The following is a 230,686-nucleotide window of genomic DNA, read 5'->3' as shown; positions in this document are numbered from 1 at the left end:
TCGTACAGGATTGGCTGCTGGTGTTTACATCATCAACGTAACCGATGCTTGTGGAGCTACAGTAAGTGCTTCTACGACCTTGACCGAGCCTAGCTTGTTGACTGCGACAACAGTAGCTACAGATGTAGACTGCTTCGGAGCGAACAACGGAACGGTTGATGTAACCGTAACAGGTGGAACAATGCCATACACCTACAACTGGGGTGGCGGAATCACCAGCGAGGATCGCACGAACTTGGCACCTGGAACATACACCGTAATCATCACAGATGCGAACGGATGTAGCACAACTGCAAGTGCGGTTGTTAACGGACCAGCATCGCCAATCAGCGTAAGTGCTGTTGTAACCGACGTATTGTGCTTCGGTGATGCAACAGGAGCGATTGATATCACAGTAACAGGTGGTACGCCTCCATACAGCTTCATGTGGAGCAATGGAGACAACACTGAAGACTTGAGCAACATTCCAGCAGGATCGTACACCGGTACGGTAACCGATGCGGCTGGATGTACCTTCTCTGCAACGGTAACTGTAGCGGGACCTGCTTCTGCTTTGGCTGCCAGCGCAGTAGTAACAGATGTATTGTGTAACGGAGCAAGCACCGGTATGATTGACCTTACGGTTACTGGCGGTACAGCACCATACACCTACAACTGGAGCAACGGTGCAGTGACTCAAGACTTGATGAACGTACCAGCAGGTTCATACACAGGAACAGTAACGGATGCGAACGGATGTAGCATTAGCGCAACGATCGTGATCACTGAGCCAGCAACAGGAATCACAGTAAGCAACGCGGTTGTAACGAACGTAAGCTGTAACGGTGGAACAGACGGAGCGGTAGACATTACCGTGACGGGTGGAACACCTCCATACAGCTACGCTTGGAGCAACGGAGCGATCAGCCAAGACTTGAGCAACGTACCAGCGGGTATCTACTCAGGAGTGATTACTGATGCGAACGGATGTACGTTCACTGCGAGTGTGACTGTAGGCGAGCCAGCTGCTTTGGTAGCTTCGACTACGGTAACGAATGTGAACTGCTTCGGAGATGCAACTGGAACTGTTGACTTGACGGTAACTGGTGGTACTGCACCATACAGCTACGCATGGAGCAACGGAGCGAATACAGAGGATCTGTTGAACGTAGTAGCGGGTAGCTACAACGTTGTGATCACTGACGCGAATGGATGTGTGGTGAACGCAAGTGCGACCATCACTCAGAACAGCGCGATCGCTACGAGCATCGTACAGAGCAACGTGAACTGCTTCGGTGGATCAGACGGATCAGCTAGCTTGAACGTGAGCGGAGGTACACCTCCTTACACGATTGCTTGGAACACTGGTGACAACACCCAGAACATCAACAACCTATCTGCAGGAACATACTCTGTAGTGGTGACTGATGCGAACGGATGTACCGCCAACAACTCAGTAATCATCAGCGAGCCTACCGAGCTTATCGTAACCGCTGTTTATGATGCGGGTACTAGTGCCTCATCGGCAGTAGCTAATGTGAGCGGTGGAACACCACCTTACAGCTACCAGTGGAACAGTGTACCAGCACAGTTCACTCAAACAGCAGTAAGCCTACCAAACGGTACGTACTCTGTAGTGGTGACCGACGCAAACGGATGTTCGCAAGTATCAAGCGTAGTAGTAGATCAAAGCCCAATCTCAGGAGTAGGCATCGAAGAGCCAGCGTTGAGCGAGATGATCAGCTTGTATCCGAACCCAACATCAGATGTAGTGTTCGTAGGATATGAGTTCTCAAGTGAGCAAAACTTGGAGATCAATGTGGTGAACGGACTTGGACAAGTTGTCATGAGCACAACTGAAGCGAATGCCTTGACGGGTAAAGTTCGCTTGGATGTTGCTGACTTGGCCAACGGAGTATACTACGTAGTGATCAGCAACGGAACAGACTCAGACAACCGCCGCCTGGTGATCCAGAAGTAAGCGGATAAGAGCTGAAAACCTTATAAACAGAGCCCCCTCCATAGCGGAGGGGGCTTTTTTGTTTTAGACTCTTTGGAAAGGAAGTACCGTGAAGAGCCTTAAAGATTTAAATGGGTGATTTTTATGAAGAGTATAACTCGAGGTATCGGGCTGTCATATGAGACCAAGACATGGATTCTGCCTTCAATCTGGAAGCGATACCCATTTTTGCCAGAGCTTCCGGATTAGCTTGACATTGTTGAATGATTTCCTTGATGGGTTTGGACTCACCTTTAGGAATGATCCAACCATTGCTGTCAATGAGCTCAGCACTTCCGCCAACATCAGTGAGAAGTAGGGGTAGCCCTGCAGCCATAGCCTCGAGGGCAGCATTGCTCATCCCTTCGTTGTATGAGGGGAGAACGAAAAGATCGGCTGTGGTGAGTAAGGATGGAATTTGATCATGATCTACAGCTCCATGAAGGGTTAGGTCAATGCCTAGCTCCTTCGCCTGGGCCTTTAGAGTCGTTTTTTCGGGCCCATCACCTATAAGTGACACTCTGACGCCAGAAGAGTCTTTTAGGGCCTCTAAAAGCAAATTATAGCCTTTGCGAGGGATTAATCGACCCGTGCTGATGATGTGTAGATCTTTTTGTCCAGAAATGGTTGCAGTTTGTGGGAATTCGGCAAGGTCAATTCCATTGGGTATGATTCCGACCTCTTGTTTTGGAAAGGAACGGAGAGCCAATTCTTGAAGGCCTATTGAATTCGCGACCACATGTTTGGCTTTTCGCCAGATCAAACCGCTAAGACGTTTGAAGACGAGCTTGTCTTGCCAATAGAATCGTTCGTTGTAAAAAGGCACGTCACTTCCGCGAAGGGATACGATATACGGAACCCCCAATCGCAATGCGATAAAGCCGCATGGTATACCAAAGAAGGCGTGAACAACATCGAAAGGTTGCGTTTTGTGAAGGCGGCGGGCAAGGGAATAGGCTTTCCAGGAATAGGTCAGTAGGTCTTTTTGACTCTGGTAGTGGATATTCCCGTTCTTCCCGATGTCGAGAAAGTGGATGTCGATGTTTGAGGCGAATTTCTCGTGCCGATCAGAATCGACAGATGAAGTGATGAGCGTCGCGGAAACATCATCGGGCCGTAGGCCCAATTCTTTTAATAAATAATGAGTGGCATTGGCCGCGCCTCCCCCAAGAGGGGGGAATTCATAATTGAGGATGAGGACCCTCGGCTTAGTCGTTTTCGATAACTCGGGCAATGCTGTAGCTGTGGTCCTTCGTGGTCTCGAAGTAATTCTTGATAATGATGTCGGCCAGTAGGCCAGAGATAAAGAGTTGAAGCCCTCCTAGAAAGAGGAACATGGTCACCAACGGCCAGGCGCTGTCAGACATGCTTTGACCCATTAGGAATTGGTAGAAGGTCCAGGCTCCAGCGAAAAAAGATAGAATCATGGCAGAGATTCCCAAACCTCCGAGAAGGTGGAGAGGGCGCACGGAGTATTTGTTCCAGAACCAAACGGAAATCATATCGATCAGACCCTTTAACGTTCTGCGCCAGTTGTATTTCGTGACTCCTGCAGTTCGCGCGCGGTGGTTCACCACAACTTCTCCAACTTTAAATCCTTTGATTTTGAGGATGGCCGGGATGAATCGGTGCATCTCACCGTATAGGGAGATTCCTTTGAAACAGGCACGGCGATATACTTTCAAGGAGCATCCGCTGTCGTGAATGCGGTCGTTGATGAGGAGCTTACGCAACTGGTTTGCTCCGCGAGAAACGAAATGTTTGGCGAAACTGTCCTTGCGGTTTTTACGCCAACCACTGACCACGTCTAAGCCTTCCGACTCTATAAAGTTCAACATGGCCGGAATATCTGCCGGATCGTTCTGTCGATCGCCGTCCATCGTGACAACGTACTCGTACTGCGCCGCTTTAATGCCGGCGTCCATGGCGGCTGTTTGACCAAAATTCTTTCGAAATTCAATCAATTTAACCGGGGATAATCCTTTGATAATCTCAATGGTTCGGTCTGAAGACCCATCATCGACAAAGATGACCTCGTAGGTATAGTTGTTTGCGACACATGTCTCGACAATCTCACGGTGCAACTCAGCGACGTTGCCCTCTTCATTCATAACTGGAATGACCACCGAAATCTCCATGGAAAAAAGTTTGGGCAAAGGTAAAAAAACCACCCGCATGGCTCTTTTGGGACGCCCGCGAAAAAAACTATTTTCGTAGCTCACCACATTCTGCATGGCCAAGCAAAAGACTACCAAGACAAAATCATCCCGATTCTCCCGCCCTGAACTAATCCTAATGCTCCTTGCGGGCCTGTTGTACGCGAACACGCTATCGCACGATTATGCCCTAGACGACAAAATAGTCTTGTCCAACAACCAGTTTACGCAAAAGGGCATAGGCGGAATTTGGGATCATTTGACCAACGAATCGTTTGTCGGATTCTTCGGAAAGCAGAAAGAGCTGGTTGCGGGCGCCCGATACAGACCCTTAAGCCTCATTACTTTCAGCATTGAATACGCATTTTTTGGTGAGAGCCCAGGGGTAAGCCACTTCTTCAACCTTTTATTCTATGCGCTCACGGCGCTCATCCTTTATCGCTGGCTCCGAGCCTTGCTTAAACAAGAAGATGCGCTCCTAAGTGTGGCCTTTCTGGCTACGCTACTTTTTGTTGTTCACCCATTGCACACCGAAGTTGTGGCCAATATCAAAGGCCGGGATGACCTATTGGCATTTCTTCTGGCCGCGGCCGCGGGTTGGTATATGCTTCGCGATGTGCCTTCGGCACGATACTTAACTGGAGTATATTTCTTCCTAGCCTTGTTGGCTAAAGAGAGCGCCATTGCTATTGTACTTATTTATCCTCTTTCACTTTGGGTCGCTCGGGCTGATTCTCGGACATGGCAGCGAATGATTCCAATAGGGATAGCTACTGTGGCCTTTCTAGCTCTGCGCTTTTCAGTGGTGGGTTTTCCCAAATCGGACGTTGCAGATCAGCTTATGAACAACCCGTTCTTAGAGATGAACACTTCGGAAAAGTACGCCACTATTGTGTACACTCTTGGGCAATACGTTAAGCTGAGCTTTGTTCCCTATCCACTCACACATGACTATTACCCTTATCACATTGCCATTCAGCAATGGACTTCTGCGGGCACCCTCTTGTCTCTTGGAGCCATAGTTCTGGGAACCATTGGAGCAATAATAGGATTGCTGCGACGTCAGTGGTGGGGCTTTGGCATCGCCGTATTTTTCCTTGGACTAGGCCTCACTTCAAACGTGCTCTTTCCTGTTGGTGTGTTCATGAGCGAACGATTTGCCTACATCTCTACCATGGGGTGGGCTCTATCCATAGGATGGTTTATGAAGGAGTATCTTTTCAAAGATAGCCTAGATTGGTCCAAGGCGCCGTCTTTAGCCAAAGGCGTCCTTGTGAGCCTAGCGTTGGTTTTTAGCGTTCTGACAGTAGCGCGCAATAGGGATTGGAAAGATGACGCCACTTTGGTTTCTAAAGACATCAAAACGAGCGCAGAGTCGGCCAAGGTGAACTTCACGTACGGGAAAATGAAGTATTTGGATGCTATGGCCAGCGGCAACCAGCAAACCAGAAGGCAGCTCTTGCAAGAATCGAATCGGGCATTGGCCAAGTCCGAGAGAATTGACCCGACCTTGCCGGATACCTATAACCTCTTGGCTTTAACCGGATATTATTTGACAGGAAATCCGGATGTATTTGTCCAAAACTACTTGAGACTATTCGAACTGAATCGAGATGTGGACAAGAAGATCATTCTCAAGAATATTCAAGATTTGACTAAAAATGATCCCACGAGCAAGCAGATTCAGATTTATGAAGGTCTTTATCCCGTGATGTCGGGTTCTTACGACTTGAATATGATCTTAGCCACCACCTATTCTCGAGTGCTCAAGAATTTCCAAAAGTCAATTCCCTATTACCAGAAGGCACTTGAGATCAAGCCGAAAAGTGAGGATGCTTGGAAAGACTTGGCTTTAATCTACCAAGAGATCGGCGAATATGATGAGAGTTTGGCGGCTTTTAAGGAACTAGAGAAACTCCGTCCACAGGATAAAAAGGTGAAAGCGAGCATTGGCAAAATCTACAACAAGATGGGCCAAGCAGATAGCTCGGCCTACTATAAGCAATTAGCGAAATAAGCATGGCAAAGAAAGCAAAGAAGCAGGCCAGAAAGGCCAGTCTTAAGAGTTCTGGATTAAGTGCTCGGACGATGGCTCTGGTACTCTTCTTGATCAGCGCTGCGGTCTACGTCAATACCTTGGGCCACGAGTTTGCATTGGACGACTCGATTGTCATTACCGGTAATGAATACACGGTGCAGGGTTTTGCAGGAATTGACGAGCATTTGACTCGGGACAGCTTTACGGGTTTTTTTGGCAATGAGCGCGACCTGGTTGCTGGTGGGCGTTATCGTCCCATGTCTTTGATCTTCTTTAGTGTGGAATACGCACTCTTTGGCGAAAACCCAACCGTTGGACACTTCTTGAACATACTGTACTACGGTCTTTTAGTCATTCTTCTGTATTTCTGGCTCTGGAGACTTCTGCAGCATCGCGAACACAAATTTTGGTCCTTGCCCTTCATTGCGGCCCTGCTTTTTGCCGTACATCCTCTTCACACGGAAATTGTAGCGAACATCAAGGGTCGGGATGATATTTTTGCGCTGCTTGGCGCTTTAGGCGCAGCATGGTTCGCCCTTAGATACAGCGACGAGAAAAAGCCGCTGAATCTCCTTTGGTCCGGTCTTCTCTTCTTCTTTGGAATTATGTCCAAGGAGAATACCATCACATTCCTAGCGGTGATTCCACTGAGTCTCTATTATTTTCGGAAGCCGTCCGTCAAAGAATACGTCATCAGTTTGGCCCCAGCCCTCTTGGCAACGGCAGTATTTATGGCTCTTCGAATTTCCGTAGTAGGTGTTTTTGCGGGTGGTCAGGCAGACAACCTCATTAACAACCCCTTTATGGAAGCAACGATAGGGGAACGCTATGGAACCACGTTTTACACACTTTGGCGCTATTTACGCCTCCTTTTCTTACCGGTAGGACTTACTGCAGACTACTACCCGTATCACATTCCTCTATTGGATTTTTCGGATTGGCGGGTCTGGTTGGGAATTGTGTCGAATGGGGCGCTTTTAATTTGGGCGCTGATCAAGCTACCGAGTCGAAGCATCGTGAGTTTTGGAGTCTTGTACTACTTCATTACCCTAAGTATCGTATCGAACGTCTTCTTCACTATTGGAGCCTTTATGAACGAGCGCTTTGTCTTCATGTCTTCTGTGGGCTGGGCTTTGGCAGTTGCTTATGGGCTCATACATTTTGCGGGAAACAAGGAAGGAGGTAAGGCGCCCAGTGCGCTGCGCTACTCGGTCTTGGGTATTGCACTCGTTTTCGCGGTGATGAGTATTTCCAGAAATCGAGATTGGAAGAACAACGAGACCATATATGCTGCTGACGTTTTGACCAGTGTGAATTCCTGTAAAGCGAACCTGGCGTATGGCGTACAAACCGTAAAGAATGCCGTAAAACTTCCGGCCGGTCAAAAGCGAGATCAAATGCTCAATGAAGGTATTGGGCATGTGGAGCGCGCGCTGGAAATTTATCCTCAGTACATAGAGGCCCTTTCAGAAATGGGGACCATTCGCTTCAATCAAGGCCGTATAGACGAAGCAATCGATTACTATATGATGTGCATGGAAGTTCGCAACAATCAGGACAACAGGGCCATCATGCACTCGAACATTAATTTTGTCTTTGAGCGTGTCAAAGACCCTCAAGGTCATCTCGATGCCATCAATCGATTCTTGGAATACGATACAGTGAATGCTGCTCCTTTGATTACCAAGGGACGTATCCTGGAGAACGAGTTTAGCAGACATGAAAAAGCCGCACAGGCTTTTCGGGCTGCTGCGGCTCGAGAACCGGAGAACCCTGATCCTTGGTACAGCTTAGGGGTCATTGCCTACAACAATAGAAATTTGGCCTTGCTCGATGAGGCGGTTAAGGAATTATCGGCCCGTGAGGGCCAGACCCAAAGGGTTCAAACACTCCAAAAGGGACTGAATTAGATCATCATGGCGAAGAAGAGTAAGAAGGCAAAAGCACAGGTGAAGAATGGACCTTGGTGGCAACAGACGCGAACCGTATACGCGCTCATTGCGGCGGTGAGTTTGGTGCTTTATGCAAACACCTTGGGCAATGAATACGCGCTGGACGACGCCATCGCCATTACTTCCAATCAGTTTACCAAGCAGGGCTTTGCGGGCATTCCAGATCTGTTCAAGTACGACACCTTTACCGGGTTTTTCGGAACCACTAAGGAACTCGTTGCTGGAGGACGGTATCGGCCACTGTCGCTGGTTACCTTTGCCATTGAATATCAGCTCTTCGGGGAGAACCCTGGCGTGAGTCATTTTTTCAATATTCTCTTCTATGCCTTGACGGGTATTGTGATTTGGCAATTGGTCAGTCGCATGATTTCGGGCCGATTGGGATCGGGTCAAGAAGCGTCCAATAAATGGTATTTATCCCTGCCCTTGGTGGTGACTCTGCTCTTCATCGCGCATCCTCTCCATACCGAGGTGGTCGCCAACATTAAGGGGCGTGATGATATGATGGCCTTATTAGGCGCTCTATTGGCTTGGAAGTACTCCTGGGACTATCTAGATGGAAAAGGAATAAAATATGCCGTATACTCCTCTTTGGCCCTTTTCATGGGGCTTTTAAGCAAGGAGAACGCAATCACGTTCTTGGCGGTGATTCCTCTGGCGCATTATTTCTTTACCGATAAGCCTATCCCCAAAATCGCAGTAAATTTTGTTCCCTTACTCGTGGGAGCTGCGGCTTTTCTGGCCATTCGTTTTGCCATTATTGGTTTTCCTAAATCGGAGACGGTTGTGGAGCTCATGAATAACCCTTTCCTTGAAATGAATGTGGGTCAGAAATACGCGACCATCATCTACACCCTCGGGGTTTATTTGAAGCTCTTGTTTGTGCCGCACCCCTTGACCTACGATTACTATCCCTATCACATTCCGATAACAAACTTCACGGATCTCCGCTTCATTCTGAGTGCAGCAGCCTATTTGGGTATGGGAGTATTCGCATTGATTCGACTTCCAAAGCGGGATGTAATGAGTTTTTCCATCCTGTATTTCTTCGCCACCATGAGCATCGTATCGAACTTATTCTTCCCCATTGGGGCCTTTATGAACGAGCGATTCGCGTATTTCGGGTCCTTTGCCTGGACCTTGGTTATTGGCGTTCTTTTGGTGCAGCGCTTACCGCGCGCTATGGCCCAACGGGCCGATGCCATAGCTCAGTATACCTTGGCCATCCTTCTCCTGGCCTTTAGTGTTAAGACCATTACCCGAAATCCGAATTGGAAGAATGATTTCACGCTCTTTCAGCACGATGTAAAAATCTCCAAGAACAGCGCAAAGAGTAATGTTACAGCTGGTGGAAGCCTCATAGAAGCTGCTGATGTCATTCAAGAACCGCAGCGTCAAAAACAGATGTACCTGGAGGCCCAGGGATACCTTGACCGCTCTCTTGAAATACATCCAGATTACGTTGATGCGCTTCTTCTTCGTGGAAATGTGGCTTTTAAGATCGACCAGGATATGGAAGAGGCCTTGGAGTATTACTTCAAGATTCTTGAGCTAGCCCCGAATAACGTCAATGTGCCCAAGAACATCCTGATTGTGATAAATGGGCACAAAAGCGCCAAGTATCAAATAGGGGTCATTGACCGCTACTTAGCTGTAAATCCGACCCAGTATGAAATGCTTATTCGCAAAGGAGAGCTCTATGGCCGAGCATTAAAAGATATGAATGCGTCTGAGCGGGCTTTTGAGGCCGCGACCCAAGCCAATCCGAATGACGTTCGAGGCTGGAAGAACCTCGGCACGGTATACGGAATTCAAGAACGTTACCAAGAGGCCATAGAAGCCCTGCTCACGGCAGAGCGCATAGCTCCGAATGATCCAGAAGTCCTGACCAATCTTGCGATTACCTATAATAGGGTAGGTGACACGCGAAAGGCGCAAGAGTATCAGAGGAGAGTTCCTCAACAGTAAATATGAGCGTTGAATTAGGGGTGGGAAAGCCTTTTCGCCCGGTAAGGCGATATCAAAAGGCGGTGCAAATTGCCGTTCAATCAAGCAATATTCACGTAGATAACTGCTGCAACCAACAAGACGAATCCCACAATCAAGGAGATCTCAAAAGTCGTGTTCTTGCTTTTCGATTCGGTTCCCATAACTTGGTTTTAGTTTCGATATAATATAAAAAAAACAGCGACTTTGCCAAAAGCCGCTGTTCAATTAGTTGTTAACCAAGTTGTTAAGAACTGTAAGGCCTACTATTCATTGAGGATCGCAGAGGCTTCTTCAATGCTTTGATTGGTCAATTCTTTAAGGCGTTGCATTTTGTCGCGCTGCTCCTCCAAGTAGGCTTTTGCCACTTCTGCAGACTCATCTACACTGGGAGGGTCATACTGTCGCATCCAATCCAACATGCCTTGGTGAGCGCGAAGTACTCGAGCTCGTGTACTGTCCATTTCGATTTTAGCAGCACTGTCCAACGCAGCGGTTGTATCGGCCACACTTTTGGCTAGCGCCTCTTCGTATTTAGCCAGGTCGGACATCTTGGCCATGACCTCGTCATGCAGCTCTAGGACTTCCTGTTCTAGTGATTCAATTTGTGCTTTGTCATTGCCGCAGGCCGCGAATAGGAGGGCAACGAAAAGAAAGAGAGATAAGCGTCTCATAATGAAGGATAAAATTTTTTCCAAGATAAAAAGCTCCGCGAAAACAGCGCTCGTTTTTGTCAATATTAACAAAAGAGCGCCGTACGGATTGTACCTTTGCACCAAGGAAATTACCTATGAAAAGTCTTTGGATACGCGTTGGAATTGTTTTGGCTGTAGCGGTGGTCGGTATCCTCATTGCCATGCCCATACTTACCCCAGAAAAACAGCTTCCCATTTATCAACCTTCGGACATCAACCCGAAATTAGTGGATACGACCCTTCAGTCTGTTCGTGAGAATCACACCATTTCAGACTTCCGTCTAGTGAATCAATTGGGAGATCCTTACACCAAAGCAGATCTAGAGGGCCAGATCTACGTCGCGGATTTCTTTTTCACCACCTGCCCCACGATTTGCAAGCAAATGGTAAAGCACATGTATTTGGTCCAAGAAGAGTTTCTGGAAGACGAAGAAGTGCACTTGGTATCGCATTCTGTCTTCCCCGAACAGGATTCAGTTCCTGTATTGGCCGCTTACGCGGAGCAGTACGGAATTCAATCAAATCGATGGACTCTACTGACCGGAGATAAACCCACCATTTACGACCTCGCTCGAAAGTCGTACTTCGCGGTCACCACGGAAGGGAACGGGGGTAAGACTGATTTTATCCACACCGAGAATTTTGTCTTGGTGGATAAGGAATTTCGACTTCGAGGATTTTATGACGGCACGGATCAAGCGGACGTTCAACGCCTCATTCGAGACATATATATCCTCAAAAAGGAATACCAAAAGGAGTCTTGATCGCTAATTGAAGTTCAATTAGCCTACAGCTGCAAGATCAATTGCCACTCCACTAATGCCTTGTTATACTCGCTGACGAGCCAAATGTAGTCCGCGTAGTAGTCCCAACATTTCTCTTTGTCTTCAGTCGTCAGTGCACGGCTATACAGCTCCGGAGCAAAGCGCAGGTATTGGTCTTCGAACTGCTCTAGAGTCGTTTGAATTTTCATTTTCCTTTGGTCTCGCTCGAAATTGTCTTCGTCCTTAAGATCATCGGGCAATTCGTAAATCGGTTTCACTCGCCGTTCAAACCAAGATGCCCAAGGGATGTCGAGTTGAATCAAGGTGCCGTCGTACCCGAAATCCTCTTCTATAGTGAGCTGATAATAGCCCAACCAAACCGTCGGGATTTTCTGGCTGAGGGCATAACGACTTTCCCATTTATCAACTGCTGACTGAGCGGCACGCTCCGCCTCCAGCAAGCTGAAGTCTTCGGCCACTTGACCCTCTATCGAGGCGCGGAGAAAAGGACGAGGAGCATCGGTCATTTCTCTGAATTCACCAAGGTCGTTCCTCCCGGTGAGCGATGCCAGTCTATTTTCAGTATTCGCCATCCATTGGGATGTCTCTAAATGTCGCTTGTTCCAAACCCAAAGCATGTCGAAATCCATCTGCTCTTCTTGAGGCATGAGTTCCTCCAGTCTTTTGACCAAAAAAACTGCTGATTGCCAATCCAGCCAAGCTTGCTTTACGGCGACGTCTGCTCTAGTGGCTTCCAGATCTAGTTGAACTTGAAGTTGTTCCCTACGACTCTTGTTCCATTTGGAGAGGTAAATCTGATCAAACCCATTGCCCAAATTTTGCTTAATCAGACCCTGGAAGTCTCGCGGATAGGGACCGTTGAACTCACCTCGAAGGTATTCGAACTCCAATGGATCCAAGCTTCTATTTCCCTGCATTTCCTCGGCTTCCGCATTCATTTTGGCATAAATACGAAGGTGCGCAAATCCTTGTTTACGAGCGTCCTTGACGGCCTCGTCCATTGAATAGGACTGGGCCCAAGTGAAAGCGGGGAGAAAGAAAAAGGCTATAAGTAGCGCTGGGTTAAGACGTCTCATCGAGCCTTAAAAATGCACTTTTTCCTTGAGAAGTAATCAAAATTGAAGTGAGCACCGTCTCGAATGGTACCCTTCGTGACGATGCTCAAGTCAACCCAAACAATGTGATTTACCCTGGCCTTTTTGCACTCTCATAGAGCTGTCCTAGACCCCATAGTAGAAAGAATAGTGGTAAGGAGGCATGCTTCATCCAATCAGAAGCGTAGTTCCAATATGCCAGGACCAGTAGAAGGCCTCCGGCACTTATCAACCAATACGCTTTAAACCGCTTGGATTTATTCTCTAGGTATAGGGCTAATGGAGCTAAAAGAAGCGCGGTTAAAAAGGGTAAATACTTTTCCATAATTAATGCCAATCAGGTAGTTGCTCAAGGGGTTCGCAGACTTCATCATGTGTGGGGCCGTAGCAAAATTCACAATAGGCCACATAAGCGCAGGGCCAATACAGGTACGGCCCAAGTCCTGCGCAACCGGCCAGCGCTAATACGTATTGTTCGTAATCGCATCCATCCGGCGCTCGGTTGCCACGGGCCCCGAATAGAAGAGCAAAAGGGGCGGGGTCTTCCTTTAGGGCAGCGAACATATTTGGCAGGCAATCCGAGTCACAGTCCTGAGGTACGGAGCTCAACTCGATTCCACCAGACGATATTCTCGTTCTGATTTCCTCCAGAATAAGTCGATAAGCAGCCTCCTCCTCATCCGAGATTTCCAATAAGGATTGAATGGCTGATTCATCTCTTTCCTGAAAGGCTTGTTCGAGATCGTTCCAACGCTCTGGGTGTGCCAGTACACGTTGGCCAATGGCGTTGCGAACCGCAATAAGTTGACTTTGTAGAACACCCCATTCCGCTTGGGACAATTCAGTCTTTGACTCCACTTGAGGGGCGTTTGCCTCCTCCTCGTTTTCACAGGACCAGAACACCAGGCTCAAAGCCGATATTCCGATCAACAGCAGTACTTTCTTCATAATTTTTGAAGTTTAAGTGATTAGAAAAATGAACTGCAGAGTTCGTCGGGAAGCAGAGCCCTTGATTATCAATGAACTGTACCGAAAGTAGCTCAAGAATTGCGCTTGGAAATCCCGATTCTCTAGCGTTTTGGACATTCCGGAACATAAGCTCATTTCTTTGGAGATTTCTAGAAAGGTTATATCTTTGCTGTCCAATTATCGCGGGGTGGAGCAGTTGGTAGCTCGTCGGGCTCATAACCCGAAGGTCGTAGGTTCGAGTCCTGCCCCCGCTACAAGAAGATAAGAGCCTTCCGAATTTCGGAAGGCTTTTTTCGTTTCTGTGAGTTCGATTCCACGTATTTGGGGTGATTCGCGGATTGAAAATCGCATCGTGCCGTAGGCACCGAAACCTTTCTGCCCGTTTTTCTATTTTCACTACATGAAGCAATGCTTGCTCCTTTTGGTGGTGCTGATCGGACTTAGTGTTCAAGCCCAAGACCGAATCAAATACAAGGACATTGTCTGGCCCTTGGACTCTCACAACATTTTTGTTCCGGAAAAGTGGGCCGATGAACCAGCGGTCATTTTGGATCGCGTCGTTCGATATCAGCGATACGAAGCCCGAAATCAGTTTAGTGGCAAAGAGTACGAGGTCTACTACAAGATTAAGTTTCAGAACAATGAAGGGGCAGAGCAGTACCGATATTTCTTTATTCCCTACGTTCCTAATACAACCCTGGATCGCCTTGATGCCCGATTGACAAAGCCCGATGGCAGAGTAGCGGACATCGATGCGAAGTTCTTTAAGAACAAGCGGGTGATGGAAGATGTCTCGGGGTTTTCGGCGGAGCGATTTATAATTTTTGAAGTACCTACGGTAGAGTCCGGCGACCAGTTGGAGCTGTTTTGGCGCTATCAAGGCCATCCGCTTCCACAACACATGTACTTCGACGATTATTTGCCCGTGGTTCGCAGCACTTATATTCTGACGCATCCTGAGTATGACCCTTATGGATATTCGTCGTTTTTGGGAGCGCCGGATGCGGCTCAGAAGGAGGAGTTTTTCCGTCAGGAATACAAGTGGCGAATGACGGAGTTGGAAGCGCGGCGAAAAGAAGAACACTTTATTCCCGCCTTGGCCCTACCGCATATTGAGCAGGCATTTTCACCTACTTTTCAGGACGATTACGGTTGGCCTCTGGAGTGGTGGATCTTTTTGCGTCAATTGGACCGCATGCAAGAAGGGGTGAATTCGAGGTACGATAAATCCCTAGAGGCTTTTCTTCAAGATCAATGGCGTCCAATTCCGCCTTATGAAATAACGGCGCGTATCAAGGCCGTTCACGATTACTTCAACAAGCATTTGACCCTGACGAAGTACTCGCGTGGCATTAATATTGGGAATGACCTCAACTACGGTCGCATTCACCCTGATGCCCTCTACCTTTTTTATGACGATCTGTTGCGGCGTTTTGACATTCCCTACCGACTGGTGCTGGCCAAAGAGCGTTCGCGGGGTGACTTGGATTCTACGCTGATCAGCTTGGATGAAATCAGCCATGCCTTTTTTGAATTTACGGACACCACAAGTGGGCAAACGCACTTTTTGATCCCCATGCAGTGGGAAGGTAAATACGCCTTAGATGAACTGCCTGGGGATTTGTTGGGGACTGAAGCCGTCTTTGTAGGCGCTCCCGACGAACAGGTTACTGTGGAGACGTTACCCAGCTTTCCACTAGAGCGCAGCAAGGTGCATCGAAGTGCCATTGTCAACTTGAACGGTTACGAAGAAGAAGTCAGTTATCCGGTTCGGGAGCAGTGGTCAGGTGCGGCATCGGCCTATTGGTCAGAGTTGAAGTTCAAGGAGCGAAATCCGGAACGCCCGCCCTTGAAGAGGTATGTGAATTGGAAGGATAAGTGGCGGGATCTGGAAGATCGACCCGTGCTGATTGCTTTTGATGGCGATGATCCGGCATTTGCGACCGAGTGGCAGTATCGCAGAACAGGGGCGAAGGTCGATTGGCAGGGAGATACAGTGACCATCGTGCCGCAGGCACTTCTTCAAACAGAACAGGTTTATAACGGTCCTGTAAAAAGGCAGTATCCACTGTTTTTGCCTTATGCAGGAGTGGATCAAAGCGACGTCTATCTTCAGTTCGGAAGGGATATGGTGCCCCTGACTTTCCCGGGGTATAATTGGCGCCTGCCCGGACTCATGGAAGCCCGATTTTCGGTGGAACGCGTGGACAATCAGACCTATCGCCTTCATTTCATCTGCGCGTATTTGAAGGATGTTTATTCTCCTGAAGAGGCCATGCAAATGCGTAACTTGTGGCGCGAGATCGTCCGCGTATTGGATGTTCCGTTTCGAATGGCCGCACAATGAGCGAAGGAAAACACAAAGCCGGGTTTGTCAACATTATAGGAAACCCCAACGTAGGGAAATCCACCTTGATGAATGCCCTGGTGGGGGAGCGATTGTCCATCATCACGAACAAGGCGCAAACAACGCGTCATCGAATCTTGGGTATTGTCAATGACCCTGGATTTCAAATTGTGTTTAGCGATACGCCAGGAGTGATCCAACCGGCCTATAAGCTCCAGGAAAGCATGATGGATTTTGTGAAGTCTGCCTTTCAAGATGCAGATGTGCTGGTCTACATGGTGGAGCCGGGAGAAAAGCGTTTGAAAGACGAAGCGCTGTTTGAGCGTTTGAAGCGCAACGAAATTCCTTTGCTGCTGGTCATCAATAAGATCGATACCACAGAGCCGGTCAAGCTCGAGGAATATGCGAGCTACTGGAAAGAGCAGTTTCCTCGCGCTGAGGTGATTCCTATTTCGGCCTTGGAGAGCTTTGGTGTGGAGCCTTTGAAGAACCGCATTGTTGAGCTCTTGCCTGAATCCCCGCCCTTTTTCGCCAAGGATGCATTGACCGACAAATCGGAGCGTTTCTTTGTGGAAGAGGCCATTCGCAAGCAGATTCTTTTGAACTACAAAAAGGAAATTCCCTACTCGGTTGAGGTGGAAGTGGAGGAGTTCAAAGAGGAGGAGCGCATCATCCGCATTAGAGCCATCATCATGGTCGCCAGAGAGACCCAAAAGGGGATCATCATTGGCCATCAGGGCAAGATGATCAAGAAGGTGGGCACCAATGCCCGCAAAGAGCTGGAGGATTTCTTTCAAAAGAAGATCCACTTGGAACTCTACGTCAAGGTAGTGAAGGACTGGCGCGATAGCGATCGGGACCTAAAGCGCTTTGGATATAAGAGCTAGGTTGTGTGACCCTCAAGGCCAGGCATCGGCCCGCAGGGCCAAAATTATTTTTTCCGGAAATAGATCGTCAGAGGCACGCCGTTGAAATCGAAGATCTCACGGAACCGGTTTTCCAAGAACCGGCGGTAGGGATCTTTGATGTATTGCGGCAAGTTCGCGAAGAAGGCAAACTGCGGGGTATTGGTCGGCAGCTGAGTGATGTACTTGATCTTGATGTACTTCCCTTTGGTTGCTGGCGGCGGATTGTCCTTGATGATGGGCAAGAAAAGATCGTTCAATTTGCTCGTTGAAATGCGTTGCTTCCGGCGACCGTACACCTCCATGGCCGTTTCAATGGCCTTGAAAATCCGCTGCTTGGTATGGGCTGAAATAAAGACAATAGGCACGTCCACGAAGGGGGCAATGCGCTCGCGAATGGCTTCCTCGAAATGCTTAGTGGTGTGGGTATCCTTTTCGACGATGTCCCACTTGTTCACCAAGATGACAACACCTTTCTTGTTGCGTTCGGCGAGGTGGAAGATGTTGAGGTCTTGCGTTTCGAAACCCTGAGTGGCATCGATCACGAGAAGAATCACATCGCTGTGCTCGATGGCGCGAATGGCCCGCATCACCGAGTAAAACTCGAGGTCCTCATGCACCTTGCCTTTCTTGCGAATACCAGCGGTATCCACCAGCTCAAACTCCAATCCAAACTGATTGTAGTGGGTGTTCAAGCTGTCTCGAGTGGTACCGGCAATATTGGTTACGATGTTCCGCTCTTCACCCATTAGGGCATTCAAAAGCGAACTTTTTCCTACGTTAGGTCGCCCGACAATGGAAAAGCGCGGCAAGGCATCTTCTTCCTCCTCGTCTTCTTCAGGAAGCGGAATGTGTTCTACCATAGCGTCGAGCAGTTCCCCCGTTCCCGATCCGTTGATCGAGCTCAAGGTGTAGTACTCCCCAAGGCCTAAGGCGTAGAATTCGGTGGCGTCTGCCGCGTGAATGGGCGTATCCACTTTGTTGATGACCAAGAAAACGGGCTTGTCGGTGCGACGCAGAATCGCAGCCACATCTTGGTCCATATCGGTCATACCCGATTGCACGTCCACCATGAACAAGATGATATCCGCCTCATCAATGGCGATCAGAACTTGACGGCGAATCTCGTCTTCGAAGACATCGTCCGAACCCGTAATGTACCCGCCGGTATCGACCAGTGAGAACGTACGTCCATTCCAATCCGACTTCCCGTAATGACGATCGCGCGTCACCCCGGAAACCGAATCCACAATAGCCTGACGCTGCTGCGTCATTCGATTAAAAAAGGTCGATTTACCCACATTGGGGCGTCCGATGACCGCTACGAGTTTCTCTGCCATGCCGCAAAGGTAGGGTTTTGGCGCCTACGGCGCGATGCCTCATGTTCGCTGTTTCTTACAGCCCAAACGCTGCCTTGATGTCGTCGACGCGATCCAGCTTCTCCCAAGTGAAGAGTTCCACTTCGCGTTCAATGGTTTCTAGACCATTCCCACTGGGGCGAGTAAAGGTCTTGGTGACCACCTCATTGGTGCGTCCCATGTGACCGTACGCCGCACTCTCACCGTACATCGGCTGACGCAACTTCAAGTTCTTTTCGATGAATCCCGGACGGAGGTCGAAGAGCTCAGTTACTTTCGCGGCGATCTCTCCATCGCTCAAGTCGACGTTCGCCGTTCCATAGGTGTCGACAAAGACGCCCATCGGCTCAACCACTCCAATCGCGTAGCTCACCTGAACCAAGATTTGGTCTGCAACACCTGCCGCCACCAAGTTTTTGGCGATGTGGCGAGTTGCGTAAGCTGCACTGCGGTCCACCTTACTTGGATCTTTACCGCTAAAGGCTCCACCACCGTGGGCTCCTTTTCCACCGTAGGTGTCTACGATGATCTTACGGCCCGTCAATCCGGTATCTCCATGAGGTCCTCCAATCACAAACTTCCCTGTTGGGTTGATGTGGTAGATGATATCGTCGTTGAATAGAGCTTGGGTGCGCGCATCACACTTGGCAATAACGCGAGGGATCAAGATGTTGACGATGTCTTCCTTGATTTTCGCAAGCATCGCGGACTCTTCGTCAAAGTCGTCGTGCTGGGTACTGACCACAATGTCTTTGATGCGAATAGGTTGGTGGTCGTCATTGTATTCAATGGTCACCTGGGACTTGGCATCAGGACGCAAATAGGGGATTTGATCTCCTTCACGACGCAAAGCAGCGTGCTCCTCTAGGATGAGGTGGCTTAAAGCCAGTGCCAGAGGCATGTAGTTCTGAGTCTCATTCGTTGCGAAACCGAACATCATCCCCTGATCGCCTGCTCCTTGCTCTTCCAAAGAACCGCGATCAACTCCTTGGTTGATGTCCGCACTCTGCTCGTGCAGTGCGCTGAAAATACCACAGCTGTTTCCTTCGAACATATACTCGCTCTTGGTATATCCAATGCGGTTGATCACGTCGCGAGTGATGTTTTGGACATCCAAATATGTGTTGGATTTAATCTCTCCAGCCAAGACTACTTGACCAGTCGTCACTAAGGTTTCACAGGCTACTTTGCTCTGACTGTCAAAGGCCAAAAAGTGGTCGAGAATGGCATCGCTAATTTGGTCAGCGACTTTATCGGGGTGCCCTTCGGACACAGATTCTGAAGTGAAGTAATAAGACATATTCCTACTGCTCTTTTTGCGTTCATGCAGTGGCTTGGATGTCCGATAAATGCTAGGGAAAACCTGCTTTAGCATTTTTTAGCGTGGTTGCAATCAGACAAATCCTTCCACCCGTATAGTGGCGGCAAATATAAAGACTTTCATGAGAAAACCTTGACCCTTTTTATCCATTCTCGAGTGCTTCCCAATGCCATGCTCAGAGTTATTTTCAATTTTTCTTGGAAATTCAAGCTTTGGTCCCGTATTTTGTGGCTGCTTATCAAGAAAGACTGAGGGAAGGGCCCTTTGACGTCTTGGCAACCCGGAAGAGCCGGGTGCTAAATCCCACTCCGAAGAAGGAGAGAGATGAGCGAAGTCCAGCACACTTCACCCCATCCCTTACTACTTTCTCGATAAGCCTCAAATACAGAGGCATGAGTCATTTGATAGAAGATATAGCCCGTGAGCGCATCCTGGTATTGGACGGCGCCATGGGAACCATGATCCAGCGACATAAGCTGGAAGAAACAGATTACCGGGGAGCACAGTTTGCCGATTGGCCAAGCGATTTAAAAGGAAACAACGACCTACTTTCCCTTACCCAGCCCGATATTATTCGGGGTATACACGAGGAATACCTCGAAGCAGGGGCGGACTTGGTCGAAACGAACACCTTTTCGGGAACCCGAGTGGCACAAGGCGACTACGGAACTGAAGAGTACACCTACGAGATCAATCGGGCCTCTGCTGCCCTTGCGAAAGAGGCCTGTGCCAAATTCACCGATCGACCTCGATTTGTGGCCGGAGCCATGGGTCCGACCAACAAGACGCTCAGTCTTTCACCGGACGTCAATGATCCGGGGTATCGAGCGATGACCTTTGACGATTTGCGGGAACAGTATCAAGAACAGGCCAAAGGATTGCTCGATGGTGGTTCGGACATTCTTTTGGTGGAGACCATTTTTGACACGCTTAATGCCAAAGCGGCCCTGTTTGCCATTGAAGAGGAATTTGAGCGCCGAGGTAATCGAGTACCTGTTATGGTTTCGGGAACCATCACGGATGCTTCGGGCCGGACCTTGAGTGGTCAAACGCCGGAAGCTTTCTTGGTCAGCATGAGCCACATGGATTTGTTTTCAATAGGGTTCAACTGTGCCCTTGGCGCGGAACAGCTTTTCCCCTATGTGCAGACCTTAGGCCGAATCTCTCCCTTCCGTGTGAGTGTGTACCCCAATGCGGGTTTACCGAACGCCTTTGGTGATTATGATCAAAGCCCCGAAGCCATGGGGCGATTGGTGGAAGAGTACTTAAAGTTAAACTTGGTGAACGTGATTGGTGGTTGCTGTGGAACCACTCCGGATCATATTCGGGTCATTGCCGAAACTGCGGCGAAGTATAGCCCCAGAGCCCATCACCCCGAACACACTGCCGTATGAGTCAGTACCTTCAATTAAGCGGACTGGAGCCGCTCATTGTGCGGCCAGACAGCAACTTCGTCAACATCGGGGAGCGGACCAACGTGACCGGATCTCGTCGATTTTTGCGCCTGATTAAGGAGGACAAGTATGATGAAGCGCTTGAGGTGGCGCGCGACCAAGTCGAAGGTGGTGCACAGATTTTGGATGTGAACATGGACGAAGGGCTCATTGATGGAGCCGCGGCCATGACCAAATTCTTGAACCTTCTGGCTGCCGAACCGGATATTGCGCGCATACCTATCATGATCGATAGCTCCAAGTGGGATGTGATCGAAGCAGGACTTCGTTGCGTACAGGGTAAATCAGTGGTGAATTCCATTTCCCTAAAGGGTGGAGAAGAGGAGTTCATAGAACAGGCGAGAAAGATTAAACGCTACGGTGCCGCGGTTGTGGTCATGGCTTTTGACGAGCAAGGCCAGGCGGATACCTACGAGCGCAGAATCAGCATTTGTGAGCGGGCGTATCGAGTGCTGGTGGACAAGGTCAAGTTTACTCCACAAGACATCATTTTTGACCCGAACATCTTTCCGGTGGCCACGGGAATGGACGAACATCGAAAGAACGCGGTTGACTTCTTCAGAGCGGCCAAGTGGATTCGTGAGAACCTGCCGGGTGCGCAGGTTAGTGGAGGGGTGAGTAATGTGAGCTTTAGTTTCCGCGGGAACACCGCAGTCCGTGAAGCCATGCACAGTGCTTTCTTGTACCACGGCATTCAGCATGGGATGAATATGGGGATTGTGAACCCCACCATGCTGCAGGTCTATGATGAGATCGATAAGGAGCTACTGGATCATGTGGAAGATGTATTGCTCGACCGTCGGGACGATGCGACCGAACGCCTGCTCGAGCTCGCCGAGAAGTACCGAGGTACCGAGAATGCCAAGGCGGAAAAGGACCTGCGCTGGAGAGAAGGCTCCTATGCCGAGCGATTGGAGCACGCCTTAATCAAGGGAATTGTTGAATTCATCGATGAAGACGTCGAAGAGGCCCGTCAAGCATTGGACAAGCCCTTGGAAGTCATCGAGGGACCTTTGATGGCGGGGATGAATGTTGTGGGAGACTTGTTTGGCTCGGGAAAGATGTTCTTACCTCAGGTCGTGAAGAGCGCTCGGGTGATGAAGAAGGCTGTGGCTTATTTGCTGCCTTACCTAGAGGAGGAAAAAGAAACGGCCGGGCGCAAAGCAGGGAAGATTTTGTTGGCCACGGTCAAAGGGGACGTGCACGACATCGGAAAAAACATTGTCAGTGTGGTCCTGGCCTGCAACAACTATGAAGTCGTGGATTTAGGGGTTATGGTGGCCCCGGAGAAAATATTGGAAGCGGCCGTTGAGCACGAGGTGGATATTGTGGGCCTCAGTGGACTCATTACCCCGTCTTTGGACGAGATGGTTTATGTGGCCAAAGAGATGAAGCGTCAAGGCTTGAACCAACCCTTGCTCATTGGTGGAGCGACCACGAGTAGAGCGCATACAGCGGTGAAGATTGTACCGGAGCGGGAAGAGCCCGTGGTACACGTTCTGGATGCCTCAAGAGCCGTCAACGTCGCGGGAAAGCTCTTGAACAAGAACGCCAAGGACGACTACTGGGCCGACCTGACCGATGAGTACACGCGTCTAAGAGAGGGCTACTGGGAACGCAATCGCGAAAAGCGATACGCCACCTTGGAAGCTGCACGGGCCAATAGAACGGCCATCGATTGGAAGGCGGAAGACGTCTACACCCCGCGCAAAACTGGGGTGCAGGTTTTTGAGGACTATGATCTGAGGGAGATTGCTCAGTACATTGATTGGACGCCCTTCTTCCAGACCTGGGAGTTGTATGGAAAGTTCCCGGCCATTCTGGACGATGAGGTGGTTGGCGTGGAAGCCACAAAGCTCTATGAAGAAGCGCGTAACCTATTAGAGGACTTGATCGTGAACAAGCGATTGACCGCTAAGGCTGCAGTTGGTCTTTGGCCAGCGAACGCGGTGGGTGATGATATAGAGGTGTACGGTGATGCATCGCGCCGTGAGGCGCAGGAGGTGTTGCTCACCTTGCGTCAGCAAACGCAGAAGGCGAAGGGGCAACCCAACTATGCCCTCGCGGATTTTGTAGCCCCTAAGGACACCGGCTTAGAGGACTATGTCGGAGGATTTGTGGTCACGGCGGGGCATGGCATTGAACCGCTTTTGGAGGCCTACGAAGCCGATCACGACGATTACCATTCCATCATGGTCAAGGCCTTGGCGGACCGTTTGGCCGAAGCTTTTGCGGAGCTGATGCACCAGAAAGTTCGACGAGATTTCTGGGGTTATGCGAACGAGGAAACCCTCAACAACGAGGAATTGATCAAGGAGCGCTATCAGGGGATTCGTCCCGCACCCGGATATCCGGCTTGCCCCGATCACCAGGAGAAAAAAACACTTTTCCGTTTGTTGGATGCCGAGGCCAATACAGGCGTGTCGCTGACGGAAAACCTAGCTATGTACCCCGCCGCGAGTGTGAGTGGGTACTATTTTGCCCATCCGAAGGCCAAGTACTTTGGACTGGGACGTATTAAGGAAGATCAAGTGGCGGATTATGCCACACGGCGCGGGGTTTCACAAGACGAAGCCGAGCGTTATTTGAGTTCAAATTTGGGATACTGAAATGAAGATTACCGAACATATCGCCCAGAATAAGGGCACCCTTTTTTCCTTTGAAATTCTTCCTCCATTGAAGGGGGAAACCATCGATGGTATTTTCGGGGCCATAGACCCCTTGATGGAGTTTAATCCGCCCTTTATCGATGTGACCTACCACCGCGAGGAATTTGTCTTTCGCGATCGGGGGAACGGGTTGTTGGAACGCCGAGTGACCCGCAAACGTCCCGGTACAGTGGCCATTTGTGCAGCCATCCAGAACAAGTATCAGGTGGATGCCGTACCGCACCTCATTTGCGGTGGCTTCAACCAAGAGGAAACCGAAAACGCATTGATTGACTTGCACTTTTTGGGCATCGACAATGTCTTGGTTCTTCGGGGAGACCCCATCAAAACCGAAACCTATTTTAAGGCAGAACAAGACGGGCACCAGTATGCCTCTGAGCTCCTGGCTCAGGTCATGGACATGAATCAGGGCCGCTATTTGGAGGACGAATTGCGCAATGCGCAGCCGACTTCGTTTTGCGCGGGAGTGGCCGGTTACCCCGAAAAGCACTTCGAGGCCCCCAACATGAAAAACGATTTGAAGTGGTTGAAAAAGAAAGTGGAACTGGGCGCTGAATTTATCGTTACACAGATGTTCTTCGACAACCAGAAGTACTTCGACTTCGTGGACCTTTGTCGCAGCGAGGGCATTGATATTCCCATTATTCCAGGTTTAAAGCCACTGGCGACCGCCCGTCAATTGAGCCTGCTTCCCCAGCGTTTTCACATTGATATTCCCGAAGACCTCGCGGATGCGGCCCTCAAGGCCAAGAATAATGCGGAGGTTCGTCAGGTGGGGATTGAGTGGGCCGTGGAACAGTGTAAGGAATTGATTGAGCGAGGAGCTCCTGTCCTCCATTTCTACACCATGGGCAAGCCCGATAACATTGCACAAATCGCCAAGCAGGTCTTCTAAACGGACCCAACGCACGCCGAATTTGTGATTTATCGCTACAAGTCTGTTTGCGATTGATTTTTAGTTCTGATAAATTGAGTCTGGGTTAATAACTTAAAAATCAGTACTATGAACTTAGAAGCCATTATTTTTCGGGCGCTCGTGCGCATTCCCTATCCTGGATTCTTCGCGTTTGCAGCGACCTTCTCCAACAACAGAACCAAAGATCAGCGGTTAACTACCCTCTAAATCTTTTGCAGCTCAACATGGAAACCCCGAATGCTCGGGGTTTTTTTATGCGCCTATGGCGCGATGCCTGCATTTTTCCTATTTTTCGCCTACACCTATGTCTCCATGAAACGACTTCTCATATTCACTTTTTCCCTGATGGGAATCTCCGTCGCTTCTGGCCAAACGCCAGGCTACGATCAAGATACGGTCGACATTAACCAATATGTCGGCACCATCGACTCCGAAGGAAATCTCTTTTCAGAATTTCTCGGTGGAATCTCCATCATTCCGCGCGACTACGCGAGTGTTATCGATACTTCCATTTTCGCTGGGCCATCCGGTTTCAGCTCGTTTTATGGAGCTGCATTTAATTACACAGGTATTTCCCAGCAGGGTGATTCTTTGCTTTCAGCGCGCAATTACGATACAGATACAGACTTTAGTCCGGGGCCTTATACGTCTAGCGGGATTGGAAATATCTCTCTGTGGAATAAAACCTATAAAACCACTTCACAGGAGATTGACTTTCACGTCCAGAACGCGGGTAGTCCTGGATATCAGATTCCAAATAGCATCCAAGAGTGGCCAGCCCACGGTCAGCCTCAATTTGGCCAATCGTATTTAGTGGCGCCGTTTACCGATTCGAACGGAAATGGAGCATACGAGCCAAGTTTAGGAGAAGCTCCTTGTGTTGAAGGCGATATGGCTGTATTGGCCATATACAATGATGGTCTTCCATCCAGTTTCATAGGCCAAGGCCCTGGATCTGATGAGGGGGCAAAGGTGGGTTTGGAAATTCATAACCTGCTTTTCGCCTATGAGGAAGGGAGCTATGGGGGACTTATGGATTCCGTGATTTTCTTGCGCCAAACAATCCAAAACAAGCGATCAGATTCAATCCTTGACTTAAGAGCAATGCTATGGTTTCATGCAGAGTTGGGGTTTGTCAATGGAGCGGACCGATTTGAATATGATGTGCCTCGAAAACTGGCAATATTCTACGACTGTAATGGATATACAAATGGCGGTTGCTCTGACGATACGCTAGCGCTACAGGGAAGAGCGCCTCAAGTATCGGCCATTCAACTAATGGAGGGTCCTCCTGCTCCTGTAAATAATCAGGTAGATGATGATCAAGATGGGATCGTGGATGAAGTGGGTGAACGCTATGGTGTTGAATCTGTCATTCTCTACTATGGCGTAGGTGTTGGAGGGGAACCCAATACGCTTAGTCATTGGCATCATTTCTCAAAAGCACGATGGAGGGATGGTCGGCGCATGATCCATGCTGGTAATGGGATCGATGGTTCTTCTTTTGATCCAACTACGAAATATTATTTCCCGCGAGTATCACATCCTGATTTTACGGATGAATGGTCAGAGGAATCAGCCGGATTTGTACCAATTAGAAAACGTGGATTCATGAATGTTGGGCCCTTAGATCTAGCTCCGGGAGAAAAAAAGACCCTCTATTTCGCTTTTCACTTCTCTTGGCCAGAGGCAGGAGATCAGTTTACCGGTATTCCTAAACTCAAAACACGGGCAGACGCCTTGAGTCAATGGTGGGAGAACAATCACTCTACCCCCAGTTGTTACGCATCTCTTTCATTGAATTCCCAGCATAGAACATCAAGAGTTTACCCCAATCCGACCAAAGGCCGCCTAAACATAGAGCTTGATGGACCTGATGTAGCGTATAGTTGGACGATTCATGACTTCCAAGGACGTGTTTTGAGACAGGGAATCAGTGAGCATGCGAAATTCTCCTTGAATGTGGAAGATTTCTCACCTGGGCTATACGTGCTCTCTATTTACAATGAAGACTTCCAAGGGGCCCATAAGGTCCTTATCGAATGATTTCGAAGGATCTAGAAAGGTATTGGTGATCACCGTAGATGGTCATCACATATACACCTGAGGGTATATTTAGATGGAGATCCAAGGACTCCACCTCATCAAAGCGATCTTCAAGAATCACTCGTCCTTGTAGATCGTACACAACGAACTCGCATTGACGCATTGGCTCGTCGAGCTTCAGATGAACCTCACCCTGACTTGGATTTGGATACAGTTGACCCTCAGCACTTTTCCACTCGGATATGCCAATCAAATTGTTTAGATCCAGTAGCATCATATTTGTCGAAGGACTTCCACCACTAGAACCGAAAATCTCCCCGGTTAATAGGATTTTTCGCGGGCCCATAAAATGGGCTGTCTTTATTCGAAACCCAATATGTTGAGGTACCAAAAGAGTTGTAAAAGATTGGCCTCCGTCCAGGGATAAATCTAGACCATACCTTCCCGCAACAGCGAAAGTATCCACGTTCCAAACAGCCAAGTCCTCATGGAAGCTAAGATCTTCTGAGACTGATAATTCTTGAAAGGAAACACCCTGATTCGTGGATTTAAAGACTTTACTTCTATCTATCACAAAAATGACCTCATCCTGCGACTCGACAACCAAATTGTACTGCAGCAACTGACCAAAATTCGTTATCCCATCTGTATGATTATACCTGCGATTCCACGTTATTCCGGCATCTGAACTTCTGTAAATGGTCCACCCGGAATCTTCGATTAGGGCATAACCTACTTGATCGTTGACAAAGTGAACTTGGTAACTGAATCCTCCGGGTAATGAAATGGTGTCCCAAGTTCCTCCATAGTCCTCAGATCGATATAGATCATTATTCTGAAGAACAACCACAATCCCACTATCCGGTGAGGCCACATCTCGGATTCGATCAAAGTAGGCAATGGGATTCCAGGAAATGAAATTATCCGTGGACAGCAGCAACTTCCCATCCCCGTATTCTACTCCAAACCATTCGGTGCCAAAACTGTGTTCGGCGATGCCAGGATGGTTCGTGTTAGGATGAACAATAAATGATGAATAAGGATACCAAGACCTTACGGTTCCACGGATTGAAGAGATATTCCCCACTGGGTGCACATAAATGAGCTCACCTACGGGAGATTTGAACCGCGAATTAAGATCGTAATTCGAACCGGTAGAGATTGGCGTCCAGATTTGTGCAAAGGTGGTGAATGACACAATCAGGAAACAAAGGAGGCTGAGTTGTTTCATTATTTGAAATTAAGAATTCTTTTTGAAGAATTATGCGCCTACGGCGCGATGCCCTCCTTCCAACCACACCGCCCACTTTCTCGTATATCTTAGAGAACCCCTACCTTAACTCCCATGTGCCGCCTACTCCTCCTTTCGATTCTTCTACTGCCCTTCGGCTCAAATGCCCAGGTCTTTAAATCCATCGACACCAACCAAGTCTCCGTTGGCCTTGAAGCCAGTGGTATCCACTTCATGGACGGTCAATTCAACAGCTCTTATTGGATTCCCAAGGGCTCGGGAAACTCCACCATTCGCTTTGGTCAATTCTGGATTGGTGGCTGGAACGCGAACAACGACCTTCACGTCGCCGCTGAAATTAGCCCGGCAGTCACTGGCGACTTTCGCCCAGGACCGGTCAACAACGACGCCATTACCGAACCCCAATACAACCGAGTTTGGCGCGTTTCTCGAGGCGAAATTCTCAGCCACCAAGCCAACTACAACCAACCTGGCTACATAGCTCCACCAGATATTCTCGACTGGCCCGGTAACGGCGACACCCTAAAAGGCGAGGCCTGGCAACTTGCGCCTTATGATGACCTCAATGCCAATGGGGTCTACGAGCCCAATTTCGGTGAGACCCCATGCATTCGCGGCGATGAAGCCGTCTATGCCATTTATTCCGATCAGCTGGACGAAGCCGCCGGTCCGGGAATCGGAACCGATCTCATTGTGGAGTTTCACACCATGCTCTATGCCTACACAGCCGTACCCGGGCATGATTATTTGGACTCCACCATTTTCAACCATACGGTGGTTCACGCCCGAGGATTTCAGGATTTCACCGACGTCTACCTCGGCCACTACATCGACTTTGACATTGGCCAGTTCTACGATGATTACCTCGGAACCGATGTCCCTCGAGACCTCTTCTATGCCTTTAACGGCAATGGGGTAGATGCCGACTACGGCGTCGATCCTCCCGCACAAGGTGTCCACGTGCTCAATGACCCCACCGGCCAAGGCCTGCACGCCACCATGTTCTACACGGACTTGACCACGGCGACCGGACTCCCTCTTTTTGATGAGCATTATTATCAGAGCCTCACGGCTCGATGGAAGGATTCGACGCACTTGGTCTTCAACAACAACAATGGTCATGTCGGTGGCGGACCCGGACCCGACTGCAACTTCATGTATTCGGCTGGAACGGACCCGAATCATCCGACTCCCTCTTGGGAAGAATGGAGCGCCGCCCAAAATCCAGGGCAACGCCGAGCCATGGGCTCTATTGGTCCATTCGACTTAAACGCCGGTGATCGATTGGAATTTGACTACGTCTACCTCTTCGGTCGAAAGCAGTTCTTTGGCCCTGCCGGGGGTGTTCAGCGCATTCAATTTTTGTCCGATCAAGTGGACTCCTGGTGGGCGCAACAAAACTACACCTGCTCCAGTCAGACCATTGGAATCGACGATCTACAGCCCGATTATCGCGTCTTCCCGAATCCGACCTCCAATCAGGTCCACCTTCAGTTTGACCGACAAGTTCAAGGAAGATGGCAGCTCATCACCACCGATGGACGAATCCTTCAAGAGGGCCTTTTGGATGAGGTTCAGCTTCAGGTCGATCTTCAGGCCGTTTCCTCTGGGCTTTATTTCTTGCGTCTCCAAAGCGATAGTTGGAGTGCTACTGAGCGAATTATCAAACAGTAGTCTGATAATCAGAGGCTTCCAGATTTGTGATTTAATCTAAGAATTGAATTTTCACTGGCGCTAGGGTCTTTCTAATTTGAATGGAAAGATCAGTACCATGAAATTAACCTTACTCACAGGAGCGGTCATCGGACTTGCGCTCCAGGTATCCGGACAGTCGTTTCAGTCCGTGGATACCAACAGCGTCCGAATGGGAATCAACGCGGATGGCAGCCATTTTTGGAATGGAGCCTTCAGCCAACACGAGGTACCGAAAGGATCGGGCTTATCGACCCTATTTGCCGGAGAATGGTGGATTGGCGGTTTTGACCAAGGAGGTTCATTGCACTTGGCAGCGCAAACCTACCGACAAACAGGATGGGATTTTCGCCAAGGCCCGGTTAATTCTACCGGTCAGCTCGATGCTAGCTACAGCAAAGTCTGGAGGATCTCACAGCAAGATGTCTTGACACATCAGGCTCAATTTCAAGATCCGAACTACGTCATTCCTCAAGACATCCTCACCTGGCCAGGAAATGGCGATGTGAGCAATGGAGAAGCGGCCCAACTGGCTCCTTATTTTGATGTCAACGGAAACGGAATCTACGAACCACTCCAAGGCGATTTTCCCTGCATTCGCGGCGATCAAGCGGTCTATGCCATTTACAGTGACCAGAGAGAGGTTCAAATTGGAAACGGTTTGGACATGGATGTGGAAGTCCACACGATGCTCTATCAATTCGCCCCTGTACCGGGTGCGGAATTCTTAGACTCCATTGTTTTCAGTCATACCGAAGTATACTCTAGAGGAACCAATGGGTTTTCCGGCGTCTACATGGGGCATTACGTGGACTTTGATATTGGCATTTGGGACGATGATTTCTTCGCATGCGATGTTGCCCGTAATTTAGTTTACGGTCAAAATGGCGATGGAAATGATCAAGGCGGTTACGGAACCCAGCCTCCTGCTCAAGGAGTGCTGCTTTTGGGAGCTCCAGAAGCCCCATTGCAAGACGGTGTAGACAACGACCACGACGGCATCATCGACGAGCCAGGTGAGCAATTGGGTTTCTCTTCAGCCATGGCCTTTGATGGAAGTAATGGTGCTCTTGGTATTCCAAGTAGCTTATTTGAATACTACAACTGCCTCACGGCGCACTGGGCCGACGGCACGCCTTTGACCCGGAATGGGGGTAATGGCCATGCGCCTACCGGGGGTACTGGGCCCACAACGAACTTTCTTTATCCTGGAAACACAGATCCTGCTTGGCCAGGCGGAACCTGGTCCGAGTCTACGGCTGGGAATACGGCAGGTGAGCGCCGTGCCCTGATGAATATCGGTCCTATGGACCTAGACATCGGTGACCATTTCGGAATTGACTTGGCCTATGTTTTTGCTACCGACGAAGGCATCGGAACCTCTCGTCTGGTTCAGGTGGCCGATTCAGTGAGGGATTGGTTTGACGTTCAGTCCTTTTCGTGCAGCAGCACCATCGGCCTTGCTGACGAGGCGGAAGTTGAGTTTAGTCTGTTCCCGAATCCGGTGCACAATGAACTACACGTTCAGATTCAGGCTCCGGTGGAAGTGGAGTGGAAGCTCTACGACCTGAGTGGACAGCTCATCCGTGAAGGCCGATCCGATGTACCGGTCTTTACCTTGGATTTAGAAAATTTGGCTGCAGGAAGTTACCTGTTCGAGGTCAGTGGACAGGGACTCTACGCTACGAAGCCCTTGGTAAAGCAGTAAGTTCTTACTTGGTGAGTTCCTGGAACACCTGTTCCAGGGACTTGCTTTCCTGGGTGATTTCCAGAATGGTGGTGTCCTGTTCTACGGCGAACTGGAACAGGGATTTTCGGAGGTCTTGACCGCTTCCGGACTCTACCTCGAAGGTATTTTTTTTCAGTTCGCGCATGCTTTCTATACCGCTGAGGCGCTTGAGCGCCGCTGTGTCGACCTTCCCTTCAAACTCCACGCGAACGAGCTGGCGTTTGGAGGTGAGGCCGGCCAATTCTGACGTGGGCTTGTCGGCGACAATTTTACCCTTATTGATGATGATCACACGGTCGCAGATGGCCTCGACTTCCTGCATGATGTGGGTCGAGAGCATGATCGTCTTGTCTTGAGCAATTTCTTTGATGAGGTTCCGAATCTCGACGATCTGGTTGGGATCGAGTCCAGTGGTGGGCTCATCCAGAATGAGCACCTTGGGGTCGTGAATTAAAGCCTGAGCTAAGCCCACGCGTTGACGGTACCCTTTGGAGAGCGCGGAGATTTTCTTGTGCTTTTCCGGAGTGAGGCCCGTGCGTTCGATCATTTCATCGACCCGTAGGGTCTCAGCGCCCGAAATACCGGCCGCAAAAGTCAAAAACTCACGCACGTACATATCCAGGTACAAGGGGTTGTGCTCGGGCAAGTAACCGACTTGCTCGCGCACCTTTATGGACTCTGTGGCCACGTCAAAACCGTTGACCGTGACTTGCCCTCCACTTTGAGGTAGGTAGCAAGTGATGATCTTCATCATGGTAGATTTCCCGGCACCGTTGGGCCCGAGGAATCCGACAATCTCGCCGGTACCGATGGAAAAAGACACTTGGTCGAGCGCTTTTTGCTCGCCGTACACCTTGCTGACTTCTTTAACCTCAATGCTCATGGCCGTAAATATAGCTAACTTGCCGCCATGAAAGGGCGCGTGACCAAAAGTACGGGGAGTTGGTACTCGGTTGACCTCGAAGATGGGTCTTCGATCGAGGCGCGCATTAAAGGAAAATTCCGCACTCAAGGCATTAAAAGCACCAATCCGGTAGCAGTAGGTGACTGGGTCACGATCGATCGTGAGGAGGGCTTAGAAACGGGTGTGATCAGCGCCATACACGACCGGCACAATTACATCGTGCGCAAGAGTGTGAATCTGTCTAAGCGTACCCATGTTCTGGCCGCCAATATTGATCAGGCGCTTCTGGTGGTCACCTTGAATTACCCCAAAACGTATACGGCTTTTATCGACCGGTTTTTGGTGACGGCCGAGGCTTATGATATTCCGGCTGTACTGGTCTTCAATAAAATCGATCTGCTGGATGATGAAGAGGTCCAAGAGCTGGCTCATCTGATGGCCCTCTATGAGGATATTGGGTACACGGTTCTCGGGACGGTGGCCACGAAAGGTCGCGGAATCGATGAGCTAAGAACTGTTCTCGAAGGACAGGTTACCTTAGTTTCGGGGAACAGCGGAGTGGGCAAAAGCACGCTCATCAATCAGGTGGACCCGGCCCTGGATTTGAGGACGACCGAAATTTCTGGGGCCTTTGAAGTGGGGCAGCACACGACCACCTTCGCGGAGATGTTTCCTTTGGCTGGAGGTGGATACATTATTGATACGCCCGGAATCAAAGGCTTCGGCGTGGTCGATATGGATAAATACGAGATCACGGATTACTTCCCGGAGATGTTCGCCATCAAGCACGAGTGCAAGTTCAATAATTGCTTGCATATGGACGAACCCAAGTGCGCCATCAAGGACGCGGTGGAAGCCGGTGAAATTGCTTATTCCCGCTATCGAAGCTACCTTAGCTTGGTCAATGGTGACGAAGAGTCTTCTCCTTATCGGGAGGATGAATACAAGTAAATGCGCGCAATCCTTCAACGTGTTTCAAGGGCCGAAGTCCGAATCGATGATCGGGTCGATGGATCTATTGATCATGGCCTAATGATTCTACTCGGTATTGAGCAGGAAGATGGTCAAGAGGACGTGGAATGGTTGGCTCGTAAGACGAGCGAGCTGCGTATTTTTTCGGACGCCGAAGGACTGATGAATTTGAGTGTTGTAGACGTGGATGGTGCAGCCCTCGTGGTCAGTCAATTCACCCTGCACGCCAAGTATAAAAAGGGTAAGCGACCGAGTTTCATCAAAGCTGCGCGAACCGAACAGGCCATCCCGCTGTACGAAGCCTTTGTTGCGGAACTCGGGAAGTACGTTCCGGTTGAAACCGGCACCTTTGGCGCAAACATGCAAGTAGAACTGGTGAACGATGGTCCGGTAACCCTCGTTTTGGATACCAAGAACAAAGAATAATGGCAGGAATCACAGAAATTCAGGAAGAGGTAGACGCGTGGATCAAGGATCACGGAGTGCGCTACTTCAATGAGCTTACCAACATGGCCCAGTTGAGCGAAGAAGTAGGGGAAGTGGCCCGCATCATCGCCCGCCGTTATGGGGAACAAAGCGAGAAGGAAAGCGATAAATCCAAGGACTTGGGAGAGGAACTCGCCGACGTTCTTTTTGTGACTGTTTGTTTGGCCAACCAGACTGGGGTAGACCTCCAAGCGGCCTTTGATCGCCGAATGGATAAGAAGACGAAGCGCGACCACGATCGCCACCACAACAATGAGAAACTGAAATGATCAGCGAGAAAGAACGTCAGTGGATGGAGCGGTGGAGTCAGTTCCGCGCGAAGGGGCGTTGGAGAGGTATCTTCATTCAGGGCGGTACCTTCCTTTTGTTCTACATCATCTTGATGGCCGTGTTGACGCGATTCCTTTCCTTTCCAGACCCCTTCTTTGAAAACCTGGCTTCAGGAGACACCACTAAGGTGGGAATCACCATCCTGATTTACCTAGCCGCAGGTTTGTCCTACGGCATGTTCAACTGGTCCATGTCTGAACGCCGCTATAAGCGTTTGACACGCGGAGATCAGTAATCGATCGAGAAGGTTGCTCCCCCGTAAATCCAAATGCCCGGTTGTGGTACGCCCAAACGGTCTTCGTAGGTCTGATCGAGCAGATTGCTTGCGGCAACGTAGGCATTGAGTGCGCCCAGATCTGCGTTGATCCGTAGATTCAGCAGGGTCACTGGATTCTCAATTTCCGAACCGGTTAAGTCTTGCGACCAAGCGCGGTCTTGGAGGCTGGCATCCCATCGCGCCGTGAGGCGCCAAACCAGCTTGTGCTCGATGCCCAAACCGATTTTGTGACGCAGGTTATCCAGTACGTACAGAGAGTTGATGCCGTCAGCTTTGTCTCCGTCCATGAAGGTGTAGCTCAAGCGTACCTCGCGAAGGAAGGCATCCGCAGCGCCGCGCCAAAGACCTTCGATTTCGAGTCCGTAGAGGTCGATTTCCGTGAGGTTGGCCGCCACAATGCTGTCTGCGCTGTAGAAGATCCAATCGATCAGATCCGTCCCTTGGCGGTAGAAAACCACGGCCTTTAGGTCAATGGGTCGATCCTTTCCAATGCGTCCGGCCCACCCCAGTTCGTAGTTCCAAGCGTATTCCGGACGGAGGTCCGCGCTTCCTTGAGCCCCTCCTAATCGGTAGTATAGATCTGTGTAGGTGGGTGTTCGGAAGGAGCGATTGGCTCCGGTGAATAGGCGGTGCTTGTCGTTCAAGGAATAGGCAATGTCAATTCCTGGAAGGAGGTCGAAGCCAAAGTCGCTGTGCTGATTGAAAAGCGCCCCTCCAGTGATGCTCCAGTTTCCTGTCGTAATGTGGTGCTCCAGGTTGAGGCTGTAGTTTTGACGCTGGCGTCCGAGGTAGTAGAACTCGTCGCCTTCAGGGACTTCGATAGGATCGGCTAGTGAATCCCCAAGGTTGTTGGAGACGATGTTCTCCGTCCGTCCATTCAAGGCAATATTGGTCTTTTGACCGTTGCCGTAGTCATAGGTTGCGGCCCATTCGCCGCCAATCACGTCCGTTCTGTGGTAATTGTGTTTGGTGTACCAGGACGGCACGTCGATGTCTTCAAAGCTCTCACGGAAAAGCTCGAAACGGTCGAAGTGACGACGCACCATCGCGTATCCGCGCATGTTCCAATTCCCCACTTGAGTGCGGTAGCGCACGGCTCCAAAGAGGCTTTGGGTCTGTTCGAATTGGTTCGGGAAATTGACGCTGTAAAAGGTGCTGGCCCCAAAGGCTTTTCCGTTCCAACCCCCTTGAACGGCGAGCTCTCCGCTCTTGGTCGGCATCAAGAACTTGGCGCTGACCTGCTGGTTGGTGAAGTCGGTGTTGTCGGTAAAGCCATCGGACCGCGTGCCGGTGTAGCTCAAGATGAGTTGATTGTCTCCAAAGGCGACGCCTTGATCGAATCCTCCGGAAACCAAAGCGTACTGCCCTCCTGTGAAGCGCAGGTTGGTGTAATTGCCTCGCTTGCTGTTGGTGATGAGGTTCACGGCGCCCGAAAAGGCCTGAGGACCAAAGAATCGACTTCCTCCAGTCAAGATTTCCACGCGCTCCACTTGATCGAGCGGAAGTGGGAGGTTGAGGTTGTGGTGGCCGGTTTGGGGATCCATCAAGGGAATTCCGTCGATTAAGATGAGGCTTTGATCAAAAGTTCCGCCTCGGATGCCTAGGTCTGCTTGGACGTCGAAGGGGCTTCGTTGACGCACATCAATACTCCCCAAGTGCTCGAGTCCTTCGTTGAAGCTAATGGAATTACTCCGCAGTTCCTCACCACTTACACGGATGAGGTGGCGTGCGACTTCCTTTTCATCAAGGTCTATTTTGGAGGCCGTCAAGACGACTTCAGGTAAGTCGTATCGGCTGGTATCGGCTTCTTGTGCTTGGATGGCTAGGGTGGAGGCCAAAGCTAAGGAGAGGAGGGTCTTTTTCATAGCGATTTGAATCAGCGGGCAAACATAGTAAGCCTGACTAAACTGACAAAATAGAGGCAAAAAGCTTCCGCGATCAGGGATAAATCGCTAATTTTCAAGGCTATTTGAAAGTTACACAGATGAAAAAGCAACTACTCCTCTGTCTTCTGATGGTGGGCTTTTGGGCCGCCGGTCAAAGCAACGTGCGTCTTGTGATTGAGCATGAGCTCAACGGCCAGCCTTTCACTATGGGGATGGTCGGTCAAAACAACCTCGGACACTCCTTTGATGTCAACCGATTGGAGTACTACGTTTCGGGGATTCAATTGACCCATGATGGCGGTCAAGTCATCGATCTTCCCGATGCATATTTCTTGGTTCAAGGCGATCAGGTCCTGGATGAATCCTTAGGATCCTTGAACATAACCCAGATTGAGGCCATAACCTTTGCCATTGGAGTGGACACGGCCCGAAACCACTTGGATCCCAATTCCTGGCCCATGACCCATCCTTTGGCGCCGAAGAATCCTTCCATGCACTGGGGCTGGACCGCAGGATACCGCTTTTCCGTAATGGAAGGAACCTCGGGAGCAGGCTTCAATCAGTTCTACGAGTTTCATGCCTTGGGTAACAAGAACTACAATCCACAAGAGATTCAAACGGCTGGGGAGATGGACAATGGCGACATCGTGATTCGCTTGATCGCCGACTACGCGGAAGCCGTTCACAACATTCCTCTGGATCAGGGGATGATCCAACACGGTCAAGACGATGAAGCAGCCGAATTCCTCGGAAACTTTGAATTGCGCGTATTCAAGAGTTCAGACGGCAATGGGCCAACGGCCAGCGTTGCAGAACAGAACCGATTGCTTTACCAAGTGTATCCGAACCCTGCAGCCGATTATGTGGAGCTGCAATTGTCCCACAACGCCACTGTTGATGGGTACCTCTGGCGAACGATTGACGGGCGTGTGGTTGAGCGCGGAATGTACAACGGAGGAGCCATTGCTACACCTCAAGGGAGGCGGAGTATTCTACTCGAGATGTACAACGGGCAAGAATTCTATGGATCTCAACGCGTTGTGATTCAGCGATGAAGCGATCACTCTTCATTCTAGGCCTCGTTTTTACGGTCTTTGCCTGTTCCAAGGATAATGATCCTGGACAAGAGGTTCAGTTCGACGACACCCCATATGCCTTTAGTTTCGGGGATTTTCCTGCGCCGGATTTGCCGCCGGACAATCCACTGACGGTACAAGGCGTGCAGCTCGGACGAATGCTCTTTTACGAGCCCAAACTAAGCTTGGACAACTCCATGTCCTGTGCATCCTGTCACAATCAAGCCAATGGCTTTTCAGATACGAACCGGTTTTCTCTAGGAGTTCACGGACTCCCCGGCGGACGCCAAGCGATGGCCGTATTCAATATGGCTTGGAACAACAATGGGTACTTCTGGGATGGCCGAGCTCCGCTCCTGAGAAATCAAGCCTTAATGCCCATCGAAGACTCGCTTGAAATGGCGGAAACTCTGGACAACGTTGTGACAAAGTTGGCTGCGGACCGCAGATATCAGGATCAGTGGGTTCGGGCCTTTGGCGACGAACCAATTTCGGCATCGACCATCGCTCTAGCCCTCGAGCAGTTCATGTTCAGCATCGTGTCTGTAGAAAGTAAATACGATCGGTTCCTGCGCGGGGAAGTGAACTTGACCGACAGCGAAGAACGTGGAAGAGAACTCTATTTCGCTGAGTACAACCCTTTTTTCCCGGACGAATCCGGTGCGGATTGTGCCCACTGCCATTCTCCTCGAAATTTTGAAAACGACCAGTACATGAACAACGGCTTGGATGCCGAAGCAGACATCGACGACTTCGGCCTTGAGCTGGTGACCGGCCAGGTTAGTGATCGAGGGAAGATGAAGGTGACCTCCTTGCGCAATATTGAGTTGACGCCGCCTTACATGCACGACGGTCGCTTTCAGACCTTGGAAGAGGTGGTGGAGCATTACAATTCGGGCATCCAGTCTTCATCGACCTTGGACATCACCTTGGCCAATACCCAACAGACAGGTCTAATGCTCGATGCACAGGACAAGGCGGACCTGGTAGCCTTCCTGAAGACCTTTACGGACGAAGTCTTGACGACCTATGAACCGTATTCCAGCCCTTTTTAAGCTCCTCTTTGCTAGCCTAATCTGCTGTCTTGCCCTCCTGGCCTGCACATCAGAGCAGGCCGAGCCAGAGATTCTGGGATACCCCGTTCCGGCCGGTTTTCCTGACGTGCCCGAGCCCGAGGGGAATGAGTGGTCTGTGGCTCGATGGACCTTGGGCCAAAAGCTCTTTTTCGACACACGCCTTTCCAAGGACAACTCCGTGAGCTGCGCCAGCTGCCACAAGCCCGAATTGGCTTTTGCCGACAACAAATCCACAACCCCCGGGGCCTTCGGACGACCTGGAACCAAGAACGCACCCTCCCTGGCCAATGTGGCCTATCATCCCTATTTCATGCGCGAAGGCGGCGTCCCCACCCTGGAGATGCAGGTCTTGGTGCCCATTCAGGAACACAACGAGTTCGCCCACAATATTTTGGAGATCGCAGAGGCCCTACGGGCCGATGCAGAACTCGATTCCCTCAGTCATCTCGCCTACGAGCGCACCTTGGATCCCTTTGTACTCACGCGAGCCATCTCCGTATTTGAACGATCTCTGTTGAGTGGTACGAGTCGCTACGACCTCTATGAGCGGGGCGCAGAAATGGCCCTATCGGGTCAAGAGCAGTTTGGTCGCCAATTGTTTTTTAGTGAGAAGACCGGCTGTACCAGCTGTCACGGAGGCGTGTTGTTCAGCAATTTCGAAATCACCAATAACGGTCAAGACACCACCTTTGCAGACATAGGCTTAGAGCGCTTAACCAGCAATCCGGAGGATCGATACCAGTACAAGACTCCTTCACTGCGCAATGTGGCCATCACGGGACCGTACATGCACAATGGACGGATGCATTCCTTGGAGGACGTGATCGACCACTACAACGCTGGCGGGATATCGCATAAGTACGCGGATAAACGCATCGAGCCGTTAGGCTTAAACACTTCAGAAAAGGCGGCTTTGGTCGCTTTCTTGCGTTCGCTGACCGATGAGCGCTTTCTCGAATCCGATTGGCGCCCATAAAAAAAGCCCCTCCGAGTAGAAGGGGCTTTAACTATAAACAAAGGTCGTTCGATTAATCGGCTAGCACGATGACCTTATTGTTTTGCATTTCAATAACACCACCATTGACCGGCAACAACAACTCGCGATCATTCGCTGTGCTGCGCTCCAATTTTCCAGAAATGGGCTCGATGTGATCCCGAACTCCAGCCGCTTCGAGGATACGAATATCTCCCGCAGCCAAAGTGGAAATAATGGGGGCGTGGTTGTTCAAAATCTGAAAGCTACCATCCACACCAGGCAAAGTGACCATGTCAACTTCGCCGCTGTAGACTTTTTCTTCCGGTGTGATGATTTCTAATTGCATAATCGCTTTGCTTTACGCAGTTCTTAGCGTGCTTCTGCAAGCATTTTCTCTCCTGCCTCGATCGCTTCTTCGATGGTTCCTTTCAAGTTGAAGGCTGCCTCTGGATATTGGTCAACCTCACCGTCCAAGATCATGTTGAAGCCTTTGATGGTATCGTTGATGTCTACGAGTACCCCTGGGATACCGGTAAACTGCTCCGCTACGTGGAAAGGCTGAGACAAGAAACGCTGTACACGACGTGCGCGGTGTACAACCAACTTATCTTCTTCAGACAATTCGTCCATACCCAAGATGGCGATGATGTCTTGAAGCTCGTTGTAGCGCTGCAAGATCTCTTTTACGCGCTGAGCACAACGGTAGTGCTCCTCTCCAACGATCTCCTCAGAAAGGATACGAGAAGTAGAGTCCAATGGATCTACCGCTGGGTAGATACCCAAGGAAGCAATCTTACGACTCAATACCGTAGTGGCATCCAAGTGAGCAAACGTTGTTGCTGGCGCAGGATCCGTCAAGTCATCCGCAGGTACGTAAACTGCCTGTACAGATGTAATAGATCCGTTTTTGGTTGAAGTAATACGCTCTTGCATGTTACCCATCTCCGTAGCGAGAGTAGGCTGATACCCTACCGCTGATGGCATACGTCCCAAGAGTGCTGATACTTCAGAACCCGCTTGTGTAAAGCGGAAGATGTTGTCGACGAAGAACAGGATGTCGCGACCTTGTCCGTCTCCTTCGCCATCGCGGTAGTATTCCGCCAAGGTCAATCCAGAGAGGGCTACACGAGCACGTGCCCCGGGAGGCTCGTTCATCTGACCGAATACGAAGGTCGCTTTGGAATCCTTCATATCGTCTTTGCTCACTTTGGTCAAGTCCCAGCCACCTTCTTCCATGCTGTGCATGAAGTCGTCGCCGTATTTGATAATACCTGCTTCCAACATTTCGCGGAGCAAGTCATTTCCTTCACGAGTACGCTCACCTACACCGGCAAATACAGACAAACCACCGTGTCCTTTCGCGATGTTGTTGATGAGCTCCTGAATCAATACTGTTTTTCCTACACCAGCACCACCGAAAAGACCAATCTTTCCTCCTTTGGCGTACGGCTCAATAAGGTCAATAACTTTAATTCCAGTGAAGAGTACTTCCGTAGCCGTTGTCAGATCCTCGAAAAGAGGCGCTTGACGGTGGATTGGAAGACCGTTGCTGTTGTCGAGCTCTCCGTTTCCGTCGATGGCTCCACCAGTAACGTTGAATACGCGACCGCGAATTCCTTCACCGATTGGCATTTTGATCGGAGCTCCAGTGGCCACAACATCCATGTTGCGAACGAGTCCGTCAGTTGAATCCATGGCGATGGCACGAACCGTGTCTTCACCTGTGTGTTGTTGAGTCTCCAGTACGACAACTGTACCGTCGGCCTTGGTTACTTCAAGGCTATCATAGATCTTTGGAAGGTCTTGGTCTCCTCCGCTAAAACGAACGTCCACGACGGGACCGATAACCTGTGCAACTTTTCCGATGTGATTCGACATAATCGATTGATTAGTTGATAGAAAAACAAGCTGAATTTTCGGGTGCAAATGTAAGGTTTATTTTGGTTTTGAGTGGGGCTCTGAGGGTCCTTTTTTTATTTCTAATTTTGCCTGTGTAAAACAGCGTGGCCCTTGAAGATCTATTCCTCGATCGACGACTTTCCAACCTTGAAGAATGCAGTGGTCACCACCGGGACCTTTGACGGTGTTCACTTGGGCCATCGACGCATCATTCAACAGCTCAAAGACCTGGCGGAATCCATCGGCGGTGAGACCGTACTGTTGACCTTTTGGCCTCACCCTCGAATGGTCTTGTTCGACGATCAAGATCTACGGCTGATCAATACACAAAAAGAGAAGGAAGCGCTTTTGGCTGAGGCCGGAGTCGATCATCTTATTGTTCATCCCTTTACCAAGCAGTTTAGTCGCCTTACAGCGCTGGAGTACGTACGAGAGATCTTGGTCAACCGCATCGGAACCAAGAAGCTGGTCATTGGTTACGATCATCACTTTGGTCGAAATCGCGAAGGAAACTTCGACGATTTAATTGAGTATGGACGAACGTATCACTTTGACGTTGAGGAAATTCCCGCTCAGGTTCTGGATAATGTGAGTGTGAGTTCCACCAAGGTGCGCAAGGCTCTTTTAGATGGGGACGTAGCTACGGCCAATGATTACTTGGGCTCTATTTTCGAACTGAATGGGCAGGTGGTCAAAGGAGATACCCTCGGGCGCACACTCGATTTCCCTACGGCCAATATTGAAGTATCCGAAAAGTATAAATTGATTCCGGCCGATGGGGTCTATGCCGTTGAAGTTTGCGTCCAAGATATCTGGCATTTGGGAATGGCTAACATTGGCAAGCGACCGACCGTATCAGGGCAAGACCGCCAAATCGAGGCCAACCTCTTTGACTTTGACGAAGACATTTATGGAGAGCAGGTCACCATGCGCTTCCATCAGCGCCTCCGGGCGGAGCAAAAATTCGGATCTCTGGAAGAGCTCAAAGCGCAGCTTCATTTGGACCGTGAAGCGGCACTGAATATCCTGAATTCATGAGGGGGCTTGTGGTTGTTATTTTTTGTGTTGCGACCCTTGGGCTTCAGGGACAAAATTGGGTATCGGGAAAGAAGGCTGAGCGTTGGAGTGAGGTCGAGTATTTGGACCTCAGTAAAATGAAAATGGGAAAGACAGGCATCCCTGATAGCTTGTGGCAAATGACGCAATTGAAGGGCCTCAACCTGTCGCGAAATAAATTGAATGCCCTCAGCGGGCAGATTTGCAACTTAACATCGCTGGAACAACTTATTCTAAACAGAAACGATATTTACGTCTTGCCCGAGGAAATAGGATGTCTGCAAAAGCTCACCTACCTTGACCTTTGGAGCAATCACATAGACAATCTGCCCAAGTCCATGGAAACGATTCCCAACCTCAAAAAGGTGGACTTCTCAGGTATTGTCGTCTTTCCTGAGCGTCAGGATGAGCTTACCAAACGTTTTCCCAATACCGAACTCAAGTTCAACAAGAGCTGTAATTGTCACTGACTTGGTTCTTAGGTCTTAGTTTTGAGTTCTTAGTTGACTGAAATTCTTGTGAGGAAGAGGCCTCTTTTTTCAGAATTGGTAATATACCGCTCAAGGTCGAAAGCGCACAGGATTCGACTCTAGGCCCAAGATTCTAGGTCCAAGACTTTAGAATGCTGTCGGTGCTTGGTTAAAAGGCTATTTACTCCTTTAGGCATTTACTCGCGGCAAGGCCGCGAATGGGCTCTGTTTGAGCAGTGTAATACTCCACTTATACCAATTATAGTACTTCTGCCACGGATAACACTTTCGCCCTAGCGCAATAAAGTAATCGATCCCTTTTCTTCAACGGTTTTTCCGTCACTGCCTATGCCTTTGGCCACAAGGTAGTAGTTTCCTTCGGGGACAGCGCCGCCGTTCCAGCCTTCAAGTTCGTCGAATCTTCCAGAATAGCTCCAAACGAGCTTTCCCCAGCGAGAATAGACCTGCAAATCGATTTCCTCAATGTCCTTGCCGATTGGTATCCAAACATCATTTTCACCATCACCATTCGGTGTAAAAACATTCGGCAGTTCCAGTTCCAAGCACGATTCATTGAATACACTTACAGTATCCCAGGTGACGTCGAACTTAAAGTCCATTTGAGCGAGGAAGTAGGTGCTTGGCGAATCATCTACCATAATCGTTCTTTCTGTACTGATGGTGTCTCCGAAGCTGTTAACCCACCAGTACATGTATTCATCGTTTCGGTACGGAGTAGACAATTCCACGGAATCACCTTTACATACGCTTACATCTGCACCGGCATCTGCAACATACACCGGGGCATCACAGGGATACAAAGCGACGTTGTCGATGAAAAAGCCAGATTCAAAAAATGAATGATCTGTGAACACCCAATTACTTGAAAGCCACCCAATAGTTAAGTGCTTAAGCGTATCTGAAGGTGTAAAAGAACTTTTTAATCTTCTCCATTCTGTTTTGGAAAGGGTATCTAGGCTAGAGAAAGAAATTTGAGGTGTAATTCCAGGGGGAGAATACACCTCCATGGTAAACTCTTCGGCACTGAAATAACAGTCTAATCCAAAACTCCAGTCTGTGCTAGAATAGTCTGCCAAGCTAATGGAAAGGTCTATTTGATAGCACTTTCCTAGAACCAATGGCTCCTTTAAGGTTGGTTGAATGGATTCAATAAGAAAATCATGATTACTTTGACTAAACCAGTTTAGGTCAAAACCAATGAAAGCATAATTGAATCCGTATAGAGGTTGTTGAAAGCCATGCACAACGTCCGGGGGAATATAGCCAGTAATAGAACATGGGCTTATTAAATCGCTGGCTCCGTTATAGTTTCTAGTTGCTCGCTCCCACCCGTACGAGTCATAGATTCGCCCTTGACCAATTATATCCTCGCAAGGAACACTGTACTCTTCAAAAGAAGGGTTAACAATCAAGTTTTGAGCACAAATAGGTGCCGTCATTACGACGACACCTATAACGATGCTCGATATTGCTCTTTTAGCGATCACTTGATCACGATTGAATGCACCTCACTCGTGTTGTTGTATTGGAGGTTTAATTGATAAACCCCTGCGGGCATATCATTCAGGTAGAACCCGTATGCTTTTCCCGTGAATACCACGTCGTTTCTATAAACTTTTCTACCAAAAATGTCCATGATTTCTATGTTGACTTCTTGATCTTCGGCTTGGAATAAGTCTTTACTTTCAATCACGAGTCTTCCAGAAGTAGGGTTTGGGTACACGTTTACTTTCTCGAAATCGTAGTTCCGGAATCCAACAGACTTATTTTCTATATCGGAGTTTCCATCCATACCGAGCATGACCCAGGCGCTCAGTACATTGGGGCCGTATTCGGCAATTCCACCAGAATAGGCTATGGCCAATAGATCGTTGCGAACAGATGTTGGGAAGTCGATTCTCTGCGCATAGTAGTTCACGTAGGCATCCACAATTTTGGATGTTTCAGCATAGTATTTTGCAGTATCGGCAGAGAGAGCTAAGGCGCTTGAAGTTAAATTATTCCAATTTCCGTTTTGTAGGTTGTAATACATGGCGCCCATTTGCTCTTCTGGCGTGTTGCTCAGAACTAAGGGGAGACCGGATGATTCAGCCGAATCCAAGACTGTTTGGGCACTTAAAATAGCATTGTATTCTTGATCCCGCTCGGGTAAAACTACATTGGGTAAAGTCGCGCTACTTGTGCTGCTACCCGTAAGCCCACCACCTGAAAGGGTCTGCGTTCCGCCTCCACTGGAACAGGGCGATTGGGCTACAGAAACAATCTCTGTGAATATTGGTCCGCCGCTTGCAACTTGTTGATCCGGATCTAGGCCAGCTCCTCCCGTACTCCTGTAGAGAGTTGGATTTGTTGTCGCTGTTCCCGTGATGTCCGTACGAGGTGGAGCAGCCGGATTGTACCATCTGTTATCCTGCACACCACCCGAGATCAATTGATTTGAAAGGGTTGCGTTATCAAAAAACCAGCCTTCGTAATATCCATCCATGGTATTACACCAATACTGAGTTCCAGAAAGGTTGTCTCTACCCAGTATGGCTCTGCCCATTTCATCAATGGTATTTTCATAGATGTCGGCATTGGTCGTTTGTTCTACTCTGATTCCGACTAAAAATGTTGCCTCAGAGCTTGAAACGCCAAAGGTCTTTTCAACGGAGTTATTATAAACTTCCGAATACGTACACCCTAAGATCGTAATACCTTGACGAAAGACAGCGGCGAGCGATGCCGTGAAATCTACGTCGTTGTTATACACCTTTGTTTCATAATTCGACCCATTTCCAAGGACGTTGAACACTTGGATTCCGTAGCGGTACGAGCTGATCTCATTTCCGTAGATATCCACATCCAGTAATCTTGGTGTAGCATTCTGACATGAAACTGAAACGACCGATGTTCCATTAGTCCCATCAAAGTCATTGTCCCAAATATCGGCCCCATCAAAATCGCGCATCCGAATATCATATCCATTCCCAATGCCACGGGCATCGTTACACGATAGGTAGAACTCCCTGCAAAAAATGGCCACCTGACAATCGGTGAACTGTACCTTGTCAAAGGTATTGGTAACGGTACAGCTTGCTTCCTCAAAATAATCCAATGTTCCAGTGGGGCCTACGCAATAAATGGCGGCATGGTCAGGATCAGGATTGGAAAGTACGATTGTTGCATTTTGGTCAAACTCAGCGTTGAACACCTCTATTTCACTCGTATTGGCATAAATACCGTATTGAAAATCTTGAAAAGTATTGGGTTCAACACCACCAATCTTTAAATCGTTGACGTTGGCTACATCAATACATTTATATGGATAGGGCTGAGTTTGGTAAGGAATAATTAGGTTGCTTCCAGAGTGTATAAATTCGTTTCCATCTATGCCAATTAGATTCGGTGCGTACGGAAATGTTGTAGGCTGATAATCATAAACTCCGATACCAATATGGTTATCTTCGAAGCTGCTAAACCTTATCTTTAAGTAGCCATTGTTCTTTGACTGGATAGCTGTTTTTCCACCTAATATTTTACTATCGATAAAGTGGAGGGAGTCGGAAGGAGCATCGGCAATGATCCCTTCAAACATGTAGATATCACACGGTTCAACACGACTTTCCAAAATGTAAAGGGTTTTGAAATTATCAATGTTCATTTTTGCATCTGTCCCTAAGTATATGGTGCAGTTTTGGAAAGTTATCTTTTGGTCCACCTCAAAGTTGCCATTGATTCTTACTGTTCTGTTGGAGACTATTGGGTTACCGCCATTTAAACTGTTAATCAAATAGCTTGAGGTGTTGTGGCCTATTGGCACTTTTATATCAACCGACCTATCACAGCAAAGGAATATATCAAGTTCATAGGTGAGGGTAAAGGATGAAGTTCCGTCGCTTACGACTAATTCATACAGTCCGGCATCTGATAATCCAACAAGACCAAGATTAATGGATGTGCCCGTAGCTCCAGATATCAAACTCCCGTTTGGATCATACCATTGATAGGTATATCCAGTACTTGGGAGGTTGGGAAAATCAAGAATTACAGTATCTTCTTCACATACTTGAAGATACTTGCTGCAGTTGTCTAAGTTTGTAACGGATACTTGATCAATCAAGGTGTAGGCAATTGGAATCGAGCCACCTGAATTAATAACCGTATAGTTTAGATTCGCATCCAGTTCGAATACCCCTAACGTCAAGTAGTTTAGATCAGCCCCTGAGTTGTTCGTCACAATATCGGTGACTTGAGTCCAGGTTGATGGAGTTGTGCCATTATAATCCACCTCAATTGCGCCAGCAGGAATAGCCATATTCGTGGTTATGGGGTCGGCCAGCAGTATTCCATTAGACAAGACAGCCGCGAAGTGGTCAACAGTGTACTCATACGTCAAAGATGTTGTTGGCACTTGTTCTTCTCACTCAATATAATAACTGACTAATGCACTTTCACCAGGCAAAATGGGGTCCTGTAACTCGATATACGCATACTCTTGAGTGGTAAATCCTGACCCTGAGCCACAGGAAAACCCTAAAATGCCATCTGAACTAACCCCTAAACCTAAACCAGTCTGAAAGTAGTGATCCGGCGTTGATCTAAAGGCGCTATTTGCGGTCAGCCCCTTATTCCAAGGGCATGCCCGCTCAACATCGTTAGAAAATAATCCTGTAGCGTAGCCTGGTGAACCCAAATCCTCAAAATCACCATTGCATACGCGTTCACAGTTATCCGGTGGATCTATACAAGAGCAGGGCAGTACGGATGATGCGGATTGTACGAAGGTCTGACCCGTGTTGGACGTGCTAAACTTCAGGTAATAGTAGTCGTTTGTTGTGAGGCCATTGAATTCAGTATCAATAATATCATTGTGCTCGGGAAGGCTTCTTACTGACCCTTCTTGAGTAAGCGTCGAGCACGTTCCTGAATAGAGTGTTAAATCAAAGCTGGGTGTATCTTCTCCTTGGGAACCAAACCGAATTCGATGTTCGGTATCGCTCGCCTGAAACTTAAACCACACATCGGATCCAGAAAAGAAAGCTGTATCTGCATTACTACTCCCAATATCAACAGCAGTTGCACAAGTGCTTTGAGCGTAGGTGAATGGGTTAAAGAAAAGCAGCACAACGGTCAAAAGTGGAGCAAGGCTATACTGCCTATTGTAAGCCGTTACCCTCTTGGTTTCTTGGGGGGGAGTTGTTTTCATATTGGTGGGAAATAAAAAGGTGTGAGATTGAATAACGCAATCATCTGAATATACCAATTTACAAATTCAAATACATGGCATTTCAGTAATTTAACCTAAAGTTCATGTTGTAATTGGAAGCTTGGAGTGTCTTCTATGCCGTAGCCATGGTTAATTTCTGCGGCGCACAAGATTATTCGCATTCATATGTGACATTATGTTTTTACTCCGCAAAAGTCAATTCGCGCTTCGAATACCTCCTGGCCCGCAACCAAGTTTGGCAAAGTGAAACCCGGTCAGAGTCTGACCGTAATCTGTCCTAAGAAGTTAATCGTGGCCTGGGGATAATAAAAATTCTCCGTGATCATGTCGCCGACAACATAGCTATAGGTATAACCAAAAGTGCTGTATAGGGTATTGAATAGGTTGTTCACCTTTAGCTGTACATCAATACCTTCGATTCCTTTCGGTTCAAAGGTGTAACCGGCTACCAAGTCCGCCACAAAGAAGGACTCAATGATCCTGTTCTCATTGGAGGTGTTGTCCAAGAACTGTTGTCCAACGTACTTTCCTTGAAGGCGAATAAGCGCACGTTCAGCGGGACTATATTCCACGTATACAGCACCGACCGAGTTTGGGCTCAAGGCGATGTCTGTATCCTCATACTCGTTCACAATGACGTCGAACCCATTGGTGTAGTCGTAGATGGTTTCCGAGAAGTTGGCGATTTTGTTTTGAGACAGAGCCCAGTTTCCGCCCAAGGTCACTGCAGGTGTAATGGCGTAGCTGATGTTCAATTCAATTCCCGCTCGATAGCTTTCCACTACATTGGTTCGGATGTTGGAGCCCACGTCATTCAACTCCCCGGTGACGACTAGCTGATCGGTGTAATCCATGAAGTACCCGTTGGCCTCAAAGGCCAAGTTCTGCCCCTGGAATCGGTATCCTACTTCGTAGTCCATCAAGGTTTCAGCCGTGGGAACTTCTCCATCGAGTGCATCGATAAAGTCATTTCGAACAGGCTCACGACCCGCCATGGCAAAACTCGCATAAACCTGTTGGCGATTGCTCAAGAAATACGTGAATCCAAACTTTGGGTTGAAGAAGTTGAAATTGGCATCCACATCGTAATTGACCAAATCATTGTCCGTACCAGCCGTTTCATAGGAAATGCTTCGCACCTGAAGGTCTCCGTAAAAACGGAATGAACGCAAGTCGTAGGTGGCCTTCACAAAGAGATTACCGTCGGTTTTAACGGCGTCTCCTTCGTAGTAGCGGAAGTCCTTGGGAGTGTCAAAGGCGTTTTCCATCCAGATGATTTCACCGTAGTGAAGTCCTTCATATCTATTCCATCCCCCACCTACAATCACATCCAAGTCGCGACCGTTGTAATCCATGGAGAAAGTAATACCATAGAAGTCATTGTCCAACCAACGACGGCGAACAAGGTCGGTTGAAGTCAGGGTGTCCGCGCCTATGACGGGATTCTCAAGTCCGTAGTCCCCGTAGTCCTCACCCGCTCTGAACTCTTCAAAGTACCCTTCTCCGCGTGTATAATGGAGGGCAGCTTTTGCCTTGAAAGATTCGCTAACACGCCGGGTCCAGTGTAATTGATAGTGATCTTGACCGTAGTTGTCTACTTGGTCTTCGTACTCGTAGAAGTTATAGGTACGCCCGCTGTTGAATAGGTTGTATGTCTGAGCCGAATCGAGGCCGTTGTTGATGGCGTGGTTGTACATTCCTGTGGAGTCATCTTCTAAGCGGCTTTGAGGAGTACCCCACCAGCTTTGGTAAGTACGTTCGCGACCGGCAAAAGTGATGAACTTCAGCGTGGTTTTGTCGCCGTAGTATCCGGCATTGAAGTAGTAACTCCGTAGGTTGCTACTGGCCCGGTCGATGTAGCCATCCGAGGTAATGTGCGATAAGCGCCCCTCGACCATGAAACGATCACCGATGAGTCCGGTTCCGAATTCCAAATTGCGTTTGAGGGTGTTGAAGCTTCCACCGCCAATGGTGAGGTTGGCATAAGGGTCGGCGTTGAAAACGTCGGTGTTCAAGTTGACCGTGGCACCAAAAGCCGCCGCACCGTTGGTCGAGGTTCCCACCCCGCGCTGAATCTGAATACTCGAGGTGCTGGAGCTCAGGTCTGGCATGTTGACCCAAAAGACTCCTTGGGACTCTGAATCATTGATGGGGATGCCATTTACGGTGACGTTAATGCGTGTTTGGTCCGTTCCTCGGATACGCATGTTCGTGTAACCAATACCCGCACCTGCATCTGAACTCGTAACGACGCTGGCGGTCTGGTCCAATAGCATGGGTAGATCCTGGCCCAGATTGACCTCTTGGATTTCCTTTTTGGTGACGTTGGTGTAGGCGACGGGAGCATCGTCATCGGCCCGTAGGGCCTCTACGACAACTTCAGCGATTTCCTCTGTCGCGCGCTCCATGGCGACCGTTACGGACTTGGAAGGACCGTCCAAGGTGACGGAAACGAACTGGGATCGATAGCCGACATAGGTGACTTCGAAATTGGCAGCGCCCTCGGAGGCCATCTCGAGTTCGAAATATCCTTGGGCATCAGCGCTAACGCCTGGTCCCATGGAAATCCCTCCAAAGGAGACATTGGCGTAGGGTAGGCCTTCGCGGGTTTGTGCGTCGATGACGCGACCTTGAATGTTGGTGACGTCCTGAGCAGTGGCGCCAATGGCGCAAATCAGGAAGAACACAGCAGTCGAAATAAATTTCTGCATGATTAAGACTTTAATCACGAGAAAGGGGTGACTCGCTGGTGTTGTGGTTAAAATTTCCCTTGGCGGCATGACCCGCCCAGGTTCATTGGGTATGATCTCAGCCCATCGCGCCGAAGCGTAGGGCACCCCTTTTGAGACGCAGCAAAGGTAACTGAAAAATCAATCTAGAGTTCTAGAGTTGATCGATAAGATGAGTGACAGCTGCTTGAGCGGCTAAGATTCGGGCATCACCTTCCCCCGAAATGAGGGTGTAGGGAAATTGGTAAGACTCGCATTTAGCAATGTAGATATCGAGTAGTTCCTTGCGCTGGTCGGGGTGTTCGCGCAATGGATCGGGTTCCCAGGGTAGGTCGACATCACAAATGAGGTAATGGTCGTAGCGATGACCCAGCACGGTTTCATGTATTGCGGAGTCAACGCGACCATACTTGAATTCGCTCCAAACTTCTAGGACTAGCGGATCTGTGTCTGACACCAATCCCTTGGGAAAGTGTTGGAGCGTTTCGTTTTCCAAAGCCAGTTGCTCTCGGAGGATTTCGCTGAGGTCCTGCTCTTCATAGGGACGCCCTAGTTCATTTAAATACGATCGGGCAACCTCCGGGACCCAACCCAGTCCCAGCTTGTCGGCTAGGTGATGGCTTAAGTGGCTTTTTCCGGTGGATTCCGGACCCGTGACAGAGATCCGCAATGGCATTAGCGATGTTTGTTTTCAACGTTTGCCGTCTGACCGCCGAGAATGCGCAGATTAAAGGTGCAGGGTACGCTACTGAGGCTTTCCTTCATCGCTTCCGTGACAACGGACATGACGGTATCGTACGGCCCTCTTATGGTCGTTGAGGTGTCTGAAACCGAAACCTCGAGATTAGGGTGATTTTGGACCTTGTATATAAAGGTGTCAATATGAGGTGTGAAGTCGTCGGTCAGTGGGTACATACTGACGTCGATTAAGGCATCCATGCTCAGGCAAATTGATGGACCGTTTCGGCCATGGAAAGAATGAGTTCCGGATTATGCTCAAAAGCATTGCCGACTACGGCAACATCTGCACCCGCAGTCAAGGCTGCAGCCACATCTTCTTGTGTACGCATACCCCCTCCGACAATGAGCGGGATGTTCACTGCATTTTTCACACATTCGATCATGGGTTCGGGAATCGGATGTTGCGCACCAGATCCGGCATCCAAATAAATGCATTGAAGCCCTAGCATTTCACCGGCCATAGCCGTACTCATGGCAATCTCCTCTTTATCGCGTGGAATAGGGAAGGTGTTGCTCATGTAACTGGCTGTTGTGGGCTGACCACCATCGACGAGCATATAGCCCGTTGGGATTAATTCAAGTCCGCTGCGCTTCAAGGACGGGGCGGCCTCCACATGCTTCCCGATCAACAAATCGGCATTGCGTCCACTGATGAGGCTGAGTAAGAAAAGGGCGTCGGCCCGACTGCTGATTTGATTGATACTCCCGGGGAAAATGGTCAAGTGCGCTTCGCAGTTCTCACGGAGAATCTTCAACGTTTGCTCCATTTCTCCGCTGGTCATCAAACTTCCTCCCACAAAAATGTGTTCTACCGATGCACGATGCACCAGGTTGCCCAATTCAGCCAATGAACTTGGCGTGGACTTGTCTGGATCTACCAAGACCGCAAGTTGCTTGCGACCTGACGTCGAGCGCGCATTAAGATGACGTAGCACTTTGGCTTCCATGGTTGATTTCGTGGTTGAATTCAAAGATAGAATTAATGTCGGACCCGTTGCAAAGAGTCCTAAGCTTTCCGGGTTCGTTTTTTAGAAGGCTAATGAGTACCTTTGCAAAGGTTTTAAAATGAAGCACATGAGCGCAGAAACGCAAGAACAAGTGAACTATAAAGTCAAAGATATTTCCCTCGCAGATTGGGGACGTATGGAGATCGAATTGGCCGAAGCAGAAATGCCCGGTTTGATGGCGCTCCGCGAAGAATACGGTGATGAGCAACCACTCAAAGGAGCTCGAATTGCCGGTTGTTTGCACATGACGATTCAAACGGCTGTTTTAATTGAGACCCTTCAAGCTCTTGGAGCAGAAGTGACGTGGTCCAGCTGTAACATCTTCAGTACGCAAGATCAAGCTGCAGCGGCCATCGCCAAAGCTGGAATCCCTGTTTTTGCTTGGAAAGGGCAAACCGAAGAGGAATTCGACTGGTGTATTGAGCAAACCTTAACCGCATTTGAAGGAGGAAAGCCCTTGAACATGATCTTGGACGACGGTGGGGATTTGACCAACATGGTTTTGGATCGTTACCCAGAATTGGTTGAAGGGATCAATGGATTGTCAGAAGAAACTACTACGGGAGTACACCGCTTGTATGAGCGTATGGCTAAAGGAACCCTTCCTATGCCAGCGATCAACGTCAACGACTCCGTGACCAAGTCGAAATTCGACAACAAGTACGGTTGTAAGGAATCAGCAGTTGACGCGATCCGTCGTGCTACCGATGTAATGGTTGCCGGAAAAGTAGCCGTGGTTGCAGGGTATGGTGACGTAGGTAAAGGGACTGCCGCTTCTTTGAGCGGAGCTGGAGCACGAGTGATTGTCACCGAGATCGATCCAATCTGTGCTTTGCAAGCTGCGATGGATGGATACGAAGTCAAGAAGATGGTCAATGCCGTTCCTCGTGCAGACATCATCGTTACCGCCACGGGTAACAAGGATATTATCTCTGAAGAGCACTTCCGCTTGATGAACGACAAAACGATCGTTTGTAACATCGGACACTTCGACAATGAAATCGATGTCGCCTGGTTGAAGGACAATGCGGAGCGTGCGCAAATCAAGCCACAAGTAGACAAGTACAACCTCGATGGCAACGATATCATTTTGTTGGCCGAAGGACGATTGGTGAACTTAGGTTGCGCTACGGGTCACCCGAGCTTTGTAATGAGTAACAGCTTTACCAACCAAGTATTGGCTCAGATTGAATTGTGGAACCACTTGGAGCGCTACGAGAACAAGGTGTATACCTTGCCGAAACACCTCGATGAAAAAGTTGCGGCTCTTCACTTGGCTAAAATCGGCGTTGAGCTCGATACTTTGCGCCAAGACCAAGCCGAGTACATCGGAGTGGAGGTAGCTGGTCCGTTCAAGCCAGAATACTACAGATACTAAGCCTTGGCCCTACGGGCCGATGCAGAACTGTGATTTTAGGCGCTCCCTGCTTTCAGGGGGCGTTTTTTTTATGTGCTGTATATATAAGGTATAGGTTTCGTCGGCTCAGTTAATGATGTCTACCCGGTTTCCGTCGTAAAACGTGCTGTACCCTTGAAGGGGAAGGGAAGCACTGACCGGGCCGCCATCAATAATGCTCCAAACTAGAGAATCACAAGGGCAGGTGGCCAAGACGTTATTGGTCTCGTCGACATCAACACGACCACAGGGCTCATCGAAGTGAATGGGACAAGCGCGGTCGTAGGAACGGAACTCCGATTCAGAATGACGGTAAACGATGATTCCGCGATATCCGCCTGTAATATATACCCATCCTCCCGGAACTTGAAGGTCAAAATACTCCGGTTGACTGGGGTAAATCGTAATGTTGACCGCAACATTGGGCACCCCGCCCTCTATGGTGTTCCCGCATCCGCCCGTGAGGGCGAAAACAGAAAATAAACCCAGTAGGGCGAACAATTGAATGGATTTTCCTATTTTCATCGCACTTACTCCTAACGCCGTTTTGCGCAAGATAGTGCAAAGCGTACTTTCCTTACGAAACATCCGATACGAGCGCTAAAACAAGCGGTTCGAAATTGTGATTTATGGCGAAGATTATATTTGCCTGTCCGCTTTTATTGTTTTTATATTTACGAAATCTAAACATTAGGTTAACTTAAACGATTGGTTTATGCTACGAAAACTACTCACTGTCTTATTTATTGGGACACTCTTCGCAGCCGTTGGACAGCAACGTCCAGGGGAGCTTAGAGGACAAGTGACCGACAAAATGACCGGGGAACCGGTGCCGCTGGCTAACGTGGTGGTCAAGCTGAATGGCGAGCCCGTTAGTGGTACTACGACCGACTTTGATGGTCGTTATGTCATTAAGCCCATTGATCCGGGCCGCTACGAGGTAGAAATGTCTTTCCTCGGTTATGCGACACAGCCTTTTACAGGCGTGATCATTTCTCCAAACAAAACCACTACGCTGAATGCGGGATTGACCGAAGAAGCTGAAGTACTTGGGGAAGTAGAGGTAATTGAATATACCGTACCTCTAATTGATCCGGACAAACAAGGTAAGACAGCAACTGGAGAAGAAATCCAAAACCTACCTCAACGTGATGTGGCGTCTATCGCGTCGACTTCTGCCGGGGTTTACCAGCAGGATGATGGTTCTGGAATTAACGTACGTGGATCGCGTTCCAATGCTACCGATGTTTACATCGATGGTATCAAGGTTCGTGGAGCTACTACAATTCCTCAGACTGCGATTGACCAGTTGACCATTATTACTGGTGGTCTTCCTGCACAGTATGGAGATGCGACAGGAGGTATCATTAGTATGACCACAAGAGGTCCTTCCAACAAGTACTTTGGAGGACTTGAGGCGAATACCTCGTCCATCTTCGACGAATACAACCAATCGTTGCTCGGATTTAGCCTATCCGGACCTCTTGCACGTCGTAAGGATGGATCTCCGCTTTTCGGGTTCTTTATCGCTGGGGAGTATCAGTACCAACGTGACCCTCGTCCATCGGCGATCGGTACCTGGAAGGTCAATGATGGGTTGTTGCGAGAACTAGAGCAGAGCCCATACCGTCCAGCTGGTTTCGGTGGTGGTGTACTTCGCAACTCGGAATTCCTTCGTGAAAGCGATTTGAGAAACATCGACTACAAACAAAATAACCAACGTCAAGACCTTCGCTTCTCGGCGAAGTTTGACTTGAAAACGAGCAAGACGACGAACTTGACGTTTGGAGGTACCTTCAACTGGGCAATGGGCCAAGCTTGGCAGTACAACTACTCCCTGTTGAACCCTACCAATAACCCAGAGTTCCGGAACCGTGACTGGCGTGTATTCGCTCGTTTCCAGCAACGTTTCGTGGATGCTGAGGATGAGTCGGCTGCGAACAACATCAAGAATGCGTTTTATTCTTTGCAAGTGGATTACAGTGAAGTGTACCGCTTGACTCAGGATGACACGCACTTTGAGCGTTTGTGGGATTATGGATACATCGGGAAATTCGATCGCTTGCAAGCGCCAACCTACTCTTATGGTTTGGACACCGTTTCAGGTTTGACCGGATGGTTGCAAACGAATATTGTTGATACCTTGGTTACATTTGAGCCAGGCGATAAGAATCCAAACGCAACTAATTATACCGAGCAGTACTGGGATTTCGTCAACGGAGACGTGAACAGTATTTTCGTAGCACAGGGTCAGGGAGCCTTGTTGAACGGACAACGTCCAGCCAACAACTATTCACTGTGGTTCAACACTGGACGTCAGTGGAACGGTTACAACTTTACGGATAACAACCAGTTCCGTGTTGTTGGATCGGGTTCTGCGGATATCAAAAACCACAGCATCATCTTAGGATTTGAGTACGAGCAGCGTGTAGACCGCTTCTGGAGCGTAGCACCAGTAGGGCTATGGGGACTTGCTCGTCAGTTGACCAACGCTCACCTGACCGAATTGGATTTTGAAAATCCAATCATCGGAACGGATGGTAATGGAAACTTTAACGACACCATTTCGTACAACCGTTTCTACAACGGAGCAACACAGAGTTATTTTGATCAGCAGTTGAGAACTTCATTGGGTCTTGCCGTTGACGATGTTTCATTCATCAACACTGACGCTCTAGACCCAAATCAATTGGACATCGAGTACTTCAGTGCAGATGAGCTTTTGAACAATGGTAATGCCATTGTTGCCTACGCGGGATACGATGCTTTCGGAAACAAATTGGATGGCCCAACTAGTTTTGAAGACTTCTTCTCAGAAACCGATGAAAACGGAAACTTGAAGCGTCACATCGATGCCTTCCGTCCGATTTACATTGCAGGTTACATCCAAGACAAATTCCAGTTCAACGATCTCGTATTTAACATTGGGGTGCGTGTTGACCGTTTTGATGCGAACCAGAAAGTACTCATCGACCAGTACAGCATGTTCCCGACTATTTCCGCACAAGAGATGTTGCAAGAGGGTGCTCTTGGAGTTGATGCTTTGCCTGCGAACATCGGTGACGATTTCGTCGTATACGTCAATGACTTGACTGAGCCAACACGTGTCGTTGGATACCGTGATGACAATCAGTGGTATGATGCGGATGGAAACCAAATTGCGGATCCACAGAGCATTGCTCAAGCAACAACGACTGGTGTAATTACTCCATATTTAGAAGATCCGGATAATACCAACTTGGCTACAGATTTGACCGCTGAGTCATTCGAAGATTATACGCCACAAGTGAATGTGATGCCACGTATCTCATTCAACTTCCCGATTTCTGATCAGGCGTTGTTCTTTGCACACTATGATATCTTGACGCAGCGTCCACAGAGTAACGTGCGTTTCGATCCAACAGATTACTTGTACTTGGAAGCAAACCAAGGTAACGTCTTGAACAACCCGAATCTTCGCCCAGAGCGGACGATTGATTACGAGGTTGGATTTAAGCAAACCTTGAGCAAGCGCTCTGCGATTACCTTAAGCGCGTTCTACCGTGAATTGCGTGACATGATTCAGGCGACTCAGATCAACTTCGCATATCCGGTGAACTATACCACATTCGGTAACCTTGATTTCGGTACAGTTAAAGGATTCAGCGTGAGCTACGATTTGCGTCGTACTGGAAACGTGAGCTTGAACTTCAACTATACCTTGCAGTTTGCTGACGGTTCAGGATCTAACGCAACAACTGGTTTGAGCTTGGTACAACAAGGCCAGCCTAACCTTCGTGTAATCCAACCATTGGACTTTGACCAACGTCATACTTTAGTAGCCGTAGTAGACTACCGCTTCAGCTCTGGAAAAGACTACAACGGACCGGTTTGGTTCGGATCACGTGTCTTTGAAAACGCTGGTGCTAACTTTACGTTCCGTGCCGGATCCGGTACACCTTACACACGTCAGGCGAACGTATTGCAGTCTGCGTCATTCGGTATTAACCAACGCCCAATTCTTCAAGGTTCTATCAACGGTTCACGCCTTCCATGGCAGTTCCGTATCGATATGCGTTTGAACAAGCAGTTCAACTTGAAGTGGGGTGGAAAAGAAGACGGAAGCAAGCAAAGATCAGCGAACATGAACGTCTATTTGGATGTTCAAAACTTGTTGAATGCCTTGAACGTCATCAACGTATACCGTTACACGGGTAACCCTGATGATGACGGATTCTTGTCAAGTGCTGAAGCACAGGAGATCATTGCACAGCAAACAGATAGCCAGTCCTTCATCGACTTGTACACTGTTAAGGTCAACAGCCCATTCAACTATAGCTTACCACGCCGTATGCGATTGGGAGTACTGTTGAGCTTCTAAGCGATAACCCAAACATTTGAATAAAAATTTTAATAGGAAAACCAGATAAATCATGAAAAGCAGATTGACATTATTGGCATTTGCTGTAGCCCTGGGTTCGTTTAGCGGTCTCTCGGCGAAGGAAAGTGTCAATGTACCCGGAAGTTCGAATTCCGCTGCTTCTCCTGCTCCTAAGAACTTAGCAGCGAGCTGTGCTCCAGCCAGTGCCCAAACGGACCTGGCGGTGAACAACGTTCGTACGCGTATTCTTGCAGGGGGAGATATGTGGTGGGACTTGAACAATGGAATCTATGAGATTCCTCGTGAAAGTAACAAGCACTCTCTGTTCGCCGGAGCCTTATGGATCGGTGGCCAGGATGAGGGTGATCAGTTGAAAGTAGCCGCGATGACCTACCGTCAGGACGGATCTGACTTTTGGCCTGGTCCGCTTGATGCAGCCACAGCATCTGTTGACGACATCATTTGTGCTGAATTTGACGAGCACTATCAGATTACGCGTCAGCAAGTAGAGGATTACGTTGCTTGGTTAAATGGAACCAATGACGATCCTAACTACACAGTTCCTACGGTCATACTGGAGTGGCCAGGAAACTACCCCGATACTTACTCACAATTTGGAGCTGAGACGCTTGCACCGTTCTTCGATGCAGACGGCGACGGTTTCTATGACCCATCCGCAGGTGACTACCCGGCATATGATTTATCTGGAGAAGCCGATTGTCAAGGCGCGGATTTGCTTTTTGGAGACCAAACACTCTGGTGGGTATTTAACGATAAGGGTAACATTCACACTGAGACGAATGCAGAACCTATCGGACTCGAGATTCAAGCTCAGGCCTTTGCCTTTGCAACGAATGACGAGATCAACAACATGACGTTCTACAGCTACAAGATCGTGAACCGGGCATCTTTTGTACTGAAGAACACGTATTTCGGACAGTGGGTTGACCCAGATTTGGGGCAGTACCAAGATGACTACGTCGGATGTGACGTCGGTCGTGGATTGGGATATTGCTACAATGGTGATGAGGACGACGACGGTGCTACAGGATACGGATTGAATCCACCTTCTATCGGTGTGGACTTCTTCCAAGGACCTCTAGCCGATCCGAATGATGGAATTGATAATGACCGTGATGGTACCATCGATGAAATCGGCGAGCAAATCATCATGAGTAAGTTCGTCTACTACAACAACGACTTTACTGTAGTAGGAAACCCATCTCAAGCGAGTCACTTCTACAACTACTTGCAGGGAATCTGGAAAGACAACACGGGTATTGTTCGTAACGGTACTAATGGACACGAGCCTACTGGTGGTCCTGGACCATCAACGGACTTTATGTTCCCAGGTGATACGGACCCTGCGTTCCCAGGAGATAACTGGACGGAGGCTACTGCAGGTAACACTCCTGCTGACCGTCGTTTCTTGCAATCAGCTGGACCATTTACACTTCAACCAGGTGCTGTAAACTACATTACCACTGGAGTTGTGTGGGCACGTGCTACATCTGGAGGTCGTTTGGCTTCTGTTGAATTAATGCGTCTAGCGGATGATAAAGCACAGGCATTGTTCGATAACTGTTTCAAGGTATTGAACGGACCGGATGCACCAGATGTGAACATTCAGGAGTTGGATCAAGAGTTAATCTTGATGCTCTCTAACTCTGAGTCTTCAAATAACTTCAATGAATCTTACGAAGAAGTAGATCCATTGATCATCGGTTTTGACGATTCAACCTATGTATTTGAAGGTTACCAAATCTTCCAGTTGAAAGATGCGACTGTATCTATTACAGACATCTACAATCCAGATTTGGCCCGTATGGTAGCTCAGTGTGACTTGCAAAATGGTGTGACCACATTGATCAACTATGAAACTGATCCTACACTAGGTGTTCCTGTTCCTCAGGAAATGACCCTAGGTGCAAATGACGCTGGTACACAGGCAACCTTCAAACTGACTGAAGACTTATTTGCTACAGGGGATCCTACCCTTGTGAATCACAAGCCTTACTATTACACAGTAATTGCCTACGGTTTCAATGAGTTTAAGCCTTACAACCCAACAGATCCTAATGGTCTTGACGGTCAAACGAAGCCGTACAAGGCAGGTCGTCGTAACATTAAGACATACGTAGGTATTCCGCACATCGTCACTCCTGAGGAATCAGGAACTGTGCAACAAGCAGAATACGGTGATGGTCCTGAATTGACTCGAATTGAAGGAACAGGAAACTGTGCCAACATGCTCGAGTTCAAAGTGGAATCTGCTGAAGAAATCGTCATGAACTACACTATGGATAATCCAACCTACGAAAACGGTCAAGGACCGGTCATCGTGAAAGTTGTAGATCCTTTGAGTGTACCGACGGGTGATTATCAAATCGTCTTTAGTGGATCGAACATCAACGCTACTTGGTACATTGTTCGCCTTCCTGGTGGAGACCCTAGTGATACCATCTACTCTACTGGAACAATCGAAATTGGTCGTGAGCAGTTGCTCGTGAACAGCGATGGAGAGTTCTGGGGTATGAGTGTTACAGCCGTGGATGCGGACAACCCAGGAGATGACATGTTCAACGGAAATGGATTCTTGGGAGCTGAGTTGCTCTTTGAAGACAATACTCAAGCGTGGTTTACGGGTTTGGCCGACATTGATGGTGACTCACCATTTAACTGGATTCGTTCAGGAACAAACAGCACGGGTAACTACCCAGATGAAGCCGGTGATGATGACGAGGTATATGAAACCGTTCTCGGTGGAACATGGGCACCTTATCGTCTATGTAGTGGTGATGTCGTATCGACGAACACTCCATTTGGAAGTGGTCCCGCTTGGGAGAAGTTCAAAGCTCTTTCTCGTTTGGAGAACTTGAATAGTGTTGATGTTGTCCTTACGGATAACCAGGATCTGTGGACGCGTGTACCTGTATTGGAATCTTCTGATTTACCTGAATTGGCAGAAGGTAACGCTGGGAAACTAAATCTCCGAGCTGCTCAGTCTGTCGGAAAGGACGGTAATCCAGATGGAACAGGTACCGGTTGGGGATGGTTCCCAGGATACGCCATTGATTTGGAGCGCGGAATTCGCTTGAACATTATGTTCGCGGAAGACAGCTGGCAAACAGGTGAGAATGGAAACGATATGATCTTCAACCCTAGCGAAACGGTCATCAACGAGTTGGGACAGGTGTCCTTTGGTGGAAAGCACTTCCTTTACATTATGGGACCTGAGTATCAAAACGAGTTGGCACCATACGCTGGAGATGATGAGACCATGAACCCTTACTACGATGCGTTGAATGACCCAACAGATGTGAACAAGCGTACCTTGTTCGGAGCCTGCACTTGGGTAACGATTCCATTGTTGAACCCAGGGTTCTCTCAACTCGCTACAGACGTGACTGTGAAGTTGCGTGTGAGCAAAGAGTACGAAGCATATGAGTTGGATGGTAGCAACGAAGGTAATCCGATGTACATGTTCAACACGGATGATATTTCGACCATCACGAACGATCAAGCAACAGCTGAAAATGCACTTGATATCGTACGTGTGGTACCTAATCCTTACTATGCTTACTCAGCGTACGAAACCAATCAGTTGGATAATCGTGTGAAGATTACAAACCTACCACCTCGTTGTGTGGTGAGTGTCTACACGACCAATGGTACTTTGGTTCGTCGATTCAATAAGGATAATCCAAGTACATTCATTGAATGGGATTTGACCAATACGAATGCCGTGCCTATCGCAAGTGGTATGTACGTTATTCACGTCAAAGCCGAAGGTATTGGAGAGACCTTTGTGAAATGGTTCGGAGCGATGCGTCCGGTTGACCTTGATACATTCTAATGAACCTAAAACGTCGAATCTTGAAACCAATGATTATGAAAAGATATCTACAGATAGCATTATCCGCACTTTTGATCGCACTACTGGTAGTGCCATTCAATAGCTATGCAGGTAATGAGCAGCGTGCAGGTTCTGCAGGTGCAGGTGAATTGTTGATTAACCCTTGGGCTCGATCCGCTGGATGGGGTGGTATTAATACCGCTGGAGCACGAGGAGTTGAAGCGGTGTTCTTGAACGTCGCTGGTACAGCCTTCACAGAGCGTACAGAACTAGTATTCTCCCACACCGACTGGTTTGGAGATGCCGATATTAACGTCGATGCATTCGGTTTCACCCAACGAGTGGGTGAAACTGGTGCATTGAGTGTGACCATCATGGCCATGGGCTTTGGTGATATCGAAATCACTACCACGGAGCTTCCAGACGGAGGTTTGGGGACGTATAGCGCAACCTATTTGAACTTGGGAGTTTCTTACGCTAAGAAATTTACCGAGAACATCTACGGGGGTGTGACCGTGAAGTTGATCAGTCACTCTCTTCCTGATTTGAATGCAGCTGGTGTTTGCTTTGATGCGGGTATCCAGTATGTCACAGGAGAGAAGGATAATATCAAATTCGGAATCGGATTGAAAAACGTAGGTCCAGCAATGAGCTTCCAGGGAGATGGATTGTCTTTGAGCTTGCCGACGTTGTTTGGAAACTTCGACGCTACAGTGGAGCAACGCTCAAGTAACTTCGAGCTTCCATCGCTGCTGAATATCGGTGGATCTTATGACTTTTTGTGGACAGACACTCGTTTGACGGCTGCCGCCAACTTTACTTCCAATTCGTTCACACGTGATCAGATTGGAGCAGGTTTGGAATTCAGCTACAAAGAGTGGGTGATGCTCCGCGCAGGATATGTCTATGAGAACGAAATCTTCGATGCTGCGGTTTCGCAAACGATTTTCTCTGGCTTTAACGGAGGATTGAGTTTCGAGGTACCACTGGGGGACAGCGGCACCACATTCGGAATCGATTATGCTTATCGACACACAAGAGACTTTGGCGGGTTCAACACTTTTGGCGCCAAAATCAGTTTGTAAATCGAATAGACCAAGACTTCGAGAGGCGCCTCCCCAAAAGAGGCGCCTTTCTTTTTGTATATTGCACGTCTCGCTGGAGACCGTTTTTCGGTCTTCTTTTGCATTTATAGAAGACCAGTGAGAACTAATCCTTGAATTATGTCTAAGTTATCATACTACACTCCTGAAGGGCTTCAGAAGCTCAAAAAGGAATTGGAAGAGCTGGAGTTTGTAGAACGACCCAAGATATCCCAACAAATAGCTGAGGCTCGAGATAAAGGCGATCTTTCTGAGAACGCGGAATACGATGCTGCGAAGGAGGCGCAAGGGCTATTGGAGTTGAAGATTGCAAAGTTGAAAGAAACCGTCGCCAATGCGCGTATTGTCGATGAAAGTCAAATGGATACCTCAAAAGTGCTTATTCTATCGACGGTGACTTTAAAGAATAAGGTGAATGGGGCTAAGATGAAGTACACCCTAGTCTCGGAGACTGAGGCTGACCTCAAAACTGGCCGTATCTCCGTAAACAGCCCTATTGGAAAAGGACTCTTAGGTAAATCAGTTGGAGATAGCGCTAAGATTCAAGTTCCAGCTGGAGAGATCGAGTTGGAGATCATTGAAATTACCCGTGAATAGTGGCATCGATCTTTAGCAAAATAGTTCAGGGAGAGATACCTTGTTACAAGGTGGCTGAAGATGATCGCCATTTGGCCTTTTTGGATATTCAACCTTTGGTTAGAGGTCATGTCCTTGTCATACCCAAGGAAGAAACCGACTATATCTTTGACCTAGAGAGTGATAAGCACGGGGCACTTTGGACTTTCGCTCAGAAGGTTGCCAAGGGAATGGATCGTGTCATTCCATGCGAGCGAATTGGAGTTGCGGTCATTGGACTCGAAGTACCCCACGCGCACATTCATTTGGTTCCCATCAATCATGTCGGGGACATCAATTTTTCGGCGCCCAAGAAGGAATTCTCAGCGGAGGTCATGTCTTCTACAGCTCAAGAGATTGCTTCGGCACTGACATCGGACTAACCCAGTCGATCAGGATTCTTCTTCAGAAAGTCGCCCCAGTCTTTATGACCTCCTGTTGAAACTGGGCCTGAACTGGAGAAATGGTGGCAAACAGCAGCAGCTAAACCATCCGTAGCATCTAAGGGACCCTTCATTTCTTTGATTTTAAGCAAGTTTTGCAGCATTCCGGCCACTTGTTCTTTGCTGGAAGCTCCCTGCCCGGTAATCGCCTGTTTTATACGTCTGGGCGAGTATTCAAAGACCGGTATCTGATGCTGAAAGGAAGTGGCCATGATAACCCCTTGAGCCCGCCCTAATTTCAGCATTGATTGCACATTCTTTCCAAAGTACGGAGATTCAGCAGCCATTTCATCTGGACGCGTCTTTTCGATGAGCTCGAGCATGTGCTTGTAGACAGAGTGCAGTCGGTAGAAATGATCCCCTGTTTTGTAGTGCATACGATAGACCCCCATGTCGAGGTATTTCATTTGCTTTCCTTTACACTCGATCAGCCCCCATCCAAGCACCTGTGTACCCGGGTCAATCCCTAAGATGATTTTCTCCTTCACTCCCTCGATTTAGCGTATGTTTAGCCCATGCAAATCTGGGCCTTCAGGATATTAAAGGTAGTCATTGTCGCTGGATCGATCTGGTATTTATACCAGCGCTTTCAGGATATTTCTCTTCAAGACTATGAAGGCATTCTGTTAAAAAAGGAAAGTGGATTAGGCTTTATTAGGTTGGTCTTTCTTTTGCTTGTACTCAGTTTAACATCGTGGATCTCCGAAGCCTTGAAGTGGAAATTACTTTTTCAAATAGAATTCGAGCAAACGGTGTCAAGAAGCCTGAAGGTTGTACTTATTTCACATGTAGCCGGTCTAATATCCCCCTTCAAAGCTGGCGAATATGGATTTAGATCGTATTTAGTCCCTAAAGAACTGGGTAAGTTTGCCCTAGGACGCCAGTGGTTGAATAACCTGAACTTAAATTTTGTCAAGGCCCTGGTTGGTGGGCCTGCGGCAATCTATTTCCTTACAAAGATTCTTGATCTAAACTGGAACCCTGCACCATACCTGCTGATTCTATGGGTTCTTCTCTTATTGTTGTTCATTTTTCTCTACAAAAGTTTTGAGGGCATTTTTCATGTATTCATACCATTATCCTGGCGGCTGAAAGGTGCTGCGATTCCTGAGGGAGCTCGCTTGGATTCATCAAGAATGAGAATTCTTTCAGTATTAAATCTGTTTCGCTTTATGAGCTACTCGATTGGAAATATACTTATCTGGTGCTCACTTGGACTGTCTTGTGATTATTGGCTTATATTTTGCCTGTTTCAGGCGATTTATCTTCTTGCATTGGCTCTCCCAGTCCTCTCATTATTTGATGTTGTCGTAAAGTCTTCTCTGGTTCTTGTACTCTCTGGTCCTTTCGGGTTTGATCCTGGGAAAGTAGTTCTGGCTGTATTTGTGAATTGGTTTTTTATGACTGTTATTCCCATGATTTTCGGATTGATTCTATTGATTAAGGAGCCCTTAAACTCGAGAGCATGAACACGGCTGCTTGGTGTATTGGCGTTATTTTGTTGATATTTTATTTTCGACTTATCCTTTCCTATAGAAAGGGAATAGATTCTCTTGTAGCACGAAGCCCTTCTTTGTCTAGTGAGCATCCCGATCTCACGGTTGTCGTTCCCTTTAGAAATGAAAAAGATAGCTGGAGAGCCTTCGTGTCTTCTGCCGAGGAGCAGGATTACCCTGGATCAGTAGAGTACTTATTCATCAATGACCATAGCGAAGATGGTGGTGAAGTCGTTTTAAGAGAATTATTAGAGCGAAGTCAACTGAAGTACCAGATCCTTGACCTACCAGTTGGAATTCATGGAAAGAAATTTGGCCTCCATCTAGGTTTTAAAAAGGCCTCAACCCCATGGGTAATTTGCACAGATGCAGACACAACGACAGGTCCATATTGGTTATTCACCATGTCGAAATATTTGCGGGTCGATAAGAGCGTAGTTGCAGGTCCCGTTCAATTGAGTCCGTCATTGCGGCCGCACCAAAGATACATGGCTTTGGAATTTACAAGTCTTATGGCTTCTGTGGCAGGTTCAATTGCGAGTGGAAGAGCGCTGATGGCTGGTGGTGGAAACCTAGCCGTGCGACGAGCTTTTTTTCTGTCATCATGGTCGAGTAGGGCAGATCTAAATTTCGCGAGCGGTGACGACTTGTTTTTGATCCATCAAGCAAAATCCAAACCAGAGAGTATTGACTTCGTTTGGGATGGACGGGCAATGGTCAGTACTCCGCCGCCAAAAACGTACTCTGAATGGTGGACCCAACGTCGAAGATGGGCGTCCAAATCTGCCTACTATAAGGACAAGGATGCACAAAGCGTGAGTTGGATAGTCTTCTTGTACAACCTCTTCCTCGTCGTCGTATTGATCTGGGGACTTCGAGAAGGACACGTTCCAGGAGCGTGGTGGTGGGCCTTCATCGCCAAGTTCTTGATTGACTACCCCATGCTCAAAAGCTACGCTGACCTTCAAGGCCAAAAACTGTCCCTGGGGGACGCTCTGGCAACGGCGGTACTCTATCCCTTTGCCATCGTAGGGACGGCCATCCACAGCCAATTGGGCGATGTGGAATGGAAAGGACGTAAAACCAAGGCCTAGCGCTGAATATATACGGATGTGCCTTGCGGCACGATGCGATAAAGCTCGATCACTTCATCATTCATCATGCGAACACAACCGTGGGACGCAGGCTGACCAATCAAGCCCTCCTCATGTGTCCCGTGGATGTAGATGTACCTTTGGAAGGAATCAACCCCTTCTCCCTTATTTTTGCCCTTTTCAAGGCCTTCCAACCACAGTATTCGGGTAGTGACATGGTCTTCATTCGAAGCTCTTGGCGCTGAAATAATCTCGGCCATTTCTCCAGTGGGCACTCGACCTTTCAAAATGGCACCTGGGGCCAAGTCATCTCCGTATTTACTGTGAACCCGATGCCAGCCCAAGGGCGTGCGGTTGCTTCCCGACTGAGATCCGATTCCGTATGCGGAAGTGCTGACTGGATATCGGGCAAGGATGTCTTGACCACTGTAGGTGTATAGTCTCTGTTCCGATATATCGACGACAATGGAATCCACGGAGGTCTGAGCCTTCAGTGAAAAGCTCGATGTCAAGATCAAAACCAGAAGCACTTTCATTTCTTAAGAACGCTGAAATCCCCAGTCGGATTTTCAAAGATCTCAAGATCGAAGTATCGGGCGGCAGCCATCAAGTGGTCCATAATGTCCGCCTGAATCCCCTCGTAGTACACCCATCGTGTATCTGTGCTAAAGCAGTAGATTTCCAACGGAATACCACTTTCCGTCGGTTCTAATTGACGCACCATCATGGTTTGATCCTTTGCCACCATCGGGTTTTGGGCCAAGTAGGCCTGGGCATAATGGCGGAATACACCGATGTTCGTCATGTTTCTTCCATTGATCAGGGTGTCCCGGTCAATGTTGTGCTCCTTGTTGAAGGTGTCGATTTCGGTTTGACGGACGTCGATGTAGTCTTTCACCAACTCGATTTTCTTGAATCGTTCAAGCATATCGCCGTCGACCAGTTTGACGGTCCCCATCTTAAAGTGCAACGATCGCTTGATTCGTCGAACGCCCAGAGCCTGCATGTTCCTCCAGTTTTTGAAGGCATCGCTCATAAAGGCGTATGTAGGAACAGTGGTGATGGTTGCATCCCAGTTCTGGACTTTCACAGTCGTCAAGGAAATCTCGATGACGTCACCATCGGCTCCGTATTTGGAAAAGCTGACCCAGTCCCCAATGCGGACCATGTCGTTCGCTGAAATCGTAATGGAAGCCACCAAACCCAGAATTGTATCCCGAAAGATGAGCAACATCACTGCTGTAGCTGCTCCCATTCCAGCGAGGATTGAAAGTGGGTTTACTCCTAGAATTAAAGAGATTAGATAAACTCCTCCGAAAAGGTACAGGATGATTTTTCCGAGTTGCACATAGCTGCCAATGGGTTTGTCCTTGAACCGCTCCGTTTTAAAGAGAATGTCCCGAACCGCATTTAGAAAACTATTGGCCACCATGATGACCACAACGATGGCGTAAATTTCAACCGCTTGCAGAAGCAGTCCCGTGGCTTCTGGAAAGTCCTGAAAGAAAAAGGGAAACAATTCGTATACCACGAAAGCGGGGGCAAGGTGGGCTAAGTTGTTGAATACCTTCCGTTCGAGGAGCAGGTCGTCCCACTCATTTTTGGAACGGGTCACGTAGGCACGGACCATGCGGAGAATGAAGGATTTGGCTATACGATCTGCAATCCAGGCCAAAAGCAGGAGGATCAAAATATCGATACCAAGTCCTACGTAGGCAATAATGTCTTCTTGTACACCGTAATTCTCGAGAAGCTTCCGAGTCCAGTGATCTGGGGCATATTCTTTGCTCCAATTGTTAGCGAAACCTTGTGGCATAGGTCTGAGTTATAAAAGACAAAGGTAGGGAGCCCTGCTTAACCCGCAAAAGCGGGTAAATGTCAACGAAAAATGGCACATTTGAATATGTTAAAAAAGTGGATGATTGTTTTGGGCACACTTGTGCTCAGTGTTGGAGTTGTATACAGTTTTTATCGCCCGTCTGAGGCGGAAAAAGAAGAGCTCATTATTCAGCTTGTAACCAGTGGCCTTCAGCAGGCGCACTTTGCACCACAGGCCTTCGACAATAGCTTTAGCGAACGCATGTTCGACTTTTACTTGGAGTCCTTGGATCCTGGAAAGCGATTCTTCTTGGCTGCTGATGTTGAAGGATGGGCAGCCTATCGAAACGATTTGGACAATGCGGTCTTAACCTCGGATTACACCTTTTTCGATTCGACTTACGAGACGCTCATGATGCGGATAGGGCAGACCAAGTCCCATTATCAAGAAATTCTTGCCGAACCTTTTGACTTCACCGTCGAAGAGTACATTGAGACGGATCCGAGTAAGCTCGCTTATGCCACAACCACAGAAGAACAAAAGGAATACTGGAGACAGTATTTGAAATACCGAACCATGTTGCGGGTCGATGACTTGCTCGAGCGTCAAGGCGATAGTCTGAGTCTCGAGGAAATTGAAGTGAAGGCACGCAAAAAGGTCCTAAAGAGCCATGATGACTGGTACGACCGAATGGATGAAATGGAACGTAAGGATTGGCATGCGGTCTACATTAATTCCATCACGGCGGTTTTTGACCCGCATACCCAGTACTTCCCCCCATACGATCAAGACGCCTTTGAAATTCAAATGTCCGGTCAGCTAGAGGGGATTGGCGCTCAACTCGTGAGCAAAGACGGTTTTGTCGAAGTGACCCGAATTGTATCCGGAAGTCCGAGCTGGAGAATGGGTGAACTCAAAGTAGGAGACCAAATACTCAAGGTGGCTCAAGCCGACGAAGAACCCGTTGATGTGGTGGATATGCGGATAGAGGATGTAGTTCAGTTGATCCGAGGGCCCAAGGGTACCGAGGTACGCCTGACCCTCCGTAAGCTCAACGGAACCATGACAGAGATCTCGATTATTCGAGATGTCGTGGTGTTGGAAGAGACTTTTGCCCGCTCCGCAGTAATCGAGCATGACGGTGATAAGTACGGTTATATCCGTTTGCCGAAATTCTATTTGAGCTTTGATGGGAGCGGTCGAGATTGCGGCGAAGACGTCAAGAACGAGCTACTCAAACTTCAAAAAGAAGATATTGAAGGGGTTGTTTTTGATCTCCGAAACAACGGCGGTGGATCTCTGCAAGGCGCTATTGATATTGCCGGCTTATTCATCGACCAAGGCCCGGTTGTACAGGTCAAGGCCAAAGGTCAGAGCCCTGTTGTTTTGCAAGACGAAGCAAAGGGAGTTATTTATGACGGACCCTTGGTTGTCTTGGTCAACGCTTTTAGCGCAAGCGCCTCTGAAATCCTGGCGGGAGCGTTACAAGATTATGATCGAGCCGTAGTTGTCGGTGCGGCACATACTTTTGGCAAGGGCACCGTTCAGAACGTATTTGAGTTTGATGACTTGGTACGTGGACAGGCGGATGCACTCAAGCCACTCGGAGCTTTGAAATTGACGATTCAAAAGTTCTACCGAATCGACGGAACCACGACCCAACTTCGCGGAGTCACCCCAGACGTAGTCCTCCCCAATTCTTATAACCTGGTGGATTTTGGAGAGAAAGAATTGGAGTTTCCACTCGCTTGGGATGAGATCAAACCTGCGGACTACGCCACCGTTGGGAGTGTTGGTGATCGGATGGAGCAAATTAAGGCCAAGTCCGGTAAACGCGTTGGAAAGAACAAGACGTTTCAGTTGATTCAAGGAGAAGCGCTCTGGCTAGAGGAGCAAGACGATTTCTCCCAATTCCCGCTTCAGCTTGAAGCATACCAGAAATTGCTCGCTGACTGGGAGGATAAGTCGGAGAAGTTCAAGGCCATTGATGAGTTCAAGGCAGATTTCACGGCAACCGAATTGGTTATGGCGACAGCTGAACGCGATACCGTTCAGCTCGAGAAAACCCGCCGTTTTCAAGAACGTCTGACCAAAGATGTCGAGCTGGCAGAAGCACTATTGATAGTGGATGACTTGGACTGATTCTCCATCAGCTCGAGCGTGGAAGCAATTCCGATCTCAGCCCTTGGGTATGATTGGTCTCTCGCTTATCGTGCTCATCACCTTCACGGCCATAGTTGGCCCCTTTTTTATCCCAGACCAGAGTGCTCACGCCAATCAAATGGACCTGAGTTTGGCCGCTCAAAAACCCGGAACGACCGCTAAAATCGAGGTCAACGGAACGCCAACCCACCGAACATTCTGGCTGGGGACCGATCGCTTTGGCCGAGACTTATTGAGCCGAATGGTCCTCGGCGCGCGCGTGAGCTTGGCCGTAGGATTCATTAGCGTCTTTATTTCCTTGCTGGTGGGCGTTACACTTGGTGCACTGGCCGGTTTTTACGGAGGAAGAGTCGACACCTTCATCATGTGGCTCATCAACGTTGTTTGGAGCATCCCAACGCTTTTGCTGGTCATTGCCATCACACTAGCCTTGGGCAAAGGGTTTTGGCAAGTATTTGTGGCCGTTGGCCTCACCATGTGGGTCGAAGTCGCTCGTGTCGTTCGCGGACAAGTCATGTCCTTGAAAGAAAAAGAATTCGTCGAGGCTACGGAAGCCCTCGGCTTTCAATCGCTGAGAGCCCTTTTCGTTCACGTGCTCCCCAATGTGTGGTCGCCAGTAATCGTCATTTCAGCGGCCAATTTTGCCTCCGCGATTTTGATCGAAAGCGGTTTGAGTTTCCTGGGAATTGGGGCTCAGCCACCCATTCCAACTTGGGGCGGGATGATCAAGGACCACTACAGCTACATCATTGTGGATAAGGCCTACCTGGCTATCATTCCTGGTGTCGCCATACTCTTGTTGGTGATGAGCTTCATGTTGGTCGGAAATGCACTGCGAGACGCCCTTGATGTAAAACGCGCTTAGGCAGCAACATCTGTCATGTTCAAAATCGAGGAGAAGCTCTAAATTCCTCCTCATGAAAACCTTCCTCTATTTGGTCTGCCTTTCCCTTCCGTTATTTGCGGCTGTGGGACTGGTGATCTTCATGGCTGGAGGAAAAGGAAAGCCCAAGCCTACACAGGATGAACTGGTGGAGCGCGAAAAGGTGCACCTAGAAGGTGTATCGCAAAGCAAGCCCCGAGAGACCAACGGAAACGTCGAGTCCATTCAATAGCTCGGAGGCGTGATTCCTATGAATTTGGTGCATCACCAGATCAAAGACAAACAAAAAGCTTCCCTGAAGTATGAGGCTGTTACCCCAACCGGTGAACTGATCCATACGATCCGTTTTGACCTTTGCTCGCTCGCGCAACAAGAAGCCCGCCGTAACATAGGCAACGTCGAGTCCGGCATTGAACAGGAGGATCTTTTCAATTTTCCGCTGCTCGATGAGGCTGTTGGCCAAGTCCAAATCCGTTGCTCCGGTCACGGCCCCGTAATAGCCAATCCCAGCGATGCTCAGATTGACCAAATTCCAAAAGACATTCATTTGATGGAAATACTTCGTGGAGCCGTCAGTCTGGTAATACTGCCAACCGCTGAGGGCCATGTTTCCGGCGGCCCATCCGCCCAGCACGTACATCCCCGATCGATTGATATCGAGCCGATCCTGATTAAAAGTGATGAGGTCTTGAGCATCTGCGCCTAACGGCGCGATAAGCATCACCAACAACAAGGTCCACATCCACGTCTTCATGGGAACAAGAACGTCCATGATCCTCTCATTGTTTCGGTCTCTTGAGCCACGGCAATCTCTTCGAGAAACACATCTCGATCGATTTCCTTAGCCCCAAGCGAGGCCAAATGCTCGGTGTGTACTTGGCAGTCAATCAATGAAAATCCACGATCCGCCAAGGCTTGAACCAAGGAGATGAAGCCGTATTTACTGGCATTGGATTGACGACTGAACATGCTCTCACCGAAGAATGCCCGCCCCAGTGACACTCCGTATAGCCCTCCCACTAAGGTGTCATCAGACCAAACTTCAACGCTGTGGGCAAAACCCTGGCGGTGCAGCTCCGAGTAGCCCGATATAATCTCCGGCGTAATCCATGTTCCATCCTGCCCGGGCCTAGGGATGGTCCCGCAGGCTTGAATTACCTCTTCAAAGGCCTGGTCACAGGTGACTTTGAAGGCCTTGCGATTGAGTGTGGAGCGCATGCTTTTGCTGACCTTCAATTCTCCTGGATATAGAACCATGCGCGGATCGGGACACCACCACATCGGCGGCTCGTCCGCGTTAAACCACGGGAAAATGCCAAGCTGGTAAGCCAACAACAAACGTTCGGGCCGTAGGTCCCCGCCAACAGCAAGAATCCCCGAAGGGTCCGTCAACTCAGGATGAGGAAATTCGAGCCGATCACTCAAAGCATAGATGGGCATCAGAAAAGGAGTAAGGCAGTCAAGAAAATCAATAGGGCCACGAGCATCAACACGACCGTATAGGGCAGAATCTCCCGCGCTTTAAGCCCGGTAATTCCGAGTAGGGGGAGTGCCCAAAAGGGCTGAAGCATATTGGTCAACTGATCCCCATAAGCCATGGCCATGATGCACTTGGATAAGGAAACGCCCAGTTGATCCGCGGCCTGTACAATGATGGGCCCTTGAATCGCCCATTGACCTCCTCCAGACGGCACAAATATGTTAACTAAACCAGCAGAGAAGAAGGTGAAAATGGGGTAGGTCGACTCGGTGCTGATCTCAACAAAATACGCTGAAATCTGCCCGACCAGACCGCTACTTTTCATGATGCCCATAATTCCGAAATACAGGGGGAATTGAATGAGAATTCCAGACACCCCGCCAATGGCTTCTTCAACAGCCGAGAGAAAACTACGGAAGCTGGAGTGAAGGGCGAGGCTCAGGCCGAGCAAGAGCAAATTGATGTTGTTGGGGGTAAAAAAGGCGAGCAGCCCGGAAGGCATGGTCCAAGCCTTTTGAATCACGTATCCCAAGATGACTAGACCAAAGACGAGTGAAAACCAGCGACTGCGGTCCAATACTTCCGCTCCGATAGGTCGTTCGCTGCTCTGATCAATTGACATTCGAGATTTCAACTGAAGGGGATGGGCTGATACGCGTTTTCCGAGCAGCCACATGGTCACGGGCAAGGCGATCAAGAGCAAAAGAGAAACGGTCATGTTCATCGGACTGAAGACTGTCTCGGCAAAAGTTATGGAGGAGGGGAGTGCAGCTAATTCCGCTTCGGGCAAGATGCCGGTCATCAGCGAGGCCAAATGCCCGGATTCTGCAACCTTGGTCAATGAACTGCCGGACAATCCGCCATGCCAGACTAGAAGACCAGAATAACCGGCAGCGCCGACTAAGGGGTAGTTGATTTCATATCGGCCCGTGAGGGCCTGTTCCCCAACCTTACGAGCGAAAATAGCTCCAAAGATGAGGGCGAAGCCCCAATTGAATAGCCCGACCGCCACGGTCAAAAGCGTCACCCAAGCCGCGGCGGATGCAGTTGTGGTACAGTATCTCGTGACGCGTCGAATGAGCCGATCAAAAGGTTCGGTTAGGGCCAGTACATGACCGAGGACGAGCATGAGCATCATTTGGACGGCAAACACCAATAAGGCGTTGTTCCAGAGCCCATCGTCCCAGAAATTCAATAGCTCCCCAGCCTTGGTCCAAGAGACCGGTTCTGGAGTGGCCCAGAGGGCCAAAATATAGGTCAGTAAGGTGAGGAGTACGGCAATGGTGAAGGGGGATGGCAGTAGCCATCGGAACGCGCGTTCAACCGTACTCGAAAACCCCATCTACTTAGAATGGCAAATCATCCTCTGCATCGGGTCCATCCATTTGCGAGGGCTCCAATGGTGGAAGGTCAGGAATGCTGTCCCCAGCACTGCCACCGTCCACCTTCGACATTTGCCAACTTTGCAAATTCACGTAGTAGCGGCCGTTGTATTCGTTGCCTCGGATGTTGAATTTAACCGTGACTTGTTCGCCTTCGTTGTAGGCGTCTAGCATATCGGCTTTTTCCTTAATGGCCTCAAACTTTACGTCTTGAGGGTATTGTTCTTGAGTCGTCACCACGAATTCGCGTTTAGAGAATCCGCTGGGGAAGGTTTGGGTGTCAAAAATGACTTTAATAGTTCCAGTCAGTTCGTGAGACATAGGTCTTAATTTCTGTTGAGTTTGTCGATTAACAATACCGCCCAAGCTTCTTGGACCTTATTGTCTTTCAATAATTCATGTGCATGCTGGTGCAAGAGCTCCCGAAGGACATATGCGTCATCGGACTGCCGCAAGATGTCACTTACAGCAGGGTCTTTGCGAATAGCATCAATTTCTTCATCATGGGGAATCCGTTCTACATTGCCGAGTTTCCCGAGGTCGTTTCCGGTGAGAATAAAGCTGTTCCGAATACGCGCGGGTATCATGTCAATCCCAATGCCCAAGTTGCGATTTGGTTTGGCCACTTCAAACAAAGCCTCTCCATTGGCACGTACATACCAATCTCCGCCCATGCGACCCACCAAGTCAATTTTGTGCTGATCGATTTTTTGCTGATCGTTCAAAATGGCTTCGCTGAAGTGCATCATTTGCACTTCGCAGATGACTAGATTGCCCGCTCCTCCATTCTCACCTAAGTGGACCACTTCTCGAACGGTGCATTCGAACTGCGCTGGACTCTCTTTGACGCGGTAGGGACGTACCGTTTTGGATTCCATCGGCGTCAATCCCGCTTTGACGAATTCATTCACGGTGCTGGGATACTCCGTGGAGCTCAAATTCATCTGCTCCGTAATCGTGAAATTGACCACATTGATGACCACTTCCTTGGTCGTTTCACAGTTGCTGAGCGTATCCTTGGTGGTGTTGTTACGCACACGGCGTGCCGGTGAAAACACCAATACAGGAGGATTCGCGCTAAATACATTGAAAAAACTAAATGGGCTCAAATTGGGATTCCCGTGCACGTCCATGGTGCTTGCAAAGGCGATCGGGCGAGGGCCAATGGCGCCCAGTAAAAACTGGTGTACGTCTTTGGTCTCAAGCTGCTTGGGATCTACGGATAGCATAAGGTAATGGGAGTCTGAATCAGAAGCTCAAAGATAGAGAAATCGCCTCGTGGATTACCCCATTGTTAATAAAAAGTAGTGCCTGCGGCACGATGCAAAAAAGAGGGCTCAAGGCCCCCTTTTTCTTTCTTTTCACCATCCGATTAATCCTGTTCCGCGTAAAGGAAGACGCCATTGGCATCAAAGTACAGGGTCCAATCGTTGTCCAGCTCAATCTCGTAGATGTTGTCTTCGAATTCAGCTTCTTCAATGGTTGCATTTGGATAGTTCTGATTGATGTACGTGATGATGGCTGCCGGCAGATTTGCAGGATCAATATCATCGTCGTCATCCGTGCCAATGAAGTTACCGTTGATGTCAAAATAGAGTTCAAGACCGTTGCTCAGGTAAACTTCATAGATATCGTCATCCAATTCGGCTTCTACAATACTGTCGTTCGGATAATTCTGGTTGATGTACGTAATGATTGCCGCAGGAAGATTGGCAGGATCAATGTCATCATCATCGTCATCATCGTCCATTCCAAGGAAAACACCATTAATGTCAAAGTAGAGTTCAATACCACTGCTTAAATAAACCTCGTAGATATCATCGTCTAGTTCGGCTTCAACGATACTGTCGTTCGGGTAGTTTTGAGTGATATAGGTCAAAATAGTGGCCGGTAGGTTCGCCGGGTCGATGTCATCATCTTGCTCCGCATAGAGGAACATACCGTTAAGGTCGAAGTAGAGCTCAGTTCCGTCACTGAGATAAACTTCGTATTCGTCATCGTCCATCTCGGCCCATGCGATGGTTTCGCCTGGATAATTCTGACTGATGTATGTCGTGATGGCCGCTGGTAGACTAGACACGGGGACCGGTGTATCGTCGTCACCGGAGCTCAGTGCTTCGGTGTGGAGATGATTCCCATTGAGGTCGTAGTACAATTCCCAGCCCATATCCAGCAGCACCTCATAACCGAGATTCACGTCTTTCTTGGCTTCTGCAATTTCACTGCTCGGGAAGTTGCTGTCCACGTGGTTCTTTACCGGAGCTGGCAGTGAATTCAATTCAATCGTTTGATAATCTGAGGGTGATTGAGAAGAAGGTGTTGGATTCTCTTCTGTACAAGAGATGAGCACACTTGCAAGCGCTAGAGCGCCCAACCATTTATTCAATTTCATCTTAAAATCGAGTTTGTTGTAGTATCGGACAAAGATCTCGCAATTTACGGCCTTTCCTCTCTATTTATGTTGCATACGTTTTAAAAGATGTTACCCTCTTTACCCGAGGATTCCTTTCTTAGGTCAATCGACCTAGCAACAACCACTTCCCGGTGCGCATTTCTCGGAAGCCTGTAAACTGCTCAATCGGACCTTGGGCTTAGATGCGGGAATACCGCAGTTTTCTTTAGCCAAGCAATCTGTATTCTTCGTTACTAATTGAAAGCGACGACCGTCAAAATCAAGGCCGTATTTCCCTATGGTTTCACCTTGGTATTCAACTTCTACTTCGTGGTCTTCTATACCGAGGACTTTTTCGGAGAGCTCAATTATACTCAAGAGCTTTTCTGGGTGGAGGCGATGGTCATAGTCGTTCGCATTCCACAACTGAAAGCTCACAACGGAATCACGGCGAACGGTCCCTCCGCAATCAATGAAGTTCTTTTGAATTTGACCGACCTCGGTGACGTGAAAGTGAGCCGGAACTAAGGTGCCGTTGGGCAACTCAAACTCACTTCGTTCAACCTTTTTTAACGCGTTTTTGACTTCAGATAATAGCATGATCAATATTTATATATTGCAATATTACGATAAATAGAGAATAGGTGATCGGAATTACTGACTTTATCTCCTAAATTTTTTGAATCCCTAGGGGCACTCGGGCGCATATTCACCTTCCGTTGTCCGGAAGTAGCGATCGCCGTTCATGAGGAACTCCTCCTCTTCATAGTTCAGGCGATAGTCGTACTCTTCCCCGGTGTAAAAAGAAAGCCTAAGCGTAGGGTCGCCTGAAGAGCCGATGATGATGGACCAGGTTCCATGACCTTTGGAGCTGTCGTTGTCGTATCCCGTATGACGACTCCCCGTGAACGTATCGTGATCGGAGCTCTTAGACCGGAAGTATCCTTCGGAGCAGAGATCGATTTTCTTTTCCGTTGTATAACCGGCGGATATTCCAGAGGATCCATATCCAGAAGAATAGTACGAATCCATATAGGTCAACCGAACTCCGGACAGCCATGCTTTCCATTCCGAGAGTTCTGCATCTCGGTCCACCTTGGTGAAGGTCAATGACGATAGAAGATCTTTCGCAACTTGTTCGTGCTCCGAGGAATACAATTCGGACTGAGTAGCAACCAAGATCATAAGTCCGGGGCCTTGATAGGGGTTTTCAGCTCCAATGATATATGCTTTAGCGGGCTCTCCCTCCATATAGCCTTCGAATGCGGCTCCAATGGCATTGGAACTCAAAGACTCTAAATCTGAGGATAGGCGTAAATCCGTCCCGTACTCATCGCGCATTCCCGCAGCGGCTTCTTTCTGCAACTTCGAAAGAGAATTGGTGTGTGAAGAAATAAGGACAAAACCGGGGGTTTCATTCGACCCTAGTATAAGAACATCGTCTCCCTCTTGCCCCATCCATCCTTCGGGTATATCAAAAGAAATACCCACGGATTCAAAAGAAACATGTCCGGTGATTTGCGCGGGACACAAGAAGCCCAAAATCATCAGGCATGCGAGAAGGAAATAGCTTTTAAGCGTTCTCATGTAAGTGAAATTAGTAAAATCGAAATCAATGAAGGGCGCCCGAATAGGTCGGAACCCGAACTTACGGCCCCTTTCTCGGTTGATTCGGTAAATTAGCGGGACGCTGACCCTGGGAAACAGGTGTCCATAATTGTTTGAGCTCCTAAATCTGAAAGCGAATGAGAACCCTTGTCTTAGGCTTAATGATGACCGTCATGTTGGTCGGTTGTACCAGCACCTCTAGTGTGAATAGCAATGTGAATGCGGTGGTGTCCGGTGAGATGCTTTTCAGCGGGCCCAACAGTCTTCAGGCACCGGTCTCCATGAGTCTGGGTTCGCTCGAAGAAGATCTGAGTATTGCGCAAGACGATATTCGGCGTGTTGGCGTAACTGCAATTTCCGTTGCCCTATCTGTAGAACAAGCGCCTTTGGCTGAAAGTCTTCTGCTCCAGATCGTCAGTAACAACCAAGAGATGTTGGCCCTAGGGACCTTAAGTCCTTTGGAGGGTGGTACATCTTTTGAACTTATCGTGGCTGAAGACACCGATCTTTTACCTTTTTTGAAAGACGAAGGAGCTACCTGGGTACTCGATGTGAATCTCACGGAAGATATTCTCGATGAAATGGATGCTTCTGTGGATTTGAACTTGATGATTAATTACAAAAACTAAGAACCGATATGAAACTATTCTTTGCTGCCCTCTTTAGTGCATTCCTTATGCTGCCGATTTCGGCCAATAGCCAAGAGACTTCATCGGATCCTGGAGATCAACTCATTGGTGTTTGGTCACCAAGCGACGGACGTAGCTATTTGAAGATTGAGAAAATAGGGAACAAGTACTTCGGGCGAGTGGTGTGGTTGAAGGAACCCAATGATGAGAATGGTAATCCACGGGTCGATAAGAACAATCCCGATGAGTCTTTGCGCAGCACACCGTTAAAAGGCTATCGCGTATTGAAAGACTTCATCTACGATACGGAAGAGGAAATGTGGAAGGACGGAACCATCTACGATCCCAAAAACGGCACCACCTATGATTGTAAGATCGAACTCATCGAAGAGAATAAGATTGAAGTTCGCGGTTTTGTGGGAGCAGCAGTCTTTGGCCGAACCGATGTCTGGACCAGACTCGTCAAGAAAAAGAAGTAAGACGATCGAGCAAAAAAAAAGCCCTTCGAATTCCGAGGGGCTTTTTTATAGAATGCTATCTACTTAAGGACTTACATAGCTAATCCCAATGGTGAAGTAAAAGGGATTGCCCAATTCGTTTTCAATATAGTAGGGATCGTCGCTACCCAATAAGCGCAAGAAATCCCCGTCTTCATCAATATCATAACTCCAATTGTACCGGTATCCCGCCTCGGCAATCAGCCAAAAGAAACCCTTGATTGAACGCATATACCGAGCCCCAAACCGGACTTCCGATCTGCGCAATTCCAGGTCTTGCCCTTGAAAGGCCATGGGATTCTCGGGTACCGAAGAGCCGGGATTATCCGCAAAATTGTTGAGGTGGTAGGTATTCCCCAAGAAATTAAATCCGAAACCGATCAAGCTGGTGCTGTTGAAGCGATAGCGGAGGTAGGCGCGTGAGGGGAGCAGAATTTCCGTCCCCCATTTTTCATTCTTGAAGGTGTGGTAGTAGTACACCACAGGCAAGTAGTTCAAGGCACCACCCAAATAAGTCCGAGCCACACCAAAACCGTACATCAAACGATCGTGCGGTTTAAAACCGTAGATCAAAGCGGCGGAATAGCGCAATGTGCTCAAGCTCTGATCAAAATTGCTGTAGCTGTAGTCCCCGTTCAAGGCTATCCCCACTTGACCCAGCAGGAATCGCTTTTCATTGAGGGGCTTGAAAACAGTGGCCAAGGTACTGGCGCTCCGAAGTGGATTGTCTTGAAGACTTTGAGTGAACGGGTGATTACTCGTCTCATTGGTAAAGCTGTAGTGCTGCTCCGTGTAGACGACATTGAGATTGATCAGGATGTTGTTTCGGCTGACCACCGGGAAGTTCCCTGCCAAACCAAATTCATGTGTACTCTGAATGTTGTTCGTCTCGCTGAGATCCGGGTTGCCTGTTCCTTCCAATGGGTTATCTGAAGGGTTGCCTGCTGTGAAGTCATGAGCTCCTTGAAAGGTATACGAAACACCAATCAAGGTTGTGGGACTCTGCCCCAAGACCTTGTTGTTACAAAAGCTTTTTGAAGGCGGCGCAGCTAACTCAAATTCAGAAAAATCGAACTCGTCCTCTTCCACGGAAGTCGTGTCGGTTTGGGCTTGAACGGCCAGGGAAAAGATCAAAAGCAGAAGGGTAATTCTGTACATCAATAGACAATCGTTAGGTTAAACGTAGGCGGAGCGCATAGTAAAGCAAATATGCGGATCATTTGTTTCATTCCCTGACTTTGAGCCTACGGCTCGATGCGCTCTGATCTCTCTCAATCTACAATAGCGCAGTAATCACGCCCACCGAAAAGCCCCAAGCCCCTCCGCGCTCGATCCAGAAATCGGTTTCTTCCCACACCTGACTTTGAAAGATGTCAAAGGTAAGCGCGGCGTTCTTTTCGAAGTAGTATTCAAAACCTACGGTTGTTCGGGTCGTGAAAATACTCTTGCCCTCTTGTTCAATCGTAATGGTGTTGTCTGAAATACTTGCGGTTGGGATGTTGTACAGCTTGATTCCAGGCTGGACCATCAAAAAACAACGAAACTTGGAGTCTCCAAATCGGTAGCCCAAACCTCCGAGAATATCTGTAAAGAGCACCTTTCCCGACAAGACGTTCGAGGTCCCGTCGATATTCTCAAACCGATATTCAGAATCATATGGATCGTAGTTCACGCGAAAAAAGAAGTCGTTGTTGTTACGCAAGCGCAATTCAATAGAGGTTTTCACGATAACACCGGGCGACAAGAATTCAGATCCGTGATCCACGAATCCAATTTCCAAAGAGGGGAGGAAGATGCGAGATACAATGTTTTCTTCTTCCGTTTGTGCATGCATGCTGCAAGCAAAAAGTACGCTTACAAGGGTAAGAATAGTGCTTCTCATTGAGCGGAGATTTTAGATACTTAAAGTATCACATTATCCCGCTCTCCGCCTGTTTTTGCCAATGAAAAATGAACCGTAAAGCTCCAGCCGGATTTCTGCATTTTTAGCACCGCACAAAATTTTTCCGAAAAAGCCCTCGTTAATGGAAGGTCACCAAAACTGTTCTCCCTTCGCAACACCACTACTTTTTATTAATCTCAAAACCATGTTTAATGAGAAGTTTGTTGCTTGTCTTTTGTGTCGCCGCCGCAGTCGTTTCCTGTTCTAAATCGGAGGACGTCGGTGATCAAAACTCTTCCCCTGATAATGATTTTTTCGCTCTGAAGGTGGGCAATTCTTGGGTCTACAAGAACTACCTCTACGATTCTGCCTCGGAGAGCTATCTGGAGTCAACGGTAGTCGATTCCGTATCCATTACAGCTACAGAGGAGATTTCGGGCGAAACCTATTTTGTCTTCAGAAGAAATACTGTTGGAAATGAGGATGGCCTCACCGTGTGCAATCCAAATGGCGAACATTACGAGCGCCTGCGCGCGCTGGACGGTCAACTCGTCAATGAAAATGGCGACGTCAAATTTACCTACACGGATTACTCAGAACGAGTTGTCCAATCGGAGGACTGGGGTACGGTATACGAGACCCTTCAAGACTATGACAGCACCTTGACGGTGGAAGCTGGCGAATTTGAGTGCATGTTTTCCGAGCGATATGTGAAAACGACTCAAGGAGATCAATTCCCCGCAACGGATCGATTCTTCTATGCCTCGGGAACAGGCCTGATCTACGACACCTCTTCCTACGCTTCGAGCGATAAGCCTGCCGTAATTCGCAGGTTGTATTCCTACTCGGTGCAATAATGATTTGGGCCTGCGGCCCGGTGCGGTTCCGGATGCGACCTTCAGCTCCGGAAACCAAAGAGCCCATCCGACTTTGTCGAATGGGCTTCTTTTTTTTTGTGCGGACGGGGGGACTCGAACCCCCACGTCGAAGTGACACTGCCGCCTGAAGACAGCGCGTCTACCAATTCCGCCACGTCCGCGGGTCTAAAATGAGTTTGCAAGCAAGCACCCGTTTGGGAGGTGCTAACAAGCACAACGAAATCCGTTTAGGTCCTTCCAGGACATCGCGGATTTTTTCCCTGATTTCCTTGAGCAAGCTCAGTAAATCGATAAAAAAATCCGCTTGCGCAGAGCGCAAACGGATTTCTTATTGCTTGTGCGGATAGAGGGAGTCGAACCCACACGCCTCACGGCACTGGATCCTAAATCCAGCGTGTCTACCAATTCCACCATATCCGCTTAAAAGAACTGCCTTCCATTGGAAGGACGGCAAAGATACAAAGATTCACGAACCAAAGCGATATTTTCGGGTTCTGAAAATCATGGCACAAGACACGCAGATTCATCCTGTAGACGGCGGGCCCATTTATTTCGAGACGAACTTTGACCAATGGATCGTGGAACCGTACAATACGCTTACGGCAGCGGCCTTTCTTGGTGTGTGTCTTTATTGGGCCTACCGTGTTTATCGGCCAGAGTTTAGAGGTCATTTTCTGCAGTACGTACTTCCCATTCTGGCCATCGGAGGAATTGGCGGAACGCTGTATCACGGTTTTCGAAACCACGCCGTGTGGATTTTCATGGATTGGGTTCCTATTCTCATCCTCACCGTCTTGGCCAGCGTATATTTCATGTGGAAAGTGACAGGAAAATGGTGGAAGGCCTCCCTTTTTGTGCTTGGTCTCTTTGTTTTGACTGGCCTCTCACCATTGATGGTGGCCGATCAGTACGCTTCCAGTATTAGTTACTTCTTTATGGCCGTCATGGTCTTGCTTCCAACGCTGCTCTTTCTGCGTCAAAGAGATTGGGCGTATATAGGATACGTAGGTGGAGCGACCCTTGCTTTTGGCATGGCCTTGACGGCGCGTATCATCGACCCGCAGGGTCTATTGCCCATGGGAACCCACTTCCTCTGGCACATTTTTGGAGCCCTCAGCGGGAGTCTGATGATAGGCTTTATTTACTACCACAACTTGAGGGAAATGCGTACCTTTGCGCCCTCGAAATAGGAGGGAAGTCCCTCATCATCAAAGGAAAAGACGTTTTCTATGGATATTAAGAAAGTGGAGATCGATGATTTGAATGCACAATTGCGCATCAAAATCGACGCAGCAGATTACCAACCGAAAGTAGAGGAAGTACTTTCGAACTACAGAAGAACCGCAAGCGTACCTGGATTCCGTAAAGGGAAAGTGCCGATGGGCATGGTGAAGAAGATGTACGGAAAGGGTGTACTCGTTGAGGAGGTAAACAAATTAATGCAGCAGCAGGTCTTTGATTTTCTGAACAGTGAAAACTTGGAAATTCTCGGGAACCCTATTCCTACAGACGAGAATGAGCAGGTGGACTGGAGCGAAGGAAACGACTTCGAATTTTCGTTTGAAGTAGGTCTTTCTCCTGAGTTCGAAGTGAAGATCACCAAGAAAAACAAACTTCCTTTCTACCAGATCAAAGCGGATGATGCGACGATCGATCGCTATACAGAGGACTTGGCTCGTCGCTATGGCGCCATGACCAATGTCGAGAAAAGCGAAGAAGGAGATACCCTCTACGGGAAATTCACACCAGCTGGCGAAGGTGACCACAGCAATGAGGCTACGGTCATGATCAGCGCCATCAAAGACGCAAAAATTCAGAAGAAATTCATCGGAATTGGACCGGATGATATTGTTGAGTTCGATGTGTTGAAAGCCTTCGACAACAACTTGACCGAAGTGAGCTCTATGCTCAACTTGCCTAAGGAAGAAATCACAGATGAGAATAAGAAGTGGAACTTCCAGGTCATTCGTGTGAACCACCTGGTTCCTGCTGAATTGAACCAAGAGTTGTTCGACAAGATCTTCGGTGAAGGGAATGTGAACGGAATCGAAGAGTTCCGAGCAAAAGTAGCTGAGGACATCGAGAAGATGTACGAGCAAGAAAGCGATCGTCGATTCTTGAACGATGCTACGGAATATATCTTGGACAAAACCAAGTTCGATCTTCCTGACGCTTTCTTGAAGCGTTGGTTGATGACCGTAAGCGAGAATCCATTGACGGAAGAGCAAGTGGAAGCGGAGTACGCTCAATACCAGTTGTCAACCAAATGGCAATTGATCGAGAACCGCATCGCTAAGGACAACGACATGCAGATCACCAGAGAAGAAGTATTGGGATTTGCAGAGAACGCTGTTCGCTCGCAAATGCTTCAGTATGGTATTCCGGAACCAGACGAAGAAATGGTGAAAAACACCGCTTCTAAAGTTTTGGAAAACGAAGAAGAAAGCAAGCGTATTAGCGATGAGATCTTCTCTCGTAAACTCCTCGCCTTCTTCAAAGAGAGCTTCAAACTAGACGAGAAAGAAGTTACCTACGACGAGTTCGTCGAGAAAGCAACAAAATGATACATTTGAGGTTGTAATCAGTACACGTTTTACAATCTCAATATATCATGTTTGACAACGACGAGTTTCGCAAATACGCGACACAACATATGGGTGTCAGCAGCTTGACGTACGATGAGTACGTGAGCGCTGCAACCCGCCAAATGCCCCGGGGATTGACCCCGAACATCATCGAAGAGCGCCAAATGAATGCGGTGTCTATGGACATCTTTTCTCGCCTCATGATGGATCGAATCATCTTCCTCGGAGTGCCTATCAATGATCAAGTTTCGAATATCGTTCAGGGACAACTCCTCTTTTTGCAGAGCGTTGACCCCAAAAAGGATATTCAAATCTATCTGAACACGCCGGGTGGTGGCGTTTATGCCGGATTGGGCATCTACGATACCATGCAGTTGGTTGCCCCTGACGTGGCGACCATTTGTACCGGGATGGCGGCTTCTATGGGAGCTGTCTTGCTCTGCGCCGGTGCTGACGGGAAGAGATCAGCCCTGACCCATAGTCGGGTGATGATTCACCAACCTCTGGGCGGTGCTCAAGGGCAGGCCTCAGATATTGAAATTACCGCGAAGCAGATCTTGATGCTCAAGCAAGAGCTCTATCAGATCATCGCTAAGCACAGCGGTCAGGATTACGATAAAGTCTATGAAGATGGAGACCGGGATTACTGGATGAAGTCGGATGAGGCCAAAGCGTATGGTATGATCGATGAAGTATTGACCAAAGCAGGATGAAAGAAGAATTGAGTTGTTCCTTTTGTGGACGTAAGAAAAGCGAAACCAAGATCTTGATCGCCGGGATCGATGCACACATATGTGATCAATGCATCGAGCAGGCACACGGCATTTTGGTGGAGGAATTGAGCGACAGCGAACTCGAATCGGTGGCTCAAGAAATGACCTTGCGCAAGCCACAGGAGATCAAGTCATTCTTGGACGAGTACGTCATCGGTCAGGATGATGCGAAGAAGGTCCTTTCCGTAGCGGTATACAACCACTACAAACGACTCTTGGCTCCATCGGACGATGAAATCGAAGTCCAAAAATCCAACATCATCATGGTGGGCCAAACAGGGACTGGAAAGACCCTGTTGGCTCAGACCATTGCCAAGATGTTGAATGTTCCTTTCGCCATTGTGGATGCCACCATTTTGACTGAAGCCGGGTATGTGGGAGAAGATGTGGAAAGCATCATTTCCCGATTATTGCAGGCTGCGGATTACGACCCTCGGAAAGCCGAGCGGGGTATCCTGTTCATCGACGAGATCGACAAAATTGCGCGCAAGAGCGATAATCCGTCCATCACACGCGATGTGAGTGGAGAAGGGGTTCAGCAGGCTATGCTTAAGCTGTTGGAAGGCTCTAAGGTCAACGTTCCGCCGCAAGGAGGACGAAAGCATCCAGACCAGAAGTTTGTGGAGATCGATACCAGCAATATTCTCTTCGTAGCCGGAGGGGCATTTGATGGAATCGACTTGCACATCAAGCGCCGCCTGAACACGGCTGCCATTGGTTATGGAAATGCTTCCCAGGAACGAGTTGATGACGATAACGTCTTGCAATTCGTAGCTCCCCAAGATTTGAAGAGCTTTGGTTTGATTCCTGAGCTCATCGGGCGGATGCCTGTGCTGACTCATCTGGATCCGCTCGACGCAAGTGCGTTGAAGCGCATTCTAACCGAGCCTAAGAATGCTCTAATGAAACAGTATCACAAGCTTTTCGCTATGGATGAGGTGGACTTTTCCTACGATGAATCAGCCATTGATTTTATCGTTGAAAAGGCCGTCGAATTCAAGTTGGGGGCTCGTGGACTTCGGAGCATCTGTGAGGCATTGCTCGTGGATGCTATGTTTGAATTGCCCAGCGGTGAAGGTGAGCAAGAGCTTCGCTTGACCCGTGACTATGCAGAAAAGAAAATAAGCGCCAGCAGCTTGAGAAAGTTGCGGGCCGCTTCATAATAAAATTAGACAATGAGTGAATTCAAGAATTTACAAGATCAGATAGACGCACGCCTCTTGGGTGAGCGTAAAGTATTCCTTTGGGGACAGGTCGATGATCGAAGTGCCAAGCACGTGATCGACCGCCTTTTATACCTCGAACTCGAGGCCCCGGGAAAAGAAATCCAATTCGTCATCAACAGTCCTGGGGGATATGTGACCTCAGGAATGGCGATCCACGACACCATGCAGCAAATCTCAAGCCCCGTGAGTACGGTGTGTGCAGGTATGGCGGCATCCATGGGCTCTATTTTGCTGTCCGCTGGAGAAAAGGGCCGTCGTTTTGTGATGCCCTACGGTCGAGTGATGATCCATCAACCGAGCGGAGGAGCGCAAGGACAGGCCTCAGACATCGAAATCCAAATGAAGGAAATCTTGAAGACCCGCGATATCGGTGCCAAAATCTTGGCCGACAATTGCGGTCAGAGCATGGAGCAAATCCTGAAGGATTTCAACCGCGATTATTGGATGGATGCTGAGGAATCAGTGGCCTATGGAATCGTTGACGGAATTGCAGAAGGGGCTTAATTAGTCCTCTTTCTTCCGTTCCCAAACTTCAAAGCTGAAGTTGTACGCATGACTGGCGTCCTTCTTGTGCGATTCGTGCAAGACGCGCTGCCATTCGTTGGGATCCAGTTCTGGAAAGAAGGTATCGCCGTTGACGTGGGCGTGGACCCGGGTAAGGTAAATGCGGTTCACGTAATGAATAGCCTGTTCGTAAACCTGTGCTCCACCCACCACAAACGGTTCTTGATCTTCGCCGACCATCTCAATGGCGGATTCGATGTCGTGTGCGATTTCCGCGCCTTCAATGACTAGATCCTCGCGTCGGGTGATGACGATGTTCCTTCTTTTTGGAAGAGGTTTGCCAATGCTGTCAAAGGTTTTTCGGCCCATGATGATCACGTGGCCCGAAGTCATTTCCTTGAAGTATTTGAGGTCCTTGGGCAGATGCCAAAGAAGCTGATTGTCTTTGCCGATGGCGTTGTTCTCAGAAGCGGCGACGATCATGGAAAGAATCATGATGCTGGGTTTGGTTTGGGTTGCAACGAATGAAGGTACAGGGCTAAAGATACGCCATAAAATGCTCCGCGCTCGATGAATTCCCACCAAGACTCACCGACCAGAGGGCGAATTAAAGCCGTTGATAACGTCCAAACGAAGCACCACAGGTATAGCCATTTGAACGGCTTGAAAACCAGAAGCGCAGCAACGATTAGATCCAGTACTCCGATCATGGGCAAAATGGAAATGGCCAGATTTTCGGCTATCCCTAGAGTGGTCAAATAGGGCACCCAACTCATCCGCCCGTTGAGGGCGAAAATGCCATGCCCCAAAAAGGTCAGGGCAAGTGCAGCGCGCAAGATCAAGTGAATTCTGCGATCCATTAGAACAGGCGCTCGAGGTAGTTTCCGACAACGTAGGACAGAATAGCTGCAGCAGCACCCAGGAAGAGCGTCTCAGCAATGCTTCGCAGGATGTCATTTTCCGTCACGCGAGCCTTCAAGTATCCGATGAGGACAAAGGCGCCCCCGGTCATGACGCAGGACCAAGCAAACAAGTCCAATTCCAATCCATCGGCGGCGTAGTCGTAGACGTACACCAGCAGTGGAATGAGCCCAACAAGTATAAAGCTCACGAAAGTCACGGCCCCCATGGCAAATGGAGATTTGGTTTCCTCTTGCATCTCCAGTTCTTCCTTCATCATCACATCGACCCATCGGTCGCGGTCGGCACAAATCACATCGACCACCTGCTCCAGTAACTCGCCTTCGAATCCCTTCGCTTCATAAATCTCACGAATTTCAGCCCGTTCTTTTTCAGGAAGGTTGTCCACTTCCCAATACTCGATTTTCTTGTGCTTCTCGTAATTCTGAATCTCCGATTTAGTGCTGAGAAATGCACCCACGGACATGGCAAACCCATCGGCAATGAGGTTGGCAAATCCGAGGATGATGATGACGGCCGTATCCAAACCCGCTCCAACCGATCCGGCAACCACAGCGAAGGTGGTCACACTGCCGTCGATACCGCCATAAACGAATTCTCCCAAGTAATCTTGAAAGCGGCGAACGAACGCATTCTGGGGCTGATGGTACTTTTCCATGCCCTAAAATAAAAGATTAAACGGCAACCACGCCTTTGATGTGCGGCCATGGATCGTAGTTCAACAATTCGAAATCTTCAAACTTGAACTCGAATATGTCCTTGACCGTCGGGTTGATCTTCATCGTCGGCAAGGCTCGCGGCTCGCGGCTAATTTGCAATTCCACTTGTTCCATGTGGTTGCTGTAGATGTGGGCGTCACCGAAGGTGTGCACAAAATCGCCCAGTTCTAGATCACAGACTTGAGCGACCATCATGGTCAACAGCGCATACGAAGCGATGTTAAAAGGTACACCCAAGAAGATGTCCGCCGAGCGCTGATACAGTTGACAGCTCAGTTTGCCATCCGCTACGTAAAACTGAAAGAAGGTGTGGCAGGGAGGGAGCGCCATATTGGGAATCTCGCTCACATTCCAAGCCGAAACAATCAGGCGTCGGCTGTCCGGATTGTTCTTGATATTGTGGATGAGCTGGGTGATTTGATCGATGGACGCCCCATCAGGCGTGGGCCAAGAACGCCATTGAACTCCGTATACAGGCCCCAGATCCCCGTTCTCATCAGCCCATTCATCCCAGATTCGAACACCATTTTCCTTCAGATAGGCGATGTTGCTATCCCCTTTGAGAAACCACAAGAGCTCGTGAATAATACTCCGCAAATGCAGCTTCTTGGTGGTCACCAGCGGAAACCCCTTCGAAAGATCGAATCGCATTTGGTGTCCAAAAACGGAAGTGGTTCCCGTCCCCGTTCTGTCTTCCTTGGCGACGCCTTCGTCGAGCACGCGCTTGATGAGGTCGTGATACTGCTGCATATTCTGGGAATTTCTATCAAAAATAAGGCCCTACGGGCCGATGCACAACCCGCCCCGCTCCAAGTTTTTAAGAAGAAATAAACAAAAGCCAGAAGGCCCGCTGCCTCACCCTGAAAAGGTGCGCGCGGGCCTCCTAACCTATGAAAGTTAACTACTAAACCTATGCCTTTATTAGTCCATATTTCGTGCCATAAATGCGGACATGTCGTACCAGTAGTCGCGATTTAGGGTGGTGAAGTTTGGATGTGTGAAAAGCGGAGAAGGCCATTGCTCTACTTCGTAAACGAGGTCCTTGCTTTCTGTGTAGCCTTCATGAAGCGCACGCGCATAGATGCCTTCTGGCCCGTTGAAGGATATACCGCCGTAGGTGAATGTGGTATCAAAGGTGACGGTACCGTCGTTGAATTGTTGATCGGTGCAGGCGACCAAGTAGAGTGCGGGATCTCCAGCGTCTACAAAATTGACTCCTTGCGTGTAGATGTTCATGCCGATGATTCCTTTGATATCTGAAGAGAACCCGACATTATCTGTGTTGTCCCATCCAAGGGCGTTCAGTCGGCCAGCTACATAAGGCTGAAGATTTGGATCGGTGAAGTCTCCTGTTTCGCTTGCACTCATAAAGGCGTGGTTGAAGGCAATTTGCCCTCCGTTGGACCACCCTCCAATAAAGATATTCTGTGTGCTGGCGCCCCAAGCTGTCGCCTGACTGCGCACAAACCGGATTGATGAGCGGACATCTTGGACGGCGTATACCCAGTCGTCCACATCAATGTTTGCGTCCGCAGATAAAGAGTACTTGGAAACAGCAGCCAAATAACCCTTACTGGCTAATTCTTGGGCAAAGGCGTTTAGACCGCTCAACTGCGTATGAGATGAAAATCCACCACCAGGATAAAGAATGACCACAGGTTTTTCTGCGAGGTTATTATCCGGAGACACAAAGACTTCCATCGTGTTGTCTGTTCCGGATCCGTACGTGTAAACTGTAGAGGTGACGTTTACATAGATTTCATCTACAAAGTTGGGTCCCTCTTGACCGGTTACTTCTCCAAGCTCATTTAGAGCGGAAGAAGCTCCATTTTGAAAAGGATCAATGGTAGCCCCTTTTTGGGTTAGTGATCCGTCTACTCCTTGAGGAGCAATTTGATCGTCTTTCTCACAAGAAGTGAAGACAGTTAAGAAGATCATTGAAAAGAAAAAAGCAGCATACTTAAGAATTGAAGATTTCATGATAATTTGATTTAGGGTGAAACGTAAGTACACCGCAAACATCCGGCGGAAAACAGGGCAAGGGTTAACAGTTATGTTGCTGAACATTGCAGAGACATAGGTGCAAGGTATTCAGACGTCCTTGGCCCCTTTGGAACATATGTTGCAAAGCATTGAACACATGTTGTTTGGGTAAGGATGGCCTTATATTAATTGTACATTTAGGCAACAGATAAGCTGTAGATGCCTGAAAATCCGCAATATAGACCAGTAGAAAACGCTCAAGAGACCGGCCCAATGGAGCCGGCAAAAGAGCTGTCTATGGACGATGCTTTGATTCAAAAGCTCGAAAGTATTGTCAAAGCGGAAATGGCTGATGAGCGATTTGGAGTATCGGAATTGGCCGACGCGGTTGCCATGAGCCGGTCCCATCTTCACCGAAGGCTTTCCAGTATCATAGGTGTCTCTACCAGTCAATTTATACGTTCCATTCGATTAGAGCGAGGCATGGAATTGCTCCGTCAAGACGTAGGGAATGTTAGTGAGGTAGCTTATCGAGTTGGATTTGCCAGCAACACCTATTTCACCAGATGTTTTAATGAGGCGTATGGCTTTCCACCTGGAGAAGCTCGAAAGCGAGGGCTTGAAGAGCCGGCTAAGGAATCTTCCTTCTCGGATAAGGCTCAGATTTCGAATCAAGAAGGATCTAAGCCTCTTGTTCCCTTCTTCGAGGCCTTCCACCCAAGCTCGAGTGAGGAATTGGTCCGAGAAGTATTTGTGGCCATGGCGGAGGTTAAACCATCTCTTCAGAAGTTCTTGTTGGTTGAAGAAGATGAGGGCGAAGTGCTCGATATCCGACTTTTGGCCTATCAGATTATCAAAAGTTACCCTTGGGTTATAGGAGTGGAGTTGCGTCGGTTGTTCTCGGCCAACTTGCTTGACAAACTCGAGTTACGCTACAAACAACTTTCCAGAACGGTTGACCGAATGGTTGAGGTGCTCAGCTTCATCCTCACCTCCGAATGGTTGCGGTGCAGAGAACTCGGGGGCGTTCAAAAAGTAGATGCAAAAGCTCTGGAGTACGGATTAAATCCTCAATCTCGTGAAGACCGAGTTCGTTGGATTCGGACGCTCGATGAAGTCTTGAAAAAATCAGGTCAGCCCGGATTTTTAAATGAATGGGAAGACATTCTCACGCCTGCTTTTTACCGTGAGTTGGAAGATTGGAGCCTACTCAAGACTCCTGATCAATGGTTTCAGGAAGCGGCAGCAGATAGTGTAGCTCAAATGGAGCAGACGACTGTATTCTTGCTTAAGAAGTGCGCCTTCCTAGTCGACTATAAAATGGTGCACGTCAGCGCTATTGAGGTTCGTAAACGAAAATTTACACAGGCGCGATTCAACCACAGACTTCGCCTTTTGAACAGTACGGATGCTCAGTTTAAGTCCATGGATGAGCTGGCCGAAACGTTTTCAGATAGCGGAAGCGTGCTACTGCTGAGGAGTATAAAAGATACCGGTGATTACCTGAATTTGAGCCCATTTATTGTGGATACCCAAGATGCCGAAATCGGCTTGCTGCGATCAGCAGGCCTTCGAAGTGATATATACCTCTTTCAATCCTTGTCAGAAGATTCGGCCATGTATCAAGGGGCCAATGGTCAGGCGGAACAGGATTTTATGAAATGGGAGCATTGGAATGATCTCAGCCTCGAGTTTAACAGAATTAAAGGAGAAGCAGAATGAGCAGTGCAACAGAACATTCTCCATTTAAATTTCTCGATGCTTTTGGCAAAGAGGATCAATCCATCTTCTTTGGCCGTGACGCCGAAGTAAACGAAGTTTACGATAAGTCCTTCCAGAGCCGATTATTGCTCGTTTATGGAGCTTCGGGAACGGGTAAGTCCAGCATCATTCACTGCGGACTGGCCAATCGATTTGCCGAAGAAGATTGGATGCCGATTTCCATCCGAAGAGGCGGGAATATTCTGCGTTCGTGGTACCAGCAAGTCAATAAATGGACCTTTAACCAAGAGCCGGCACCGGAGGTCATCGACTCAGAAGTACTGAAAGGAGTTACTACTTCAGCCTTCATGGAGCACTTCAAGCCCATGTACTTCATTTTTGATCAATTTGAAGAGCTCTTCATTTTTGGCGATCAAAACGAGATTGAGTCCTTTATTCAATCGGTTCGCGCTTTCTTGGATTCCGATTTAGATGCTCATTTCATCTTCATCCTTCGCGGAGAGTACTTGGAATTCTTAACCCAGTTCGAAGTGCAGATTCCTCATTTCTTTGACAACCGCGTGCGCGTTGAGAAAATGACGCGTCACAAGGCAAGTCAGTGTGTTCAAGGACCCTGTGATGCCTTCGGGATTGAATTGGACGAGGACTTTGAAGAAAAGCTGTTGTCCAAGATTAATCCAGATAAGAGCTATGTCGAATTGACCTTTTTGCAGGTCTTCTTGGACCGTATTCATCAGGATGCTCGAGCACGCGGGACAGAGGGTAGACCCCTAAAGTTCACAACGGATCAGCTCGATCAAATGGGCGATATCGGTGACGTACTGGCCGAATTCGTGGACGAGCAGATCTTCAAAATGGATGACCCTAAGGCTGCACTGGGAGTGCTCAAGTCCTTGGTGTCTGTTGAGGGTACTAAGATTCCGAAGACTCTTGAAGAAATTCGTCAAAGCTGTCGAGAACTTGGATTGGATTTGGACGATCAAGCCGTAGAGCTTTTGGTGCGCAGTTTTGTCGACAAACGCATATTATCGGACCGCGACGATGATGGACGATATGAGTTCCGTCACGATAGCTTGGCGCAGAAAATTTTTGAACGCATTTCCATTCAAGAACGGGAGCTACTGGAAGCCCGAAATTTCTTGAACCTCAGTTTTAAAGAATACGAGAAACGCGGAAAACTACTGACCGAAGAGGACCTGCAATACATCGGCCTTTACGAACGGAACCTCGCTCTTTCAGAGGAGCTAATCGCCTTCTTGCGAGCGAGCGAAAGACAAACCAAAAGTCACCGAAGGCGTCAGCGTCGTAGAACGGTTATTTCAGGAGTCATCCTGCTTTTAATGATCCTATCCGTCATTGGATTCTTCCAGGCTCGACAGCAATCTGAACGTGCTCGTGAGTTGGCGGAAGTGGCTCAGCAGGAAAGTGAAGTCGCGGATCAAGAGCGCCAGAGGGCTGAAGCCAATGAGCAATCAGCGGAGGAGAATGCAGCGGCGGCTTTGCAATCTGCGGAAGAAGCCGAGGCGGCGCGGGAAGAAGCGCTTGTTCAAGAGGGGCTTGCGAAAGCATCGGCCCGTAGGGCCATAGAAGAAAAGCAAAAGGCAGATGTGGCGCGCTCTGAGGCCGAGGAAAATGCCCAGATCGCTCAACAGCAGCGGGGAATTGCGCAAGCCGCTGAATCCCGTACCGAGCAACTATTAATGCTCAGTTTGAGTCGGGAGTTGGCCCTGAGGTCTTTGCGAACGCCTAAAGCTGAAACAGGACTTCAATTGGCCCTCATTGCTGCGGAATTGCACCGAGCCAATCGCGGACCTCAGTGGACCCCGGAGCTTTATCAAGCCTTCTTATCGGCGGATCAGAACCTACCCGATCAAGGATTGATTCGTGTTACGAGAGGTAATGTGACGCGTGGAGAGGAGGAGCAGGCCGCGCTGATCTTCCCGGCTGGGTTTGCTTGGTCCAATAATGTTCTTACCCTCCAGGAAGGAAGTAATCCTTGGAGCCTTGAATATGGCTCGCGTCTAACCATTCTGCGAGAAAGTCCGAATGGAAATATCCTTGCAGCTGGATATTCAGATGGGACCATCTTGTTGATTGATGGTGAGAATGGTGAAGTCGAACTGCGACTTGTGGGCCATACAGCCGCAATAACCGATTTGCAATTTTCTCCTTCTGGAACCGAGCTGTTAAGCGCTTCGTATGATCGATCCGCAAGGCGTTGGCTGCTTTCCGAAGAAACCGTTGAGCCCATAGAGGTATTCGATCAAGAGAAATGGATCGCCCACGTTGCGTGGGAGAGCGATCAGCGATGGAGCTACACTAATTTCGATGGAAAGAAAGTCAGCTTTCCGCTGACCGCAACAGAATGGTACTCCTATTTCTGTAAATCTAAAACCAACGCCATCAGTGAAGCTGATTGGAAGCGCTATGTCAGTGATGAACTTAATTACAACCCACCTTGTGATGAAAACTAACATTCTTATATGGCTGACTCTAATGGTCAGCTTTGGAACGCTTGGCCAGGACTGCGAGAGTTCCCTTGAAGAGGCCCGACGTGCCTATTACGATGGACGATTTGATGAAGTTATCTCTTTGCTGCAGCCTTGCTCGGAATCAGAGAACCGCTCCGTGCGGTCAGATGCACTAGAGCTGATGGCCAAGGCGGAGATTCTGACGGGCCGGGATTCCACAAGCGACTTTCATGTTGCAGGATTGCTAGAAGCGGATCCTCTTTATAAGTACTCCCGCTCGGAATTGCAGTCTTTTAAGGAAATCGTTGACTCCTATTCCATTAATCGAAAGTGGAGTCTTGGTTTGCGTTCTGGCGCAGTGATGCCGAATATCGTCATAACCCAATATCATTCTTACGCTTCTTCAGCACTTGAGCCTAGTTCGTACGAGACCCAAGTGGGATTCTCAGGAACCCTAGAGGGACGCTATTTTCTGATGCCCTTTCTGGCTCTCTCTGGAGGGCTTCAATATCAATCACTGACGTATCAATTTTCTGAATTACAGCTAGAGGCACAAGAGGCTCGGGTTAATGATCATATGGAATATGTTGGATTACCTCTACAAGCTGAACTGTCTTTGCCAATAGGAAGTTGGCATGTCGAAGGAGGCTTAGGTTGGCAGTTTCAATGGCTTGCTCGTTCATCGGGTGAATTGAGTCTATTTCCAATTGAGGGTGAAATTCCAACCGGTCTGGATGCTCCAGCTAAAGTGGGAACGGTGGACTTGACGCCATGGAAAAATACGTGGAATCACAGCTTTATTGCTCATTTGATCGTGGAACGAAGGATTGGCCTCTATGCTGTTGGATTAGGTACCTATTATCAGGGTGGCCAATCCAATATCACCAACGATGATGAGCGTTGGCATGACCTTGAGGCCACTCACGAGTATGGTTATTTGCCTGATGATTTTACTTTATCAGCGTGGACGATTGAACTGTCTGTTCGTCGCTATTTCTTCACCCCTAAAAAGAACGTAAAATGAAAAGGATAGCAATTTTCTTACTGTCCGTTTTACTGATTTCCTGCAGTCAAGAGGCTCCGCAACCGGATGAGACCTGGGTAAGAAGCGTTGGTGGCCGCATGGCCAACGTGATACTTGATGTAGAGTCTCTTTCAGACGGTCGTGTCGTCGTCGTTGGACAGCAAGGGTACCCAGCCTACGACTACTCCGCCACTGTCGGAGTGAACTACGAAGGCAACATCCAAGAGCGGGGCTGTATGATTGCTTTACTCAGCCCTCAGGGTCGATTAATTAAAAAACGCTTATTCCGTGCAGAGGACATCCGAATCGACGGCTTGATGACCCTGAACAGTATTGGTGATCGAGGGACATTTACTCAAGTAATTCCCACACCCGACGGAGGTTTTTTATGCCTTGGTGAATGGAGAGGCGCTGGATTCAGTGGGGACCCGAATGGTCAATGGGGTTTTCTGCAATTCGAACCTGGTGATCCTTCCGCCTATGCCAATTTTGTGTGCAAGTTCGATTCAGACTTGAAGCTTACCAATTTCAGAACCGTGATGGGGAGCCCTTTGACCCCAAATATTGTATTCACAAACGCCCATATATGCATTAGCCCTTCAGGAGAAATTAAACTGGCCACTAGTGGGTTGAGAACTGTTGCGAATATCACCCACATGTACGCCTTATTTACGCTAGATCAGGATGGTAATGCTGTTGACGTCCGAACGACTTATACAAACCCACCTTGGCTTAGTCTGACAAGAGATCTCATGTATAGCACAGATGGAGAGCTGTTGATGTTCGGTCAAGAAGGAAATAAAATGGTTATTCATAATTGGGGCCCTGAAGGCTTTGGTATTACTGAAGTTATAGACGTAGCAGATGATGGCGTTGGTCCAGGTCAGGTCAATGGAAACAACGCATTCCTCGTTAACAATCCTCAAGGTGGATATATAGCGGTGCATATGGATGCTCCACAGAGCATTGTTCTGACCCATCTCGATGAAGACTTGAACTTGATTAAAGAAGATATTCGACCTGAGGTGTTGTCGGAAGGTGAATACCCTCTAGATGCTTCAATGACAGAAGATGGTGAACTGTTACTCCAGACGAACCTCCTTTATGGCGCCCCATTTGTCTACTCTCGATTGTACAAACTCACTGCTGACGGTCAGTTGATTTGGCAACGCGAGTTCAGCGGTGTCAATGGAAGCTTCGCACAAACATCCGATGGTTTCTTATTGATTCCTGAGAATTACACACAAGACGAATCCATCCAAAAAGCACGACTCATTAAAGCATACAGCAATGGACTACTTGAATAAAACCTGTTTCCTGGCCCTTTTGTGCGGAGCCTTTCTGATTTCCTGTACCGAATCGGTTACCCCACCGTCCGTGGATGAATCCACTTCGGAAAAGCAACGACTGCTCAGCCAGTGGTGGGTATACGACAGCATCGTAGTAGACGGTGAGAGCTTTTTCAATGCCGATACCGTCATGAATCCAGGACGCAGCCTAAGTTCTGGTATTGGAGGTCATCGTTCCGAGCTTTTCAGACGCCAATTTCGCTACTTGGAGGATCAGATGTATCAATTGCGATGGCAGAATAGGGGGAACTATGCCTTAGGTGCTCATTTGGAACCCAACGATCAGCCCAACAGTGGTTATTGGCGCTTGAACGCTGCTGAGGATACCATTATACACAATGAATTTACCTGGACGGAAACTCGATATGCCTTTGAAGTTTCCCACGACCAATTGATACGACGACACATTCGGTACATGAGTCTCCCTTCAAATGAATACGGGAATACAATTTCAGCTGATTGGGAAGCTGGAGAGTACGTGCTTTTTGAAGAGTACTTCAGCCGAAAGGAATAGGGTATGGCCCTACGGGCCGATGTTACTCTTCAGGTTCGTAGTTATCCCAGTCTTGAAAAGCGGCGTACTCCCCGCGGCTGTCCGTGGCAATAACTTCCAATGTGCCCCACCAGGTGTATCCGAATAACATGTAGCCCTCCTGCGTGGTGAGCTCAATCATCTCGTTCTCATAGGGCGTTCGACCTGCGCTATTGATCATTTGAATGCGACCACTTTTACGCTCAACCATTTGATGCTTCCCTTCGCTGTAGAACCCAACGGTGAAGTCAACGATTTCATCGCCGCCAGATCCAGCAGGCCCAATGATCCGCCCTTTGAGTTTCAAGTCCCCCTTGGGGTACCACTCTTCGAATGGGCCCTGAAGAATGCCGTATTGGTAGTTGCGCCTTTGCGCCAATTGTCCATTGGGATAGTAGTGTAAGACCTCACCGTGAATCCGCCCTCGGGATACGGGCACTTGCCAAGCCAGCACTCCGTTCTTGTGGTATTCCGAGAAGGTTCCGGAGAACGACTTGCCATCGGGAGTCTTGTAGATGCGGTCTTCAAAAAATAGCTCGGGTTCGGTATTGAGCTGTCGACTCATGGACCAGCTTTCCTGTTGGTCATCAATCAACTCGAGGCGTCGACGTTCGTTGGGCTGCGTGCATCGGGCCGTAAGGCCCAAAACACCCAATAAAAGGATGGTCCGTATTACTTGTCTTGTAGCCATTTTCGCGAGATTAAATAGTCCAATCCGAGGCGACCTGATCCAACGACTAAGGTATAAAACGAGAGCCACAGAAAGCCCATAGCGGGTAGCATGCTCCAGGTACCTTGCCCCCATTTCTGGTAAAAGATGGCTACCAGCATGGTGCAGGCAATGAGAAAGGCGTTGAGACGGGTGGCGACCCCTAAGGCCAACAAAAGTCCACCGATGGTTTCTGAAGCGGCAGCCATCCAAGCGAAGAAGACCGGAGCCCAGCTGAAGGGGGCGCCGAAGTTGGCTACGTCTTCAGGAAACCAAGAGGCTACTTGTAGGAATCCGAGCTCGTTTTCTGCCGGGCTCCAGGGAACCCCAAATTTACTTGAGCCAAAGTCAATAGTGAGGAGCATTCCTCCGACAAATCGTGGAATAAAGATGAGGATGTCCGAGGCCCAGTTTTGCATCGGAAGCGGACGGATCAGTGTAGAGATCGTTTTCATTGAGGAAGTGTTTTTGTTCCCAGCGAAGATGTCCGAATATATCCAAACACAACTTCTTAATTAGGGTAAGCTGCTGTATTTGAGGGGTGAGTGGTTCTATTTGGCCAGAACCCAGGTTGGATAGCCATCGTACTCTGGTGTATCGGTCAGTTGTAGAATACTGTCCGATTTTAGGTCGTACAAGTACAGGTCATAGGAACCTTTGGGCGGGCGGGCGTGGAAGGCTAGGTATCGGCCATCGGGGGAGAAACTCAGTTCTCCTTTTTCCCAATCATTATCCGTGAGGCGCCGATTCTTGCCCGTCGCCACATCTTTGAGGTAGAGTTCCATTCCGGGCCGATGGCGATTGCTGGCAAAGGCAATCTTACGGCCGTTTGGATGCCAGACGGCATACCGATCTAGACTGTCGTGTTGGGTCAATCTACGTTGGTATGCGCTGGTGAGCGGAAAGAGGTAGAGTTCGGGATTGCCGTCTTGATTGGAACGATAAAGCAGCGTTAGGCCGTCGGGAGACCAGGAGGGTTCTACACCGCCAGCGGTTCCAGACGTCAGCCACTGAAGACGTTTTCCGTCCTTTCGGGCCAAGAATACCTGGGCCGTGTCGTTGACTTGTGTTTGTCCAGCAACCATGAGTCCATTCGGAGAAGGCCAGAGCATATCACTATCGTAAAGACCTTCCAGCAAGCGCTCCTTTTTCCCGGTTCGTACATTCAGGGCTAGTCGTTTGGTCTCCCCTTGATGAGGCCCCATGATGGCCAAAATGCTGTCGTTCCAGCGAATGGGGTGGTAGTGCCAATCTGCCCCTGAAGTTAATGGCCACGTACTGTCCTTCGCAAGGTCGTAAGCCCAGATGTGGAATACTCCTGAGGAATCCGTGCTGTGGTAGACCAGCCAGTGAGGGCGAACATCAACAGGGAATCCTTGGCTTTTGACCGGATTCGGGCCTCGGCCGCAGGCCAAAAGAAGGGTACAGAAAAGAAGGGCAAATACGTTCTTCATGATTACTCTTCGGGTGGGAACCAAACGGCGTCGAAACAGGAGAACTCTTTCCCGTTGATCATGGGACGCGGGGACTTTCCTCGAATCACCTTTTTCATGATGCGCCAACCGTCCTTGGTCTTCTCGTTGTACCAAATCCAATCCCCTGAAGGATGGAATCTCGGTTTCAGATCGTCCTTTTTACCCGCTATGATACCCCGGTGTTTGTCGCTTGAGCGTCGATAGGCGAAGATGTCCCATTGACCATCGTGCTCCATGCTGTAGAAAATTTGCTCGCCGTTGGGTGAAAACACGGGATCTGCCATCGTCGGTACTCCCCAACGAACACTAAAAGTTGAATCCCTCAAGGGGAAGTATTCTCGGATTTCCCAATAGGGCGCTTCATTTCGGATGTAAACAAAGGAGTAGTCGTTTTTAGACCACCGCACATTGGAGATCAATAAGCTGTCGTGAAGGACTTGTCTTTGACTTCTGTTCTCCGTATTCCATGAATGCAGATAGTACCCATCATCCGTCCACTCCACATAAAGGAGTTCTCGGCCATCTACGGAGAGTCGCGGATCAAATTCAGGCCAAGGACCGTCCGCGATGGTCTCGATATTTCCCGATCGTAGATCTCTGCGAAAGACACCCGGACTGCCACTTCGAGTGCTTACAAAATAGAGGTAGTTTCCATCTGGTGAGAATTCCATACCTCCCTCCATAACGCCTTCGGGACTCCAACTCTTGGTGTCCTTGGTTTTGGCATTGGTTGAATAGATCGCCCGTTCATTGGATCCAGTTGTGACCAGATAGAACACATCCTGTGTGCCCGGACGAATCATGGGGGATTCTGCCATCAAATCTGGCGGTGAGAGGAATGAAATATTTCCATCCTCGAATAAGGCTACTCTTTTGGCCACTCCCGCTTGGGTGGTGAAGGCGAATCGCTCAAGGGGCTGTGCCGATACCAGGGAACAGACCAAGAAAGAGAGAAATAGTAATCGGGTTCGCATGGAGCGGAAGGTAGCGACTTTCCCCGTTCAGTACAAAGGATTAAATCCCGGTAAAATCACATCACTGGATCACCATGGTCATGGAAAGACCGTCAAGTGACGCTCCATTGCTGTAGTAAATCGTGGAAGTCACCTCGTATTCGCCGGCTTCTTCTGGGCCCTCGGTAAATCGGAAATAATAGAAGTATTCGTAGTTATTTCCCGAGACTAGCGAGGGGTCCTCAAAGTCCATCCAGACATTCTGCCAATCACCGTTGTAGGTATAGATCTGTGTGATGTCACCCAGTGAAGAGCCTGCAGGGAAATTCGCATTCCAGTCCGAACTTGTTCGAAAGACCACGCTGTCAAGTGGGTATTTGAAACCATTCCAACCGTCATCCACACAAGAGCACGCCATAGCTGCGTCACCACCATAGCTCGGTACGGTCTGAGCCTGTGCCAAGTACTGTATTTCCATCACCTCCAAGGTGAAGTTTAAAGAGTCCGCTTCGGCAGGATACCCGGCTTGATCGGGCCGGATCAGATAGCTGTTCCATCGGGTGTAGGGAACCACATCCGGACATTCGCACAACGGGCATCCCGAAAACAGAATAGAGCTACCGACTAAAGACAGAAATATAAGTATGGTTCTCATGGCTGAATCAACACAGGTTGGGTGGACGTACTGCTTTGAAATACGTACCATCCAGAGGCCAGGTTGGCTGTGTTGATGTGATTTTGGCCTACGGCCAGATGCCCACTTAGCACGCATCGACCCGTAGGGTCAATGATTTGATATTGATCTTCGAAGTTCGTTTCAACCGTGAGTCGATCTTTCGCAGGGTTGGGATAGAGACGCAATTGGTCTTTCTGTTCGGTTAGCCCTACGGTCGGGTCCAATGTCGTAAACCCGAGCGGTCCCAACCAATCCGATTTGTTCAGCACGCAGTTGTTTCGAATGTAAACTTCGTAGTCCGTGTCGGGCGTAAGTCCTTGCAAAATCCAGGGGTTACTTTGAGCTCCTGAAATCATGGTGCCCGAGCCTAAGGCGAAGCCCTGAGGGCCGTATTCCAAATCCCAGTCTGTGGTGAATCCGCCTTGCTGCCAGGCGACTGTAGCCTCCGTCTCTGTTACTCCGGTGACCAAACCATCGGTGGGCATGGCGCAAACAGGGGTATCGGTCATGGCCGTAAATGGTCCGCTCCACTGACTCGTATCTCCAGCTCCACATGCGGCGCGTACGTAGAAATCATAGGAGGTCGCCGAGTCCAAGGAGCTAATGGTAGTCGGGTGGCTGGTTACGATTTGGGAGGCCATACCGGCTACGGGATTTCCTTCAAAGCCGTGACGAATTTCCCAAGTGGTTTCAGTGCCTCCAGGGGTCCAGTCAAAGTCTGCACTGTTCGTGGTAGGAGTCACGCTCAAGGCCGTCGGATTTGGGCAAGCTGCCGAACCGCTGGTGTACACCGTTACACTCCAGGTGTTGTTCATGACAATGTGGCCAGAACCCGTGCAGGATCCAGGTATTAGCGCCGTCGTGCCGGCATGCAATTCAATGACGAGATTTCCCGTGATGGGGCCATTGGCAACACTGAGTATTCGGGAATAGGTGACCGTGGTTTGTCCCGGGCCTGTTGGAGGAGCAAGAGCCAAAGTAGCTTCCTTTTGACCGGTCGTTGGGCAGTTGATATAGGAACGCTGTTCAAATGGGCTCTGGAAGCCCGCAAAAGTGCTGAAGAAGTCATACACCACCAGAATAGAATCCACATTTACCCCAGCAGGGATATTGCTGAAGGTTAGAATTCCGGGGCAAGGGCTCACTTGAGCCGTGCTTGTCTGTACTTGTGAAACCCCAAAAATATCTCCTGTGGAATAGGTCTGGGTATAGGTTTGGGCGTGAATCGTCATGGCACCAACGAGGGCCATGGCTAAGAATAGAGCTTTCTTCATAGATGGTTAGGTTGAGGCCCGCAATCTATGAATTTGCCCGCGAACTACTTAGAGTTGGTACGTCACGGCATTGATGTGCATCCCAGCACCTACGCTGGCAAATAAGATGACTTCCCCGTTGTAGAGTTTATGACTTCCCAAGTTCCCACGTTTGACCTGATCGTAAAGGGTAGGAACGGTAGCTACTGAACTATTACCCAGAGTGTGGATGTTCATGGGCAATACCTTTTCTTCCATTTTGGCCTTATACTGGCGATAGAATCGTTGTACAATGGCCTGATCCATTTTTTCGTTGGCCTGGTGAATGAAAATCTTCTCCAATTCCTCAATGGGTTTTCCAGAGGCGTCGTAGCACTCTTTCATCGCTCCCGGAACCTTCGTTAAGGCGTACTCATAGATTTTTCGACCTTCCATCTTGATGTAGCGGACACGTGGGTCGCTCTCGGGAAAATTGGATTTGCCAAGACTCAAGTAATAGGCCTCATCTGTCGTATGAGTCATGGTCCGGTAGGAGAGAATGCCTCGCTTCGTTTCTTCTTCCTTGGCTTCGAGCACCGTTGCACCTGCGCCATCCGCAAAAATCATGGCGTCCCGATCGTGATGGTCCAAAACCCGAGACAAGGTCTCCGTACCCACAACCAATACCCTTTTGGCGTCTCCTGCTTTGATAAACAAATGAGCCTGTATCAAGGCTTGTATCCAGCCAGGACATCCAAATAGAATATCGTAGGCTACACATCTAGGATTTTCAATTCCTAGATTGTGTTTGACCCGCGCGGCCAAGCCAGGGAGAACATCCGTTTGAATCGTATGCTTCATCACATCGCCGAAGTTATGGGCGACAATAATGTAGTCCAGGGTTTCGGGATCAACTCCAGCATCAGCTATGGCAATTCGCGAAGCTTCCGTGGCTATTTCAGAAGAGGTCTGATCTTCTCGAATATAGCGGCGCTCGCGAATACCCGTTATGGCCTCAAATTTTTCAATGATTTTCTCATTGTCGTACTCGAGTGCCGTTTGATCGTCATTGTAAAATCCGTTTCGCATGAAATCCCCATTGGAGACCACGCGCTCCGGGATGTAGCTGCCCGTTCCGGTGATGACTGAATTGATCATGTGCTTGGGTTTCTTGCAAGATGACTTTTTCCCTTGGGAAATAAAGGGTTAGAAGACACTTTATCAACCGGTATGGACAAGAAAATGTTGGAAAAACCTTAAATTCAGGAACCAAACCAAAAATTCCCTCTTATGAAATGTCGACTATTTTTCTTGTCCCTCGCAGTCTTTGGCTTGAGCATTGGAGCTTTGGCACAGGATGCAAGTCACGGTTTACGCGCCGGTTGGAGTTCGGCGGGCCTATTCGTTGACGGAGATGAGCAATTGGATCCTCAACAGGGCTTTTATATTGGAACATTCCGCACAGATAAAATCGTTCCACTACTTCACTGGTATAAGGGCTTAGAGTATCAGCAGATGGGTGCTCGCTTGGATGATGATAATTATCGCAAGCTGCATTACTTAAGCCTTCCTCAAGCGGCGCGATTAAAGCTCGGGCCCGTATTTGCTCAAGTTGGGATTGCCATCAATTTTAAGGTGGGGGAGAGTATTACTGTTTTAGGTGAAGAGACCAAAACGGATGACAATAAGGCCGAGTGGTATGACTTCCCCTGGCATACAGGATTGGGGGTTAAACTCGGACCAGTCACTGTTGACGCGCGGTACCACTGGGGACTGAATGATATAACGGATACTGGGTTGCGCAATCAGTATTTCCAAGTTGGAGCTGGTATTAGTTTTTAACCCGCGCGGTAAAAGAATTCACCACCATCCAAACGTAATTGCTGACCAAAGAGGTCAAGAGTCTTGTGTTCAAGACTTTTGGCCTCTTTTAGTTCTGCTTCACCTCGAAACATATTAAGTCGAAGCCATGGGCAGGGGTAGGAAGTTCCCATGAGCTCTGACACGGTACAGAGATCCTTCCATTTGGGACCCGTACCGGTTTGTTCTGTGAACTGCAGTCCTTGCTTTCTCCAGAAGTGCAAGCGCGCCCGACGCGTAGGAATCGTGTTCACCGCTTCTTGATATAAGGAGCCATCACAGCTGACGTGAAGGTCACGGCGTCGGGCCTGCTCGCGGAGGAAAACGTGTGTTTTTTCTTTCCCCCATAGTGCTTCGAGACGTTCTACGGGAATCAGGATATTAAAGGAGGTTAGCGAAACGGCCATGATCTTTACTTTGATTTGATACTTCAAAGCTAGAAGGTCACTTTGGCGTCTATTTACAAAGTGAATTGATCAGTCTTTGTACCGATTCGCAGCGGACTGGAGGGTGCGTTGAATTTCTGATCTAAGATTCTGAGGTTCAATAACTTTAACATGATCTCCAAGGGCGAGTAACTGCATTTTGAAATCCGGCGTGATGTGGACCGTCCAGGCCAATTGTCCTCCATCCTCTCCCTCCTTTAGCACTATTTGAGACGGGTGCCATGGCTTTGATTGGGCGTAGAGCAGTTCTCGACGATTCATTTCAACAACGACGCGTGACGGGGCTTCATCGGGAAGTGTATAAATGCCATAAGTGTGTTTGAAATAAGCCCCCGCATCAAACTTGCGTCGCTCTTGGAGCGGGAACCGTTCATGTCCGGTTTCCAATGATCTAATTCTCTCGAGTCCGTACAATCGGAGCGCATTGCGCTCAGGTGACCATCCTACGACATACCATCGCTGCTGAGATTCTTTCAATAAGTAGGGGTGGAGTGTGATTTTCCGAGTCGATTCACGATCGAAGTAGAAGTAATCAAAGGTGATCACCCACCCTTCTTTAATGGCATTGAATATTTGATCAATATACGACCACCCTGCATAGTCTGAGAGGACTTCGAATTCAATCAGGTGATCATCCTCATCTTCGACCTTTTTCTGAAGAGATAGCCGGCTTTTGAGTCGAGAAATTGCCGGTGTAAATTGCCGAAGAAGAGGGTTTTCCGCAAAGCCGCTCAGGAGCTGAGCAGCGGATTCAAGAGCCACCAATTCTCTAGAGCCTATGCCCAAACCATCAAGCGAGTATTCTGCGTTTTCATAATAATACTCTTTGGTGCCGCGATCGTAGGAGATCGGAGCGTCATACTCGTCCCTCATTAGCCGAAGGTCTTTGTCTATGGTAAACAACGAAACCTCATTACCCGCACGAGCAGATTCAATTCCAAAGAGCTCTTCAATGCATTGTGCTCGCAGGTATTCCTTCGTTGCTGGAGCGGTACGGAATTTGTTCCGTAGTACTCGGTCGATGACTCGAATTCGCAGTAATTGGTTTTTGGTTACCGGCATTGCTCACGAATCTAAGCACTATCTTTGACTATGCGTTCCGGGCTTCTTTTTTTGTTATTAACCCTTGGTCTTCTTCTGAAGGCTCAGCCCACGACTGTTGGAACTGCTTTTCTTGATCCTCAAGGCTGCTATACCTTGACCACGAATGCTCCTGGTCAATCCGGAGCTGTTTGGTTCGAAGATACTTTGGATCTTACCAAGCCCTTTGTCATTGACACCCGCGTTGTTCTTGGGAGTACGAATGGAGGAGCAGATGGGATGACCATATCCTTAATGGCGAATCCTGGTTCTTCCTTGGGAATAGGAGGGCAGCAGTTGGGTTACGGAGGGCTAACCAATGCCTTTGCCGTTGAGATTGATATTTATCAGAACGGTACCGGTGCGAGTGATCCACCTTATGATCACGTTGCTTATCATACAGGAGGTTCCGTAATACACCTTCCCCCTCCGTCAATAACGGCACCTGTAAGTGCTCTTCCGGGCAATGGGAACATTGAGGACAACGCCTTCCATCGGGCGCAGTTGTATTGGTATCCGAGCACCATGCAGTTGGACTTCTATATGGATTGTAGTCTTCGATTGAGTCGAACGGTGGATTTGATGACCATCTTGGGCGTAAGTCAAGTTCAATGGGGCGCCACGGCGGGCACCGGTGGAGCCACAGCTACACAAAGGATTTGTCGAGAGTTCGTTGGGCAATTTGATCACGACACCCTTCAAACGTGTCAGGGAGGTGTTCAAGTGGATTATAGTGCGCCCTATATACAGACCTATCAATGGTCCCCCACGGCGGGAGTCTCGGATCCGTCGTCTCCCAACCCCGTATTGGCGCCGTTTCAAACAACGACATATACCCTGACCTCAACGGATAGTTGTGGAACATTGCGATATGACACCCTCACCGTCGAGGCTTTCAATGGATTTAACTTGCTTCCACCCGCAGAGATGATTTGCGCTGGAGATTCTTTTCAAGTTGATTTGAGTCCCTATACCGATCTTGTTTGGTCTGATGGCTCCACGGCTTGGAACCGCACTTTCACTCAGGCCGGCACCTATTATGTCACCGTTCAAGATCCGCAATCGAATTGTTCCGTTCAAGACAGTGTAAAGCTCTTTGTCGCTGATTTGGATCTGCAAGCCTCAAATCAAGACGTCTGTTATGGGGACACCACGACTTTAGCCGCCAACGCTCCTTATGCTGTTTATTGGTCGGATTTTGAGTCGGGCTTTCCATCGGGCTGGTCATCTGCGGACAGTTTTACTTACGTGTTCAATACGGTTGCCGGACCCTTTCGGAACGATACCGTCAACTGGAACCTTACTGGGCTTCCCGAGCACGACCAGCTCGAAGTGGAATTCACCCTTTATATTTTCGACAACTGGGATGGAAATGATTTGCTGTCGGGTCCAGACTTATGGTACTTCCATGTCGACGGGGCCACTCAAATCAATACCACGTTCTCAAACATTCTAGGGAATCAACAGAGTTATCCTGGTTCCTACCAAATTGACTTCCCGGCCTTTACCGGAGCGTCACATACTCAATTTCCACCTCGATGTGCGGCCAACAGCACCACCTCGGTTTATCAAATTCAAATGACTATTCCGCATAGTTCCTGCGATGTAAACATGGACTGGTTTGGTAATTTAGTAGATGCCAGCGGTAACCCTTTGTGTGATGAAAGTTGGGCGCTTGACAATATTGTTGTTCGGACCAACAGTACCACCTTAACGTCTCTCTGTCCACCCGCTTTTAACTGGTCCAGCGGGGCAACATCGACGTCATTCACTACTTCAATCCTGGACACGACCACCTTTGTATACACGGCTGACTTCGGGTCTGTGATTTGTACGGACTCCATCACTGTGAATCGATTGGGCACACCCTTTGATCCATTCCAAGACTCGGTTTTCATTTGTTGGGATCAACAGCTTACATTGAATGCGGGAGCTGGCTATGTAAGCTACCTTTGGAGTACTGGGGATACATCACAGACCATTGTTACTTCAATGGGAGGGCTGTATTGGGTTGAGGCCTATGACGCTTTCGCCTGTTTGGGAAGAGATACGATTTGGGTTGAGCGGACCCCCGAGCCCCTTCTCAGAACGGACACGACCCTCTGCTTAGGTGATCCGGTAACCATCGCCTTGGACACCGTATACGGGCCGGAGTATTCGATTCTTTGGATGAATGGCTCAAATGCAAATCAGTACACGGGTATTGCGGGCAGTTCGGATACCATTTGGGTCTCCATTTCCAATGCGCAACTCACCTGTACGGATACCCTCTACATTTTCGGCGCCGACTTTGAACTGCTCGATGACACTACCATTTGGTGCCCCAATGATCCGCTCTTGTATTCAGCTCCCCAAGGCGCTGATTCCTATTTGTGGAGTACCGGAGACACGACCTCCTACACGACCTTTTTGGCGGAAGGGTGGTACCAAGTGAGCATTACTTCTGGCAGCTGCGCTATCCAGGATAGTGTATGGCACGAGTGGTTCCAGGCCTACGACGATATTGTTCCAGACAGTACTGCGGAATGCAGTCCCTACGCTCTGGATTTGAGTATTCTGCCATGGACCAGTATGAATGTGGAGCCTGGCGGTCTCTCAGGGAGCTACATCATCTTAGACCAGAGCGACACCTACTACCTCTCCGGCACAGACATTAACGGATGTACGGTGCGGGATACCATGATTTTATGGATCGGAATTAGCCCAGAAGTCCAGCTTCAAGTTCAAGAGAATTGCCCGACCACCACATTCTCTTACACCATCAATGACCCTTCCGGCCAAAGTGGATGGTCCATCAACGGGGACTCCATTCCAGGGACATCCCTAGACACCGTAATTCAAGGCTATGAGCCATTGGAGCTGGCCGCATGGCTCATCAATTACTGCGGTACAGACTCGGCCTTTGTCACGTATGACCCTGGCTGTTTCCCGCGCGGGGTGCTGTACATTCCCACTGCATTTACTCCGAACGGAGATAACGTCAACGACTATTTCCAGCCCCAAGGCGATCGCTTTCAGCGATTTGAGATGCAGTTGTTTAATCGATGGGGTGAGTTGATTTATGCCGGGACGCATGAAGACCTGGGATGGGACGGTCGCGTTAATGGCGAAGAAGTCACCACTACCACCGTTTTTGTCTATCGCGTCCGCGTTTGGTACGATGATGGCCAAATCGAAGAAGAACGCGGAACCCTGAGGTTGATTCGCTAGCCCGATTATCTTTGCCCTGTGGAATGGATCGACTACTTCTTGGACCCGTATCGAGGATACTCCAATTTGGACATTGGAATTGAGGTGGTCGCCGTTGTGTTTGGTCTGCTCTCGGTTTACTATGCGCGACTGGCCAAGATTGCGGTCTATCCTACCGGCATTATCTCCACTTCACTCTACATCTACATTTGCCTCAACGCCAAGCTCTATGCCGATATGGGCATCAACGCTTACTTTATGGTCATGAGCTTTTACGGCTGGTACGTTTGGCTTCAAGAGAAGCCGGATGAAGCCGCGGAGCGGCTATTCTGCCGCCTACGGCGCGATGAGTACCCCAAACTATTCGCAGCCCTCCTGATTGCGTGGGCCATCCTCGCCTTCGTCTTGGTGCGATTCACCGACAGCGATGTGCCGTACATCGATGCCACCACCACCTCATTATTCTTTGTGGGGATGTACTTCATGGCCCGAAAGAACCTGGAGCACTGGTGGCTTTGGATCATTGGAGACGCGATCTCTATTCCCTTGTACGTCTACAAGGGACTGGGGCTTACAGCTTTCCAATATCTTGTTTTCCTATATCTCGCCATAATGGGCCTCAAAGAATGGAAGGCTACCATTTCAAGCCAAAGTTCAAACTGACCAAACCCCAAGTCCCCGCAGAGACCTGAAGGTGCCAATCGTCTTTTTTGGGATTAAAGCGATATCCCAAATTCAATACCGGGTGTACATAGCCCGTTCCTCCGTTTCGAACATCAAAGAGGTAAGCAGCTCCTAAATCGCCCAAGACTTGATGTCTTCTTCGTCCAAAAACGGAGCGTCCGCCGCCAACTAAATGTGGGCCTCCCTGTTCATCCCGGCTCCAAAAGCCACCACCCCCGTAGACTTCCCAATTCCACAAATGGATGGCTTCATTCAATCGATAAGTGTAATGTACTTCGCCTCCCCCTGAAACGTCAAGGGCAGAACGTATATTAATCTGAAATTCCAAGGTCTGACGGAACTTGGCAGATTGCCCAAAACTGGCCACGGCCAGTAGGGTGAAGATAAGGGAGTAAAACAGTTTCACGACCCTTCTAAAATACGAAATGCCCTGTGCTTCTTACGGCGTAATTTGTGCGCTCACTTGAACCTGATCCCATTCCAGAATCAATGCCTGTTCACTGGAAAAGCGAATCGTGAATTGCTCCACCTCTTCTTCAAGGGCAAGAACGGGTACCTTGACTTGCAGTACATCGAACTCTGCTTTTCGTTGAGCATTAGCTTCCCAGTCCACGCCCCAAGAGTACATTTTACTGTTCCAAATAACGGTCCACTCGTTTTCATCAGGAATGGTCCATAGGGTATATTTCCCTGCCGGAAGTGACTGCCCTTCAATCTTAATGTCGGTGGTCGTGGAAAAGGTGCTGGCCTCATTGGCCCCCGTACGCCATACCTCTCCGTAAGGGACAAGGGCGCCGAATATTTCTCGATCTTTTTTATAGGGGCGGTTGTAAAAGACTTCGACTTCTCCGTCTCCGACAGTCATGGTTATAATTTCTTCGGGACTGTGTTTTTTCGTTTGCGATTGCATGTATTTGTAAGCTCCAAAGAGCAATACAATTAAGGCGACCAAGGCAATCACCAACCATTTTAAAAAGCGGATCATTTAGTTGAGGGTAAGAGGGTTAACATAGCGAGGTGAAAATACGAATTGTAAGTCCTTTCTCTAAAGAGTATCCTTACAAAAGAGCGCTGACGGCTTTTTCGAAGACTTTTATGGCTGCATTTGCCGCGTTTTGAGCCAGCACCTTTCCTCTCACCTCAAGGGCTTCCAGATTTGCCTGTAGAATTTCTTTTTGCTCTTGGAGTCGATAGGTGAATTCTTCTTCGGATAAGAGCCCTTCAGTCTTCATTTGACTCAGCATTTCGAAACGCTCTCTTTGTCGATGAATTATATCTTGAGCGGGGTCCTTGATCTTCTTCCAGCCTTTTCCGAAAGCCTCTTCGGCCGCCGCAATCATCTCTTGTAGGGTTTGGTCAATATCGATTCTCATGCGATTATTGCTTTTAGGGTTGTGCCATCTTTTTTCCTTCTTCGGCAACCAGCATGGCGTAGAAAAAATCGCTCATGGTCAGGCGATTTAACTTGATATCAGCATCCGAAATGCCATCTTTTTTCTTGTGTATCTCTTTGTATTCAATCCACTTGTCCAAAGTCATGACAGCAATACGAGTGCTGTTTTCATTTAGGGGTTGAATGCGATTCTTTCGCACTATGGAATTCAGTTGCACTTCAATCTTTAAATAATCCTCTTTGAAGTACTGATAGCTTCGCGCTCCAAAATCTCCTGTGGTGTTTTCACCCATGCTCAAATAGAAATAGTCAATGGCTTCTGCTGCATTTTCAATTTGTGTCGCCAATTGCCCATCGTAGTCAGCAACAAATTGTACTTGGCAAGCTTGAAGAACTAAAGACAAGGCAAAGGCCAGCCCCAATCGAGTAAAGCGAGTTTTCATGTGTTCGAGATATATCTTATCAAGATAGCACAAAAGAAAAAAAGCGCACAGCTGGAGATCTGTGCGCTTTATGAACGTTGTGTCTTCGGATTGATTGGTTCTGGAGAAACCGAAGGCACTGTTCTTGAAACCGCTTGCAAAGTACTGCAGGTATTCTGCCTCGGAAAAGATTTTTAGGCTAATAAATCACAAGTCTGGATTCAGGAGGTGTTCGAATTACCTCCCTCTTCGGCCGTGGTGGCGATCTTTGGCTTTAAAGCCGCCTTTTTTCTTTTTGCCACCACCTTTCCTTTTGTGGTAGGATCCCTTCTTATGGTACCCGCCACCGCCACCGCCTCTGGAGCGGCCGCCTTTGGGTTTTCCACTCGAGAAGCGTTGATTTAAATCGTCTCCTTCACCGGAGGAATTGCTTCGCTCTAGCTCAAGGACAAGCAACTTTGCCAAAAGCTCCTCCTTGCTGAGCCCAGCAAGTGTATTGGCGACTTCGAAAAAAAGTTGGCCGTCAATTTTCCCTTTGGGACGAGTGTCGAGAATTTGTTGAACCCACTTCTCAATTTTGGCCGCCTTGATGTCTTCAGGGGTTGGGACATCAGCTTGAGAGAAGGAGATGTCCAACTTATCAGCTAAACGCTCCAGTCGCCCCCGATCCCGCCCGGTCGCGAAGACAAGAGAGATTCCTTTTTTTCCAGCACGTGCAGTACGCCCGCTGCGGTGTGTGTAGTACGCTGGGTCATCTGGCAATGCCATGTGGAAGACGTGAGTAAGGTCATTCACGTCAATTCCGCGAGCAGCTACATCCGTGGCAATGAGCACTTGAAGCTCATGGTTCTTAAATCGCTTCATAACGCGATCTCGCTGTGCTTGACTTAGATCACCATGAAGAGCATCTGCCTTGTAGTCACTTTTGAGCAAATACTCAGCGAGGTTTTGAGTATCCCGCTTTGTTCGGCAGAAAACCACCCCGCGAAGCGCTGTTTCGTGGTCCAAGAAGCGCATGAGTGCTTCTGATTTTTTGGCTCCTTGTGTGATGACGAAGCGATGATCAATATTCTTGTTGACCTCGTTCTTGGTGGCGACGCGTACTTCCAGTGGCGCATTCATATAGTTTTGAACGAGCTTTTGGATTTCAGCCGGCATAGTCGCGGAAAAGAGCCAAGTGAGTTTTTCTACCGGAGTGTAGCTCAAAATCTTATCGAGCTCGTCTTTGAAGCCCATGTTGAGCATTTCATCCGCTTCATCAAGTACCAAAATACCTAGTGCACTCAAGTCCACCGCTTTTCGCTCGATCAGGTCTATAAGTCGACCGGGAGTCGCAATGATTACTTGTTGTGGCTTTTTGAGGGCTTTGATTTGGTTGATGATGGCTGCTCCGCCATATACAGCCAATACATTTACCTGATCCTGGTATTTGCTGAAGAGGGCTAGCTGTTCAGCAATCTGTTGCCCGAGCTCACGAGTTGGAGCCAGAATAAGCGCTTGCGTTCGAGGCTCTTCGGGGTCTACTCGCTCGAGTAGGGGAATTCCAAAGGCAGCGGTCTTTCCCGTTCCCGTCTGTGCCAAGCCAATAAGGTCGTTGTCTCCATCAAGAAGAAGGGGGATGGCTTGTGCTTGAATTTCCGAAGGCTGTTGAAAGCCAAGATCTTCCAGGCCTTTTAGCATTTCGCTAGAAAGCCCAAGGGATTTAAATGAAGTCAAATGGGAACGTGTTAGAAATGAGCCACAAAGGTCGTGAAATTAAAGCAGAAAAGTCCCGTCGGCACCGCGGGACTTTTCCTCATTAACCTAAACATCTGTCCGGGAGGACAAATAAGACGCATGGATTGTGTCTTGATGCTCAAGCTCGTAATTTTTTCCTAATCCTAAGTGGTTCAGGGACAAAAGATTAAACAATTTTATTAACAAGGGGATATAAAAAGAGCGCCCACCCCTTTATGTGTCCTCCCTCGGGGTGGGCGCTTGTCCCCAGGTTAGTTGGGGACGCTGCAACATGAAAACCTCTAACCTCACAGCTAAGATCTGGAGAAATTCTATATAAGAGAACAAGTCTCGTTGCGATAAATTATACTATTGTTACACAAGCAGTCCGCGGATGCCGTCAATGAACATCTGGACGCTTAAGAAAAGCAGGAGCATTCCCATCAAACGCTCAAGCGCAGTAAGGCCTCGGCGGCGAAGCCAGCGATACATGAAGGGTGCTGCCAGGAGAATTAAAAAAGATGCTCCCCAGGCCGCAAGAAGGGCTAAAGTGACGCTAACAGGCGCGTCTGCATGATTTTTCGACAATACCAACAGCGTCGCTAAGGCTGATGGTCCCGCTATCATGGGCATTGCGATCGGAACAATGAAGGGTTCGCCTTGAGCGGCAAAAAGCGATTGGTTTGGATCCGCAGGGAAGATCATCCGCATTCCAATGATGAAGAAAATCACTCCTCCCGAAATCTGTACCGCTTCGGTTTCCAAATGGAAAATACTCAAGAACTCGTTCCCGAAGAAGAGGAACAGCAATAGGATTACCAGCCCAATGAGTACTTCGCGGATGATAATCTTTCGCCTGCGCTCCGCCGGAACGTCTTTAAGGATGGTCAATACCAAAGGAACGTTCCCGAAGGGGTCGAGTACAAAGAATATCAATATGGCCGTTGAAAGAATGAAGTTTAAATCCATGGCCTGCAGTCTTTAGAACGAAGAGCCCTGGTTACTTTCCAGAACGCTTGCGCTCGTGTTCTTTCAAATAGATCTTTCTCAATCGTATACTCTCTGGAGTTACCTCTACGTACTCGTCCGATTGGATGTATTCTAAGGCCTCTTCCAAAGTAAACTCAACAGGTGGTGCAATACGCATTTTATCGTCTGCCCCTGAAGAACGCATATTACTAAGCTTCTTGGTCTTGGTCACATTGATGGTCAAATCACCTGGGCGGTTGTTCTCGCCAATGACTTGTCCTTCGTAAATATTTACCCCTGGAGCAATAAAAAAGGTACCGCGATCTTGAAGGTTGTTGATGGAGTAAGGAATCGCCGTTCCAGTTTCCAAAGCGATCAACGATCCGTTCTGGCGACCTGGGATCTCACCTTTATAGGGTTGGAATTCTAAGAATCGGTGACTCATGATGGCCTCCCCAGCTGTTGCCGTCAACAGGTAGTTTCGAAGACCGATAAGCCCACGTGAAGGAATTTGAAATTCCAAGTGGATGCGATCTCCCTTGGGCTCCATGGTCAGCATTTCACCTTTGCGCAGGGTGACCGCTTCAATGGCTTTTCCACTTACGTTCTCTGGCAGGTTAATGGTCAGGTGCTCAACAGGCTCCATTTTTTGACCATCAATTTCTTTGAGAATTACCTGAGGCTGACCAATTTGCACCTCATAGCCTTCGCGGCGCATGGTTTCAATCAATACGCTCAAGTGAAGTACTCCTCGCCCAAATACTTTGAAGGTATCCGCGGAGTCCGTCTCTTCGACGCGAAGAGCCAAGTTCTTCTCCATCTCTTTTTCAAGACGCTCCTTAATGTGACGTGAAGTCACAAATTTTCCTTCTTTTCCAAAGAATGGAGAGTCATTGATGGTGAAGGTCATGCTCATGGTAGGCTCGTCGATTTTGATGGTCGGCAAGCCCTCTGGTGCCTCAAAATCCGCGACGGTATCGCCGATGTCAAAACCCTCAATTCCGGTGATGGCACAAATCTCCCCGCTGTGTACTTCGTCTACTTTAACTTTTTCAAACCCTTCAAAGACGAAAAGTTCCTTGATTTTGGACTTGACAACTGTACCGTCCCGTTTCACGAGATTGACTTGCTGATTCGCTTTAAGCGTTCCGCGATGCAAGCGGCCAATCGCAATACGGCCAACGAATGAGGAGTAATCCAATGAGGTGATCAGCAACTGAGGTGTACCTTCACGTTTTTCAGGAGCAGGGATGTGCTCGATGATCATGTCGAGCAGATAGTTAATGTTGTCCGTGGGTGCGTTCCAGTCCTCGGCCATCCAGCCTTGTTTGGCGGATCCGTACGCTGTAGGGAAATCCAATTGCTCTTCGGTAGCTTCCAAATGGAACATGAGATCGAAGACCATCTCGTGTACTTCTTCTGGAGTACAGTTCGGCTTGTCGACCTTGTTGATGACCACGATAGGTTTAAGCCCGAGCTCAATGGCCTTGCTCAACACAAAACGAGTCTGTGGCATTGGGCCTTCAAAAGCGTCGACCAAAAGAAGTACACCATCTGCCATGTTTAGAACGCGCTCTACTTCACCTCCAAAATCACTGTGGCCTGGTGTGTCGATTACGTTGATCTTGTGATCACCGTAACGTACACTTACGTTCTTGGCCAAAATGGTAATGCCGCGCTCGCGCTCCAAATCGTTGGAATCCATGATGAGCTCCCCTGGCTTTTCGTGGTCGTCGAAAAGATTTCCGGCGTGGAGCATTTTGTCTACCAAGGTGGTTTTACCGTGGTCAACGTGAGCAATGATGGCGATGTTACGCAAGTTCATAGGGGCTTCTTTGTAAAAATGGCTGCAAAGGTACGCCAAATTAACGGTTTCTAAGTGTCTCGTAACCAATGAAAAAGATGCCGTAACTATTATTTAACCCCTTTGGCCCCAGTGGCGTGGCATTTTGAGGTACCTTCGTTAAAAATCCATGCATCATGAGCAAGTTGCGCGAACTCAACACCTTCCTCGACGAATACCTTCTGGACGAGGGAGATTACATCGAAATTGAAATTGCCGAGGATACCTCACTGGAGGATTTTTTCGCCACGTATTGGGGGGTCTTTTTGGATCACCGAATTGATGCAGAGGGCATCGATCCCGGCGAGTATTTCTTCTACGCGGGTATTCATGCCATGGACCTTCAGGACGCAGTTACCGCATTTGAAGAGGATGAGCCTTTAGGAGATGATGGTGGTGGCATTTGGGTCGTTGACTTGTGCCTAGAACTGACCAAAGGGCTAGCCGAAGAAAAGGGATTGGTAGATCTCGAATAGTCTTAAGACATCTCAATACCCACCGGGCAGTGATCGGACCCGAGTACCTCGTTGAGGATAAAACTCGATGAGATCCGGGGCATGAGCGCTTTACTCACGAGAAAGTAGTCTAAGCGCCAGCCAATATTCTTTTCACGAGCTCCAGCTCGATAGCTCCACCAGCTGTATTTGACCTCTTCGGGATGTTGTTCCCGAAAGGTGTCGACTAGGCCGGTTTGGTTTAGAAAGCGATCCATTCCATCGATTTCCTTTTGGGTGTACCCAGCCGTTTTGTTGTAGTTGGATTTTGGTCTCGCAATGTCGATCTCCTGGTGCGCCACGTTCAGGTCACCGCAAAACATTACGGGCTTTTGCTCTTGAAGTCGTTCCAAATACGCGGCCATATCTGCATCCCATTGGCTGCGATAGTCGAGCCTTTTTAACCCGTTTCCAGAATTGGGCACATAGGCGGTGACGAGGTAGTACTCGTCAAACTCTGCAGTGATGACACGCCCTTCTTGATCGTGCTCTTCGATTCCAATTCCGTAGGTCACCGATTGTGGTGCTTCTTTTGAAATGATGGCGGTACCCGAATACCCTTTTTTCTCCGCGGAATAAGCGTGCAAGTGATACCCTTGTAAGCCTGTGAGCGCCTCAGCCACTTGTTCAGGAGTTGCCTTAGTTTCTTGAAAGCAGACGGCGTCCGCATCCATTTCGACAAGGCTGTCCAAGAGTCCTTTTTTGACACTGGCACGGATGCCGTTCACGTTGAAGGAGATGAATTTCATGGGGAAGAGGGGTTATCGTGCCGTAGGCACTTGCTCAATAAATCGTATGCTGTGATCATTGAAGAATTCCGGTTGATCGATGTTTACGACATGGCCTGAGTTGGGAACGACGACCAGCTCTGCACTTTTGTGGCGAGCGGCCAAGTGCTTGATCGAGGGCAAGAACATATGGTCTTCATCGCCCATGAGGTACAGGGTCGGAATGGGAACTTCTACCGTTCGGAACCACTTGAGCTTGGCATTCACGTCCGCTGCTAACTTGAACCAGCGAATGAATTCTTTCTGCGCGAGTTTCTTGGCCTCTTCAATAAAGAGTAGGCGTGAAGTGCGGTGTGCCTTCCGGGGCATGATGATAAAGGCGAAGAACCGGTAAAGCAGGAGATAGGGAACAACGCTTTTGAACCAAACGCCTAAGCGCATCAAAATTTTACCTCGCAGGTTCATTTTCATCACGGCACCCGCCATGATCATGCTCTGAACGCGCTCGCGATGGCGTTCGGCCAATTCCCGAACGATAATGGTTCCGAGGGAGATCCCGATGAAGTGGCTTTTTTGAATGCGCAGATGATCAATGACCTCGCGTACCTCTTCGGTAATTTCTTCGAAGGTGTAGCGCGGCATTTTGAGTGGCTCCAATCCTTTGCTCTGACCGTGACCGCGAAGGTCAATGAGCAAGACATTGAATCGCTTCCGAAAAGCTCGGAGTTGTCGGAACCAAATGCTCGATGAGCCTCCGGCCCCGTGGATGAAGGTCACCCACTCGTTGCTGTCATCGTGTTCGTACGTGGTGTAGTGTAGCACGGGCGCAAATTAATCAAAACGCCTCGTTTTTGGTTATACTTGCCATTCTATTACCCCAAACAAGACGACTTTGAAGAAAACACCATTCCTGAGCGGACTGTTTATGTTGTTCGCTTTTACGGCTTTAGGGCAAACCGGGAAGACCAATGATTTGGCCGATGAGCGCCCGGAACGCTATGCCCTGACCAACGCAACTGTTCACATCAATGAAACGACGACCCAAGAAGAAGCTACGGTTCTTATAGAAGGCTCTATGATCATCCAGGTCATGACCTCTGGAGAAGCGCCAAAAGGGTATCGCGTCGTGGATTTGGAAGGCAAGCACATATATCCTGGGCTCATTGACCTATACAGTACATACGGAACGCCCCAAGCGGAACGATCTCGAGATCGGAGCCGTGGCCCCCAATTCGATAGTAAAACCAAAGGGCCCTACGGTTGGAATCAGGCCATTCGATCTGAATTTGAAGCGGATAAAGTCTTTGAGCCATCGGAAAAGGACGCCGCTGCGCTCCGAAAGCTCGGGTTTACGGCGGTATTGACGCATCGTCACGACGGAATCCATCGCGGCTCCGGCTCCCTCGTAAGTACGGCCAAGACCGATGCCGGAACGGCGGTAATTGTTCCAGCGGCCTCGACGCATTTCAGTTTTCAAAAAGGGACCAGCACGCAGAGCTATCCGAGCAGTATCATGGGTTCTGTGGCCCTCTTGCGTCAGACGCATTACGATGCGTCGTACTACGCCGCAGTGGACCAGCCCGAATCCTATGACGCAACATTAGAGGCCTTTAACGCCCAGCGGGCTCTTCCGGCAGTATTCGAAGTCCGCAATCGACTCCGCGCCCTACTGGCCGATGAAATTGGCGAAGAGATGGGATACGACTTCATCGTTCGCGGAAACGGAGATGAATACCAACGGACGCAAGAATTGGCGGATGCCGGTTTGCGCTTCATCCTTCCCTTGGATTTCCCTGACGCCTACGATGTTGAGGATCCATATGGAGCGGTGGACATAGACCTGGAAGAGATGTGGCATTGGGAGCACGCGGCCGAGAACGCGGCGCGACTTCACGCGGCGGGAATCGAGTTTACCTTTACCCTGGATGGCCTAGACAACCAACGGGATTTCTGGAAGAATTTGCGCGGAGCTATTGAGAAAGGCCTGCCCGAAGAGGTTGCTCTAGCCGCCATGACCACGACCCCCGCGCGCTGGTTAGGTGTTTCGGACCGCGTAGGTCAAGTCGATGCGGGATATCGCGCCGATTTGCTCATCACGGACACCACGCTATTTGCTAAAGGCTGCACCGTTTACCAAGTGTGGACAGGCGGCCAGGCCCATGAGTATAAGGCCCTACGGGCCGATGATTATGCCGGCGTCTACGACCTAACCATCGAGGACAGCACTTGGACCTTCAAGGTCCTGGGAGACGCAGGAAAGCATCGTGCCGAAATCGCCTTGACCGATTCCACGACACTCGAGGTGACTTCAAAATTCAAGGGCCCTAACCTTGTGATGAGCTTCCAACCAGATGGCCTCCCGGCCTCCATTCGATTGAATGGATTCCGGACCGATGACGGATACCGTGGAAGTGGTCAGTGGAGCGATGGTCGTTGGGTCGATTGGACGGCAACCTACACCAGTGCTTTGCCCGTGGATACCACGAAGAAGAAAAAGAAAAAGGAAGAATCTTCCTCCGAAGAGATGATGGCCGAGCTGCCTAGGCCGTTTAACGGATACGGGTATTTCGATGCTCCTGAAGACACGAACATCGTTTTCCGAAAGGCGACCATCTGGACGCTGGCGGGCGATCAAGAAGTTCTTCAAGAAGCAGATCTTTGGGTGCGCAACGGACGAATTGAGGCTGTGGGTGTCGATCTTGACGCTTCTGGGGCTACCGAAGTAGACGCTTCAGGAATGCACCTCACACCCGGTATTGTCGATGAGCATTCGCACATCGCCTTAAGCGGAGTCAACGAAGGAACCATGAACAGTTCGGCAGAAGTACGGATGTACGACGCTGTTGATTCCGACGATATTGACATCTATCGACAACTCGCCGGTGGAGTAGTGGCCGCGCAATTACTGCACGGTTCGGCAAACCCCATTGGTGGTCAAAGCGCTTTGGTCAAATTCCGCTGGGGGGCGAGCCCTCAGGAGATGCGTATTGAAGGAGCGGATGGCTTCATCAAGTTTGCCTTGGGAGAGAATGTAAAGCAGAGCAACTGGGGTGATGATAATCGAATACGCTTTCCGCAAACTCGGATGGGAGTAGAGCAAGTCTATGTGAACGCTTTTACTCGGGCGATGGATTATCGCGCCGTGGAGGCGCAAACCGGCAAGAAAGAAGCATTCCATCGCGATCTAGAGCTCGAGGCGCTTGCCGAGATCGTGGAAAGTCAGCGCTTCATTACGTGCCATAGCTATGTGCAAAGTGAGATCAATATGCTCATGAAGGTAGCTGAGCAATTCGGTTTCCGCATCAATACCTTTACCCACATTTTGGAGGGCTATAAAGTCGCAGATATTATGGCGGAACACGGCGCCGGTGGTTCTACTTTTGCCGATTGGTGGGCCTATAAATATGAAGTAAAAGAGGCCATTCCTTACAACGCAGCACTCATGCACGAGGCTGGAGTCACGGTGGCCATCAATTCCGATGATGCGGAGATGGGCCGTCGCTTGAATCAAGAGGCGGCTAAGGCGGTCAAGTATGGAGGCGTTTCGGAGGTTGAGGCTTTGAAGATGGTGACCTTGAACCCCGCAAAACTGCTTCATCTGGATGATGAAATGGGAACGCTTGAGCCTGGAAAAAGCGCCGATCTCGTGCTTTGGACAGGACATCCGCTCAGCGTGTACAGCGAGGCCCAAACCACCTTGATTGACGGACGTATCTATTTCGATCGAGCGGCCGACGCTGAGCGATTGGCTTGGATACAAAGCGAACGTCAGCGGTTGATTGCCCTGATGCGGGGAGAAAAAGAAAAAGGAGCCAAAACGCAGAAGCCGAAGGAAAAGCAGCGGCATCATTGGCACTGTGACGATTTGTTGAACCAAGGCGTAGCCTACTAATACCAGCACCATGAAAAGATTGAATCTCATTTTAGCTTTACTGTGGAGTGTTGTGGCGGTCGCTCAAATTCCAAGTCCAGGGGCCCCTCAGGAGGGACCTATTGCGATTATTAATGGTACGGTCCACGTCGGAAACGGCGAGGTGATCGAGAATGCCTACATCTTTATTGAAGAGGGTAAAATTAAGGCTGTTGGAGATGGTTCGGCCATTCGGATTGACGCTTCTGCCTATGATATCATTGACGCAGAGGGAGGTCATATTTATCCGGGGCTCATTCAACTGAATACCACCCTTGGACTAGAGGATATATCAGCCGTACGTGCTTCTCGTGATGACCGCGAGGTGGGGGCATTGACCCCGAATGTGCGCAGTTTGATCGCGTACAATACGGACAGTTGGCATATTCCGGCACAGCGCCATTTAGGCGTTCTCCTGGCGCAGCCAACCCCTCGCGGGGGATACTTACCCGGAACCTCCTCGGTGGTCCAGTTGGACGCCTGGAATTGGGAAGATGCAGCATACGCTCTAGACAATGGACTTCACCTTTCTTGGCCTTCACCAACCTACGGAGCACGCTGGTGGCTTGGGGAAACCGAGCGTCGCGAAAACCGAGATTATGGTGAGCAAGTAGCCATGATCGATCAGATCTTCAAGGATGCCCAAGCCTATGCTGCATTTGAAGAAGATCAAGCTTCTAATTTGAAGTTGGAGGCCATCCTTCCCGTATTTGGCGGGGAGAAGATTCTCTTCATTCAGGCAGCCCGTCGGCAGCAGATTATCGAGGCGGTGCAATGGGCCCAAAAGATGGAAATCCCAAAAGTGGTGATCGTAGAGCCGCGTGATGCAGGCTTGTGTATCGACTTCCTCGCAGAAAACGAGATCCCGGTCATCCTGCCTCAAGTACACGCCTTGCCGAATCGAGCCGATGCCTCTCTGGACGAACGTTTTGATCTACCCCTTCGTTTGCACAAAGCAGGTGTCTTGGTGGCTTTGAGCTACGACGATCTTCAAGAGGCCCGGAATTTGCCCTTCTTTGCTGGTACAGCCGTAGCGGGGGGACTTGACTATGAGGTTGCTTTGAGCATGATTACGGCAAACCCGGCAAAAATCCTCGGGATTTCAGACCGCACCGGTACCCTTGAAGTTGGAAAAGATGCCAACTTGATCATCTCTTCTGGAGACTTATTGGATATGCGAACGAACGATGTTCGGGTGGCCCTCATTCAAGGGCGTAAATTGGATCTATCCGGTCCTCAGCAGAAACTCTACGAGAAATACCAAAACAAGCCGTAAACCTTTCGGCCTACGGCTTGCTGTTGATTACTTAAGCGTCGCTGCTCTTTGAAGCAGCGGCGTTTTTTTATTCAAGGCCTTCGAGCATGACCTCTACTGCTTTTTCAAGCTGAGGGTCTTTCCCAACCGCTGCGTCAGCAGGAGTCAATACCACTTCGTAGTCGGGCTGAAGCTCCTGGTTTTCCAAGTAGTTTCCGTCCCAGTCTATCGTACCCACCATCGGTATTCCAAAGTACATGGAGTTGTTCATCAAGGTCTCCCACCATACGGCAGTGGCTGTTCCCGCCACAGGAGTTCCAATCAGCGGACCGATGTCTAAGGTCTTGTAGGTCCATGGGAAGAAGTGCGCGTCCGAATAATTGGACTCACTCATCAATACGCAGGATTTGCCTTTCCATTTGCCCATGGGCTCATGTCCTAGGTCTTGACCACGTGGAACCAAGTTCACGTAGGCCTTACCGCTTAAGAAGGTCGCCAACTCATCGTGCAACCATCCGCCACCGTTAAAACGCGTGTCCACGATCAATGCGTCACAGTCGTAGTAGCGCCCCAGGGCTTCTTCATAGACCGTACGCATACTGGCGTCGTTCATTCCGCGAACGTGAACATATCCAACTTTTCCACCGGAGAGTTCTTCCACTTCCTTGCGGTTGGTTTCCACCCATCGTTCATACAACAACTGGTTCTCATAACCTCGGCTGATGGCGCGAATGCGCACATCTTCCTCCTTGCCGTCATTGCTCACGGTTAGGAGCACTGTTTCACCCGCTTTGCGGTTGAACCAGCCCCAAGGGTTTTCTCCGGCCTTAATCTCGCGACCATCAACGGCCTTCACAACAGTACCGGCTTTAAATGGTGAGTCTTTGTAATCTCCGGGTCCATTTTTCAATACTTCCGTAATGGTCAATCCATCAGCATCTTGAGTCCAGTCGAAGAGCATTCCGAAGACGCCCGTTTGGTCATCTCCATAGCTGCCGCCAAAAGCGCCGGATCCCGTATGAGAAGCGTTTAATTCTCCAAGGAGCTCGCTCATCAATTCGGCGAAATCGTCGTTGTTGGTCATCTCCTTTACTTTGGGCTCATAGGCTTCCTTGTAGAAAGCCCAATCAACACCCTGCATGTCCTCTACATAGAACTTCTTCAGGGTTTGACGCCATACGTGCTCGAAGAGGTATTCACGCTCTCCCTGAGGGTCTAAACGTACTTCAGCATCGACGGAAACACGTTCGGTCTTTCCACCGGCCAAAGCAATTTTACTGAAACCGCCTCCCGTAGATACGTAGACGTGCTTGCGATCCTTGTCCAACTCCCAGTTACCGAAGCTTCGGCCCAAGCTGGCAACGGATTCCATTTCGCGTTTGTAAAGGTCCCATTCATATAGGCCCCACTTGCGATTGACGTATGAGAAGAGGTAGAGTTTATCTCCGTCCTTGTTGAGGAATCCTCCTCCATAAGATCCACTCATTGGAGTTAGACGGGCCTTTCTTTCGTGGACGCCATCCATGTCGTAGACCATCGCCTTTTCATCAGCGTCCTCATCATCATCTTTCTTTTTCTTCTTGGACTTTTTATCGTCGTCTTCATCTCCGTCATCGTCCTTTCCTTCATCCTCTTTCATCTCTTTCCAGAGCTCATACTCTTGCTCATTCAAACGATACTTATCCCAAGCAGCCTGCGTGAGGAATAGAGCATAAAGATCCCAAGAACCTCCGCGGCCTTGGAGATTGGTGTTCCCGTGACGGTTGCTTCCCCACAGCATGATTTCACCACCTGCCTCAAAGCTGGCTCCCCAATCATTGAATCCGGAACGGGTCATGTCAATGGGCTCTTCTTCGCCACTGGCGGCGACAAGGCCGATATCCCCGATCCACTGCTTCCCAGGCAGGTATTCAACGAAGAACCATTTACCATCAGGAGACCACTCGTAGTACTGGTCGCCGTCGGCATAACTATAGTTGTACTGCGCAGGGAGAACGGTTCTCGTGTCTCCACTCTCAATGTTGAGGACCTTCAACACTACGCGCTCTTCCAAGTAGGCCACTTCTTTTCCATCTGGAGAATACTGTGCTTGAAACTCTTCCTCTGGGTTGTCCAGTAGGGCCTTTTCATTGAGTAAAGTTGAACTGTAAAAATACTTCTCGTCTTCACGAGCGATTTCCGACTCATAGATGTTCCAAGATCCATCCCGCTCTCCGGCGTAGAGGATTTTTCGTCCATCTGGGTGGAAGTCCACCGAGCGCTCTTGTTCTGGAGTGTTGGTTACTCTCTTGGTCCACGATCCGTCTACGGAAGTCACGAAAACTTCTCCGCGGTAGATAAAGGCAATTTCCTTTCCGTTCGGGCTTACTGAAAAATCAGAAGATCCCGATGCGCGCAAGATTTCGTAGTCATTCTCTTTTGCGTCATCGCGCAAGGTAACGGTCACCTTGAGCGGATCGCTTCCTTCGCGTTGTGTGTAGAGCTCACCATGATAGCTGTAGCACAAGAGCCCATCGTTGCTCACAGACAACATCCGTACAGGGTGATTCTCGAGAGAGCTTACCTGGGACATGCTGCCATCTGCACCGCGCTTAACCACATTGAAGCTGTTGCCATACATTTCGCTGGTGTAGTAAATGCCGTCAGAAGATGGATCCCAAACAGGATAGAGGTCCTCGCCTTCGTAGGTGGAAAGTTTGGTATAGCTGCCATCGGCAAAGTTGTACTGCCAGATATCACGGGTAACTGCGGAGGTGTGATGCTTCCGCCAGAAGTCTTCATAGCCTTTCCAGTCGTGGAAAATGATGGAGCTTCCGTCTGCATTGTAACGTGCGTTTTCCGCAGCAGTGGTCAAGAGCTGTACGGGACGTCCGCCGTTCACGGGGACTTGGTACAACTCTCTTAAACCTCCAGAGGGGAACTGTCGGTTGCTCGCAGCATCCTGCCGTGAGGCAGAAAACAAGACCGCAGATCCGTCAGGGGTAAAGTCACTGGGGTGATCGCCGCTGCTGGCGTAAGTCAACCGAGTTGGGGTGCCGCCGTTCGCATCAATCACGAATACGTCATAGTTTCCGTAGCGATCACTGGCAAAGGCAATTTTGGATCCGTCGCGGGACCAAACCGGTTCGTAATCGTAGGCGGGATGTGTGGTCAATGGACGAGCTTCGCCACCATCTCTGGAGACCAAATAGAGGTCGCCTTGGTAGCTGAAAACGATTTGTGTTCCGTCCGGGGAAATCGCCGGATAGCGCATCCATGAAGGATTCTGCGCGCTTGAGGCAAATGCAGTAGCCAGCCCCACGAATAGTAGAATTAGTCTTTTCATGTTTAAGTGATTCTTGTTAAAGGACCGAGAAGTTAGGAAATTATTTGACAATCAGGGAGTCCCGAACATTCAGGTCCTCCAAGGTCATGGCGAAGTCAACCCCAGAAATGGGGACTTCTATTCCTCCTTCGGCTTTGTGGTCTAAAGCGACCATTACTCCGGTTCGGGTTGCGACCCAATTCTCCCACGTGAATTCCATCCCGCCGATGGGAATAATCTGAACCCACATTTGCCAACTCTCGGGAATTCCACTTTCGGAAAGATGCCATAAGTAAGTGTCTCCGGGTGTTGTTCCCCCAGAACTGTAGCTCACCTTAAGCGCGGGCCCTCGATCCGTTTCGACATACTCACGACTCGTCCCTGGGTCACGGGCCTTGAGGGGGGCAATGAGCCAGAAGCTATCATTATTAAAGTAGTCCCAAGCGGTGTTGATCTTTTCAGTTTTGTCCTCACCCGATAGTTCCGATTCAAAGACAAAGGCTTTGCCGTCTTTGGTGTCTGGGTGTAAATAGACGGTGAATTCATCCCATTTTACGCGAACGAGGTGTGCTTCCTTGTTCCAGAGGTAATGATGTGCTCCGCGAAAGCTCCACATGGCAAAGGCCGTTGAATCCCATGCTGATTTGCCCACGGCGTCAAACATTAGATCAGTCAGCTCTTCCGCTTCGGGGCCTTCGATGCCCTCAGGCATTTCATCAGAAAGGGTGTATTGTACAACCAAGATGGCTCCCATGAGGATCACGATAAAAATGAGGGCACCAATCAAAACCTTCTTGAACATAGACAAGGATTTAGATGAGCATTCCGACAATAACGGCTGTAAACAGAGAGGCCAAGGTTCCGCCGATCAAGGCCTGAATCCCCAGTTCGCTTAAGGTAGTTTTCCGGCCTGGCGCCAAGGCTCCGATTCCGCCGATTTGAATACCGATGCTCGAAAAGTTCGCAAAGCCACACAAAATGTACGTAGCAATGATGACTGATTTTTGCTCAGCAAATTTGCCGGTTTCTTTGAGCTCGCCCATGCTTACATAGGCCACAAATTCGTTCAAGATGGTCTTCTCGCCTAAGAGTTGTCCTACGAGGACCATGTCTTCTTTAGCCACACCCATAAGCCAGGTAATCGGTGCCAAGGCGTATCCCAAGATGAACTGCAGTGAAAAGCTCTCGTATTGACCTTCGGTGAAGTTGTTCACCCAAGTATTCAATCCGGTTTGCGCACCGATGAAGTCTCCCAATAAATAATTGAGCATGGCAATGAGGGCAATGAACACCAATAGCATGGCCCCTACATTAACAGCTAAGCGTATACCCTGTAGCGTACCATTCGTTATGGCTTCGAGTGCGTTCTTTCCAATACGTTCTTTGGAGATGGACATCTCTTCGTTGAACTTCTCTGTTTCTGGAACCAGTAGTTTGGCCCCTACGATGGCCGCCGGTGCTGACATCACTGAGGCGGCAAGAAGGTGCTTGGCAAAGAAGATCTTTTCGGCGTCGCTATCTCCGCCCAAGAAGCCAATATAGGCTGCGAGTACGCCTCCAGCTATGGTGGCCATTCCACCTGACATTAAGCACATCAATTCCGATCGAGTCATCTTCTCGATGTAGGGTTTGATCAAAAGTGGAGATTCGGTTTGCCCAAGGAAGATATTACCTGCGGCAGCTAAGCTCTCTGCACCACTTAGTTTAAGCGTTCGTTTCATGAGCCAGGCGAACCCATAAACGACTTTCTGAAGTATGCCGTAGTAAAAGAGGAGGCTTGTGAGGGCAGAGAAAAAGAGAATAGTAGGTAGGACTTGGAAGGCGAAGATGTAACCGAAGCCGTCGAGGTCCGTAACCAGTGAACCAAAGATGAATTCGGACCCAGCCGTGGTAAAGCTCAATAGGATTACGAAGGCTTCACTCAGCCAATCGAAGATGTTTTTTATAAACTCAACCTTGAGGATGGCAAAGGCAAAGATTAGCTGAATGCCAATGCCCTTCATCACCAATGACCAGTTGATCGCTTTTCGGTTGCTGGAAAACAACCACCCCAACAAGACGAGTACGGCTAGGCCCAGCAGCCCTCGAAGGATTCCAGTAAAGGTGATGTTGTCGAAACTGCCGGTGTCGAATTCTTCTTCGACAACCTTCGGTTCATTCGACGAAGAGATAGACGGGCGCTGAAAGGTGTAGTTGACCCCATTTTCTTGAAGGGTCAATAGGCTGTCGCCAGAAATTATCAGATGGTAGAACCGGACCGTGTCATTTGGCCGGTCGTACGCAAAACGCAAGCGGTCACCGTTGTATTCCCATTGACCCGCCGCAACTAAATTAATGGAGGTTAAGCCGTAGGAAAAGGTTCCATCGGATGAGACGTGCATCGAGTCCGTTTTGCTTACGGAGCGAAGGGTGTCTCCGCTTTCGGAAAGAATGGATTTAAATTGCCAATGACCAACGGGGTCCTGGGCCGACAGAATAAATGGAGTAAGAAGAAGTAGGACAGCCCAGATGCGCTTCATAGCGCCAAGTTAATTTTTTTTCCGCTTCTCGATCTCATCTCGGATGGCAGCAGCTTTTTCGTAGTCTTCCTTATCGATGGCGTCTTGCATCAACGTTTGGAGCTGTTCCTCATTGAGACCTGAAAAGTGTTCTTTGCTTTGCTCAGGTGCGCTTTCAAGGGCCTCTTCAATTTCTGTTTCTACTTCCGAATCTCCTGGGTTTTCTTCTTCAAGTATGATACCCGCAGCCTTCAGGATTTCTTCGTAGGTGAAGATCGGGCACCCAAAGCGCACCGCAAGCGCTACAGCGTCTGAGGTTCGAGCATCGAGAGTTACTTCGTCTCCGTCTTGAAGGCACACAAGGCTGGCGAAGAATACGCCATCCTGGAGTTTGTGAATGAGAACTTCTTGCAAGCCAATCTGAAATTCATCGGCAAACTGCTTGAACAAATCGTGGGTTAGTGGACGGGGGGGGACCACGTCTTTCTCCAAGGCAATGGCGATGCTTTGCGCTTCAAAACCACCGATAATAATGGGTAAGCGACGATGCCCTTGTTCTTCAGAAAGAACTAGGGCATATGCACCACTCTGGGTTTGACTGTAAGACAGTCCCACAATGTTCAGGCGAACTTTTTTCATCCCAGTTTAGGCGTTGCCTTTGAAGGATTTAATCGCCGCAGTCAATTTTGGGACTACGTCAAAGGCATCTCCAACGATCCCGTAATCAGCCGCCTTGAAGAAAGGTGCTTCGGGATCTTTGTTGATGACCACGATGTTCTTGCTAGCGTTGACACCAGCCAAATGTTGAATGGCTCCAGAGATGCCGACAGCAATATAAAGTTGTGGGTTGATGGCTATTCCCGTTTGTCCAACGTGCTCGCTGTGAGGTCTCCATCCGATATCAGAAACGGGCTTGGAACAGGCCGTACCCGCATCCAGTACTCCGGCTAATTCTTCAATCATATCCCAGTTCTCAGGTCCCTTAAGGCCTCGGCCTGCGGATACCACCAGTTCCGCTTCTGGGAGTGGAATTTTCCCTTTTGCACGGTCCACAGAAACAGAGTTCAAATTACTTGAAGCTAGAGATGCGCTGTGACTCGCTGATTCAGAAGATCCGCCAAACTCCTCAACACCAATGGCATTTGGAATGATCGTGATGATGTTTTTGTCGCGATTGCTCTGATAGAATGCAAATCCTTTGCTCGAGAAGCTCTTGCGCTTTACCACCATAGGATTGGCACTTTCTGGCAGTGCTACAGCATTTGAAATCAACGCTGCTCCGGCTTTTACAGCCAAGAGTGGGGCGACTGATCCTCCGTTATTCGTGTTGCTAATAACAAAACTTGAAGCTCCTTCAGCTTCCGCAATTTCGGCTAGGGCAGAGGCGAAGGTGTCGTTTCCGAAGCTGGTTAAGTTCGATACGTTGACGGTCTTCGTCGCGCCGTAGGCGCCCAAATCAGTAGAATCACTTACCTCGCCAAAGGTTACGGCAATGGTAGATCCTCCGGTCATATCAGCTACGCGCTTGGCGTAACTCACGGCCTCGAATGTGGCCTTCTTAAAGTTACCTTCCCAGGTTTCTGCAAATACTAGTACGGACATGTCAATTCTTTCTTTTGGATTAAATCACCTTCGCTTCTTCGTGCAATAAACGAACGAGCTCGTCGACGTTATCGGCATCAATCATTTTACAATCTCCTTTCTCTGCAGGACGTTCGTACTTCGAAGTAGTCGTTGCTCGATCAGCGTCTGCAGCGGCAACCACGTTTAATGGCTTTTGACGAGCCATCATAATTCCGCGCATGTTGGGGATGCGCAAATCTTTTTCCTCTACAAGTCCTTTCTTTCCGGCAATTACCAACGGAAGCGAACCGCTCAATGTTTCTTTACCACCGTCGATTTCACGAACCGCAGTGAAGTTCTCTCCTTCGACGTCCATTCCAATACAGGTTTGGATAAAAGGCATATTCAAAAGGGCAGCGACCATTCCAGGAACTTGTCCGCCGTTGTAATCGATGGCTTCTACACCACAGATGATGAGGTCAAAGCTCTTTTCTTTGGCAACAGCGGAAATCTGCTCGGCAATGTAGTAGCTGTCGTCTGCCGCGGCGTCTACGCGAATGGCTTCGTCTGCTCCGATGGCCAATGCCTTGCGCAGCGTTGGCTCAGTTTCAGCTCCTCCTACATTCAGAACGGTGATGTGACCGCCGTGTTTTTCCTTTAAGAAAAGGGCTTTGGTCAAGCCAAATTCGTCGTTTGGTCCGATGATGTATTGCACGCCATCTTTGACGAATTCTGTATCGTTATTGGTGAAGTTGATTTTTGAGGTGGTGTCGGGAACATGCGAAATGCAAACCAGTATATTCATCCTTCTTCTCGTATTTCGAAATGGAGAGCAAATTTAGTCATTTAATTCTTATTTTTGCCGTCCTAAACGCTGAGGACAATGAGGGAAATTCAATTCCGAGAAGCTGTTTGTGAAGCCATGAGTGAAGAGATGCGTCGCGACGAGCGCGTTTATCTCATGGGTGAAGAAGTTGCCGAATACAACGGGGCCTACAAGGCTTCCAAGGGCATGCTCGATGAGTTCGGGCCCAAGCGTGTGATCGACACCCCAATTGCGGAGCTTGGATTTGCCGGTATCGGTGTAGGATCAGCCATGAACGGACTCCGACCAATTATCGAATTCATGACCTTCAACTTTGCACTTGTTGGGATCGATCAGATCATCAGCAACGCAGCGAAGATGTACCAGATGTCTGGTGGTCAGTTCAATATTCCAATCGTATTTCGCGGGCCCAGTGGATCTGCTGGGCAGTTGGGAGCAACCCACAGCCAGAGTTTCGAAAACTGGTATGCGAATACCCCGGGTTTGAAGGTTGTTGTTCCTTCTGATCCAAAAGATGCTAAAGGTCTTTTGAAGAGTGCTATTCGCGATGATGATCCTGTCTTGGTGATGGAATCGGAGCAGATGTACGGAGACAAAGGCTTGGTACCTGAAGGTGAATACCTGATTCCAATTGGGAAAGCCGAAGTCAAGCGAGCCGGTAATCACGTGACAATCGTTTCTTTTGGTAAGATCATTAAGCACGCCTTTACAGCAGCCGAGCAATTGGCTAAGGAAGGGATAGAGTGCGAAGTGATTGATTTGCGCTCAGTTCGTCCTATTGACTACGATACAGTTATTCAGTCAGTGAAAAAGACCAATCGTATGATCGTTCTCGAAGAGGCTTGGCCACTAGCCAATATCTCTACGGAATTGACCTACATGGTTCAAAAATATGCTTTCGACTTTCTTGACGCTCCCGTCAAGAAAATCAACACGCTCGACACGCCTATGGCTTATGCCCCGACACTCGTGGAAGAATTCCTTCCTCAGGTGGACGATGTGGTTAAAGCAGTGAAGAGCGCATTATATATTTCTTAATAAACCCAAATCTAAAGTTTCATGGAAAATCTGGTGTACGTATTACCGGTCTTCGGTATCATCGCACTGGCGTTCGTATTTATTCGCAGCGCTTGGGTCTCTAAGCAAGACGAAGGAGACGAAAAAATGGCCACAATTGCCAAGCACATTGCCGACGGGGCAATGGCGTTTTTGAAGGCAGAATACCGAATCTTGGCCATCTTCGTAGTGGCTGTAGCCGCTCTATTGGCGTTTAAAGGATCTACCGAAGCGGATTCGAGCCCAATGGTTGCCGTTTCCTTTATCATCGGTGCCATCTGTTCTGGATTGGCCGGATTCATCGGAATGCGCATTGCAACGAAAGCCAACGTTCGAACGACACAAGCCGCTCGTACCTCTTTGGGTCGTGGTTTGGAAGTAGCCTTCGGCGGAGGATCTGTAATGGGCCTTGGTGTTGTTGGACTCGGAGTTCTTGGATTGAGCATCTTGTTCTTGCTTTACAGCGGACAAGGATGGTCAATTGCTAAAGTATTGAATGTCATCTCTGGCTTCTCTTTGGGAGCCTCATCTATTGCCTTGTTTGCACGTGTTGGTGGAGGTATCTACACCAAAGCGGCTGATGTAGGTGCTGACTTGGTCGGTAAAGTTGAAGCGGGTATTCCTGAGGATCACCCATTGAACCCTGCAACGATTGCGGATAACGTAGGAGACAACGTAGGTGATGTTGCCGGAATGGGAGCTGACCTTTTCGAGTCATTCGTTGGATCCATTATTGGAACCATGGTATTAGGAGCTGCCTTTGTAGCCCTTCCAGGTTTTGCGGGTCAGTTTGACGGTCTTGGAGCTGTATTGCTTCCATTGACTTTGGCCGGTGTTGGAATCGTTGTTTCGATCTTGGGAACATTCTTCGTTCGTGTGAAGGAAGGTGGTAACCCCCAATCAGCATTGAACCGCGGTGAATTTATTTCTGCAGGTATGATGCTCGTTGCATCTTACTTCATTATTACCTGGATGCTTCCAGAGGCTTGGACCTTCAAAGGTGTTGAGTACTCTGCAATGGGCGTTTTCTGGGCAACGATTGCAGGTTTGGTAGCTGGTCTTGGTGTTGGTTCCATCACTGAGTTCTACACTGGAACCGGAAAGAAACCAGTAATCAATATCGTAGAGCAGTCTGAGACGGGTTCAGCGACGAATATTATTGCCGGTTTGGGAGTAGGTATGATGAGTACCGCTATTCCAATTTTGATCATCGCTGCTGCGATCATGGTATCTCACCACTTCGCAGGATTGTACGGTATTGCCATCGCTGCTGTAGGTATGTTGGCGAATACGGGAATTCAGTTGGCTGTAGATGCTTACGGTCCTATTTCAGATAACGCTGGAGGTATCGCCGAAATGAGCGAATTGCCACCTGAAGTACGTGAGCGTACAGATAAATTGGATGCTGTAGGTAATACTACTGCTGCCATCGGAAAAGGATTTGCTATCGCCTCTGCTGCATTGACGGCTTTGGCCTTGTTCGCAGCCTTCATGCAGACCGCAGGTATTGAATCCATTGACATTTCTAATCCTAAGGTAATGGCGGGTCTCCTCGTTGGAGCGATGTTGCCATTTGTATTCTCAGCCCTTTCTATGGGTGCTGTAGGTCGTGCGGCCATGGCAATGATTCAAGAGGTACGCCGTCAGTTCAACAATATTCCTGAATTGAAGGCTGCTTTGGATGTTATGCGTAAATACGATGCGGACATCAGCAAAGCAACTCCAGAGGATCGCGCCATCTTTGACGCTGCGGACGGAAAAGCGGAATACGACAAATGTGTTGATATTTCTACCCGTGCTTCTTTGCGCGAGATGATTATGCCGGGATTGTTGGCGATTGCCGCTCCTGTAATTGTAGGATATACCTTTGGTGCTGAGACCCTAGGAGGTCTTTTGGCAGGGGTGACTTCTGCAGGGGTATTGATGGCGATCTTCCAGTCGAATGCTGGTGGAGCTTGGGATAACGCCAAGAAAATGCTCGAGGAGCAAGGAAAGAAAGGTACCGAAGCGCACAAAGCTGCGGTAACTGGAGATACCGTTGGAGATCCATTTAAGGATACTTCTGGTCCATCATTGAACATCCTTCTTAAGTTGATGTCTGTTGTGGCCTTGGTTATCGCTTCTGGATTGGCTTAATCAACCACTCGAAATAGAATAGAAAGGCCCCGCTTTGGCGGGGCTTTTTTTATATTTTAGCGTGGACCAAACCAAGGGATATGCACATCGCCATTGCCGGCAATATCGGCGCCGGAAAGACCACGCTGACCAAATTACTCTCCAAGCATTACAACTGGACACCTCATTTCGAAGATGTGGATGACAATCCGTATTTGGATGATTTCTACAACGAGATGCAGCGGTGGTCCTTCAATCTTCAGATTTACTTTTTGCGCAGCAGATTTGCGCAGATAAAGGAGATACGGGATAGCGGAAAGGATGTGATCCAGGACCGTACCATTTATGAGGACGCCCATATTTTTGCGCCGAACCTCCACGCGATGGGGCTCATGACCAGTCGCGATTTTGAGAACTACATGAACCTCTTCGAGCTCATGGACAGTTTTGTCCCTTCACCGGATATGCTGATCTATTTGAGAGCATCTGTTCCGACCCTGGTGGATCAGATTCAGAAAAGGGGTAGGGAATATGAATCGAGTATTCGAATTGATTACTTGAACCGCCTGAATGAGCGCTATGAAGCATGGATCAGCGAGTATGACAAGGGAAAGCTCTTGGTCATTGACGTTGATGATTTGAATTTCATCGACAATCAAGAAGATCTAGGTAGTGTGATTAACCGCGTTGAAGGTGAAATCAACGGCCTATTTTAAGGTAGTGTAGCTGGTTCTGTCCTAGCAAATACACATACTCTTCAGTGATTTGATATTTGCTCCATGAACCCAAGTTGGGTAGAGCAACTCGTTTTTCTTGGCGAAGCTTTGGGTCGAAAATCACGAGTTCTTGTTCGGTCAAGTAATACACCTTATAGTTCATTACTTGAAATTCATCTGGCGTTGAGATGGGTAGGGCGCGGATGAAATTTCCGAAAAGGTCAAACTGCAAAAGCTCTTCACCACTGTTGTTGATGTAGACATGGTTGATGGTTTGCAGCAAGTAAGAAGGCGTGACTTCACGACCAATGGCCTGACTCAAGTTGAGGCTTTCTAAAGCTGGCTTTTGGTCGGGGACACTCCATTTGATCAGCTTGTCTGTACTTTGATCGTAGAACCACAAAGAGCGTTGGTCTGTGGTCTTCACCCATTGGACATCGTAGAATCCGTAATCGTCTAGTCTTATGGGGCTGATGATGGGGTTCAAACGGTTATCTAGAACCTGAACCGTGAAGAAGTCGCGGTAGTACAACAGCAGGTCCATGCTGAGGAAAGGGTCCACATAGGTAATGGAGTCAAACGAGGGATCGGAAAAGCGGTACAGGACTTCCGCCTTGCTGTCAATTTTTACGATTTCCTCACCCTGGAGTAAGTATGCGTTACCGAAGCGATCAACTCCGAAATCCTGAGCGGGGTCAATATCAAGAGACTTCTCCCAGCGGAGTTGTAGGTCCTGTGCAAGGGTATATCGGCCCGTGAGGGCCAAAAGGAAGACTAAGAAGTAAATAGACTTCGTCATTGATTCATTTCAATCAGCTCACTGAGGTAGTCCCGATGGTTGGCTAGGCGCGGAACTTTGTTTTGGCCACCCAATTTGCCACGCTGCTTCATCCATTCAAAAAAGAGTCCCGGACGGGCAATGTGCACAACAGGCGGTTGCAGGGCCATGTTTTTGTGTCGTTTAGCTTCGTAGTCCGTATTCAGTACTTTGAGGGTGGAATCAAAGGCATCAACAAAGAAACTCAAGTCTTTGGGCTCTCGCTCAAATTCTATGACCCATTCGTGAGCTCCGCTTGCGCCATCCTTCATATAAACGGGTCCACCGGTATATTCGCGCACTTGCGCACCGGTTTTTTCGCAGGCGATGGCTAAGGCGCGCTCCGCATTGTCTTGTATGAGCTCCTCCCCAAAGGCGTTGATGAAGTACTTTGTGCGGCCTGTAATCCGGATGCGGAAGGGGTAGAGCGACGTGAATTCGATGGTGTCTCCAATTTTGTAGCGCCACAGTCCCGCATTGGTGCTGATTATCACGGCGTATTGCTGTCCAATGACCACTTCATCCAAGCCGATGGCCTTTGGCGAATCAGAAAGCCATTCCCCTTCGGGCAAGAACTCATAAAATATTCCGTAGTCCAGCATCAGGAGCATGTCATCTGAATCGAGTTGATCCTTGATGGCAAAGAAACCCTCGGAGGCGTTGTAGGTTTCGATGTAGTGCATATCGTCCCGAGGGATCAGCTGTTTGAATTGCTCCCTGTAGGGCGTAAACGCAACACCCCCGTGAATAAACAATTCCAAATCAGGCCAGACTTCCAATAGATTGTCTTTACCCGTTGCCTCAAGGACCTTGTGGCAGGTGACCAGCATCCAGGAGGGAACCCCAGTAAGGGAGGTCACATTCTCCTTGATGGTGATTTCGACGGTTTTGTCGAGCTTCTCCTCGAAATTTTCGATAAGCGCCGTTTTGTTGTCCGGGGTGCTCAAGAAGTCCGCCCAGAAGGGAAGGTTGTTCACGAGGATAGCACTCAAATCCCCGTAGTAGCTGTTGTTCGAAGGGTCGATGCTCGTAGCGCTCCCAGCCATCATCAAGCTCTTCCCCGAGAACATCTGCGTATTGGGGTTGAGATTGCAATAAATTGAAAGCATGTCCTTTCCCGTATTCAAGTGACATTCCTCCAAGCTCTCTTGTGAAACGGGTAAAATTTACTCCCGCTGTGCCGTGGTCCCGCTGGATTTAGCGAACCACTTGATCTCTGTCGGCCAAAGAATGTTCTGTTCTCCTTTACGCTGACGGTCGATGAGTGGGACTAAATCTTCATAGCTGACAATGGGGACGCGGTTGCGGTAATCCTCGTAGTTGCGGATATCCTCAAATCCGTGGTGCAGTCCGTATTCGGTCTCCCGCGCACTTCGGACCAGCTTCATCTGCCATTCCCGCTGGACCTCAAGCGGGTACTTCATGAAGAGCTCAATCTCGTGGAAGCGCTTCTTCATGACCCAAGCCATGACGTTGTTAATCAAAGGAAATTTTACCGGCATCGAATGCGTAACTTGGACGTCTAAGATAGTCATTGTTGTAAATCCTATTTCAGGCGAATGGAAAGCTATACGGGGCCTTTGGCCAAGATGAAAACGGAACTCGATACTCCCACCAAATACACGCTCAGGCTCGGTGAACACGAGTTGTACATGAACGATTTTATAGGTCGGACTTTGGGTCTTCACTATACGGGCCAAATACGCTGCTTTTGCGGCGAGATGAAGACCAAGACCTATCGTCAGAATTTTTGCTACAACTGTTTTTGGGAAAAGCCTCAAGCTGGAGATCCCATCTTCCATCCCGAAAGGTCTCAGGCTCACCTCGGGATTGAAGATCGAGATCTAGAATGGGAGAAGGCCAATCAGCTTCAGCCGCACATCGTTTATTTGGCGGTTTCCAGCGGCCTTAAAGTGGGCGTGACCAGAAAGCAGCAAGTGCCGACCCGTTGGATTGACCAAGGCGCGAGTTACGCCATACAACTGGCGGAAACGCCGAATAGGTACTTGGCGGGTGCTATTGAAGTAGCGCTCAAGGAGTACTTGAACGATAAGACGGCTTGGCAAAGAATGCTCAAGAATGACGTTCCTGATCTGGACCTACGGTCCGAAAAGCACCGCGTCTCAAAGCTCCTTGACGAAGAACTCCGACAGTACGTGATTGATGACGATAGTATTACGGATATTGAATATCCCGTTGAAGCCTATCCGTCGAAAACCAAAAGCTTGAATCTTCAGAAAGTGGAGCGCTTCGAAGGAGCATTGACCGGGATCAAGGGTCAGTACTTAATCTTTGGGGACAACGCGGTTTTTAATGTTCGGAACAACGAGGGGCTGATTGTGGAGCTGACCGTGGACTGATTTACCAGTTTAATTCTTGACCATGAGCTAAAGCAAACCGCTTTTTAAACCACCCTACCGCGGCATAAATCAAGATCGTGTCCAGAACAGCGCACAGGATTTTGAAGGTCCAACCGTCCCAAATCATCTGCCCGATGTCGGCAACCGGAGCAATCCCAATGAAGATCACGCTCACCACCAGTGTTGTGTCTACGAGCTGGGAGAATACGGTGCTGAAGTTATTCCGCAACCAGAGGTGTTTTCCCTTGGTTAGGTTCTTCCAGAAGTGAAAGATGCGGATATCGACGAGCTGGGCAGCCAGGTAGGCCAACATGGATGCTGAAATCACCCGCCACGAATTTTGAAAGACAGTTCCGTACTGATCATCGTTCACTGGCGAGCCTTCAATCGCGGGGAATTGATGGCCCAGCCAAAGAATAAACAGCACAAAAAGGCTCGCGGCAAAACCGGCATAAACGACTTCGTTGGTTCGCTTTCTACCGTAGATTTCGCTAAGAATATCTGTGATCAAAAAGGTTATGGGGTAGGGCAAGACCCCTGCTGAAATCACGAAAGTCTTGAAGCCCAAGTCGATCGAGATAAACTTATTGGCAATGAGGTTGCACGCCACTAAGGCTGTAACGAACAGTGCGGCTAAAAAGAGGTAAATCTGTTGCGCGCGGCGCTTGTCAGAATCCGACATCCGATTATCGCAGCTCTAGTGTAAATGGCATGCGGGCCTGGTACCCATGCATGTGTTGAATATGTTCCATCTGCTCGAAGTACGGATAGAGCGGTCCTAGTTTGTTTTTCATCGCACGAACCTCCATGCTCCCGGTCAACTCTTCGATGAGCTCTTGGATGGGATCCTTACGTTCCGGTAGGGACATAATTCGGTACTTCTCAACTTCTCCGCGTTCTGCTGCTAAGGCGAGTGCTTCGTTGATTCCCCCAAGTTCGTCCACGAGACCGATTTCCAGGGCGTCCGCACCGCTCCAAACACGTCCTTGACCAATGCTGTCTACATCGGCAACATCCATAGCTCGGCCTTCGGCCACATGGCCAATGAAGTCTGCATAAATATCTTCAATGATGTGCTGGATTCGCGCATATTCGAAATCGTTCAATCCACGGGTAGGATCACCAAAATCAGCGTGGGCATTGGTGACAACTTGATCGAAGTGGATGCCCATTTTATTGTTGAGTAATTCTTCCGGGTTGAACAAAACTCCAAACACTCCGATGGACCCTGTGATCGTTGTTGGTTCCGCGAAAATGTGGTCTGCTTTACAGCTAATGTAATAGCCGCCTGAAGCCGCCAAGTCACCCATGGAAACAATGACCGGTTTTTCGGCCTTCGCTTTTTCCATTTCGCGAAGAATAACGTCAGATGCCAGGGCATCTCCACCTGGAGAGTTTACCCGAAGAACAATGGCTTTAACTTTATCATCTCGACGAGCCTTTCGAATAGCTCTGGAAATTCGGCCCGATCCAATTTGATATTCAGATCCTTCTCCCGAAATGATATCCCCTTGCGCATAGATCACAGCAATGTAATCGGTGGTGACCGGGCTTGAGGCTTTCACATTTTTCAATTCACTTAAACTGAGAAATCGCGCTTCTTCATCTTCTTCTTGCTCGAGTTGGCCGCGCACCATAGAGTACACTTCATCCCTATAGGTCAAAGCGTCAACCAAACCAGCATCTAGGGCATCTTCCCCTAAGAAAACGGCAAAACTATCCGCGGCAGCGTTGAGTTCGTCCGCACTCATTTCACGACTTTCCGCAATTTGGTCAATGGTCGCATCCCAAATAGATCCGATAAAAGCCTCCGTTTGTTCTTTGTTCGCCGGAGACATATCGTTGCGCAGATACGGTTCAACGGCACTCTTGAATTTTCCATGGCGGATGACCTGGGGCTCTACGCCAATTTTGGCTAAGAAATCCAAGGGGAATCCAACCTGCGCTTGAAGACCTTTAAATTCCATTGCCCCTTCGGGATTCAACAATACGCTATCCGCTACAGAGGCCAAGTAATAAGCTCTTTGGGTGTAGCCTTCGCTGTAGGCGTACACAAACTTACCGCTGGAACGAAAGTCTTCCAATGCTCGGCGGATTTCTCGAAGACTGGCATAACCGGTTTGAGGAAAGGTGATTTCAAGGAGTATTCCCTTAATCTTATCGTGGTCCTTGGCCTTCTCGATTTGATCTACGAGATCGTGTAGGCCAATGGCTTCGGTAATTTCCCCGCTGAAGGGGTCAAAGTTTTCAAAAGGGCTTTCCGTCGTTCGGTCGTAAATAAGACCGTTGAGATTTAGCTTGAGTACGTGATCATCTTTCAATTTAACCTCCTCACTTCCAGTACTGGCGATGGCCAATAAAATGAGAAACGAGAGTAGAGAAAAAAGAAAAATCCCGACGACAGTGGCCAGGGAGAATTTCAGGAACTGACGCATGGCGAATGATTTAGAATGCAAAGGCAAGTTATGAATTCCCTAGCGCTCTGAGAAGTCTATCTTTGCGCTGTGACCGCAACACACGAATACTACGTCGCATTGGGATCCAACATGGGAGACCGAGAAGAGCACCTGCGCTGGGCGGTAAATTATCTGAACCAGTCCGGAACGGTTACCGCTCGTTCTCATCGCTATGGAAACCCGCCCATGGGTTTTGATAGTTCGGAAGCCTTTGAAAATGCCGTAGTAGTGTGGAGAACATCCTTAGCACCTGAAGAAGCGCTAAGCTATGTGTTGGAAGGAGAGCGAATGAGGGGTCGCCCTAGACGGGCCGATGGTGCTCCCTACGAGGATCGACCCATCGACATTGATTTGCTCACTTGGTCGGGTAAGAACTGGGAAAGCGACTCATTATCTTTGCCCCATCCTCGGATGAACGAACGAGCATTTGTCCTTGTTCCACTGGCCGATGTTCTGGGAGACCAATCCGTTATACCTGAAGAGTTAAATACAGATGAACTCATAGATCTTGGGTCCTTATAACTACATAGCCATAGAAGGCAACATTGGAGCCGGAAAGACAACGCTTTCCGAATTATTGGCCAGGGATCATGGAGCAAAGCTCGTCCTCGAACAATTCTCGGACAATCCGTTCCTGCCTAAGTTTTACGAAGATCGTGACAAGTATGCCTTTCCCCTTGAAATGAGCTTCCTTGCCGAGCGCTTTCAGCAGTTATCGGAACAGATACCCTCAGGAGATCTATTTTCTTCCTTTACCGTATCCGACTACTTTGTGCTCAAGTCCCTCATTTTTGCCGAGGTCAACCTACCACGCGATGAATTTGAATTGTACCGCAGAATCTTCAATCTCATGTACAAGCAAATTCCAAAACCTGATTTGCTCGTCTATCTTCATCGCGATGTGGATGATTTACAGCGGCAAATCAAGCTCAGAGGACGCTCGTATGAACAGGACATCCCCAACGATTACCTAGAAGACGTTCAGCGGAGTTACTTCGCCTTCTTAAAGCAACAAAAAGACCTTCGAATCCTGGTGCTAGAGTTGGGTAAGCTGGATTTTGTGAATCAGGTCGAAGCTTATGAAGAAATTTGTTCCACTATAGTAGAGCCGCGCAACCCTGGCATGACGATCCAATGTCTAGGTTAATTCACAATTCATCGTTGACAATTTATTTTCAAAACAATATGAAAAGGCCTAGAAACCTTAACTTTGTTTGAAATATGTTGAAAATCTACAACCCAACTATCATGAAAAAGATAGCCTTTTTACTGGCTTCTGCAGTTCTTCTTTCTTCTGCAGTAAGCGCTCAGGAATCTGAAAAAACTAAGGATAAGTACAATACCTGGTCTGCAGGTGTACATTTTGGAAACCTTCTTTCCATTGATGAAGGAAAAGGATTTCTTACGGATGGATTGAACGACGAAGTCGGATTTGATTTGGGTTACGGCGTTCATGTAACCAAAAGCTTCAATCACGTTTTTGCGTTGCGCTTACAAGGTTTGTTTGGAAACGTGACCAGTGGTATCACTTCTGGAGCGTATACCGAAACCTCAATGACTAATCTTAACGTTGCTTTGAAGATTAACATTACCAATTGGACATTGAGCCGAAAAGAGAGTCGTAAGGCATTTTTCTATGCGACTGGTGGAGGTGGATTGGCCTTCTACGGAACAGATAATTACAATCCAGATGGATCCCTAAATGCGAGTGTTTCCGGAGAAAGTGCTGGTTTGTATGCGCTGGGTCTCGGAGTCACTTTTAAGCTGACGGATAACCTAAACTTGGATTTGAGTACTACCTCACACTTCATCGGAACCGATGGTTTTGACGGATTTACTCCTAACGCCGATGGCCGTGATGCAGTCTTGTATACCGCTCTTGGCGTGAACTACATTTTCGGTAAAAAAGAGCAGTCTGCCGACTGGGTCAACCCAATGGATCAGATGTACATGGATCTGACCAACATGCAGACGACTGTAGATGAGATTTCAACGGATACAGATGGCGACGGAGTTGCCGATATGTACGATGCGGAGAACAACACTCCCGCTGGAGTAGCTGTGGATGGTCGCGGACGTGCCTTTGACGTAGACGGTGATGGAGTTCCTGATCACGTTGATGAGGATCCATTTACGCCAAAAGGAGCAACGGTAACTCCAGACGGACGTGAGGCAGACAGCGACGGTGACGGAGTGCCCGATAGCCGTGATCGCGAGCCAAACACTGAAGCTGGCGAGTTGGTGAACTTCCAAGGGGTGACTATTCCATCAGGAGAGCTGAACGGGGCTTACATGCCAAGCATTTACTTCTCTTTGGAGAGCAGCCAAGTAACGTATGCGAACTACGAGCGTTTGGCTTCTGTAGCGCGTGCACTCAAAATGAATCCAGATGCTGAAATCCGCATCGTAGGTCACGCAGACAAAACAGGAAGTGCTGAGTACAACGACAAGTTGGCGACTGCTCGTGCGCAAGCTGTGGCGGACCACTTGAACAAGTACTACGGTATCGAAATGGGCCGAATGGAAGTTGTTGGAAAAGGATTCAACGATCCATTGGCTGATGGACAAAACAAAATCAATCGTCGTGTAGACTTCGAAGTGAAGTAAGACGATCAGGGAAAAATAAAAGAGCCTCTCCTTTTGGAGGGGCTTTTTTTATGGCTTGAGTTAGGACTCGAGTTGAGCAAGCAAGGGCTTGACGGCCTCCCAAAGAACGATGCCGCTGGAGACGCTCACATTGAGGGAGTGCTTGGTTCCGAATTGCGGGATTTCGAGGCAGTTGTCACACGCGTCAATGACTTTTTGCTGCACGCCTTTGACTTCGTTTCCGAGAATTAAAGCCGCCTTAACGGCGCGATGAGGTTCCCAGTCGCGCAAGTCAACACTTCCCTCGGCTTGTTCTACTGCCGTGAGGCGGTATCCATCGGCCCGTAGGGCCTCAACCGCTTTCAAAGTGTCATCGAAGTACTTCCATTCGACGGTATCCGTGGCACCTAGTGCCGTTTTTTCGATTTCGCGGTGAGGAGGTTGTGCGGTAATGCCACAAAGGTAAACGGCCTCCAAACGAAAGGCGTCAGCGGTCCGGAAAACGGAGCCGACATTGTGTAGGCTTCGGATGTTGTCAAGCACCACAATGACCGGCACTTTTGGGGCCGATTTAAACTCGCCGTTGGATAGGCGATCGAGCTCGTGGATCCTTAGTTTTCTCATATATTCGTGGACTGCGCACAAAGGTAACCAAAGCGGCAGGAATCGTGGCCAAGAAGAAGAGTGAGACTCCTTTAATGAAACAGTATTACGGCATCAAGGGCAAGTACCCGGATGCCGTGCTTTTGTTTCGGGTCGGGGATTTCTACGAGACCTTTGGAGATGATGCCGTGAAGGCCTCTAAGATTTTGGGCATCACCTTGACCAAGCGCGGAAATGGCTCGGCCAACGAAGTCGCTCTGGCCGGTTTTCCTCATCACGCCATGGATACGTATTTGCCCAAGCTGGTTCGTGCCGGTGAGCGGGTAGCCATTTGCGACCAACTGGAAGAGCCCACCAAAGGCAAGAAAATTGTGGATCGCGGAGTGACGGAGCTCGTGACGCCCGGAGTCAGCTACAGCGATCAAGTTTTGGACAACAAGGCCAATCATTGGCTGGCTGCCGTGCATATGGGAGGCGTGCGCATGGGTGTGTCTTTCTTGGACCTCAGTACGGGAGAGTTTTTATTGGCGGAAGGTCGACCGGACTACATCGACAAGTTGATTCAGAGTTTCGGGCCGAAGGAGGTGCTTTATGAAAAGAAGTACAAGAAAGACTTCGTTGAGCAATTTGGAACTCGACTCTATGCCTACGGCCTCGAGGATTGGGTGTTTCAACGGGATTTCGCTCACGACACCTTGCTCAAACATTTTAAGGTCAAGAACCTTAAGGGCTATGGAGTGGACCACTTCGAAGCCGGTATTATTGCCGCTGGAGCCGCTCTTCATTACTTGGCCGATACCCAGCACGACCGTGTCAATCACATTCGGCAGATTCGCCGAGTAGAAGAGGATGACTACGTTTGGATGGATCGTTTCACCATCCGCAATTTGGAGCTTCTCTTTACCCCGCATGAGGGTGGAGTCACCCTATTGGATATCATGGACCAGACGGTGAGTCCCATGGGAGCGCGATTGATGAAGCGTTGGATTGCCCTGCCCTTAAAAGACATCGATCGGATACGAGAACGCCACGAGGTTGTCGGATTCTTAAAAGCTGAAGCGGCTCATCGAAATCTGCTGGTAGATGGGCTAAAAGAAATTGGGGATTTGGAGCGTTTGGTGTCCAAGGTGAGCACGGGACGCATCAATCCACGAGAAGTGAATCAACTTCATCGTTCCCTGGTGGCCCTCGAGCCCATCAAGAGCTTTGCGCAAACGAGCGGCCAAGCTTCCTTAAAGCGCATTTCCGAGCACCTAGACCCCTGTGCAGCGCTTCAGGAGTTGATTGCGGAATGCATGATGGAAGATCCACCCGTTCAAGTGAGCAAGGGTGGGGTGATTGCAGAAGGTGTGTCGGAGGAGCTCGATGAGCTACGGGGCATTGCGGCCAATGGAAAGCAGTTTCTCATAGAGCTGCAAGAACGCGAGAGTGCACGAACCGGGATCACGTCCCTCAAGGTCGCGTACAACAATGTATTCGGCTACTACTTGGAGGTTCGAAATACCTTCAAAGACAAGGTGCCCGAGGAGTGGATTCGAAAGCAGACCCTGGTCAGTGCCGAGCGCTATATTACCGAAGAACTCAAGGAGCTTGAAACGAAAATCCTCGGGGCTCAGGACCGCATTCTGACCTTGGAGACGAAGCTCTATCAGGAGCTCATTGCCGGAATCGCGGAGTACATTGACCCCATTCAGGTCAATGCACAATACTTGGCGCAGTTGGATGTGCTCAACGGTCTGGCCTTGCTGGCCGATGAAGCAAATTACGTTGCTCCAGAAATGGACGAGGAGTTTGCCTTGGATATTCGGGAAGGCAGACATCCGGTCATTGAAAAGCAATTGCCTTTGGGGGAGCAATACGTGAGCAATGATGTTCATCTCGATCGCGAATCACAACAGATCATCATGATTACCGGACCTAATATGTCGGGTAAAAGTGCATTGCTCCGTCAGACCGCCCTCATCAGCTTGATGGCCCAAATGGGAAGCTTTGTGCCGGCGAGCTCAGCCAAACTCGGCATTGTCGACAAGGTGTTCACTCGAGTCGGGGCCAGTGATAATATTTCCCTGGGGGAATCGACCTTCATGGTGGAGATGAATGAAACTGCGAGCATCCTCAACAACTTAAGTGAGCGCAGCCTTATTCTTCTCGATGAAATTGGACGGGGGACCAGCACCTACGACGGGATTTCCATTGCCTGGAGCATTGCCGAATTCATTCATGAGCACCCAACTCAGGCCAAGACCTTATTTGCGACTCACTATCACGAGCTCAATGAGATGACCGAGCGTTTTTCGCGGATTGCCAACTACAATGTCAGCGTCAAGGAGGTCGACAAAAAGATCATCTTCTTGCGCAAGCTGGTTCCCGGCGGCAGTAACCATAGCTTTGGTATTCACGTGGCTCAGATGGCGGGGATGCCCGCTGAGGTAGTGGGGAGGAGCAAAGAAATTTTGCGTCAACTGGAGCAGACCCACGCTGAGGATCTGGCCGGTGGACAGTCTACAGCCCGCGAAGTGTTGTCGGACCTTTCGAGTGAAATGCAGTTGAGCTTTTTTCAACTCGACGATCCCGTGCTGCAAAACATCAAAGAAGAGTTGATCAAGACGGACATCAATAACCTCACACCGGTAGAAGCGTTGATGAAACTGAATGAGATCAAAAAAATGGTCGGAGGCTAAAAGAATACTTGCCCTAAAGCAAATTTGTGTTAAATTTGCGACCTCTTAACAACGCGAGAATAGCTCAGTTGGTAGAGCACGACCTTGCCAAGGTCGGGGTCGCGGGTTCGAGTCCCGTTTCTCGCTCAACAAGCAAAGCCTTGGAGATGAACGTCTTCGGGGCTTTTTCTTTGGTCGCGGATGGGTCGCTAGGCACACAGCCTGAGATTCCCTCAGAGCCCATTGTCCAGCCTAAAATTTTGATATCTTTGCCGTCCACTGCCCGGGTGGTGGAATTGGTAGACACGTTGGACTTAAAATCCAATGGACAGAATGTCCGTACGGGTTCAAGTCCCGTCCCGGGTACAACGCGAAAGAGCCGACCTTTTAGAGGTCGGCTTTTTTGTTAGAAAAAGGGTGAGGAAGGTATCGCGCCGTAGGCGCAGACCTCCTTTAAAATTGTTGTAAATTTCCCAGACCAAACCCAGGATTATGCGGATACTAGTACTTCTGCTGGCGGGGAGTCTTTTGACCTCGTGCGCCACAGTATTTGGAAGTCGAACCAATACACTAAAGTTCGACGAAACCATTCCACCACAAAGCACGGTCATGATTGACGGAGCTGATTTTGGCTCTCCAGAAGAGGGAAAACTCAAGATTCCAGCAACCGTAGTTCAAGACCACAGCAATATTCAGATCATCAGCCCAACGGGTGAGGTCTTGGTCAGCGATACGCTCTACCGGAAAGTGGATCCAGTCTTTTTTATTCTCGACTTCGCCGCACCCGCAGTAAGCCACTCCGTCGACTTCATGTCCGGAAACATCTTCCGCCCTCACCCACGTAACTTCAGTACAGCGCCATGAAAAGAAATATTTTGATTTTGGTTTTCTGCCTCACGGCAGGATGGGCAAGTGCCCAGAATTGGCGATCTGAAGTGGAGGGCAACAAGAATTACGGAAAGTTCAACACCTTCCAGATTTCGGGCCACACAGGGTCACACTTATATACGGGCCAAGGGCTTGAAGGCTTTCTCGACAATGGTTATGCCGGTGTGGAGGTTCGCTTGGGATGGCAGTCTACCGGAAAGGAATGGTGGCAAGCCAATGCCAAGTTTCCGAGCTACGGGATTGGGTACTACAGTGGGGTGATTGGAGATCCCGAGATTATGGGCAATCCGAATGCCTTGTACCTCTGGTTCTCGCAACCCTTGACCAATCCCAATCTTCGTCACGTGTTGATTTGGGAATTGGCCGTCGGATTGACCTATGACCTCAAGGCTTGGGACCCAGAGGACAATCCCTACAACGATGCGATTGGATCGAGTGCAACCGTGTACTTCAACGCCAACATCGGCGGAAAGAGTCAGCTTAACAGAGAGATGGATCTGACCTATGGGATTGACCTGACGCACTTCTCAAACGGTCGCTCATTTACTCCGAACTATGGGCTCAACATGTTTGGGGTGAATGTTGGAATGCGCTATCACTTCAACCCGATGCAGAAGTTTGTCCAAGCTCAAGATCCTGAATTGATCTTGGCTGTTCGTCCGACCTACGAATACAAGACCGCACCTCCCAAACCCAAGGGATACGATATTTCCGCCTATTTGGCTGTGGGAACCGTGCAGGCAGAACCCGATGGAGAGGAAGAAGGTGCTCGCTACGGGACCAGCAGTTTTGTGATTGACTTTCGTCGTGTTTACGCGCACAAAGGCGCCTGGTATATTGGAGCGGATGTCTTTTACGATGGATCCCTCTACGAGAAGTCCAATGAGATTAAAAACGGTATGGATCCCGTTCGAGGCGACTACGTCAATTTAGGAGCGCATATTGGCCACGAATACAACATCTGGAATGTAGGTCTCGTGACACAGGTGGGTACGTATATCTACAAGACCATCGACGCTCGAGGAAACATGTGGATGCGTGTTGGGGCTAACTATAAGTTCAACGACCGATTCTTTGCCCAAGTTTCTTTAAAAACCCAGAACGGTGCCGCAGCTGATTGGATCGAATGGGGGGTAGGATATAGACTCGTTCGCCATTACCGTCAAGGAACGCACCGGTAAGAGTCAGTCTAATTTCTCCAAGATTTTACTCTTGGCGCCCGTATTTTGTGCCACGAAACTCGATGCCTTTATACCCATTTCAGGCCAAGTAGAGGGTTCTGGAATTTTTGACCAATCTTGGCCAGAACTCAGGCTTACAGCCCCTCCGGCTTCGATTAGGCCTTTGGCTTCAATAAAGGCTTCGTATCTGGGGCCGAAGAAAACGGGTATTCCCCATACGGCGGCTTCAAGGGTATTGTGAAGGCCTTTTCCAAAGGCACCCCCAATGAAGGCGCCATCCGCGTACTGATAGAGATTGCTCAAGAGTCCAATCGTGTCGATGAGGATCACTCTGCTCGTTAGATTTTCGGTCTGTGTATACCTCTGCGCTTCGGGAAATTGCCCTTCAATAGCCTTCAAATGCTCCTCATGGACTTCGTGGGGAGCGATGATCGTTGGCCCGTCCCAATGCTTCGCGGCTAGTGCTTCTTCTGGGTCCCAGGAGCTTCCTAAGATTAAAACTGGGCCATCCGTATTCCAGGATTCAAACTTGGGGTCTTTTTGTGCTCCGTTCTTGATGGCCATGACCCGATCAAAACGGGTATCCCCGGTTACGGTGACATTGCCCAATTCAATGCTGAGAGCAAGGTCCAGGCTCGCTTGATCTTGGACGAAGATGTGACGAAAACCTTTGAGCGCCTCGCGGAAAATTTTGCCATGAGACTTGAAGAAGATTTGACCTGCTCGGAAGCGTGCGCTGATGAGAAATCGCGGTACGCTCTGCCGATCGAGTTCCGAATGAAAGCAAAGCCAGTTTTCGTATTTAACAAAAATGGCGGCCCGTGGACTGACGATTTGAACGAAGTCACGGGCATTCGCCGGCGTGTCTAGAGGAAGGTAGGACACCACATCAGCGCCGGTGTAATTTTTTCTGACCTCAAATCCCGAGGGGCTGAAGAAGGTCAGAACGATGGGTCTTGAAGGGTGTTTTTCTCTTAGCGCTTCTATGAGTGGTCTTCCCTGTTCAAATTCTCCAAGGGAGGCACAGTGGATCCAATATGGGTTGTCGAGAGCCGAGCATTTTTCGCGGAGATGGGAACGCCAATTTTTGCGTCCCGAGGTCCACTGCCTTGCTTTGGTGTTCCATCGCGCCGTAAGGCGCACTCCAAGTCCGTAGGCCTGAACGCCCCAACGATACCAGTGGGGGATCTTCAAGCTCATTAGTAATAGTAATACTTGGCGTTGCGGTTCACCTTCGGGTACAGAGCTAGGGCAAACCCTATGCGAAATCCGAGGGTCATGTCTAGGCGCGATTCGTCGTAAGGCGCACGAAGGTCCATCTGCCATTCACGTCTTCCACTGGTGAGTCCTTGGGTGAATTCGACCGCGGCAAAGGCGTTGAAATAACCGTTGTTGGCCAGATATTGATACCCGAGAGATTCGGAAAAGAAGAGTCCATTGGTTAAGCGGTCGTAGTATTGAGCGTAGGTGGCATTGAGCTGAGGAGCTAGGTCTCCCGGATTTTCGATGCGAATTTGATGTTGCCAGAACCCGACACGCCCCATGGCGTAGAATCCAGAGTTCGGATTAGGTCCTGGACCACCGAGTAAATAGCCGACGTTACCATATACGCGGAAACCACGTTGGAAGATGCGGATATCGGCAAAGCGACCCGTTCCGTCAATGATCTGGCCTTCAGAAGTAGAGATGCTGTCCAAGAGGTTCACTTCATTCACCCCACCTCCGAATTGAAAATCCGCTCCAACTCCTAGAAGAAGTCGGTTGCCAAACTTGGTTGTAAAGTCAAAAGTTATCGCGCTGTGGTCGTTGAATCGCTCCTCTAGATCTCCGCCTGGGATTTGATAGGCATAGGAAAAACGCAGCATGGGAATGACTGCATTGGTGTCTCTCGCAGTTACCTGAGCTGTGCTCTGAATTGGTGATAAAAGTCCACCCAAAAGGAGCCCCAAAACGAGTCCTTTCAATCCCTTCGAAAACCTGTGAATAATCACTCTCTTCCCTTCTATTAATTACTACATTTGTTCGTAAAGGTACTAATTACAAGCTATGAGAAAACTTCAGATGGTGGACCTGCTGGCGCAGTACGACCACATTAAGGAGGAGGTCGATAAAGCCGTCCTTGACGTAGTCCAATCTTCCGCCTACATCAATGGCCCAGAGGTCAAATCCTTTCAAGCCGAAATTGAACAATACTTGGGTGTTAAACACGCCATTCCTTGTGCAAACGGAACGGATGCGTTGCAAATTGCCATGATGGGATTGGGCCTTCAACCCGGAGATGAGGTGATCACGGCTACTTTTACCTATGTGGCAACTGCTGAAGTGATTGCACTTCTTGGTTATACTCCCGTGTTGGTAGATGTCGACGAAGATACCTTCCAGATTAATCCCGAAGCTGTGCGTGCCGCTATTACGCCCAAGACAAAGGCTATTGTGCCCGTACATTTATTCGGGCAGTCTGCTCCGATGGAAGAAATCATGGCCATCGCCGAAGAGCATAATTTATATGTCGTCGAAGACAATGCACAAGCCATTGGTGCGGATTACACTTTCAGTGATGGCCGCACCCAAAAAACGGGCACCATCGGGCATGTTTCAGGAACATCCTTCTTCCCGTCCAAAAACCTAGGTTGCTATGGCGATGGAGGTTGTATTTTCACCAATGATGATGAGCTGGCCAACAATTTGCGTCAGATTGCGAACCACGGGCAGAGCGTTCGCTACTATCATGATCAAGTAGGAGTGAACTCTCGGTTGGACAGCATTCAAGCGGCCATTTTGCGTATAAAACTGCGCCATTTGGATCGATACAATACATCGCGCCGTGAGGCGGCAGACTACTACGATCAGGCATTTGCAGATTTACCTCAGTTGAAGACTCCAGCACGGGCAAATGGATCCTCTCACGTTTTTCATCAATACACCTTGCAGTTGTTGGAGGGAGATCGGGATGCCTTGGTTGCTGAGTTACAGAAGAATGAGATTCCGGCAATGATCTATTATCCGGTACCATTGCATATGCAAAAAGCCTATCTTGATGATCGCTACAACGAAGGAAGCTTTCCCGTAACGGAGCGTTTGTGCGCTCGTGTGTTTAGTCTTCCGATGCACAGCGAATTGACAAAAGAACAACAAGACCTAATCATTAACGCAGTAAAAACAGCTATCAAATGAATATTGCAGTCGTTGGAACCGGTTACGTTGGATTGGTGACCGGAACTTGTTTGGCCGAAACGGGGAACAAGGTTATTTGTGTCGACATCGACGAAGCGAAAGTGAATAAAATGCGGAATGGAGAAGTGCCTATATACGAGCCGCATTTGGATGTCCTTTTTGAACGAAACATCAAGGCAGGTAGACTGAAGTTTACAACGGACTTGGCTGAGGCGGTGCATCCTGCTGAAATTATCTTTTTAGCCTTGCCTACGCCTCCTGGAGAAGACGGATCAGCGGATCTGAGCTACGTCTTGGGAGTGGCCGATGATTTGGGTAAAATGATCAAAGACTATAAGGTCATCGTAGATAAGAGTACCGTTCCCGTGGGTACGGCTGAGAAAGTTACTGCGGCTGTGGCGGCCAACGCTAAGGTCGATTTTGACGTGGTTTCAAACCCGGAGTTTTTACGTGAGGGATTTGCTGTAGATGATTTTTTAAAGCCCGACCGCATCGTTGTCGGAGCCAGTACGGAGCGTGCACAAGAGCTGATGCGTAGCCTGTACAAGCCGTATGTGCGTCAAGGAAATCCGATCATCTTTATGGATGAAAAGTCGGCGGAATTGACCAAGTACGCGGCAAACAGCTTCTTGGCGACCAAGATCACCTTCATGAATGAGATCGCAAACTTCTGCGAGCGAGTGGGTGCTGACGTTGACAAAGTTCGGATTGGTATCGGTACGGACTCGCGTATTGGAAAGCGATTCTTATTCCCTGGTATTGGATATGGGGGATCTTGTTTTCCAAAAGACGTTCAAGCCCTAGCTAAATCCGGAAAGGAATACGGCTATGATTTCAACATCCTCGACAGTGTTATGAGCGTCAACGAGGACCAAAAAGTCGTCATTGTGCCCAAAGTCATGGACTTCTTTGGAGGTAATCTAGCCGGAAAGAAAATTGGAATGTGGGGATTGGCGTTCAAGCCGGATACCGATGATATTCGTGAGGCGCCGGCTCTTTACATTATTGACAAATTGGTTGCTGCGGGTGCGGAGATTACAGCCTTTGACCCGGAAGCAATGGACAACGTAAAAGGAGTTATCGGCGATAAGATTAATTATGCCGATGATCAGTATTCAGCCATAGAAGGAGCAGATGCATTGGTCATTTGTACAGAGTGGGGTGTTTTCCGAAACCCCGACTTCGATGAATTAGGTGAAAAGCTGGGTGCCAAAGTCATTTTTGACGGACGAAACCTGTACGATCTCGATGAGATGCGTGAGCGTGGATACTTCTACAGCAGCATCGGACGAGAAGTTGTACGCTAAACACATACTATGGCTAGAGTACTAATTACCGGGGCCGCGGGCTTCTTGGGCAGTCATTTGTGCGATCGTTTTTTGGCCGAAGGCCATGAGGTGGTAGCAATGGATAACCTTATTACTGGAGACTTAAGGAACATCGAGCACTTGATGCATCGAGATGATTTTGAGTTTTATCATCACGACGTCAGTAAGTTCGTCCACGTCAGTGGAGATTTAGATTACATTCTTCACTTTGCTTCTCCAGCCAGCCCGATTGACTATTTGAAGATTCCTATTCAAACCCTAAAAGTGGGTTCCTTGGGGATTTACCATTTGCTCGGATTGGCAAAAGAAAAGGATGCTCGATTGCTCATTGCTTCGACCTCTGAGGTATATGGTGATCCTTTGGTTCATCCGCAACGAGAGGACTACTGGGGGAATGTAAATCCAGTAGGGCCCCGCGGTGTATACGATGAGGCAAAGCGTTTTCAAGAAGCCATTACAATGGCTTATCACACTTTTCATGGATTAGAGACGCGCATCGTTCGCATCTTTAATACCTATGGTCCTCGAATGCGTCTCAATGATGGTCGGGTTTTACCCGCCTTCATTGGTCAAGCATTGCGCGGTGAAGATCTAACGGTTTTCGGTGATGGTTCTCAAACCCGAAGCTTCTGTTATGTCGATGATTTAGTGGAAGGGATTTACCGATTATTGCTCAGCGATTGTGCTGATCCCGTAAACATCGGTAACCCTGACGAGATCACCATCCTAGATTTCGCGGAGGAAATCATCAAGTTAACAGGTACGTCTCAGAAAATTGTGTTCAAAGGTCTCCCAACGGATGATCCAAAAGTCCGGCAGCCGGACATCACCAAAGCGAGAGAAATTCTGGGATGGGAGCCCAAGGTGAGTAGAGCGGAAGGTTTGAAAATAACCTACGAGTACTTTAAAAGCTTGCCGAAAGAGCGCTTGAACGAGACCGCACACTACAACTTTGACAAATACATTAAACGATAGATATGGGTGCGAAGATCTTGGTTACAGGAGGTTTGGGATACATTGGTTCACATACCTGCGTATCCTTGATCGAGCGGGGCTACGAGCCACTTGTTATCGACAACTTGAGTGAATCCGACTACGAGGTTAAAGGGCGGATAGAGAAAATTGTGGGTCGTGAGATTCAATTTGAGCAAGTAGAGATGTGCAATATTGTGGAGCTCGAAGAATTGTTTGAGCGTCATCCCGACATTCAAGGGGTTATCCACTTTGCTGCTTTCCTATTGGTCAATGAATCGGTAGACAATCCGATTAAGTACTACGAGAACAATTTGATTTCGACCATGAATCTCTTAAAGTGCATGGATCGCAATTCCGTTTGTCCAATCGTCTTCAGTTCTAGTTGTACGGTTTATGGGAATCCCGACGAATTACCGGTAAGTGAAAACGCTGCGGTCAAAGAAGCGGAATCACCTTACGGGAACACCAAGAAAATAGGTGAGGACATCTTGAAAGACTTCAGCCGAACGTGCGATGTAGACGTGATTTCCTTGAGGTATTTCAATCCGATTGGAGCACATGAGACCTCGATCATCGGAGAGTTTCAAGACGGAGAACCCCATCACTTAGTACCTTACATTACGGAGACAGCTGTGGGTAAGAGAGAGTTCCTCCGGGTGTTTGGTGGAGACTACGATACGCGTGACGGATCCTGTGTACGTGATTATATCCATGTTATGGACATCGCGGATGCACATATTCTGGCTGTGCAGCGACTCATCGATAAAAAGAACGAGGGTGACTTCGAGGTATTTAATCTTGGATCGGGCGATGGATCAACGGTATTGGAGATGATCAACGCATTTGAGTCGGCAACGGGAATCTCGATTGCCTATGAGATTGCGGATCGTAGAGCCGGTGATGTTGAAGCAGTTTATGCAGATATCTCCAAAGCCCGAGAAATACTCGGATGGGAACCAAAGCGTTCCTTAGAAGAGATGCTGGCCTCGGCTTGGAACTTTGAAGAATCACTGAAAAAACAAGGATAGAATGTCAGATTTTAAAAGAACTTTACTCGTGACCGGAGGAGCTGGTTTCATCGGCTCACACGTTGTTCGGTTAATGGTCAACAAGTACCCCGATACCCTTATTGTCAACCTCGATGCCCTTACGTATGCAGGGAATCTCGAGAACCTCAGTGATATTGATCAAGCCGAGAACTATGCCTTTGAACGCATTGACATCAACGACAGTGCTGCCTTAAAGGACTTGTTTGGACGATACAATTTTGACGGAGTAGTTCATTTGGCGGCAGAAAGTCATGTGGACCGAAGTATTAGCGACCCTCTTGCTTTTGTTCGTACCAACGTCATTGGGACGGTCAACCTTTTGAATGAAGCCGTTGACGCTTGGAAAGGAAACTATGAAGGCAAGCGTTTTTATCATATTTCCACGGATGAGGTATACGGTACCTTAGGAGATACAGGTCTCTTCATGGAAACAACTCCCTATGATCCTAACTCTCCGTATTCTGCGAGTAAGGCCAGCAGCGATCATTTCGTTCGAGCCTATGGCGAGACATACGGCTTGCCCTACGTGGTAACCAATTGCTCCAATAATTACGGGCCTAACCAGTTTCCGGAGAAACTGATTCCGCTGTTCATCAACAACATTCGCAACAATAAAACCCTACCGGTCTACGGAGATGGTAAGTACACCCGGGATTGGCTTTATGTCATAGATCATGCTCGTGCAATTGACTTGGTCTATCACGAAGGGCTGAATGGTGAAACGTACAATATTGGCGGGTTTAACGAGTGGCAAAACATCAACCTGATCAAGGTGCTCATCAAGCAAATGGATGAGAAACTTGGGCGTGATCCCGGGACTTCCGAAGCCTTGATAACCTATGTCACGGACAGACCTGGCCATGATCGCCGCTATGCGATTGATGCCAATAAAATCAAGAATGAGCTTGGTTGGGAACCGTCCGTAACTTTTGAGGAAGGGTTGTCTGAGACCATAGATTGGTATCTGGCGAATGAAGAGTGGATGAATCGAGTGACTTCAGGGGACTATCAGAAGTACTACGATACAATGTACGAGGGCCGTTAAAGCAAGACGTTATCTACCGGCTGAATAGGATCAGGTAGATCAGTCTCTCCGAGCATTTCGCGCATATCGATCTCAATGGTCCGACACAGGCTGGTCATTGGGATGTCAAAAGCCAGCCCTTCAAAGGGGTTTTCTGCGTAGTCACCCACGATTTCCATTACGAGAAACAACCATCCCACGATGCTGGTGAATGGGATGGTCATCCAGACCATCCAAGGACCCAAGTCATCAAATGGCTTCACCATCCCTAATGGCAAGAGGAAGATGAATAAGAAGGTGAAGAAGAGGGAAGAGGTGGCGTATTGACGAGGTAGTGGAAAGTTCTTTATGCGTTCGTTTTTTCCTTGAAGGGTATAGAACTCCTCTAAAAGCCCTTCTAGTTTGATGAACTGAAAATCACTGATGACGCCTTTCTTGCGAAGCTCTAATATATGGGCGCTTTGGTTGGCAATCAGCTGGGTAGCCGGATTTTTGGACTTCATCACCTTCTCAAGTTCTTCTGCGCTCAGGAATTCTTCAATTTCTTCTTCACTCGTTTTACTGAAAAAGTTCTTGGCCAAATGATCTCGATACGGCTTATTGTGCGGCTCATAATGCTCCCAAGTACGATGAACTAAGAGTTGTCGTCGATGCTGATAGAGCCATGCGATATGTCGGTACAGCAGCGTTTGTTGATGGCCTTTGAGCTCTTCAGCTGACCAACCCGCAATTCCATCAATATCTTGTGCAAAATCGCGTGCCATGATACCCCAGCTTCTGCTCGAGTTAACTATTCCGCCCCAGATCTTTCGGGCCTCCCAAGTACGGTCGTATGCAGAGTTGTTCTTGAAACCTAGATAAAAGGAGACTGCAACACCCACCACTGGAATGATGGCCCATGGAATGGAAACGAACTTCAATCCGAGGATGGCATAGATGATGACCACTGCTGAGGCATAGGCGGCCATGCCGAAAATACCTTTGCTGGTGTAGCGAATCAGTCGCTTAAAATCTATACTCCTCTGGATGAGCATTAATCGAGGCTAAAAGAGGATACGTTGGCTTCTCGGTGAATCTTTTTCACCAAGCCTTGGAGGACTTTTCCTGGTCCAACCTCGACAAAATCAGTGGCACCATCAGCTACCATAGCTTGTACGCTTTGTGTCCATTTAACCGGGGCAGTTAATTGGGCCACAAGGTTTTCTTGAATGGTTTGAGCATCGCTCACAGCAGCTGCAGGGACGTTTTGATATACAGGACAAATAGGATCACTGAAATCGGTGGCCTCTATCGCCGCAGCGAGTTGTTCTCGTGCTGGCTCCATTAGTGGTGAGTGGAATGCACCGCCTACAGGTAAAATTAGTGCTCGTCGAGCTCCTGCCTCCTTCATTTTTTCACAGGCCGCTTCAACGGCTGGATAGGCGCCAGAAATCACGAGCTGACCGGGGCAATTGTAATTGGCTGGCACAACAACCCCATCGGTTTTGTCACAGAGGTCTTCAACGACTTGATCGTCCAGTCCGAGAATGGCGGCCATCGTAGAAGGCTGCGCTTCACATGCGGCTTGCATGGCCATCGCTCGTTGAGAAACGAGTTTCAATCCGTCTTCAAAGTTCATGGCCTTTGAGGCAACCAAAGCGCTGAACTCCCCTAGAGAGTGACCAGCCGTCATGTCTGGGTCAAAAGCGACTCCCATGGCTTCTGCGGCAATGACACTGTGCAGGAAAATGGCAGGTTGAGTGACCTTGGTTTGTTTGAGCTCCTCGTCCGTGCCCGAGAACATGATGTCCGTAATACGAAACCCGAGGATATCATTGGCTTGCTCAAAGCGATCTCTTAGCGTTCCGCCTCGATCGTATAGGTCTTGACCCATTCCAACAAATTGGGCCCCTTGCCCTGGAAATACAAATGCTTTCATGTTAATGAGTTTTCGTCATTGTTTCGGGAATGGCAATAATGTAATCACCCTCACCAATAAATTCTTCGTTCAATTCATTCACCTCTGGTTGTTCGACGGAAGCGATGACTAGTATCTTGAGATCTGGATTCATTTGCTGCAAGTACCATGTAATCCCCTCGCGGTATTTGCTGTGAAATGTTCCGTGAAAGTGGACGAATTTTTGACCGGGCTTCAAGTTTTCATGAATGCTCCAGGCCATGGTCCAATCCTTCATGGCCTGTGCTTTAATCATGTCCCATCCGCCATGACCCATTCCCATTTCAAGCATTTCGCGATAGCTGGTCAAGTTGGTGTCCAAAGGCATATCTCCTGGTGGAAAGTACTGCCGAGCAGCCTCTGGAAGCGAATCCAAAGCGTCCATTCCTTTTAGGTACACGATGTTGGCATATCGCCGAGGTACATTCGACGCAATAAGGCGTATGCCGTTCTCCTTCGCATATTCCACTACAGGTCTGTAGTCAGTCCCATAATTGGGCCAGAAATGAGTTTGTCCTTTAAAGCTTCTTTCGGACATCATTCCACTCATGTATTCATCGAGAACGAGTTGTTGATCGGTCTCAAACATTTCCATGCCCAAAACCAACTGAGATCCAATTTGACGGTAAAGGAAGTCGGTAAGTTCCCACTGATTCCAATGACAAATGGGGTTGTCATGAAGCTCCCCAAAGAGAATGACATCCGCATTCAATACGTCTTTTTTCAGTTTGTCGTACTTGACTTCTTTGCCTTCGGCCGTAAACCAAGCAGAGGCTTTTGGTTGCGCATAACTGCTCAAGGCGAATGCAGTGAATAGGGCGAGGGCGATTATTTTATTCCCCATAGTATTCTACGAAGTTGTTTTCTGTTTCTTCAAGCCGAAGTTTATGCAAAGTGGCACCGAGTTCTTCGATCTTGGGAGCTAGGATTTTCCAGAATTCAATGATAAGGATTTCTGTCGAGGCCATCTTGTGCTTCATGAAGTCCACATCGCGGTTGAGATTTTTGTGATCCACCTTTTCGATGATGTCATCTTTCATGATTCGACTGAGATCTACCAAGTTGATCACGAAGCCCGTTTCGGGATTGGGCTCTCCTTTTACGGTGGCAATCAAATTGAAATTATGCCCGTGGAAGTTTTCATTGGCGCATTTACCAAAGACCTCTTCGTTCTTTTCGACCGACCAATTCGGATTGAAAAGTTGATGGGCAGAGCTAAAACGCTCTCGTCGCTGAATGTACACTACAGCCATCTGCTCAATTATTTCGGCAAAGATACGACACAGGGGTCATAGAAAATAGTGACGCTAAGCCGCCGAATGCGTACATTTTGAAGGATTAATAAAATCTCCAATATGTTTCAATGGGGAAGTCATCCGCTGAATTTAGCCCTTCGATTTGTTCTTGAAGTATTGATGCTCGTGGCCATTGGCCGATGGGGTTACCTGGTCTTCAGTGTGGTATGGGCGGTCCTATTGCCTGTTTTTGCGATGGCCCTGTGGGTCGTGTTCGCTACACGCGACGACCCTTCAAGGTCCGGTAAAACTGTAATTTCCACGCCAGGGCCCCTGCGCCTTCTCCTCGAACTGGCACTTTTCGCTGTCGCCGTTGCGGCCTGCTATGCTGTCGGAAATTCCATGCAAGGACTGGTTTTGACGCTCGTGGTAGTCCTACATTATCTATTTTCGCTGGACCGATTGAGCTGGCTTTTTAAGCAACGATAAATTCGTAATGCAAATGGGATTATTCAAAAAGAAGAAGGGTCATTTGGCCGATGAAATCACCATCATTAATGAAGCGGTGAATGCGAAACTCGAGGCCATTTTTATAGCAGTTCCCAAAACAGGGACCACCAGCATCCGAACGCAGATCAGGCCGGCAGGTCATCCAATGATCCCCAATCCTCATCTCAATATCGCACAAGTACGTGACTTGATGTATGCCTTTGAGCTCAAGAGTGCCCTAGCGACCAACTTGAGCTACCCCACAAAGGATCATCCGGATGATGCTGAGGTTCGCCGACGGGCTGAGGAAAAGTTCCAACGTTATTTTAAGTTTTCCGCCGTTCGAAACCCATGGGCTCGGGCCGCGTCATTATATGCTCGACGAGAGGGGGTTCAAACCCGCGATCGACATTCGTTTGAGGAATTCTTGAAAGATCATCTGTACGCGAGTGACACGTGCAGACAACCGACCCTACATCAGAATCAATCAGACTGGCACTTGGACAGCAACGGAAAGAATTTGATGGACTATGTCTATCGAGTCGAGGACTTTGAAGGTGCAGTCGTGGAAATTGCTGAGCGAACCGAGGGCCGTGTACGAATAAAGGTCAAGGATCGAAATCGCAACCCAGAGTCCCAATCGCGCAATTATCAGGATCTCTATACCGACGAAACCAAGGGGTGGATCGCCAAGCGTTTTGAACAGGACATTGACCTTTTCAAATACACCTTCTAGAAATCAAAATTCCAGAGGTATACGCCGGTTTTATCCCCGCGAACTTCTTGCTCCACGCGAAGGGCTTCGGGATTATGACCATGAGCTGAAGTGACTTCGTCTAAAGTGGCGTACCGCTGACCGTCCACATAGAAGGAGCCTTGTGCTTCCTGAGTTTGTCCGTGGTATAAACGGTACGCGTCGGAACTCAACATAGGTGCCGAATTCACGCTTTCACTGGACATCACGTAATCCAGTCGCCCATCACCATCAACATCCTTCTGAATGGAGTTGAGCTGAAGAATTCTATTGTAGGTTCCGTCGTCCTGCATTTCGGAGATTTTGGCATTGAAGGCCTCCATAAGAGCCTCTGCGCCTTCCATATCCTTTCGGACCACAAAATGTAGCGAGCGATGCGCCAGAATATTTTTGCCTACGGCAAGATTCGCTTTGATCTCCTCTCCCTGGCGCTGCAAGGCATAGTTCAACAAAAGTGCATCAACCAACATATAATCTGCCTCGCCTTTCAATAAGGCGGTCAGACAGCCTTGTTGATCCATACGTTCCACGAGTTCAATGCCTGTCATGTCGCCATAAGCGTATCCTTTAACGACTGCCACCTTCTGTCCTTGAAGATCCGCAAAGGAAGAAGCACTGACATCAGCTCCCTTGCGGCCGATGAGTAGTACTTGATTTTCCAAGTAGGGGTCTGAGTACAGAAGGAAACTGGCCCGCTCCGCCGTAAACCACAAAGCTGGACTTCCTTGGACATCACCCTGTCTCATGCTAGAGAGTACATCCTCAAAGGGGAGAATCACTGTTTGTGCTTGAACATCGCTTCTGCTCAGTGCTTCGTTCACCAAGCTTTGAGCAAAAGCAACTTCATTGGGACGATTGGTAAAGGGAGGCCAATAGTCTGCGGCGAGGTTCAAGGAGGTGTCTTGAGCTCGAGTAGAAAGGACGGAACAGATGGCCAGAAAAAGGATGGAAAAGGTGCGCATGTGATGCTTAACTTTGGATGTCGTTAAGATAGGACATTATGAAGATTCTCTTGACCAGTGCAACTTCCCTAGAGATCAAACCCTTGATCCAAATGCTGGGCGAAGGCGAACGATTAAATTCAAAGGCCGTCCGCTATCATTTTAGGGGAAACAAAATCGATGTGCTCACCACAGGAGTGGGCATGGTGGCTACTTCTTTTTGGCTGGGTGACGCCTTTGCCAGAGCACACTACGACTTGGCCATTAACGCAGGGGTCTGCGGCGCTTTCGATCGGGATTTGGAAATTACTCAGGTCGTTCAAATTATTCAAGACGAGTTCCCGGAAATGGGAGCTGAGGACGGGGAGAATTTTTTGAGCCTGATTGACCTTGACCTGCTCGAGGATGACGACTTTCCCTTTAGTCGAGGAGTCATTGAGCATCCGGAACCCATGACCGATGGTCCCTTGGCTGAATTAGCTCAAGTAAGGGCCGTGACAGTCAACAAGGTACATGGGAACGAGGTAACGATAGAAGCCACGCAGCAAAGAGTGCAACCACAGGTAGAGAGTATGGAGGGGGCGGCCTTCATGTATGCCTGCCGTGTTGGTCGATTGAACTTTGCCCAAATTCGCTCGGTTAGCAATTACGTTGAACGTCGCAATCGAGATAACTGGGAGCTTCAGGGTGCGGTCCGTACCTTGAACGAAACCCTGCTGAACTACTTGAATCAACTCGGATGACCTATACGCTAGGCTTTTCGCCCTGTCCCAACGACACCTTTATTTTCGATGCCTTAATTCACGGGAAAATCGAAACGGGCGATTTGAAATTTGAACCGGTGCTTCTGGATGTTGAGGAATTGAATCAACGTGCAGCGGAAGGGGCATTGGACATTACGAAGTTGAGCTTTAATGCACTGATGCATTTGACCGATCGCTATCGCTTGTTGGATAGTGGTGCGGCACTAGGCCGCAATTGTGGGCCTTTACTCATCGCTCGTCCCGAGACGGCGGATCTGCGACCGGAACAAGCAACCATTGCTATTCCCGGTGAACGAACTACGGCCAATTTCCTGATGGGTTTTGCCTATCCGGAAGCCCTCAACAAAAAGGCTATGCTGTTCAGTGAAATTGAGCGGGCTGTGTTGGAGGGGGAGGTGGATCAAGGCGTGATCATCCACGAGAATCGGTTTACCTATGCCGAGAAAGGTCTCGTCAAGGTGCGTGATCTGGGGGAGTATTGGGAAGGACAGACCGGCCATGCCATCCCCTTGGGTGGAATAGCGGTGCACAGTCGCATCGAGCCGCAGGCTCAGAAAGAAATTGAACGACTTTTGAGACGCTCGGTCGAGTACGCACGGGCGAATCCCGAGCAAACGGAGGAGTATGTGCGCTGTCATGCGCAGGAAATGGATCGGGAGGTCATGTACCAACACATCGACTTGTACGTCAATGATTATACAGTAACTTTGGGCTCGAACGGGCGTTCAGCCGTAGAGTTCATGCGGGCAGAGATGGTTCGGCAAGGGCTTCTATCCAAGACTGATTCGCCGCTATACGTCAGCCCATGATTGTCGTTACTGGAGCCGCCGGATTCATTCCCAGTGTATTGGTCGGAAAACTCAACCGCGAAGGATATAAGAACATCGTGGTGGTCGACGATTTTAGTCGAGCCGATAAGGCAGGAAATCTCGCCAGCAAGGATGTTTTGGAGCGCGTTCATCGAGATGACTTTCACCACTGGCTTCGAGACAAGCATCGCCTCGTAGAGTTTGTTTTTCACCTCGGGGCTCGGACGGATACAACGGAATTTGATGTCGAACTTTTCAACCGACTCAACCTTGATTATACCAAGGAGGTCTGGAAGATCTGCGTGGAGTTTGGCTTGCCTCTGATCTATGCTTCCTCTGCGGCCACTTATGGTCTTGGAGAGCACGGTTATGAAGATCGGCACGATGTGGTTTCCGAGCTTGTTCCCCTCAACCCATATGGGGACTCTAAGAACGATTTTGATAAATGGGCTTTATCTCAAGACCGCGCACCCTATTTCTGGGCGGGCATCAAGTTCTTCAATGTCTATGGTCCGAATGAATACCATAAAGGCCGTATGGCGAGTGTGGTTTTTCACACCTTCAAGCAAGTTCGGGAAACAGGAGCCATGAAGCTCTTTCGAAGCCATAATCCGGACTTTAAGGACGGGGAGCAGCTTCGTGATTTCATTTACGTTGAAGATGCTGTTGAAGTCCTCTATTGGCTCATGCATCATCGGAAGAAGGAGAGTAGCGGACTGTACAACTTGGGAACTGGTCAGGCGCGTGCTTTTGTAGATCTTGCCTCGGCAACATTCAAGGCCATGGGCTTAGAACCCAATATTTCATTCATCGATACACCTGAGGATATCCGAGATAAGTATCAGTACTTCACGGAAGCCGATATGTCCAAGCTTCGAAGTATAGGGTACGATAAGCCGTTTACTTCTTTAGAAGCAGGAGTAGAGCAGTATGTAAAAAGATATTTGCTCGAAGGGAACTACGCCTAAATTACCAGCTTCCGCTGGCACCACCTCCGCCGAAGCCGCCTCCGCCAAAACCGCCGAAGCCGCCTCCACCTCCAAAGCCACCTCCACCTCCAAAGCCACCGCCGCCGCCCCAATTGGAGCGACCAGAATGACTGAGGAGAAATGCCGTCCAAAGGGCATCAGATGCTGTACTTCTGCGTCGACCGCCACCTCGTCCTCCGCGTCCTCCGCCTCTTAGGATGGAGATGACGATGAACAAGATGATCATGAAAATCACAAAGACCACACCTGCCGGTACTGAGGCTGGCGGGCCCTGATTTCCATCAAGATTGTCGGCGTCAAATTGACCACTGACCAGACCTATAAGCACATCAGTTCCGGCATCCAAGCCCGCGTAGTAATCATTGCTTTTGAATTCCGGAATCATATACCGATCGATAATCCTCCGACTCAAAGCGTCCGTGACGAACTCCTCTACTCCGTACCCGGTAGAGATGTTCACTCGACGATCTTCCGAAGCGACCATCACAGATATTCCGTTATCCTCATTCGCTTGGCCAATACCCCAGAGATGTGAGAGCTTGATGTTGTATTCGGCAATGTCATAACCGCCCGTACTTTTTAGAGTGACGATGGCGATTTGCACTCCCGTACTGTCGTTCATGGCCACGAGCTTGCTCTCTAAAGCGCGCTCTTCTTGATCACTCAAGATTTCAGCAAAATCATGAACGATCCGCCCTTTTTTAGGTTGCGGAAATTCTTGGCCTACGGCCAGATGCATGACCCCCAGGGCCAAGATCAAGATTAAGAGCTTGGCTTTCATCACGAGGTACTTATTTCGTCAGACAATTCATTTTCATCCCCGTCTTCATAGGGGAAGTGGTGGAGTAATTCTGTGCCCACATTCATGATTCCTGCAACCAGCCCGTCCGCAAACCTTCCGGAGCGAAATAGTTCTTGCATAATGTCTTTGGTCGATTCCCAAAAATCTTCTGGAGTGACGGCGTCAATTCCTTCGTCTCCAACAATGGCGAACTGGTGATCCACTGTAGCGACGTAAATCAAAACGCCATTTCGTTGCGCAGTCTCGTGCATGGCGAGCTCACCAAAGAGCTGGGTAGCTCTTTCAAGAGGCTCGTCATCATGGTGCTCTTCGATATGTACTCGAATTTCGCCTGAAGTCTTCAGCTCCGCTTCCTTGATGGCTGAGATAACTTGTTCCTGTTCCTCAGAAGAGAGGAATTCGTCTACGTGTTTGGCCATATTATTCGAAGCTCACTTCTGGTGCATCTTCGCTACCCGCTTTGGCGGTGAAAGAGTCCTTCCTTGGGAACTCATCATCACCTCCTATGAAGCCTAAGTAGAAACGCTTCCAGAATCCGCGTATGAAGGTGTTGTAAGCGGCAACGGAATCATTGTAGCGATCGCGCGCTACATTAATTCGATTCTCGGTGCCTTCCAGCTGTGATTGCAGTTCTGCAAAGTTCTGCGTACTGCGAATTTCGGGATAGCGCTCAAAGGCCAAGTTGATGGCCGTGTTGATTTTGCGCCCCATCAATTCCATTTCTTCTGGTGTGGTTGCCTCAGTAATCCCAGCACGAGCCTGAGTCACTTGAACGAGGATTTCTTTCTCGTTATCTGCGGCTCCTTGAACGGTAGCGACGAGGTTCGGGATAAGGTCAGCACGGCGCTGATAGCTGCTTTGCACATCACCCCACGCATTATTTACCTGTTCTTGAAGGGCGACAGCGCGGTCATACGTGCCCGTGGCACGACTAAACATGCTGAATCCGATGAGCACAATGGCTCCGATAACGATCAATAAAATGAGCGTTCCTCTTTTCATAAGTGTTTCTTGATTTCCATTAGTGTTTTGCGAATCTCCTTTAGTCGGGCGACGACGTCAGCAGTATTCACAGTGTCTGTTTTGTTGTCTTTGAGTTTCTTCTTGGCCCCTTCAATGGTGAAGCCGCGCTCCTTGAGTAAGTGGTAAATGACCTTTAGGTTTTCAAGGTCCTTTGGAGTGAATAGGCGATTCCCTTTTTTATTCTTTTTGGGCTTCAGAATGTCGAATTCCTTTTCCCAATAGCGAATCATAGACGTATTCACATCAAACATCTTGGCGACCTCGCCGATGCTGTAGTATAGCTTTTGTGATGTAGATGTTGTGGACATGCTGTCTTCGATAGGACTTCCGAAGATAGCAAAAACTTAGTCGAGTGACTGTGTCGGTTGCTGTGAGAGTTCAATCATGATCTCATATTCCTCTGGAGTGAGGTCATTGAAATAGAAGTTCACAGGATTCACAGGCTTACCGTCTTTGTGCACTTCGTAATGCAAGTGCGGCCCAACAGATTTACCGGTATTTCCTACATAACCAATAATGTCCCCGCGTTGAACGGTTTGACCTGGACGAACGGCCATTTTGCTCATGTGAGCGTATAGTGTCAAATAACCATAGCCGTGATCAATGCGCACGTGGTTTCCATATCCGCTGCTTCGACGATCGGCCCGCGTTACTTTGCCATCTCCTGTAGCATAAATAGGAGTACCTGTATTCGCGCTAAAGTCCATTCCGGCGTGGAACTTTCGAGTCTTGTAAATAGGGTCAATTCGATAACCGTAACCACTAGCCATTCGCTTTAGGTCTTTGTTGGCCACTGGCTGGATCGCTGGAATAGAAGCCAGCATGTCTTCTTTACGCTTGGCCTTATCAATCACTTCGTCAAAAGACTTGCTCTGAATAACGACCTGTTTGCTCAGTTGATCCAGCTTTTTAGTCGTTTCAACCACGAGCTTGGAGTTCTGATAACCTTCTAATTTCTTGTAGCGATTCACCCCTCCAAATCCGGATTTGCGAATACTGGCTGGAATTGGATCAGTCTCGAAGATCACACGATAAATGTGATCGTCACGCTCCTGAATATCGTCCATGACCACTTGGAGTTGATCCATTCGGTCATCCAACAACTCGTATTGAAATGTCATTTGCTCCAATTCACGCTTGAGCTGCTTTTCCTTTGGAGAGTCAAAGAAGGTAAATAGGACGAAGAGCATCAATACGGCAAACAGGGCACTGGCCGACAGAAACAACAATACCGAACGAACACGATCTTTCGCGCTCTTTTCGATCTTCTTGTAACTCAGCGTTTCGCTGTCGTAGTAATACCTGACTTTAGCCATAATGATTGCGGATTCCTTAAATTTGGACCACTTTTGCCGAAGCAAAACGGTACCGTTTAAGTACTTATTGCGCTGCAAAAATACGCATTAATACAGTTTGTTTTGTAAGTGCCTGACTGTCAGTTATCAACAACTACATGTCGGCAAAGTTCAGCCCAATTATGATCTCTTCACAAGAAATCCGCCGCAAATTCTTGCTCTTCTTTTCCGAAAAAGGACATCAAATTGTTCCTTCGGCACCCATGGTCATTAAGGATGATCCAACCTTGATGTTCACCAACGCAGGGATGAATCAGTTCAAGGACTTGATCCTTGGGAACGCGGAAATCCAACACGCGCGAGTGTCCGATACTCAAAAATGTCTGCGCGTTTCAGGAAAGCACAACGATTTGGAAGAAGTCGGGCACGATACCTACCACCACACCATGTTCGAAATGCTCGGCAACTGGTCCTTTGGAGACTACTTCAAGCCCGAAGCCATCGCTTGGGCGTGGGAGTTGTTAACGGAAGTGTACGGTTTGGACAAGGATCGTCTTTACGTAACGGTATTTGAAGGAGACGACTCGGATGGCTTGGGCATGGATCGCGAAGCCTACCACGAGTGGAAAAACATTGTCCCAGAGGATCGAATTCTGATGGGAAACAAAAAAGATAATTTCTGGGAGATGGGCGACCAAGGGCCTTGTGGTCCTTCTTCGGAAATCCATATAGACCTGCGGTCCGATGAGGATCGCCGCGCCTCCTCTGGGGCTGTATTGGTAAATCAAGACCACCCGCTGGTGGTGGAGATTTGGAACCTCGTGTTCATGGAGTACAATCGCCTCGCCGATGGCTCCTTGGTGCATTTACCCAAGAAACACGTCGATACCGGAATGGGATTTGAGCGCCTGTGTATGGCACTTCAAGGAGTTCAATCCAACTATGACACGGACGTCTTTAAGCCCATAATTGCCCGAATCGCGGAATTATCGGGTCACGAATACGGGAAAGATGAGAAGGCCGACATTGCTATGCGTGTGGTCGCGGATCATGTCCGCGCCATTGCTTTCTCTATTGTGGACGGTCAACTTCCAAGCAATACGGGGGCAGGATATGTCATTCGCCGAATTTTGCGTCGTGCCTCTAGATATGGTTTTACCTTCCTCGATCAAAAGGAGCCTTTTATCTACAAGCTGATCGAAGTCTTGGACGAGCAAATGGGTTACTTCTTTGATGGCTTGCGCAAGCAGAAAGACCTGATCCAAAAAGTCATTCACGAAGAAGAAGCATCCTTCCTGAGAACCTTGGAACAAGGACTCAAAAGACTGGATCAATACCTGGAAGAAAGCCAATCCAACGAACTGTCGGGGGACAAGGTATTCGAACTATATGATACCTATGGATTTCCAACGGATTTGACAGAATTGATTCTGCGCGAGCGTGGAATGGAGATGAACCGTGCTGAATATGAAGCCGAGCTCAATCGCCAAAAAGAACGTTCAAGAGCTGCGGCGGAAATGACCACCGAAGATTGGGTGGTATTGGTCGAAGATGAGCGCGAAGAGTTTGTAGGGTATGATTACCTGGAAACGGAAGTGCGCATTACCCGCTACCGCAAAATCAAAACGAAAAAAGGCGAACTGTTTCAAATTGCCTTTAATCTGACGCCATTTTATCCCGAGGGGGGAGGTCAGGTTGGAGATCGAGGAACCATCGTCTGTGAGGATGACACGGTAGAAATATTGGGAACAAAGAAGGAAAACAATCTCATTGTTCATACAACAGAACGTCTTCCGCTGTATACGGATCGCGCGTATCGTGCTTATGTAGATGAATCAGCTCGTCGTTTGGCGGAAAATAACCACTCAGCCACTCACTTGCTGCACAAAGCTTTGCGAGAGGTCCTTGGGGATCATGTGGAACAGCGGGGTAGTTTGGTCAATCCAGACCATCTCCGATTCGACTTCTCGCACTTTCAGAAAATGACCGAAGAGGAGGTCAAGCAAGTAGAAGACTGGGTCAATCTTCGCGTTCGCCAAAACTTGGAGTTAGAAGAGCATCGAAGTGTTCCTATGAGCGCTGCAAAGGATATGGGCGCCATGATGCTCTTTGGGGAGAAATATGGAGATACGGTTCGCGTCATTCGATTTGGCGAAAGCGTAGAGCTCTGTGGGGGAACCCATGTCCCAAGTACCGGTCAAATTGGACACTTCAAGATTGTAAGCGAATCAGCTATTGCCGCAGGAATCCGGCGAATTGAAGCCATTACTGCAGTTAAGGCGGATGCCTATTTCCGCGGACAAGAGGAATTGTTACACCAGGTCAAGGAGCTTTTGAAGTCACAAGATCCCTTGAAGTCCATTCAACAGCTGAGGGACGAGAACCACAAGATGCAGCGTCAAATTGAATCCCTTTTGGCTGAAAAAGCTGGAGGCTTGAAAGACGAACTGCTTCAAAGTGCAGTGACGCACGATTGGGGTCGACTCATTATTTCCAAAGTTGATTTGGATCCAGGTAGCATCAAGAACTTAGCCTTCGAGCTTAAGGCAGAACATCAAGATCTCGTTGCGGTACTCGCTACTGTGCACAACGGAAAACCCAATCTCAACGTGTTGATTTCGGAACCGCTGATTTCAGACAAGGATTGGAATGCCGGAACCATTATTCGTGAGCTCGCTCAGGAAATCAAAGGGGGCGGTGGTGGCCAGCCGTTCTTTGCCTCGGCCGGAGGAAAGGAAGCAGGTGGAATCGACAGAGCCTTGGACAAGGCAAAAGCTCTTTTTGGAGCTTAAGGTTTTAGAAGCACGCTTCCGACCTTTTGCTCGCTCATGACGTAGGCATAAGCCTCTTGTATGTCGTCTAAGGCAAAGGTCTGATCAATAAGCGGCTTATAGGCGGAGCGCCCAAAGAGCTCATTGAGGTACTTCAGGCTTTTTGGAATGTCAATAGGGACTGGAAATTTCACGCGTTTGCCCCGGTGAAAAAGTCCGAGAATCGAAAGGGGAATGTTTTCGGCTTTTGGGCCAAGCTCAGAGCTGATGTAGACGGCCCCGGGTTTCATGATACGCTTACAATAACGGAATCGACTTTTCCCCACTGCGTCAAAAACGAAGTCGTATTGCTCATCTTGCTGGGTGAAATCCTCCGCGGTATAGTCAATCACGCGAGAAGCTCCCAGGGCCAATACGCGCTCGGAATGCTCTGGTCGACAAGTAGCAACAACGTGAATACCGCGATCAACCAGCATTTGAATCGCCGCGGATCCGATGGCACCTGTTCCGCCGTTGACCATTACGCGTTGTCCGGGAGCTAGCTTGACTTTATTAAGGAAATTTAAAGCGTAGTGACCTCCTTCAACGCCAGCCACGGCTTCTTCAAAGGTCACGCCCTCCGGAATTCTAATTAAGCTGTCATCGGCTGGCCAGGTGCAGTATTCTGCTTGTGTGGCGTGACTATTGTCATTCAATCCGTAAACTCGATCCCCCACAGAGAAATTTTGTACTTGACTTCCTACAGCTTCAACAGTACCTGAGAAATCCGTTCCGGGAGTGGGATTCTTGGGTTTACCCAATCCGGTGAATAATTGCATCAAGAGGTAGTTGCCAAGTACGACTCCACAATCCGTGCGGTTCACCGTGGTGTAGGCAATTTTAATAAGGACTTCGTTCTCTTTTGGTTCGGGCCGGTCTACATCGCGTACCTCCAAGATTTCAGGGCCGCCATAGACCGTTCGATACACGGCTTTCATAGTCGTTACAATAGGTTCAGGCCTAAAGTACGGCCTTCTTCCCAAAACAAGGGGTAGCTCTTGGAAACGACTTCGGGGTCCTTAATCTTAATCGCCTGAATTTGTGATAGTGGAGCAAAGGCCATGGCCATTCGATGATCCCCGTAGGTTTCATGAATGATGTCTTCCTCTGGATGGGCGAAGGAACCCCATTGCAAACTATCGGAACCTATTTCTACTGCCGCACCCCATTTACTTAACTCTGCGCTCAGAGCTTCAAGCCGATTGCTTTCCTTGAACCTCAAATGACCAATTCCTTTGATTCGACCGGCCAATCTCAAACCTACACATGTGGCGGCCACAGTGGGAACTAGATCCGGCGCATCCGAAAGATCTAAATCGAGCCGTTCGGGAAGACTTCGGTCCAACAAGGCGACGTGTAGGCCAGATTGGGTGTCTGTGGCTTGAAGCCCCCAAGACTTGTAAATATGAAGAAGACGTTCATCGCCTTGAAGGGTATTTGGATGTAACCCCTTTAGCGTAACGCTTCCTCGGCCTCGGAGTATCAGTGCACTTAACCAAAAGGCCGCGCTACTCCAATCCGCCTGGGGACAAAGGTCAAAGCTAGATGTGTAGCCCGTAGGCTTGATGCTCAGTTTGTTTTTGTCCCTTTCAATCTGTGCACCGGCTCCTTCCATGATTTCTTGGGTCAGATCGATGTAGCTTACTGAAACCAGCGGTCCGGTCCAACGGAGATCAAGTCCGTTTTCAAGGTAGGGCGCAATCATCATTAGGGAACTCACGAATTGACTGGATTCCTGATTGTTCCATTGCAGACGACCGCCTTGAATGTTTGATGGGTGAATAAGTAGGGGAGGGTAACCTGCTTTCCCGAGGTATTCAATTTTAGCGCCAAGGAGTTGCAGAGGTTCCACCAGGCCTTGAATAGGTCTTCCCCGCATCTGTTCATTTCCATCGAGGCGGAAACTTTGGCCTGTCTCCATGGCTTTAAGGGCCAAGAAGCTGGTCATAAAGCGATACCCTGTTCCCGCTCCTCCAACATTGCGCTCTGCCCCTTCTTCCGTTAATGCGTCATACATACGATGCACATCATCGGCTTGGTACACTTTCGGCTCGGGAAGGGGCTGACCGCTTAAGGCACGGACGATGTAGTATCGGTTCCACCACGATTTTGAGTCAGGAAGGCGAACTTCGCCGTTCTTCCACTGGGTCCATTGGAGGTTGATGGTGCTCAATTCAATCTTCTTTGTTTTGCATTTCGGCCCGTTGAATATAGTAGTTCAAGCCTGCCAAAATGAGGTCGTCCGCGCAGCTTTCTCCTATGGAGTAGGATCCAATGCTCGGGATTAAGCTGAAGCGAATTTGACCATGTGTGTTTTTCTTATCCTGCCTCATCCAATCAAGGATGGCAACGACTTCATCGGCCCGTAGGGCCACTGCTCCAAAAAGGGCAAATAGGAAATCAGCAATCTGATCCAGCTCTTCGTGCGGGAGGCCCAAAACCCGATAACTGAGGTAGCTTTCGATGATCATCCCAGCGGCAACCGCCTCTCCGTGAAGGATGGAAAGACGCTCTTCATCCATAAGGAAATGGCTCTCAAGAGCATGTCCCACGGTATGGCCAAAATTGAGGGCTTGACGAGCACCGTGGTCTTTAGGGTCTTGCTCGACAAAACGGTATTTAATGCGAACAGAGGTATAGATGAGTTGCATCAAATCTTCTGGATTCGCAAGTGGAGTGGCCATGCATTTTTCCCATAATTCTGAATCCGCAATTAAGCCGTGCTTTATTACCTCGGCAAAGCCAGATAGATACTGTCTTTTGCTAAGGGTTTTGAGAAATTCTGGGAAAATGAGCACGGCCTTTGGGTGAGCAAAAACGCCAATTTGATTCTTGGAGCCTTGGAAATCTACACCGAGTTTACCGCCCACAGAAGCATCGACCTGCGACAATAAAGTCGTGGGAATATGAATGAAGTCAATTCCCCTCTTGAAGGTGGCTGCTGCAAAACCACCCATGTCTGTGATAACACCTCCTCCGAGGTTGATGAGCAGAGATTGTCGGTCAGCGCCCTGAGTGTGTAGCTGTTGCCAAATGCTGCTGCAGGTATCCAAATCCTTGTGTTCCTCACCGGTGGGAATCCGAATCATCTGAGCTTCTCCAATAGAGGAAAGGTGATGGTGGAGAATGGGCCAACAAAGCTCTAAGGTTTGTTCATCGACGAGAATAAAAATCGAGCTATAGTCCTGGTTCCGTAAGGATTCATCCAATGCACGAAGACCCAATTCACCGAAGTAAATGGGATATTCACGAGTTTCGAAAAGGGACCTGGCCATGGGCTTGCGCTTGAAGGCGGTAAATATAGGGCGGAATGGGTGAACAAACTTATATTTGTCCACGCTTCTATAGAGGCTTAACCCAAAGAAAACGCTCTTGGCTGAGAAAATCCTTTTCGACGATACAAGTGTAGCCTTTCGCGCCAAAACCAATCGAGAATTGCGCCGGGCCTATTACCTGTTTCGCATGCTGAACTATCCCTGGTTGGTCGAGGTAGGTAAGGCCTTGACTCGGCTGGCCCTTTTTCTGAGATTGCCCATCAAACCATTGATTCGAGCAACGGTCTTTGATCACTTCTGTGGAGGAGAAACCATGGAGGAGTGCGAGCAGACTTTGGGACAACTTCGAAAGCTCGGTGTTGAGGTTATATTAGATTACTCCGTTGAAGGCGACGTGACACGTGAAGTGTTGGACGCGACGCAGCAAGTGGCCTTGGATATTATCGATCACGCTAAGTCCGTCCCTGGAATCCCCTTTACGGTTTTCAAGCCCAGTGGGTTGATTCGATTTGCGCTGCTGGAGAAAGTCCAGAAGGGAGATGCCTTGACCGCAGACGAACAGGCCGAATGGGATCGAGCGCGAAAGCGTGTTGAAGCTGTGGCCGCTAAATCAGCGGAAATGAATGTCCCACTACTGATTGACGCGGAGGAGAGCTGGATTCAATCTGCGGCTGACGAATTGGTGCGTGATTTGATGCTGAAATTTAATCGTGAGCGGGCGATAGTGTACAACACCATGCAGATGTACCGCCACGACCGTTTGGACTACCTCAAGCGCTTGTATGAAGACGGAGTGGCCAACAATTTTCATGTAGGTATCAAAATCGTGCGTGGAGCGTATATGGAGAAAGAGCGCGATCGTGCTCGAGAGTTGAATTACACGGACCCCATCCAGAAGACCAAGGCAGATACCGATCGTGACTTCAACGCCGCATTTCGATTCATTTTGGAGCGACTCGATCAAATGGCCATCGTGGCTGGGACCCACAACGAACAGAGTTGCCAACTCGGGGTGGACTTGATGGATGAGTTGAGCATAGAAAAAACGGACCCTAAGGTTTACTTTTCTCAGCTCTATGGGATGAGTGATCACATCAGTTTTAACCTTGCTGATCGAGGATACAATGTGGTCAAATACTTGCCCTTTGGTCCAGTTCGGTTTGTGATGCCTTACCTGTTCCGACGAGCCGAAGAGAACACCTCCGTCGAAGGTCAAGCCGGCCGCGAGCTAACACTCCTCTCAAGAGAGTGGAACCGCCGGAAGGGCGCCTAATCCACGGTTTTCTCCCAATCGTCTAGGGCCTTGTGTAGGTCCTCGAAGTCGGTAATCTCAAAATACAATTCCTGGATGCTCATACTGTCAAATGGGCGAGCGATGACTTCTTCTATACGAAAGGGAAGCACCTCCGGTTTTGGACTCATTGCGAACTCGATTTCGCCTCCTGAACTCATCAATCCTGCACCATAGGCTTTCCTTATTCCATTTTCATTTATGAGCCCGAACTCTAAGGTATACCAGTAAATGCGTTGAAGCTCGATCAAGCGTTTTTCGTTCTGACTGTGTTTTTGACCGAGCAGCCCAAGGCGATGGGTGAAATCGGCAAAGTCGCGTTCAACGAGGAGCGGGAGATGCCCAAAACTATCGTGAAACATATCGGGTTCCTCTAGATAGTCGAGCTGCGATCTTTTTCGGATCCACGTGCTCGCCGGAAAAGCTTTTTCTGCGAGAAGGCTGTAAAACTGGTCAATCTCAATGAGTCCTGGGACCACCTCAATCCTCCAGCCTGTAGCCTCCAAGAGTCGCTTTGTGAGGTTCTCGTAATTCGGAAGCCGCTCTTTGTAAAAGATGTCCGAAAGTTGATCTAAGGCGCCGTTGTAGCGAACAGAAGCATGTTCGGCGATCTTGGTTCGCTGTCGATTGAATAGGATGTTCCAGACCTCATGGTCCTCCTTGGTGTATTGACTATATACTTGTTGCAAAATGCTCGTGTTTGAATTGTTTAAAAGGAATGAGCGCCCAAAATTGTTGAGCGCTTTAAGCAACAATTCTGAGCGTGGACTTTAGTAGGCGCCGGTATGCCAAACGCGATACTCTTCCAAGTTGGAGAGATACTCTTCTGCGTCCCAAACAATGCCTTGACGTTGGCAGTATTCCGCCATAGGCGCCATCCCCATTTCCGCTCGACGTTTGTCGACGTTAAGAGGATCTTCTAGGGGTGCAACATAGGGTTGATCCCCTGGGCCGTAGGCGATTTGACTTCCATAAGTTTGATCATTTCCCTCTCGAAGGGCCACCCGATCTAGAAAGCTCGCTAAGTTGGATTTCCTCATATGGCCAGCCTCGGCCGCCGCAATCATGCCGTCGCGCATTTTTTGCTGCACTTCGAGTGGTGAATGCTGCACCACGAGCCATTGAGCATGAGCAGCCTTTGGGGAAATTTTGGGCGGGGTGAGCCATCCGTATTCACCCCAGATCTGCTCCAAGGTGTCCAGGTTGGTTTTGTCCACCCGCTGCATTTCTGCGCCGTACAATTCACGGGCTTCCTCCCAGCCGCTGGAATCAACGACAGCCATAAACTCGCGGCGAATGCCCTGATCAGACTCATAGACCTCTTCAAGAAAGGCACTGAGTTCCGGCATTTCCTGCGCGAAAAGAGTACCATGAATACAGATCAGCGCAACAATAGTGAAGGCTTTTCGTTGAATTCCTCGATAGCTTTGTAGAGTGAATAAGTCTGTTTTCATATTTCTAGTGGTGCTGGTTTTGTCTCCCAGTCTCGCTTGTGCCCAAGGTATAGAATTTTGGGGGGAGAACGATGCTTTTTATGCACCCGCTCCAACAGATCGATTTTACACCAACGGTATGGGACTGCGCTATTCCTTTTCCGCTAACGAGAGGCGACAGTGGGTCCTTTCTGCGGAACATCGAATGTACAATGGCCTAAAGAATACCCGTCCTCAGGCCATCGAAGATGATCGGCCGTATACAGCAACCCTAACTCTGGGCGCCACTCATCACGGATTTTCCGAATCTTCTTCAGTTCGAAACACCTGGTCCACGGCCTTCGGAGTCATGGGTCCTCAGGCGGGAGGCTCGGCAGTGCAAAACGGCGTTCATGACCTCTTGGAGAACAGTTCCGAAGCCTATGGCTGGGACCGTCAACTTTCCACGATGCCCATCGTTCAAGTCGGATATCAGCGAATGTACTTCACCGGAAATAACTGGGTGGCCCTCACGGGCCGATTCGGGGGTGACTTAGGAACAGCCAATACTTCGTTGAGTTCCGGAGCCGATGTTTACCTGGGGATTGTGGATCGTCCTTGGGCGGCACGAAGCGGAGAGCAGCGATTCGTACGCCTGCATGGATCTCTTACAGCTCAAGGAGTCCTCTACGATGCAACCCTACAGGGAAGTCCCTTTCAAAATGATCCTTATGGAGTAAGCGCTGAACGTCTCGAAAACTTTCGATTACTGGCCTACACAGGGCTAGAAGTACAGGTTAAGGGCGTGTATTTGCAAGCGGGATTCTATTGGTCAAGCCCTGAATTACACGGCTTAGATGGTCATCGTTACGGATCGGTGGGTCTGGGATTCTTCTTTTGAGGCATCGTGCCGTAGGCACTTTTTATCCAGAATATCCAAGAGAGAAAGAGAAGAGCATTAAACTCGTTTTCACTAACTTACCCTAAACCTAAGACTCTCTGCGACATGAGCCCGAGCAATCTGCTCCGACTTATAGCTCTCACATTTCTGTTCTTTTTTACTCAGGTCCACGGATCGTCGGATCCTTTTGGTCCTAGTTTGAACGCCTATTTTCAGTATGAGTTACTGACCACGGAAGAGGGGCTCTCTCAGGGCTTGGTGGAGGCGGTTCTCGAGGATCATGAGGGGTACTTGTGGTTGGGTACGCCCGGAGGATTGGACCGTTATGACGGTTCTTCCTTTTTGCACTTTTACCACAATCCACTCGATTCCAATAGCCTTTCCGTCAATGGGGTTCATTTAATCTTTGAAGATTCTAAGCACCGCATTTGGCTGGGGTTGTCCGATCAGTCCATCAATGTAATCAGCCCGGATCGAAAGCACGTGCACCGAATTCAACGCGATACCAATATGATCGATGATCGTACTGGTCGGGTTCGACAAATCATGGAGCATCCCGATGGCCGAATTGTTCTTTTAGACTACAAGGGAAGGATCGGGTTCCTGGAGGCCGGTAGCACCTTTGAAGAGGTCAAAGCCTTGGAACAATGGTCCGGTCAGAAATGGGCAGAGCTGGAGTTCGGCAGATCACTCGGTTCGGTCCTGACGATTGACATCAGTGGGGATACGCTTTGGGTGGGTTCTATGAATCACCTTTTTTACGGAGTACTTTCTCGGGAATCGGAACCCGAATGGAAAGAAGTTTCCATTTTCGATGAAGGCAAAGAACCATTTGATTGGGCAGGTGACTACTATCGCTTCGTTCAGTGTAACGGAAATGTGGTCCATTTGGGAACGGACGACGGTCGAATGATTCAGTACGATTTACTCAAGGAACAATCGAGTCTCATTGATTTTAGGGAACGCTTTCCCGACATTATGGTCGGTTCTTACCTTCAAGATGAGTACGGAACCTATTGGGTCAGTACTTTTCAAGGCGTGTTCCTGTATGATCCGGTTGCGGACACGGCTATTTTTCCGGCGCGGCTGAACGACAGAGACTATACGCTTCTGGCTCAATGCATGATCCGAACAACAGGTGGACAAATCGTCATTGGAGGCAATGGTCGCGGACTGTTCATTTGCAGTCCAGGCGATGTGCCGTTTTCCTACTACGGAGAAGAAACGCGGAGAGCAGGGAACGAAGCCTTCATCCGGTATTATCCTAAAATCCGAAAAGGTCCGGAAGGAGAGTTGATCGTCCTCTATCGGGACATGCAGGAACTGGACCTGCGGTCATCGGTATTGAGCCCATTCGGTGACTGGGCCAACCTACATCCGAGCCGAACGGATCGATTCAATGTTCAGGATTTCCATGTGGATCGGTACGGGAACCAATGGGTGGCCACCCAGTCCGGAGTCATTCGAAGAAATCCCAATGGAGAAGTTCGGTTTTGGGATCGAAGTCATGAGGGTGGTTACGGAGCACCTTCTTGGATTCGGAAGCTGTATGAAACCAGGGATGGACGAATATTGGGTTTCTGCACGCGATACATGCTGACCTATATACCCGAAGAGGACAACTTTATCAGGCAGCCATTTTCAACAGATTCTGTGACGGTTTGGGACAATTCAGTAAACGCCGTATATGAGGATTCTGAAGGGGCACTTTGGCTTGGAACATATTGGGGTCTGCACGTCGTTCACCCCGACGGGAGATTTGAACAGAAATTCCCGGGTATAAGGATAACTGACTTTATAGCTCAAAATGACCAGGAACTTTTTGTGGCCACTCGAGACGGAGGGCTGCTGCGATTTGATTTGAAGAAGGGAGATTGGAAGACTTATGGAGTTCAAGAAGGTCTGACCAATACGACGGTTTACGCTTTGGAAAACGATAGGTCAGGTCAGATCTGGTTAAGCACGAATAGGGGGCTTTTTCAATTTGATCCCGAAAAAGAGACCTTTCAAAATTACGTGTACGGAACGGGGATTCAAGGGAATGAATTCAACATGGGTTCTTCGCTGGTGTTGGGAGACAAGCTGTTTTTCGGTGGGATGAAAGGACTGACGGCTTTTTCTCCAGAGCAGTTCAAGGGACCGGGCTCCGAGTCTCCCGTCCTGTGTTCTTCCATTATGCAGTATGCATCTGGTGGACTGGTAGAGCGAACGCCAAATGCGAATTCCGAGGCGCCCTGGACTTTTAATGCTATGGAATCAAGGCGCTTGGAATTTTCTTTTTTCTGGCCAAATTTCTCCCATACACACCTTCATAGATACGAATATGCCCTGCAGGGACGCGGGGAAGGAATTGAATGGGCGCCCGTCCCGGGAGGCAATAAACTCACTTTATCCGAACCTTCCACGGGTAAATACCTCTTGTTGGTCAGAGCCGTAGATTGGAGTGGGAGGGAGAGCCCTTTATCTTTTAAGCAGATGGTCGTTTTTAGGCCGCCATGGTACAAAAGCCCTACCGCGTTTACCTTGTATCTGATGGCTTTAGTCTTTGGAGGTGTGGCTTTCCTGCGGTTCCAGAAAAAACGTTTGGAACTCAGAGCCGAGCTCCAATTTGAGCGGAACGAGGCCGCCCGAATTCGAGAATTGGAATCCGCGAAGACCCGGTTCTTCTCCAATATTTCGCACGAGTTTAAAACACCTCTTACACTCTTGCTTGGGCCCATTCGGGACCTTTTTAAAGACTCTAAGGACGCCAAAGAACGATACTTGTTGAACATAGCCCAACGCAATGGAAGGGACTTGTTGCAATTGATATCCCAACTCCTTGATTTGAATAAGTATGAGGAGGGAATGTTGGAGGCTCATTACCTACAGGGCGAACTAACAGGATTTGTTCAATCTGTTGTGGACCGGATGATGCCCATGGCCACGCAACGCGGAATTTCAGTCGATCTTCAAATGCCTGAGCCGCGACACCTTGGATTTGACGGGCCCAAACTAGAGCGGATTCTGGTAAACATCCTCGCTAATGCACTCAAGTATGCCAAGGATAACGGAAGAGTTCGTCTGATTGTGAATTTTGAAAGCGAAGACTTCACACTTTCCATTGAAGATGATGGACCTGGGATTCCAGAGAAGAATCGCGCAGATCTATTTAAGCCGTTTTATCAGGTCAAGGGGAAGGATGCCTATCGAGCGGGTGGAACAGGTATAGGGCTGGCCTTGTGCAAGACCTATGTTGAGCTTATGGAAGGGCGCATTGATGTCTCCGTGTCTGAATGGGGAGGAGCCTTGTTCACGATCCGCCTTCCTTATCACCAAGCCGAAGCGGTTGAGGATGATTATTCTTTTGAAGAACAAGAATCGCACACCTCGGCCGAGATTGAGGGTTATGAGCCAAACGAGGAACGCGGAGAGGATACTCCGCTCATACTTATAGCTGAGGACAACGAGGATTTGAGAGCCTATCTGCGGATTTCGCTATTTGATGATTATCGAATTCTAGAAGCACCCAACGGAATAGAGGCCCTTCGCATTGCTCAAGAGACTATTCCGGACATCGTGTTGTCAGATGTTATGATGCCCGAAATGGATGGAATTCAGTTGTCTTCGAAGTTAAAGGACGAGCATGACACTTGCCACATACCCGTGATACTTTTAAGTGCATTGAGTGCCTTGGAGACGAGGTTGAAGGCCCTTGAATCCGGTGCCGATGACTACATGGTCAAGCCGTTCAGCAAAGAAGAGCTTCTCTTGCGCCTTCGAAATATGCTGACTTGGAAAACCTCATTGCAAGAGGCTTTTCGATCAAAATATTCGGATGCGCAAAGGGTTTCGGAGCCAATCCCCTCCGAAGATCCTTTTTTGCAAAAACTGGATGAGGTGATGCAAGAGCATTTCGAAGATCCAGAATTCGATGTTCAGCAATTGTGCTCGGCGCTCGCGGTTAGTCGATCCAAGCTTCACCGCAAATTAAAAGCGGTAACCGGTTTGTCGGCCACACAATTTGTCCGAAGCTTCCGACTAAATAAGGCAATGAAGTTACTGGTTGAGCGAGAAAGCAGCGTCAAGGAAGTGGGATACTCTGTTGGATTCAATAGTTCCAGCTATTTTACTCGGTGCTTCACGGAACATTTTGGATACGCCCCTTCGCAAGTAGAAAAAGCATAAGCCCAGCACAGGGCTGGGCTTATAGAAGATGGACACGAATTTCTACTTTGTCTACCTTAACCTAGGACCATCTTCGGTAGTATGTTGCGTTGGAGCCTGTTTCTTATTGCAGAGATCCCGTTGTTTGGTCGGTCAGAGATTCTGACTGAGCGGGCAAATGAACAGGCGCTTCTTCAGGCCATCCGTTTACTTCGTAGCATACTGACTGGTACGCTCGACCATTGATGGTCACGATGGCAGAGAAGTATCCATTTGTCCCAGTACTGAATTCGGCTTGAGTTGCCTCTGCAATCTCTTCGCCTGTATCACAGTTCACCCACTGGACTTCTGCATTTTCAACATGAATGTGAATGTTTTGCCCATCCGTACACACGATAAATTCGGGAAGGACGGTTGAATTCTGAGCGGCTAAAAGTCCAAAGGACATCAAAGCCAAAAGGGAAAAAAGTGTTTTCATGATGTTGAGCTTTGAAACAAAGATGTCCAGATTGTCACCAATAGAGATGAACTCTTGTTTCAAAGACCTGCACATATGTGTCATGTCCTATAAACACCAGAAAAACAAGGGTTTAGGCGGAGTGTTAAAGCCAGGAAAGAGGCTTTTTCGGCATCGTTTCACGCATTTTAAGTGGTTTCGGATGCACTTGAGCCCCGGTCATGACGTGCTCAAAGAGGGCAAGATAACCCTCGGTCATTTTGAGTGCGTTGAAGTTGTTCAAGGCATATTCATGTATGGCTTGACGATCATAATCATCGGCTCGCTTCAACGCCTCCGCCATACTGCTCGATTCATTTGTGAGATATCCAGCAAAGCTCGGAATCAACTCGGGTAGCGCTCCGTAGGGAGTCGCAAATACGGGACAGCCAAAATACATAGACTCGATTACAGCTAACCCCATAGGTTCGGGCCAAAGTACGGGGAACACAAGTCCCTTGGATTTCCCGATGCGCTCGTATTTCTCTTCTCCGCCAACCATACCGTGAAAACGTACTCGGGGTGTCCAGGTCCATCGAATGCCCATGCTGAAATTGAATCGCACTCCGCCCAGAACGTGCAAAGGTGCCCTGACTTGCTCCGTAACATCTATGGCTCCCTTCAGGTTTTTAATCCGCCACGCCGCCTTTCCCAAAAAATGGAAGTACTCCCGATCCTGTTCTATTTTCGGATCCCCGTATTCCCGCCAATCCATACCATTGTATACATAGGCCTCACCACCGTGCCTCCAGGCGTGATTTTTCGAAATAAATACGGTGTTGGGGTCAATGGGATCTGCTTTTCCCCAATTTCCGTGCATGGTAATAATGTACGGTTTGCCGATGCTTGAAGCCTCGGGTTCATTGTAGTGGAAGTGTACCACATCAACATCTTCAGGAATTTGATCGGCAATGGGGCGTTCACGGTCCAATTCGAGTACGTCAGCAAAATCACAAGTCGATCCAGCTCCCACCAAGTAGGTCACGCGGTGTCCCAGTTCAACGGACAATTTCCCTTGATACCAAATATCGCGTTCCGTTCCTCCATAGTAGAAAACGGGAATCACGGATGTATGCACGATAAGGATGTGCATTTTAAGGCTGGAAATAAATACGATGAAGGGAAGGAGTGCCTGCGGCACGATGGAGCACCAAAAGGTAGGTGCCCGCACCAAGTGAAGAGGATTCCAATGAAATACCCTCAGCTTTTCTTTTCGAGGCCACCAATCGTCCCTGAAGGTCAAACAGTTCAGCCTTGTCGACTTTTTCGTCCCATTGGATCCGACGACTCGTAGGGTTCGGATAAACCTTTAGCTCGATAGCCCGCGTATCCTCCAAACCAATAGTACTGGGTCCGGTCCAAGCCGTTCCCTGCAATAGGCCCCAGAGATGCTCCGCTAATTCTGGATAGTCGATAAAGGGATTTCGATTGCCTTGAAACCCGAAGATGACCTCGTTGCGGTTCGCTTCAAATGCATCCACCGTATCCGATCGATGCCATTCGAGCAAAGTGCTCAATACGGCATGAAGTGGCTGCTGAGAGCCTTGAGCTTGCAAAGCATCAGTGAGTTCAAGGTCTGGCTCAGAACCATCTCCTTCATAGCGAACAGCCATGTAAAAAATCATCCGGGCGACATCGCCTTTTACGGCGTCTCTGGGCTCAAAAGTCCAAACGCCATTGTCGTATCGGCTTCCTGTGTTCTGACCTTCGTCAATAACGTCTACACAGCTCACGCAGTCGTCAAAATTTCGATTGTTTCGGGTACTGTTTACGCTGATATCACAGGGCCGCAAATGATGGGCGTCGGTTCCAGGACCTTGGCTATTGCCGAAATTCCCTCTAGATTTTGCCCATACGTGTTCGCGGTTCCAGCCGACGCCATTGTTATACTCTTGATCTCCATCAACAGACCGCCCCGAGTAGAGTAGAATAACATTATCCGCATTGTTGGGATCCTTGTCTGTTTCTTTTAGCATATCCCAGACATCGGTACTCGAACTGGAATAGGGATAGGTTGTGTGCCCGTCAATGATGTTGTGCAGTTCCGCTTTTAAGGAGTCATCGCCAAGACCAAGAGCGCTCTGGTAGTATGGTGAGACTTGAGCTGAGGCTCCACAGGCAATCAAAATGCCAATAAAAAGTAGGCCTTTACGCATAGTTAGATCAATCTTAATCTTTGAAGTCCTGAAACGAATGGGTATATCCGCTTCAGCGTACTTAGGTTCCTATTCAATTTGGGATAGATTTGACTTTCCACAAGGTACATATACCGATCTAATTCCCCTTGATCGAATTCATTGCCTTTAAGGCTAGCGGATATCGACTCCGCGGCGAGCATTCCACTTAAGAGTGCATTGTCAATTCCATGACCGTCCATAGGGTCTACAAAGCCAGCTGCATCTCCTAAAACAAGGCATCGTTCTCCAACAAGGTCCGAGACATTTGAATGAAATGGGATCTTATGTCCACGAACGGAGTCTAGAGGTTCTGCATGTTCGAAGTACTGGCCAATGGAAGAGTCCTCAGCAAGGATCCGTTGAAACTCTTTCTTGAAGGACATCGGCTTCTTTGGCCAGCCGCCATATCCGACGTTGAAGACATTGTTTCCCAAAGGGAATACCCAAAAATATCCAGGAACTTTTTGCTTGGAGGGAAGGAAGATGTGGTTCTTTTTTTGATCCAGTCTAACATTCTTGAAGTACTGTCTTACAGCAGAACCATATCCTTCAAGTTCGATTTTCTTTTGCGTGGTTGACTCAAATAATCTGGACGTAGAACCATTCGCGAATGCAACAATTTTTGCACTAAGTATTGATTCTTGATCATTATTTGAGATTCCGAGACCGTCTTCTTCTCGGCTTATGGAGTTCACTTTAACTCCTAAATGAATACCCGTTTGAGTGTGCTTTTTTACAGACTCAAGGAGATAGTTATCAAAGTCCTTCCTCGCGATGTTGACCATGGGAAAGAAGAACTTCTTATTCCAAATCTGACGCCCCTTCCAGTATAGGGCGTAGCTTTCAAGTACTTTCTGGTGAGTGACCTCGGAGAATACCCCAGAACTTGAAGGAACTAAGTCGTTGACGTATTGAAATGATTTGGCCGGAATGGCGTCTCCGCAGACTTTGTCTCTTGGGAATTCGGACCTGTCGATAAGTGCGACTTCTAGCCCTGAATCCTTCAAGGCCAGTGCAGCTGCACAGCCCGCAGGACCTGCTCCAATGATCGCTACGTCTACGATTTTCCGAGTTTTTTGAGGAATCGGGTGTGCTCCACCAAGGCCATTGCAAAGTTAGGCTGCGAGTAATAAGGAAGACCGTACTCCTGTGCTGTTTCACGCACGATTTTGGAAATCTTCTTGTAGTGAACGTGACAGATATTCGGGAACAAATGGTGTTCAATCTGGAAATTCAATCCACCGACAAACCAACTGAAAATTCGGCTTTTTGGCGCAAAGTTGGTCGTAGTCAATAGCTGATGAATGGCCCAGTTGTTTTCCATGTTTCCGTCTTCAGCGGGAACTGGAAAATCTGTATCCGGCATGACGTGCGCCGGTTGGAAAATAGCACTCAGAATGCTTCCTGCGATCAAGTGCATGACCACAAATCCAATCAGTACCCAATACCATGCCCCTGGAACCACAATCATTGGAATAACCATGATGTACACATAGTAGATGGCCTTCCACGTAATCATTTTGGACATCAGTCGGCCAAATTTTTGACGAACATCAGCTAAGTTTTGACGCTTGAATCCAATGAGTTGGACAAAGTCCTTAGCAGTCATCCAATACAGGGTCATCAGGGAGTAGAAGAACCAAGCATACAGGAATTGAAAACGGTGATACCAAGCTCTTCGATCGTGCGGGGTAAAGCGCAAAATGGGTACGGATTTGATGTCTTGGTCCATCCCGTGAACGTTCGTGTAGCTGTGGTGTAGCACATTGTGCTGCAATTTCCAATTGGTGTCAAAGCCACCCAGAACATTGATCGTGTGGCCAAGGATATTGTTGATGGCCGCTTTTCTCGAATACGCACCGTGATTCGCATCATGCATGACACTTAATCCAATACCGGCCATCCCCAGTCCCATGAAGCTCCAGAGGATGAGTTGTTCCCACCATGTATCCGCGAGGCCAAAAACCAATAAAAAATAAGGTACAGCGTACAGCAAGATCATGAAAATGGTCTTAAAGACCATATGACCGTTCGCGTATCTCGAAATATTGTTCTCCTTAAAGTACGAGTTGACTCGGGCGCGAAGCGTTTTGACAAATTCCGCGTCTTGAGTTCGCGGGAAGGTGACTTTGTTCAATTGCATAGTAGTTGTTCAAGCGCGGCAAGATAATCAATCGAGTTCTGGAGGCCATGACTTACCGCATAAATTCAGGCACCTTTTGGTAACGTATCAAATCCTCAAACGTTTCGCGAGATCGAATTAAATGCAGGTCGCCATGGGCAATCAGTACTTCAGCAGGGCGATTGCGACTGTTGTAATTAGAGGCCATAGAGTAGCAATAAGCACCAGCATTGTGCATGACAAGAATATCTCCTTTTTGCACCTCCGAAATGCGGCGATCTGTACCGAAGGTATCTGATTCGCAGATGTAGCCCACAACCGTATATACCTTTTGAGGTCCGTCGGGCCTGCTCAGGTTTTCAATATGGTGATAAGCATCATAGAACATAGGACGTTGCAAGTGATTGAACCCGGAATCTACACCGACAAATACGCAACTCGTCGTTTGCTTGACTACGTTCGACTGAACCAAAAAATACCCCGCATCGCTGACGAAGAACTTGCCTGGTTCAAACTTTAGGGTATAACTTCTTCCAGCCCGCTCACAAAAAGCGTTAAAGGCCTGAGAAAATTGAGCCCCAAAAGATTCAATATCCGTGGCCAAACCTCCTGGTTGATAGGCCACCTTAAAGCCAGAGCCGAAATCTATGTATTCCACTGATTCGAACTTTTCGACTACGCCAAAGAGGATTTCCGCCGCGCGAATGAAAACGTCTGCATCCAAAATGTCTGATCCCGTGTGCACGTGAATCCCCTCCACATGAATATCAAGGCTGTTAACGAGACGTTCGACATGGGGCATTTGATGAATGCTGATACCAAACTTAGAGTCGATATGTCCCACCGAGATTTTTTGATTTCCCCCGGCCATCATGTGCGGATTGATTCGAATGCACAAGGGTAATCCTGGATGATGAATGCCGATGTATTCGAGCATATTCAGATTGTCCACATTCAATCGTACCCCGAGCCGAATCGCTTCTTCGTATTCGACTTCACCAATGTTGTTGGGGGTAAAGAGTATGTCCTCCGGAGCAAATCCGGCATGAAGGCCGAGCCGAACTTCGTTTAGTGAAACACAATCTAGCCCGGCTCCGAAGGACTTAAAGAGTTTCAATATGCTCAGATTGGTCAGCGCTTTGCAGGCGTAGTAGATACCAAGCTTGGGTACGTCAAAGGCATTGACGAATCGATCGTAGTTGGCCTTCATTCGGTCCGCGTCGTAGACATAGATGGGAGAGCCATGCTGTTCCACAGCTTCGAGGAGTTGAGTTCTTAAAGTTGAATCCATAGGTTGAGATAAAAAAAAGAGCCCCCGGAAGGAGGCTCTTATCGAATTGAAAATTGATTTCTGATTAGAAGACTTTCCGTTGGGCGATTTCATTTAATGGTTTGCGTTTTCGTGCCGCTAACTCGCGACCCTTAAACGGCTCTTCCAAAGCATTCACATCACCACGGGCTCCTACAGCCAAAAAGCATACAGGCTCTTCGTTTTCATCAAGACCAAACCGCTCTACGGTTTCGCCATGGTGATAACCCCCCAACATGTGTACGTTCAGATCCATTTCAGTGGCCTGAATCGTAAACTGGGCGTTCGCAGCTCCTGCATCGTGCATGTAGTGCCTGTTCGGCAGTCCGTTACGCTCAAAGGTTCTTCTGGCCGTGCACAGTACTAGGGCACCGGCATCCTTCACCCAAGGCTTGTTCCCATCCATAAGTAGGGCCCACATTTCCTCAAATTCAGGCGTTCCTTTGATCGCATAATAGTATTTCCAAGGTTGTTCATTCATTGAGCTCGGCGCCCAATGAGCCGCCTCGATCAAGGTCAAAACATCCTCTTCGGTAAGGGCCTCGCCTGAATAAGCGCGACCACTCCACCGTTTGCGCAGTACTTCCGTAACTTCTGTTTCGGTCTGCGCTCTCTTTATTTCATCGGTATTTACCGTCAAAACTTCCATCATTATTGCATTGGTACTTCCATCAATAACACTTCTGTACCCTCAGTGTGCGAAGTTACGGCAATTTCTTCGGCTCCTTCAATACCCAGGCCGTCTCGATGACCTAATTCTTGACCGTCGATACTCGCTGATCCATTGATGATAAAGGCATAGATGCCGTTGCCCTCTTTTTTAACTCGATACGCCGTTTCCGCTCCCGCATCAAAGGTGCCGAGGTGGAACCACGCGTCCTGATGAATCCAAACGCCCTCGTCTTCAGCATTGGGACTAAGGACTTGTTGGAATTGGCCCTCACGGGCCGATGGGTCCATTGTCACCTGGTCATATCTGGGTGCTACACCTTTTTCTCTCGGGAAAATCCAAATCTGCAGGAACTTCACCAATTGGTCTCGGTTAGCATTCATCTCGCTGTGCTGAATACCGGTGCCGGCACTCATCACTTGAATATCTCCCTGCTTGATGATCCCGTCTGTTCCCATGCTGTCGCGATGGCGCAAATCGCCTTCTAGAGGGATGGAAATAATTTCCATGTCGTTGTGCGGATGCGTTCCGAATCCCATTCCGGGTTGAACTTCGTCATCATTCAAGACCCGCAGCACACCGAAGTGCATGCGCTCGGGATTGTAGTAATTGGCAAAGCTAAAGGTGTGGTGACTGTTGAGCCATCCGTGATTGGCTTTTCCTCTTGAATCAGCTGTGTGTAAAGTATATTTCGTCGTGGTTGTTGCTTCCATGATCTGATGTTTTTAATGTACACTACAAAGATCCGAAGCACGCACCGCCTGTGCATTGAAGTAGAACAAGAAAACACTTAGCTCACGCGACGGCGACGAATCTTGCTCAAGAATTCAGGGGTAATTCCGAGGTAGGCCGCAATGTGTTTTTGTGAAACTCGATGAGGTATCTCGGGATATCGGCGAAGGAATTCCTCATAGCGATCCTCTGCAGGTTTGGCCACTGTGGTCACGAACCGGTGCTGCAAGGTGCTCAGCGCTCGTTCAAGCAATTGGCGGAAGAGACTTTCGAATTGAGGAACTCTTCGGTAGAGCTCTGCCTTATCCGAAGCCTTAATGATTAAGACCTCCGTGTCTTCCAAGGCCTGGATATAGAGTTCCGAAGGAAGGTTGTCCACTTTGGAGGCCAGATCACTCACCCACCAATCTTCAACGGCGAACATAAGGTTGACCTCTCCACCGTTTTCGTCTAAATAGTAGATCCGGACACAGCCGCTGACCACAAAGGCTTCCCAGTCACAGATTTCACCAGCTTGGAGTAAATGAGATTTCTTGGAATATAATTCGGGTCGAAGAATCGAATGAAAGTAGGAGCGCTCCTCTTCATTAATGGAAATACACCGGTCTACATAGGCGTCGATACCGATCCTCATTTCTTCTTTTTCTTCGCACTTTTCTTCGCCGTAGGATTGTAGGTCAAGCAAGCGTCAATCCAAAAGTCTAGATCCTCTTCGAGGTCCACGCCTTCAAGGGAGATGAAGTAAAAGCCCTTCATTCGTTTTCCCGTGAAATCCATGGGACGTGTGCCTGTTCGCTCCATCCAAGAACCCCCTTCCTCGGGAGAAACGCGTGTCATCAGCTCATCTTTGACCACACCGACGCACATTTTCTCGTCCACCATAAAGCACAGCCCGCCAAACATGACTTTCTCTTCGAAGGGAACGGACCTTCTGGTCAATCCTGATCGGACACGCTCAGCTAGTTGCTCGTTGAATGCCATAGAGGAAAAGTACAATTTATTCTGGCCGTCTTCAAGTCCCTTGAAGTGTCATTTGGGACAGTCGCACTGTGCGACTTTGGCTCCTTGAAAGTCCAAAACCAAGGTGACCGTATCGCGATTTTCGACCAATAGATTCCAGTCTTCACTTTGGTGACCGATGAAGTAGCGACCAAAGGGTTCGCGACGAGGGTCGCTCGCACGAAAGTCGACATCGCCATACCACCAGAACCCGGCCATATCCGTAGAGTCGAGTTCTAAACAATCAATTCGACAGGCTGCCGAGTCCGTGAGTTCAAGCGAACCTTGACGCAAATGACTCAATACTCGAGCATTCGGAAAATAGGTACAGGATAGATCCGATCGCTGACCAAAAAGGGCATAAACGAAGCCCATGCCAATCAACACGCCTACACCGTAGTATTTAAATCGTTGAAGTACTTTCAAAGCCTAAGATTTGGATCAAAGGTACAAATGCTCAAAGGGCTGCAAGCAAAAGATCCAAGTTCTTCCAAGGCAGTTTGTACCATTCTCCAATGCCTTTATTGGTCAGTACTCCGTTGTACATGTACAGCCCATGACGAAGGCCTTTGTTGAATCGAACCATGGCGTCTATACCTCCCTGGTCTCCCGCATTGAGTAGAATGGGCATAAAGATATTGCTCAAGCTAAGGCTTGCCGTACGAGCCACCCTGCTGGCGATATTGGGAACACCGTAATGAATGACCTCAAATTTTCGAAAGGTCGGATGTTCGTGCGTGGTGATTTCGGAAGTTTCAAAACAACCTCCGTGGTCAATGCTCACATCCACGATGACCGATCCAGCCTTCATTTGCTGGACCATCTCTTCCGTAACGATGCTGGGGGTTCTTCCCTCATCGGCTCGAATGGCCCCGATAACCACATCGGCCCGTTTAAGGGCCTTTTCAAGCACCTTCGGCTGGACAACACTGGTAGCGATCCGCTGGTGAATATCGTTTTGCAATCGGCGCAAACGCGTCAGGCTCTTGTCAAAAACCTTGACTTGAGCTCCGAGGCCAATGGCCGCTCTGCAGGCAAATTCACCGACCGTACCCGCGCCCAGAATCACGACGTCCGTGGGGCCCACACCACTCACTCCGCCGAGCATCAAGCCCTTGCCGTTGTTGGCGTTGCTCATCAATTCGGCGGCAATCAAGATGGCGGTATTCCCGGCAATTTCGCTCATGGATCGGACCACAGGCATGATGCCGTCATCATCCATCATGTAATCGAAGGCGATGGCCGAAACGTTCTTTCCCATCAAGGCCTTGAAGTAGCGCTCATCTTGAATCTTCAGCTGTAAGGCGCTGATCAGAGTCTGCTTGCTGTGCAGGAGTTCGATTTCCTTCAGGGTAGGAGGGTGGACCTTCAAAATGGTCTGTGCCTCAAAAATCTTCTTGGGTTCGTAGCAGATTTCCGCACCTGCATCGCTGTAGTCCTGGTCGCTGAAACTAGCATCGGTACCCGCTCCAGATTCGACTCGAACCTGGTGGCCATTGCGCACCAACACATCAACGGCATCCGGAGCCAACGCTATGCGTTTTTCCATGTACTCCGTCTCCTTCGGAATCCCAATGAACAGGTCCTTCTTTTTACGACCGATTTCCAGTCGTTCTTCTTGAGGCAGTAGGGTTTCCGAAGAAAAGCTCAGAAACTGGGGTTGGTTACTCGCCATTACGTCTCCATTTCGATAATCCGCACAGAATTTACGACTTCTATGCGAATTTTAGTGTGTGCCTGCGGCACGATGGGGCCAATTCGCTCCGGCCATTCCATCAAACACAGGTGTCCACTATCGAAATATTCCTCCACACCAAAGTCCATCGCCTCTTCCGGAGAATCGAGCCGATAGAAGTCAAAATGAAAGACCGGTTCGCCCTTTCCAGACTGATATTCGTTGACCAGTCCATAGGTGGGGCTGTGGGCTTCTTCGGTGCATTCCAGGGCACGACAAATCGCCTTGATCAAGGTCGTTTTCCCGGCGCCCATTTCACCGTAAAAGGCGAGAAGGGGGTGGGTGTGGTGGTCGAGTATGGCCCGAGCCACCTCGTTTAGTTCCTCGGGTTCTCGGGCCTCAAATCTCATTTTGCGCGCAATTCGATAAAGGGTACCAATACCTCTTCCAAAGAAATCCCACCGTGCTGATAGGTGTTGCGGTAGTACTTCACGTAGTGATTGTAGTTGTTTGGATAGGCAAAGAACAAATCGTCTTTGGCAAACAAGTACTTGGTACTCACATTGGGCTTTGGAAGTCCAATACGCTCCGGTTCGGTGACGGCGTAAACATCCTTGCCGTCATAGGACAAGTTCTTCCCTTGTTTGTAACGCAAGTTCGTGTTCACTTCCCGATCCCCAACGACTTTTGTGGGTTCTCCGACGTTGATGGTGCCGTGATCCGTGGTGATGAATACACGTGCGTTGGAGTGTGCCAAATCGCGAAGCATTTCCAACAGTGGAGAATTGCGGAACCAACTCTGCGTCAGTGAACGATAGGCTTTATCATCATCGGCCAATTCTTTGATCATGTCCATATCTGTCTTGGCATGGGAGAGCATGTCGACAAAATTGTACACGATGACGTTCAGGGCATTCTGTTGCAAGTTTTTCAAGTTGCCCACCAGCTTTTTGCCATAATCCATGCGAAGGACCTTGTGGTAGCTGTAGCGCAGATCACCTTTTCCGCTCCGTTTTAGAAGCTCCCCAACAAGGTCGTCCTCGTGCCCGTTTTTGGCTCCTTCTTCATTGTCGTGGACCCACCATTCGGGATAGCGCTTGTGGATTTCACTCGGGAGTAGCCCGGCGAACAAAGCATTTCTGGCAAATTGTGTAGCCGTGGGTAGTATGGAGTAGTACAGGTGTTCTTCTTCTACGGCATAGTATTCATTGAGTATGGGCGCCAATACCTTCCACTGGTCAAAGCGCAGGTTGTCGATGACAAACAAAAAGGTCGAGCGCTCCTTGCTCAATTGAGGAATCATGTACTTTCGAAGCAATTCATGACTTAGGACCGGACGGTCGGCATCGGCTTCATTCAACCATGATTCGTATTCGTTTTCTATGAATTTGCTGAAAAGGTGATTCGCCTCCGTCTTTTGGGTTTGCAAGATCTCAAGCATACCGCTGTCGTCGAGTTCGTCCATCCGGAGTTCCCAACCGACCAGTTTGCGGTACATTTCTGACCAATCCGCGTGGTCTCGCAAATCCATCAATTCCATTCCGATCTTTCGAAATTCTTGCTGGTAGTTAATCTGCGTCTTCTCGCTCACCAATCTCTTGGCATCCAAGTTTCTCTTAATGCTCAGAAGGATTTGATTGGGATTCACCGGTTTAATCAAATAGTCCGAGATTTTTTGACCAATGGCGTCTTCCATGATGTACTCCTCTTCGCTCTTTGTAATCATGATGACAGGTAGACTGGTGTCTTTCTCTTTAATCTCGGTCAACGTTTCCAGTCCAGTCAATCCAGGCATGTTTTCATCCAAGAAAACGATGTCATAGGGCGATTCATCGATTTGCTCAATGGCGTCATCTCCATTGGTCACGGTGTCTACTTCGTAGCCCTTTTGTTCGAGAAACATGATGTGGGGTTTGAGCAGGTCGATCTCGTCGTCTGCCCACAGAATGCGGATTTTTTGCATCTTCGCTTTAGCGTTTAGTGTTCAAAATTAGCAAAAGCCTTCTCCTTTGCCTCAGCCGCGCGTCAATAAAAAAAAGATCCTTAACGATCCGATTTACGGCTTCATTACCATACCTAACGAACTTACCTTTGATCTTATTGAGCATCCCTACTTCCAAAGGCTCAGAAGAATCACGCAGCTCGGTTTAACGTACTTGGTGTACCCCGGCGCTTATCACACCCGCTTTCATCATGCTCTAGGGGCTATGCACCTCATGCAACAGGCTGTTTCGGTACTTCGATCCAAGGGACACGAGATATCGACCGAAGAGGCCAGGGCGGTCTATTTAGGTATTCTGCTGCACGACGTTGGCCACGGGCCCTTTTCGCACGCCCTAGAGACCTGCATCGTGCCTGGAGTCCACCACGAACGAGTCAGTCTGGCCATCATGGAACGTCTGAATCGAAAATTCGAAGGACAACTGACTTTGGCAATGGATATTTTTCAAGATCGTTATCCGAAACGATTTCTGCACCAACTGATTTCCGGTCAACTGGACATGGATCGTTTGGACTATTTGCGACGCGACAGTTTTTACAGTGGCGTTTCCGAAGGTCAGGTCGGAACGGAGCGACTTTTAAAAATGCTTAACGTCGCCAATGATGAATTGGTCTTGGATGCAAAGGCCGTCTACAGTGTGGAGAAATTTCTCGTTGCGCGACGTTTGATGTATTGGCAAGTCTATTTGCACAAAACAGTTCTGGTCGCTGAGTACATTCTTATGCACATTTTACGCAGGGCCAAAGACCTAACCCAAAAAGGCGAACGACTTTTTGCGACAGACGCGTTTCAATCATTTTTGACCTCAACGCTCTCTCCGGAAGAGTTTTATGCCGATGACGAACTTCTGGAGCGTTTCACCGAATTGGATGATGCAGATATCATGGCTTCAATCAAAGAATGGAAGAACCACGAGGATCCGATTCTCGCCCGCTTATCGGTGGCTTTGATTGATCGACGTTTATTCCGCATTGAGCTCTCAACGAAGCCCTTCGCACCTGAGCAAGTGGCTCATTATCGTGCTGAAGTCGCTGAAAAGTACAATGTGTCCGTCGAAGAGGCTGGATACATGGTGTATGAAGACAGCATTCATAACAACCTCTATGATCCTGAGAAGGATTCGATCAAACTGCTGTATCGCGATGGAAGCCTCAAAGATGTTGCAGAGGTCTCGGATCATTTACACTGGGGTTCACAGCAGGGAGACGTGGTGAAACACCTTTTGATCTACCCGAAAAGCTGTAGGTCTTATCCCACGGGCACCCCATAAAAAATATTACTTTTGTCGGAATGGAATTTACGGCACGTCAAATAGCCGAAGTACTGGAAGGGGAAACAGAAGGCAACGCAGAAGCTGTTGTGGAACGTTTTGCCAAGATTGAAGAAGGGACTGATCGGTCCTTGAGTTTCTTGGCCAATCCCAAGTACACGCAATACATCTACGACACCAAGTCCTCTGTAGTGATCGTGAATCGCGACTTTGAACCAGATCGCGATATTGCTGCGACCTTGATTCGCGTAGACGACGCTTATCAGAGTTTTGCCCGCCTCCTGAACTGGTACGACAGTCAGCGAAAGGTAAAGGTGGGAGTGAGCTCTGGAGCCTTTATACACGAGTCAGCGGAAGTGGGAGAGAATGTCTACATCGCGCCGGGAGTGTGTATTGGAAAAGGAGTCCGAATCGGTGATGGCGCCAAGATTTACCCTCACTGTTATGTGGGTGATGGTGTTGTTATAGGAAAGGAAACCACCTTGTACGCCGGTGTCCGAATCGAATACGATTGCGTGATCGGAAGTCATTGCCGCATCCACGGTGGAGTGACCATTGGGGGTGATGGGTTTGGCTTTGCTCCAAATGGGGATAGCGCCTATGACAAGGTTGCTCAAATCGGAAACGTGGTCGTTGAGGACAATGTAGAAATCGGTGCCAATACGGCCATAGATCGTGCAACCATTGGCTCAACCATTATTCAAAAAGGAGTCAAGCTCGATAACCTCATTCAAATCGCCCACAACTGTGTTATTGGCGAGAATACGGTGATCGCCGCTCAATGTGGCTTTGCCGGGTCTGTGAAAGTGGGTAAGAATTGTATGATTGGAGGGCAGGTTGGTGTCGCCGGACATTTGACCATTGGCGATAATGTCAAAATCGCTGCGCAATCTGGAATTTCGAGCGATGTAGCTGAAGGAGAAGTCATCATGGGATCACCCGCTTTCAACCTTCGAGACTACCGTAAATCCTACATTCATTTTAGAAAATTGGCAGAATTGGTCGAACGCATTGAAGCGCTTGAGAACGGCCAAAAATCTTCATCATGAAGCTGAATCAAAGCACGATTGAGAAACCCGTATCGATTGCGGGAACCGGATTGCACACAGGAAAATCCGTCACCTTAACGTTCCACCCAGCAGAAGAGAACCACGGCATTGTTTTCCGCCGTATTGATCTCGAAGATCAACCCATAATTCACGCTCGCTGTAAAAGTGTTGTGGATACGAACCGCGGAACCACCATCGAAGAAAAAGGAGTTCAAGTCCTTACGGTCGAGCATGTACTTGCGGCTGTGAGTGGTTTACAAATTGACAATGTCCTGATCGACATTGACAGTGAAGAGCCACCCATTTGCGATGGAAGTGCAAAGGAGTTCCTCCAAGCTTTGGAATCTGCTGGAGTTGCCGAGCAGCAGGCGGAGCGCGATTTCTTTGAGATTACCGAGAACATTCATTACGTCGACGAAGAGAATGGAGTGGAGATCATTGGTATGCCGGCGGATGATTTCTCCATCACGGTGATGGTCGATTTTGATAGCTTGGTTTTGAGAAATCAATTTGCCCATATGGAGCAAATTGAGGACTTCAAAAGCGAATTCAGCCGAGCACGCACCTTTAGTTTTTTACACGAGCTCAACACCTTGCTCGATGCAGGACGAATTAAGGGTGGTGACCTGAACAACGCGATCGTTTACATAGACAAAGAAGTGTCTGATGAGGACATGAAACGATTGCGCAAGGTATTTGGACGTGAAGATATTGATGTGAGTCAAGCGGGAATTTTGAACAACCTCGAATTGGAGCATCCCAATGAGGCGGCTCGCCACAAGCTTCTGGATGTGGTCGGCGATTTAGCCTTGGTCGGAAGACCAATTAAAGGGCGGATTATCGCAACGCGTCCTGGACATACGGCCAATACAGAGTTTGCCAAATTGATTTCCGCAGAGATTCGAAAGAGCGAAAAGAAGGCTCCATTTGTGGACTTTGCAGCCGAACCCTTATATGATGTTAATCGGGTCATGGCGACCTTACCGCATCGTCCTCCTTTCTTGTTGGTCGATAAGATCACGGAATTGACCGAGGAATACGTGATTGGGGTGAAGAACGTCACCATGAACGAACCCTTTTTCGTGGGCCACTTCCCAGGTGAGCCGGTGATGCCAGGAGTTCTCCAGATTGAAGCCATGGCTCAAGTCGGTGGAATTTTGGTACTCAACACGGTTCCAGACCCGGAGAACTACACCACGTACTTTATGAAAATCGACAATGCGAAGTTTAAACGCAAAGTCGTCCCTGGAGATACCCTCGTCTTCAAATTAGAATTGATTACTCCCATACGCCGCGGACTGGCCAACATGTTCGGTCGCGGGTACGTAGGCGATCAAGTGGCCGTTGAAGCAGAAATGTTGGCCCAGATTGTCAAGAATAGAAATGAATCATGAACCAACCCCTAGCCTACGTAGATCCAGGAGCCAAAGTAGCCTCCAATGTGGTCATTGAACCTTTCAGTACCATCCATAAGAATGTCAAGATTGACAAAGGAACGTGGATTGGGTCTGGAGTAACCATTATGGAAGGTGCACGAATCGGAAAGAATGTTCGCATATTCCCGGGTTCAGTGATCTCCGCTCCACCACAAGACTTGAAGTTCGATCCGGATGAAATGACCGAGTGCATCATTGAGGATAATGTGGTTATTCGTGAGCACGTAACCGTGCATCGCGGTACGAATGAGACAGGCAAAACGGTCGTTGGTGAAGGAGCCTTCTTGATGGTCGGTGCACACGTGGCCCATGATTGCTTCATCGGGAAAAATGCCATCTTGGTCAATAACGTGGCCCTAGGGGGACACTGCGAGATTGGTGATTATGCCATTCTCGGTGGATTGACTGCCGTGCATCAGTTCTGCAACATCGGAGCGCACGCCATGATCGGCGGTGGAGCATTGGTTCGTAAAGACGTGCCACCCTATACGAAGGCGGGACGTGAGCCCATTCAATTTGTTGGGATCAACTCCATTGGTTTGCGACGTCGTGGATTCAATCCAGACAAAATCAAGGAGATTCAGAACATTTACCGCGCTATTTATCAGTCTAAGATGAATACTACTCAGGCCTTAGATATGCTTGAGGCTGAGTTTCCAGTATCGGACGAGCGCGATGAAATCATCAGTTTCTGCCGTAATTCCAAGCGCGGAATTATGCGGGGTTACCAGAGCTAATCATGACGCGCCTGCACGCATCCGAACTATGCCAGGCGTACAATAGACGCTATATTTTCAAAGGAGTGAACCTGGAGGTTACTCCCGAGACGCCGACGGTGATTCTGGGAGCGAATGGATCTGGTAAAAGCACTCTGCTCAAAACCTTGGCTGGGGCATTAATGCCTTTTGAAGGTTCCGTTTCCTTGACGATTGACGGACTTGAAGTGGAGGAATTGCATGCCAGAATTGCCCTAGCTGCTCCGTATTTGGAGCTTATAGAAGAGTATACCTTGCGGGAATTCTTGAGTTTTTGCAGTGAATTGCGTCCATGGAAAAGTGGATGGGACAATGAGAAAATCATTCAATTGGCCTATCTCGAAGAAGCTGCGGATCGCGAGCTCAAGTATTTTTCTTCCGGAATGAAGCAACGGGTTCGCTTGGTGTTCGCTGCCTTGGCAGATACACCCGTGCTTCTCCTAGATGAGCCTACATCAAACCTGGACCGAAAAGGGATTGATTGGTATGTGAAATTGATGGACGAGCACCGGAAAAATCGAATCGTGATCGTTGCGAGCAATGAAAATCAAGAGGAATACTATTTTTGTGATCAGCAACTCCGGATTGAAGATTACAAGTGACGGAGATAACGCATCGTGCCGTAGGCACTAAACCTTAGAAAAGAAAACCAACTCATGGCTACTACTTCAGACATTCGCAAAGGACTTTGCATTCGTTTCAACCACGATATTTGGAAGATTATTGAATTCCAGCACGTGAAACCAGGAAAGGGAGCGGCCTTTGTGCGCACGAAGATCAAGAGTTTGACCAACGGTAAAGTGTTGGATAACACCTTCCCTGCGGGACATAAAATTGACGACCTCCGTGTAGAGAATCGCACGTATCAGTACCTCTATAACGATGATCAAGGTTTTCACTTTATGAATACCAGTGACTACAATCAGATCTTTCTCGCAAAAGAAATGATGGACGCTCCAGAACTCATGAAGGAAGGGATTGACGTGCAGATTTTGTTCGATGCCGAGAACGAAAATCCATTGACCTGTGAAATGCCTTCTTCGATTGAGCTTGAGGTTACGTACACGGAGCCTGGAGTGAAAGGGGATACGGCAACGAACGCAATGAAGCCTGCAACGGTTGAAACCGGTGCGGAGATTCAGGTTCCTCTGTTCATCAATGAGGGAGATAAGGTCAAGGTGTCTGCTCCAGACGGGAAATATATGGAGCGCGTTAAGTAAGCGCTTACTTCTCTTCGGAAATCTCCTCAGGCAGGTGGTAAACTTCGATCGCCGTTAAAATGGCGAGGCAGCCCCATACGGCAACGGAGGCTTTATCCGTATCCAGAAAATTATTCAGGAAGGCGTGTGTCCAATAGGTCACTAGGCCTAGCGTGGCAATAACCGTCAGCATACGCAGCTGCCCAGGAGGGAGTTTGATGTACAGGGTAATCCCTTTGTAGAACATGACTCCGACCAATAGCAGCACCCAAATAGGGCCGAGGAAGCCCTGCTCGGCCAGCGGGCCAAGGTATTCGCTGTGCGCGTTCCCCATATCGGCATTGTTGGTCGAGATGATGGTTTTTTCGTCCGGATGCTGGTAAGGTGCGTACTGGAATTGGTAGGTATTGGGGCCAAATCCGACGATGGGTCGGTCTAAAAACATCCTCCAAGCCGATTTCCAGCGGTTGATTCGTTCCAGGTTCGAGGCATCTGTTGAGATGTTACTCATGGACTGCACGTGCTCTACGAGGTCTCCAGAGCTGTCCTGATCGTTTTTTTCCAGCTTCATGAGGAGCTCATCTTGGACCATCGCGAAGGCACCAATGACGATGGCCAACATGAAGACGATGTACTGAAACCGCACCTTGAAGATCATGAGCAACAGAACGACAAAGGCAGCGATCAAACTAAGCCAAGCTGCCCGCGTATAGGACAAGACAATTCCCACGCAGAAAATGAAGACGATGATGCCCATCAGGGCTTTCATTTGATTGCTCTTAGTGTTGATGAAGGTGAGCCCAATCAATGCGGGGAAGTAAAAGGCGAGGAGCGCCCCGTAGGAGGTGTGATCTTTGAAGAACGGGGACATGACCCAGTGGGCAGCCTGTTCGTCAAAGGCATTGAGGTAATGCTGATACACGGTCCATACAATGACGATGGCTAGCCCAAAAATGTAGGCCCAGAAGTACCGGACGATTTGTTGTCGATTCTTGAATAATTGAGTCGCTACAAAGTAGAAGCTCACGACGTACCAAAGGCGGGCGACCAAGAATTTGAAGGACACCATCGGCATGGTTGAGGTTAAGCTCGTAAAGAACATCCAGACAAGTTGGCCGATGATGATCAGGGATATAGGGTGCCAAACGACTTTCCGATCAAATCCACCCTCGTGAAGGACCCGCAGCAAGAAGATCAGAAGGATGCCGAACATCAAGGGATCCGTGGGGAGTGCCATTCCCACACCAAGGCCTAGTCCCATCTCCGTAAGATTGACCGATAGAGGCGTTAAAAAGCAAATGAGCAAGAGCAACTTGTCCATGGACAAGAGTGCCAAGGCTACGATGAATAAAGCAAAGGGAAAAAGTCCCGCCCAGAAGAATTCCTGCGTAATTAAATAGGCATTCACCGCGATGAACGCGAGCCCAATGATTAAAATATTCCGAGCGTTGAGGACCTTGTCCATGTCCTTATGCCTTGGCGACCCCGTCCTTATTGGCCTTGCGTACGGTGTCCAGAACGATAATGGTCAAAAGGGTCAAGACAAAGCCACCTAGAGTGCTAATAGCAACGACCAACCAGCGCACTGGGTAGGTCTTCTTCTCCGCAGGGAAGGCCTCGTTGACGATAAACTTATGAGGAAGACTCACTTCGGCATCTACCTTAGCTTCTTCGTAACGCGTCTTCATCAAGTTCAATTCCTCATATCGGAACTTCAACTGATCGCGCAGTGAGGTGTAAGCACCCCCGTATTTCGCCAAGGTGTCCAGTTTGTACTGTAGCTCTTGAGCGACACTTTTCTGCCCTTCGATTTGGGCTGTGGCAATTTGCTCACTAAGTACGGCACTTTGGCCTTCGTAATCGTGAATTCCCTTCACCCGAAGATCGCGCAGTGAATCCTCCATCGCCTTCACTTCGCGACGCAGGTTCTTGTATTCCTTTTCTACAATCAACAGACCTTGCTGTGCCCGCTCTTTTTGCACCCGATTCTTCACCGAGTCCAAGAGCGTAGCGATTTCGTTGGCTATATCGGCGGCTAGTTGTGGATCCGTATCCAACACGTCAATCTCCACGGACATGTATTCCGTCCGGCGATAGGTGATGTTGCTCGAGAACTCGCGGTAAAGGTTCGTTTGCTTGTACTTGGAATCCGGATCAATATCGTAGTGATTCATCAAGTCGAACTTGCGGATCACTTTATCGCGAATTTCATCCGAGTAAAGGATCTGAAGCATCTGCTCGGCTTCTTCTTCCTTACCAAACTCGAGGATGTCCGCCGTATAGGCATTCCGCTCACCGAGAAGTGCGCTCGAAACGGAGTTCGTGGTAGCCGGGAAAAGGACCACCGTAGATTTAAACTTCGGTGGAATGAATGCGGGAGCGCTGAATATCGCGGCGGCTACAGCCGACAAAAAAGTCACGACAATCAGCGGCATGCGCCAACGGTAGAGGTAAACGATCAGGTTACTTGAATCCAAGTTCATACGATTAGGTTTAGTTCCAGGGCACCGTCCGGTCCAAAAGATCTTCAAGGCGCTTCCTATCTTCAGCGTAAAAAGCGGCCAAATATTTTCGGTCCTCGGCACTGAGGGTCGGCAAATTTACATCAGTGTAGTAGAAATCCAGCAGTTTTCGCTTAAAATTCGGAGGTATGAAGGCCCCCAGAACCTTCTTGAAGCCGCTATCCGTCAGCCACTTATTCAATCCTTCAAATCGAGCCAAGCCAGCCTGGTTTTCTTTTTCTTGAGTGCCTACGGCACGATGCTCCATTACCCCCAGCCAATCCCAAAGACGTTCGAAACAGACCTCTTGGTCCAATTCAGGCGTAAAGAGCACCTTGATTTGATCTTTGGGGAAATGATTGAACCAGCGCTCCAGCTGCTCTCCGTACATCCCGAGCTCCACGAAGAGCTCGCTTTTTCCCCACCCTTTATCCTTGTTAGCCTGATCCTCTTCAATAGCGGCCCTCAGTTCTAAAGTGGTGTAGCCGTATTTCCGAGCCATTAAATAGTGTGAGAAAAGACGTTCCACAGGGTCACGGAGGACCACGAGAATTTTGGCCTCGGGATATTGCGCCGCCACTTCTTTTGCGGCATTTTCACTGAACAGATAGGAGGTGGAGCATTCCCCAATAATTTTTTCGTCTCGAACATCTTCAAAGAGCTGCGCGTAGTCCGCCGCGCTGCGGACAAAGCCCACCTGAAGCTCGGGTAGAGGGTGCTGGCTGAAGTACGGAGTCAGATCCATTGGCGTATTGGCCTTAAAGGCCGCGCTGAAGCCCTCGGGGTCAATATCCGAGCTCCAATAATTGGGCTCTTTGAGTGGACTCAAATAGATTTCAGGATGATTTTTCATCCGCTCATAGAGCGTGGTCGTTCCGCTCTTAGCCGCACCGATCAAGAAGAAGTTCAATCGATCCATCGGTCCAGTATTGGAAAGGTGATGAACCCGTAGGTCCGCTTGATGTAAATGACGGCCAGGATGTTCCAGAGCATCATGCTGAAGCTTGTGGCCACGGCAGCGCCTAGGTATCCGTAGGCTGGAATGAGCCAAAGGTTGAGCCCAACGTTCAATACACTAGTGATGATCATGATGCGCTGAGCTACACGTTCCTTTCCAGTCATATTGAGAATGTACAGCACAGGCCCGCAAAGAGCGTTGACCAATTGACCGGCCGCCAGTACAATCAAGGACCAAACGGCGGGGGCAAACTCCTCGCCGAAGAGTCCGAGTAAAAATCCGGGTACAGCAATGATGATCAGGAAGATAGGCGTACTCACTCCCAAGTTGAGCAAGCCAATTTGACGTGTCGTTTTGCGAATGCCGTCCAGATTGTCTTGAGCAAAGAATTCACTAAACATGGGGGCCGCGATGCTGTTGATGGCAAACTGAGCGAAGGTGATCAGCGTTGCGATCTTGAAGGCCACCCGATAAATTCCCACATTGGTCTCATCCAAGAAATATCCGATCATCAAGGTGTCGGTCCAACTGATGACCAAGAACATAGAGGTACTCAAAAGAATAGGCAGGGCAACATTCAGAACACTTCGAAAGGGAACGCCTGGACCGGGAGCCGAAACCGATCCCACTTGATGTATACGCCACCGTACAAGACCAACGCTTACTGCCAGAAGGAGGACCACTCCGCCACCATAACCGAGCACCGGGACTAAATGATCAGGAGCCTGTCCGTATAATAACCAAACACCTAAAGCGGCCAATAGAATGATGGATCCGTGCTGGAGGGCCGCAAAATCCGTCATGCGCTTCAATCCCCTGAGTGCCTCTGTATTCATACCCAGCATAACGAAGGGTGGAATGATCAATGCCGTCCATCGAAATGCTGAGGTCAACCATTCGGTTTCCGTTCCGAGGCGTTCAGCCAGCCAGGGCGCCAGAAGATAGAGTCCTGCCCCAAGGGCCAAGGAAAGAAGGCCGGAGGCCGTCATGGACTTCCGGTATACGCGTCGCAGCGTGCCAAACTGCTCTTTGGACTTGAATTCGGCCATAAAGCGAACCAGGGCTCCGTCTAGTCCCAAACGACCGACGACTCCGGCAATCATGATCGCCGTGTAGCACAGTTCGTAAATTCCGTAGATACGAGCACCGTAGTAGTTCGATACCAAATAGGTGAAAAGGTAGCCCGCCAATGCGCCCGAAACCTTAAAGAACAGGACCAATCCTGAACTGGTCAAGAGCTGCATCAGGTTGGCGTCTTTCTGGACATACCCCCATTTCCGCATCACTTTTTCGAGCATAGCCGCAAAGGTACACAAAAGCCCGGGCGCCTTGGGTCGAGTGAATTTGTACCTTTGGCTCATGCGCATCGCCGTCAATACCCGCTTTCTGCTCGAAGGTAAACTCGAGGGCATTGGCCGCTTTACCTACGAGATTTTCAAGCGCGTCACCCAGAACCATCCGGAGCACGAATTTCTGTTCTTTTTCGACCGCCCCTGGTCCGAGACCTTTGTCTTCGGGGATAACGTTACTCCGGTCAAACTATTTCCCCCGGCTCGACACCCTTATCTGTGGTATTGGTTTTTTGAGCACAGCGTTCCACAGGCCCTCAGCAAGCACAAGGCAGATGCCTTCTTAAGTACGGATGGCTATTTGAGTTTGCGCGCTCGCGTTCCAAGCTCTACCGTTCTGCACGACCTTAATTTCGAGGCCAACCCCGAAAACTTGCCCTGGCTGACGCGTAAGTACTACCTCTACTACTTTAGGCTCTTCGCTCAACGGGCAGATCGCCTTCAAACCGTGTCCAACTACTCCAAGCAGGATATTCAAGATCGATACGGCATTGCTGAAGATCAAATCGACGTTGTGTACAACGGTGCTCACGAACGCTTTCAGCCCTTGTCTGAGGACGAGATTTCCGCTTATCGCCGGGAGAAAACGGACAGCCAGCCCTATTTTGTTTTTGTCGGTGCCTTGAATCCGAGAAAGAACGTCGCCCGCCTCATCGAAGCCTTCGACTACCTCAAGTCCCAAACCGATTTGCCCCACAAACTGATGATTGTCGGGGAAAAGATGTTTTTAACAGAGGACATAAAGAGCGCCTACGGCGCGATGCAGCATGCCGATCAAGTCATCTTCGCCGGCAGACTCGACAACGAACCTCTTCGCCAGTCCATCGCTGCTTCGGATGCTTTGATTTTACCCAGCACCTATGAGGGCTTTGGAATTCCTTTAGTGGAAGCCATGCAATGCGGTGTTCCCGTACTCGCGGCAAACGCCACGGCGCTTCCCGAGGTCGTTGGAACGGCCGGCTTACTGTTTGACCCCTACCGGATTGAGGACATCGCCAGAGCGATGAATCAGCTGGTCGCCGATCGAACTGTTCATCAGGAATTTGCCCACCTTGCACTAGAACGGGCCCAGACCTTTAGCTGGGATCAATCGGCAGCCAAGTACTGGTCGAGTGTCGAGAAAATGATGGAAGATGCCCGTTCACTATGATTTTGACGGCCTCACGGCCGGATGCGACGAGGCGGGGAGGGGTTGCCTTGCGGGCCCAGTAGTAGCCGCCGCCTGTATTTTGCCGAAGGACTTTCATCACCCTTGGCTCAATGATTCCAAGCAAATCAGTGAAAAGCGTCGAGAACTTCTGCGACCTATCATTGAATCTGAGGCCATTTCTTGGTCGGTTGCCTTTCTGAGTCCTGAAGAAGTGGATGAGCTCAATGTTCTTTGGGCCTCTATCGAGGGAATGCACCGTGCCCTGGACCAATTAGACCCTCAGCCTGAACTTATTTTGATTGATGGGAATCGTTTCAAGCCCTACCGAGAGATTGACTATGAATGTATCGTCAAAGGCGATGGCAAATACTTGAGCATATCCGCGGCCTCTGTGCTGGCGAAAACGCACCGCGACGCCTTCATGCTCGAAGCGGCTGCTCAACATCCCGAATACGCTTGGGAGCGGAACAAAGGGTATCCAACAGCCGCCCATCGAAAAGCGATTGCAACGCACGGTCCAACCGAGCTCCACAGAAAGAGCTTCAGACTATTGCCGGAGCAAATGAAATTGGACTTCTAATCCTTATTTTTGCGTCAAACCACTGTCCCATGGTCCGTACCTTCCGCGCCGCCCTGCTTCTCCTCACCCTGATCCTTTTCGCCTGTTCTCGCGACCAAAACGCCGGGGACCTTCTTCAGGCTGTTCCCGTCAATGCTGTGCTCATTGCTGAGGTGAACAATGCTCAAAAGGCTGTTGAACTCGGAACCAACAATCGCTTATGGGAGCGATTGGACTCTAATGCCTATCTGAAGACTTCTCTTACTGAAGGCCGAGCTATTTGGAATGAGTTTCTATCGGGCACTGAGGTTAATGAACTCGGACGATTCAGCTTATCCTTTCACGAATCTGGAGCCAACTCCTATGACGTGCTTTTGGTACTGAAGCGTGAAGATCACCCCTATCTCGAAGAAGTCTATGGACGTTGGGCCGAAGCGGGAGTAGAGGAGGCCCGCACCTACGATGGTGAGACCATCATTCGCATCGACCTAGCCAAAAGTGGAAGAAGCTACTTCGCTGCGGAATCTCGGGGACTCATTGTTGCCTCCGAAAGTGATTTGTTGGTCGAAGATGCACTTCGTCAGTTGAAGGCCAAGGTGAACCTCTTGTCCACGGACGAGTTTGCCTCCTTGCACCGGACGGCGAACAGAAAAGACCCGGTGAACCTGTACATCCAATATGAGGCTTTAGGCGAATGGGCGGCGACACGCATGAAGGCCGGCTCTTTTGCTTGGTTGGAACGCGGGGCTCAATGGACCGAACTGGACCTCAGTTTCAAAACGGATCGATTGATTGCTAGTGGACTTACCCATGTCAGCGATTCAGTGGTGAATTATATGAGCCTTTTCCGCGCCAATCCCTCGCGGAAAAACCAGCTCTTGGATCTATTGCCCAACAACACGGCGGCGGTCGCGGCCATCAGCTTTGAGAACTTTGCCAGCTATCAGCGGGATTACGAAAAGCTCTTGCGCCAATTGAATCGTTCCGATAAGCTCTTGCTCCTCAAAGATCAGAGTACAAAGTACAAGGCCTACACCTCATGGGTCGATACTGAATTTGGCCTTGCCTTGCTCGAGAATCCCGGAGCGGATTGGGCGCAGAGCTCGATAGGACTCATAAAGTTTCGCGATAAACGACTGGCCGAAGAAGCCTTGGGGAATCAAGGCACCGCAGACATCACACAGTACAATGATTTTGTGATTCGCAAAATTGAAGATTCTTCTTTCCCCACTGTCTTTGGTCGCATGTTCAAGGCGATGAATACCTGCTACTACACCACCTACCGAGATTACGTGATTATCGCTCCGCAGGAGCTCCTTGTAAAACAGTTTCTCAACGACAATCGTGGAGGGCGGACCTTGAACGACGACAAAGGTTTTGCCGCGCTTCGGGGAGAGTTGAGCAGTAAGAGTCACGTCTTTCTCTATGCAGAGAACCCGCAAGCTATTAGCCTTCTCCAGGCCGTTACTCGCGCGGAGTACGGGGAAGGTTTGAGTAGTCGAAAAGAGGAGTGGAATGAAATTGCTGCGGTGGCATGGCAGTTGGAGATGGAAGATGACGCCGCGCACACCCAATTGATCGTGCGCTACCGGACGGAGGAACAGGCGGAGACGAGACTTCAATGGGCAACGGAGCTCGATACGCTCGCGGCCATGGAGCCCGTCATTGTCAAGAATCACTACAGCAAGCGATTCGAAGTTTTGGTGCAAGATGTTAATCACACGCTCTATTTAATTGATGCGCGAGGCGATGTTCAATGGCGAAGAGCATTGGACGGCCCTATCCGGAGCGAGGTGCATCAAGTGGATCGGTATAAAAACGGAAAGCTTCAATTCGTTTTCAATACCGAAAGCACCCTCTACATGCTGGATCGCAATGGGAAGGACGTAGAAGATTACCCCATCAACTTACCGGGAACCGTCACCGCTCAGGTTGCCGTCTTTGACTATGACCGCAATCGGAACTATCGAATTTTCATGGCCTGTGGGTCGCGGATTTTGCTCTTTGGAGTGGATGGTAAACCGGTTTCGGGTTGGGAGTTTGGAACGGCATCCTCTGAGGTGGTTGGAACCCCTACGCTCTATCAAATAGGAGGAAGAGATTACCTCGCCTTTTTTACGGCAGATGGGCAAGTCAGTCTGCGCAACAGACGAGGGCAAGAGCGCGTCACCTTAGGAGCAAAGCTAGATCTGCGTGATCCGGAGTTGTTCTTGATAAAAGGTCAAACGCTTTCGGATTCCCGTTTGGTCGGCCTCTCGAAATCAGGGCAATTGACCAATGTGTTCTTCAATGGAAGTGTGGATATGACAGACATCGGAATCGTAGATCCAGAGGCTTATTTCGCCCAATTCAAAGGCCATCAGATTGTCTTGGAGGGAAAAGAAGTACGCGTTTCAGGTCCTGAGGTCAACTACACCTACACTTCGAAGTCTCCCCTTGATCGGTCTTTGAAGACCTTCGACATGGGGCCTCATTTTGTCTTGGGAATTCAGCATCAAGAGGGCCGAGAGCTTTGGCTCATCAATGCTTCAGGAAACGTGCGCACTGGATTTCCGGTCACCGGAGATTTGGGTATGACCATACGCGACTTGGATTTGGATGGGAAGCTCGATCTAATTGCGGCAGATCGAGAAGGCTACGTCTACAATTACGCTCTTGATTAATTACTTCCGCCCACGCAGCAGTAGAAGGTCACCGGCATCTGGTTCTTCGCCAAAAGCCATTCCATTTCGCTCGTAGAGCTTGCGAAGCTTGATCCCATACTGTTGGCTTACCTCATACATGGTTTCTCCGTTGTTGACGCGATGCGTTTTTACCAATCCCTTGTTCTTCTTCGGCTGCAAATAAAGAATGTCTCCGGGAGACAAAGTGCCGTCGTAGCGCAGCTCATTGTACCTCACGAGCTGTTTCATGGAGACGTTTAGTTCTTCGGAAACTTGCTCCAGTGTGTACCCTAAGGGGAGAAGTACATATTTGATTTTATTGGGGTGGTAGGTCACCACTAGGCTGTTCCGATCAAAGTAGGCTGAGTCTTTGGCCATCGGAACCACAAGATCCAAATTGGTATCGTAGCGATACAGTTCATGGCGTTCGATCAAATCGATCAATCGATCCGCATATTTTGGATCCGTCGCGTACCCGGCTTTTTTCAGTCCACGCGCCCAGCCCTTGTAGTCGATGGGGTCGAGGTCAAATAGAGTGGCGTATCGCGATCGTTCACTCAGAAAAAGCGAATGATCTTTGAAACTTTCGCGTGCATCAGAATATACCCGAAAGCACTCATTTCGACGGTCATCGTCGTACTTCATGGACTTCCCGTTCCAGTCGCTATGGCACTTGATCCCAAAGTGATTGTTGGCCTTGGTGGCCAACTCTGAGTTGCCGTCACCGGACTCCAAAATGCCTTGAGCTAGGGTGATGCTCGCCGGAATGCCGTATTCCTTCATTTCTTGAACCGCAACTGGCGCGTAGCGCTCGATGTACTGCTCACGCGTGAGACGCTGGGCAGTAGCGCCGAAGGTCAAGAGAAGGGCCCCTAGGAGCAAAAGTGTTCTGATCATGATGGATTCAAACGTACATTAACCCTGATACAGTATCAAACTTCTTTCCAAACTTTCCCGGCGGGCATTAATTCCGGCAATTCCCTGTAGTCCACCGGTATGAATGATCAGTGTTTTCGCCCTTACGGGCGGATGCAAGCTCGGGCTCGATAGTTCGTGATCTAAGCCAGCTCGACTCAAACCGTACATCATTTTTCCCGTGTATATGGGGTCTAGAGGGATGTCTGTTTTCCGATAGAAATTATTGAGAAAATCAATCAATTCATCATCGACTTGACCGTAGCCGCCAAAGTGAAAGTCACTGACAATGTTCAACCGATTGAGCTCTTCTTCCACCGCATCCTCATCCCACAAAAAGCGATAGAGCAGTTTACGAACATTATCCTTTAGGAAATCTCCTCCTTTCAAAGCCGAATACAGCCATACCTGGGTTTCCGATCCCGTAGACAGCAGGATCCCGGCCGCGGTGGTTCCAGTACCGCCGGGCACTACGACGTGTTCCCAGTCATCGCGCTCCTCACGGGGCACGATTTCCATACAGCCGTTTACTCCGAGGTAGTGTGCTCCGCCTTCCGGAATCACTAGCGTTCTTCCAAAACGTCTGTGGAGCTCATCTTTGTACGATTCATCTTCTTTGCCGTTGTATTCCAATCGAGAGACGCGCTCCAACTGCATACTGTGATCCTGGCAAAAGCGAAGCGTGGGATTGTTTAAGTCGGCATCTTCTCCTCGTACTATCCCGATAGTTCGAAACCCAAATTGAGCTCCAGCTGCGGCCGTGGCCGCCAAGTGGTTGCTAAATGCTCCACCAAAGGTCAAGAGGGTATCGTGTCGATCTTCAAGGGCTTTGAGGACAAAATACTTGAGCTTCCGCCACTTGTTTCCCGAGATGGTCGGGTGCAATTGATCATCGCGCTGAAGGGTCCATCGTGCCGTAGGCACAAAATCTAGAGCCTGCCTTGGGGCCACACGATGAGGCCAAGGGTCAGATTTCGTATCCATAGTGCTGTAGGAGTTCAACGGCTTCTGGATGTGCGGTTAACTCCGCCGCTCGAGCCAGATTTTCTGGTTTTTTCCACTTTCCAGCTGAACTGGTATGGGTGGGTTTCACCTCGCCAAAGTAGGCTCTGTTTTTACGCACACTGGTGTGCTGGTGCCAATGGCGCAGGGCATCGGGAAATTCGATGTCTAAGAAGGTGCAGATATCTTCCAAGGTTTTTTCTTGCTGCTCTATGAGGTCTTCGTAGCGGATGGTCATGACCTGAGGTCGCGCGTTTTCGCGTTTGCCAGCTGAAACATCCTGAATCCATCGTTCGGGTGTAACCCAATATCGGTTCGGATCGCTGGGGTGCTTGGAAAGGATGACATCGCGTCCGTCTCGAACAATGTTGATGAAGCGAAAATTCCCTTCATGAAAGCGGTCAATGGCATCCAAGCGATTCACGTTGAGCGGGGTCTTCTCGCACCAGCGGTCGGCCGTGGGTTTGATGCGATGCGTCAGAAAAGTTCGGTACAAGCGGTCCATACGTGCAGGCTTGTATCCATCTACCAAGTCGTCGAACATACTGAGCTCAAGTGGGCAGGCAAAAATCTTCGGGTGAGCGCTGAGGATGCTCAAGAGTAGGGTGGTGCCGGATCGTCCACATCCGCCAATGTAGACCGGGGACTCGGTAAAGTGCCTCCGCTCAATGCGCTGTCCCAAAAAGGTGATGAGGTTCAAAAAGGGTTTCTTGAGCGCGGCTTTCATAATGCAAACGTATTGAATTAATACCTTTGACGGATGGACGGATTCGACCAGTTTCGCTCGCTGGAACCGGGCGATTATTACAAAACTAAAGAGGGGTACATCGTGTTTACCGAACAGTACCACCTCAAACGCGGCTATTGTTGCCAAAACGGCTGCAAGCACTGTCCATACGGATTCAAAAAGAAGAACACATGACCGCATTTGCTGAGGCTATCCGAGGTGGAATTCCCACGGAACTCCCCAAGCCCAAGTCCTACGATCCAGAAATCAATCACGCCCCCAAGCGGAAGGAGATTTTAAGTCCCGAGGAAAAGAAACTGGCCTTGAGAAATGCGCTGCGTTATTTTCCATCGAAGTGGCACAAGACTCTAGCTCCTGAGTTTGCCGAGGAATTGAAGACCTATGGACGCATCTACATGCACCGTTTCCGTCCTGATTACGAGATGTATGCCCGACCAGTATCGGAATATCCCGCACGCAGTCCGCAGGCAGCCGCCATCATGTTGATGATTCAGAACAATCTTGATCCTCGTGTGGCACAGCATCCGCATGAGCTCATTACCTACGGTGGAAATGGTGCTGTTTTTCAGAATTGGGCCCAGTACTTACTTACGATGCAGTACCTGAGCGAAATGACGGAAGAGCAGACCCTTCATATGTACAGCGGTCATCCAATGGGGCTTTTCCCCTCGCACCGCGAGGCGCCGAGAGTCATTGTGACCAACGGAATGATGATTCCCAACTACAGCCAACCAGATGATTGGGAGAAGTTTAATGCTCTTGGGGTCACACAGTACGGACAAATGACCGCTGGATCGTATATGTACATCGGCCCGCAGGGCATCGTTCATGGGACCACCATTACTGTACTCAATGCTGCTCGAAAACTCGGACGCACAGGATCTGACTTGGGCAGTACACTTTTTGTGACTGCGGGTCTAGGAGGGATGTCTGGTGCCCAACCTAAGGCGGGGAACATTGCCGGTGTAGTGAGCATTACTGCTGAGGTCAACCCCAAGGCGGCGTACAAGCGTCACGAACAAGGATGGGTTGATGAGGTCATTGAGGGCGTGGATGCTACCATCGATGCGGCCCTGGAGTATATGAGCCGTGAGGAGGCGCATTCCATTGCGTACCTCGGAAATATCGTCGATCTCTGGGAGCGCTTGGCAGAACGAGAGATTCACGTTCACCTGGGATCGGACCAAACGTCACTGCACAACCCATGGGCTGGGGGATACTATCCAGTGGATATGAGTTATGAAGAGGCCAATGAACTCATGGCGAGTGATCCACAAGCCTTCAAAGTGCGGATTCAAGAGACTTTACGACGTCATGCTGCAGCGGTGAACAAGCTTACCGCAGCAGGGATGTATTTCTTTGATTACGGAAATGCTTTTTTGTTGGAAGCCAGCCGTGCGGGAGCAGACATCATGGCGGATAACGGAATTGATTTTCGCTATCCGAGTTATGTGCAAGATATCATGGGGCCCATGTGTTTCGATTACGGGTTTGGCCCGTTTCGTTGGGTTTGCGCGAGTGGGAATGCAGCCGACTTGCAGAAGAGCGACGATATAGCATGCGCCGTTTTGGAAGATATTCGCCGTAGTAGTCCACCGGAAATTCAACAGCAAATGGCTGACAATATTCAGTGGATTCGCGGTGCTCAAGAGAACAAACTCGTTGTGGGTTCTCAAGCTCGAATCCTCTATGCGGATGCCGAAGGGCGGATCGAGATTGCTCGAGCCTTCAACAAGGCGATTGCGGCAGGAGAGATGGGGCCGGTCGTTTTGGGACGAGATCACCATGATGTCAGCGGAACGGATTCTCCCTTCCGGGAAACCAGCAACATCTACGATGGCTCGCAATTCACGGCAGACATGGCTATTCACAACGTCATCGGCGATAGTTTTCGCGGAGCCACTTGGGTGAGTATCCATAATGGTGGTGGCGTCGGATGGGGCGAAGTGATGAACGGAGGTTTCGGAATGCTTCTCGATGGATCTGATGAAGCGGAGCGCCGTTTGGAACAGATGCTCTTTTATGATGTGAATAACGGAATTGCCCGTCGAGCATGGGCTCGAAACGATGAGGCGATCTTCGCCATTCGTCGCGAAATGGAGCGTTCTCCAGGCTTAAAAGTGACTCTGCCTGAACGTGCAGATGATGAGCTGATTGATTCAGCGCTTCGTTGATTCTACTAAATGACGTATTTTAGGGGGACACCACCTGGGCATGAAACGACTCTCCCTATTTTTATACCTCCTCATCGGCACGGTACTTCTTGCTGCGTGCACTTCCTCGGATCGTCCGGATGTTCGCCCTTCCGCTGAAGGTGGAGTTCTTGACTTGCGATCCTGGGACTTTGAGCGATTTGGCTCCTTAGAGCTTTCGGGTGAGTGGAACTTTTATTGGGAAGAGATTCTGGTTACTACAGGGGAAGCAGAGAACGCTCCAGTTCTACAAGACGTTCCCGGGACATGGAATACGGCGAGTCTTCAAGACTCTATATTTCCTAAATACGGTTACGGTACTTATTCACTCACTGTTCTCATTGATTCTAGCCAACTTAAGGCTGGGGAGGAAATGGCGATTAATGTGATTACCGAAGGTTTAGCTAACCTGTTGGTCGTGAATGGAAAGGTAGTTGGAGGCTCCGGCGTGGTTGGCACGTCTAAGGAAGAATATACACCGCTTTACAAGCCATATGTCGCCGATGATTTTACCCTGGGGCATGGTGCTAATGAAATTCTCGTTCAGATAGCGAATTTCGATTACCGGAAGGGTGGTTTTTGGAGCAACATTAGGCTTGGAACGGAAGACCGTATTCGTCGAGACCGTGAACGCATACACCGAATCGACTTTTTCTTGATTGGGTGCTTGTTGATCATGTTTTTGTACCATTTAGGAATCTATGGACTGCGTTCGCGAGAACCGAGTGCCCTTTGGTTTGCCATGGCTTGTTTGATGTCCGCTATTCGGATTTCGGCCATTGGAGAATATGTCGTCGGTGATATCCCGGGAATCACTTGGGCTCAAGTGGTTCGTTTAGAATTCATCGGCCCGTTTTTCGGCATGGGCTTTTTCGCGCGATACGTTGATTCAATTTTTCCCAATGACTCGAATCAGCGCATAATCAGGTTGATCTTTTTAATTTCCATGGCACTCGGGATTTTTGGTCTGATATTTCCTCCATCTATTTCGAATTACGCTATTCCGGCATTTGAAATAACCTTGGTCTTTGTTGTGGTCTACCTATTGTCCATCATGTTCAGGGCGATGAAAAACGACCGATCCGGAGCAGACCTGTTCTTCTTCGGGATGCTTCTATTGGTGCTCTTAGTGGTCAATGATGTATTGCACAATCGAAATGTCATCGATACTCTGAACGCCATTCCGTATGGCTTTTTTACACTCCTTTTCATCCACAGTTTTTTATTGGCTAAGCGGTTTTCTGAGTCCTTTGCGTCTTCAGAACGTTTGGCTTGGGAGCTCAATCGAACCAATCAAGAGCTCGAGCTCAAGGTGAAAAAGAGAACCGAGCAGCTGCAGATTGAGCGAACGAACTACTCCACGATCGTGGAGAATACCGAGGATTTGATTTGGCTAGTCGACACATCGTTGAACTATGTAAGCGGGAATAAAGCCCATCTAGATGCTCATTTTGCTGTTACCGGAACGACGCTTGAGCCCGGAATGCCCGTGCTTCCCGCAGATAGCGAGTTTACAGAGAACCTTAAGGCCATGCGCGAATCGTATAAGTCAGCGCTAGCTGGTGAGAGCTTTGCCATTGAGTTGGAAAGCACCGCACAAGATCGAATTGTCGAGTACAGTTTTCATCCGATTCAAGATGATCGCGATACCATCAGTGGGGTTACTGTGTTTGGGCGCGATGTAACGAATCGAAGGAAATACGAAGACGAATTGAAGAAGGCTAAGGAAGCTGCCGAGCAAGCTTCTCAGACGAAGGCGGAGTTTTTGTCCATCATGAGTCATGAAATTCGGACGCCGATGAACGCGGTGATCGGAATGAGCAACATATTAATGGATGAAGACCCAAGGGAGGATCAGTTGGAGAATCTGAAAATATTGAGTTTCTCCGCAGAGAACCTACTCTCCTTAGTAAATGATGTCCTTGACTTCAGTAAGATCGAAGCGGGCAAAATTGAGATTGATTACCACGACTTCAACCTCGAATCGACTATTGAAGGACTGTATAAGGCACAGAACAGTGTTGCTCAAGAAAAAGGCATAGAATTACGTCGATCCATTGATCCGAAACTGCCTACAAAAGTTCTCGGGGATCGGGTCCGACTCGGCCAAATCCTCAATAACCTCGTCAGCAACGCCATCAAGTTTACGGAGAACGGAAGTGTGGATATTGAAGTGAACCTGCTCGAGCAATCCTCAGAGGGCTACCTCGTTCGATTCCTGGTCTCCGATACCGGGATTGGGATTCCCAAAGACAAACTCGAAGCCATATTTGAGCATTTCTCGCAGGCTGAAACCAGTATTACACGGCAGTACGGTGGAACAGGCTTAGGCTTGACCATTACCCGAAGACTGCTTCACTTGCTCAACTCTGAAGTGCACGTTGAATCCGAGGAGAATAAGGGCTCTACCTTTTATTTCGACTTGCTGTTTGCCATCACCTCCGCAATAGGGACCGATGAAGACATGGACGACGAGCAAGCGTTGACTAAGGATCACCTCGCTGGAAAGAAGGTCTTATTGGTGGAGGATAACCAGTTCAACTACATTATTGCTCAAAAGTTTTTGACCAAGTGGGGCATGGAGGTCCGACATGAAGAGAATGGGCAACTTGCCATAGAGGCCTTGGAGAAGGAAGAATTCGATCTAGTCCTCATGGACCTGCAGATGCCCGTAATGGACGGGTATACCGCGTCAAGAACCATTAGAGCTTCAGAAAAAGACTATGCTTCGATTCCCATAATTGCCCTCACGGCCAGTGCTTTAATGGATGTAAGCAACAAGGTTCAAGAAGCGGGAATGGATGATTATGTTTCTAAACCCTTCAACCCGAATGACCTGCAAGCAAAAATTCTACGTACGATAAGCAAAAAAAGACGTTAGTATTAAATGAAAAAACTGATTCCCTTTTGCACTGCAATCGCCTTCTTTCTCATCGCCTGTGAAGAAGAAGTACCTGATCCAAACTTCGACTTGCGTGATGATTACACCGGTTCCTGGGTGGTCGAAGAGAACTCCGCGTTTTTTGGTGCTCAATCGTATACTGTAGAAGTTTCCAAAAGTGATACTTCAGATACAGAAATCTGGGTCTCCAATTTCTACGGATTAGGGAGTTCGACCATTACCTCAATGAATGTTGTCGATAACAGTCTAGTGATACCACTACAGACTGTTTCCGGAAGCGATATTAGCGGGACAGGTCAATCGGACCTTGACGTAACAAGTATCTCCTTTACCTACGGAGTTGACGATGGGTCGGGTGTGGACAACTGTACGGCAACCTGGACCAGATAGCCTACCATTTGAGTCGATACTGAAGGCGAACCTCCCATCCTTCGTGGAAAATGGTCTTCACCCAAAATTGATGACGGTCAAATAGACCAGTCCACATGAAGTACATGCGCTGCCCTTTACCGTGAAAAGAGGGTACGGAAAATGTATAGAGTAAGTCGTTTTCATAGACGTACAAGCGATGATCAAAATCGCTGGAAGAGTAGCTGGTCCAGCGAAGATAGAAACGTGAATGACTACTCTTTTTCCATTGTATATCGAGGTAGGTCAACGCCCCTAGTCCACCTTTGGATTGATTCCACTGGTTTCGAACGGTCACCTTTAGCCTTGGCCAAGACTTTCGGAATTGCAATCGCCCATCTACTCTTTCTTTTCGGACTCTGAAGTCTATCTGGCTCGTCAGTTGCTCAGACAGTCCGTATTCGATTCGACCAGCCCAGAAAGAATTCTCCCATTCGCGATTAGCCGTCCAATAAAGCCTCATGCGTGGAAGCGGATTCCACCATTGTTCGAAGCGCATAAATTCCTGGCCCTGCGGGCCGATTTCAAACATGAATCTCGGGTCACTGAGCATTTCCCTATACGGAGTTCGATGGAATGTCAGCCTTAATTTCCATTGGTCATCTGGAACCCATAGGGTTTGGAATTCCAACTTCTCTCGATCACCGATCCATCCCCACTCGAAGGATCCTTTCAGTCGACTCCAGCGTCTGGTGATTTGAATACTTTTTCTTGTTTGTTCCGTAATAATCGGCTTCGTTGGAACCCGCGATTCCCACTTTCTTTTTTCGAAGAGCCCTCCAACGGCCCAGTGCCGAAAGGAACCGAGAACGTATATTCCCGTTCGCTCCTCATGAGAAGAATTCCACCATTTTGTTTTTTCGGAGCTCGTGAAGAGGCCATCCGTGTACGCCGTAGTAAATTGACCTTCAAGGGTATCGATTTTGATATGACGTGGCGTACGGCTTTTCCACACGCCCCAGTCTACGAGTCCTAACCGCCCTTGAGTGAGAATTCCATTCTGATACCCCGTTTCTGCAGAACTTGCATGGCCGCGTGCAAGAATTGTTCCCGAGCTCTTGATTTGAGGCCCCAGCGATCCGCGGAACCCCTCTCTGTTTATAAGTCCTCGCCCCCAGCTAAGCCGAATAGACCCAATCCAAATTCGCTCAAGGACAAACTGTTTAATCGTGTAGTTCGGATTCCATTGAATAAATCCAGAACGATGTATAGGACTTTCCAATCCTTTCGATAGACGTTCTCCGGGATCTTTTTCAGTCGATACACCCCACCGAAAGAGATCGCTGAATCGCCCTCTGTACAAAAGATATCCATACCCTAAGTCGCCTTCATGGGGGGCGAGGTTCCGGAAGAATATTTGATCGTTTCCGAACTTTGTCCGAAGGATAAGTTCATGTTTCCAATACCGTCTAGGCCGATCATGGTGAACCTTGTTTGCCTCAAAAGAAACTAGGGGGATGATGCCTTTGACCTGACGGATCGTCCATGCGGGTAACTCGAGGAGTTCGTAAGGACTTTTGATTTCTTTAACTCGTGAACGATATTCAATCATTTGATGCGCCATGATCGAACTCACTCCCGGAAGCAAGATCAAATCATCCATTGATGCGCTATTCATCTGAAGTGGTTCATTCTTCCAGAGCACCCACTGCTCCTGATCAAACTGAATTTGGTCGGCGGATCCGGATGATTCCCATGTCTCTAGGTCGGATAGGTCGTTTTGACCCTTGGATAAATGACTTATGAAGATCGCCAAGAGCAAGCAATACCGTAGGTCCATCCTTTTATTTTTCCCATTTCCAACACTCCGTGAATGGCCCAAGATTTCCATCGAACCAGCCAGCCAATGGCTAACCATTGACTGCCGGTACTGCAACCAGTAGTCAGTTCAAAATGATGGTTCAAACGCCAATGAGCTCCAGCGCTCCATCGATTTTCTAGTCCTGTATTTTTCCAGCCAAGATGGAGGGTGTTTTCGGACCAAATGCGATGTTGTACTTCAAACTGCAGTGTTTTTTCGGACCGAATTTTGGTAGGTAGCCAACGGGTTTCAAGAGGATTTACGCAGCTGAATGCAAAATTCCAATCTGAATGGAAACGGCTCCACAGCGCTACTTCTGGATAAATGCGAAGGGGCCTTTGGTTTTCTGAAGGAAACCATTGCTCCAAGTTCCACCGAACCCCTAACCGAAGGCGATTTAACGGGAGGGAAAGCCCCATTCGTGCTCTCGTCCTTAGCTGATTTGACCATCCGATTTGGCTGAAATCGCCAGAATAGTAGAGCTCATCTATTTGACCATAGCATCGAAACTCTGATACGCGTAGTCCCGCCTCGGGGAGTAACCAGGCTTGACGAGCAATGCCATTGAATTTGTTCGAAAGATTGGAAGGTGTAGGTAGCGAAGTTGAGCCCTCGGAGGGATGCATTAAGCTTGACCCCATTAAACCTGTTTCCATTGGAGGAAGGCCAAAAGGATCAACTTGAGCAATACCAAGTTGGTGGAATAGTATAGACAATAGAAAAGCGAGCCTCATGCCCGAAAGATCTCAGAACTCGAGGCCAGATCTATCGGCTAAGGGTCTTGGTGTCAAAATAGTCCGTGACACCTAGTCTACTACGAAAGTCATATGGAATGTTTCTTCGGAACTCCTGATTATGAGAAGGTATTGACCGGAAGCCCATAGAGAAACGTCTAGTTCTTGTGGTACCGCATTTTCCCCTTTCAAGACCGTTCTTCCTAGAACATCGTGAACGACCCACTGATCAGCTTTCCTATTGCCGCGTATATAAACCTTGTCTCGACTGGGGTTTGGATAGAGCTCCCAAGGATTTGAATCCTGAGTAGCTAGGCCTACTGTAGAGAAAATGAACGGCTGTGAAATGCTGCTACAGCCATTGAGATCTGTTACGATTACCTGGTAGGAGCCGTCGCTAGGAGCCGTAATACTTGCCGTATTTAGGCCTGCTAGCGAGGAGCCATTCAAAAGCCAATCGTAGGAGAATGGGCCAGAAGGAATACTCAATACATGTCCGGTCTGGGAGATAACCGGAACTGCTGGTAAATCATGTACGACTACAGTATCCCAATTTCTGCCTATACAGCCATTTGCAGTGTCCACGTATATGTATTCAAGGACAAAGCTTCCTGTTTGTATAGGGTTAAACGTCCCATTGCTTACTTGAGGTCCGGAATAATTTCCGCCCATTGGGAAACCTCCAAGCAGGGTAAAAGGCGGATCATTCAGACAGAAATCTGGAAGGCCTGTGAAAAGCACTGTGGGCGCTGGTAGCACGTCAAATTGAAGAACCGTATCGCTCGTACATCCCAGGCTATTAATAAAGGTATAGGTAATCTGATGGGTACCAGGTCCCGAAATTGACGGGTCAAAGAATCCGCCCGATAAACCAGGTCCACTGAGTGTTCCACCTGCTGGTTGCACAATATTCAGATCAACAGGATTATCTCCTTCGCAAAGCGTGGAAGGATAGTCGTTAATAGTAAAGCCTTGTATTGGGTTTACGGTCCATATTACGGAGATGGAATCTGTGCAGCCAAATGGGTTCGAATAAGTATACTGAATCTGGTGAGCTCCTGGGCCCACAAGTGTAGGGTCAAATTGTCCATTACTAATACCGGGACCGCTGTATATTCCCCCTGGCGGCGTTCCAATCGGTAGAGGTTGGAGGCCTGCATTAATACAAATTGGGGTGGGACTAGCTAGGGATAAGATGGGCTGGGGTTCAATCCAAAAGACCTGGCTTACAGAATCGACACATCCCGCTTGCTGTGCAATGGTCAACAAAGAATGATATCCTGGGCTAAGAATCCCAGGATCTAAGACAGTAGAAAGAAAGCTATCCACATAGCTTGTAGTTATGGCGTTTGATACCAGTGTATAAATGGGGTCGGTAGAGCACAAGGTGTCTGGAATGGACTGTAATTGGGCTATGGGTGTGGGTAATACGGTTACTTCAATACTTGACGAATCTAGGCACCCGTATGCCGTCGAATAGTGGTAGGTGATCCAATGTATACCCACACCAGCCGTTCCAGGGTCAAAAGTGGAACCAACAATTCCCGGGCCCTGGAAATAGCCTCCAATTGGAGACGCGACTAAGCTTCTTGGGTCCTGATCTTGACAGAGAGAGTCAAGGGTATCGAAGATGACTTGTGGTTCTACACCTATGTGGATAGTGAAAGAGGTTGAATCGGAACAGCCAAAGGAGTTCGTGTAGCGATAACCAATATCGAAGCTTCCTGAGGAGGTGACATACAGACTGTCTCCTTGTACATACGTGCCAAAGAATTGCCCGCCAGGAGGACTAGCGGATAGAGCCATCATTCCTGCTGGATGACAAAGGCTATCATTCATGGTCACGCTGACCAAGGGCTCTGGAACAACTTCTATTTTGATGGAGTCTTGAGCTGAACAGCCTGTGGAATCGGTGTACGAAACGTAAACGGTATGCAATCCAATGCCTGCTAAAGAAGGGTCGAAAGAACTGCCGACTATTCCAGTACCAGTAATTTGGGCGGCCTGAGGGAAAGGCGTCAGATCTACTGGCGCACTGCCAAAACAGAGGGTATCGGGCTGAGTCAAGAATCCTGCCGTAGGCAGAGAGACTACAGTAAAATAAATAGTGTCGGTATCAGAGCAGCCGTCTTGTGTCGCTGTATAGGTAATCAAGTGATGGCCCAGCCCAGCGGTGGCAGGGTCAAACTGCCCTCCTATGACGCCTGGACCGGAGAATTGTCCTCCCGCTGGGAGCCCAGTAAGTGCTTGTGGGCTCGAATTGATACAGAGGGTGTCAGAAGGCGTGGTCCAAGACGCTTGGGGGAGAGGTTTAATCTCGTAGTAGTGCCAAACCGTATCCGTGCAAGGTCCATTGGCGAAAACTTCTGCAAAAAGATAGCTTCCTACAGGGATGGTGTCCGTATCTACAGTGATCCAGGAGGTGCTTTGAACTCCACTCATGGAACACCAAGCAATAGAATCTGGTACGGGGAGATTCGAAACACCGGAAAAAACAAACTCATAGACCGCGGTGTCGGACGGGCAAGGAGACCCTTCAACAATGTAGTAGTAGGATCCTATTCCTGCTGACGTATAGGGATCAACTAGCGCACCGTTGGAATCCCACCAGTTTCCTTGATCACTTGCTGAGGGATCCAAAACCTGGGCGAGGGCAGGTGCGACATAGGAACAAAGCGTATCGGTGAAGTCCGGTCCGGCATATGGAGGTGTAGCAAGTGCTATGTAAATGGAATCAGAATCTGTGAATGGATCACTATAGGCTGTAAACACGTGCCATCCCGAAATTGTCGGGAAGAAGGTAACCGGATTTTGTAGATAGGTGCCATTTGGACCGGCCCAGCGGACGGAATCAACAGGCTGGCCACCGTTGTCAATTAGTGCATTTAACGAGATACTGCCTCCTGTACAGAGCGTGTCATTGTTTCCAGCATCGACGGTTAAAGGGCTGTTGACTTCAATTTGCACAATTTGGGATAAGGAACACCCTCGAGCATTATCTGTAGCCGTTACCAAGACATTTAGATCATTTTGGAGTATCCAAGTTGAGGGATGTTGGGTGTTTGCACCAGTTAGGGGAATCGTAGGGACCCAGCTGTAGGAGTAGTTTCCTGATCCTCCGGAAGCTGTCGCCCCCAAACTGGCGGATTGGCCCGCGAAAATACTGACGTCAGGGGCATCGAGCTGTAGCTCTGGGTAGCGAATATACACCGCCGTGTCCCACCTTGACTCACACCGGAGGGAGCTCGTTTTTAGGTAGATCAAGAACGTGTCTGGAACTGTTAAATTTGGTGGAGCAACACTATCGCCAGTCGCCCAAAGCGTAGTAGTATCCGGATAATACCATTGAGACTCTACAGCGCTACCTTCATTCACAAGCCAAGGAAAATTGTCTTCAAAGCAAATTGTAGAATTCCTTGCCATTGGGTTTGAGAAGGTGTCGACGAAGAGGGTGAGCGAAGTGTCTAGGGTTCTACGAAAAACCGTGTCGGTAACGGTCAAATCAAAAGTGAACGAACCATTGTCCATTGGATTGTACGTACTGACGCTGTCATAAGATTGTGCATTGAAACCTGCTGGGGCGGACCATTGGGTTTGAAACCCCGAAACAAACTGTTGAAGGGTTCCGATAGAAGCTGCATTAAAGTTAATGGACCAGTCGAATAGCCAACCGTTATCAGATCCAACATGATCTATAATTTGGATTACCCATGGGCCATTTACCGAACTGCCAATGAGCTGGCTAAAGGGTTCTTCGGGAAGATATCCACCCGCAGGCATATAGCTTCCGGAGACTACATTTCCGAGGTTGTTGGTATAACTATGTGATAATGAAGATGCACTACCTAGCGTACCATAATCGGGTTGCGTTTCCGTGAAGCAGTAGGTGTATCCCGTTCCAGGAACATCTTGTGCGGAGGTCAAATCTACAGGCTCACCAAGATGTGCCGAAGAGAAATCGGAAGAGGGGTATAAGACGACCGAATCTCCCGACGGTGCAAAAAGGGTTATGCTGAGATCACCCATCCAACTGTGCTCTATGTTGAGGCAAGTAGACAGAAAGTCTGAGGCACCTTGAATGGTATCGTCTGTACTGTAGCAATCAATCCAAAGGGTATCGAGGTACGTGTCGCTAGGTCCGTCCCCTTTGTCTGGCAAGTACAATGGTTCGAGAAAGAGCGAGTCGCATGTTGTGTTAACTGTGTCCCGAGATAACGGGTCCCATTGGAAAGTGGCAATCTCAGAAATACAAATGGTATCGGTCCAAGTGACAGTACTCCAGGACACTTTTTGGCTAACCAAGACATAAATAGACTGAAGCGAACTGATGCAGCTTGAATCTGTGCGAATACGAACGCCTCCCGTAAAGAATCCAATCTGATTGTAAATAAAGGAAACAGTATCTCCGACTTCAGTACTTCCCTCGCCACTGTACCATTGAAATTCACTCGTGTCTGTAAGAGTTGCGGGCGCAATTCCGTAAAATGCCACCGTATCTCCTTCCTGTAAAAAAAGTGTATCGGCGTTTGCCTGGTCATTTTGCCAGGAGAAATTTATAGCGACGCATTGTGCGAACGTCACAGATCCGATGAGCCAAAAAGCTATCGATAGCCAACAACGAACAAACATAGGTCTGGGATAGGTTTCTCAAAGTTCAGAAAATTCCGTGAATCAGTGTTCTAGTACTACCCGGTAGTGCAGGACATGAGTTTCACCTTTAAGGATCAGTACATAGGTACCGGAGGTGAATTCGGACAAGTTGTACTGCCAAAGGAGAGGGTCACCCGAAGAGATGTTTCCTTCGTCTAAAGATTGACCCATCGGATTGACCCATCTGTACTGAATGTCCTGTGCTCGTAAAGGTAGGTTTAACGAAACCGTGCCGCGCGTCGGATTGGGATAGACCTGTAGTTCCTGCCATTCCAATTCACTTAAATCGGTAGGATAAATGATATCGACGAAAAGAGAATCAGAAATATTGGTACATCCCCATTCATTAATTAGCATAACCTGATAGTATCCCGTATCGGCCGCCGTCCACTTAATATTGTTGGAATTAGGAATGGAATCTCCGTCGAAGAACCACTGATAGTCATAAAATCCCCAATCGCAGACCAAGAAGTTGATGGTTTTGTTAATGCTTGGTTCTGGTGGCGTAGGGTAAACTTGAACCTGCGTCGAAACACTGGCAGAACAACCGGAAGAATCGGTATAGGTGTACGTCAACGTGTGAGTCCCCTGGCCGGCTGCTAAGGGATCAAAAAGGCTGTCATTAACCACTCCTGAGCCTGTGTATGCTCCTCCAGCTGGTGCTCCTCCCGAGAGAAGACTTGGTGGATCGCCTTCACAGAAATTGGGTTGTCCAGATAAAGTGACCATCGGGAGTGGCTGTACCAAGATGTTGAATACCGTATCTGTCAAGCACCCTTGTGCGTTCGTGTAGGTGTAAGAAATACTGTGACTGCCAACCCCGGCATTCTGCGGTGAGAAAACTCCGTTGACGACTCCGGGACCCGAATAGGTCCCACCTGACGGACTTACGTTTGATAAGCTTAAGTTTGCATCCCCTTCGCAGTATGGACCTAGAGGGCTTAAGGTAAGACTAGTTCCAGATAAGACAGTTACGAAGGTCGTGTCGTAATTCTCACAATTCCCACCTGAATTGTAGTAATACACGATTTCATGAGTCCCGGGTCCGGCAAGAGCTGGTAGAAACTGACTGTTCACTACGTTGTTTCCAATCCATGTACCTCCAACAGGGGAAGCACCGGAAAGAGAATAAGCAGGGTCACTCGAACATAAATCAGGGATTACCGGCATACTAATGGATGGAACATCCGTAACGACTACGGCCACTGAGTCTGAGATATAGCAGGGGTCCCCTACAAAACTGTACCTCAGATAGTGTAGGCCAACACCTGCCGCAGCAGGGCTAAAATTGTTTCCCACAACTCCAGGTCCGGAGAAGGCGCCACCTGTCGGAAGGCCAACGGGTAGTGGAATGGGTAGGTCCCCTACGCAAAGGGTGTCTGAAAATGGGCCAATAGCGGTATTGATGGTGGCAGATATCGATATACTGATTTGAGTAGAATCCGAACAGCCAGAAACAGGATCTGTGAAAAGGTATTGAATATCATGTGTTCCGGCCCCCGAAGCCTGCGGGTCCAATATGAAAGACAAGCCGGATTGTCCAATGCTCGCCGTTGCAGAAGAATAAACCCCTCCCGACGGAATTCCGAAAGTAAGAGTGTCTAAGTTGTTGGCCGTACACAGTGCGGGAACCAGACTGGTGTCGATGGAAACTACTGGGCTCGCAACGACTTGAATTTGGACGCTGTCGGTAAAAGTACATCCTGCTGATGTTACGGAATAGTAAAACCAAAAGGCACTTGGCGATGCAACACCGGGATCAAAAAGCCCTGTCGTTGTTCCACCACTCCACGTTCCTCCTGTAGGGAGTACAAAGTTGTTCAGGTCTATAGCCGATTCGTTTTGGCAAAGGCTATCGGGGGTTGAGAAGCTAATGGTGTTTTGTACCGCCCCAACATCCATGGTGTAGATTGTGGTTCCACAATAATTGGAAATCTGGTATTGATATACTCCATAGGGACCTGTAGCAGGATCAAAAGTGCTGGTGACGGCTAAACCCGAAGGGTCGAACCACCGACCAGTATCGGGAAGCGCAAGCATGGCCGCTCCGTTCAAGAGAGAAGTCAAATTCACATTCACTCCGGTAGGGCATACAACCGCACTAGGTTGCGGAACTGTTGGATATGGTTCAAGTAGCTCGAATAGAACGGAAAGGCTATCAGTACAACCGGCAAGAGATACAATATACCTTAGTTCATGAGTTCCAATCGCATAGGTTGACAATGGCACGGAGGTTCCCGAAACAAGCACACCGTCGATCTTATAGCTTTCTGTAGCTCCAATATTTGACGTTGTGCCATTTAAAGGAAGAGCGTCTGCCAAGCAAAAAGAATCCGTTGGTAGAGCAAGAGAGAAGTTTAAAATGGTAGCCGTGCCGATGGTGAAGCTCGAACTTGCGATTTGAGGACCATCGATGACAGTTACAGAGTACGTTCCTACAGCAAGTCCAAATAAGTCTTCAATTGTAGATCCGTTCGACCAAATTATCGAAGGAATACCATTCGAAGAAATACTCAAATCGATGGACCCATCCGCAGTTCCAAGACATGTTTCGTCGTTTGCAGTACCACTTACAATCAATTGGCCGGGTTCGTTTACAGTAAATATTGAGATCGAGCTACAACCGTTTGCATCAGTAGTAGTTACGCTGTACGTGCCGCCATCTAAGCCTGAAACCACTGCGCCTCCAGGAAATGAGCCATTAGGCCCCGCCCATGAGTAATTGTATCCGGGACTACCTCCAGTAGTAGACAGTACAATCGCTCCATCACCGGCTCCGAAGCTACTAACGTCTGAAACATTCCCCGTGGATCCTACGGGCCCAGAGGGCTGCGCAACAGGTGGTGCCCCAGCAATTGTAGAGCATCCGTTCGCATCCGTAATGACTACAGAATACAAGCCAGAAGGAACTCCGGTAAGGTCTTGATTCGTTGACCCATTACTCCATAAGAACGAAAAGGGAGGTGTTGCACCCGGGAACATGTTTAACTGGATGGAGCCCGTGGAGTCTCCAAAACAAGCTACACTAGTTGTGTCAAAGCCGAAGCTAAAGGGTCCGACGGGTTGATTGATTGTCCAAGATTGAGCGGAAGAGCATCCATTGTCGTCGGTAACTGTAAGCGAGTATGTTCCGGCTAATAAGCCAGCAATATTGGGTATGGCAAAGCCATTGCTCCAGTCATAGGTGTATGGTGCTACGCCACCGGAAACAGTAGTTGATATGGCTCCTGAACTATTGGCAAAGCAAAGCACGTCTGTGACCGATCCGACTACGACCAAACTACTTGGCTGTGTAATCGTAAAGGACAGAACCTCTTGATCTGTTGAGGTGGGTATTGCGGTTACGGTGACTTGGTAAACGCCGGCGCCAACATTTAGAAGGTCTTCACTGGTAGAACCAGTAGACCAAGCATACTGATAGCTGGGTACGTCCGGAGGGGTGAATCCTCCAGAGGCAGTGATGTCAATGCTTCCAGACAAATCTCCAAAGCAAAGCACGTTAGAAAAAGTCCCTTGCGCAATTAGCGGCCCGGGCTGGGCAACAACTAATGAGCTCAAGATGTTAGTGCACCCGTTTGCATCCGTTACGGTCACGTTATAAGTTCCGGCGGCTAAGTTTACTTGATCTTGTGTTGGTGGTAAACCAGAAGACCAGTTGTATGAATAAGGCGCTGTACCTCCAGAAACCGTTAAGTCAATAGAGCCATCTGAACCTCCATTGGAAGTTACATGCGAAATAGAGGGACTGCTGTTGATGGCTGAAGGTGCATTTACAACAAATGACGAAACAGTAGAGCAACCGCCGTTGTTGGAGACGGTAACCGTATAGGTTCCCGCAACTACGTTGGGTAGTGGATTTCCGGAATAACCATTGCTCCAGTCATACGACATTCCAGCGGTAACTCCGGCCGTTAGGCTAATTCCTACAGACCCATTAGAAGCCCCTGGGCAAGTCTCGTTTGCCACGGCTCCGGTAAAGACGGGAGCCTGCAATAGATCGAAAACTTCCGTCGCTGAGTTCGAACACTGGGTCGATGGGTCGGTGTATGTGAAGACTACCGTATTGTTCGTCGGATTCAAAAAAGAAGCGGAGCCATTCAAATTACTCCCAGCTAAAGTTGTACCATTCACTGTAAAACTGCCGCCAGAATTCGGAAAGAATAGCGGAGCTAAATCGACACTACCATCAGAGCAGAGGGATATGGATGAGGATGGAATGTATTGAACTTGAGGGATATTCAAGATGGTTATACTCGCAATTTCTGAATCTGTACAGCTGCCTTCACTGTAGGTGTATTCTATCGTATAGGACCCTACGACTGCATTACTTAAGTCCACAAGCCCCGTTGGAGAAATACTAAGCTGACTTCCTGCAGTAGGCCAAGTCAGATTTACAAATGACTCTGTGCCTAAACCTGTACCACCGGAGAACGAGAACTGAGTAAGTTGAAAGCTAAGGTCGTTGACGCAAGCCGAATTAGGAACAGGTTGAAAATTGGCCACAACAGCAGAGGTGACCGTAATGTCCAAGGTAGATTGGCATGGATTCCCGCCTTCCGAGTACGAGATTTGATAGTTTCCTGGAGAAACGCTGCTAGCATCGAAAACATAATTAGGGGAACTGCCGGATACTCCAGTACCAGACCAGGAATCTGAAGGATTGAGCAATGGGAGGGGAAGGGTATTCCCCCCGCAGATGGACACCGGTTGTGTGGGAAATAGACTCGAAATATCGGGGCCTGTGTCCACATTTACAGTAATTATTTCCTGGTCATCGCAGCCGCCCGGTATTTGGTAGGTTACGGTTACATCGTAGGTTCCTACCCCAGCCAAAGTTGGGTCAAAATTTGTCCCAGAAAGCCCGGCACCTGAATGCGTATAAGTGTAGTAGTTAGGGATCTCCGTAAAGCTTGAGTTCCAGGTGACATAGGAGCTCAAGTCAATGGAACTCCCACCCACAAAGCACTCCGTTGGAGGGTTACTAGTGGTGAAGTCGGGAGCGGAACTCATGATGAAACTTTGGGAAGCTTCCCAGTCACAAGTTGTTGAGGGATCCGTGTATTCGAAGTAAACGGTATAACCTAAGTTCGGGGTAAGGGTGCTAGGGTCAATAGTAATACTAGAAGCAGCGGCAATTACCGTATTGTTTGATATGGTCTCTTCCAATCGAAAATCTCCGGTAAAGGTCATTCCGCCTTGGGTATATGGACTGGTCAGCACGATGTTTGGGTCGTTCGGGCAAATGGGCGTTGTTAGCGCATTCAGGTTGCTGAACGGGGCAGTAAATGGTTCTATGGTAACCGATAAGTTAATCCCTAAAGAAGGCACACTACAGTCCACAACGGTGAATGCGGCATCCGGGATATTGATTCCAGATGGATTAGTGGCGGGAGGATTTGTTGAAGGCTGCCCTGTCGATTGAGCCGTCCAAGACACCGGGTTGACCGCATCGTTGATTTGCGTGGTACCGTCAAATACGTAGACCAATACATTCGAATTGGGGCAGACTTCGTAGTTGCCTGTACCTGGATTTGGCGTCAAAGGTGACCCTCCTTGCCACACTTGAATGTTGTAATTCACAGAATTCGATCCAACCGTAAACGAACTCACCGCATCGCAGCCATTCGGTACCGTAGTAGCCGTAACGGAATACGTTCCAGCAATCAATCCCCCAATGGGGTTGCTCGTAGAAGTAGTGATGGGACCCGTATTTGGAGGGCTTTGATAGCTGTATTGATAGGTTTGACCGGTTGTTGCACCGCTCACATTCAAAGAGGCACTTCCGTCAGCGGAAACACTGGTCGATGCATTCGCTGGGCTTATCGACGTAATAGTTGTGGATGCGGTACCGACGAAAGCTTGAAATGCCTGCAACTCTTCACAACCGTTATCATCTGTAACTGATATGGAGTAGTTGCCTGGGCAAAGGTTGGAAAGCGTTATGTTTCCTCCCGAGCTGCTTTGGCTTCCTGGTGTCGGGCCATCCCAGGTAATGGTCATGGACGGGGTTCCGGCCGAAACACTGAAGGTATACGATGCATCGCATGTTCCACTGCAATTGCCTAAAGCAAAGGCTGTGGCGTTGTCTATATCCGGGTTCGTCCCTTGTCCAATGTTAAAATCCTCTTGGTAGGTACACGTCCCATCGGAAATGGTCAAGGTATAGTTGCCGGGAGTAAGATTGTTGTACGTGTTATTGGTTCCGCTTTGAATTGGCCCTCCACTTTGCGACTGCCAGTCATAGGTGTAACTCCCGACCACCGGGTCAGTGGAAGCAAATACATTTCCATTGGACTGACCAAAGCACGCTTCGTCTTGAATGGTCAAATCGTAAACAAAACCCGTGAAAAAGTGAAAACCTGGCCCAGCCGTGGAAAGTGCCCCTACAGAATTAAGTGAAAAGGCATAATCCCATTCCGATGCGTCAAAAGATGAACGTTGGCCTTTGGAAATACAGGGATTTCGTCTAAGCCTACCATCCGTAAATAAGGATGTCGTAGATCCCGATGTAGGGTCCGCGATAACGAAATCAATAGTGTCTCCATTATGCTTTAGAATGACGCCATCCATTTCTTCACCATCCCAGTAAGTATATACGTTTGAGCTCGCTCCGCTACTTTGATCAAATACGGGGAAATCAATGCTGGTTAGAGCGGTGGCCGAGGGGCTCGCTATAAACATCGCGGTTTGACTTGCGATGCTTCCTGCAGTGGACAAGTCGATGGAAAAACTGTAGTTATTCACCGCATTTACATTGGAGTGAATCTCCAAGGTCCAGCCCGTCAGCGAAACAGCGGAGGAGCTTGGGTTGTAGATTTCAACAAAGCGGTTCGACGCGAAATCGGCGGACGGGTCACAAAGCTCAGATACGATGATTTGCCCCTCTGTGAAAATGGAATAAAGAGCGACAAAAATGAATAAAATGGCTTTCCTCAT

196 protein-coding genes, 5 tRNA genes, 4 pseudogenes and 2 riboswitches (1 of these 207 cut by a window edge) are annotated in these 230,686 nt (G+C 48.9%); of the genes and pseudogenes, 93 read left to right on the top strand and 112 right to left on the bottom strand.

What is annotated here, in order from left to right; genetic code table 11:
* Positions 1-1,960 carry the end of a T9SS type A sorting domain-containing protein gene (locus HZ996_01025; GenBank protein QTN37773.1) on the top strand. The gene continues 4,322 nt to the left of window position 1, outside the view, so 1,960 of the gene's 6,282 nt are visible here — the last part of the coding sequence; its start codon lies off the left edge, out of view; it ends in the stop codon at positions 1,958-1,960.
* Positions 1,961-2,081: 121 nt separating this feature from the next.
* Here HZ996_01025 and HZ996_01020 read toward each other — a convergent pair whose 3' ends face one another.
* Both HZ996_01020 and HZ996_01015 read right to left on the bottom strand, forming a co-directional pair.
* A complete protein-coding gene (locus tag HZ996_01020; GenBank protein QTN37772.1) occupies positions 2,082-3,212 on the bottom strand; it encodes a glycosyltransferase family 4 protein in 1,131 nt (376 codons plus the stop codon).
* Positions 3,187-4,116: a glycosyltransferase family 2 protein gene (locus tag HZ996_01015; GenBank protein QTN37771.1), complete on the bottom strand. Its 930-nt coding sequence runs from the start codon at positions 4,114-4,116 to the stop codon at positions 3,187-3,189. Before HZ996_01015 ends, HZ996_01020 begins: the two co-directional genes overlap by 26 nt.
* 157 nt (positions 4,117-4,273) lie before the next feature.
* On the opposite strand from HZ996_01015, the gene HZ996_01010 reads away from it, so the two are divergent.
* Genes HZ996_01010 through HZ996_01000 form a run of 3 tightly spaced genes read left to right on the top strand, consistent with a single transcriptional unit; the run spans position 4,274 to position 10,092 of the window.
* Positions 4,274-6,151 (top strand): glycosyltransferase family 39 protein, encoded by a 1,878-nt coding sequence (locus HZ996_01010; protein ID QTN37770.1) that lies wholly within the window; start codon positions 4,274-4,276, stop codon positions 6,149-6,151.
* A gap of 2 nt (positions 6,152-6,153) precedes the next feature.
* Positions 6,154-8,082, top strand: coding sequence for a glycosyltransferase family 39 protein (locus HZ996_01005; GenBank protein ID QTN37769.1), 1,929 nt, complete (start codon positions 6,154-6,156; stop codon positions 8,080-8,082).
* Between the two features lie 6 nt (positions 8,083-8,088).
* The gene (locus HZ996_01000) at positions 8,089-10,092 is read left to right on the top strand and encodes a tetratricopeptide repeat protein (GenBank protein ID QTN37768.1); all 2,004 of its coding nucleotides are present in this window, start codon (positions 8,089-8,091) and stop codon (positions 10,090-10,092) included.
* 284 nt (positions 10,093-10,376) lie between these two features.
* Here HZ996_01000 and HZ996_00995 read toward each other — a convergent pair whose 3' ends face one another.
* A complete protein-coding gene (locus tag HZ996_00995) occupies positions 10,377-10,784 on the bottom strand; it encodes a hypothetical protein (protein ID QTN37767.1) in 408 nt (135 codons plus the stop codon).
* 116 nt (positions 10,785-10,900) lie between these two features.
* On the opposite strand from HZ996_00995, the gene HZ996_00990 reads away from it, so the two are divergent.
* Positions 10,901-11,569, top strand: coding sequence for an SCO family protein (locus HZ996_00990; GenBank protein QTN37766.1), 669 nt, complete (start codon positions 10,901-10,903; stop codon positions 11,567-11,569).
* A 23-nt stretch (positions 11,570-11,592) separates the two neighbouring features.
* Here HZ996_00990 and HZ996_00985 read toward each other — a convergent pair whose 3' ends face one another.
* Positions 11,593-12,591, bottom strand: a complete 999-nt coding sequence (locus HZ996_00985) for a hypothetical protein (protein QTN37765.1) — start codon at positions 12,589-12,591, stop codon at positions 11,593-11,595.
* Between the two features lie 420 nt (positions 12,592-13,011).
* Positions 13,012-13,632: a hypothetical protein gene (locus tag HZ996_00980; GenBank protein ID QTN37764.1), complete on the bottom strand. Its 621-nt coding sequence runs from the start codon at positions 13,630-13,632 to the stop codon at positions 13,012-13,014.
* Positions 13,633-13,834: 202 nt separating this feature from the next.
* Between HZ996_00980 and HZ996_00975 the strand changes: the two genes are divergently transcribed.
* The 3 genes from HZ996_00975 (at position 13,835) to era (ending at position 16,887) form a co-directional block, all read left to right on the top strand.
* Positions 13,835-13,907 (top strand) — tRNA-Met (locus tag HZ996_00975).
* Positions 13,908-14,053: 146 nt separating this feature from the next.
* Complete coding sequence (locus HZ996_00970) at positions 14,054-16,000, top strand: DUF3857 domain-containing protein (GenBank protein ID QTN37763.1); 1,947 nt, start codon at positions 14,054-14,056, stop codon at positions 15,998-16,000.
* Positions 15,997-16,887, top strand: coding sequence for a GTPase Era (gene era, locus HZ996_00965; GenBank protein QTN37762.1), 891 nt, complete (start codon positions 15,997-15,999; stop codon positions 16,885-16,887). Before HZ996_00970 ends, era begins: the two co-directional genes overlap by 4 nt.
* Positions 16,888-16,931: 44 nt before the next feature.
* Here era and der read toward each other — a convergent pair whose 3' ends face one another.
* Together der and HZ996_00955 are read right to left on the bottom strand one after the other, a co-directional pair.
* Positions 16,932-18,245, bottom strand: coding sequence for a ribosome biogenesis GTPase Der (der, locus tag HZ996_00960; protein ID QTN37761.1), 1,314 nt, complete (start codon positions 18,243-18,245; stop codon positions 16,932-16,934).
* A gap of 55 nt (positions 18,246-18,300) precedes the next feature.
* The gene (locus tag HZ996_00955; protein QTN37760.1) at positions 18,301-19,563 is read right to left on the bottom strand and encodes a methionine adenosyltransferase; all 1,263 of its coding nucleotides are present in this window, start codon (positions 19,561-19,563) and stop codon (positions 18,301-18,303) included.
* A 253-nt stretch (positions 19,564-19,816) separates the two neighbouring features.
* Positions 19,817-19,915: riboswitch (SAM riboswitch) on the top strand.
* A gap of 61 nt (positions 19,916-19,976) precedes the next feature.
* On the opposite strand from HZ996_00955, the gene HZ996_00950 reads away from it, so the two are divergent.
* The 4 genes from HZ996_00950 to HZ996_00935 all read left to right on the top strand — a co-directional run bounded on the left by HZ996_00950 (position 19,977) and on the right by HZ996_00935 (position 26,669).
* Entirely contained in the window at positions 19,977-20,978 is a 1,002-nt protein-coding gene (locus HZ996_00950) for a homocysteine S-methyltransferase family protein (GenBank protein QTN37759.1), read from the top strand.
* A complete protein-coding gene (metH, locus tag HZ996_00945; GenBank protein QTN37758.1) occupies positions 20,975-23,647 on the top strand; it encodes a methionine synthase in 2,673 nt (890 codons plus the stop codon). Before HZ996_00950 ends, metH begins: the two co-directional genes overlap by 4 nt.
* 1 nt (position 23,648) lies before the next feature.
* Complete coding sequence (gene metF, locus HZ996_00940; GenBank protein ID QTN37757.1) at positions 23,649-24,602, top strand: methylenetetrahydrofolate reductase [NAD(P)H]; 954 nt, start codon at positions 23,649-23,651, stop codon at positions 24,600-24,602.
* A gap of 333 nt (positions 24,603-24,935) precedes the next feature.
* Entirely contained in the window at positions 24,936-26,669 is a 1,734-nt protein-coding gene (locus HZ996_00935; protein QTN37756.1) for a T9SS type A sorting domain-containing protein, read from the top strand.
* Here the strand turns inward: HZ996_00935 and HZ996_00930 are convergent.
* Positions 26,659-27,900 (bottom strand): T9SS type A sorting domain-containing protein, encoded by a 1,242-nt coding sequence (locus tag HZ996_00930; protein QTN37755.1) that lies wholly within the window; start codon positions 27,898-27,900, stop codon positions 26,659-26,661. The two genes, HZ996_00935 and HZ996_00930, sit on opposite strands and share 11 nt — an antisense overlap.
* A gap of 114 nt (positions 27,901-28,014) precedes the next feature.
* Between HZ996_00930 and HZ996_00925 the strand changes: the two genes are divergently transcribed.
* Entirely contained in the window at positions 28,015-29,595 is a 1,581-nt protein-coding gene (locus tag HZ996_00925; GenBank protein ID QTN37754.1) for a T9SS type A sorting domain-containing protein, read from the top strand.
* 97 nt (positions 29,596-29,692) lie between these two features.
* The gene (locus HZ996_00920) at positions 29,693-31,321 is read left to right on the top strand and encodes a T9SS type A sorting domain-containing protein (GenBank protein QTN37753.1); all 1,629 of its coding nucleotides are present in this window, start codon (positions 29,693-29,695) and stop codon (positions 31,319-31,321) included.
* A gap of 4 nt (positions 31,322-31,325) precedes the next feature.
* On the opposite strand, the gene gldA is transcribed toward HZ996_00920, so the two are convergent.
* Positions 31,326-32,225 carry a gliding motility-associated ABC transporter ATP-binding subunit GldA gene (gene gldA, locus HZ996_00915; protein ID QTN37752.1) on the bottom strand — a complete coding sequence of 300 codons (900 nt, stop codon included), beginning with the start codon at positions 32,223-32,225 and terminating at the stop codon, positions 31,326-31,328.
* Positions 32,226-32,252: 27 nt separating this feature from the next.
* On the opposite strand from gldA, the gene rsgA reads away from it, so the two are divergent.
* The 4 genes from rsgA to HZ996_00895 are packed head-to-tail and all read left to right on the top strand — an operon-like array spanning position 32,253 to position 34,269.
* Entirely contained in the window at positions 32,253-33,197 is a 945-nt protein-coding gene (rsgA, locus tag HZ996_00910) for a ribosome small subunit-dependent GTPase A (GenBank protein QTN37751.1), read from the top strand.
* Positions 33,198-33,644, top strand: coding sequence for a D-tyrosyl-tRNA(Tyr) deacylase (locus tag HZ996_00905; GenBank protein QTN37750.1), 447 nt, complete (start codon positions 33,198-33,200; stop codon positions 33,642-33,644).
* Positions 33,644-33,973, top strand: a complete 330-nt coding sequence (locus tag HZ996_00900) for a nucleotide pyrophosphohydrolase (GenBank protein ID QTN37749.1) — start codon at positions 33,644-33,646, stop codon at positions 33,971-33,973. Before HZ996_00905 ends, HZ996_00900 begins: the two co-directional genes overlap by 1 nt.
* A complete protein-coding gene (locus HZ996_00895; protein ID QTN37748.1) occupies positions 33,970-34,269 on the top strand; it encodes a hypothetical protein in 300 nt (99 codons plus the stop codon). Before HZ996_00900 ends, HZ996_00895 begins: the two co-directional genes overlap by 4 nt.
* Here HZ996_00895 and HZ996_00890 read toward each other — a convergent pair.
* On the bottom strand, positions 34,263-36,176 hold the full coding sequence (locus tag HZ996_00890) for a TonB-dependent receptor (GenBank protein QTN37747.1): 1,914 nt from the start codon (positions 36,174-36,176) through the stop codon (positions 34,263-34,265). The genes HZ996_00895 and HZ996_00890 overlap by 7 nt on opposite strands.
* 119 nt (positions 36,177-36,295) lie before the next feature.
* Here HZ996_00890 and HZ996_00885 point away from each other — a divergent pair, with 119 nt between their 5' ends.
* From HZ996_00885 to HZ996_00875, 3 genes are read left to right on the top strand one after another with little or no spacing between them, the layout of a single operon-like run.
* On the top strand, positions 36,296-37,252 hold the full coding sequence (locus HZ996_00885) for a hypothetical protein (protein QTN37746.1): 957 nt from the start codon (positions 36,296-36,298) through the stop codon (positions 37,250-37,252).
* Positions 37,249-38,328: a cytochrome-c peroxidase gene (locus HZ996_00880; protein QTN37745.1), complete on the top strand. Its 1,080-nt coding sequence runs from the start codon at positions 37,249-37,251 to the stop codon at positions 38,326-38,328. Before HZ996_00885 ends, HZ996_00880 begins: the two co-directional genes overlap by 4 nt.
* Positions 38,303-39,325 (top strand): cytochrome-c peroxidase, encoded by a 1,023-nt coding sequence (locus tag HZ996_00875; GenBank protein ID QTN37744.1) that lies wholly within the window; start codon positions 38,303-38,305, stop codon positions 39,323-39,325. Before HZ996_00880 ends, HZ996_00875 begins: the two co-directional genes overlap by 26 nt.
* Positions 39,326-39,377: 52 nt before the next feature.
* Here HZ996_00875 and HZ996_00870 read toward each other — a convergent pair whose 3' ends face one another.
* Together HZ996_00870 and HZ996_00865 are read right to left on the bottom strand one after the other, a co-directional pair.
* Positions 39,378-39,671 (bottom strand): F0F1 ATP synthase subunit epsilon, encoded by a 294-nt coding sequence (locus HZ996_00870; GenBank protein ID QTN37743.1) that lies wholly within the window; start codon positions 39,669-39,671, stop codon positions 39,378-39,380.
* Between the two features lie 23 nt (positions 39,672-39,694).
* Positions 39,695-41,203 (bottom strand): F0F1 ATP synthase subunit beta, encoded by a 1,509-nt coding sequence (locus tag HZ996_00865; GenBank protein QTN37742.1) that lies wholly within the window; start codon positions 41,201-41,203, stop codon positions 39,695-39,697.
* Between the two features lie 132 nt (positions 41,204-41,335).
* Between HZ996_00865 and HZ996_00860 the strand changes: the two genes are divergently transcribed.
* Together HZ996_00860 and HZ996_00855 are read left to right on the top strand one after the other, a co-directional pair.
* Complete coding sequence (locus HZ996_00860; protein ID QTN37741.1) at positions 41,336-42,262, top strand: bifunctional riboflavin kinase/FAD synthetase; 927 nt, start codon at positions 41,336-41,338, stop codon at positions 42,260-42,262.
* A complete protein-coding gene (locus HZ996_00855) occupies positions 42,259-42,750 on the top strand; it encodes a leucine-rich repeat domain-containing protein (GenBank protein QTN37740.1) in 492 nt (163 codons plus the stop codon). Before HZ996_00860 ends, HZ996_00855 begins: the two co-directional genes overlap by 4 nt.
* Positions 42,751-43,043: 293 nt before the next feature.
* Here the strand turns inward: HZ996_00855 and HZ996_00850 are convergent, their stop codons facing one another.
* From HZ996_00850 to HZ996_00820, 7 genes are all read right to left on the bottom strand, one after another.
* Positions 43,044-44,258 (bottom strand): gliding motility-associated C-terminal domain-containing protein, encoded by a 1,215-nt coding sequence (locus HZ996_00850; protein ID QTN37739.1) that lies wholly within the window; start codon positions 44,256-44,258, stop codon positions 43,044-43,046.
* Positions 44,255-47,164, bottom strand: coding sequence for a T9SS type A sorting domain-containing protein (locus HZ996_00845; GenBank protein ID QTN37738.1), 2,910 nt, complete (start codon positions 47,162-47,164; stop codon positions 44,255-44,257). Before HZ996_00845 ends, HZ996_00850 begins: the two co-directional genes overlap by 4 nt.
* 9 nt (positions 47,165-47,173) lie before the next feature.
* On the bottom strand, positions 47,174-47,959 hold the full coding sequence (locus HZ996_00840) for a hypothetical protein (GenBank protein ID QTN37737.1): 786 nt from the start codon (positions 47,957-47,959) through the stop codon (positions 47,174-47,176).
* A 275-nt stretch (positions 47,960-48,234) separates the two neighbouring features.
* On the bottom strand, positions 48,235-50,691 hold the full coding sequence (locus HZ996_00835; protein QTN37736.1) for a TonB-dependent receptor: 2,457 nt from the start codon (positions 50,689-50,691) through the stop codon (positions 48,235-48,237).
* Between the two features lie 36 nt (positions 50,692-50,727).
* Positions 50,728-50,831: riboswitch (TPP riboswitch) on the bottom strand.
* 32 nt (positions 50,832-50,863) lie between these two features.
* Positions 50,864-51,385 carry an ATP-binding protein gene (locus HZ996_00830; protein ID QTN37735.1) on the bottom strand — a complete coding sequence of 174 codons (522 nt, stop codon included), beginning with the start codon at positions 51,383-51,385 and terminating at the stop codon, positions 50,864-50,866.
* Positions 51,385-51,648 carry a thiamine-binding protein gene (locus HZ996_00825; protein QTN37734.1) on the bottom strand — a complete coding sequence of 88 codons (264 nt, stop codon included), beginning with the start codon at positions 51,646-51,648 and terminating at the stop codon, positions 51,385-51,387. Before HZ996_00825 ends, HZ996_00830 begins: the two co-directional genes overlap by 1 nt.
* Positions 51,649-51,650: 2 nt before the next feature.
* Positions 51,651-52,397, bottom strand: a complete 747-nt coding sequence (locus tag HZ996_00820) for a geranylgeranylglyceryl/heptaprenylglyceryl phosphate synthase (GenBank protein ID QTN37733.1) — start codon at positions 52,395-52,397, stop codon at positions 51,651-51,653.
* Between the two features lie 127 nt (positions 52,398-52,524).
* Here HZ996_00820 and HZ996_00815 point away from each other — a divergent pair, with 127 nt between their 5' ends.
* The gene (locus HZ996_00815) at positions 52,525-53,835 is read left to right on the top strand and encodes an adenosylhomocysteinase (GenBank protein QTN37732.1); all 1,311 of its coding nucleotides are present in this window, start codon (positions 52,525-52,527) and stop codon (positions 53,833-53,835) included.
* Between the two features lie 105 nt (positions 53,836-53,940).
* On the opposite strand, the gene HZ996_00810 is transcribed toward HZ996_00815, so the two are convergent.
* A complete protein-coding gene (locus tag HZ996_00810; protein ID QTN37731.1) occupies positions 53,941-54,378 on the bottom strand; it encodes a hypothetical protein in 438 nt (145 codons plus the stop codon).
* A gap of 190 nt (positions 54,379-54,568) precedes the next feature.
* Between HZ996_00810 and HZ996_00805 the strand changes: the two genes are divergently transcribed.
* The 5 genes from HZ996_00805 (at position 54,569) to HZ996_00785 (ending at position 64,170) form a co-directional block, all read left to right on the top strand.
* Entirely contained in the window at positions 54,569-58,213 is a 3,645-nt protein-coding gene (locus HZ996_00805) for a carboxypeptidase regulatory-like domain-containing protein (protein QTN37730.1), read from the top strand.
* Between the two features lie 52 nt (positions 58,214-58,265).
* Complete coding sequence (locus HZ996_00800; protein ID QTN37729.1) at positions 58,266-62,069, top strand: T9SS C-terminal target domain-containing protein; 3,804 nt, start codon at positions 58,266-58,268, stop codon at positions 62,067-62,069.
* A gap of 35 nt (positions 62,070-62,104) precedes the next feature.
* The gene (locus tag HZ996_00795; GenBank protein ID QTN37728.1) at positions 62,105-63,154 is read left to right on the top strand and encodes a PorV/PorQ family protein; all 1,050 of its coding nucleotides are present in this window, start codon (positions 62,105-62,107) and stop codon (positions 63,152-63,154) included.
* A 138-nt stretch (positions 63,155-63,292) separates the two neighbouring features.
* The gene (gene greA / locus HZ996_00790; protein ID QTN37727.1) at positions 63,293-63,769 is read left to right on the top strand and encodes a transcription elongation factor GreA; all 477 of its coding nucleotides are present in this window, start codon (positions 63,293-63,295) and stop codon (positions 63,767-63,769) included.
* Complete coding sequence (locus HZ996_00785; protein QTN37726.1) at positions 63,769-64,170, top strand: HIT family protein; 402 nt, start codon at positions 63,769-63,771, stop codon at positions 64,168-64,170. The genes greA and HZ996_00785 overlap by 1 nt, the downstream gene beginning before the upstream one ends.
* Here the strand turns inward: HZ996_00785 and ruvC are convergent.
* Positions 64,167-64,727 (bottom strand): crossover junction endodeoxyribonuclease RuvC, encoded by a 561-nt coding sequence (ruvC, locus tag HZ996_00780; protein ID QTN39980.1) that lies wholly within the window; start codon positions 64,725-64,727, stop codon positions 64,167-64,169. The two genes, HZ996_00785 and ruvC, sit on opposite strands and share 4 nt — an antisense overlap.
* 18 nt (positions 64,728-64,745) lie before the next feature.
* Here ruvC and HZ996_00775 point away from each other — a divergent pair, with 18 nt between their 5' ends.
* Complete coding sequence (locus HZ996_00775) at positions 64,746-65,699, top strand: hypothetical protein (GenBank protein QTN37725.1); 954 nt, start codon at positions 64,746-64,748, stop codon at positions 65,697-65,699.
* Complete coding sequence (locus HZ996_00770) at positions 65,696-66,820, top strand: glycosyltransferase (protein ID QTN37724.1); 1,125 nt, start codon at positions 65,696-65,698, stop codon at positions 66,818-66,820. The genes HZ996_00775 and HZ996_00770 overlap by 4 nt, the downstream gene beginning before the upstream one ends.
* Here HZ996_00770 and HZ996_00765 read toward each other — a convergent pair.
* Together HZ996_00765 and HZ996_00760 are read right to left on the bottom strand one after the other, a co-directional pair.
* Positions 66,817-67,356, bottom strand: coding sequence for a L,D-transpeptidase (locus HZ996_00765; protein ID QTN37723.1), 540 nt, complete (start codon positions 67,354-67,356; stop codon positions 66,817-66,819). The genes HZ996_00770 and HZ996_00765 overlap by 4 nt on opposite strands.
* Complete coding sequence (locus HZ996_00760; GenBank protein ID QTN37722.1) at positions 67,353-68,636, bottom strand: mechanosensitive ion channel; 1,284 nt, start codon at positions 68,634-68,636, stop codon at positions 67,353-67,355. Before HZ996_00760 ends, HZ996_00765 begins: the two co-directional genes overlap by 4 nt.
* 72 nt (positions 68,637-68,708) lie before the next feature.
* Here HZ996_00760 and HZ996_00755 point away from each other — a divergent pair, with 72 nt between their 5' ends.
* From HZ996_00755 to HZ996_00745, 3 genes are read left to right on the top strand one after another with little or no spacing between them, the layout of a single operon-like run.
* The gene (locus HZ996_00755; protein QTN37721.1) at positions 68,709-70,781 is read left to right on the top strand and encodes a carboxy terminal-processing peptidase; all 2,073 of its coding nucleotides are present in this window, start codon (positions 68,709-68,711) and stop codon (positions 70,779-70,781) included.
* Positions 70,768-71,667, top strand: a complete 900-nt coding sequence (locus tag HZ996_00750) for an ABC transporter permease (GenBank protein QTN37720.1) — start codon at positions 70,768-70,770, stop codon at positions 71,665-71,667. Before HZ996_00755 ends, HZ996_00750 begins: the two co-directional genes overlap by 14 nt.
* A 52-nt stretch (positions 71,668-71,719) precedes the next feature.
* The gene (locus HZ996_00745; protein QTN37719.1) at positions 71,720-71,917 is read left to right on the top strand and encodes a hypothetical protein; all 198 of its coding nucleotides are present in this window, start codon (positions 71,720-71,722) and stop codon (positions 71,915-71,917) included.
* Here the strand turns inward: HZ996_00745 and HZ996_00740 are convergent.
* The 8 genes from HZ996_00740 to HZ996_00705 all read right to left on the bottom strand — a co-directional run bounded on the left by HZ996_00740 (position 71,855) and on the right by HZ996_00705 (position 78,526).
* Complete coding sequence (locus HZ996_00740) at positions 71,855-72,457, bottom strand: hypothetical protein (protein QTN37718.1); 603 nt, start codon at positions 72,455-72,457, stop codon at positions 71,855-71,857. The genes HZ996_00745 and HZ996_00740 overlap by 63 nt on opposite strands.
* Positions 72,436-73,125 carry a leucyl/phenylalanyl-tRNA--protein transferase gene (locus HZ996_00735; protein QTN37717.1) on the bottom strand — a complete coding sequence of 230 codons (690 nt, stop codon included), beginning with the start codon at positions 73,123-73,125 and terminating at the stop codon, positions 72,436-72,438. The genes HZ996_00740 and HZ996_00735 overlap by 22 nt, the downstream gene beginning before the upstream one ends.
* Positions 73,125-74,507 (bottom strand): short-chain fatty acid transporter, encoded by a 1,383-nt coding sequence (locus tag HZ996_00730; protein ID QTN37716.1) that lies wholly within the window; start codon positions 74,505-74,507, stop codon positions 73,125-73,127. Before HZ996_00730 ends, HZ996_00735 begins: the two co-directional genes overlap by 1 nt.
* Positions 74,508-74,511: 4 nt before the next feature.
* Positions 74,512-74,868, bottom strand: a complete 357-nt coding sequence (locus tag HZ996_00725; protein ID QTN37715.1) for a DUF3127 domain-containing protein — start codon at positions 74,866-74,868, stop codon at positions 74,512-74,514.
* Between the two features lie 5 nt (positions 74,869-74,873).
* The gene (locus tag HZ996_00720; GenBank protein QTN37714.1) at positions 74,874-75,776 is read right to left on the bottom strand and encodes a flavin reductase family protein; all 903 of its coding nucleotides are present in this window, start codon (positions 75,774-75,776) and stop codon (positions 74,874-74,876) included.
* 143 nt (positions 75,777-75,919) lie between these two features.
* Positions 75,920-76,939 (bottom strand): PepSY-like domain-containing protein, encoded by a 1,020-nt coding sequence (locus tag HZ996_00715; GenBank protein ID QTN37713.1) that lies wholly within the window; start codon positions 76,937-76,939, stop codon positions 75,920-75,922.
* A 132-nt stretch (positions 76,940-77,071) separates the two neighbouring features.
* A complete protein-coding gene (locus tag HZ996_00710; protein QTN37712.1) occupies positions 77,072-77,539 on the bottom strand; it encodes a hypothetical protein in 468 nt (155 codons plus the stop codon).
* Positions 77,540-77,626: 87 nt separating this feature from the next.
* Positions 77,627-78,526 (bottom strand): hypothetical protein, encoded by a 900-nt coding sequence (locus HZ996_00705; protein QTN37711.1) that lies wholly within the window; start codon positions 78,524-78,526, stop codon positions 77,627-77,629.
* Between the two features lie 158 nt (positions 78,527-78,684).
* On the opposite strand from HZ996_00705, the gene HZ996_00700 reads away from it, so the two are divergent.
* Positions 78,685-79,176 carry a hypothetical protein gene (locus tag HZ996_00700; GenBank protein ID QTN37710.1) on the top strand — a complete coding sequence of 164 codons (492 nt, stop codon included), beginning with the start codon at positions 78,685-78,687 and terminating at the stop codon, positions 79,174-79,176.
* A 47-nt stretch (positions 79,177-79,223) separates the two neighbouring features.
* Entirely contained in the window at positions 79,224-79,655 is a 432-nt protein-coding gene (locus tag HZ996_00695) for a DUF2147 domain-containing protein (GenBank protein ID QTN39979.1), read from the top strand.
* A gap of 63 nt (positions 79,656-79,718) precedes the next feature.
* On the opposite strand, the gene HZ996_00690 is transcribed toward HZ996_00695, so the two are convergent.
* Both HZ996_00690 and HZ996_00685 read right to left on the bottom strand, forming a co-directional pair.
* A complete protein-coding gene (locus tag HZ996_00690; GenBank protein QTN37709.1) occupies positions 79,719-80,831 on the bottom strand; it encodes a hypothetical protein in 1,113 nt (370 codons plus the stop codon).
* 118 nt (positions 80,832-80,949) lie between these two features.
* Positions 80,950-81,555, bottom strand: a complete 606-nt coding sequence (locus HZ996_00685) for a hypothetical protein (GenBank protein QTN37708.1) — start codon at positions 81,553-81,555, stop codon at positions 80,950-80,952.
* 212 nt (positions 81,556-81,767) lie between these two features.
* Between HZ996_00685 and HZ996_00680 the strand changes: the two genes are divergently transcribed.
* Complete coding sequence (locus tag HZ996_00680) at positions 81,768-82,412, top strand: hypothetical protein (protein QTN37707.1); 645 nt, start codon at positions 81,768-81,770, stop codon at positions 82,410-82,412.
* A gap of 99 nt (positions 82,413-82,511) precedes the next feature.
* On the opposite strand, the gene HZ996_00675 is transcribed toward HZ996_00680, so the two are convergent.
* Positions 82,512-82,594 (bottom strand) — tRNA-Leu (locus tag HZ996_00675).
* 177 nt (positions 82,595-82,771) lie between these two features.
* A tRNA-Leu gene (locus HZ996_00670) sits at positions 82,772-82,853 on the bottom strand.
* Positions 82,854-82,936: 83 nt separating this feature from the next.
* Between HZ996_00670 and HZ996_00665 the strand changes: the two genes are divergently transcribed.
* Genes HZ996_00665 through HZ996_00645 form a run of 5 tightly spaced genes read left to right on the top strand, consistent with a single transcriptional unit; the run spans position 82,937 to position 87,521 of the window.
* Positions 82,937-83,623 carry a hypothetical protein gene (locus HZ996_00665; GenBank protein QTN37706.1) on the top strand — a complete coding sequence of 229 codons (687 nt, stop codon included), beginning with the start codon at positions 82,937-82,939 and terminating at the stop codon, positions 83,621-83,623.
* 39 nt (positions 83,624-83,662) lie between these two features.
* Positions 83,663-84,997, top strand: coding sequence for a trigger factor (gene tig / locus HZ996_00660; GenBank protein ID QTN37705.1), 1,335 nt, complete (start codon positions 83,663-83,665; stop codon positions 84,995-84,997).
* 47 nt (positions 84,998-85,044) lie between these two features.
* On the top strand, positions 85,045-85,731 hold the full coding sequence (locus HZ996_00655) for an ATP-dependent Clp protease proteolytic subunit (protein QTN37704.1): 687 nt from the start codon (positions 85,045-85,047) through the stop codon (positions 85,729-85,731).
* Entirely contained in the window at positions 85,728-86,954 is a 1,227-nt protein-coding gene (gene clpX / locus HZ996_00650; protein ID QTN37703.1) for an ATP-dependent Clp protease ATP-binding subunit ClpX, read from the top strand. The genes HZ996_00655 and clpX overlap by 4 nt, the downstream gene beginning before the upstream one ends.
* A gap of 12 nt (positions 86,955-86,966) precedes the next feature.
* Entirely contained in the window at positions 86,967-87,521 is a 555-nt protein-coding gene (locus HZ996_00645; protein QTN37702.1) for an ATP-dependent Clp protease proteolytic subunit, read from the top strand.
* On the opposite strand, the gene HZ996_00640 is transcribed toward HZ996_00645, so the two are convergent.
* The 5 genes from HZ996_00640 to HZ996_00620 all read right to left on the bottom strand — a co-directional run bounded on the left by HZ996_00640 (position 87,522) and on the right by HZ996_00620 (position 91,141).
* Positions 87,522-88,016: a dihydrofolate reductase gene (locus HZ996_00640; GenBank protein QTN37701.1), complete on the bottom strand. Its 495-nt coding sequence runs from the start codon at positions 88,014-88,016 to the stop codon at positions 87,522-87,524.
* Positions 88,013-88,381: a hypothetical protein gene (locus HZ996_00635; protein QTN37700.1), complete on the bottom strand. Its 369-nt coding sequence runs from the start codon at positions 88,379-88,381 to the stop codon at positions 88,013-88,015. The genes HZ996_00640 and HZ996_00635 overlap by 4 nt, the downstream gene beginning before the upstream one ends.
* Entirely contained in the window at positions 88,381-89,100 is a 720-nt protein-coding gene (locus tag HZ996_00630) for a VIT1/CCC1 transporter family protein (protein QTN37699.1), read from the bottom strand. Before HZ996_00630 ends, HZ996_00635 begins: the two co-directional genes overlap by 1 nt.
* Positions 89,101-89,116: 16 nt before the next feature.
* Positions 89,117-89,911 carry a thymidylate synthase gene (locus tag HZ996_00625; protein QTN37698.1) on the bottom strand — a complete coding sequence of 265 codons (795 nt, stop codon included), beginning with the start codon at positions 89,909-89,911 and terminating at the stop codon, positions 89,117-89,119.
* 171 nt (positions 89,912-90,082) lie between these two features.
* The gene (locus tag HZ996_00620; protein ID QTN37697.1) at positions 90,083-91,141 is read right to left on the bottom strand and encodes an alpha/beta hydrolase; all 1,059 of its coding nucleotides are present in this window, start codon (positions 91,139-91,141) and stop codon (positions 90,083-90,085) included.
* A 300-nt stretch (positions 91,142-91,441) separates the two neighbouring features.
* Between HZ996_00620 and HZ996_00615 the strand changes: the two genes are divergently transcribed.
* Genes HZ996_00615 through HZ996_00595 form a run of 5 tightly spaced genes read left to right on the top strand, consistent with a single transcriptional unit; the run spans position 91,442 to position 98,224 of the window.
* Positions 91,442-92,866: a helix-turn-helix transcriptional regulator gene (locus HZ996_00615; GenBank protein ID QTN37696.1), complete on the top strand. Its 1,425-nt coding sequence runs from the start codon at positions 91,442-91,444 to the stop codon at positions 92,864-92,866.
* On the top strand, positions 92,863-95,340 hold the full coding sequence (locus HZ996_00610) for a hypothetical protein (GenBank protein QTN37695.1): 2,478 nt from the start codon (positions 92,863-92,865) through the stop codon (positions 95,338-95,340). The genes HZ996_00615 and HZ996_00610 overlap by 4 nt, the downstream gene beginning before the upstream one ends.
* Positions 95,330-96,361: a hypothetical protein gene (locus tag HZ996_00605; GenBank protein ID QTN37694.1), complete on the top strand. Its 1,032-nt coding sequence runs from the start codon at positions 95,330-95,332 to the stop codon at positions 96,359-96,361. Before HZ996_00610 ends, HZ996_00605 begins: the two co-directional genes overlap by 11 nt.
* Positions 96,358-97,668 carry a hypothetical protein gene (locus tag HZ996_00600; protein QTN37693.1) on the top strand — a complete coding sequence of 437 codons (1,311 nt, stop codon included), beginning with the start codon at positions 96,358-96,360 and terminating at the stop codon, positions 97,666-97,668. The genes HZ996_00605 and HZ996_00600 overlap by 4 nt, the downstream gene beginning before the upstream one ends.
* On the top strand, positions 97,652-98,224 hold the full coding sequence (locus tag HZ996_00595) for a hypothetical protein (protein QTN37692.1): 573 nt from the start codon (positions 97,652-97,654) through the stop codon (positions 98,222-98,224). The genes HZ996_00600 and HZ996_00595 overlap by 17 nt, the downstream gene beginning before the upstream one ends.
* Positions 98,225-98,246: 22 nt before the next feature.
* Here the strand turns inward: HZ996_00595 and HZ996_00590 are convergent, their stop codons facing one another.
* The 7 genes from HZ996_00590 to HZ996_00560 form a co-directional block, all read right to left on the bottom strand.
* Positions 98,247-98,933: a hypothetical protein gene (locus HZ996_00590; protein QTN37691.1), complete on the bottom strand. Its 687-nt coding sequence runs from the start codon at positions 98,931-98,933 to the stop codon at positions 98,247-98,249.
* Positions 98,915-99,406, bottom strand: coding sequence for a DoxX family protein (locus HZ996_00585; GenBank protein ID QTN37690.1), 492 nt, complete (start codon positions 99,404-99,406; stop codon positions 98,915-98,917). The genes HZ996_00590 and HZ996_00585 overlap by 19 nt, the downstream gene beginning before the upstream one ends.
* A 96-nt stretch (positions 99,407-99,502) precedes the next feature.
* Positions 99,503-100,405 (bottom strand): PD40 domain-containing protein, encoded by a 903-nt coding sequence (locus tag HZ996_00580; GenBank protein ID QTN37689.1) that lies wholly within the window; start codon positions 100,403-100,405, stop codon positions 99,503-99,505.
* 2 nt (positions 100,406-100,407) lie between these two features.
* Positions 100,408-101,400: a PD40 domain-containing protein gene (locus HZ996_00575; protein QTN37688.1), complete on the bottom strand. Its 993-nt coding sequence runs from the start codon at positions 101,398-101,400 to the stop codon at positions 100,408-100,410.
* Between the two features lie 61 nt (positions 101,401-101,461).
* Positions 101,462-102,034: a hypothetical protein gene (locus HZ996_00570; protein QTN37687.1), complete on the bottom strand. Its 573-nt coding sequence runs from the start codon at positions 102,032-102,034 to the stop codon at positions 101,462-101,464.
* Complete coding sequence (locus HZ996_00565) at positions 102,031-103,329, bottom strand: T9SS type A sorting domain-containing protein (GenBank protein QTN37686.1); 1,299 nt, start codon at positions 103,327-103,329, stop codon at positions 102,031-102,033. The genes HZ996_00570 and HZ996_00565 overlap by 4 nt, the downstream gene beginning before the upstream one ends.
* Positions 103,330-103,377: 48 nt before the next feature.
* Complete coding sequence (locus HZ996_00560) at positions 103,378-104,442, bottom strand: ketoacyl-ACP synthase III (protein QTN39978.1); 1,065 nt, start codon at positions 104,440-104,442, stop codon at positions 103,378-103,380.
* Between the two features lie 135 nt (positions 104,443-104,577).
* Here HZ996_00560 and HZ996_00555 point away from each other — a divergent pair, with 135 nt between their 5' ends.
* Positions 104,578-105,129, top strand: coding sequence for an outer membrane beta-barrel protein (locus HZ996_00555; protein ID QTN37685.1), 552 nt, complete (start codon positions 104,578-104,580; stop codon positions 105,127-105,129).
* On the opposite strand, the gene HZ996_00550 is transcribed toward HZ996_00555, so the two are convergent.
* A complete protein-coding gene (locus tag HZ996_00550) occupies positions 105,126-105,554 on the bottom strand; it encodes a hypothetical protein (protein ID QTN37684.1) in 429 nt (142 codons plus the stop codon). The two genes, HZ996_00555 and HZ996_00550, sit on opposite strands and share 4 nt — an antisense overlap.
* Before the next feature lie 69 nt (positions 105,555-105,623).
* Positions 105,624-106,655, bottom strand: coding sequence for a WYL domain-containing protein (locus HZ996_00545; protein QTN37683.1), 1,032 nt, complete (start codon positions 106,653-106,655; stop codon positions 105,624-105,626).
* A gap of 51 nt (positions 106,656-106,706) precedes the next feature.
* On the opposite strand from HZ996_00545, the gene HZ996_00540 reads away from it, so the two are divergent.
* On the top strand, positions 106,707-109,883 hold the full coding sequence (locus tag HZ996_00540; GenBank protein ID QTN37682.1) for a gliding motility-associated C-terminal domain-containing protein: 3,177 nt from the start codon (positions 106,707-106,709) through the stop codon (positions 109,881-109,883).
* Between the two features lie 27 nt (positions 109,884-109,910).
* Positions 109,911-110,525 (top strand): nicotinamide mononucleotide transporter, encoded by a 615-nt coding sequence (locus HZ996_00535; GenBank protein ID QTN39977.1) that lies wholly within the window; start codon positions 109,911-109,913, stop codon positions 110,523-110,525.
* On the opposite strand, the gene HZ996_00530 is transcribed toward HZ996_00535, so the two are convergent.
* The 7 genes from HZ996_00530 to typA all read right to left on the bottom strand — a co-directional run bounded on the left by HZ996_00530 (position 110,497) and on the right by typA (position 116,871).
* Positions 110,497-110,952 (bottom strand): hypothetical protein, encoded by a 456-nt coding sequence (locus HZ996_00530; GenBank protein QTN37681.1) that lies wholly within the window; start codon positions 110,950-110,952, stop codon positions 110,497-110,499. The genes HZ996_00535 and HZ996_00530 overlap by 29 nt on opposite strands.
* A gap of 33 nt (positions 110,953-110,985) precedes the next feature.
* Positions 110,986-111,531, bottom strand: coding sequence for a DUF2911 domain-containing protein (locus tag HZ996_00525; protein ID QTN37680.1), 546 nt, complete (start codon positions 111,529-111,531; stop codon positions 110,986-110,988).
* A 73-nt stretch (positions 111,532-111,604) separates the two neighbouring features.
* Entirely contained in the window at positions 111,605-111,919 is a 315-nt protein-coding gene (locus HZ996_00520; GenBank protein QTN37679.1) for a hypothetical protein, read from the bottom strand.
* A gap of 13 nt (positions 111,920-111,932) precedes the next feature.
* Positions 111,933-112,382 carry a hypothetical protein gene (locus HZ996_00515; GenBank protein ID QTN37678.1) on the bottom strand — a complete coding sequence of 150 codons (450 nt, stop codon included), beginning with the start codon at positions 112,380-112,382 and terminating at the stop codon, positions 111,933-111,935.
* 216 nt (positions 112,383-112,598) lie between these two features.
* On the bottom strand, positions 112,599-114,077 hold the full coding sequence (locus tag HZ996_00510) for a DEAD/DEAH box helicase (protein QTN37677.1): 1,479 nt from the start codon (positions 114,075-114,077) through the stop codon (positions 112,599-112,601).
* A 375-nt stretch (positions 114,078-114,452) separates the two neighbouring features.
* Positions 114,453-115,046 (bottom strand): NAAT family transporter, encoded by a 594-nt coding sequence (locus HZ996_00505; protein ID QTN37676.1) that lies wholly within the window; start codon positions 115,044-115,046, stop codon positions 114,453-114,455.
* Between the two features lie 31 nt (positions 115,047-115,077).
* Positions 115,078-116,871, bottom strand: a complete 1,794-nt coding sequence (gene typA, locus HZ996_00500; GenBank protein QTN37675.1) for a translational GTPase TypA — start codon at positions 116,869-116,871, stop codon at positions 115,078-115,080.
* A gap of 155 nt (positions 116,872-117,026) precedes the next feature.
* Between typA and HZ996_00495 the strand changes: the two genes are divergently transcribed.
* Positions 117,027-117,365 (top strand): hypothetical protein, encoded by a 339-nt coding sequence (locus HZ996_00495; protein QTN37674.1) that lies wholly within the window; start codon positions 117,027-117,029, stop codon positions 117,363-117,365.
* Between the two features lie 2 nt (positions 117,366-117,367).
* Here HZ996_00495 and xth read toward each other — a convergent pair whose 3' ends face one another.
* Together xth and HZ996_00485 are read right to left on the bottom strand one after the other, a co-directional pair.
* Positions 117,368-118,132 carry an exodeoxyribonuclease III gene (gene xth, locus HZ996_00490; protein QTN37673.1) on the bottom strand — a complete coding sequence of 255 codons (765 nt, stop codon included), beginning with the start codon at positions 118,130-118,132 and terminating at the stop codon, positions 117,368-117,370.
* A gap of 12 nt (positions 118,133-118,144) precedes the next feature.
* Positions 118,145-118,933 carry an alpha/beta hydrolase gene (locus HZ996_00485; protein QTN37672.1) on the bottom strand — a complete coding sequence of 263 codons (789 nt, stop codon included), beginning with the start codon at positions 118,931-118,933 and terminating at the stop codon, positions 118,145-118,147.
* 103 nt (positions 118,934-119,036) lie between these two features.
* On the opposite strand from HZ996_00485, the gene HZ996_00480 reads away from it, so the two are divergent.
* Complete coding sequence (locus tag HZ996_00480) at positions 119,037-122,003, top strand: amidohydrolase family protein (protein ID QTN39976.1); 2,967 nt, start codon at positions 119,037-119,039, stop codon at positions 122,001-122,003.
* A 10-nt stretch (positions 122,004-122,013) separates the two neighbouring features.
* Positions 122,014-123,297 carry an amidohydrolase family protein gene (locus HZ996_00475; protein ID QTN37671.1) on the top strand — a complete coding sequence of 428 codons (1,284 nt, stop codon included), beginning with the start codon at positions 122,014-122,016 and terminating at the stop codon, positions 123,295-123,297.
* A gap of 67 nt (positions 123,298-123,364) precedes the next feature.
* On the opposite strand, the gene HZ996_00470 is transcribed toward HZ996_00475, so the two are convergent.
* The 6 genes from HZ996_00470 to HZ996_00445 are packed head-to-tail and all read right to left on the bottom strand — an operon-like array spanning position 123,365 to position 131,446.
* Complete coding sequence (locus HZ996_00470; GenBank protein ID QTN37670.1) at positions 123,365-126,601, bottom strand: PD40 domain-containing protein; 3,237 nt, start codon at positions 126,599-126,601, stop codon at positions 123,365-123,367.
* 40 nt (positions 126,602-126,641) lie between these two features.
* A complete protein-coding gene (locus HZ996_00465; protein ID QTN37669.1) occupies positions 126,642-127,382 on the bottom strand; it encodes a hypothetical protein in 741 nt (246 codons plus the stop codon).
* Positions 127,383-127,392: 10 nt separating this feature from the next.
* Entirely contained in the window at positions 127,393-129,099 is a 1,707-nt protein-coding gene (locus HZ996_00460; GenBank protein ID QTN37668.1) for a Na+ dependent nucleoside transporter, read from the bottom strand.
* A 9-nt stretch (positions 129,100-129,108) separates the two neighbouring features.
* A complete protein-coding gene (locus HZ996_00455; GenBank protein QTN37667.1) occupies positions 129,109-129,717 on the bottom strand; it encodes a bifunctional nuclease family protein in 609 nt (202 codons plus the stop codon).
* A 6-nt stretch (positions 129,718-129,723) separates the two neighbouring features.
* Positions 129,724-130,680 carry an electron transfer flavoprotein subunit alpha/FixB family protein gene (locus HZ996_00450; GenBank protein ID QTN37666.1) on the bottom strand — a complete coding sequence of 319 codons (957 nt, stop codon included), beginning with the start codon at positions 130,678-130,680 and terminating at the stop codon, positions 129,724-129,726.
* A gap of 19 nt (positions 130,681-130,699) precedes the next feature.
* Positions 130,700-131,446 (bottom strand): electron transfer flavoprotein subunit beta/FixA family protein, encoded by a 747-nt coding sequence (locus tag HZ996_00445; protein ID QTN37665.1) that lies wholly within the window; start codon positions 131,444-131,446, stop codon positions 130,700-130,702.
* 78 nt (positions 131,447-131,524) lie between these two features.
* Between HZ996_00445 and HZ996_00440 the strand changes: the two genes are divergently transcribed.
* From HZ996_00440 to HZ996_00430, 3 genes are all read left to right on the top strand, one after another.
* Entirely contained in the window at positions 131,525-132,505 is a 981-nt protein-coding gene (locus tag HZ996_00440; GenBank protein QTN37664.1) for a pyruvate dehydrogenase complex E1 component subunit beta, read from the top strand.
* 21 nt (positions 132,506-132,526) lie between these two features.
* The gene (locus HZ996_00435; protein ID QTN37663.1) at positions 132,527-134,659 is read left to right on the top strand and encodes a sodium-translocating pyrophosphatase; all 2,133 of its coding nucleotides are present in this window, start codon (positions 132,527-132,529) and stop codon (positions 134,657-134,659) included.
* A gap of 80 nt (positions 134,660-134,739) precedes the next feature.
* Positions 134,740-135,354 (top strand): deoxynucleoside kinase, encoded by a 615-nt coding sequence (locus HZ996_00430; protein QTN37662.1) that lies wholly within the window; start codon positions 134,740-134,742, stop codon positions 135,352-135,354.
* Here HZ996_00430 and HZ996_00425 read toward each other — a convergent pair.
* Both HZ996_00425 and HZ996_00420 read right to left on the bottom strand, forming a co-directional pair.
* The gene (locus HZ996_00425; protein ID QTN37661.1) at positions 135,338-136,153 is read right to left on the bottom strand and encodes a hypothetical protein; all 816 of its coding nucleotides are present in this window, start codon (positions 136,151-136,153) and stop codon (positions 135,338-135,340) included. The genes HZ996_00430 and HZ996_00425 overlap by 17 nt on opposite strands.
* Positions 136,150-137,673: pseudogene (locus tag HZ996_00420) on the bottom strand (GH3 auxin-responsive promoter family protein). The gene HZ996_00425 and the pseudogene HZ996_00420 overlap by 4 nt, the downstream one beginning before the upstream one ends.
* A gap of 57 nt (positions 137,674-137,730) precedes the next feature.
* Here HZ996_00420 and HZ996_00415 point away from each other — a divergent pair.
* On the top strand, positions 137,731-138,531 hold the full coding sequence (locus HZ996_00415) for a DUF2797 domain-containing protein (GenBank protein QTN37660.1): 801 nt from the start codon (positions 137,731-137,733) through the stop codon (positions 138,529-138,531).
* Between the two features lies 1 nt (position 138,532).
* Here the strand turns inward: HZ996_00415 and HZ996_00410 are convergent, their stop codons facing one another.
* Both HZ996_00410 and sppA read right to left on the bottom strand, forming a co-directional pair.
* Complete coding sequence (locus HZ996_00410) at positions 138,533-139,213, bottom strand: queuosine precursor transporter (protein ID QTN37659.1); 681 nt, start codon at positions 139,211-139,213, stop codon at positions 138,533-138,535.
* A gap of 4 nt (positions 139,214-139,217) precedes the next feature.
* Positions 139,218-140,966, bottom strand: a complete 1,749-nt coding sequence (gene sppA, locus HZ996_00405) for a signal peptide peptidase SppA (protein QTN37658.1) — start codon at positions 140,964-140,966, stop codon at positions 139,218-139,220.
* Between the two features lie 69 nt (positions 140,967-141,035).
* Here sppA and folK point away from each other — a divergent pair, with 69 nt between their 5' ends.
* The 3 genes from folK (at position 141,036) to HZ996_00390 (ending at position 143,594) form a co-directional block, all read left to right on the top strand.
* The gene (gene folK / locus HZ996_00400; protein ID QTN37657.1) at positions 141,036-141,509 is read left to right on the top strand and encodes a 2-amino-4-hydroxy-6-hydroxymethyldihydropteridine diphosphokinase; all 474 of its coding nucleotides are present in this window, start codon (positions 141,036-141,038) and stop codon (positions 141,507-141,509) included.
* The gene (locus tag HZ996_00395) at positions 141,496-142,134 is read left to right on the top strand and encodes a deoxynucleoside kinase (GenBank protein QTN37656.1); all 639 of its coding nucleotides are present in this window, start codon (positions 141,496-141,498) and stop codon (positions 142,132-142,134) included. The genes folK and HZ996_00395 overlap by 14 nt, the downstream gene beginning before the upstream one ends.
* 101 nt (positions 142,135-142,235) lie before the next feature.
* Complete coding sequence (locus HZ996_00390) at positions 142,236-143,594, top strand: OmpA family protein (protein QTN37655.1); 1,359 nt, start codon at positions 142,236-142,238, stop codon at positions 143,592-143,594.
* A 60-nt stretch (positions 143,595-143,654) separates the two neighbouring features.
* Here HZ996_00390 and HZ996_00385 read toward each other — a convergent pair whose 3' ends face one another.
* Positions 143,655-144,197, bottom strand: a complete 543-nt coding sequence (locus HZ996_00385) for an RNA methyltransferase (GenBank protein ID QTN37654.1) — start codon at positions 144,195-144,197, stop codon at positions 143,655-143,657.
* A 74-nt stretch (positions 144,198-144,271) separates the two neighbouring features.
* Here HZ996_00385 and mutS point away from each other — a divergent pair, with 74 nt between their 5' ends.
* The 5 genes from mutS (at position 144,272) to HZ996_00360 (ending at position 148,905) form a co-directional block, all read left to right on the top strand.
* Positions 144,272-146,857: a DNA mismatch repair protein MutS gene (gene mutS, locus HZ996_00380; protein ID QTN37653.1), complete on the top strand. Its 2,586-nt coding sequence runs from the start codon at positions 144,272-144,274 to the stop codon at positions 146,855-146,857.
* 53 nt (positions 146,858-146,910) lie between these two features.
* Positions 146,911-146,983 (top strand) — tRNA-Gly (locus tag HZ996_00375).
* Between the two features lie 134 nt (positions 146,984-147,117).
* Positions 147,118-147,202, top strand: a tRNA-Leu gene (locus HZ996_00370).
* Between the two features lie 126 nt (positions 147,203-147,328).
* Positions 147,329-147,700, top strand: a complete 372-nt coding sequence (locus tag HZ996_00365) for a hypothetical protein (GenBank protein QTN37652.1) — start codon at positions 147,329-147,331, stop codon at positions 147,698-147,700.
* Positions 147,697-148,905 carry an acyloxyacyl hydrolase gene (locus tag HZ996_00360; protein ID QTN37651.1) on the top strand — a complete coding sequence of 403 codons (1,209 nt, stop codon included), beginning with the start codon at positions 147,697-147,699 and terminating at the stop codon, positions 148,903-148,905. Before HZ996_00365 ends, HZ996_00360 begins: the two co-directional genes overlap by 4 nt.
* Before the next feature lie 3 nt (positions 148,906-148,908).
* On the opposite strand, the gene HZ996_00355 is transcribed toward HZ996_00360, so the two are convergent.
* Together HZ996_00355 and HZ996_00350 are read right to left on the bottom strand one after the other, a co-directional pair.
* Positions 148,909-150,105 (bottom strand): 3-deoxy-D-manno-octulosonic acid transferase, encoded by a 1,197-nt coding sequence (locus tag HZ996_00355; protein QTN37650.1) that lies wholly within the window; start codon positions 150,103-150,105, stop codon positions 148,909-148,911.
* A complete protein-coding gene (locus tag HZ996_00350) occupies positions 150,105-150,869 on the bottom strand; it encodes a hypothetical protein (protein ID QTN37649.1) in 765 nt (254 codons plus the stop codon). The genes HZ996_00355 and HZ996_00350 overlap by 1 nt, the downstream gene beginning before the upstream one ends.
* 82 nt (positions 150,870-150,951) lie before the next feature.
* Here HZ996_00350 and HZ996_00345 point away from each other — a divergent pair, with 82 nt between their 5' ends.
* The 5 genes from HZ996_00345 to rfbB are packed head-to-tail and all read left to right on the top strand — an operon-like array spanning position 150,952 to position 156,476.
* Positions 150,952-152,079 (top strand): DegT/DnrJ/EryC1/StrS family aminotransferase, encoded by a 1,128-nt coding sequence (locus tag HZ996_00345; protein ID QTN37648.1) that lies wholly within the window; start codon positions 150,952-150,954, stop codon positions 152,077-152,079.
* Positions 152,076-153,386 (top strand): UDP-glucose/GDP-mannose dehydrogenase family protein, encoded by a 1,311-nt coding sequence (locus HZ996_00340; GenBank protein ID QTN37647.1) that lies wholly within the window; start codon positions 152,076-152,078, stop codon positions 153,384-153,386. Before HZ996_00345 ends, HZ996_00340 begins: the two co-directional genes overlap by 4 nt.
* A gap of 9 nt (positions 153,387-153,395) precedes the next feature.
* A complete protein-coding gene (locus tag HZ996_00335) occupies positions 153,396-154,382 on the top strand; it encodes an SDR family oxidoreductase (GenBank protein ID QTN37646.1) in 987 nt (328 codons plus the stop codon).
* Between the two features lie 2 nt (positions 154,383-154,384).
* A complete protein-coding gene (galE, locus tag HZ996_00330) occupies positions 154,385-155,410 on the top strand; it encodes a UDP-glucose 4-epimerase GalE (GenBank protein QTN37645.1) in 1,026 nt (341 codons plus the stop codon).
* Between the two features lies 1 nt (position 155,411).
* Complete coding sequence (rfbB, locus tag HZ996_00325) at positions 155,412-156,476, top strand: dTDP-glucose 4,6-dehydratase (GenBank protein QTN37644.1); 1,065 nt, start codon at positions 155,412-155,414, stop codon at positions 156,474-156,476.
* Here the strand turns inward: rfbB and HZ996_00320 are convergent.
* From HZ996_00320 to HZ996_00305, 4 genes are read right to left on the bottom strand one after another with little or no spacing between them, the layout of a single operon-like run.
* On the bottom strand, positions 156,473-157,489 hold the full coding sequence (locus HZ996_00320) for a hypothetical protein (protein ID QTN37643.1): 1,017 nt from the start codon (positions 157,487-157,489) through the stop codon (positions 156,473-156,475). The two genes, rfbB and HZ996_00320, sit on opposite strands and share 4 nt — an antisense overlap.
* Positions 157,489-158,373, bottom strand: a complete 885-nt coding sequence (gene fabD / locus HZ996_00315; protein ID QTN37642.1) for an ACP S-malonyltransferase — start codon at positions 158,371-158,373, stop codon at positions 157,489-157,491. Before fabD ends, HZ996_00320 begins: the two co-directional genes overlap by 1 nt.
* Position 158,374: 1 nt before the next feature.
* Positions 158,375-159,235, bottom strand: a complete 861-nt coding sequence (locus HZ996_00310; GenBank protein QTN37641.1) for a ChaN family lipoprotein — start codon at positions 159,233-159,235, stop codon at positions 158,375-158,377.
* Entirely contained in the window at positions 159,225-159,644 is a 420-nt protein-coding gene (locus HZ996_00305) for a 6-carboxytetrahydropterin synthase (protein QTN37640.1), read from the bottom strand. The genes HZ996_00310 and HZ996_00305 overlap by 11 nt, the downstream gene beginning before the upstream one ends.
* A 102-nt stretch (positions 159,645-159,746) precedes the next feature.
* Between HZ996_00305 and HZ996_00300 the strand changes: the two genes are divergently transcribed.
* Both HZ996_00300 and HZ996_00295 read left to right on the top strand, forming a co-directional pair.
* Positions 159,747-160,115 (top strand): YrdB family protein, encoded by a 369-nt coding sequence (locus tag HZ996_00300; GenBank protein ID QTN37639.1) that lies wholly within the window; start codon positions 159,747-159,749, stop codon positions 160,113-160,115.
* Between the two features lie 13 nt (positions 160,116-160,128).
* Positions 160,129-160,851 carry a hypothetical protein gene (locus HZ996_00295; protein QTN37638.1) on the top strand — a complete coding sequence of 241 codons (723 nt, stop codon included), beginning with the start codon at positions 160,129-160,131 and terminating at the stop codon, positions 160,849-160,851.
* Here HZ996_00295 and HZ996_00290 read toward each other — a convergent pair.
* A complete protein-coding gene (locus HZ996_00290) occupies positions 160,848-161,831 on the bottom strand; it encodes a transporter substrate-binding domain-containing protein (protein ID QTN37637.1) in 984 nt (327 codons plus the stop codon). The two genes, HZ996_00295 and HZ996_00290, sit on opposite strands and share 4 nt — an antisense overlap.
* Before the next feature lie 38 nt (positions 161,832-161,869).
* Between HZ996_00290 and mqnB the strand changes: the two genes are divergently transcribed.
* From mqnB to rfaD, 3 genes are read left to right on the top strand one after another with little or no spacing between them, the layout of a single operon-like run.
* The gene (mqnB, locus tag HZ996_00285; GenBank protein QTN37636.1) at positions 161,870-162,553 is read left to right on the top strand and encodes a futalosine hydrolase; all 684 of its coding nucleotides are present in this window, start codon (positions 161,870-161,872) and stop codon (positions 162,551-162,553) included.
* Positions 162,550-163,383 (top strand): 1,4-dihydroxy-6-naphthoate synthase, encoded by an 834-nt coding sequence (locus tag HZ996_00280; GenBank protein QTN37635.1) that lies wholly within the window; start codon positions 162,550-162,552, stop codon positions 163,381-163,383. Before mqnB ends, HZ996_00280 begins: the two co-directional genes overlap by 4 nt.
* Positions 163,380-164,351 (top strand): ADP-glyceromanno-heptose 6-epimerase, encoded by a 972-nt coding sequence (rfaD, locus tag HZ996_00275; protein ID QTN37634.1) that lies wholly within the window; start codon positions 163,380-163,382, stop codon positions 164,349-164,351. The genes HZ996_00280 and rfaD overlap by 4 nt, the downstream gene beginning before the upstream one ends.
* A gap of 1 nt (position 164,352) precedes the next feature.
* Here the strand turns inward: rfaD and HZ996_00270 are convergent, their stop codons facing one another.
* From HZ996_00270 to HZ996_00250, 5 genes are read right to left on the bottom strand one after another with little or no spacing between them, the layout of a single operon-like run.
* Positions 164,353-165,153, bottom strand: a complete 801-nt coding sequence (locus tag HZ996_00270) for a TPM domain-containing protein (GenBank protein QTN37633.1) — start codon at positions 165,151-165,153, stop codon at positions 164,353-164,355.
* A complete protein-coding gene (locus HZ996_00265; protein ID QTN37632.1) occupies positions 165,153-165,593 on the bottom strand; it encodes a TPM domain-containing protein in 441 nt (146 codons plus the stop codon). Before HZ996_00265 ends, HZ996_00270 begins: the two co-directional genes overlap by 1 nt.
* 1 nt (position 165,594) lies before the next feature.
* Entirely contained in the window at positions 165,595-166,176 is a 582-nt protein-coding gene (locus HZ996_00260) for a LemA family protein (GenBank protein QTN37631.1), read from the bottom strand.
* Positions 166,173-166,505: a MerR family transcriptional regulator gene (locus tag HZ996_00255; protein ID QTN37630.1), complete on the bottom strand. Its 333-nt coding sequence runs from the start codon at positions 166,503-166,505 to the stop codon at positions 166,173-166,175. The genes HZ996_00260 and HZ996_00255 overlap by 4 nt, the downstream gene beginning before the upstream one ends.
* A gap of 36 nt (positions 166,506-166,541) precedes the next feature.
* On the bottom strand, positions 166,542-167,513 hold the full coding sequence (locus HZ996_00250; GenBank protein QTN37629.1) for a M23 family metallopeptidase: 972 nt from the start codon (positions 167,511-167,513) through the stop codon (positions 166,542-166,544).
* Between the two features lie 164 nt (positions 167,514-167,677).
* On the opposite strand from HZ996_00250, the gene alaS reads away from it, so the two are divergent.
* Positions 167,678-170,284: an alanine--tRNA ligase gene (gene alaS, locus HZ996_00245; protein ID QTN39975.1), complete on the top strand. Its 2,607-nt coding sequence runs from the start codon at positions 167,678-167,680 to the stop codon at positions 170,282-170,284.
* On the opposite strand, the gene HZ996_00240 is transcribed toward alaS, so the two are convergent.
* The 3 genes from HZ996_00240 to aroB are packed head-to-tail and all read right to left on the bottom strand — an operon-like array spanning position 170,281 to position 173,577.
* Positions 170,281-171,240 carry an NAD(P)-dependent alcohol dehydrogenase gene (locus tag HZ996_00240; protein ID QTN37628.1) on the bottom strand — a complete coding sequence of 320 codons (960 nt, stop codon included), beginning with the start codon at positions 171,238-171,240 and terminating at the stop codon, positions 170,281-170,283. The two genes, alaS and HZ996_00240, sit on opposite strands and share 4 nt — an antisense overlap.
* Before the next feature lie 5 nt (positions 171,241-171,245).
* Positions 171,246-172,475 (bottom strand): hypothetical protein, encoded by a 1,230-nt coding sequence (locus tag HZ996_00235; GenBank protein ID QTN37627.1) that lies wholly within the window; start codon positions 172,473-172,475, stop codon positions 171,246-171,248.
* A gap of 1 nt (position 172,476) precedes the next feature.
* Entirely contained in the window at positions 172,477-173,577 is a 1,101-nt protein-coding gene (gene aroB, locus HZ996_00230; GenBank protein QTN37626.1) for a 3-dehydroquinate synthase, read from the bottom strand.
* A 187-nt stretch (positions 173,578-173,764) separates the two neighbouring features.
* Here aroB and HZ996_00225 point away from each other — a divergent pair, with 187 nt between their 5' ends.
* Positions 173,765-174,850, top strand: coding sequence for a proline dehydrogenase family protein (locus tag HZ996_00225; GenBank protein ID QTN39974.1), 1,086 nt, complete (start codon positions 173,765-173,767; stop codon positions 174,848-174,850).
* Here the strand turns inward: HZ996_00225 and HZ996_00220 are convergent.
* Both HZ996_00220 and HZ996_00215 read right to left on the bottom strand, forming a co-directional pair.
* Complete coding sequence (locus HZ996_00220) at positions 174,847-175,557, bottom strand: phenylalanine-4-hydroxylase (GenBank protein ID QTN37625.1); 711 nt, start codon at positions 175,555-175,557, stop codon at positions 174,847-174,849. The two genes, HZ996_00225 and HZ996_00220, sit on opposite strands and share 4 nt — an antisense overlap.
* 81 nt (positions 175,558-175,638) lie before the next feature.
* The gene (locus HZ996_00215; GenBank protein ID QTN37624.1) at positions 175,639-176,322 is read right to left on the bottom strand and encodes a hypothetical protein; all 684 of its coding nucleotides are present in this window, start codon (positions 176,320-176,322) and stop codon (positions 175,639-175,641) included.
* Here HZ996_00215 and HZ996_00210 point away from each other — a divergent pair.
* Together HZ996_00210 and HZ996_00205 are read left to right on the top strand one after the other, a co-directional pair.
* Positions 176,303-177,181, top strand: a complete 879-nt coding sequence (locus tag HZ996_00210) for a lipid A deacylase LpxR family protein (GenBank protein QTN37623.1) — start codon at positions 176,303-176,305, stop codon at positions 177,179-177,181. The two genes, HZ996_00215 and HZ996_00210, sit on opposite strands and share 20 nt — an antisense overlap.
* A 105-nt stretch (positions 177,182-177,286) precedes the next feature.
* Complete coding sequence (locus HZ996_00205; protein QTN37622.1) at positions 177,287-181,348, top strand: response regulator; 4,062 nt, start codon at positions 177,287-177,289, stop codon at positions 181,346-181,348.
* A 103-nt stretch (positions 181,349-181,451) separates the two neighbouring features.
* Here the strand turns inward: HZ996_00205 and HZ996_00200 are convergent, their stop codons facing one another.
* The 14 genes from HZ996_00200 to HZ996_00135 form a co-directional block, all read right to left on the bottom strand.
* Positions 181,452-181,805, bottom strand: a complete 354-nt coding sequence (locus tag HZ996_00200; GenBank protein ID QTN37621.1) for a hypothetical protein — start codon at positions 181,803-181,805, stop codon at positions 181,452-181,454.
* A gap of 124 nt (positions 181,806-181,929) precedes the next feature.
* The gene (locus HZ996_00195) at positions 181,930-182,916 is read right to left on the bottom strand and encodes a glycosyltransferase (GenBank protein QTN37620.1); all 987 of its coding nucleotides are present in this window, start codon (positions 182,914-182,916) and stop codon (positions 181,930-181,932) included.
* A 1-nt stretch (position 182,917) separates the two neighbouring features.
* Complete coding sequence (locus HZ996_00190; GenBank protein QTN37619.1) at positions 182,918-183,979, bottom strand: endonuclease; 1,062 nt, start codon at positions 183,977-183,979, stop codon at positions 182,918-182,920.
* A 2-nt stretch (positions 183,980-183,981) separates the two neighbouring features.
* Complete coding sequence (locus tag HZ996_00185) at positions 183,982-185,085, bottom strand: geranylgeranyl reductase family protein (GenBank protein ID QTN39973.1); 1,104 nt, start codon at positions 185,083-185,085, stop codon at positions 183,982-183,984.
* Positions 185,058-186,143, bottom strand: coding sequence for an acyl-CoA desaturase (locus HZ996_00180; protein QTN37618.1), 1,086 nt, complete (start codon positions 186,141-186,143; stop codon positions 185,058-185,060). The genes HZ996_00185 and HZ996_00180 overlap by 28 nt, the downstream gene beginning before the upstream one ends.
* A gap of 52 nt (positions 186,144-186,195) precedes the next feature.
* Positions 186,196-187,413 carry a diaminopimelate decarboxylase gene (gene lysA / locus HZ996_00175; GenBank protein ID QTN37617.1) on the bottom strand — a complete coding sequence of 406 codons (1,218 nt, stop codon included), beginning with the start codon at positions 187,411-187,413 and terminating at the stop codon, positions 186,196-186,198.
* Between the two features lie 64 nt (positions 187,414-187,477).
* Complete coding sequence (locus HZ996_00170; GenBank protein ID QTN37616.1) at positions 187,478-188,083, bottom strand: nitroreductase family protein; 606 nt, start codon at positions 188,081-188,083, stop codon at positions 187,478-187,480.
* A complete protein-coding gene (locus HZ996_00165) occupies positions 188,083-188,814 on the bottom strand; it encodes a pirin family protein (GenBank protein ID QTN37615.1) in 732 nt (243 codons plus the stop codon). The genes HZ996_00170 and HZ996_00165 overlap by 1 nt, the downstream gene beginning before the upstream one ends.
* Positions 188,815-188,891: 77 nt before the next feature.
* A complete protein-coding gene (locus HZ996_00160; protein QTN37614.1) occupies positions 188,892-189,467 on the bottom strand; it encodes a Crp/Fnr family transcriptional regulator in 576 nt (191 codons plus the stop codon).
* Positions 189,464-189,814, bottom strand: coding sequence for a TfoX/Sxy family protein (locus tag HZ996_00155; protein QTN37613.1), 351 nt, complete (start codon positions 189,812-189,814; stop codon positions 189,464-189,466). The genes HZ996_00160 and HZ996_00155 overlap by 4 nt, the downstream gene beginning before the upstream one ends.
* A 48-nt stretch (positions 189,815-189,862) precedes the next feature.
* Complete coding sequence (locus HZ996_00150; protein ID QTN37612.1) at positions 189,863-190,258, bottom strand: hypothetical protein; 396 nt, start codon at positions 190,256-190,258, stop codon at positions 189,863-189,865.
* A 31-nt stretch (positions 190,259-190,289) separates the two neighbouring features.
* Positions 190,290-191,507 (bottom strand): alanine dehydrogenase, encoded by a 1,218-nt coding sequence (locus tag HZ996_00145; GenBank protein ID QTN37611.1) that lies wholly within the window; start codon positions 191,505-191,507, stop codon positions 190,290-190,292.
* A complete protein-coding gene (gene tsaE, locus HZ996_00140; protein ID QTN37610.1) occupies positions 191,507-191,917 on the bottom strand; it encodes a tRNA (adenosine(37)-N6)-threonylcarbamoyltransferase complex ATPase subunit type 1 TsaE in 411 nt (136 codons plus the stop codon). Before tsaE ends, HZ996_00145 begins: the two co-directional genes overlap by 1 nt.
* Positions 191,914-193,470 (bottom strand): PglZ domain-containing protein, encoded by a 1,557-nt coding sequence (locus tag HZ996_00135; protein ID QTN37609.1) that lies wholly within the window; start codon positions 193,468-193,470, stop codon positions 191,914-191,916. The genes tsaE and HZ996_00135 overlap by 4 nt, the downstream gene beginning before the upstream one ends.
* Before the next feature lie 46 nt (positions 193,471-193,516).
* Between HZ996_00135 and HZ996_00130 the strand changes: the two genes are divergently transcribed.
* Genes HZ996_00130 through efp form a run of 6 tightly spaced genes read left to right on the top strand, consistent with a single transcriptional unit; the run spans position 193,517 to position 199,239 of the window.
* Positions 193,517-194,779, top strand: a complete 1,263-nt coding sequence (locus HZ996_00130) for an HD domain-containing protein (GenBank protein QTN37608.1) — start codon at positions 193,517-193,519, stop codon at positions 194,777-194,779.
* Between the two features lie 20 nt (positions 194,780-194,799).
* Positions 194,800-195,828: a UDP-3-O-(3-hydroxymyristoyl)glucosamine N-acyltransferase gene (gene lpxD / locus HZ996_00125; protein QTN37607.1), complete on the top strand. Its 1,029-nt coding sequence runs from the start codon at positions 194,800-194,802 to the stop codon at positions 195,826-195,828.
* Positions 195,825-197,222, top strand: coding sequence for a bifunctional UDP-3-O-[3-hydroxymyristoyl] N-acetylglucosamine deacetylase/3-hydroxyacyl-ACP dehydratase (locus HZ996_00120; protein ID QTN37606.1), 1,398 nt, complete (start codon positions 195,825-195,827; stop codon positions 197,220-197,222). The genes lpxD and HZ996_00120 overlap by 4 nt, the downstream gene beginning before the upstream one ends.
* Entirely contained in the window at positions 197,219-198,001 is a 783-nt protein-coding gene (gene lpxA / locus HZ996_00115; protein QTN37605.1) for an acyl-ACP--UDP-N-acetylglucosamine O-acyltransferase, read from the top strand. Before HZ996_00120 ends, lpxA begins: the two co-directional genes overlap by 4 nt.
* Positions 198,002-198,003: 2 nt before the next feature.
* Positions 198,004-198,621, top strand: coding sequence for an ATP-binding cassette domain-containing protein (locus HZ996_00110; GenBank protein ID QTN37604.1), 618 nt, complete (start codon positions 198,004-198,006; stop codon positions 198,619-198,621).
* Positions 198,622-198,675: 54 nt separating this feature from the next.
* Complete coding sequence (gene efp, locus HZ996_00105) at positions 198,676-199,239, top strand: elongation factor P (protein QTN37603.1); 564 nt, start codon at positions 198,676-198,678, stop codon at positions 199,237-199,239.
* 4 nt (positions 199,240-199,243) lie between these two features.
* Here efp and HZ996_00100 read toward each other — a convergent pair whose 3' ends face one another.
* Genes HZ996_00100 through HZ996_00085 form a run of 4 tightly spaced genes read right to left on the bottom strand, consistent with a single transcriptional unit; the run spans position 199,244 to position 203,975 of the window.
* Positions 199,244-200,683, bottom strand: coding sequence for an O-antigen ligase family protein (locus tag HZ996_00100; GenBank protein QTN37602.1), 1,440 nt, complete (start codon positions 200,681-200,683; stop codon positions 199,244-199,246).
* Between the two features lie 4 nt (positions 200,684-200,687).
* Complete coding sequence (locus HZ996_00095; protein ID QTN37601.1) at positions 200,688-201,701, bottom strand: hypothetical protein; 1,014 nt, start codon at positions 201,699-201,701, stop codon at positions 200,688-200,690.
* A 10-nt stretch (positions 201,702-201,711) separates the two neighbouring features.
* Positions 201,712-202,638: a sulfotransferase gene (locus HZ996_00090; protein QTN37600.1), complete on the bottom strand. Its 927-nt coding sequence runs from the start codon at positions 202,636-202,638 to the stop codon at positions 201,712-201,714.
* A complete protein-coding gene (locus HZ996_00085) occupies positions 202,626-203,975 on the bottom strand; it encodes a flippase (GenBank protein ID QTN37599.1) in 1,350 nt (449 codons plus the stop codon). Before HZ996_00085 ends, HZ996_00090 begins: the two co-directional genes overlap by 13 nt.
* A 61-nt stretch (positions 203,976-204,036) precedes the next feature.
* Here HZ996_00085 and HZ996_00080 point away from each other — a divergent pair, with 61 nt between their 5' ends.
* From HZ996_00080 to HZ996_00070, 3 genes are read left to right on the top strand one after another with little or no spacing between them, the layout of a single operon-like run.
* Positions 204,037-205,176: a glycosyltransferase family 4 protein gene (locus HZ996_00080; protein QTN37598.1), complete on the top strand. Its 1,140-nt coding sequence runs from the start codon at positions 204,037-204,039 to the stop codon at positions 205,174-205,176.
* On the top strand, positions 205,160-205,756 hold the full coding sequence (locus HZ996_00075; GenBank protein ID QTN37597.1) for a ribonuclease HII: 597 nt from the start codon (positions 205,160-205,162) through the stop codon (positions 205,754-205,756). Before HZ996_00080 ends, HZ996_00075 begins: the two co-directional genes overlap by 17 nt.
* A gap of 29 nt (positions 205,757-205,785) precedes the next feature.
* Positions 205,786-208,398: a hypothetical protein gene (locus tag HZ996_00070; protein QTN37596.1), complete on the top strand. Its 2,613-nt coding sequence runs from the start codon at positions 205,786-205,788 to the stop codon at positions 208,396-208,398.
* Here HZ996_00070 and HZ996_00065 read toward each other — a convergent pair whose 3' ends face one another.
* From HZ996_00065 to HZ996_00055, 3 genes are read right to left on the bottom strand one after another with little or no spacing between them, the layout of a single operon-like run.
* Entirely contained in the window at positions 208,399-209,295 is an 897-nt protein-coding gene (locus tag HZ996_00065; GenBank protein ID QTN37595.1) for a glucosaminidase domain-containing protein, read from the bottom strand.
* An 18-nt stretch (positions 209,296-209,313) separates the two neighbouring features.
* Positions 209,314-210,297, bottom strand: coding sequence for a pyridoxal-phosphate dependent enzyme (locus HZ996_00060; protein QTN37594.1), 984 nt, complete (start codon positions 210,295-210,297; stop codon positions 209,314-209,316).
* Positions 210,281-211,042 (bottom strand): sulfotransferase, encoded by a 762-nt coding sequence (locus HZ996_00055; protein ID QTN37593.1) that lies wholly within the window; start codon positions 211,040-211,042, stop codon positions 210,281-210,283. The genes HZ996_00060 and HZ996_00055 overlap by 17 nt, the downstream gene beginning before the upstream one ends.
* Positions 211,043-211,075: 33 nt before the next feature.
* On the opposite strand from HZ996_00055, the gene HZ996_00050 reads away from it, so the two are divergent.
* The 4 genes from HZ996_00050 to HZ996_00035 are packed head-to-tail and all read left to right on the top strand — an operon-like array spanning position 211,076 to position 216,547.
* A complete protein-coding gene (locus tag HZ996_00050; protein QTN37592.1) occupies positions 211,076-211,237 on the top strand; it encodes a hypothetical protein in 162 nt (53 codons plus the stop codon).
* Positions 211,234-213,237: a urocanate hydratase gene (locus HZ996_00045; GenBank protein ID QTN37591.1), complete on the top strand. Its 2,004-nt coding sequence runs from the start codon at positions 211,234-211,236 to the stop codon at positions 213,235-213,237. Before HZ996_00050 ends, HZ996_00045 begins: the two co-directional genes overlap by 4 nt.
* Positions 213,238-213,277: 40 nt before the next feature.
* Entirely contained in the window at positions 213,278-216,136 is a 2,859-nt protein-coding gene (locus tag HZ996_00040) for a response regulator (GenBank protein ID QTN37590.1), read from the top strand.
* Positions 216,137-216,142: 6 nt separating this feature from the next.
* Positions 216,143-216,547, top strand: coding sequence for a hypothetical protein (locus HZ996_00035; protein ID QTN37589.1), 405 nt, complete (start codon positions 216,143-216,145; stop codon positions 216,545-216,547).
* A 1-nt stretch (position 216,548) separates the two neighbouring features.
* Here HZ996_00035 and HZ996_00030 read toward each other — a convergent pair whose 3' ends face one another.
* Entirely contained in the window at positions 216,549-218,345 is a 1,797-nt protein-coding gene (locus tag HZ996_00030) for a helix-hairpin-helix domain-containing protein (GenBank protein QTN37588.1), read from the bottom strand.
* Between the two features lie 292 nt (positions 218,346-218,637).
* Here HZ996_00030 and HZ996_00025 point away from each other — a divergent pair, with 292 nt between their 5' ends.
* Positions 218,638-218,829, top strand: coding sequence for a hypothetical protein (locus tag HZ996_00025; protein QTN37587.1), 192 nt, complete (start codon positions 218,638-218,640; stop codon positions 218,827-218,829).
* Positions 218,830-219,172: 343 nt separating this feature from the next.
* On the opposite strand, the gene HZ996_00020 is transcribed toward HZ996_00025, so the two are convergent.
* From HZ996_00020 to HZ996_00005, 4 genes and pseudogenes are all read right to left on the bottom strand, one after another.
* On the bottom strand, positions 219,173-223,591 hold the full coding sequence (locus HZ996_00020) for a proprotein convertase P-domain-containing protein (protein QTN37586.1): 4,419 nt from the start codon (positions 223,589-223,591) through the stop codon (positions 219,173-219,175).
* Between the two features lie 3,087 nt (positions 223,592-226,678).
* A pseudogene (locus tag HZ996_00015) lies at positions 226,679-227,002 on the bottom strand (SprB repeat-containing protein).
* A 138-nt stretch (positions 227,003-227,140) separates the two neighbouring features.
* Positions 227,141-227,449 (bottom strand): annotated as a pseudogene (locus HZ996_00010) (SprB repeat-containing protein).
* Positions 227,450-230,272: 2,823 nt separating this feature from the next.
* Positions 230,273-230,686 (bottom strand): annotated as a pseudogene (locus tag HZ996_00005) (lamin tail domain-containing protein).

The organism is Cryomorphaceae bacterium (assembly GCA_017798125.1).
GTDB lineage: Bacteria > Bacteroidota > Bacteroidia > Flavobacteriales > ECT2AJA-044 > ECT2AJA-044.
Note: the sequence above shows the minus strand (reverse complement) of the source record. Positions and strands in the feature narration are given on the sequence as shown.

Bases quoted from the DNA above. Each gene is read 5' to 3' on its own strand.
- HZ996_01015 (QTN37771.1), bottom strand. From the start codon at position 4,116: ATGGAGATTTCGGTGGTCATTCCAGTTATGAATGAAGAGGGCAACGTC.
- HZ996_01010 (QTN37770.1), top strand. From the start codon at position 4,274: ATGCTCCTTGCGGGCCTGTTGTACGCGAACACGCTATCGCACGATTAT.
- HZ996_01005 (QTN37769.1), top strand. From the start codon at position 6,154: ATGGCAAAGAAAGCAAAGAAGCAGGCCAGAAAGGCCAGTCTTAAGAGT.
- HZ996_01000 (QTN37768.1), top strand. From the start codon at position 8,089: ATGGCGAAGAAGAGTAAGAAGGCAAAAGCACAGGTGAAGAATGGACCT.
- HZ996_00995 (QTN37767.1), bottom strand. From the start codon at position 10,784: ATGAGACGCTTATCTCTCTTTCTTTTCGTTGCCCTCCTATTCGCGGCC.
- HZ996_00990 (QTN37766.1), top strand. From the start codon at position 10,901: ATGAAAAGTCTTTGGATACGCGTTGGAATTGTTTTGGCTGTAGCGGTG.
- HZ996_00985 (QTN37765.1), bottom strand. From the start codon at position 12,591: ATGGACGAGGCCGTCAAGGACGCTCGTAAACAAGGATTTGCGCACCTT.
- HZ996_00980 (QTN37764.1), bottom strand. From the start codon at position 13,632: ATGAAGAAAGTACTGCTGTTGATCGGAATATCGGCTTTGAGCCTGGTG.
- HZ996_00970 (QTN37763.1), top strand. From the start codon at position 14,054: ATGAAGCAATGCTTGCTCCTTTTGGTGGTGCTGATCGGACTTAGTGTT.
- era (QTN37762.1), top strand. From the start codon at position 15,997: ATGAGCGAAGGAAAACACAAAGCCGGGTTTGTCAACATTATAGGAAAC.
- der (QTN37761.1), bottom strand. From the start codon at position 18,245: ATGGCAGAGAAACTCGTAGCGGTCATCGGACGCCCCAATGTGGGTAAA.
- HZ996_00955 (QTN37760.1), bottom strand. From the start codon at position 19,563: ATGTCTTATTACTTCACTTCAGAATCTGTGTCCGAAGGGCACCCCGAT.
- HZ996_00950 (QTN37759.1), top strand. From the start codon at position 19,977: ATGAGTCATTTGATAGAAGATATAGCCCGTGAGCGCATCCTGGTATTG.
- metH (QTN37758.1), top strand. From the start codon at position 20,975: ATGAGTCAGTACCTTCAATTAAGCGGACTGGAGCCGCTCATTGTGCGG.
- metF (QTN37757.1), top strand. From the start codon at position 23,649: ATGAAGATTACCGAACATATCGCCCAGAATAAGGGCACCCTTTTTTCC.
- HZ996_00935 (QTN37756.1), top strand. From the start codon at position 24,936: ATGAAACGACTTCTCATATTCACTTTTTCCCTGATGGGAATCTCCGTC.
- HZ996_00930 (QTN37755.1), bottom strand. From the start codon at position 27,900: ATGAAACAACTCAGCCTCCTTTGTTTCCTGATTGTGTCATTCACCACC.
- HZ996_00925 (QTN37754.1), top strand. From the start codon at position 28,015: ATGTGCCGCCTACTCCTCCTTTCGATTCTTCTACTGCCCTTCGGCTCA.
- HZ996_00920 (QTN37753.1), top strand. From the start codon at position 29,693: ATGAAATTAACCTTACTCACAGGAGCGGTCATCGGACTTGCGCTCCAG.
- gldA (QTN37752.1), bottom strand. From the start codon at position 32,225: ATGAGCATTGAGGTTAAAGAAGTCAGCAAGGTGTACGGCGAGCAAAAA.
- rsgA (QTN37751.1), top strand. From the start codon at position 32,253: ATGAAAGGGCGCGTGACCAAAAGTACGGGGAGTTGGTACTCGGTTGAC.
- HZ996_00905 (QTN37750.1), top strand. From the start codon at position 33,198: ATGCGCGCAATCCTTCAACGTGTTTCAAGGGCCGAAGTCCGAATCGAT.
- HZ996_00900 (QTN37749.1), top strand. From the start codon at position 33,644: ATGGCAGGAATCACAGAAATTCAGGAAGAGGTAGACGCGTGGATCAAG.
- HZ996_00895 (QTN37748.1), top strand. From the start codon at position 33,970: ATGATCAGCGAGAAAGAACGTCAGTGGATGGAGCGGTGGAGTCAGTTC.
- HZ996_00890 (QTN37747.1), bottom strand. From the start codon at position 36,176: ATGAAAAAGACCCTCCTCTCCTTAGCTTTGGCCTCCACCCTAGCCATC.
- HZ996_00885 (QTN37746.1), top strand. From the start codon at position 36,296: ATGAAAAAGCAACTACTCCTCTGTCTTCTGATGGTGGGCTTTTGGGCC.
- HZ996_00880 (QTN37745.1), top strand. From the start codon at position 37,249: ATGAAGCGATCACTCTTCATTCTAGGCCTCGTTTTTACGGTCTTTGCC.
- HZ996_00875 (QTN37744.1), top strand. From the start codon at position 38,303: ATGAACCGTATTCCAGCCCTTTTTAAGCTCCTCTTTGCTAGCCTAATC.
- HZ996_00870 (QTN37743.1), bottom strand. From the start codon at position 39,671: ATGCAATTAGAAATCATCACACCGGAAGAAAAAGTCTACAGCGGCGAA.
- HZ996_00865 (QTN37742.1), bottom strand. From the start codon at position 41,203: ATGTCGAATCACATCGGAAAAGTTGCACAGGTTATCGGTCCCGTCGTG.
- HZ996_00855 (QTN37740.1), top strand. From the start codon at position 42,259: ATGAGGGGGCTTGTGGTTGTTATTTTTTGTGTTGCGACCCTTGGGCTT.
- HZ996_00840 (QTN37737.1), bottom strand. From the start codon at position 47,959: ATGAAAACAACTCCCCCCCAAGAAACCAAGAGGGTAACGGCTTACAAT.
- HZ996_00835 (QTN37736.1), bottom strand. From the start codon at position 50,691: ATGCAGAAATTTATTTCGACTGCTGTGTTCTTCCTGATTTGCGCCATT.
- HZ996_00830 (QTN37735.1), bottom strand. From the start codon at position 51,385: ATGCCATTGCGGATCTCTGTCACGGGTCCGGAATCCACCGGAAAAAGC.
- HZ996_00825 (QTN37734.1), bottom strand. From the start codon at position 51,648: ATGGATGCCTTAATCGACGTCAGTATGTACCCACTGACCGACGACTTC.
- HZ996_00820 (QTN37733.1), bottom strand. From the start codon at position 52,397: ATGGAAGCCAAAGTGCTACGTCATCTTAATGCGCGCTCGACGTCAGGT.
- HZ996_00815 (QTN37732.1), top strand. From the start codon at position 52,525: ATGAGCGCAGAAACGCAAGAACAAGTGAACTATAAAGTCAAAGATATT.
- HZ996_00810 (QTN37731.1), bottom strand. From the start codon at position 54,378: ATGAAAATAGGAAAATCCATTCAATTGTTCGCCCTACTGGGTTTATTT.
- HZ996_00805 (QTN37730.1), top strand. From the start codon at position 54,569: ATGCTACGAAAACTACTCACTGTCTTATTTATTGGGACACTCTTCGCA.
- HZ996_00800 (QTN37729.1), top strand. From the start codon at position 58,266: ATGAAAAGCAGATTGACATTATTGGCATTTGCTGTAGCCCTGGGTTCG.
- HZ996_00795 (QTN37728.1), top strand. From the start codon at position 62,105: ATGAAAAGATATCTACAGATAGCATTATCCGCACTTTTGATCGCACTA.
- greA (QTN37727.1), top strand. From the start codon at position 63,293: ATGTCTAAGTTATCATACTACACTCCTGAAGGGCTTCAGAAGCTCAAA.
- HZ996_00775 (QTN37725.1), top strand. From the start codon at position 64,746: ATGCAAATCTGGGCCTTCAGGATATTAAAGGTAGTCATTGTCGCTGGA.
- HZ996_00770 (QTN37724.1), top strand. From the start codon at position 65,696: ATGAACACGGCTGCTTGGTGTATTGGCGTTATTTTGTTGATATTTTAT.
- HZ996_00765 (QTN37723.1), bottom strand. From the start codon at position 67,356: ATGAAAGTGCTTCTGGTTTTGATCTTGACATCGAGCTTTTCACTGAAG.
- HZ996_00760 (QTN37722.1), bottom strand. From the start codon at position 68,636: ATGCCACAAGGTTTCGCTAACAATTGGAGCAAAGAATATGCCCCAGAT.
- HZ996_00755 (QTN37721.1), top strand. From the start codon at position 68,709: ATGGCACATTTGAATATGTTAAAAAAGTGGATGATTGTTTTGGGCACA.
- HZ996_00750 (QTN37720.1), top strand. From the start codon at position 70,768: ATGACTTGGACTGATTCTCCATCAGCTCGAGCGTGGAAGCAATTCCGA.
- HZ996_00745 (QTN37719.1), top strand. From the start codon at position 71,720: ATGAAAACCTTCCTCTATTTGGTCTGCCTTTCCCTTCCGTTATTTGCG.
- HZ996_00740 (QTN37718.1), bottom strand. From the start codon at position 72,457: ATGGACGTTCTTGTTCCCATGAAGACGTGGATGTGGACCTTGTTGTTG.
- HZ996_00735 (QTN37717.1), bottom strand. From the start codon at position 73,125: ATGCCCATCTATGCTTTGAGTGATCGGCTCGAATTTCCTCATCCTGAG.
- HZ996_00730 (QTN37716.1), bottom strand. From the start codon at position 74,507: ATGGGGTTTTCGAGTACGGTTGAACGCGCGTTCCGATGGCTACTGCCA.
- HZ996_00725 (QTN37715.1), bottom strand. From the start codon at position 74,868: ATGTCTCACGAACTGACTGGAACTATTAAAGTCATTTTTGACACCCAA.
- HZ996_00720 (QTN37714.1), bottom strand. From the start codon at position 75,776: ATGCTATCCGTAGATCCCAAGCAGCTTGAGACCAAAGACGTACACCAG.
- HZ996_00715 (QTN37713.1), bottom strand. From the start codon at position 76,939: ATGAAATTGAATAAATGGTTGGGCGCTCTAGCGCTTGCAAGTGTGCTC.
- HZ996_00710 (QTN37712.1), bottom strand. From the start codon at position 77,539: ATGCTATTATCTGAAGTCAAAAACGCGTTAAAAAAGGTTGAACGAAGT.
- HZ996_00705 (QTN37711.1), bottom strand. From the start codon at position 78,526: ATGAGAACGCTTAAAAGCTATTTCCTTCTCGCATGCCTGATGATTTTG.
- HZ996_00700 (QTN37710.1), top strand. From the start codon at position 78,685: ATGAGAACCCTTGTCTTAGGCTTAATGATGACCGTCATGTTGGTCGGT.
- HZ996_00695 (QTN39979.1), top strand. From the start codon at position 79,224: ATGCTGCCGATTTCGGCCAATAGCCAAGAGACTTCATCGGATCCTGGA.
- HZ996_00690 (QTN37709.1), bottom strand. From the start codon at position 80,831: ATGTACAGAATTACCCTTCTGCTTTTGATCTTTTCCCTGGCCGTTCAA.
- HZ996_00685 (QTN37708.1), bottom strand. From the start codon at position 81,555: ATGAGAAGCACTATTCTTACCCTTGTAAGCGTACTTTTTGCTTGCAGC.
- HZ996_00680 (QTN37707.1), top strand. From the start codon at position 81,768: ATGAGAAGTTTGTTGCTTGTCTTTTGTGTCGCCGCCGCAGTCGTTTCC.
- HZ996_00665 (QTN37706.1), top strand. From the start codon at position 82,937: ATGGCACAAGACACGCAGATTCATCCTGTAGACGGCGGGCCCATTTAT.
- tig (QTN37705.1), top strand. From the start codon at position 83,663: ATGGATATTAAGAAAGTGGAGATCGATGATTTGAATGCACAATTGCGC.
- HZ996_00655 (QTN37704.1), top strand. From the start codon at position 85,045: ATGTTTGACAACGACGAGTTTCGCAAATACGCGACACAACATATGGGT.
- clpX (QTN37703.1), top strand. From the start codon at position 85,728: ATGAAAGAAGAATTGAGTTGTTCCTTTTGTGGACGTAAGAAAAGCGAA.
- HZ996_00645 (QTN37702.1), top strand. From the start codon at position 86,967: ATGAGTGAATTCAAGAATTTACAAGATCAGATAGACGCACGCCTCTTG.
- HZ996_00640 (QTN37701.1), bottom strand. From the start codon at position 88,016: ATGATTCTTTCCATGATCGTCGCCGCTTCTGAGAACAACGCCATCGGC.
- HZ996_00635 (QTN37700.1), bottom strand. From the start codon at position 88,381: ATGGATCGCAGAATTCACTTGATCTTGCGCGCTGCACTTGCCCTGACC.
- HZ996_00630 (QTN37699.1), bottom strand. From the start codon at position 89,100: ATGGAAAAGTACCATCAGCCCCAGAATGCGTTCGTTCGCCGCTTTCAA.
- HZ996_00625 (QTN37698.1), bottom strand. From the start codon at position 89,911: ATGCAGCAGTATCACGACCTCATCAAGCGCGTGCTCGACGAAGGCGTC.
- HZ996_00620 (QTN37697.1), bottom strand. From the start codon at position 91,141: ATGAAATCTTCAATTCTTAAGTATGCTGCTTTTTTCTTTTCAATGATC.
- HZ996_00615 (QTN37696.1), top strand. From the start codon at position 91,442: ATGGACGATGCTTTGATTCAAAAGCTCGAAAGTATTGTCAAAGCGGAA.
- HZ996_00610 (QTN37695.1), top strand. From the start codon at position 92,863: ATGAGCAGTGCAACAGAACATTCTCCATTTAAATTTCTCGATGCTTTT.
- HZ996_00605 (QTN37694.1), top strand. From the start codon at position 95,330: ATGAAAACTAACATTCTTATATGGCTGACTCTAATGGTCAGCTTTGGA.
- HZ996_00600 (QTN37693.1), top strand. From the start codon at position 96,358: ATGAAAAGGATAGCAATTTTCTTACTGTCCGTTTTACTGATTTCCTGC.
- HZ996_00595 (QTN37692.1), top strand. From the start codon at position 97,652: ATGGACTACTTGAATAAAACCTGTTTCCTGGCCCTTTTGTGCGGAGCC.
- HZ996_00590 (QTN37691.1), bottom strand. From the start codon at position 98,933: ATGGCTACAAGACAAGTAATACGGACCATCCTTTTATTGGGTGTTTTG.
- HZ996_00585 (QTN37690.1), bottom strand. From the start codon at position 99,406: ATGAAAACGATCTCTACACTGATCCGTCCGCTTCCGATGCAAAACTGG.
- HZ996_00580 (QTN37689.1), bottom strand. From the start codon at position 100,405: ATGAAGAACGTATTTGCCCTTCTTTTCTGTACCCTTCTTTTGGCCTGC.
- HZ996_00575 (QTN37688.1), bottom strand. From the start codon at position 101,400: ATGCGAACCCGATTACTATTTCTCTCTTTCTTGGTCTGTTCCCTGGTA.
- HZ996_00570 (QTN37687.1), bottom strand. From the start codon at position 102,034: ATGAGAACCATACTTATATTTCTGTCTTTAGTCGGTAGCTCTATTCTG.
- HZ996_00565 (QTN37686.1), bottom strand. From the start codon at position 103,329: ATGAAGAAAGCTCTATTCTTAGCCATGGCCCTCGTTGGTGCCATGACG.
- HZ996_00555 (QTN37685.1), top strand. From the start codon at position 104,578: ATGAAATGTCGACTATTTTTCTTGTCCCTCGCAGTCTTTGGCTTGAGC.
- HZ996_00550 (QTN37684.1), bottom strand. From the start codon at position 105,554: ATGGCCGTTTCGCTAACCTCCTTTAATATCCTGATTCCCGTAGAACGT.
- HZ996_00545 (QTN37683.1), bottom strand. From the start codon at position 106,655: ATGCCGGTAACCAAAAACCAATTACTGCGAATTCGAGTCATCGACCGA.
- HZ996_00525 (QTN37680.1), bottom strand. From the start codon at position 111,531: ATGATCCGCTTTTTAAAATGGTTGGTGATTGCCTTGGTCGCCTTAATT.
- HZ996_00520 (QTN37679.1), bottom strand. From the start codon at position 111,919: ATGAGAATCGATATTGACCAAACCCTACAAGAGATGATTGCGGCGGCC.
- HZ996_00515 (QTN37678.1), bottom strand. From the start codon at position 112,382: ATGAAAACTCGCTTTACTCGATTGGGGCTGGCCTTTGCCTTGTCTTTA.
- HZ996_00505 (QTN37676.1), bottom strand. From the start codon at position 115,046: ATGGATTTAAACTTCATTCTTTCAACGGCCATATTGATATTCTTTGTA.
- typA (QTN37675.1), bottom strand. From the start codon at position 116,871: ATGAACTTGCGTAACATCGCCATCATTGCTCACGTTGACCACGGTAAA.
- HZ996_00495 (QTN37674.1), top strand. From the start codon at position 117,027: ATGAGCAAGTTGCGCGAACTCAACACCTTCCTCGACGAATACCTTCTG.
- xth (QTN37673.1), bottom strand. From the start codon at position 118,132: ATGAAATTCATCTCCTTCAACGTGAACGGCATCCGTGCCAGTGTCAAA.
- HZ996_00480 (QTN39976.1), top strand. From the start codon at position 119,037: ATGTTGTTCGCTTTTACGGCTTTAGGGCAAACCGGGAAGACCAATGAT.
- HZ996_00475 (QTN37671.1), top strand. From the start codon at position 122,014: ATGAAAAGATTGAATCTCATTTTAGCTTTACTGTGGAGTGTTGTGGCG.
- HZ996_00470 (QTN37670.1), bottom strand. From the start codon at position 126,601: ATGAAAAGACTAATTCTACTATTCGTGGGGCTGGCTACTGCATTTGCC.
- HZ996_00465 (QTN37669.1), bottom strand. From the start codon at position 127,382: ATGTTCAAGAAGGTTTTGATTGGTGCCCTCATTTTTATCGTGATCCTC.
- HZ996_00460 (QTN37668.1), bottom strand. From the start codon at position 129,099: ATGAAGCGCATCTGGGCTGTCCTACTTCTTCTTACTCCATTTATTCTG.
- HZ996_00455 (QTN37667.1), bottom strand. From the start codon at position 129,717: ATGAAAAAAGTTCGCCTGAACATTGTGGGACTGTCTTACAGTCAAACC.
- HZ996_00450 (QTN37666.1), bottom strand. From the start codon at position 130,680: ATGTCCGTACTAGTATTTGCAGAAACCTGGGAAGGTAACTTTAAGAAG.
- HZ996_00445 (QTN37665.1), bottom strand. From the start codon at position 131,446: ATGAATATACTGGTTTGCATTTCGCATGTTCCCGACACCACCTCAAAA.
- HZ996_00440 (QTN37664.1), top strand. From the start codon at position 131,525: ATGAGGGAAATTCAATTCCGAGAAGCTGTTTGTGAAGCCATGAGTGAA.
- HZ996_00435 (QTN37663.1), top strand. From the start codon at position 132,527: ATGGAAAATCTGGTGTACGTATTACCGGTCTTCGGTATCATCGCACTG.
- HZ996_00430 (QTN37662.1), top strand. From the start codon at position 134,740: ATGCACATCGCCATTGCCGGCAATATCGGCGCCGGAAAGACCACGCTG.
- HZ996_00425 (QTN37661.1), bottom strand. From the start codon at position 136,153: ATGACGAAGTCTATTTACTTCTTAGTCTTCCTTTTGGCCCTCACGGGC.
- HZ996_00415 (QTN37660.1), top strand. From the start codon at position 137,731: ATGGAAAGCTATACGGGGCCTTTGGCCAAGATGAAAACGGAACTCGAT.
- HZ996_00410 (QTN37659.1), bottom strand. From the start codon at position 139,213: ATGTCGGATTCTGACAAGCGCCGCGCGCAACAGATTTACCTCTTTTTA.
- sppA (QTN37658.1), bottom strand. From the start codon at position 140,966: ATGCGTCAGTTCCTGAAATTCTCCCTGGCCACTGTCGTCGGGATTTTT.
- HZ996_00390 (QTN37655.1), top strand. From the start codon at position 142,236: ATGAAAAAGATAGCCTTTTTACTGGCTTCTGCAGTTCTTCTTTCTTCT.
- HZ996_00385 (QTN37654.1), bottom strand. From the start codon at position 144,197: ATGAGAAAACTAAGGATCCACGAGCTCGATCGCCTATCCAACGGCGAG.
- mutS (QTN37653.1), top strand. From the start codon at position 144,272: ATGAAACAGTATTACGGCATCAAGGGCAAGTACCCGGATGCCGTGCTT.
- HZ996_00365 (QTN37652.1), top strand. From the start codon at position 147,329: ATGCGGATACTAGTACTTCTGCTGGCGGGGAGTCTTTTGACCTCGTGC.
- HZ996_00360 (QTN37651.1), top strand. From the start codon at position 147,697: ATGAAAAGAAATATTTTGATTTTGGTTTTCTGCCTCACGGCAGGATGG.
- HZ996_00355 (QTN37650.1), bottom strand. From the start codon at position 150,105: ATGAGCTTGAAGATCCCCCACTGGTATCGTTGGGGCGTTCAGGCCTAC.
- HZ996_00345 (QTN37648.1), top strand. From the start codon at position 150,952: ATGAGAAAACTTCAGATGGTGGACCTGCTGGCGCAGTACGACCACATT.
- HZ996_00340 (QTN37647.1), top strand. From the start codon at position 152,076: ATGAATATTGCAGTCGTTGGAACCGGTTACGTTGGATTGGTGACCGGA.
- HZ996_00335 (QTN37646.1), top strand. From the start codon at position 153,396: ATGGCTAGAGTACTAATTACCGGGGCCGCGGGCTTCTTGGGCAGTCAT.
- galE (QTN37645.1), top strand. From the start codon at position 154,385: ATGGGTGCGAAGATCTTGGTTACAGGAGGTTTGGGATACATTGGTTCA.
- rfbB (QTN37644.1), top strand. From the start codon at position 155,412: ATGTCAGATTTTAAAAGAACTTTACTCGTGACCGGAGGAGCTGGTTTC.
- HZ996_00320 (QTN37643.1), bottom strand. From the start codon at position 157,489: ATGCTCATCCAGAGGAGTATAGATTTTAAGCGACTGATTCGCTACACC.
- fabD (QTN37642.1), bottom strand. From the start codon at position 158,373: ATGAAAGCATTTGTATTTCCAGGGCAAGGGGCCCAATTTGTTGGAATG.
- HZ996_00310 (QTN37641.1), bottom strand. From the start codon at position 159,235: ATGGGGAATAAAATAATCGCCCTCGCCCTATTCACTGCATTCGCCTTG.
- HZ996_00305 (QTN37640.1), bottom strand. From the start codon at position 159,644: ATGGCTGTAGTGTACATTCAGCGACGAGAGCGTTTTAGCTCTGCCCAT.
- HZ996_00300 (QTN37639.1), top strand. From the start codon at position 159,747: ATGTTTCAATGGGGAAGTCATCCGCTGAATTTAGCCCTTCGATTTGTT.
- HZ996_00295 (QTN37638.1), top strand. From the start codon at position 160,129: ATGGGATTATTCAAAAAGAAGAAGGGTCATTTGGCCGATGAAATCACC.
- HZ996_00290 (QTN37637.1), bottom strand. From the start codon at position 161,831: ATGCGCACCTTTTCCATCCTTTTTCTGGCCATCTGTTCCGTCCTTTCT.
- mqnB (QTN37636.1), top strand. From the start codon at position 161,870: ATGAAGATTCTCTTGACCAGTGCAACTTCCCTAGAGATCAAACCCTTG.
- HZ996_00280 (QTN37635.1), top strand. From the start codon at position 162,550: ATGACCTATACGCTAGGCTTTTCGCCCTGTCCCAACGACACCTTTATT.
- rfaD (QTN37634.1), top strand. From the start codon at position 163,380: ATGATTGTCGTTACTGGAGCCGCCGGATTCATTCCCAGTGTATTGGTC.
- HZ996_00270 (QTN37633.1), bottom strand. From the start codon at position 165,153: ATGAAAGCCAAGCTCTTAATCTTGATCTTGGCCCTGGGGGTCATGCAT.
- HZ996_00265 (QTN37632.1), bottom strand. From the start codon at position 165,593: ATGGCCAAACACGTAGACGAATTCCTCTCTTCTGAGGAACAGGAACAA.
- HZ996_00260 (QTN37631.1), bottom strand. From the start codon at position 166,176: ATGAAAAGAGGAACGCTCATTTTATTGATCGTTATCGGAGCCATTGTG.
- HZ996_00255 (QTN37630.1), bottom strand. From the start codon at position 166,505: ATGTCCACAACATCTACATCACAAAAGCTATACTACAGCATCGGCGAG.
- HZ996_00250 (QTN37629.1), bottom strand. From the start codon at position 167,513: ATGGCTAAAGTCAGGTATTACTACGACAGCGAAACGCTGAGTTACAAG.
- HZ996_00240 (QTN37628.1), bottom strand. From the start codon at position 171,240: ATGAAAGCCGTGTATCGAACGGTCTATGGCGGCCCTGAAATCTTGGAG.
- aroB (QTN37626.1), bottom strand. From the start codon at position 173,577: ATGGCCAGGTCCCTTTTCGAAACTCGTGAATATCCCATTTACTTCGGT.
- HZ996_00225 (QTN39974.1), top strand. From the start codon at position 173,765: ATGCTGAACTATCCCTGGTTGGTCGAGGTAGGTAAGGCCTTGACTCGG.
- HZ996_00215 (QTN37624.1), bottom strand. From the start codon at position 176,322: ATGAAAACAGACTTATTCACTCTACAAAGCTATCGAGGAATTCAACGA.
- HZ996_00205 (QTN37622.1), top strand. From the start codon at position 177,287: ATGAGCCCGAGCAATCTGCTCCGACTTATAGCTCTCACATTTCTGTTC.
- HZ996_00200 (QTN37621.1), bottom strand. From the start codon at position 181,805: ATGAAAACACTTTTTTCCCTTTTGGCTTTGATGTCCTTTGGACTTTTA.
- HZ996_00195 (QTN37620.1), bottom strand. From the start codon at position 182,916: ATGCACATCCTTATCGTGCATACATCCGTGATTCCCGTTTTCTACTAT.
- HZ996_00190 (QTN37619.1), bottom strand. From the start codon at position 183,979: ATGCGTAAAGGCCTACTTTTTATTGGCATTTTGATTGCCTGTGGAGCC.
- HZ996_00180 (QTN37618.1), bottom strand. From the start codon at position 186,143: ATGCAATTGAACAAAGTCACCTTCCCGCGAACTCAAGACGCGGAATTT.
- lysA (QTN37617.1), bottom strand. From the start codon at position 187,413: ATGGATTCAACTTTAAGAACTCAACTCCTCGAAGCTGTGGAACAGCAT.
- HZ996_00170 (QTN37616.1), bottom strand. From the start codon at position 188,083: ATGATGGAAGTTTTGACGGTAAATACCGATGAAATAAAGAGAGCGCAG.
- HZ996_00165 (QTN37615.1), bottom strand. From the start codon at position 188,814: ATGGAAGCAACAACCACGACGAAATATACTTTACACACAGCTGATTCA.
- HZ996_00160 (QTN37614.1), bottom strand. From the start codon at position 189,467: ATGAGGATCGGTATCGACGCCTATGTAGACCGGTGTATTTCCATTAAT.
- HZ996_00155 (QTN37613.1), bottom strand. From the start codon at position 189,814: ATGGCATTCAACGAGCAACTAGCTGAGCGTGTCCGATCAGGATTGACC.
- HZ996_00145 (QTN37611.1), bottom strand. From the start codon at position 191,507: ATGGCGAGTAACCAACCCCAGTTTCTGAGCTTTTCTTCGGAAACCCTA.
- tsaE (QTN37610.1), bottom strand. From the start codon at position 191,917: ATGAGATTTGAGGCCCGAGAACCCGAGGAACTAAACGAGGTGGCTCGG.
- HZ996_00135 (QTN37609.1), bottom strand. From the start codon at position 193,470: ATGCAAAAAATCCGCATTCTGTGGGCAGACGACGAGATCGACCTGCTC.
- lpxD (QTN37607.1), top strand. From the start codon at position 194,800: ATGGAATTTACGGCACGTCAAATAGCCGAAGTACTGGAAGGGGAAACA.
- HZ996_00120 (QTN37606.1), top strand. From the start codon at position 195,825: ATGAAGCTGAATCAAAGCACGATTGAGAAACCCGTATCGATTGCGGGA.
- lpxA (QTN37605.1), top strand. From the start codon at position 197,219: ATGAACCAACCCCTAGCCTACGTAGATCCAGGAGCCAAAGTAGCCTCC.
- HZ996_00110 (QTN37604.1), top strand. From the start codon at position 198,004: ATGACGCGCCTGCACGCATCCGAACTATGCCAGGCGTACAATAGACGC.
- efp (QTN37603.1), top strand. From the start codon at position 198,676: ATGGCTACTACTTCAGACATTCGCAAAGGACTTTGCATTCGTTTCAAC.
- HZ996_00100 (QTN37602.1), bottom strand. From the start codon at position 200,683: ATGGACAAGGTCCTCAACGCTCGGAATATTTTAATCATTGGGCTCGCG.
- HZ996_00095 (QTN37601.1), bottom strand. From the start codon at position 201,701: ATGAACTTGGATTCAAGTAACCTGATCGTTTACCTCTACCGTTGGCGC.
- HZ996_00090 (QTN37600.1), bottom strand. From the start codon at position 202,638: ATGGATCGATTGAACTTCTTCTTGATCGGTGCGGCTAAGAGCGGAACG.
- HZ996_00085 (QTN37599.1), bottom strand. From the start codon at position 203,975: ATGCTCGAAAAAGTGATGCGGAAATGGGGGTATGTCCAGAAAGACGCC.
- HZ996_00080 (QTN37598.1), top strand. From the start codon at position 204,037: ATGCGCATCGCCGTCAATACCCGCTTTCTGCTCGAAGGTAAACTCGAG.
- HZ996_00075 (QTN37597.1), top strand. From the start codon at position 205,160: ATGCCCGTTCACTATGATTTTGACGGCCTCACGGCCGGATGCGACGAG.
- HZ996_00070 (QTN37596.1), top strand. From the start codon at position 205,786: ATGGTCCGTACCTTCCGCGCCGCCCTGCTTCTCCTCACCCTGATCCTT.
- HZ996_00065 (QTN37595.1), bottom strand. From the start codon at position 209,295: ATGATCAGAACACTTTTGCTCCTAGGGGCCCTTCTCTTGACCTTCGGC.
- HZ996_00060 (QTN37594.1), bottom strand. From the start codon at position 210,297: ATGGATACGAAATCTGACCCTTGGCCTCATCGTGTGGCCCCAAGGCAG.
- HZ996_00055 (QTN37593.1), bottom strand. From the start codon at position 211,042: ATGAAAGCCGCGCTCAAGAAACCCTTTTTGAACCTCATCACCTTTTTG.
- HZ996_00050 (QTN37592.1), top strand. From the start codon at position 211,076: ATGGACGGATTCGACCAGTTTCGCTCGCTGGAACCGGGCGATTATTAC.
- HZ996_00045 (QTN37591.1), top strand. From the start codon at position 211,234: ATGACCGCATTTGCTGAGGCTATCCGAGGTGGAATTCCCACGGAACTC.
- HZ996_00040 (QTN37590.1), top strand. From the start codon at position 213,278: ATGAAACGACTCTCCCTATTTTTATACCTCCTCATCGGCACGGTACTT.
- HZ996_00035 (QTN37589.1), top strand. From the start codon at position 216,143: ATGAAAAAACTGATTCCCTTTTGCACTGCAATCGCCTTCTTTCTCATC.
- HZ996_00030 (QTN37588.1), bottom strand. From the start codon at position 218,345: ATGGACCTACGGTATTGCTTGCTCTTGGCGATCTTCATAAGTCATTTA.
- HZ996_00025 (QTN37587.1), top strand. From the start codon at position 218,638: ATGCAAAATTCCAATCTGAATGGAAACGGCTCCACAGCGCTACTTCTG.